Below are 230,686 nucleotides of genomic sequence, written 5' to 3' on the forward strand. Positions count from 1 at the left end.
CTGGCTAATGAGAACGCGACTTTTCTTTCAGTGCCGGAAAGTCCACCGTTGGCCATAGTTTTTGCCCTGGATTAAGAATTTTTTAAGGGAGCGCATGTTACCACGAAGGTTTTGAACAGCTCAAAGAGAAAAACCCAAGTCGCCCTCAGCCCTCGGCTGAGGGCTTGCTACTGACAGTATGGTGTTAGTAGCACAAATGCGTCGCCGCTATCGGCACAAGGCAAAATATGTGATACTTGTGCTCTTTTTCTCCAGTGATTAGCCAAAGTAGAGACTGATGGACAAGATAGACATCCGCGGTGCCAGAACCCACAATCTCAAGAACATCAATCTGACCATTCCCCGAGACAAACTCATTGTTATTACAGGCTTATCTGGCTCGGGCAAATCTTCTCTCGCCTTCGATACCCTCTACGCCGAAGGTCAGCGGCGCTATGTGGAATCCCTGTCGGCCTATGCCCGCCAATTTTTGAGTCTGATGGAAAAACCGGATGTGGATCATATCGAAGGCCTGAGCCCGGCAATATCGATTGAACAAAAGTCCACTTCCCACAACCCTCGTTCTACCGTGGGAACCATTACCGAAATCTACGACTATCTCAGATTGTTGTTTGCCCGCGTGGGCGAGCCCCGTTGTCCGGTTCACGGCCAGCCGCTGGCGGCACAAACCGTCAGCCAGATGGTAGACAAGGTGCTGGAACGCCCCGAAGGCGAGCGCCTGATGCTGTTGGCTCCCGTAGTGCAGGGCCGCAAGGGTGAGCATGTCAAATTACTGGAGAACCTGGCGGCCCAGGGCTATATTCGCGCCCGTATCGATGGCGAGGTGTGCGATCTTTCCGACCCACCGGCGCTGGATCTGCATGTAAAACACAATATCGATGTGGTGGTTGACCGCTTCAAGGTGCGCGAGGATCTGCAGCAGCGGCTGGCGGAATCTTTCGAAACCGCACTGGAGCTGTCCGGCGGCGTGGCCACTGTGGCCAGCATGGAGGAAGGCAGCAATGAAGAGTTGCTGTTCTCCGCCAACTTCGCCTGCCCTCACTGTGGTTACTCCATGGCCGAGTTGGAACCCAGGCTGTTTTCCTTCAACAACCCCGCGGGTGCCTGCCCGACCTGTGACGGCCTCGGGGTACAGCAGTTTTTCGATCCCGATCGGGTGATCACCAACGATGAGCTGTCGTTGGCGGGCGGTGCCATTCGTGGCTGGGACAGACGCAACTTCTACTATTTCCAGATGCTCACCTCACTGGCCGAGCATTACGGCTTCGATGTGGAAACTCCCTTTGGCGACCTCCCCGCCAAGGTGAAGCAAATAGTGCTCTATGGCTCAGGCAAAGAGAATGTCGCCTTCCGTTATATCAACGATCGCGGCGATGTGGTGGTTCGCAACCATCCGTTCGAGGGGATCCTCAACAACATGGACAGACGCTACCGGGAGACAGAGTCCAACTCTGTGCGTGAAGAGCTGGCCAAGTACATCAGCAACCAGGCCTGTTCCAGCTGTGGCGGCTCACGCCTGCGCGAAGAGGCCCGCAACGTGTTTATCGGCAATATCAACCTGCCGGAGTTGACCACCTGGTCCATTGGTGAGGCCAGCGACTACTTCGCCACCCTGAGCTTTGAGGGGCAAAAGGCGCAGATAGCCGAGAAGATCCTCAAGGAAGTGGGCGATCGCCTGGGCTTTTTGGTCAATGTCGGCCTCAACTACCTGAGTTTATCTCGTTCGGCAGAAACCCTCTCAGGTGGCGAGGCGCAGCGGATCCGCCTGGCCAGCCAAATCGGCGCCGGTCTGGTCGGGGTGATGTATGTACTCGATGAGCCTTCGATTGGTTTGCATCAGCGCGACAACGAGCGCCTGCTCAACACCCTCACTCACCTGCGGGACTTGGGCAACACTGTGATTGTGGTCGAACACGATGAAGATGCCATCCGCATGGCGGATCATATTATCGATATCGGCCCCGGCGCCGGGGTTCATGGCGGTGAAGTGATCTGTGACGGTGACATCAACGCCATCATGGCCTGTGAAGCCTCTGTCACCGGCCAATATATGTCCGGCAAGAAAAAGATCACCGTAGCCGGAGGTCGGGTGCCCTGCGATCCCGGCAAGATGATCAAGCTATTCGGTGCCAGCGGCAACAACCTCAAACAGGTAGATCTGGAGATCCCGGTCGGGCTGCTGACCTGTGTCACCGGGGTATCCGGCTCGGGTAAGTCCACCCTGATCAACGACACCTTCTTCAAGATTGCCCATCGCATGCTCAACGGCGCCACCGCCGAAGAGCCGGCGCCTTATGAGCGTATCGAGGGCATGGAACTGTGCGACAAGGTGGTAGATATAGATCAGAGCCCCATAGGCCGCACGCCGCGCTCCAACCCGGCCACCTATACCGGCATATTTACCCCGATCCGCGAACTGTTTTCGGCGACTCAGGAATCCCGTACCCGCGGCTATCAGCCGGGGCGTTTCTCCTTCAACGTCAAGGGCGGCCGCTGTGAGGCCTGTCAGGGTGACGGCCTTATTAAAGTAGAGATGCACTTCCTGCCGGATGTGTACGTGCCTTGCGATGTCTGTAAAGGCAAGCGCTACAACCGTGAAACGCTGGAAGTGAAGTACAAGGGCAAGAACATTCACGAAGTGCTGCAGATGACGGTCGAGGAAGCCCGTGTGTTCTTCGATGCGGTGCCGGCCATTGCCCGTAAACTGCAAACCCTGATGGATGTCGGTCTGTCTTATATACGTTTGGGCCAGAGCGCCACAACCCTTTCCGGCGGCGAGGCTCAGCGGGTCAAACTGGCTAAAGAGCTGTCGAAGCGGGATACCGGCAAGACCCTCTATATTCTGGATGAACCCACCACAGGGCTGCACTTTGCCGATATCCAGCTGCTGCTGGATGTACTGCACAGACTCAAGTCCCAGGGCAACACCATAGTGGTGATTGAACACAATCTGGATGTGATAAAAACAGCCGACTGGATAGTGGATCTGGGGCCGGAAGGTGGCTCGGGTGGCGGCACCATTCTGGTGGCCGGCACCCCGGAGCAGGTGGCCGAGCATCCAGAGTCCCATACCGCCCGCTTCCTGAAGCCTATGCTGTGAGGTGACTGTGACAGGCAACAGACTACTGTTATTGGCCCTGGTTATCTTTATGGCGGGTTTATTGCTGGCGGCTTTTGACCCCTTGGTAGGCAACTGCAAACGCTATTTGGGTGAAGTGGTGCATTCCGGCCCGGACGGCACCACAGTCGCCCTGCCCGATGGCCGCACGGCGCTGGTTGAACCCAGTGCCCTGCCCCCGGCGACGCTGGTCACCATAGGCGCCAAGCGTCATTTGGTGTCGGGTATTGAGGTGTTCAAGCTCAAGGGCAGGACAAAGGCGGATACGCCTTCGGCCAGCCGCGGCGGCAATACCCTACCGCCTAGCTATCAGGGCGGCGTGGCACAAGCCGCGAAATAAGCAGGCAAACCTGTCTCGGGGAATGGTATAAACTGCAACATAGCTTGAGTTGATTACCCTTGCCGGAGGCAGGATGCCGATGACACTCTCTATTCACCCGCCGCTGTGGGCACTCTCTATTCGCCCGCCGCTGTGGGCACTCTTATTGATATTGCCGATGCTTGTTGCCGGTTGCAGCAGTTCGCCAGAACGCTGCGGCGCTGAGATTCAACTGAACTGGGCCGAGACAAAGCAGCTGCAACAGGATGTCGAAGTACTTGCCTCGCCCAGACTGCAAGGTCGGCGCAGCGGCACCCAAGGTGCTGCGCTCAGCCGCGAGTATCTCACAGAGCGCTTTGAACAAATCGGCCTGCAGCCGCTCTCTTCGATATTTCCGCCCCTGGCCGAGACTCTGAGCGGCTTTCAACACTCATTCAACTATGTCGATGGCTTTGCCGACGCTCGGGGCATCAACCTGCTGGGCTGGCTACCGGCAGCCCGGCCGACCACTGAGTGGCGCCTGCTGATTGCCCACTATGATCATCTGGGCGATCGCGGCCCGGGCTTTTATCCGGGGGCCGACGACAACGCCTCTGGTGTGGCAGCCTTACTGGCCATCGCCCAAAGAGTCAAACAAGCGCCCGGTCGCTACAACCTGCTGTTTATTGCCAGTGACGCCGAAGAGCCGGGACTCTATGGCAGCAAGGCCTTGGTGAGCGCATTACAGCAAAGCGGTTTTGCCGAGCACATCTCGCTGGCGGTCAATCTGGATATGATAGGCAGGCCCGGGCTTCCTTATGCCATCTACCTCGAAGGCAGCCGCTATTTCCGCCACTATGATGACTTCAGCGACTATCTGATGGCGGGCACAGGGCTGTGCATTCGCCCCAGTCATCCGCGCCCTATTGGTCGCAGCGTTCAGCGCAGTGATTGGCTCAGGGCCTCGGATCATTACCCTTTCCACCGGGCGGGGCTTCCCTGGCTCTACTTCGGTGTCCCTGCCCACGCCCAGTACCATACCCGTGATGACACGCCCGACAGACTGGATTATCCTTTTATCGGCGCCGTGGCCGAAGCAGCCGATCTGCTGCTGCGACTGCCATCGGAACAGTTACAAAACCGATAGTTGGCCTACTATTTGCTTTAAATTTGCCATAAAAATACCTTTAATCGTGGAAAATAGCAGATTTCGCTGTTATAATCTGGCGTTTTCGGTGCGGGAAATCGACACGGGGTTGATTTTCTGTCTGTGAAACTTTCTGCGTCATCCAGACGCGTCCACAAGGCTACAACCCATGTCATCCAGTGAAAAAACTTTCCGAGAACTCGGCCTCTCCGAGGCGTTGCTGCGTGCTCTAGATGAGCTCGGCTACGAGAACCCGACCCCAATTCAAGCCGCGAGTATCGCCCCCCTGATGGCGGGCCAAGATATTCTCGGCCAGGCACAGACAGGTACAGGTAAAACCGGTGCCTTCGCTCTGCCTCTGCTTAATGCAACAGATCATAACCTCAACGCACCGCAAATTCTGGTGCTGGCACCAACCCGCGAACTGGCGGTACAGGTAGCTGAAGCTTTCTCCAGCTATGCCAAATTCATGAAAGGTTTCCATGTACTGCCTATCTATGGCGGTCAAAGCATGCACCAACAACTGCAGGCGCTGCGTCGCGGCCCTCAGGTAGTCGTTGGTACACCAGGCCGGGTCATGGACCATATGCGCCGTGGCACCCTCAAGCTCGACAGCCTCAAGGCTCTGGTGCTTGATGAAGCCGATGAAATGCTGAAAATGGGCTTTATCGACGATATCGAGTGGATCTTGGATCATACTCCGGCCGAGCGTCAGCTGGCACTGTTCTCTGCCACTATGCCTGAGCAGATCAAGCGGGTTGCCAACAAGCACCTGAACAACCCTGCCACCATCAGCATTGCCGCCAGCCACACCACGGTAGACTCCATCGAGCAACGCTTTGTACAGGTGTCCCAGCACAACAAGCTGGAAGCCTTGGTACGTGTGCTCGAAGTGGAAAACACCGAAGGTATCATCATTTTTGTGCGTACCCGTAACTCTTGTGTGGAACTGGCCGAGAAGCTGGAAGCCCGCGGTTACGCCTCATCACCACTGCACGGTGATATGAACCAACAGGCCCGTGAGCGCGCCGTGGATCAACTCAAGTCCGGTAAGCTGGACATTTTGATTGCCACCGACGTTGCCGCCCGTGGTCTGGACGTTGAGCGTATCGGTCACGTGGTCAACTATGACATCCCTTACGATACCGAAGCCTATGTACACCGTATCGGTCGTACCGGCCGCGCCGGTCGTACCGGGATGGCGATTCTGTTTGTGACCCACAGAGAGATGCGCATGCTGCGCACCATTGAGCGTGCCACCAACAGTCGTATTTCCCCGATGAAGGTGCCAAGCCCTGAAACTGTGGCTGAGCGCCGTCTGTCTCGCCTTGGCGAACAGGTTGCTGCCACCATAGCCAACGAAGAGCTGGACTTTATGAAAGGCGCTGTGGCTCAGCTGTGTCAGCAGTTGGAAGTGGACACAGATATTCTGGCGGCCGCACTGCTGCAACAGGTACAGCAAGAGCGTCCGCTGCAGTTGCCTCCGATCCAGGAGCGTCAGCGTGACAGCCGTGATGAGCGCAGCTCACGCGACGATCGTGGTTCACGGGAAGATCGCGGTTCGCGTCGTCGCGACTCTCGTCCGGTTCCCGGCGATCTCGGCAAGGCCGAATCCCTGAAGGATAACCCGGATCTGCAGATGTGCCGTTACGTGCTGGATGTGGGTCGTGAGCACGGCGTGGGTGTGGGCAATATCGTAGGTGCCATCGCCAACGAAGCCAGCATAGACAGCCGTTACATAGGCCAGATCCAACTGTTTGACTCTCTGACTACAGTCGATCTGCCTGCCGGTATGCCTAAAGACGTACTGGCGCACCTGAAGAAAGTTCGGGTATGCGGCAAGCCTATCAATATCCGTGAAGCCGGTAGCCAGAGCTTCGAAGGTGAACAGCGTCCAGCTCGTCGCCCTCGCAAGCACTCAGGCGAACGCCGTCCGGATCGTAAGCCCCGTCGTCGTGATGACCGCAGCTGATCCTGCGGATTAAATAGACTCGGTAAAAATGCCGCTCACTCATGGTGAGCGGCATTTTTCTTTATATTGATTAAGCAGTGTCGGCAGATACAACTGTGCTTGGGAATATCCCGCAGCGCCAGTTCCAGGTAACTGAAGTCGGCCTTCATGCACCAGCAAAGCGCAGGATCGGTACCGGCCGCCATGGCGCATTGGTTGGCTTGTTGGCATACAGGACAACGAGCGGCGGACTTTTCGGTCATGAAGCCTCCCTGTCAGCAGGATGATTGATGCCATCCATCACGGGAGCATCCTTGAAAGCAAAGGGATCCAACTCGTCAATGCACCCCAGATTAACGCCATACTCCTGTGGATTCGAGCGCCTTTGATGATGAGTATAGATACCGCAGCGACTACAGAAATAGTGTTTCGCGGTATGGGTATTGAACTGATAACAGCTGGTGAGCTCTGCGCCACTCACCAGCTTGAGATTAGCCAAGGATACAGAGGCTACCGGCGCACCACGGCGGCGACACATGGAGCAATCACAACGGCGAACATTGTTCACTCCTTCGGGAAAAGTGAGCGCCAACTGAACCCCGCCACAATGGCAACGGGCAATATAGTGAGTCTGAGTCATGACAATCCTTGTAATCCTGATTGAACGGGCAAGCTTAATTAGGGAAGGTGCGAACAAGTCCCATGTGTGCTCTGCGTCGGCTTATGGGCCTGGATGCAAGGCATGGTTCGCAGCAAATGGCCATAGTCCTTTGCAAGAAGCACAACACAGCAGGCAGGCCTGTAATCTGGGCTTTCACAGCAAAACGGCATACGGCCTATTTCATCTTGCCCCAAGGTACACAGCTTGCCAATAGACAGAAGCTGAACTGCCAAGCCAAAGAAAGTAATCACCCTGACAAAGAGTAAGCATTTCCCCCGATATTGCTGCAGCCAATAGCCAAGACTCCCCATCATAATGGAGCAAACTGCGGCCCACATCTGCTGCGCCCCCTGCTCAAGCCAATGCCGAATTTCAACCCCAGAAGTCGGTGATAAGGCGCAGCGACCACCGCCTCAGTATAACGCTAAGCATAGTAACCCAGGGACTTTCCGCCCCTATCACAGCGAGGATTTGTCATCAGCGCTAGAGAGTTGCCAACGAGTGTTTCTGATCGCGAACAAAGAACCTGTCACCGGACAGAAACAACCAATCTCATTGATTAGCTGAGTTTTTAATTTATTTTTAAGGAAGCATTTTTCAGTTATAACCCTATGGATCCCATGCCACAAAATAGGTAGACTGGCCCCGGTTTACCTCCTTGGAAACAAACCAAGGGATATGATTTGGGGGCGTAAATCGGTTGCTTGAGTAGCCAGTACGCGCTCTCCTCAACTTATAGAGAAGGAAATAATGGGTTTACAAGAAAAACAATGGAAGCGCTCTATCGAAGAGCAGTATGTGGTTGAGTTCAAACAGGACATGAAGAGCATTCTGGATGCCGACCTGGACGTAACCTTTGACTGGGACAGTTTCGACAGCGCCAAAGAGATCATGTACGTGCCCACCTATGCACTGGATCGTGTCAAATCCGCGTTTAAAGAACTCGCCAACGACCAGGATGCCAAGGAAGAGATTGTTGCGCAGATCAAGACCCTGCATATAAAGAACATCAACGACAATGCCGAAGAAGCCAAGAATATGCGTATCGGCGATGGCGTTTTCGCTCTCGAAGTCGGTTTCGGCGGCAACCACGCCTGTGTCTTCAACGACACAGCTATCCGCCAGTACCTGGAAAATAACCTCTGATCATCCGAGCAGAGCGTGATGCTTAGGCTCATCTCCGTTTGAGCCCATCAGTATCCAAGGCCGGTCCTCCCCTGAGACCGGCCTTTTACTTTTTAATGGCTTCAGTCAGTCAATTACCTCCCCCGGGCCAAAACCACAGAGTCAAGTTCCCAACCCTGTACTACCAAATAAAAAAAGCGCGCCTGCTATGGCGCGCCGAATAGATTAAGGCTCTTGCCTTACGACTTCTTGGGGAAGATGGGATAAGCCTCTTTGCCCAGCAAGGTACCCTTTACCTCTTTACCGTAGTAACCGGCATGCTTGTGATACTTGCCTTGGGTTTCCTCGAGCTTTCCTTTGAAGCGGGGATCCTGAGGGCGTTCATGGGAGTTGATATAGGCGGCTACATCCCAAGCTTGTTGAGTGGTCAGCTGCATACTCTTGCCCAGTGGCATATTCTCGTGGATAAAGAAGGCAGCCGTGTTGACCCTATGCATTCCGGCGCCCCAGTTAAAACTCTGCGGTCCCCAAAGCGGTGGCAAGGCATACACACCGGCTATCGCTTGCCCCTGACCATCGGCGCCATGACACGCCTGACAATGGGCCTGATAAACCTGCTCACCGCGGGCCGGATCATAAGCCAATTCAGGTTTGGGTATTGAAGGATAACCCCGGCCCGGCAGATTGGCGCGTTGATCTACCGTCAACTGCTGCTTAATGGCTTCAGGGATGGGGAAGTCTTCCCGTTTGCCGCCCTTGATAAGCTCGGCATCGGCCAGTTCAGGCACTTCGCCTTTGACTCCGTATTGATCCATCAAGCCACCTACCCCAAGCCAATAGGCATAGGCAGACAGGGCCACCAACTCAGGGCTGCCGCTCTCTGGCGCCTTGCCATTCATTGAATAGGTAAAACAGCCCTGAATACGCTCTTCGAAGCTGTTGACCTTATCGTTCTTCTTCCGATAGGCAGGATAAGCGAAATAAGCGCCCCAGATAGGAGAAGCATTGGGCTTACGGCCGGCATCCATATGGCAATTGACGCAGTTCAGCTCATTGCCGACGTATTTGTCGCGCAGTTGCTGAGTATTGACAAACAGCTGATAGCCCTTGCGCACCTTATCACCAAAGGCACCGGCCGGAATCGCATCCAGCGGTCTGGGGATCAGATATTCCTGCCCTTGTACCTTAGGTGATGATGGCAGTTGCGCCTGGCGATCGGGCAGATTCTCGGCCTGGGCCTGAGCTGTCATTGCGGCCACAGCACCCATGATAAACAGAGTAGATTTTTTCATGCTGCGTCCTTACTTGAGATTGGCAAAATAGCTGGCAATAGCATCGATTTCGGCGCTGTTGAGCTGTTTGGCAACATGCTCCATCATGCCATCGACATCGCCTTTACGGCTGCCATCCTGCCAGGCTTGCAGTTGAGTCTTGATATAACTGGCTTGCTGACCGGCAAGCCTGGGGAAAGTGCCACCACCCAGGCCGGAAGGGCCATGACAAGTCACACAAGCGGGTAGGTTCCGGGTCCAGTCGCCCTGGTACACCAGTTTTTCGGTCGGATCAGCAAATACCACCTGCTCACCTCTGAGCTGGGGTTTGACTTCAGCGACGCTCTGGGCCGCGAAGTAATCCGCCACCTGGCCGATAACCTCATCCCCTTGCAGGGTCATGGCCATGGGCGTCATGGTAGCGTTTTGGCGGGTTCCAGCCTGAAACAGCTTGATTTGTTGTTGAATGTATTGGCTGGAAAGTCCGGCGAGTCTTGGGCCCAACGGCTCTACGCCCTGTCCCTGAGGGCCGTGGCAACTGCCACAAAGCGCGGCCTGCGGTGGCATAGCCGGCTCTGCTGCCATGGCTGTCCCTATGGACTGAGCCAACAGCAACAGACCACCTGCGGCGAGCGTGATTGATTTCATCTGTTATCCCCCAAAATGAGTAAGTGCTATAGCATAGATCCAAATCACATATATGAGAAGTTTGCGATAAATATCAAAAAAGCAGCGAAAACGGCCATAATCCAGATGTCATAAGGTTTGCAGCTCAAATAAATCTTCGGCTTTGAAATATTTGCTTACGATTTGAGTTTTATAAAAAACCCTTTTCTAACAATGTATTGGATAACGATTCTCGTTTAGAAGTCATTACTCTCCAAAGCGGGTCGTCTCAAAGCTATTGAGAAAATGATGTAATAGATAACAGGCCAACAAGGTGCCAACTATGGCCACCAGAATGCTACTCACCCGATACAGGGCACTGAAGATCAGATCATTGCCCGGAGTCAGATATTGGCCGAACAATATTCCCAGAGTGGTCATGGCACCAAAGCCCACCGCCGAGCCACTGGCCTCTTTGACATGGGCCTGGGCAAACAACAAAGTACCGAACCAGAGCATAGGTACGACCAACAAAAGCACACCGGACCAGTCATACAGCAAGAGTTGCACCGCCATCCCGTATACCACCCCGAGCACAGTACCCATTGCCCGTTTGCGGGCATAGTCGAGGGCACCGTTCCAATGCATGGGAAACAGCAACAGCAGTGTAGTAGCCTGAGCCGACATGGAGTCGCGCAGATCAAAGGCCTGGAATATCAGAAACGACAGGGTTGCAACGCTGGCCCCCATCAGCGCTTCATGGCGCATTCTGTGGGGCTGTTTGGGCCCGGGGACATAAGCATTGCGAGGTTCAACATCCGGGATCAGCACTGTCATCAAATAAGCTATCAGCACAGACAGCACACTGGCCCAAAAGTTACCGAAGATGAGGTCGTTAAGGTCGGTATCAGGATAGCTGGCAAAATGCAGCATAATGCTGAGGCTGATCACTCCATTGGCACCAAACAGAAACAGGGCGCCACGGGACATACAGGCAAAGCGATACAGAAACAGCACAAAGACAATCAAGGTCATCAGTGCCGGATGACTGCCAAACAAACCGCCTATGATGCCCACCTCAACCCCACAGACAACAGCCGCGGCCAGTAACTGCCGCGCCGCATGGCCGTTCATCACTGGCACCAGTCCCAGCAACAACATGGGGATGACAGTATAAAACACCCCGTAATTCCAATTCATCAGCTTACAGATCAGAAAGCCGAGGCTGGCGCCGGTGGCGATGCGCAGGCACTGGCGCAGCTCATTCTGAGTCAAGGGGTGGTGACGCAGGATCATCGGCCACCTCAATAGATGTAGTGCAGCAGGCTGACTGCCTTGATCTGCAGCTTGGCCATGAAACGATAGAAACTATTGTCCGGCAGCAGTTGTACGGTGGCTCGGGAACCGGCCGCCAACCTGGGGTATTCTTCACTCTGGAGTTCAAAGTGCAGTCGCAGACGCTGAGCGTCCCGCACCCAACGATCTGACTCGGTCGGCGTCGCCAGCATGCCGTTGGCATCGAATTGTCCAGCGCTGACACCGGCATCGCGGCTGCTGACTCTGGCAAGGTAGAGTCTGCCTGGCTCGGCATCGAACGCCACCCAGGCTTCAGTGCCCGACTCAACTCCCCTGAGGGTTTTCTCGCGAAAATCGGCAATGATATCCATCTGCTCCGACACCAGAGCCAATACGGGTTGGCCCTGGTTGGCCATGCTGCCACTGGCCAGTTGTAGGTTGGTGACTATGCCTTCGTGTTCTGCCAGCACCTTGGTGTAACTCAGATCCAATTCTGCCTGAGCCAAACGGCTGCGGGCCTGGCGCAACTTGAGGTTCTCTGTCCCGGCTGTTCCCCGGGAAACCTTGAGTTTAGCCAGTTGTGCCTTGGAGGCTGCCAACTTGGCTAACGCCGAGCTGGCATCAGTATCGGCCTGATCCTTAAGCTGGCGTGACACACCATTGCTGGCATAGAGGGCATCCAGGCGCCTGGCCTCACGTTGTTTCTGTTGCAACATGGCCTCATTGGCGCTGACATCTGCGGCGGCGGCCTCTATGGCTGCATCCAGCTCGGCGTTATCCTGCACCGCCTGCTCCAGCGCCAATTTGGCCTGCTCCAGCGCGAGCTCAAAAGGAGCTGGATCTATGGCGAAGAGTAACTGCCCGGCCTCTACATGTTGATTGTTGGCTACAGCCACAGATTGCACCGGGCCACTCACTTGGGGCGCTACCTTGACCACAGTGCGGGTCGCCATCGCCTGTGGCGTCAGCGGCATCTCCAGATCCGCCAACATGAAATAGGCAAAGACCAGCACAAAGCCCACCATGGAAAATTTAACGAGTCTGGCAAATTGTTGATCTGGCGTCATAAAGTCTCTCTCATTTCGCTTGCTCTTGCTGCAGCTGATGTTGGGCGTTATCGCAAATCCTGGTGATCACGGCTTCAAAATGAGCCAGCTCATCCGGATCTATGCCCGCCAACAACTTGGCCCGTACCTGGATGATCCTGGCCTCCATGGAGCGAATAACTTCCTCACCTTGGGCCGTCATGGAAACGATGCGCGCCCTTTTGTCATGCTCGCAGCTGTGGCGAGTGATCAACCCCTGCTGCTCCAGCTGACCCAGGGTCCGCATCAAAGAAGGCAATTCAATTTCCAGCGACTCGGCCAACTGCTTTTGACTGATATGGTCGCCCATGCGTCTCAGCTTCCATAGCACGGTCCAACGAGGATGGGTCAGCCCCAAAGGCGCCAATTCATTGTCGGCGACCATGCGCCATAAACGGTGTAAACGCCCCAAGCGCTCTCCCAGAGAGGTCTCTGTCAGCTGTTCTATATATTTGTGCATCTTGATTAACTGGTTACTTAGCAGGCTAAGCATTTTACTTATTTAGCCTGCTAAGTAAATAGCTAATCGGGAATAAACCCGATCTGCCTCGCACATCTGTTCAGTAAGTAAACGGATCTGGACAAAAATTTGTCATAAGTCGCAATTACTTAACACTAGTAGCACTATAATTATTCAACCTTGTTTGACCCTGGGAAGGTACAATGAGCCCGGCGCAAGGTCGTGGCGATCACCAGGCCACGTCAAGCCGCCGCACTCGTTTCATCCCCCCATGCCTGGAGGCTAACTTGTTCTCACATCTAAAAATCGGCACTCGAATCGTGCTGGGGATCTGCGCCGTACTTATCGCCATGATGAGCTTTATCATGCCCTTGGTATTGTCGGAATTTTCCAGCCAAATTGATAATGCCGAGCAGCGTGAACTGCATAAGCTGTATCAAACCGCGATTGCTGAAATAGACTCTTCAGGCAGATTGGCCGAGGCATTGGCTACTGTGGTGGCCAATACCCCGGAAATGCAGCAGGAATTCGCCTTCGGCGACAGGGATTCACTCAACAACCGCAGCCAACAACTGTTTGTCCCGTTGAAACGGGATTTTGCCGTGCAGCAGTTTCAATTCCATCTGCCACCGGCCACCTCCTTCCTCAGGGTACATAAACCGGAAAAGTTCGGTGACGATCTCTCTGGGTTTCGCCAAACCGTAGTGCAGACCAACAACAGCAAGCAGCCGATAATGGGGCTCGAGAAAGGGGTGGCCGGCCTCGGGATCCGCGGCCTGGCTCCAATGACTTATCAGGGACAACACACAGGTTCGGTTGAGTTTGGCATGTCATTCGGTCAACCTTTCTTCGATGCCTTCAAACAGAATTATCAGGCCGAAATTGCCCTGCTGACACCTGACAGCAGCGGTTACCGCCGTTTTGGCGGAACCTTTGAAACCGCGGCTTTCAAAGACACGGCGCTGCTGCAAAAAGTACAACAGGGAAAAGCTGACAAGTCTTTGATAAGTTTGAATAGCAATAGTCATGTCCTCTACCTGCATCAGGTGACTGACTTTTCCGATAACCCCATTGGCGTACTGGCGATCGCCATGGATCGCAGCCACTCGGAAGCCAGCCTCTGGTATATCAAACTCAAGTTGGTGGCCATTGGTGCCATAGCGCTGTTGGCGGGCGCCGTTATCGCCTTCTTTATCGCCCGCAGCATCACCCGCCCTATCGCGCAAACCACCAGCGCCATGGAGGATATCGCTCAAGGGGAAGGCGACCTGACCAAGCGTATCGAAGTGAGCAGCAAGGATGAAATTGCCGATCTGGCACGGGCATTCAACCTGTTTGTCGCCAAAATCCAGCAAACTATTCAGCAGGTGACTCAAGCCACTGACTCACTGGCAACCTCAGCCGAAGAGATGTCCGGCATCACCAGCGACAGCCGCCACAGCGCCGAGCAGCAGCAAAGGGAAACCGAACAAGTGGCTACCGCCATGAACGAGATGGCCGCCACGGTTCAGGAGGTCGCCCAAAATGCCACAGTTGCCGCCGACTCGGCAGAGCAAGCCGATGCCGCCACAGATTCAGGTAAACAGGTGGTCAACAGTGTGGTTGAGCTGATGGCCGGGCTGGAGTCAGAGATCCGTGGCGCCGCGGCTGCTATCGACAAACTCGAGCAGGACAGTCAGGCGATAGACTCAGTGTTGGAAGTGATCCGCAATATTGCCGATCAGACCAACCTACTGGCACTCAATGCCGCCATTGAAGCAGCCAGGGCCGGCGAACAAGGACGGGGTTTTGCCGTGGTAGCCGATGAAGTACGCACCCTGGCGAGCCGCACTCAGGCATCGACAACCGAAATTCAGCATATGATTGAAACCCTGCAACAAGGGGCGCAGTCAGCCGTCGGTGTGATGCAAAGCAGTAATCAAACCATGGATAAGTGTGTCGCCGAAGTGCAAAACGCCGATGCGGCTCTCAATGAGATCCGCGCTGCAGTTTCCGCTATCACCCAGATGAATATCCAGATAGCCAGTGCCGCCAACGAGCAGTGCGCCGTCTCGGCCGAGATCAATCGCAATCTCAACAATATCAATGATGGCGTGGCTCAGGGCAGTGAAAGTGCCGCCCAGATAGCCGTCGCCGGTGAAGAACTGGCACAGCTATCGGTACGCCTCAAGCAGCTGATTGGCCAATTCAAGGTCTAATCCTTTCACTAAAAACCCACTAAAGACAAGCCCACCTATTGGTGGGCTTCGTTTTTATCCGCTTAGCAGTTATCAAAGGCCTTCACTTGCCGGGCCGTACTCCCAGCGTATGGCAGATGGCATAGGTAAGTTCGGCGCGGTTCAGGGTATAGAAGTGGAAATCTTTCACCCCTTCACGGGAAAGCACCTTAACCATGTCGATGGCCACGTTGGCACCCACCAGCGCCCGGGTACCGGGATCGTTATCCAAACCTTCAAACTGGCGGTGCAGCCATCCAGGCAAAGACACATTGGTCATGGCGGCAAAACGCTTGAGCTGGTTGAAGTTGCCCACAGGCAATATCCCGGGAACAATTTCCACATCGATGCCGGCGGCCACACAACGGTCGCGGAACCTGAGATAAGACTCCACATCGAAGAAAAACTGGGTGATGGCACGGCTGGCACCGGCCTCAATCTTGCGTTTCAAGTTGATAAGGTCAGCCTGGGCATTAGCCGCATCCGGGTGCACCTCTGGATAGGCGGCTACCGAAATATCAAAGTCGGCGACCGAGCGCAGCAAACGCACCAGATCCGAGGCGAAACGTGTCGGCTTGGGACTGCCTTCCGGCAGATCGCCTCGCAGCGCCACTATGTTCCGAATACCGCTGTTCCAGTAATGACGTGCCAACTCCAGTAACTCTTCATCACTGGCATCCACCAACGTCAGGTGCGGCGCCGCCACCAGCTCGGTTTCCTGCTGGATCCGCTCGATCACGCTGTGAGTGCGATCCCGCACCCCTGAGTTGGCACCATAGGTGACAGAAACAAACTTGGGATTCAGTGGCTCCAGGCGCTGAATTGAGTTCCACAATAAGGTTTCCATCTCAGGCGTTGAGGGCGGAAAGAACTCGAAAGAAACATTGATGTCGCCGTTGAGCTCAGACAAGCTCTGGTTCAGCGAGTGCGCATGTTGTGCGTGATGAAAAGCCATTGAAAATTCCCTCAACTATCTATCTGGACGTTTGGACGTCTATATGTCCACATACTAGAGAAACTGTCCTTGAAGTCAAGCCCAAAGATGGCTTCAAAGGTGTATTTATCTTAATCGGTATAAAAGCCACTAATGAGTGTTTCTGCAAAGCCTCGGTTTTACGCCTGGGGAGCGCTTTCGCACAAGCGATCCTGTGACACAACGAGTGTCGTATCGCGACATGCTTACGGGCGAAAGCCAGGGATGGCGAACTGGCCTTTGTGCATGGATGCACTTGCTCCACGACTTTAGGCCGCTGGCACAGCGGCTAGCATTGCTTTCAGCTCAAAATAGCCAAATAAAATAGGTTGGACTTCCAGCAACGGATGTATCCCATTGCCTGCCGCAGGCTTATGCACAGGCGATCCTGTGACATGGCGAGAGTTGCGCAGCAACATGCTTTCGAGCGCGAGCCAGGGACGGTGAGCTGGCCGTTAAACAGGGACGTTGTTGTGAATACGTCCTTGTAGCCTCGACGAAAACGTCCCTGTTTTCGACGGTCACAGTTCCGCCTGTGCCTGGAAATAGGCATATATCTGCAGCTTAAAACAACTCTGTGTGGAAAGAATTGCACCAATTCTCCCTTCGGAGCCGCCGCTGGCGTTGTTGCAAATTGGCGTAGCCGAGACAGGGATGTCGAGGCTCGAAGGTCGAGCAGGGCGAATGTTGCTAGGCAACAAGCTTATGAGCGCGAGCCAAGGAAGGCGAGCTGGCCGTTATGCATGGATGCATTTGGCGAGTCCTGAGTGTAGCCAATTTGCTTCATAAGCCAGTGGGGATTTCGGCTACGTCGGGGTGTCCTTGGGGATGCAAGGGCTTTGGACAAGCAAAGCCCCTTGCCCGGTGTGGTTTGGCGAGTGTCGCGTAGCGACTGGCTACGAGCGAGAGCCAGGGATGGCGAACTGGCCTTTGTGCATGGATGCATTTGCTCCACGACTTTAGGCCGCTGGCACAGCGGCTATCATAGCTTCTAGCTAAAAGTTACTAATTAGTATTGGCAGGGCCTCCGGCAACGGATGTTTCTCATTGCCTGCCGCAGGCTTATGCACAGGCGATCCTGTGACTCGCTGCGAGTACATCCCTGTAAGCTCTGCCTCGCCATCCCTGGCTCGGAAAGTCACAGTCTCACCTGTGCCTGGGAAATAGGCGTATGTCTGCAAATCGCTCAAATATTTCAAGCTGCTCAGGACTAACAGAGTTGCACCTATTCCCCCTCGGTGTCGCCGAAAGCCGTTGGCGCAAATAACGTGGCTGAGGGCGAATGCTCGCCGGTGGCGAGTGTGCTTATGAGCGCGAGCCAAGGAAGGCGAGCTGGCCTTTATCCATGGAAGGATTTGGATGCCGAAGCAGCGACAGTCGAATCAGGGGCGAGTGTCGCCTAGCGACGAGCTCACGAGCGCGAGACAGGATGTTGAGCTGGATAAGAGTCACATGGATGTGACTCTGAGCGTCTGGCGCGATAGCGAATTGGCATCATAAGCACAAGGGGTTTTCCGCTGCGTCGCGGGTCGCTGGGGGTTTGGAAAGGGGGCGAGTCGATACAGCCCCCTTTCCTCGGGTGTGGGGCGGCGAGTGTCGTCTAGCGACAAGCTAACGAGCGAGAGCCAGGGATGGCGAACTGGCCTTTGTGCATGGATGCATTTGCTCCACGACTTTACGCCGCTGGCACAGCGGCTATCATAGCTTCCAGCTAAGAGTATCTAAGTTAGTATTGGCCGAGCTTCCGGCGACGGATGTTACTCATTGCCTGCCGCAGGCTTATGCACAGGCGATCCTGTGACTCGCTGCGAGTACATCCCTGTAAGCTCTGCCTCGCCATCCCTGGCTCGGAAGGTCACAGTTCCGCCTGTGCCTGGAAAATAGGCGTATGTCTGCAAATCGCTCAAATATTTCAAGCTGCTCAGGACTAACAGAGTTGCACCTATTCCCCCTCGGTGTCGCCGAAAGCCGTTGGCGCAAATAACGTGGCTGAGGGCGAATGCTCGCCGGTGGCGAGTGTGCTTATGAGCGCGAGCCAAGGAAGGCGAGCTGGCCTTTATCCATGGAAGGATTTGGATGCTGACGCAGCGCCAGTCGAATCAGGGGCGAGTGTCGCCTAGCGACGAGCTAACGAGCGCGAAACAGGATGTTGAACTGGGCCAGAGTCACATGGATGTGACTCTGAGCGTCTGGCGCGATAGCGAATTGGCATCATAAGCACAAGGGGTTTTCCGCTGCGTCGCGGGTCGCTAGGGGTTTGGAAAGGGGGCGAGTCGATACAGCCCCCTTTCCTCGGGTGTGGGGCGGCGAGAGTTGCGTAACAACGTGCTTTCGAGCGAAAGCCAGGGATGGCGAACTGGCCTTTGTGCATGGATGCATTTGCTCCACGACTTTATGCCGCTGGCACAGCGGCTAGCATGGCTTTAAGCCAAAACTCACCAATAAACTTGATCTCAGCTTCCAGCTAAACCGCAAGCCCATCACCTGCGGTGCGGATAGGCTGAAAGCTCGAATACCGTGAAGGACAGGACGTCCGAGAACGGCCTCTAACACAGGCTTTCCTAGCCAGGAGTCAACCAACTTCAAACATGACGCTAATACCAACCCTACTCCTGCAGCAGATCGCGACAGATCTGCACCAGATCCGACTGTACTGCCGCGGCAGTCACTTCCCTACCGGCACCTGGGCCGCGAATGATCAGCGGATTACCCTGGTAGAAGGCTGAGCGGATGACAAACACATTATCTCCCGGGGTCAGGTTAGCGTATGGATGTTGACGCTCGACCCACTGCAGAGAGACTTCGGCGTTAACCTGGCCATCTTGCTGCTCCAGTGACGCCACATAGCGCAGCACCTTGTTTTGCTCGGCCGCGGCGGCAAACTGCTGCGCGAGAGTGGCATCCAATTCGGTGATCCGCTGCAAAAACTCATCCAGCGGAATATCGGCCAGCGCCTCAGGCACCAGTGAGCTTAAGCGAATATCCTCAAGCTCCAGTTCCAGACCTATTTCACGAGCCAATATCAACAACTTGCGCTGCATGTCACGCCCGGAAAGATCGTCCCTGGGATCCGGCTCTGTGATCCCCAGCTCTTTGGCCTGCAACACCAACTCGGAGAAAGGTTTGATGCCATCGAAATGCTCAAACAGCCAGCAGAGCGTGCCGGAAAAGATACCGCCGACAGCCTCTACCCTGTCGCCGCTGTTGTGCAAATCATTGAGCGCGTGCTGCACCGGCAGCCCGGCGCCGCAACTGGCGTTGTAACGCCAGAACAGTCGGCGGTTACCCAACTGCTGTTTCAGCTCGCGGTAGAAAGGCAATGGCCCGGAGCCAGCCAACTTGTTGGCACTGACCATATGAATGCCACGGGCAAAAAACTCAGGATACTCTAGTGTCAGTCCAGCGCTGGCACTGATATCCAGCGCTACCAGTTCATCGGCTTGCAGCAACGCAAGCTGTTCGAACAGATGTTCATACTGCCAAGGGGTAGCTTCGGCTTCAAACCTTGCCTGCCAGTCATCCCCAAAGATCCCCTCATTGCAGATCCAGGCGCGGCTCGAACTCGCCAAGCCCAGGAGTTCAACACTGGCCTCCAGCTCACGTTTGAGGCCGTCGCGGGCTCGGCCAAACAACTCCACCCAGGCTTCGCCTATGTTACCCACACCCAGCAGAATAACGCCTATGCGTTTGCGGGGGCCGGCGCAGCGCCTGTGCACCTTCTGGGTCAGCAGGTTCACCTGCGATTTGGGTACCAGGGTGACCAGGCTGAGTTGGTCCTGGTACAGAGGCCGCGCTTCACGGCTCAGCAAACGGGCAAAGCTGCGACGATAACTGCCGGCGCCACTGCTTACCAGCGCCACCAGTCCATGCTCTCTGTCCTCGGTAATGCTTTGAATTTTGAGCTCGGATGTCTGCGCTTCCAGTAACTGCCAGACTTGGCGGGATAATTCGGGAGTAAAGGCCAGCTCAAGTTTGTGTTGTCCCTGAGACCAGTAAGCCAGCGGGTTCAAACCCGCCTCATTGAGTGCATCGAGCGTCTGAGTCTGAGCCCGGCTGCCATTGAGCTCCAGGCTCAAGAGGGACACCTGATTAAGATTGGTCACCACAGGGGCGCTTGCAGCATCACTCTTGGGGGCTATCAGGGTAAAGTCGGTATGCGAGGCGTAGCTCGAACGCACCGCCAGGCTGACCTCGGTATCAAACAGCGGCTGCAACGTACGGCAATGCAGTACCGGGGAGCCGAGCCGCGCCAGGCGGTCGGCCTCAGCCAGCGACATGCTGCTCAGCAGTTTGGCATCGGCAATCTTGTTGGGATCGGCATTGAATACCCCTTCGACATCTGTCCAGATAGTCACCCTGTCGATATCGGCCAGGCTGGCTATCAGGGTGGCACTGAAGTCGGAGCCGTTGCGACCGAGCAGCAGAGTTTCCCCTTGGCTATTGGCGCAGATAAAGCCGGTGATCACCAGACGCTCATCGGGATGCTCGGCCAGCAGCCGCTGCACCCTTTCGCGGGACTCATCTAGGCGAATCCTGGGCACTGCGCCCTCATCGGCAATCAACAAACTGCGGGCATCCACATGGGAAGCGGCAACACCGGACTCCCGCAGCAGCGCCGCCATCAGTCTGGCCGACCAGCGTTCACCGAAACCCACCACCTGATTGCATTGGTATTCGCTGAGTTCAGGCAAGGACAATAAACTGGCCAGTTGCGCCTTATCTGTAGACAGACGCTCCCGCAGTTGACGTGCCTGTTCATTACCCAGCAGCTGTTCAATCAGATTCTGCTGATAACCGACAAGCTCCTGTAGCTCCTCCTGCCACAGAGCGCCCGACTCCTTCAGGGTCAACAGTTTATAGAGAAAATTGGTACTCTTGCCGGCGGCGGAAACCACTACAAGATCATCGGCATGACCATGGGTCAGCAAAATATGGGCGACCCGTCGGTAGCAATCGGCATCGGCGAGACTGGAACCGCCAAACTTATGTAGGTGACAACGTGCCATCTCAAGCTCCTTCAATTCAACAGTTTGCGGCTGCCGCCAATCCGGCGGCGATATCGTCCAGCAGATCCCGGCCATCTTCTATGCCCACAGACAAGCGAATAAGCGTGTCTTTAATACCGGCTTCGGCGCGAGCCTCACTCGCCATGGCTCTGTGGGTCATGGTGGCGGGCACCGCCACCAGGCTCTCAACTCCTCCCAGGCTCTCGGCCACGGAAAACAGCTTGAGCGCGCCGAGGAAGGCAACCACCTGCGCTTCATCACCCTTGAGTTCAAAACTCAGCATAGCGCCAAAGCCACTCTGCTGCCTGGCGGCAATCTCATGGCCTGGGTGGCTCTTAAGCCCCGGATAATAAACTTTGTCGACCACCGGGCTCTGACTCAGCAGCGCCACTATGCGCTCGGCATTGGCCTGATGCTCGCGGATCCTCAGCGCCAGAGTACGCAGGCCACGCAGGGTCAGGTAGCTGTCGAAGGCGCCTCCGCTCAGTCCAAGCGTGTTGGACCACCAGTGCAGCTGCTCTGCCAATTCGGGATCTTTGGCTACTACGGCACCGCCCACCACATCGCTGTGGCCATTGATATATTTAGTGGTCGAGTGCACCACTATGTCGGCCCCCAACAGCAAAGGCTGTTGCAGCGCCGGCGATAAAAAGGTGTTGTCAGCCACCACCAATGCATCCTGCTGGTGAGCTGCCTCGGCAATGGCGGCAATATCCACTACCCGCAGCAGTGGATTGGATGGCGTCTCGAGCCACACCATGCGCGGCTTTTGCGCCAGGGCAGCGGCAAGAGCTTGCGGGTCGGTTTGATCCAGCACCTGCAAGCGAAACTGGCCCTTGGCCGCCAGATGGGTGAACAGCCTATAGCTACCGCCATAACAGTCATGGGGCACCAACAAGAGGTCATCCGGCCCCAGCAGGTTGACCACCAGAGTAATGGCCGCCATGCCGGTCGCTGTGATTGCCGCACTGCAGCCCTGTTCAAGCTCCCCCAAAGCATCTCCCAGAATGGAGCGGGTAGGATTACCCGAGCGGCTATAATCATAGGATCTTGGCTGGGTGTGGCCCTCAAAGGCATAGTTGGTCGACAGATAGATGGGTGGCACCACGGCCCCGTGCTGGCTGTCTGATTCGATGCCCTGCCGGACCGCTGTGGTTGCTAATCGCCGCTCTGTCATAATCGACTCCTGAATGCTGAGGCTCGACACCATAAAGATGTCTGGACGTCTAAATCTAACCAATGACCATCCGGCCGTCAATAGGCATCAAGACGTTTGGACGTCCAAATGTATGGATTTCTGTTCATATTGCACAGATTTTGCAGGCAATCATTTGACTGTATCCTGTAAGGGTTTAAAATCTGCTGCGAATTAGTGAGATCACAGGTGAATCAATGACTGAATGGAATGGCGAATACATCAGCCCTTATGCCGAACACGGCAAGAAGAATGAGCAAGTGAAAAAAATCACTGTCTCTATTCCGTTGAAGGTACTGAAAGTATTGACCGATGAGCGCACCCGGCGCCAGGTAAACAACCTGCGGCACGCCACAAACAGCGAACTGTTGTGCGAAGCCTTCCTGCATGCCTATACCGGCCAGCCACTGCCCAATGATGAGGATTTGTCCAAAGACAAACCAGACAGCATCCCGGAAGAAGCCAAACGCATGATGGATGCCATGGGCATTGAATGGGAAGACATGGAATAAGTGTCTTATTCCTCTGAATTATCTTATTGTTGAACAAGGATCGCTGCGCGATCCTTTTCTTTTGGGAGCTTGCGAATGCTGTCATTGATAGATCCCGTCACCCTGTTGCTGGCATCCCTGATCATATTTACCGGCGCCCTGACCCAGTCGCTGATAGGCTTTGGCCTAGCCGTGGTAGCTACACCTTTGCTGTATATCGTCGATCCGGAACTGGTTCCCGCTCCTGTTATCGCCATGGGGTTTTCCATCGCCCTGCTGACACTGGTACGCGAGCGCGGTCACCTGGAATTCAACGGCTTGCAATATGCCTTGCTGGGACGGCTCCCCGGCGGCCTGATTGGCGCCACCCTGTTGTTGCTGGCGCCGCAACCGATTATGGGCTTGACCATAGCCCTGATTGTGGCCGTGGCCGTATTTCTCAGCTTCAGAAAGTACAGTATCAAAATCAACCGCCTAAGCTTGTTTATCGCCGGGATCTTTTCCGGGATCTTCGGCACCGTGGCCGCCATAGGTGGGCCACCTATGGCCCTGCTGCTGGCGGGAAAAGACGCCAGTCAGTTCCGCGCAGCGCTGTCGGCCTTCTTTATCTTCAGCTCATTGATAGCCTTGATCATTCTCGGCTGTTTTGGCCTCCTGACCCTGAGACACCTATGGCTGTCGCTGTTGCTACTGCCTTCGGTATTTCTCGGTTTTCTGGTGGCTGGCCGTTTGGTGGGCAGGGTAGATAAAGAGAAGACCCGAGTCCTGACGCTGGCACTGTGCGCCCTGAGCGCCCTGCTGCTGACCATCAAATCAACTCTGGCGCTCATCAACGGTTAAATCGCTGTTAGAAGTGATAGCTGGTTTGCAGCACGCCACCTATGGCATCGTCACTGCCAAACATGCCGGTGAGATCCAGCCGGAAGCTGTTGCCTATGGCAAAACCTGTCCCCAGAGAGTAGAGATCGGCGCTGTGATCATTGAGATCCTGGCGATAACCGAGCCGTAAAGCAACCCAGTCAGCAGGCCGGTATTCGCCACCTAAACGCCAATAGCGGCTGCCCTCAAGCTCGGCAAACTTGTCGTTGTCGGTAAGGTCCAAGTCGCTGCTGAGCGAAAAGGCCGCCCAGTCATAGGCCACCCCGGCGGTAACCATAGGTTTCACCTGATAGGTAAGCTGCACGCCGCCAGCCTCTATGCTGCTTAAGTCCCGCTCGATAAGATTACGTCCGCTGACACCGATAACCAAACCATCCAATGGCTGAAATGCCAGGCCGATATCCAGATTAAAGCCTGTGTCATCACTGCGATAATCATCATCATTGAAATCATCGGCATCGAAGTTGTTGGCGCTGACAGCATAGTTAAAACTATCCAACCGTTGCAGCTTGGGGGTGACTCCCACTGTCACCGGCATATTGACGATAGATAGCGGATAGCTCACGGCCACTCCGAGCTCGGAAACCGCCCCGGCCACTACCCGCCCCTGGGAGGTCAAATCTTGGATTTCCGGCGGGTTATTGGGGTCCAGATTATCCAGGGCATCAATATCCGCAGCGGCGATTTCGGCAATCCCCAAGGCATCGAGATAACTCTTGAATACAAAGGCATAGCTAAAACCATCCGAAGGCATGACCAACGCCATATTGATACCGGCACTGACATAGGCGCTGTTGCCCTGCAGCGATTGCAAGTCACCACTGAGGCGCTTGCGGTAGTCATCGATAGCCGCTGTGTCGGCGGCGTCTATGGCATTGACCAGAGCGTCATAGTTATCCTGCAAGGCATCAAACTTATCGATCATCTGATCTTTATCGGCGCCATCGGCGCCTATGGTAGGAATGAGTAAACTGAAGTCACTGCTGCGGCGCGAGGGCAAAGCCAGCAGCGCCGGATTGGAAAAGGCCGCCGCCTCACGATTACCGGCCGCCACGGCAACGCCGCCCATGGCATCGGCGCGGGCCTCATAAACATCCTGCCCAGCCAGCGCCAGCGTGCTGGCAAGCCCCGTGGTAAGCAGTGTCAACAGACTCAGTTTCATCTCATCCCCCTCTTGCTTTTATCTGTAACCAGACGCAAGACGTTAGTTACATGGGTTAAAGATAGTCCAGATCTCAGTGGCACAATGGTATCAAGATACAAAAAAAGCCCGTATCAAATAATACGGGCTGAGGCAAAACAGGTTCAGAGGTGCTTGTTAACCAAGATAGCTCTGACCTGCATAGAGAATGAAGTGTCTAAGTGCCAGCACCCCGGTCAGGCTGCAGCAGGCTACCGCCAGCATGGCGCCCTTGGTGTGGCGGGTACTCGCCGGCAGCAACAACATGGAAAGCAGCGGGATACCAAAACCTATACCCACAACCCCAATCCAGAACACGCTGGCCCAAACGCCGCTTGTCAGTGATGCCAGCGCTGCCGCCGCTGCACCGCCCTTGAAGTAGAGCGCGCAGAACAGCATGAACAGGAACAGGATCTCTGCCGCCATTATGGGCAGTTCCAGGCCGTGCATCCGTCCCAGCTGCGGGCAGTGCTTGTCTGTCTTGAACAGCAGCAGCGCCACTACCGCATTGGCGGCCGCACCGGCCGACAAGCCGGACACCAGGAACAGCGCCGGTAATACGGCAGTGTTCAGCATGGGGTAGGCGTTCATGGCGGAGATCAGGAAGCCTGTGTAAGCACCCACGACAATCGCCAGCACAAACAGCAGTACTTCCATAGTCTTGCGAAGGCCAGTCAGTGATTCTGCAATCCCTTTAAGGAAGCCCAGACCCCAGTTACCGAGATCATCTTTCAGCACGACCAGCGCATAGGCAAAGGTCAGCGGAATATAGGCCAGCAGCGCCAACACCCCGATGGACATCACGGAGGTCAGGTTGTAGTTGATCAGGATCAGCCAGAAGTGGAACGGTTTGGTCAGGTCGAATACCAGACACACCATCCCCAGACAGATGGCCACGGGTGCTATCAAGGCTGCCGCCTTGAGAAGGCCGCTATCCCCCTCTGTCTTGTTTTGTACCCAACGCAGCCCGATCCCAATCAGCAGACTGCCCGCCGATAACCCAGCCAAGAAGAGGTAAACCGCTATGACCCAGTTCCAGGTTACAGGGTCGTATTGTGTCATATCGCCCCAAGTATTGTTCATGATTGGATCCCCCCTCTCTTGACAGGAATACGGTAGATTCTGGGTTTAGTACCCAGATGGGTCTTGTCCTGATAAGTCACGCGGGTGTTGAGCAGAGTCGCCACCTCGCTGCCGGCCTCGTTGGCATCACCAAACACCAGGGCATCGGTAGGACACACAGTCACACAGGCGGGTTGTTCGCCGCGTGCCAGACGTGTGTCCTTACAGAAGTTGCACTTGTCGGCCACCTTGGTTTCCGGGTTCATAAAGCGTACTTTGTAGGGACAAGCCGCCACACAGTACATACAGCCGACACATTTCTCTGCCTTGATGGAAATAATGCCGTCCTCGCCCACATAAGCCGCCCCGGTAGGACAGACCTTGACGCAAGGGGCATCTTCACACTGCTGACAGGACACCCTGTGATACTTGAAGTGCAGATGCGGCGCATCACCGAATGGGCCTTCTACCCGTACCTGCAGGCGGGTTACGCTCTCAGGTACACCGTTTTCGCTGCGGCAGGCGACGTTACAGGCCTGACAGCCGATGCACTTATTCTCGTCGTGCACCATCACATATCTTTTAGTCATCTTCGCCTCCCCTTATGCCTTTTCCAGCTTCACACCTGTGGTGTGTACGTTCATACCGCACACAGGTGCAGTCACGTTGGGCAGCAGGTTGCCGCAGTGCACGCCCTTACCGGTCGCCCGTGCCAGCTCCTTGTTCTTGGAACCAAAGCCCATATAGGCGAACACAGTGTCGGGACGTATGCCCTTGGTCACCAGCGCATGACCCTCTTCACTGCCGACACTGGAAGTGAGACGAATGGCGTCCCCATTCTCAATGCCATGCTTGGCGGCAGTGTCAGGGTGGATCCAGACGGCGTTATCGGACATCAGGTTAGCCAGCATAGGCACATTGTGGGTCGCACCATTGGTATGCACTGCCACCTTACCCTGGATAAAGTAGAGCTCGTCCGGTTGCTTCAGGGTCACTTCGCGATAGGCGATAGTGCCACGGCCAGGCGCCATGTCTTCTACCTTGGCGGAGGTCAGTTCAATCTTGCCGCTGGGGGTCTTGAACTTGAGCGCGCTACCATAAGTACCATCTTCATCCATGCCCCTGGCGTTGGGGTAGGCGGCGACAAAGTCGGCCACCATCTTGGGTTCACGCAGCATCAGCGGCTTGCCATAGCTGACAAAGCCCTTGTCCTTGATGTGCTGCAACAGCTGGGCGTCTTTATTCACCTGCAGGAATTGCAGGGTTTCCATGTTTTCCCAGGGATAGTACTGCTCCAGGCCCATCTCTATGCCCAGTTCACGGAAAATTTGCCAGGAAGGCTTGGCATCGCCAATCACATCTACCACTTGCTGACGCAGGTAGTAGGCCGGGTTCTTGCCGGACTTGTCGGCGACCTCTTCATCCCGCTCCAGGTAAGTACACTCGGGCAGTATGATGTCGGCCCAGGCGGCGGTTTCACTGATGTAAACATCACAGGAAACCACAAACTCCAACTTCTTCAGACTTTCAACCACCTTGGCACGGTCGGTCATGGTCTGCATAGGGTTGGTACGGCTCATAACCCAGGCCCGCAGTTGGTAAGGCTTGGCTTCCAGAGTTGCATCTATGATTGACTGATAGATACCACCACCGGACCAGGCCATAGCAAACTGCTCATCCATCTGGTCGATGCGTTTGGCTTGCGGCTTGGGCAGTTTAACGCCTGGCTTACCCAGCTCAGGAGCCACAAGCTCACCGGCAAACTTGTTGTAGCCACCGGCCTTCTTGCCCATGTAGAGGCCACCCTTACGCTCCAGGTTGCCGATCAGCACGTTGGCGGCATACAGCGCCCGGCGCATATCGAACTCTTCCGGAGTGAAGGTAGATCTGTGGCCAAAGTCGACCACGGCATGAGGCGCTGCAGCAGCGTACTCGTGAGCAATACGGCGGATGTCGGCGGCAGGCACGTCGGAAATTGTCTCGGCCCACTCAGGGGTATAAGCCTTGACCTCGGCGGCAAACTCTTCAAAACCCACAACATAGCGCTCAATAAAGGCCTTGTCATAGAGGTTGTCGGCAATCAACACATGGCACAGCGCCAGGGCTACGGCCACATCCGAACCGGGACGAATGGCATACCACTCATCGGCCTTGTCGGCCACCACAGAGAACCTGGGTTCAAACACCACCAACTTGGCGCCTTTGTCAGCCTGGGCCTTCATCATTCCCCGGGTTTCGGACATATTGATCCCCTCATAGAGGTTATGACCGAAGTTGATGATGTACTTGGAGTTGGAGAGATCCCGCTTCACCTTGGTACCGAACATCGCCTTGGCGGCAACCACATAACCGCCCGGGCAAGTGGTGTTATGGGTAAAGGAGTTGGGGCTGCCGTAAGCCTGACCCAAATAGAACAGATGTCCGGACAGCGAACCTGACTTGGAGGAAAATGCCACGGCTTCAGGACCATGGTCGGCCTTGATTTGATTCAGCTTGGTGGCGATGGTTTGATAGGCTTCCTGCCAGCTGATTTCGGCCCACTTGCCTTCGCCGCGCTCACCGACGCGCTTGAGTGGTTTGACAATCCTTTGTGGATCGTACAATAAACTGAGGCCGGCGCCGCCACGGGCACAGACCTTACCGCCGAATGATTTGGCTTCTTTGTTGCCAGAAATAAAGACGTTTTTGCCGTCGATTATCCGCGCCGAAATCGGGCAACGGGTCGAACACATCTCACACATACTGGCAACTTCAGTGGCACTGCCGGTCAGAGGGCTGCGCCCCAAAGCCGCCAGCGAACCGGGCAGAACTCCGGCCAGGGCACAGGTTGCCCCTCCGGCTCCAGCCCCTTTCAGAAAGGTGCGCCTATCAAGCTCTATCATGGTTTACCTCCATCCTCTCCCCTCGGGGAAAGGTCGCTCACACAGGTTATTGTTTGAATGGGATTCCGCTTGACTACAGCGGCTTAAGCTCATTGTTTACCCATTAAATTCCTGTGGGTATTGTGGTAAACCACATAGGGGGAGTGAGTGTGATCCAGCCCCCGCAAAGATGCCGGAAAGGACATGAAAGTGTGAGGGTAATCCAGCCTCTAGCCGTTAAAAAAAAGCCATTACAGGCACCAAACTGATTAACAAAAACCACTTTAGAGATAACAAATATTCACAATTGTTAAGCCGATCACGCTCATAAAATCAGCCAAAACAACAGTGATGATTTCTGTTCAAAAAATAAAAACACAATAAAATTAAATGATTAAAAACAAAAACATCATCTCAATTAGATTTATTTCAATGATATTTTTATCAATTAGATTGTTTTCATGAAAGTGATCCAGTTCAAAGCTGACGCACCTCAGGATTGCTAAATTGACAACCGCAAGGACACATAAAATAACAGCCCATTAACGGAGCGGGCGGTCACCCCAGAGGAATAGATGATGAACACCAGCAGCAAACTCGGCCTTCTGCTTTTAGCCTGCGCATTGGCCACAGGCGCCACCGCAGCCGACGGCGGCAACCCCAAGAAAGGCAAACACCTGTACAAGAAAGTCTGTAAAGAGTGTCACAGCAAAGCAGGCATAGGCGGCGAACTGACTCCCATGAGCAAGACCATGAGCCAATGGGACAGATTCTTCGCCAGAGACAAACACAAAGCCAAACCCGAGGCGTTTCAGCCTTTAACAGAGCAGGAACTCAAGGATATTCAACAGTTCCTGTACGACCATGCCGCCGACTCGGATCAACCCCAGACCTGCGGTTGATCCGAGCGCATAGGCGCCAATCACTTAACTAAATTTACAGCTTGCAAGCAAAGTCATGGGGTTACCCCAGGGCCGCTTGCTGCCTGAAAACGACCGGCAAGACCGGTCAGGAGAATCTACTATGCGTACTCTTATCGCTCTGGCGGTGGCCCAGGCACTGGGTTTAGCTCTGCTGGGCAGCCCCCAGCTTCAGGCCGGGGAACTGGATGACAGCACCAAGATCCGCGAGCTTAAACAGCAACTGCAGGAGATCACCGAAGAGCTGGATATACTCAACAGCCGGGTGGACAAGACAGAGCGGCACACGGCGCTCGATCGACTGGAGATCAGCGGCGACTTTCGTACCCGAGCCCACTCGCTGCACTATGGCAATGTCACCTGGCATCCGGCGATCAAGATGGACTTCAACGACTTCGGCGCCAAAGCCATGGCCGGCGAACTGGGCAACCCCATGGATCCCTCCTCGCCCCTTGGCAAGATGATGGCTGCCAACCCTGAGCTGGCCAACGCCTTTGCCCAGGGGCAACTGCAGGGCGTTATGCCCTATGTGCTGGCGCCTTATCGCAGTGGCGACATAGACAATGACATCTTCTACACCACTCGGCTACGGCTCGATCTCAAGGCTAAGGTGTGGGACAACGTCAGCTTTGCCGGACGCCTGACCATGTTCAAGGACTGGGGCGATTCCACCGGTGTGCAGGTGTTTGATTCCTGGCGCTCTTTCACCATGGACGGCACCAACTCAGGCAACCCCAGCGGCGACTGGCTGCGGGTCGAGCGCGCCTACTTTGACTGGAAAAACATCGGCGGCAGCGAGTTTTATCTGTCTGTCGGCCGTCGTCCCTCCACCTATGGCCCACCGAGCCACTACCGGGAAAATGAAAAACGTGGCGGCACCCCTTCCGGACACCTGGTCAACTTCAACTTTGACGGTGCCACTCTGGGCTACAAGCTTGGAGAGCTCACCGGGATAGAAGGCCAGGTGGTGCGTTTCTGTTACGGTCAGGGCTTTGAGTCCCAATGGGGCAATGGCGAGCTTTATGGCGATACCGTCAGCAAGGACACCCATCTGGGCGGTTTCAACATTGATGTGATCAACGATGGTAACCACTTCCTGCAGCTGACCCTGTTTGCCGCGCGGGATATCAACGACGGCTTCAAGGGCACCATGGCCTTCCCCAACGAGTTGGCCGGCATTTTCGCCCCCACTCTATACAGCGATCTGCAGAAATTCGACAACTTCAACTTTGTTACCCGGGTGCAACCCAGCGGGGTCATAGGCGACATGTATCTGGGCGGCCTGGGCTATGCCTATGAGTCCGATGACGATCTCAAGCTGTTTGCCTCCTTTGGCTGGACCCGCGCTGAGAGCAACGGCAACGCCGGCATGTTCGGCGGCATGTTGACCGACGCCGTGTTTCAAGCAGAGCTCAACAGCAGTGGCGATGAACTGCTGATGGTGCCATCCAGCGCCGAGTCCGATGCCTCCCACGATGGTTACGGCATCTATATCGGCATGCAGATCCCGGCGCCTTACGGCAAGTTCGGTCTAGAGTACAACTATGGCTCCAAGTACTGGACGCCCTTCACTCAGGCCCAGGACGACCCGGTCGGCAGCAAGCTGGCCACCCGCGGCCATGTGGCCGAGGCCTACTACATCTTCGACATCAATCCCAAGATGTTTATCAAGCTGGCGGGGCTCTACTACGACTATGAATACACTGGCTCGGGCACGCCCGTGGGTGCACCTGTGAAGGTGGATGATGTACTGGACGGCAGCGCCTATTCGCTATTGCCCGTGGTGGATACGGCGCTGGATATCAACGCCTCACTGACAGTGAATTTCTAGGGAGGAACACAGATGAAAACATTTTATCTGCCATTTATAGCCACGGCACTCTGGCTCGGCCTCCTGAGCCAGGCCCAGGCCGGCGGCCCCCACAAAGAGGTACTCAAGGGCCCCTTCAACACAGGCTCGGAAGTCACCCAGGCCTGTCTTGAGTGCCATGAAAAGGATGCCGATGACTTTATGCTGTCATCCCACTGGACCTGGGAGCTGGAGCAGAAACTGCCCGGACGTACAGTCAAACGGGGCAAGAAAAACTCCATCAACAACTTCTGTGTTTCCATTGCCGGTAACGAACCGCGCTGTACCGGCTGCCATGCCGGTTACGGCTGGAAAGACAACAGCTTTGACTTCAAGGACAAGACCAAGGTGGACTGCCTGGTGTGCCATGACACCACGGGTACTTATGTGAAAGATCCCGTTGCGGCCGGTGAGGTATTCAAGACAGTGGATCTGCTGCGGGTCGCCCAGAATGTCGGCAAGCCGGTGCGGGATAACTGCGGCAGTTGCCACTTCTACGGTGGCGGCGGAGATGCGGTCAAACATGGCGACCTCGACTCTTCCATGGCCTACCCGGACAAGGCCACGGATGTGCATATGGACAGCGACGGCAACGACTTCCAGTGTCAGGACTGCCACACCACCCAGAAGCATATGATCAGCGGTAACGCCATGGGTGTGTCCCCCGGCGGTGAAGATCATATCGGCTGTGACAATTGCCACGACAGTGCACCACACGGCAACAAACAGCTGAACAAGCACGCGGCGACCGTGGCCTGTCAGACCTGCCACATTCCCTTCTTTGCCCGCCATGAGCCCACCAAGCTGCACTGGGACTGGTCAACTGCCGGTGAAGACAGGGAAGAGAGCCTGGATCAATATGGTCGTCACAGCTACGCCAAGAAAAAGGGCAGCTTCGTTTGGGGCAAGATGGTCAAGCCCAGCTACGCCTGGTACAACGGCCGCGCCGATGCCTATATGGCCGGTGACAAGATGGATCCCGAGCAGGTCACCCGTCTGACCTTCCCCCTGGGTGACATTCAGGATCCCAAGGCGAAGATCTACCCCTTCAAGGTACACACAGGCAAGCAGGTGTACGATAAGGTCAACAAGGTGCTGCTCAATCCCAAGACCTATGGCAAGGGCGGTTTCTGGTCTGAGTTTGACTGGGATAAGGCGATTCGCTTAGGGATGGCCGCCAGCGAGCCCATGCAGGCCAAGGGCATCAGCTACAGCGGCCAGTACGGCTTCGCCAAAACCGAAATGTGGTGGCGTATCAACCACATGGTCTCGCCCAAGAGTGAAGCGCTCAAGTGCGCCGACTGCCACAACGGCGGTGACCGCCTCGACTGGCAGGCGCTGGGCTATGAGGGCGACCCCATGAAACACAAAGGCGGCGCTCGCCACGCCCGCTGATCCGATTCAGGCAAGCCCTGAAGACCGGCTCCCGCATCTCCCTGCCTCCCGGGAGCCGGTCACTCTCATCTGCCACTCTCTCATCTGGTACTCCCCAAACGAGATGCCACTTATCCCCAAAAAAGACATTTAGACCCAGAATCGGGCCAAAGTGTCCAAGCGGCACTACACTGAATTAGACTATGACGGTAAATTCGGGTCATTGATGATGCAACTCCCTACAAAAAATGGCATTTTTCTTGCGTTGTCTGGGCATCCTTTTCTGTGGCAAGTGCAATGACAACAAACGGCAAGACTTTTTCCTCATTAAACCGCTCCCTGGGTGAGCTTAGCGGCGCCTTTGCCGATCTGGGAACCTTTCTCCCTCTGGTGCTTGGGTTGATAGCTCTGAATCAGTTTTCTCCCCAAGGCATTTTTCTCGGTTTCGGTCTCTTTGCCCTGGCCACAGCCCTGTTTTATCGCCGCCCCATTCCCGTGCAACCCATGAAAGTGATTGCCGCCCTGGTCATCGCCCAGGGGCTGACACCTGGCATGATGCAAGCCAGCGCCATGCTGATGGGAGTAATACTGCTGGTACTGGCGGCTTCCGGCGCCATCAGTTGGCTGTCGCGGCAAATATCCCAGGCTATCAGTGTCGGCATCCAACTGGCCATAGGGCTGCAACTGTTGTGGATGGGCTTCAAGATGATGGCCGACGAGCCTGTGCTGGGATTCGGCGCCTTCGCACTGATTTTCTTTGCCCGCTTTATCCCGCTGCGCTATCTGGCCATGCCCTTGGTGATTGCCCTCGGCATGCTATGGCAATACCAGCAAGGCGGCAGCGACAGCAGCTTTGTGTTCAACAACACGCCTTGGCACTTGAGCTGGCCCGAATTAAATGACTGGGGAGCCGCGGCAACCCTGTTGGTGCTGCCGCAACTGGCGTTGACTTTGACCAATGCCGTTATCGCCACCTCAGTAATGGCCAAAGAGAAGTTCCCCGAAGACAGCAAGCGTTTCAGCCCCAAGGCCTTTGCCACCAGCTCTGGCCTGGCCAATCTGCTGCTGAGTCCCTTCGGTGCTTCGGCCATGTGCCACGGTGCCGGAGGGTTGGCGGTGCAATACCATTTCGGTGCCCGCCGCCTGTGGGCGCCGCTAATCTTCGGCGGCAGTTGCCTGCTGATAGCCCTCTCCTGGGGGGAAAACGTGGCCTGGCTGCTGAGCCTTATTCCGCTGGCTATTCTCGGTAGTCTGCTGTCCACCGCCGGCTTGCAGTTGGCCTGGTCCAAACGCCTCTTGGACGGCAAGCCTTTCTGTATCTTTGTTATCCTGGCGACCGCTGTGGTGAGCCTGGCCGTCAATGCCGCCGCCGGTTTGGCTGTAGGCGTGGTATTGGAGTTCGGCCGCCGTCAGTGGCAAACCCTGAGCGCACTGCGCTGATCTCAATCCACAAAGCCGTCATCCCGGTTCAAACTGAGCCCGGGATGGTGGCTTTAGAGTCGATGGCAGGCGTTATCTGCCGGGCCACTTAGCCTGCCGGGAAGCGGCGCGGCGGATTAAGCGGCACATCGTTTTGGCTCAAGGCCCACCTGGCAATCTCATCCTTACGCATAAAACCGACATCTGCATGAGACTTGGCATACTCGAGGAAGGAATTGAGTGCGCTGACGATTCCGGGGGCACCGCCTATCCTATCGTGAACACTGATGGACATCATGCGTCTGCGGTCTGACCCTTCGAGATAGAGGCAGTCAAATTCATCCTTGAGTTCCTGCAGAAAGGCCGCGGCTGTCATGGCTGTATTGCCGCCGAAGCGGCCTATATCGTTGTTGCGCAGGCTATAGGGCACCACGGCAAACGGCTTTCCTTTGACAGGGATCAGCGACGGCTCATCGCGGCCCAGATCATCTATGTGGTAGATAAAACCGAGCTGCTGCAGTATCTCCAGCGTCTTGGGGGTATGCCGCATCCAAAAAGCGTTGAACCCCAACGGCCGCTGGCCGGTAATCCGCTCCAGAGTGGCAATACTCTGCTCATAGGAGGCGCGCTCTTCGGCTTCACTCATACTGTACTGCGGCGTCCAACTCTGACCATGGCCGGAGATCTCATGACCATGCTCGGCCACGGCTCTGGCAAGCTCAGGAGCCAGTTCGGCAGCCCGCCCCACCATGTGCGACGTCACCTTGATACCGTGTTTGTCCCACAGCCGCAAAAGCCGGGGGATCCCCTCATTCATGCCGTAGGCGTACCAAGTCGGCGTGATGGTATCAACATAACCCGGCTCCATGGGGGGAAACGGCCCTTCGGCATTTGCCCCTTGGGCTCCCGCTTCAAACTGCATTGAGATAGAGATAACCAGGCGCTCACCATTGGGCCAGAAATGGCGCTTGCCTGCTGGGTTATTTTTACTATCAGCGGCCACAGCCCCTGGAAGCAACATGGGCGTGCTCATGCCACCAGCGGCCACGGCGGTTTGACTTAGACCCAAACCGGCAGCCAGAGCGCCGCCGGCCATTAAAAATTGTCTGCGTGAATGCATACTCTTTACTCCTTAAGGCTTGAGATTCATCTGGGAGAAAAGACTCTGATAGTCTTCCAGATGCCAGTTGTCTGTAATACGGCCTTGCTTAACCCGGTAGAGATCCACCGCCTGAAAATTTATCGCCTGCCCCTGACCCTGCTGTTCGCCAAATTGGCCACTGAAATGACCACGAAACCTCAGACGCACAGTGACATAGTCATCGGCCACCAGGAGATGCTCAATCTCAGCGCTGAGATCCGGCACCGCCTGTCTGAAGCCCTCTGATACCTGTAATACCCCGCCGAGTCCCTGGGATCGCCCGCTTGGCAGTGTACGATCGATAAAGTGTTCACTCAGGGCTACACGGGCAAAGGCCGGATCGCCACTGTTCCAAAATGCGGCGTAAAGACGGGCCGCCTGGACAATCTCGGCCTCAGCCTGACTGCCATCTGTCACCAGAATCTTGGGCACTGGCAGGTTTGTTGCCAAAGCAGCCGGTCTGGCCACTACTGTTGCAGCACTTAAGGCCAGAGCGCTACAGAGCAAGGCCGGCCAAATAGCGGCGCGGCTCACGGCCCGAGACGCATTGAGCGCCGGGCTTTCCCGCTTCATTGACCCACCTCAAGAGGCTGCAACGCCGGATAATCTGTGTATCCCTCGGCGCCGCCTCCAAACAGTGGGCCAGTGCCGAGCGGCGCCAGCGGCTTACCGAGCTGTAAACGTTTTGGCAGATCCGGGTTGGAGATAAAGGGGCGGCCAAAGGCCACCAGATCGGCATAGCCTTGCTCCAATACTGTTTCGGCGCGTTCAAGATCGTAGCGACCGGCCACTATGATGCAGCCAAGAAAGGCATGACGCAGGCTGCGACGAAAGCTTTCGGGAATCTCAGGCGCATCGTCCCAATCGGCTTCAGACAAGTGCAGATAAGCGACTCCTCGCTTGTTAAGCTCGGCCGCCGCCAGGAGTATGGTGTCGACGATTTCCGGGCAAGCCATATCCTTAAAGGTGACATAGGGCGCCAGGCGAATCCCCACCCGCTCCGGGCCTATGCGTTCGGCGATGGCATCTACGACCTGCAGCAGGAAACGTATTCTGTTGGCCTTAGTGCCGCCGTAAGCATCGTTACGCTTATTGGAGTTGGTCCGCAGAAACTGATCGATCAGATAACCATTGCCACCATGTACCTCAATGCCATCAAAACCCGCTTCAACGGCATTGACTGCGGCATTGGCAAAATCATTCACAACCCGGTCGATATCAGCCTGGGTCATGGCTCTGGGTTCCGGACAATCCACCATCTGGCCGCCATCACTGCCGTTTGAAACCCACACCTGAGTCGCCGTCGGTGCTATGGCCGAAGGGGCTATCGGCGCTTCACCCTTCTGGAACACGGGGTGAGACACCCTGCCAACATGCCAAAGCTGATTGAAGATTCGTCCCCCGGCGTCATGCACGGCGCGGGTAACCAAACGCCACCCCTGCAGCTGCTCTTGGGTGTAGATCCCGGGTGTAAAGGAATAGCCCTGGCTGTCGTCGGAAATCTGGGTGGCTTCTGTGATGATAAGCCCTGCCGAGGCGCGCTGGCGGTAGTATTCCGCCATCATGGCATTGGGAATATTGCCCGGTTGACTGGTGCGCGAACGCGTCATGGGGGCCATGACCACCCGATTGGACAGATACAATCCCTTGAGGGAATATGGAACTAACAGTGACATATGAAACTCCTGATGACTGAATGGCGAGCTCGCCGGAACACTTCACAGGCTCATTGTCTATCTTTCGAACTTGATTGATAATTGGGCTATTACTTAACTTATTTTCAAATAATTTTTGAATGTATCATCTCAATGATCTGCAACTGGCCTTACGGGTGGCCGAACTTCAGAGCCTGTCTGCCGCCGGACGCGAGCTGGGCATGACCCCGGCCGCCGCCAGTGCCGCACTGCAGCGGCTGGAAAAGAAGCTGGGCAGCCAGTTGTTTGCCCGCTCCACCCGGCGACTGCAGCTCACCGAAGAGGGACAAGTGTTTGTCGATGCCGCCCGTCAGGCGATGGGGCTTTTGGACAACGCCGCCATGGCGTTGGCGGAAAGCCGCGGTGAGCTCAAAGGAGAAGTCAGGTTGGCACTGCCTTCGGACTTGGGCCGCAGCCTGATCCGTCCCTGGCTGGACCAACTGATGGCCGGGGCGCCCGAGTTGTCACTGCAGTATTTCTTCGGCGATCAGCTGACAGATCTCATAGGCCAGAATGTTCACCTGGCGCTGAGGTACGGCCATTTGAGCGACTCCAGCCTGATGCGGCGGCATCTCTTGTATGTGCACAGGGTAGCGGTGGCCTCGCCTGAGTACCTGGCCCAATATGGTCGGCCCAAGACGCCCCATGAACTGAGCCAACATAAGGTGCTGATCCTCAATCGTGGCGGTGAGCCTTGGCAACGCTGGGGCTTCACGGAAGCCGGTAACCCATTGGCCGTTGAGGTGAAAGGCAGGCGAATAGCCAATGATGGCGCCGTCATTCGCGACTGGGCCCTGGAGGGCCAGGGCATCGCCTTCAAGAGCTGGTTGGATGTCGCCGAAGATGTGCATGCCGGGCGGCTGATTAACCTTTTTTCGCCCCAGCAATGCGAGACTGTGCCGCTGCAAATCCTGTACCTGCATACCGACTACCCCAGCTTCAAGGTGCGGCGGGTGATAGATTTTCTGGCCGACAGGTTTCAGACATTTGAGCGGCGCTTTCCGTTGATTTGAACCTAGCCCATTCTAGCGCAGCGTTGCCGGGATTAGCGCCGGGCTTTCTATTCGATCGGGGCTTTTTTCTCGCTCAGGGCTGTTGCCCCCAGAGGCAGCCACACCCGCACCCGGCAACCGCGGCACTCGCGGCGGTTTTCCAGCTCCAGATGACCATTATGCTGAGTCACCACGTCGCGGCAGATAGCCAATCCCAGCCCCAAGCCATCCTCCTTGGTGGTAGCAAAAGACAGCATCAACTCCGCCGCCGAGGCGCTGAGGCCTATGCCTGTATCCAAGAGTTCCAGCAGCAGCCACTCTCCCTTGGTCCCGGCTGCGGGGGGCGCGGCCTGATAGTCGAGTTTGAGCTGGATCTCCCGTTTACCCGAAACTTCATCCAGGGCATCCATAGCATTTTTCAACAGATTAACCAGCATCTGACTCAGCCCTACAGCATCCCCCAGCAACGGCCGCTCCGACCCGCGGCGACTTATTTTGAGCTCGACGCCCTGCTGCTCCATCGGCCGCTGAAACAGCGCCAGTGCATCCCTGAGCAGTGACTCTATCACCACTGGCTCAGATTCGGCCCGGCGCCGACGCAGCAAACCGCGAATACGATGCACCACGGCCCCTGCGCGGATAGACTGATTATTGATCTTGGTCAGCACCTCACGCATGGCATCGGCGCGCTCGCCACAGCCCTCGGCGGCGCGCTGCTCCAGCACCATCATGGCGCCTTCACTGTATTGGGTAATAGCGGCAATCGGCTGATTGAGCTCATGCGCCAGCCCGGCACCAATTTCGCCCAGAATAGCGGCACTTTGCATTCGTTCCAGTTGCAACTCTTTGTCCCGCAGTTGTCGCTCTGTTGCCAACAGGAATTCACTCTTCTGGCGAAACTTATATTCCAGCCACAGGTGGTAGAGAGTGGAGATCAGGAACAGTAACAGCAGCGCTCCGCCCCACTCCTTGTTCTTGCGTACCCAGTCGATGGCGGCTTCATAAAGAGGAGGTGGGCCGCCGTGAAGATCCAGCTCCTCATATAGTTTGATCACCTTGAGCTGACTGATAGGAGCTGTCCAGCCCATGGTGTCGGCCTTGATCGCCGCTTCAGAGTCGGAAGGCAAGTCGAACAGCGCCCGGGTCACCGCTTGGGTGATATGACTGGGCACCAGATCAGAGGCGGCAAATGACCAGTTGGGATAGAGGGCGCTGCTGGTCTCGCAGTCATACCCCTCGGGCTTGACGCCGTTGATTACCCGATAGTCCTGACGTTGCACCAAGCCGGTTTCCACCATCTCCTCCAGGGTACAGAAGGGAGTAATGGCGGCATCGACAGTGCGGTCACGCACCTGGTAAACCAGAGGCTCCAGCGGAAACCCCAAAAAACGCACTTCGCCGAAAAAACGCTTGGCAGCAAAGCCACGCTTGTTGAGCAAGCCTACTGTCGCCTGATATCCCCCCAGCGCCTGAGGATCGCTGGCCACCACTGTAGCACCACGCAGCTCCTCAATATTGCGCACCGGGCTGTCGGCCCGCACTATGATAGCCGAGCTGATAGCAAAGGTAGTTCCCAAGTGCTTGCGACTACGCATGGTAGCCAGCCACGACAGGGGCAGCTTGCTGCTGAGGCTAAGGTATTGCCCTGGGTTGGTCACGATAAAGTGGATCCTGTGCTCCAGCAATTGCTGGCTCATTTGCTCAAAAGTCAGCGGTTCGACCTCGAAGCGATTTCCTGGAAGTTCTTGGCTGAGATATTGCATCATGGGGCGCCATCTCTCTTTGGCTTGAGCCACACCATGATTGGCCAGCACTCCGACCCGAAACACAGCCTCTATGGGCTCGTCACCCATTTCGGCATCGGTCGCCGGTTCATACAGTTGCGCCGAAGCCGAAGCACACCCGGCCCCTAACAACAGTATCAAGATTAATATTCTGGCCATTCCCACTCCCCTTTTATCCATGAAGATAAGCTAATACAGACAGCGAAAAAATAACTTGATGGAGGGCAAATGTCGGCCAACACCTCAGTGATCTGGCTCTAAAAGCCAACAACCGAGTTTGAGCCTCACTGCGACAAAGATTAGGATTGGCTTATTCACCTGAGAGAGGCAAGTATGTGACTGACGTAGCGCTTTATTTGGTGGACGACGATGCCGCCGTCCGGGATTCACTCGGCTTTATGCTGAGCCAATTCGGTTATCGGCTGCAAGCCTTTGACAGCGGCCAGGCATTTCTCCAGGACGCTGAGTTGGAGGCGCCTGGCTGCGTGATCCTCGACAGCCGCATGCCTGAACTCACAGGCCAGCAGGTGCAGCAGAGACTACTGGAGGCCAACAGTCCCTTGGGGATCATCTTTCTTACCGGCCATGGCGATCTGCCAATGGCCGTTGACGCCTTTCGTCAGGGAGCCTGCGACTTTTTCCAGAAACCCGTGGCCGGCAAGGCGCTGGCCGCCGCCATCGAAAAAGCCTTCGACTACAGCCTCAAGACCCATGAACAGCAGCAACTGCAGCAGAAATACGCCACCCTGACCGAGCGCGAGCAGCAGGTATTGCAACTTCTGGTGCAGGGAATGACCAATAAACAGATGTCCGAAGCTCTCTATCTGTCGCTGCGAACCATAGAGGTACATAGGGCCAAGATCATGAAAAAGCTTGGCGTCCACAGTATTGCCGAACTGATCAAGTTCACTCCCTTGGTTTGACTCCCATCCCGGGTGCGACAGCTTGTCGCACTTTGGTTGTTTAGCTTTGCCCCGCCCGCGCACAAGACCCAGAATGGGTCACCCAAAACAACCAAAATCAATAAGATATGCGCTTTTCACCTTCTCCTCTCGCTCTGGCTTTACTGCCTATAATCGGTCTGGGCACTGCCGCCAAGGCCAGTGATTCTCCCATGGAAGTGCTGGTGGTGCGCGGCAGCGTACAGAGCAGCGTGCTGCAGACCTCGCCTGAAGCCACCGCGCCCAAGGCCGATATCAGTGGTCTGCTCAAGTCACTGCCCGGCGCCAACGTCAACAGTAACGGTCCACTAACCGGCATAGCCCAGTACCGAGGCCTCTTTGGCGATAGAGTCGAAACCCAAGTCGGCGGCATGAGCATGGCCGGCGCCGGTCCCAACGCCATGGATACTCCCTTGAGTTATGCCGTGCCTGTAATCACAGAGCAACTCGAACTGGATCGCGGCATAGCCCCAGTCGCCAGCGGCGTCGATACCTTGGGTGGCAGTATCCGGGTAGTGGAGTCCCAGGCCCGTTTCGATGAAGTCAGCGGCCTGGTCAGCGGCCAATACCAGCATAATGGCGAGCAGAGTCGCATCGGCGTCAAGAGCAACTTCGGCGGTGAGCGTCAGGCACTCATGCTGTATGGCGACTTGTTCAAGGGCAATGATGTGCCCGAGAGCGGCGATAACCACAGATTACTGCCAGGGGTCTACGACAAGCAGGTGTTCGGCGGTGAATACAGATTTAACCTGGCCGACAGCAACGCCGATGATGAGTCGATAGCCTTCTCGTTCCAGCATCTGGAAACCACAGATGCCGCCACCCCGGCGCTGCCGATGGATATCGACTATATCCGCACAGACAGATTCAAACTCAGTGGTGAGCACCTGCTGGCCGATTGGCAAATGCGCTGGCATCTGGGCTACAGCGATGCCCGTCACGGCATGGACAACTTCAGCCTACGGATGAAAATGCCTACCATGGCACCGCGCTACACCATAGCCGACTCCAAAAGTTTCGATGGCCATTGGCAAATGGCGAAAGACAGCTGGGAATTTGGCTTTGATTGGCGCCATGCCGAACACGATACTGTGGTGACAGACCCGAGCAACAGCAAGTTCCGGGTGGATAACTTCAACGGTATCAACGACAGTGTTTATAGCCTCTACGCCCAATGGCAACAGGATTTTGGCCGCTGGAGCTGGCAACTGGGCAGCCGGGTGAAACACTACAGGTTTGATGCCGATGCCGTGAGTCACTCTATGGCGGCCATGAAACCGGCAATCAAGACCCTGATGGACAGATTCAATCAGGCCGATCGCAGCCAAAACGATACCGGGTTGGACTTGGTGATCAACGGTCGCTTCGAAATCGACAATGAGCTGGATGCCATAATCGGCCTGGCACGAAAACAGGCCAGTGCCAGCTATCAACAGCGCTATCTCTGGGTGCCGATGCAGTCCACCGGCGGGCTGGCCGATGGCCGCACCTATGTGGGCCAGATGGACCTGGATCTGGAAACCGCCTGGCAACTGGAGCTGGGGCTGGATTTACACCGCCAGGATTTCAACCTGACCCCTAGGGTGTTTGTCCAAAGGATAGACAACTATATTCAGGGCCTGCCCACGGATGATCCTGCCGTTATCGCCGCCGGCGATGCCAACACCTTGGTGTTCAGCAATACCGACGCCCTGCTCTACGGCATGGATGTCAACGCCCACTGGCAGTTGCATGAACAGTGGAGCCTGGATCTGCAAGCGGCCTATACCTATGGCGAACGCCGCGACGTGGAAGACAAACTCTACCGTATCGCGCCCCCCAACCTGACCCTGGGCCTCAACTGGGATCAAGGCAGCTGGTTTGCCCGCCTGGAGACAGTAGCGGTTGCCGCCCAGGACAAGGTCTCGGCCACTCAGCTGGAGCAGGAAACTGCAGGCTATGGCTTAGTCAATATGGCGGCCGGTTACCGCGGTGACAGCTTTATGCTCAAGCTTGGGGTAGACAACCTGCTGGACAGAGAATATGTCGATCATCTCGCCGGTTATAACCGGGTGATGGGCGGTGATATTGCGGTAGGCGAGCGTTTGCCACAACCCGGTCTCAACGCCTGGGTCATGGGCGAGTACCGTTTTTAAGGGCGCCACGGTTGCCCGCTTAAGGGTTCATCCTCACCGTGCTCCCGCAAGCCGTTGAGATTTCCACTGCAATTGAACCTGCCCCGGCCTTTTCTCGTCTCGGAAGGCCGGGATTTTTTTAAGCAACAGGCTTCTTGGCCAGCTTACGTTGCAGGGTGCGGCGATGCATTCCCAACTGGCGGGCGGTGGCCGAGACATTGCCCTTATTGGCATTGAGTACCTGCTGAATATATTCCCACTCCAAGCGCTTGGGGTGCAGCGGGGTTTCATCAGGCAAGGATGAAGCCGTATGGGGTTTAGGCTCGACTTTGAGTGCTGCCAGCAGTGTCCGGGTGTCGGCCGGCTTGGCCAGGTAGTTGTCTGCCCCCAGTTTCACCGCCTCCACCGCAGTGGCTATGCTGGCAAAGCCGGTGAGCAACACAATACAGGCCTTGGGCAGGCTGGCTCGCAGCGGCACTATCAGGCTAAGGCCGTTGCTTTGCGCCAACTTCATATCCAGCAGCACATGGCTCGGCTGCCAGCTGCGGGCGCTGAGCAGTGCTTGGCTGGCATCTTCGGCATGGCAGCACTCGAAATCATGCCGCTGCATGCGTCGTTTCAGAATGGCCGCCAGCGCCAGGTCATCTTCGACTATCAATAACCGCTTCATGCCGCATCTCCTTTACTGGCAGAAACCGGCAATAAGGGCAGACTGATACGCGCCTCACAGCCCTGTGGGCCGTTGTGCAGTACCAGCTCGCCCCCCAACTTCTCCAGACTGGCGTGACTCAAGAGTACGGCAACCCCCATCCCTGTGCGGCTCGCCACCGGCATCAGTCCAAGCTCACCCAAGAGATGGGCCTCTATGCCGCGGCCATAATCCTTGATGTTAATTTCAAGCCGAGTATCACCGAGGGAGTCGAAGCCAATTTCAACCTTAGGCTCGCCTATATTGTTAAGGCTGGCCTTGGCGGCGTTATCCACCAGCGCCAACAGTGCCGGTAACAGGCTGGCATCTGTGATAATTTCACGTTCAGTCAGGCCTGCAGGCAAGGTGAGGCTGAAATCCACCTCTGGCATCAACAGCATGAGTTGCTGGCGCATATTTTGCCCCAGTGCCGCCAATGTCACGGCCTGGCGGCGACGTTCACGAATCGATTCGGTGGCGCGGCGCAGTTCATTGAGTGTAACTTCACAGCGGGACAGCGCCTGGCCCATTTGCACCTGCGCTTCGGCATCCAAACCCTCTTCCATGGCTTCATCCAGCAGTAATCTCAGGCTCGCCAGTGGCGTTGCCAACTGGTGTGCCATCTGCGCCGAAGCTGTGCCCAACGCCAGCAGCTGTTCCTGCCGCAGCTGATTTTCCCTCAGCCAACCGAGCTCGGTATCCTGGCGTCGCAGACGACGGCTTATCAGGGCGACACTGGTGGTCAACACCAGTGCCGACACCACAAAGTTGAGCCACATCCCCAGGAAGTGTGAACTCATATCCATACCCTGATGACGGATATGGCCTTCCGGCAAGCTTAAGATCATCAGGCTATAGGCCAGAGTCGACAACGCAGCCAGGCTCCAACTGCCCCAGGCGGGCAAGGTGACCGCCGCCAGCGCAATCGGCACCAGCAGCAGCGAAATAAAGGCATTGGTAGCACCACCGGAAAACCACAGCCAGGAGATCCAGAACAGGGTGTCCAGCAACAGGGCGATAAAGATACCGGCACTCTGACGATAAAGAGGATGACGCAACCACAGGGTCAAGGCCAGGTAGGCACTTTCCAGCCCGAACACCCACCACAAGGGTTCAGGTTGCAGCGTCAGGCCAAAGGCGTCACTGCCGAGCAGGGTCAACCCCAATTGCAGCAGCAACCCCAAAACCCGCAGCAACGCCAGTTGATCGGCCGCCGCCAGGCCACCGGTTCGGCCAAATAAGCCAGTCATTCCCATCGGGGTACTTTTCATCCGTTTATCATCCGAAAACCTGCAAAGGCATTGAATCGGCAGGTATACCAAGTTGGCTGTGGTGTCACAAGACTCAGGGATATCAATGTCTGCCGTCGACGCCTCGGCACGGCCGCTTTACATCATTAACAAGGCTTCACATTTTAGGGGCTTTTCAAAGCCAAAGCACTTGTTTACCCTGTGGATTCACCCTTTTTCATTCCTGAGAGGCTGCAGAACCCGCCGATGACCACTTCCTCTTCCTTGCCGCTGATCCTGGCCGGCCCGATATTGCGCCACTGTGACCGGGACCATTTCACCCTCTGGTGGGTCAGCAGCAAACCGTTGAGCCCGCAATTAACGCTTAAGTTGAGTCACAAGTCGGCGCCCTTGCCGCTGAATGAAGAACAAGTGCACCGAGTACAACTAGGTAAACACGCCTGGCAGTATCTGCTGCATCTGGAAGTTCCCGGATTACTGCCCCAAGGGCAAGCCATAGGTTATAGCTTGGAAGATGCCGATGGTCAGTCGCTGTTCGCCGATATCGAAGGTCTGTGTTATCCGGACAAATCCTCCCCCGAGCTGGTGCTGCAGCCCAGGCTGGATCGTTTGCTGCACGGCTCCTGTCGCAACCCGCATCATCACAGCGGCGATGCACTGGTGGCGGCCGATACTCTGCTGGAGCAGAACAATGCCCCTGCCGAGCGCCCGGCGCTACTGATGCTGAGCGGCGATCAGCTCTATGTCGATGACGTGGCCGGCCCCACCCTGGTGGCCATTGCCCAGGTAATCGAGCTGCTGGGACTAAAGCAGGAAAGCTTTAGTGACGCCCCACTCAAAGACTCGGCGCAGATAGATTATGGCCCTGACTCCCTCTACCAAAGGCCAAAACAGCTCTTGCCCCGTACCCAGTATCCGGCCAAGACAGCACTTTGGCGCTGGTATATCAATCACCCCATATTCACCTCTTCGATGGCTGAAAACCATCTGCTGAGCTTCGCCGAAGTCACGGCCCTGTATCTTTTAATCTGGTCACCGGAACTGTGGCAGCAACTGGAACTGCCGCAGCAGTTACCCGGGCTGACCGGCAAACGGGCACAGGAGTGGCAAACCCAGTGGCAACATCTATTGGAATTCAAGGCGGGTCTTGGCAAGGTTAGGCGCCTGCTGGCGCATCTGCCTACTTATATGATCTTCGATGATCATGACATCACCGACGACTGGAACCTCACGGCCCGCTGGGAAGAGGCCGCCTATGGTCACGCCTTCTCCAAGCGCATCATAGGCAATGCCCTGCTGGGTTACACCCTGTTTCAGGCCCTTGGCAATCAACCCAAGAGGTTTACCGACTTTTTCGAAGAGCTGAGCGGCCTTTATCTGGCCGACAGTGAGCGCCAGGATGCCCTGATAGACAAGCTGCTCAAGTGTGAGAACTGGCACTACACCCTGGATACTCAACCCAGAATGGTAGTACTGGATACCCGTACCCGCCGCTGGCGCAGCGAATCCAACCTGGCCAAGCCTTCCGGGTTGATGGACTGGGAGGCGCTGATGGATCTGCAGCAGGCACTGCTGGGGCAGGATAAGGTCATCATAGTGTCGGCGGCACCGATTTTCGGGGTCAAGCTGATTGAGGCGGTGCAGCGCACGGCGACCCTGATCGGGGCTTCGCTGCTGGTGGACGCCGAAAACTGGATGGCGCACCCAGGCGCCGCCAACGCCCTGCTGTCGATCTTCATGCACAGACGTACCCCGCAGGAGTTTGTGATCCTCTCCGGCGATGTGCATTACTCCTTTGCTTATGACATAGGGATCCGCTTTCGCCGTGCCAGTCCCAACATCTACCAGGTCACCGCCAGCGGCATCAAAAATCAGTTCCCGGAAAAGCTGCTGCCTGTATTTGATAAGCTCAACGGCTGGCTCTATGGTCATTTCTCGCCGCTCAATCTGCTGACCAAACGCAAACGCATGTCGATCCGCGGCCGCCGCCCCAATGGAGCCCCCAGCAAGCGCCTGGTCAACCAAAGCGGTATCGGCCTTCTGGAACTGGCAGAAAACGGCGCCCCCAAGCGGATAGCCGTACTGCATGCCGATATGAGCCTGACCGAGTTTCAAGCCCCCAAAGACAGTCGCGACTGAAACCCGGGGAGCTAATTTTATTCTGCCCGGCTTGGTGACAAGCCGGCTCAGGTTATAATACAGGCATTCATCCCGGGCCAGACTCACGATGCAATACCGACATATCGACTCATCCAGACATATAGAACTGCGCGAATTTTATATAGATAACGCGCTTTTGGTGCGTCTGCACTCCGCTCATGGCTGGGTCAGTATCAATGGTGAGCGACTGAACGTGAACCAGGATACTCTGCTGATCATTCCCCGTTTTGCCCACATCTCCTGTCATATAGAAGCGGCGCAGCAACCGCTGACGCTACAAACACTGACGCTGGATGAAGCTTTGCTGGAAGAGTTGGCCGTCGACTATCTGCCGGGCCAATGTCAGACAGATGGTCACTATCGCCGCTACGCCCTGAATACGCCGGATGCCGCCAGGGACAACTTTGAACTGCTGCGACTCACCCATGAACTGGTGAGCCCAACCCCCCAGGCCCCCTGTCTGCTACGCCAATGTCAGTATTTTATCCTCAAGGCGATACTGGCCGCCGGAGTCGATCTGTTCAATACCCTCAGAGTCAAATATGACGAACCCAGGGAAAGAGCGCTGGCACGCCTGATCATGACAGATCCCGGTCATAAATGGACCCTGGAACAAGTCGCCGCCCGTCTGTATACCAGCCCGGCCACGCTCAGGCGTCATCTGCAACAGGAAGGCTACAGTTTCAGTAAGTTATTGCTGGAAGTGCGCATGGGGGTGGCTCTCAACTATTTGACCTTTACCGACTTCCCGGTCAGCCGGGTCAGCAAGCTGTCCGGGTTTCACAGCCCGGCCTATTTCTGCGACAAGTTCAAGCAGCATCAAGGAATGACACCGCTGCAGTTTCGCAGTCATTCCCGCAGCGGCAACGACATTCTGGCGCTGTTTGCCCTCAAGGATAGCGGCTCACCTGGGCACAGACGCCCATCGCTGGTGCTGGCGAAAACTCCGGAAACAACAACTGCGAAATAAAATGAGCAGATAACGAAATGAATTCGCTTGGGCGACTCTTGTCGCCATGCTTGACAACTCCTATGATCTCCGGCGTCCGTCGACCTTTCTCTCTTCGCCCTACCGCTTAGTTTTCTGCGGTGCATCCAGGGCGTGGTCGACGCCGAACTGATCGAAATCGAGTCCAACTTTCAAACAACTAGATGCCTTTTAACAATTCCAGGGCAGGGGTAAGTGTGTCTGTAATTCCTATAACGCATGCCAACTGGCGTGCCCGACTCTATCTGCGCTATGGCCCCAGACGGGGGCAAACCCGGCTGCTGCAAAGGGAACAATTTGGTCCCTTGCTGGTGCAGCGCCCGTTTCAGGCCGAAGCCGGGGTCTGCCACACCTATCTATTACATCCACCGGGCGGTGTAGTCGGCGGCGACCAGCTGCAAATTATTATCGCCGCCGACAACGGTGCCCACAGCCTGGTAACCACTCCGGGCGCCGGTAAGTTTTACCGCAGCGGCGGCCAATATGCGGCTCAGCAACTGCAACTGCAAGTGGCCGATGGCGCCCTGCTGGAATGGCTGCCCCAGGAAACCCTGTTTTTCCCCGGTGCCTGTGCCCGCCTGGAAACCCGCATAGAGCTGGTCACAGGTGCACGCTTCATCGGCTGGGAGATGCTCTGCTTCGGTCGCCCTGTGCTCAAGGAATGCTTCAGCCATGGCGATATTCGCGGCCGCAGCCAAATTTATCTGGATGGCGAGCTGCGCCTGTCCGAAGGCCTGTTGGTGCAGCAGGCCGGCAACCCAGAACAGTTGGCGGGATTGCAAACCTATCCCATGCAGGGCAACTGCTACGTTTTCCCCGCCGATGCGCAGCTGCTGGCGTTGGTACGCCAGGCATTGACGACCTTCGCCGCAGGCACAAACGATTTTGAATACGGTGCCACCCTGGTAGACGGCATTCTTTGTATCCGTTTGCTGGGACACCAAACCGAAGTGCTGATGACGGCCTTGATTGCCGTCTGGCAACAGATCCACCAACACTGGCACGGACGTCTGCCGCAGCCGCCAAGGATTTGGGCGACCTGATAGCGAGACCAGAAGATGGAATTGACCCCAAGAGAAAAAGACAAACTGTTGTTGTTCACCGCCGGGCTGGTGGCTGAACGTCGCCGGGCCCGAGGCCTGAAGCTGAACTACCCGGAAGCGGTAGCCCTGATCTCCTGTGAAATCATGGAGCGGGCCCGCGACGGCAAGACAGTAGCCGAATTGATGAACTACGGCCGCACCATACTCAGTGCCGAGGATGTGATGGAGGGCGTCCCCGAGATGATCAGCGACATTCAGGTGGAATGCACCTTCCCCGACGGCACCAAGTTGGTTTCGATCCACGAACCGATAATCTGATTGGAGGCAGCAGATGATCCCGGGCGAATACCGTCTCAATGAGGCACTGGGCGACATTGAAATCAATACTGGCCTGCCCAAGTTGAAAATTTCGGTGGCTAATCTGGGCGACAGGCCAATTCAGGTCGGCTCGCATTTCCACTTTTACGAGGTCAACCCCCAACTGGCGTTCGAGCGCGAGCAAACCAAGGGGTTAAGGCTGAATATTCCGGCCGGCATGGCGATCCGTTTCGAGCCCGGCCAGCAAAGAACCGTGGAGCTGGTGCCCTTTGGCGGTCGCCGGGCCATCTATGGTTTTCGCGGCGCCATCATGGGCGCACTGGAGGCAAAATGAGCAAGTTATCACGACGGGCCTACGCCGACATGTATGGCCCAACCAAGGGCGACCGAGTACGACTGGCCGACACTGAGCTCTTCCTCGAAGTAGAGCAGGATTACTGCCGTTACGGCGAAGAGGTCAAGTTCGGTGGCGGCAAGGTGATCCGCGATGGCATGGGTCAGAGCCAGGCACTGGCGGCCGACTGTGTCGACTTGGTGATCACCAACGCCCTGATCTTGGATTACTGGGGCATAGTCAAGGCAGACATAGGCATTAAAGACGGCCGCATTCAGGCCATAGGCAAGGCCGGTAACCCGGATGTGCAGGATGGTGTCAACATAGTGGTTGGCCCGGCAACCGAAGTGGTGGCCGGTGAAGGCAAGCTGGTCACCGCCGGCGGGGTGGATACCCATATCCACTTTATCTGCCCACAACAGGCCGAAGAAGGTTTGGTCAGTGGCGTCACCACTTTTATCGGTGGCGGCACAGGACCTGTGGCCGGCAGTAACGCCACCACAGTCACTCCTGGGATCTGGAACATGCACCGGATGCTGGAAGCCGTGGACTCACTGCCAATCAACATAGGCCTGTTCGCCAAGGGCAATGTCAGTAATAAGGAAGCACTGCGGGAACAGATAGCGGCCGGTGCCATGGGCTTCAAGATCCACGAGGACTGGGGGGCTACGCCAGCCGCCATAGATCATTGCCTGCAGGTGGCCGATGAGATGGATGTGCAGGTAGCCATTCACTCGGACACACTCAACGAAGCCGGCTTCTATGAAGAAACCATCAAGGCGATCGACGGCCGGGTCATTCATGTGTTTCACACCGAAGGCGCCGGTGGCGGCCATGCCCCGGATGTGATCAAGTCAGTGGGAGAAGCCAATATTCTACCGGCCTCTACCAATCCCACCATGCCTTACACGGTCAACACAGTGGATGAGCACTTGGATATGCTGATGGTCTGTCATCACCTGGATCCGGCCATTGCCGAAGATGTGGCCTTTGCCGAGTCGCGCATTCGCCGTGAGACCATAGCCGCCGAGGACATACTGCATGATCTCGGAGCCATCTCAGTGATGTCCTCCGACTCCCAGGCCATGGGCCGGGTCGGGGAAGTGATAATGCGTACCTGGCAGTGTGCCCACAAGATGAAGCTGCAGCGCGGGCCTCTGGCGGGAGACACGGAGCACAACGACAACCAGCGCATTAAACGCTATCTGGCCAAGTACACCATCAACCCGGCGATCGCCCATGGCATAGCCCATGAGGTGGGTTCGATAGAGCCGGGCAAATTGGCCGATATCGTGCTCTGGGATCCGGCATTTTTCGGGGTTAAACCCGCACTGGTGCTCAAGTGTGGCCTGACAGCCTATGCCCCTATGGGCGACATTAATGCAGCCATCCCCACCCCGCAACCCGTGCACTATCGCCCCATGTATGCCTGTTTTGGCCAGGCGCTGCACAGCAGCTCCATGCTGTTTCTGTCCAAAGCGGCCATCGCAGCGGATATACCAGGTAAGTTGGGGCTCAAGAGTCGCATAGGTGAAGTGAGGGGCTGTCGCAACATAAGTAAAAAACAGATGCTGCATAACGACTATACCCCGGAGATCCAACTGGATTCCCAAACCTATGAGGTCAAGGCCGATGGTGTGCCGCTGGTGTGTGAACCGGCCACTGAGTTGCCCATGACCCAGCGCTACTTCCTGTTCTGATATTCGGGCCTTGAAACCAAGAGGAGCAAGTTTAGATGATCCATTTCTGTCAACGCCTGGAAGCCGATGAATGCCAACAGACCCCGACACTGCAGCTGTGGCTGTCGATGGATGAACGGGTTCGCAGCCGCCAAAGAGTGACCTTGAGTGACGGCAGCGAAGCCGGGTTGTTTCTGCCACGCGGTACTGTCCTCAAAGAGGGCGATATTCTCAAGGCAGAAACGGGCGAGTTGGCCAAGGTTTTTGCCAAGGCCGAAAGCCTGTCTGTGGTCAGCAGCTCAGACCCACTGCTGCTGGCTCGTGCCTGCTATCACCTGGGGAATCGTCATGTGCCGCTGCAGATAACCCAAGGCCAATGCTGTTACCTGCACGATCATGTTCTGGACGAGATGATTAAGGGACTCGGACTCACGGTCAGCTATCGCCAGGACAAGTTCCAACCCGAGGCGGGGGCCTATGGTGGCAGTGCCCACGGCCATAGTCACGGTAATAGTCACGGTAATAGTCACGCTCATAGTCACGGCAATAGTCATGGGCACTCTCACGAACATACTCACGACCACAGCCATGACCACTAAAATCAGCCCCGGCCGGGTTCCAGCCCATGGGCAGCAGTGCCTTGAGCCTCAGACCAAGGCCCCCGGCGAGCTTGGCCGCTTGCGCCTCTATCAGTTGGTGAGTCCGTCTCTGCCTGTGGGGGGCTTTACCTATTCCCAAGGACTGGAATGGGCCATAGAGCGGGGCTGGGTCAAAGACCCTGTCACCCTGGGACACTGGCTGCGAAACCAACTTAAAGACAGCCTGGCCACCTTGGAGCTGCCCTTGCTGATGCGTCTGTGTCAGGCGCTGGCGCAGGAACACATCTCTGCGGCGAGCGACTATTGCCGCCTACTGCTGGCCAGTCGCGAAACCGCAGAACTAAGGCAGGAGGAGCGCCAGCGCGGTCAGGCCTTTGCCAAACTGCTGCCACAACTGGGGATCCCACTTGCGCCCGAGGAGCGGGAACTGGTGCTGCAAACCCAATTGGCGGCCTTTGCCCTCGCAGCCAAACACTGGCAACTGCCGACATATGAACTGTGCGAAGCCTATTGCTGGAGCTGGCTCGAAAATGCCGTCACTGCCGGCGTCAAGCTGATCCCTCTGGGACAGAGCGCCGGTCAGCAGCTGTTGCTGCAACTGAGCACCGAGATCCCCGAGGCGCTGCAAAAGGCGCAAGACTGGCCCGAGGCCGATATCGGCAGCTATACCCCGGCGCTGGCCATTGCCAGTGCCCGCCATGAAACCCAATACACCCGACTGTTTCGTTCATGAGAGAAAATATGCAAACAACCAAACAACCTTTGCGCATAGGCGTTGGCGGCCCCGTTGGTTCGGGCAAAACAGCACTGCTGGAAGTCCTGTGCAAGGCGATGCGTGACAACTACAACCTGGCCGTGGTCACCAACGATATCTATACCCAGGAAGACGCCAAAATTCTCACCCGCGCCGAGGCCCTGAGCGCCGACCGCATCATAGGCGTGGAAACCGGTGGCTGCCCCCATACGGCAATTCGCGAAGACGCCTCTATGAATCTCGCGGCAGTGGAAGAACTGACGGCGCGCCATCCCGGCCTGGATCTGGTCTTTGTCGAGAGTGGTGGCGACAACCTCAGTGCCACCTTCAGCCCGGAACTGGCAGATCTGACCATCTATGTAATAGATGTGGCCGAGGGCGAGAAGATCCCCCGTAAGGGCGGCCCGGGCATTACCCGCTCCGATCTACTGGTGATCAACAAGATAGATTTAGCACCCTATGTCGGTGCCTCACTGGAAGTGATGGCCGAAGATACCGCCAGAATGCGCCCTAACAAGCCTTGGGTGTTCAGCAACCTCAAGCAGGGGCAAGGGGTGGCTGAAATCATCGACTTTATTGTCACCCAAGGCATGCTGGATCAGCACTGAGCCTGAGCAGTGCCTGCCACCTGGGCAGGCACTGTTTTTGATATCCAGTCCATTAGGTGGCACGCCGACCGGCTTGTGGCATACTCAGGCGAAACCACCTTGGGAGCCTAAGATGCATCTGTGTCACTGCCAACTTGAGCAACATGGCGAGGCGATACGCGCCATCTTCAACCATGCCATTGCCCATACCACAGCCCTTTATGAATACCAGCCAAGGAGCGAGCAGCAGATCCGCGACTGGTTCGGCGCCAAACAGCAAGGCAACTGGCCAACTCTGGGCGCCGAGGATGAGCAGGGGCAACTGTTGGGATTTGCCAGCTTAGGCCCGTTTCGCGGCTATCCAGCCAACCTCTACTCGGTGGAACATTCTGTGTATGTGCACCCGGAGCATAGAGGCAAAGGGGTGGCGCGCTTTCTGATGCAGCATTTGATAACCCAGGCCCGGGAGCGCGGCATGCGCACCATGGTGGGCGCTATAGATGCCGGAAACCAGGCCAGTATTGCCCTGCACCTGAAGTTGGGGTTCAAGCACTCAGGCACCCTGCCCCAGGTGGGCTATAAGTTCGGCCGTTGGCTGGATTTGGCATTTTATCAGCTTATGCTGCCGGGACCTGCCGAGCCCTAACCCTTTCGGGCACGAGTCGATTTTAGTCTTATGCCCCTGAAAAAATTCATCATTCCCGGGCAATCCGCCAGCGGCCATCTACACTTATTCAAGCGTATTTACCAATAAGGGAATCCGATTAGATGACACTGGATTATATCGCGCTGGGGCTGCTGATCTTTGTCGCCCTGGTGATCTTCTACGGGGTGATAGTGATCCACGACATCCCCTACGAACTGGCCAAGAAACGCAACCACCCCCATCAGGACGCTATTCACTACGCAGGCTGGGTGAGCCTGTTTACCCTGCATGTGCTGTGGCCGTTTCTGTGGATCTGGGCCACGCTCTGGCGCGAGGACAGGGGCTGGGGCTTTGACAAAATTCAACAGGAGCAGCAATCACTGCACCATGAAACCGTACTTCTGGCGCAGCAGTTGGAGCTATTGAGTGAAAAAGTCGCCGCCCTGGAAGCCCAAAAGCATGCCGCCACAGAGGCCCTTGCAGCGTCGAGTGCCCAAGTCCAAGCCCCAACCCAAGTCCAAACGTCTTCAGAAGAGCCCCCAGCCGACCCCAAACCCACCAGCGGCATGGGCTTGGATACGGCAGCAGACTCGACCGACATTCCAGGTACAGATAATCAGACCCAAAGCAATAACAAGAATGGGGAGAACAGATAAATGGATCTCTTGCTTATCCTCACTTACACCGCCATCTGTGTCGCCATCTTCAAGATTTTCCGCATTCCACTCAACAAGTGGAGCGTGCCCACCGCCGTCCTCGGCGGAGTAGTGCTGATAGGCACCTTGATTTTGTTGATGAACTACAACCATCCCCATACCGCCATGGGCAGCCAGATGTATGTCACCACCCCGCTGATCCCCTCGGTGCGCGGCAAGGTCATAGAAGTGCCCGTCATCCCCAATAAACTGCTGAAAGAGGGCGAGTTACTGTTCCGGGTCGATCCGACTCCTTATCAGACAGAAGTCACCCGGCTGGAGGCCAGCCTGGAGCAGGCTAAACAGGCGGTATTGGGGCTGGACGCCGCCTATAAGGCCGCCGAGGCCAGTCGCATCAAGGCCGAGGCCGAACGGGACAGAACCCAACTGGAATATGAGCGCTACCGCAGCGGTTTTGAAAAAGGCGCCTTCACCCGTGCCGATGTCGACAACCGTCGTCAGTACTATCTCGGCGCCCAGGCCTCAGTAGAGGCGGCCGAGGCCGAAGCCCGGCGCGCCAAGCTGGCACTGGAAGCCGAGTATCAGGGGCAAAACACCCAAGTGGCCGAAATTGCCGCCATGTTGGAAAAAGCCAGATTCAATCTGGAGGAAACCAGCATGCATGCCCCCTCAGACGGTTATGTAACCCAGTTGACCCTGAGACCGGGAATGATGGTGGTGCCCATGCCCTTCAGGCCTGTGATGACCTTTGTCCATCAGGAGGAGCGCTTCTTTGTCGGCGCCTTTAGGCAAAACTCGCTGCTGCGGCTGAAACCCGGTTTCAAGGCCGAGCTGATCTTCCGCGCTCTGCCGGGCAAAGTGTTTCAAGCCGAAGTGGTCGAAGTGCTGCCGGCCATAGGTGAATCTCAGGTGCAGGCGCAGGGGCAGCTCTATGGCTCGTCACAAATTCGCCTCAACGGCCGACCTCTGGTGAAACTCAAGCCGCTGGATGACCTGAGTCAGTATCATTTGCCACTGGGTACCAATGTGGAGATCGCCATCTATTCCGACAGCTTTGAGCATGTATCAATCATGCGTAAGGTATTGATAAGGATGAAAAGCTGGCAGAACTATCTCTATCTGGATCACTGAGACTCCTTATCTTCGCGCAAGCCTTTGGCAAGAGTAAAAAGCCCCGGAAAAACTCCCGGGGCGTTTTGGTATCCCATCTCAGCCTCAGCCGATGGCGGCCTCGGGAGCCGCCTGGAAACGCCTGGCGTGGTAGAGGCAGAAGAGTGCAAACCAAGCGGCACTCACCAGGAAACCGGCCAGGGTGGAATGCAGCAGCCCCATGGCCAGATAACCGAGCGCTGCCCCGAAGGCGACTGTCAGGGCATAAGGCAACTGGGTCAGTACGTGGTCTATATGGTGACAGCCGGCACCGGTGGCCGACAGAATACTGGTACTGGAGATGGGCGAACTGTGATCGCCAAACACAGCGCCGGCCAGCACAGCCGACAACATGGGCAGCAGGAGTTGGATATCGCTGGCGGCAGCCATATCACCGGCGAGCGGCAACATGATACCGAAAGTGCCCCAACTGGTGCCTGTGGCAAAGGCCATGGCGCAGGAAAGCACAAACACCACCACAGGCAGCAGCCCTGCGGGCAGGTTGCCGTTAGCCAGGCTAGCGAGATATTTGCCGGTTTCCATGTCACGCACCACGGCGCCTATGGTCCAGGCAAACAGCAGTATATTGATAGCCGGCAACATGGCCATGACGCCTCTGGGGGCGGCGCGCAGCCAAGTGGATATCCCAAGGCCGAGACGCAGGGCCAACAAGCCGGACACCGCCAGGCTGCAAAGGGCGCCATAAACCAAAGATGAGCCCACATTGGTATGTTCAAAGGCGCCCAGCACACTGAAGGCCTGACCATTGGCGGCCAATACCTGAGCCCCGGAGTCCAGCATGAAATAGATACTCGCCGCCGTCAGTGTCACTATCGGCAACACCATATCCAGCATGCCGCCGCGGCTGTCGGCCGGGGCTTCCATATCCAGCCCTATGGGCCTGCCCTTGGATTCATCCCAGAGCTTACCTTCGAGCGCCCGCTGCTCATGCTGTCGCATCGGCCCAATATCCAGTTGGAAAGCGATCACCACCACCACCATGATCAGGGTAAATACCGCATAGAGGTTCATGGGGATCATCTGCACAAAAGCGGCGATCGGGCTCTGCTCTGTCACCCCATGGGCCACGAGTATGCCGCCCACCAGGGCGATGATATAGGCTCCCCAGGAAGAAATGGGCATCAATACGCATACGGGCGCCGCAGTCGAGTCCAGCAGATAGGCCAACTTGGCGCGGGAGATCTGGAATCTATCGGTCACAGGGCGGCAAATGGGCCCCACCGACAGGCTGTGGAAAAAGTCGTCAATAAAAAAGGCAAACACCATCAAGCCGGTGAGCGACTTGGCGCCCTTGCGGCTCTGGCAGCGCCTGGCGGCCCATTCGGCGAAGGCCCGGGTCGCACCCGAGGCGGTCATCAAGCTGATAAGCCCACCCAGCAGCAGCATAAACAGCAACATATTCAGGTTATCGCTGTTGGGAGCACCATCGACCCAGAAGATTTTCAGCACACTGTCAAACAGGTAGCGCAGCGATTGCAGCGGTGAAAACTGCTGCAACATCAGGCTGCCGGCGACTATGCCTACCCCAAGGGAGAGCAGTACTCTACGGGTGATGATCGCCAGCGCAACCGCCAGCAGAGGAGGAACTATGGACCAGGGAGAGTCCGCAAAATGCATGATATTCATGATCTCTTTACACCAAGAAAGGTGGAGATCTACCGATAGGATCGAAGAAACTCAGACCAAGGAGGGCAGAAACTTCTCAGCTCCTTCAGGTAGCGCTCCATAGTGGATGACTATGGCAGTCCTGCACCTGTTAGATACAGAACCAGCAGCTAGGTTTGATGGCCTGGCTACTTCGGCGCCGACTCCTTTCCCCGGGCCTCAAAGGCATCACCCTCTTCCCGGTTACTTTTAGGCAGCGCGCCTCTACTCAAAGGTATTCGACTGGCATTCTAACTATCACAGCCCCAATAGCAAGCCGGATTGCGCCTCTGGCGGTAAATATCCCGCTAGGCGGGCATTAAGCCCAGGGGAAGTGACTCATGTCACGGCCTAGCAATACCGGCACCGCTTGTTCACGAGCCACGGTTAAAAACTGCTTCGCTCCATCAGCGAGCCAACGGCTCTCCCCCCGATGCTTACCTCAGTCACGCAGCTTGTAGCTGACCTCGACCCTGTCGGAGAAGGTTACCTGGCCATACTCATAGCTCTGGTTGATAGCACCTTCGGCCATCATGGCGGCCTTGTACATCACAGGACGCACCGGGCCTTGGTCGAAATAACGAATCGACCAGACGCCATCGAGTTTCTCGCCGAATCCGGCCGCCAGTTCACTGGCCTTTTGCTTGGCATCTTCAATGGCCGCCTGCCGCGCCTGCTTGCGCATCTCGGCTTCTTTACTGGACTTAAGGTTGATCTGGTTCACCTTGTTGATCCCGCCTATTAACGCCGAGTCCAGTATGGGATTGAGCTGATCCAACTGTTTCACCAACACTGTCACACTGCGACTGGCGCGATACCCCTTGAGCTCGGGCGCCTTGTCCTTGAGGTAAACATACTCAGGTTGCAGATTCAGATTGGCGGCGGCAATCGACTCCTTGGCGACCCCGGCCTTGAGCAGGCGCTCGATAAAAGCGGCCACAGCCTTGTCGGATGCGGCCTTGGCCGCCTTGGCATCAGATTCGCTTAATGACACTTCAACATGGATTTCGGCCATATCGGGCTCAACCTGTATCTGGCTGACGCCTGTGGTTTCCAGCAGAGGTCTATCCTGAGCCAGTACTGAGTGGCTCATCAGAGTAGCGGGTAACAATGCGCCTATCAGCGCCAGATTCAGCAGAGATTTTTTCATCTTGGTTCTCCAAAAAGTTCGCTTTCGTTGACCATAGAAACGCAGCCGGCTGACAAAAGGGTTAAAAAAATCAAAAAATTTTTCAACGACGTTTTGAAGCGGCAACCGAGATGGCAACATAGAACATAAATTAGCCAGCCCAACTGTACCTTTTCTATGGCTGAGGTATAATCGCCGCCAATTTTACCGGCACCCAAGCGTGCTCCATCAGCTTTAGCATTGCGGAAAACAGCTCTTGAAGAAATCAGTCGACATTTTTGATCCCAAGCAGACCACGACTCTGGACACTCCGGCCAAGACTCTGGCACAGGAAAACAGCCCTGCCGAGGCCCAAACCAGCGGCAATCGCATCGGCTTTGTCAGCCTGGGCTGCCCCAAAAACCTGGTGGATTCCGAGCGGATCCTCACCCAACTGCGCATCGACGGCTATGAGGTTACCAACAGCTATGACAATGCCGACCTGGTAATAGTCAACACCTGTGGCTTTATCGATGCCGCGGTGGAAGAGTCGCTGGATGCCGTGCGTGAAGCGCTGGAAGAAAACGGCAAGGTGATAGTCACCGGCTGCCTGGGCGCCAAGGAAAACCAGATCCGCGAAGTGCATCCGGATGTACTGGAGATCACCGGCCCCCACAGCTATGAAGCCGTGCTGAACCATGTGCACAAATATGTGCCCAAGCCGGAGCACAACCCCTTCACCTCGCTGATCCCGCAAGCCGGCGTTAAGCTGACCCCCAAGCATTATGCCTACCTGAAGATTTCCGAAGGCTGCGACAACCGCTGTACCTTCTGCATCATTCCGGCGTTGAGGGGCGATCTGGACAGCCGCAGTGTCGGCAGCGTGCTGGATGAAGCCAAACGCCTGGTGGAAAGTGGCGTTCAGGAAATTCTGGTCGTCAGCCAGGACACCTCGGCCTACGGCAAAGACAAGGGCGGCCGCACCGATTTCTGGAACGGCATGCCGGTGAAGCAGGATATCACTACCCTGGCCCGCCACCTGGGCAAGATGGGTGTGTGGGTGCGCCTGCACTATGTCTACCCTTACCCTTGGGTCGATGAGCTGATCCCGCTGATGGCCGAAGGACTGATCCTGCCCTATCTGGATCTGCCACTGCAGCACGCCAGCCCTCGCGTGCTCAAGATGATGAAGCGCCCCGGCCGGGTCGACCGCCAGTTGGACGCCATCAAGAAATGGCGTGAGATCTGCCCGGATCTGGTGATCCGCTCAACCTTTATCGTCGGCTTCCCCGGTGAAACCGAAGAAGACTTCGAAATCCTGCTGGACTTCCTGCGTGAAGCAAGGCTGGACCGAGTGGGCTGCTTCAAGTACTCGGAAGTCGATGGCGCCGTGGCCAATACCTTGGCCGAGCTTATCAGTGAAGAGGTCAAGCAGGACCGCTATGAGCGTTTCATGCAGGTGCAGGCCGAGATCAGTGCCGAGCGGCTGGCGCGCCTGGTAGGCCGTGAGCTGGATGTCCTTATCGATGATGTGGACGAGGAAGGCGCCATTGGCCGCTGCTATGCCGATGCGCCTGAAATCGACGGCATGGTATTCTTAAACGGTGAAGTGGAACTAAGCCCAGGGGACATGGTGCGCGCACTGATCACTCATTCTGATGAGCACGATCTGTGGGCCGAACTGGTGCAGATGCCGGAATAAACTCTCCCAACACCTTGGAGAAATCTTTATTGAGGTGTCAGCAGGGTGAAAAGATTAGAGTCATAAAATCAAAAGGGGCAACACCCTGTTGCCCCTTTTGATTGCGTCCTTTACGACTGTATGATCCTTTGCCCTTCTTCGGCTTCTCGCTGCGACAGCGAAACAGTGAACTGGTCACCACCGCCTTGAGGGCATTATCTTTGATCTGTCCACGACCGGATTCATGCTCCAGCTGTGCAGTCTGCTTAATATGTTTGGCCATATCGGCTCCTTATTTCAATTGGATGAGACTTGCCCGGCCATACCGGACAAAAATCGCGCAAATATTATCCTCTTTTATTAAAACAACCAAGTATCGACTCCAGGAAAATATCACGAGTATTTTACCTATGCTATCAACCCGCCTCATCATTCAGCCTGCGTCAGCCCCACCCGAAGGAGTTATTCTGTGATCATAAAGTTCTGTTTGACACTGCTGACGCTCGCTTGTGCGACACAAGTATTTGCCGCAGAAAATTGTGAGTTAACCATGGGGTATCGCACCAATGCCCGGCCACCCTTTATTGCTCAGGCCCCGGATAACAGCGGCCTCTATCTCAGCCTCTATCAAGAGGCAGCAGCCAGAATAGGTTGTAGTCTCAAGGTAGTGCGAGCGCCGAAAAAGCGTATCCTACGGGAAATAGCCAAGGGCAGTATCGACTTTTATCCCGGCTTGGCCTTCTCCAAAGAGCGCCACAACTACGCGCATTTCATCGTCAACGGCCTATCTGAACGCTATATCGGCGTCAGCCGCAACGACTTGAGTGACATCACCTCACTGCAGCAATTGGTGGATAAACAATTGGTGCTGCTGATCTCCCCCGGTAGCTATCAACTGGGTGGTTTACCGAACAAATTAATAGTGCGCAAACCACCGGATATGGGCACAGATTCGGCGATAACCTTTCTCAAACAGCATCAGGGGGATTTCTATATCTACGATGAATCTACCCTGAGATACTGGCTGCAAAATCATCCTCAGCACGGGCTAAAACTACATCCCAACTGTTGCGATAACAGGCGGCAAGGACACCTGGGGTTCTCACGCAATAGCCGTTACTTCAGCGCCGAAGTAAATCCCAATTATGTTGCCGCCAAACCGATATCCATTGGCAACAGCCCTTGGGAACTAAAGTCAGGCAGCATAGCCTACGCACTGCAGCAAGCCTTGTCTGAAATGGCCAACAGCGGTGAAACCAAGCGGCGTTATCAAGACTATATGCAGCAAGTATCACAGCCTGCTGCGGCGCCTTGGTTTCCCTAAGCTGAAACAAGGACTCATAGTTACGCTGGTTCAGCCTGAGTCCAGCATGCCAGGAGTACACTGGCGTTTTGGGCCGCGAAGAGTTAATCAGATGTTTTCCCGTAAGCCGTTAACGCCACAGGCACAGTTGGACTTGGCCATGAACTTGATGGCCGAAGAGGAACAGCACTTGAAAACCGCGCTGGAACTGGTGCTGAACAGTAGTCAACAAGCGATAAACAAGCGCCTGCAGCGGGCCAAAATTGATGCCGAAATCTTCCCGCCGGTTCACCGGGACTATCTCAATGCCATGGCACTGCAACATCTGTTCACTATCTTGCATCAAGGGGATGAACACAGAGCCCACAGTATCTGCAATAACTTAAAAGAGCTCAGCCAATATCTGCCACCCGGCTTTGAGGATAGTAACTCGGGTGAGGAAGCATATCACCCTGCATGATGCCCAATAAGCCCATAACGTTTTGATAAAAATGAACATGCCAAAAAGCCCGCATTGACAGCGGGCTTTTACAAGCGTTTTTAGCCATTTCCCGGCTCAGTTACCGGCTATCTTCATCTCATCGAGCAATATTGCCCCGGTACGGATGCTGGAGCGCAGATCCCTGTCGCTGGAAACCGCCTGCATGGAGCGATACATCTGCTTCAGGTTACCGGCTATGGTGATCTCCTCGACCGGGAACTGGATTTCGCCATTCTCGACATAGAAGCCGGCGGCACCACGGGAATAGTCGCCGGTAACCATATTCACGCCCTGACCCATCACCTCAGTGACTATGAGCCCGCGGCTCATGGAACGCACCAATTCATCAAAACTGTGGCCGGTATCGGCCAGCGTCCAGTTATAGATGCCGCCGGCATGGCCGGTATTGACCAGTCCCAGCTTGCGCGCCGAGTAACTGGTCAGCAGATAACTCTCCAGTATGCCGTCACGGACTATGTCACGCTCACGGGTCGCAACCCCTTCGCTGTCATAGTTGGCACTGGCCAGAGCGCCTTTGAGATGCGGCTGCTCGGCAATGCTGAACCATTCGGGGAAAATCCGGGTGTGGATAGCATCCTGCAGGAAGCTGGACTTGCGATACAGGCTTGAGCCACTGATGGCGCTGACCAGATGTCCCACCAGACCTGTGGCCACTTCCGGCGCAAACAGCACGGGCAGTTTGCCGGTTGCCAGTTTGCGGGCACCGAGACGGGCAACCGTCTTATCGGCAGCCTTAACCCCCACCTGCTCCGGGCTCAACAAGGCGTCGAAGCAGCGGTTGATACCATAGTCATAGTCGCGCTGCATATCGCCGTTGTCTTCGGCGCCAATCACCACACAGCTGAGGCTGTAGCGCGAGCTGCAGTAACCCTGCAGGAAACCATGGCTGTTGCCATAGACCTTGACGCTGTTGTGGGCGTTGGCACTGGCACCATCGGAATTCTTGATCCTCGGGTCTCTGTCCAGCGCTGCGGTTTCGGCGCGAATGGCCAACTCGGCCAACTCTTCCGGGCTGGTGTGACGGGGATGATAGAGATCCAGATCGGGAAAATCTTTCGCCATCAACTCAGGATCGGCCAAACCGCTGGCAGGGTCTTCACTGGTATAGCGGGCGATACCATCGGCGGCCTTAACCGCTTGGCGAATCGCCTCCGGCGACAGATCCGAGGTAGAAGAGCTGCCCTTATGTCCATCGCGATACAGGGTGATCCCCAGCGCGCCATCCTTGTTGAATTCGACCGTTTCCACCTCCTTGAGGCGAGTGGAAACACTCAGGCCCTGTTGCTTGCTGATGGCCACCTCGGCAGCACTGGTGCCCAGGCTATTGGCATACTCCAGCGCCATTGCCACCGCGTCTTTCAACGCACTCAGTTCACTATCAATAAAATTTGCAGACACAGGTTTACTCTTGAATTGGCTAAACTGCCCCTAGCATAACAAAAGCCGGCTTTATTCACATAACCACGACAGATCAATTTTGCTGCCGTAGAAGACGAAGCGCCAAGGGGAATGCTACAATCAGCGCCAGTATCAGAGGAAAGACTTTATGAAAATAGTTGGCGATTCAGAGCATTTTAAACAGCCTTATGATGAGGACGAGGACTATATCAGCAAGACCTCGCTCAAACGCGACAGTGAAGAGGCTCAGGATCTGGGCAAGCAGCTGGCAGCGCTGAGCAAGAGTCAGTTGGCTAAAATTGAGATGGGTGAGTCCCTGTTTGATGCCATCATGCAAACCAAGAACATCAAGCCCAATACCGAGGCCTTCCGTCGTCAGTTGCAGTTTATCGGCAAGCTGATGCGCAACGAAGATCTTGAGGCGATTCAAACCTCACTTGAGCGGGTGCTGAACAAGAACAACGAAGCGGCCGCCAAGGCTCAGGTATTCGAGAAGTTGCGTGACCGTTTGCTCAATGGTGGTGATGCCGAAGTGCAGTCCCTGCTGGAAGAACACCCGCAACTGGACAGGCAAAAACTCAGGCAACTGGTGCGCCAGGCCAATAAGGAGCTGGCCAAGGGGCCTCAGTCCAAGTCCTCTGCCGAGTTGTTCAAGTATTTACGCGGCGAACTGGAAAACTAATCCCGTAATTCGCACTGTATAAAATCGCCGCTCTTGAGTTTAATGTTATGTATCTGCATTAATACTCATATAGTCAGCGCGGCGATATATTCTTCTGTTTAGGTGCCAGTTTATCACTGTGATACTCTGTCACCGAACAGTGAGTTGCCCCATCACCTACTCCCTATCCCATATTGGCTTAATCCACTTCTTCATGATGTGAATCAAGGCGTGATCACATGCAGCAAACCGCTTTGTAAGCTTGACCCTCTTCCAGTAAGAGTTTCACGAGGAGCTATTCGCATCCACCCAAACGCTTCAGCTAACATAGAAAAAACCCCACTAACAAAGTTAGTGGGGTTTTACGTCAGCTCCCGGGAACCGCTAAGCCTCTATAGCTATTGGCATTGAGTGCCATGAGCTGACTTAGGTTATTGCGATAATTGATACAATAACTTAAACCGCTGACTGGAAGATCACTTCACCGGCTTTCTTGGTGTAGGCCTCCAGTTGGTCGAAGTTCAGGTATCTGTAGGTATCGGCCGCTGTTGCGTCCAATTCCTTGGCATATTCCTGATACTCTTCAGGGCTTGGCAAACGTCCCAACAGCGCTGCAACGGCAGCCAGCTCGGCAGAGGCCAGGTACACATTGGCACCCGTACCCAGGCGGTTCGGGAAGTTACGGGTAGAAGTCGACACCACAGTCGCACCATCGGCAACCCGCGCCTGGTTACCCATACACAGAGAACAACCCGGGATCTCAATACGAGCACCGACGCGGCCGAAGATACCGTAGTAACCTTCTTCGGTCAGCTGGTCCTTATCCATCTTGGTTGGCGGAGCAATCCACAGACGAGTCGGCAGCGTCTTGGCGAACTTGTCCAGCATCTTACCCGTGGCGCGGAAGTGGCCTATGTTGGTCATACAGGAACCGACAAACACTTCATCAATCTGGGTGTTGGCGACCTGAGACAGCAACACGGCATCATCGGGATCGTTCGGTGCACACAGAATAGGCTCTTTGATCTCATTCAGATCGATCTCAATAACCGCTGAATACTCTGCATCCTTGTCGGCTTCCATCAGTTCAGGGTTAGCCAACCACTCTTCCATGCCCTTGATACGACGCTCTATGGTACGGCGGTCGCCGTAGCCTTCGGCAATCATCCACTTGAGCATGACTATGTTGGAGTTCAGGTACTCGATGATAGGATCTTTATCCAGCTTGATGGTACAACCGGCGGCAGAGCGCTCGGCAGAGGCATCAGACAGTTCGAATGCCTGCTCAACCTTGAGGTGCTCCAGACCTTCGATTTCGAGAATACGGCCGGAGAAGATATTCTTCTTGCCCTTCTTCTCAACGGTCAGCAGACCCATTTCGATGGCCTTGTGCGGAATCGCATGCACCAGATCACGCAGAGTGATACCAGGCTGCATCTTACCCTTGAAGCGCACCAGCACAGACTCAGGCATATCCAGTGGCATAACGCCGGTAGCGGCGGCAAAAGCCACCAGGCCGGAACCGGCTGGGAAAGAGATACCGATAGGGAAACGGGTGTGCGAGTCACCACCTGTACCTACGGTATCAGGCAGCAGCATGCGGTTCAGCCAGGAGTGAATAACACCGTCACCTGGACGCAGGGAAACACCGCCGCGGTTCATGATAAAGTCAGGCAGAGTGTGATGCGTATTCACGTCAACAGGCTTGGGATAAGCGGCAGTGTGACAGAAAGACTGCATGGTCAAATCTGCGCTGAAACCGAGACAGGCCAAGTCTTTCAGCTCGTCACGTGTCATAGGGCCGGTAGTGTCCTGAGAACCGACAGAAGTCATCTTGGGCTCACAGTATTGGCCGGGACGGATACCTTCTACGCCACAGGCCTTACCTACCATCTTCTGCGCCAGGGTGTAACCCTTGCCGGTATCGGCAACGTCACCTGGACGCACGAAGACATCGGAGGCTTCCAGACCCAAAACTTCACGGGCCTTGTCGGTCAGACCGCGGCCGATGATCAATGGAATACGGCCACCGGCACGCACTTCGTCCAGCAGCACATCAGTCTTGAGTTTGAATTCAGAGATCACTTCGTCGCTATCGTGACGGGTCACTTTGCCGGCATAAGGATAGATGTCGATAACATCGCCCATCTCCATGTTGCCCACATCCAACTCAATCGGCAGAGCACCGGCATCTTCCATGGTGTTGAAGAAGATAGGGGCTATCTTGCCACCGAGGCAGAAGCCACCGGCACGCTTGTTGGGCACGAATGGAATATCATCACCCATGAACCACAGCACAGAGTTGGTCGCCGACTTACGGGAAGAACCTGTACCAACCACGTCGCCCACATAAACCAGTGGGAAGCCCTTGGTCTTGAGTTCTTCAATCTTCTTGATTGGGCCTACTACGCCTGGCTGATCCGGCTCAATACCGTCGCGGGCGTTTTTCAGCATCGCCAAGGCGTGCAGTGGGATATCGGGACGTGACCAGGCATCAGGAGCCGGAGACAAGTCGTCGGTGTTGGTTTCGCCTGTAACCTTGAATACGGTCAGAGAGATTTTCTCGGCCAGCTTGGGACGGCTGAGGAACCACTCGGCATTGGCCCAGGACTCAACCACTTGCTTGGCATAGGCGTTACCCGCCTTCATCTTCTCAACCACATCGTGGAAGGCATCGAACATCAGCAGGGTGTGGGACAGAGCCTTGACCGCCAGCGGGGCCATCTGCTCGTTGTCCAATTGGCGGATCAGGGGTTCGATGTTGTAACCGCCCTGCATGGTACCCAAGAGTTCCAGCGCACGCTCGGCGCTCAGGATTGGCGATTTCACCTCACCCTTGGCAACGGCATCCAGGAAACCGGCCTTAACATAGGCGGCTTCGTCAACACCTGGGGGAATACGATTTTCGAGCAGGTTAAGAATAAATTCTTCTTCGCCTGCAGGTGGGTTTTTCACTAATTCAACAAGCTCAGCCACTTGATGTGCATCCAATGGCTTAGGGACTACGCCCTCAGCAGCACGCTCTTCGACGTGTTTACGATATGCTTCTAGCACGGCAACATTCCTCTTTGTTAGGCGCTCTTACGACTGCACGTCTTCATGAATGAAGCTGACAGCCCCACAGGATCGACCCGTAAATTCCGGCCTGCAGTATACTACAGCTTTGCAAAAGTATGAATGAGATCACACTAAGGCAACTGAGAAATCGTGGCAAAATCCCAAGGTCGGCAACACACTAAGCCCCTCATTAAACAAAGGAAATTAGACAATAGTTTGAAAAAATGATTTTTTCATTTAAATACAAATAATTAGATTGTAGTAATCGAATTGAATTCAAACGCCTTCAGCCAAGCATCTCCTAATCTCCCCTGCCGGGATAATTTTGCATCCCGGGGCCGCTTTTCGTTATCCTGCGTCCAAATCCGCGCCGTTTTTGAGACTTTTCCATGCAAGCACCCGCAATACAGGCCGTTATTTTTGATATGGATGGGATATTAATTGACTCAGAGCCCGTCTGGCAGCAAGCCGAGTATCAGGTTTTTCAGCAGTTGGGGATGGCGGTCAGCCGTGAAGCCATACAGCAAACCACAGGTCTGCGAATCGATCAGGTGGTGGACTTCTGGTTACAGCGCTTTCCCGAGGTCAAAGTAGAACCTCAATATATCGCCGATCAAATCATAGCTGCAGTCATCGCCTATATCCGCCGCGATGGCAAGCCCATGCGCGGTGTTGTCGATGCCCTAAGCGCCTGTCGCAGTCGAGGCCTGAAAGTGGGCCTGGCCACCTCTTCCTCCTGGGATATTATCGATGCCGTGCTTGACAAACTCGCCATCACAGAAGCCTTCGATGCAATACAATCGGCTCAGGATTTTCCGCTCGGTAAACCCCACCCAGAGGTGTATCTCTCCTGCGCCGCCAAACTGGCACTGCCACCAAGCCGCTGCCTGGCGGTGGAAGACTCTTTCAACGGCCTGATAGCCGCTCGCGCCGCCAATATGCAGACCTTGATAGTCCCGGCAGCCGAGCAGCGCCAGGATCCTCGCTGGGCCGCGGCCCATTATCAGCGTGATAGCCTGGAAGCCCTGCCGGCACTGCTTGATACCTTGTAAACCGCCAGATACAACAGAGCCAGGCATCTGCCTGGCTCTGTTTTCTGGATAATCCGTGTTACCAGATCTTCACTCTGTCCTCTTCCGACAGATACATCTTGTCAGTCGGCTTGAGGTCAAAGGCCTTGTAGAAACCTTCCACGTTGCGGGGAGTGCCCATGGCGCGGTAGTGGCTGGGTGAATGCGGGTCAGTCAGCAGACGACGTCCCAGCTCCTCGTCACGGTAGTTGCGGCGCCACACCTGTGACCAACCGACGAAGAAACGCTGATCGCCGGTCAGGCCGTCCATTACCGGCGCTTCTTTACCGTTGAGGCTCAGGTGATAAGAGCGCAGGGCAACGGTCAAGCCCCCCAGATCGCCTATGTTCTCACCCAATGTCAGGTCACCGTTGACGAACTTGCCAGGCAGAGCTTCAAACTGGCTGTACTGGGCAGACAGCTGCGCGCCGCGCTTCTGGAACTCTTCGCGGTCTTTGTCTGTCCACCAGTTGCGCAGGTTACCGTCGCCATCATACTTGGCGCCCTGATCATCAAAACCATGGCTGATCTCGTGGCCAATCACCGCGCCTATGCCACCATAGTTCACCGCGTCATCGGCTTCCATGTTGAAGAAAGGCGGCTGCAGAATGGCGGCCGGGAACACGATTTCGTTCATCACTGAGTTGTAGTAGGCGTTCACCGTTTGCGGTGTCATGTGCCACTCAGTGCGATCGATTGGCTTGCCCAGCTTAGCCAGCATGTCCTGATATTCGAAGCGGGCATAACGCTGGTAGTTACCCACCAGATCGTCGGCCTTGATCTCCAGATTGCTGTAGTCCTTCCACTTGTCCGGATAACCTATCTTGTAGGTAAACTTGGACAGTTTTTCCTGAGCCGCTTTCTTGGTCTCGGGTGTCATCCACTCCAGCTCATCGATGCTGACTTCAAAACCCTTGATCAAGTTCTTGATCATCGACTCCATCCGCGCCTTGGCCTCAGGTTGGAAGTGACGGGCAACATATTCTTTACCCACCAGCTCACCAATCACTTGGTCGGCGCCATCGACAGCTCGCTTCCAGCGTGGTTTTTGCTCCTGAATGCCCATCAAGGTTTTGCTGTGGAAATCAAAGTGCAGATCGACAAACTGCTGGCTCAGCAAGCCAGCGTAGGAGTCCACCAGATGGAATGCCAGGTAGTCTTGCCAGGCTGATACAGGGAACTTACCAAACTCGGCGCCCAGCTTCTCAAAGTAGGAAGGTTGACGCACTATCACGTCCTGAGTCTTGCCGCTGAGACCGGCCGCCTTGGCGAAACCGTCAAAGTCAAAGCCGCCCATCAACTGCTGCAGCTCTTTCAGGCTCATCTTGTTGTAGGCCTTGTTGGCATCACGGGACTCGACCCGGCTCCACTGGCTCTGGGCGATAAAGAGTTCAATGTTGGCGACATTGGCTGCGGCGGCATCGGCGTGCGGGTAACCGGCGGCGCTCATCAGATTGCGGACATACTCACGCATCGCTTCGCGGTTGGCGACAAACTTGGGATCGTCCTTGAGGTAGTAATCACGATCTGGCAGTGTCAGGCCGCTCTGGTACAGGTAAACCCCGTACTGGCTGGAATTCTTGGCATCGTTGTTGACGTAAAAACCAAAGGGGATGCCGGAGCCATCGGTCAACAGTTTGCCCATCAGCGCGGCAACATCGGCGTGACTGGCGGTTTTGGCGATATCGGCCAGTTGTCCCTTGAGCGGCGCAATCCCCAGTTGGTCAGTCAGAGTGGTATCCATATAGGCGGCATAGAAATCGCCTATCTTCTGCTCCACTGAACCTTCGGCCTTATTGGGCTTGGCGGCGGCTTCTTCGATAATCTGCTTCAGGGCCGCCTGGCTTTCTTCGTAAAGAACAGAGAAAGCACCATAGTTGGATTTGTCGGCTGGAATTGGCGTAGTGGCCAACCACTTACCGTTGACGCTGTAGTAGAAATCGTCCTGATGACGAACTTGATGGTCAAAGTTCTCCAGCTCAATGCCAGAGACTTTCTTGACTTCTGCTTGCGACTGCGGCGCTTGCTGGCTGGCACAGGAAGCCAGACCAAGGCTCAGGGCGATGCCCAATGCCAGGGTGCTTATTTTGCTCATTTTCTTCCCCGAATTTGTGATTGTTCAGATAGTTATATTGTTACAAAGATACCGGCTTTAAACCTTAGCACTCCCTGTGACCAGTCTGTAGTGGATTTTTGTAAATAACTATGAACACCACAGACCAGGTCAACAATAAGCCTTAGAAGTTTTTGCCGAGAAACAGGTAAACCGCCTTCTCACCGTTATCACTGAAACCAAAGCCGAGCGCCGCAGGGCCCAGTTGGGTCTCAGTCCCCAGATACAAGCTGCTGGAATAGATGAGATCGTTGAACATCACATGCTCATCCAGGCTCCAGACATTCCCCGCCTCCAAACTGGCTCCCAGGTAAAGCGGAAAGTCCTTCATCCCCAGCGCATCACGACCGAGATCGTACTGATAGATGAAGGCACCGAACACCTTCTGGGCGCCGGCGATAGAGTTCTTGTGGTAGCCGGAGAGATTAAGGAAACCGCCGAGGTCCGATACATAAAGAGTAAAATTGCCGTCTTTATCCACGTTTGCATAGGATGCCTTACCCACAAAAGAGTGGCTGCCAACACTGACAACCCCTTTCCAGTCGGCCTCTATCTGCAGCGAGCGTTCAGCATCCGTCTTGAATACCCCATCTTCATACTCCTCATTACGCAGGTAGATATTCAGAGTGATGCGGTTACCCGAGGTGGGGAAACTTATGCTGTCCAGGGTATCGTAGCCGAACTTCAAATAGGCGCCATAGGTGTTGAACTTGAGATCATCGAAGAACGCCTCGTTGGAGACCACTCCCGACTCACCTGTCAGCCCCAGCTCAATCCGGCCCTGCTTGACATAGTTGTACCCCAAACCCAGGTCAATTCTGTGACTCTTGCGATCCAGCTCGAAGTAAAGCTTGTTGGCATCAAACACATCCCAACCTTTGATCTCATACTGATATCGGGCGCGGGCATAGAACTGCTGATCTCTGTCCAGAGGCTGGTAAAATTCGGTACCGAGCAGCTTCTCGAAGCCCATCTTCACTTCATTGCGCCATTCACCACCGTTTTCGGTCAAGTCAGTCATAATCACGGCGCCATCCAGGGCCACCGCCGAGTCCAGTGAGAAATCGTCCTCCCAATTCAAGCCAAATTGGAAATAGTTGGGTCCCCAGGACTTGGCCTTGGTGGTTACGGTTAACACTCGGCCCTCATCAGTATCCTGAAACTCGGCACTGACACGTTCAAACTTATTCAGTGAGTATAACCGCGCAATACTCTCGTCCAGTTGCTGTTTGGTAACTCTGTCACCCAATTCGATACCCAGAGTATCACCCAGCAGTGAGTCGCTGACCTTGGACCTGTTATCGAAAACTATCCGGGTAACCGGGCGATCCAAGTTATCCAACCAATCACGACTGGCGTCGCGTTTTTGCCGGACATAAGCGCGGTATTCCTCAGGAGACACGGCCAACTGGCTCAATCTGTCGGTGTACCGTACGGCAGCTGTCACCCCGGCTTCCAGCGCCTTGGGCATATCGGCGAAATCTGTGGTGCTGAGGTTGTCGATAGCCGGGCGGATCAGGATATCGTCCTTGGTCAACAAGGCCTTTTGCCGCTCTGTGCTGGCGTTGGTCAGCATGGTAGACAACTGATCCAATACCGCTAAGGTGCCGTTAAGCTTCTCCCTTTTCACCAAAGGCGAGCCTATATCGACGGCGATAATGACATCGGCGCCCATGGCCTTGACCACATCCACCGGCATATTGTTGGCAATACCACCATCCACCAGCAACTTACCATCGATTTCAGCTGGTTGCAGCGCTCCCGGCACTGTGGCTGAGGCCTGCATCGCCTGCACCAGGCTGCCACTGCTGATCACTACCGGCAGACTGGTTTCCAAATCTGTCGCCACCGCCCGATAAGGAATGGAGAGTTCATTGAAACTGTTGAATTCACGCACCAGATCTGTGGTGTTACGATATAGTTGCGACATGGTTTGCCCTAGGAGGACGCCACTGGGCGACTGTACTTCACCATCTCGGATACCAAGGTTAAGCGGAATATTGTACTTATCTCTTTGTTGCTTATCACGGTAACTCATGGCCTGGCGTGGAATAGTGTCCGAGTACCCCTTGGACCAGTCCTCATTCATCATAATGGTTTCAATTTCTGTGGCGCTGTAACCAAGCGCATAGAGGCCACCGACATAGGCGCCTATGCTGGTACCGGCAACATAATCGACAGGAATATTGTTGGCCTCGAGCATCTTGAGTACCCCAACATGCGCAGCTCCCTTGGCACCGCCGCCACTGAGCACCAGGCCTACCTTAGGACGTTCGGCCGCCACCGCAGCCACACTCAACAGAGTGCCAATCAAAACCAGTAAGCGCAGAGAGGGTTTCATACCTAGCAAGAGTTCCAGAATTAGAGTCGGTATATTCTAACAAAGAATTTACAGTAAAGAGAAAGTTCCAATAGGGTATAAACAAAGATCATAAATCGCACATTTCGTAAAACCAGGATGCCAGTTCACCAGCAGGTACAGGCTTGGCAAAGTAGTAACCCTGAATGATATGACAGCCTCTGTGAGTGACCTGTTGCAGCTGTTCCCGGGTTTCCACCCCTTCGGCTACCACCTTGAGTTTGAGGTTACGGGCCAGCTCGACAATACTGCTGACAATCGCCTGATCGGCACTGTTGCCGGCAATATCTTTGAGGAAGGAGCGATCAATTTTCAGGGTATTCACTTCAAAGTGGCGCAAATAAGCCAGCGACGAGTAGCCGGTGCCAAAGTCATCAATGGCCACCTCTATGCCGTGGGCCCTCAGCTGTCTCAAATGCTGGCGGGCAAGCTGCAGCTCTTTCATCAACACCCCTTCGGTGATTTCCAGCGCCAAATACTGGGCCGGCATTCCGGTTTCTTCAAGGATATCGAGCACACCACTGATAAATTCCGGGTGACGGAAATGCACTGCGCTGACATTTACCGACAACTTGAACGGCTCCGCCGCACTCTTGCTCCAACGGGCACCATCCTCACAAGCTTGGCGCAGCACCCAACGGTCGATAGCAATTATCAAACCACAGGACTCAGCCACCTTGATGAAAATATCCGGCCGAACAAAACCTTCGCTCGGATGATGCCAACGCAGCAAAGCTTCCATACCGATAAACTTTTGCTGCTGTTTTACATCAAACTGGCCCTGGTAATAGAGCTCAAACTCGCCCTGCTCTATGGCGTGGCGTAAATCGGCTTCCAAACGTAGATGGTACAAAGCTTCTGCATTACGCTCACTGGAATAGTATTGGAAATTCCCCCTGCCCTCTTCCTTGGCGTGATACATGGCTTGATCGGCATTCTTGATCAGCATCTCTGGTTGCCTGGCATCGTCGGGCCAGATACTGATGCCGATACTGGTAGAAATAAAAAACTCCCGCCCATAGAGTTCAAACGGCTGAGCTATCTGCGCCAACAGGCGCTCACAGAGGCGATTGAGCTTATCTATCTCGGCATCCTGTACCAGGATCACAAACTCATCACCGCCAAACCTGCACAACACCTGCTCCGGCCCCATCACTGACTGCAGCCTATTGGCGGCCTCTATCAGCAGCGCATCTCCCATGCTGTGGCCGTAGGAGTCGTTGACATGCTTGAACCTGTCCAGATCCAAAAACAGCAAGGCCAGCTTATGTTGCTGATCTTTGGCCCCTTCAATTGCCTGTTGCAAACGGTTGGCAAACAGCGATCTGTTCGGCAAACCGGTCAGCACGTCATAGTTCGCCAGGCGGCGCAGATCCGCCTCGGTGCGTTTGCGCTCAGTGATATCGGAAAACACCACCACATAGTGTTGCACCCTATCCTTGCGATCCTGCATCAGGGAAATATTGAGCCACACAGGACAGCGCGACCCGGCCACACCCACAATTTCCAGCTCGCCGGTCCAGGAATCTATCCCTTGCAGTAAAGTGGCGACCTTATCTTTATGGAAGTTTTCACTGACCACCAACTCGCCGAAGTGCCGTCCCTGCAGACTCTGCCTATCCTGACCTACTATCGACTCTGCCGCCCTGTTGGCGACCTTGATGACCTCATCGGCATCCAGAATAAACACCCCTTCTGAGGTGTTTTCAAATGCCTGCGCCAGCAGCTCAACCTCCTCTTCCAGTTGCCGCTTGATGGTGATGTCGGAGTAAATCCCGGCAGCCTTGAGCACCTTGCCGGAAACCGGGTCATGGCTGACTGGCCTGCCGCGCACCCTGAGCCAGCCCCAACTGCCGTCTCGGAGTCGATAACGGTATTCGGACTCGAATCTATCGCTGTCACCTTCGACCATCTTGTTCCATTCATCCAGCGCAGCTGTCTGGTCATCTGGATGCACCGGCAACTTATCTATTCCGATAAGAATAAAGTCTTCACCACTGCCCAGCACGCCGCCGCGATTATCCAGATGAAATTGGCCGGTATCACGGCGCCACTCCCAGAGATCCGATTCACTGCCCCTGAGCGATTGCCTCAACCTATCATCACTCTGGCGCAGCGCTAGGTTCATGGTCATAAAACGTTGCACCTGACGCTGACGCAACAGCACGATACTGAAAATCGTTGCCAATATAATGATTAACAACAACCCCTTGAACCACTGACTCTGCCACCAGAACTGGTCAACGGTAAAGGGAAAACGGAAGGGCTCCGACTGCCAGATACCGTTGTTTTGACTGATCACTTCCAATTGGTAAGCGCCGGGAGTTAATCCGGAAAGATTAATTTGCGACTGATTTTCCAACAGTAAATAGTTAAGCTCATCTTCACCGGGACGTCGTAAACGGTACTTTAGGCTGATAGGAGCATCATCCAGATAATCCATACTGCTCAGTTGAAAACTCAGCATTCTGGCTCCGGGAGCTATCAGTTGTTCAGGCGTAGGTACCAGACTCAGCTCTGTTTTATTGTCATAATAAACCGCAATCGACTCGAGAATGGCGCCGTGCTTTGGAATACGATTAGCCATGCCGGCAACGTCCAGCAGTATCACCCCATCCGGCGTACCTACATAGAGGCCCTGCTGCGGCTGATAGAAGTATGCCCCTTCGTTGAGTTCCTCCCCCAACAAACCGTCATCATTATTGAATACCTTGATTTCACCACTACTCTTATCCTGACGGATCAGCACATAACTGCATCCCACAACTCGATAGTCGCCGCTATCCTGCAGAAAAAATACTGTGTTACAGTCCAATTGCCATTCTTGCGTCAAACGGCGAATCTTCATGGTCTGCAAGTCCAGCTCTATCAAGCCTCCCTGGCGGGTGGCCAACCAGAAACGATCCGGGCTCAATTCCAACCACTGGCTCACGGTCGGCATATGCGGCAAGTCATCAAATACCGACGCCAATGAACGAAAACCGCCACCCTGCTCCAAGTAACCGAAGGATTTATTGCCACCGATCCACAAGCGCTGTCGACTATCGCGATAGACTCCATAAATCGCAGGATTATTGCCGCTGGACTCTGTATCCGGCAAAGTTTTTTTCTCTATCTTGCCCTGAGTCTGATCCCACTCATACAAACCGCTGCTGGTCGCAAACCACCAGAGGTTGCCCTCATTCAAAGCCGTGATCACCGTCTTGTGACTCAGAGACTGTCCGCTGCCGTTCCAATCCCCCAAAGGCTGCCCTTCCAGGGTCTGCTTATTCATCACAAATAAGCCATTGGTAGTCGATAACAACAGGTGTTCTTGGTCCAAATTATCTATCTTGTAGATGCTGTCATTGACCTCCATCCCTTTGGGAAGCGTAGTTTGGCTCTGTTGGGTATTTCGATTGACGGCCAACAATCCCGAGTCGGTTCCCAGCCACAGCATCTCAGCGTCGGCCAGTATCGCCCACACCATGGAATCACTGAGCTTATAAGGCTCAGAAGCGCTGAAACTATCCAGAATAAATTCCGGTGAGTCGGCTACCACTGCCAATGAATGCCCAGTGCCGCCAACCCAGATTAAACCATTGCTGTCCACCTGCAGAGCATTGATATATTCAATACCGGCCTTGAGCTTCAACTGCTCTTTATACTGTTTTAATTTGCGGCTGCTCGGGGACCATTTCAGCAGCCCCTGCTTACTGGCAATCCACAGATTACCCTTGAGATCTTCAGTGATCACACTGGTGAAAAAAGGAATCTCGGCCACTGGCTCTATGCGGTTGCTTTCAAGGTTCACCCGATAGAAGCCTTTGCTGGCGGCCATCCAAATCTGTTTGTTACTGTCCAGAAATAAGGCATTGAGGCGACCATAACTACCCTGCCATGACAAGCGTTGTTTGACGCTGCCATTTTGTGACCTTAGCTCCACACCATAGGCGTTACCCAGCAGCAAGTTGCCGTTCTCAAGCTGCAAAATTTGACTCCATAGCAGGTCACTATCGTAGGGTAGGTCAAACAGTTTCTGCAGCTGCTGTAGATCCTGACTCAAGCGCCAAACCTGGCCTTTTTCGGTTAACAACATCCAGTCACCGGCCGCCGATTGCAAGCTCTTCATTAAACCGCCGCCCTGATACTCGGGAAACAGCTCATCACTGCCAAACTGACGGAAACGATTATCGGCTATATGGTAGAGATAGGCATGAGACAGTGTACTGACCAGCATCTGCTGTTGCCCAAGAGACTTGACCAGAGGCAGATACTCATCAGCCATCCGCGATTCCAGACCATCGCGGTCCAAACGGCGGATATTGGCGTTGCTGAGGCGATACAGTCCCTGTTCGGTGGAGAGCCAGATAAATCCCCGCTCATCAATGCTGATGTCGAGAATACTGGTGTTGATCAAACCATCCCTGGAAGAAAATACCCTTTTAACCAACTCATCGGCATCTGCCGATGCTGCCCCGAAAAAAAGGCTGAGCAGTATAGCAATAGCTACTGTTATTAGTTTTCTTATCATCGGTTGATGAATGACCTTGATGACCAGTCTTGAATGTACCAGCTAGACCACCGAATTTCATCTTGTAAACAACAGTTCGTTTACAAGGGTTGCACTTGATATAAAAAATCGGGCCCAGCTAACTGGGCCCGACTTCAATACTGCCAGGGACAAGTCCCCAATCAGCAGATTACTTTTTCTTTTTTGCCTTTGGGTTTGGCAGATCTGTGATTGAACCTTCGTAGATCTCGGCCGCCAGCCCTACAGACTCATGCAGAGTCGGGTGAGCATGAATGGTCAGCGCCAGATCCTCGGCATCACAACCCATCTCGATAGCCAGGCCGATTTCACCCAGCAACTCACCGCCGTTGACACCCACAATGGCACCACCGATCACTCTATGAGTCTCTTTATCGAAAATCAGCTTGGTCATACCTTCGCTGGCATCGGAAGCGATAGCACGGCCACTGGCTGCCCATGGGAAGGTCGCGGTTTCGTATGCTATGCCCTGCTCTTTGGCTTCTTTCTCGGTCAGACCAACCCAAGCCACTTCAGGATCTGTGTAAGCAATAGATGGGATAACCTTAGGATCGAAGAAGTGCTTCATACCGGCAATCACTTCTGCGGCCACATGGCCTTCATGCACACCTTTGTGAGCCAGCATTGGCTGACCAACGATATCGCCCACGGCGAAAATGTTGGCCACATTGGTACGCAGTTGCTTGTCGACATTGATAAAGCCACGCTCATCAATCTTGACCCCGGCCTTGTCAGCATCGATCAGCTTGCCATTTGGAGTACGGCCAATGGCCACCAGCACTGCGTCGTAACGCACTGGCTCGGCAGGTGCCGACTTACCTTCCATAGACACATAAATACCGTCTTCTTTGGCTTCAACTGCTGTTACCTTGGTTTCCAGCATCAGGTTGAATTTCTTCTTGATCTGCTTGGTAAAGACCTTAACCACGTCTTTATCAGCCGCAGGGATCACCTGGTCGAACATTTCAACCACATCGATTTCACTGCCCAGAGACGAGTAAACAGTACCCATTTCCAGACCTATGATACCGCCGCCCATCACCAGCATCTTGCCTGGGATCTCTTTCAGTTCCAGTGCATCGGTAGAGTCCCAGATACGTGGATCTTCATGCGGAATGAAAGGCAGCTGAATTGGGCGAGAGCCGGCAGCTATGATGGCGTTGTCAAAGTTAACCACTGTGGTTTCACCGTCGGCACCTTTCACTTCGAGGCTGTTGGGGCCAGTGAACTTACCGAAACCGTTAACCACCTTCACTTTACGCATCTTGGACATGCCGCCAAGACCATTGGTCAGTTGGCCGATCACTTTCTCTTTAAAGCCACGCAGCTTGTCGAGGTCTATCTTTGGCTCACCGAACACAACACCGTGATCCGATACCGCTTTGGCCTCTTCAATCACTTTGGCTACATGCAACAGGGCTTTGGAAGGAATACAACCCACATTCAGGCATACGCCACCCAGAGTGCTGAAACGCTCAACAATCACTGTCTCCAGGCCTAAATCTGCTGCACGAAAAGCCGCAGAATAGCCAGCAGGGCCAGCACCTAATACCACTACCTGAGTTTTGATTTCGTTACTCATTTTTTCCTCTGATTTCTTTCATTCCGTTGGGGACAGCCAGCCCAACCTGCGATGCGCCAGCTCGAAAGTGCTTGTCTCGTAAGGTGGGCGCATTTTAACCCGTGTTTGACACTGATCACAATAAACAAAAGGCCGCCCCGAGGGGCAGCCTGTTGTGTTAGAGGATCATTGTACGAATATCGGACAAGATCCCTGACAGAGTGACACTGAAGCGTGCCGCCATCGCCCCGTCGATCACCCGGTGATCATAAGACAGTGACAGTGGTAACATCAGCTTTGGCTCAAACTCTTTACCGTTCCACTTCGGCTTAATCTCAGACTTGGACACCCCGAGAATTGCCACATCAGGATAGTTGACGATAGGCGTAAACGCGGTACCGCCGATCCCCCCCAGGCTGGAGATAGTGAAACAGCTGCCTTGCATGTCGGCCGCCTTAAGCTTGCCGTCACGGGCCTTGATCGAAATTTCGGTCAGCTCGCGGCTGAGCTCGATAATCCCTTTCTGGTCCACATCACGCACCACAGGCACCACCAAACCGTTTGGCGTATCGACCGCCACTCCTATGTGGTAGTACTTCTTGCGGATCAGCGATTCACCATCCGGGCTCAGGCTGGAGTTAAATACCGGGAACTGCTGCAGCGTCTTGGCAACCGCCTTCATCATGAACACCAACGGAGTGATCTTCACATTCAGCTTCTGCTTGGCTGCCAGTTCGTTCTGCTGCTTACGGAAAGCTTCCATCTCTGTGATATCAGCCTCATCGAACTGAGTCACATGGGGAATGGTCACCCAGTTGCGGTGCAGGTTAGGGCCGGAGATCTTCTGGATCCGGGTCAGTGGCACTTGTTCCACTTCACCGAACTTACTGAAATCTACCTTAGGTGCATCAATAACCTGCAGACCACTGCCGCCGCCGACAGAAGTCGCCGCCGTGGCCTTGGGCCGTGACAGTTCATATTTCACATAGGCCTGCACATCCTCTTTGAGGATACGCCCCTTGCGACCTGTACCTTTCACCTGAGTCAGATCAACACCGAACTCACGGGCCAGGCGACGTACCGCCGGAGAAGCGTGTACCGCACCTGTGTTAGGCTGGGCACCGGCACTCGGATGATGCGGCACAGGTGGGCGACTCTGCGCTGCAGGCGCGGCCGCCGGAGCTGGGGCTGGAGCCGTCTGAACAGGGGCTTCTGCCGGTGCAGCAACTGCTGCGGGAGCGGCGCCTTGGGTCTCAACCGTGGCAATCACGCTACCCTGAGACACCTTGTCACCCACTTTAACGGTCAGAGAAACCAGCTTGCCGCCGAAGGGCGCCGGCACTTCCATGGTCGCCTTATCGGTTTCCAGCGTGATCAGCCCTTGATCGGCACTGATCTCATCACCTACCGCCACCAGCACTTCGATAACGTCCACATCAGCAGCATCACCGATATCGGGAACCGCAATCTCTTTCACTGCAACAGTGGCAGGCGCGGCAGCCTGAGCGGCCACCGGTTGTGCGGCTTCAGAAGCCGCTGCTTGTGGCGCTTGCGGTGCATCAGAAGCAGCAGCGCCAACTTCCAGCAGTAACACCAAAGAGCCCTGGGAAACCTTGTCGCCAACCTTCACTTTCAGTGACTTGACTGTACCCGCCTGAGGCGAAGGTACATCCATGGTCGCCTTATCGGTTTCCAGCGTGATCAACCCGGCATCGGCTTCGATAGCCTCACCTTCGCTCACCAGCACTTCGATAACATCGACATCTGCGGCATCGCCAATATCCGGCACTGTCACTTCAATGACCTGGCTGCCACCGGCTGCAGGTGCGGCCGGCGCCGCCTGTTCTGCAGCAGGAGCTGAAGCCGCTGCCGGAGCAGGCGCGGCTTCAGCCTTGGGCGCCTCTGCAACAGCTGCAGCTTCTGCGCCTTCGGCAGCCATCAAGGCTATCAAGGTGCCTTCAGACACGCTGTCGCCAACGGCCACTTTCAGCTCTTTGAGCACACCGGCGAAGGGCGCAGGAATATCCATGGTCGCCTTGTCGCTTTCAACGGTAATAATGGAGTCTTCAGCCGCCAGGCTGTCACCCACATTGGCACAGATCTCAATAACCTGTACCTCGTCCCCGCCAATATCGGGAACCAGTACTTGTTTCATATCAGCCATTCTGCTTCACCTCTTACGCGTGCTGTGGGTCGATCTTGTCGGCGTCGATGCCATATTCGGCAATGGTCTTGGCCAAAACATCTACCGGCAGCTCGTTGCGGTCCACCAGCGACTTGAGCGCAGCAACCACGATGAACTTGGCATCCACTTCGAAGTGGTGACGCAGGTTGGCGCGGCTGTCAGAGCGGCCGAAACCGTCGGTACCCAGCACCTTGTAGTCACAAGGCACATAAGCGCGCAGCTGCTCGCCATAGATCTTCATGTAATCGGTCGCCACAATCGCAGGCGCATCTTTTGCCAGCACTGTGCTTACATAAGGCACCTTGGCGGTTTCAGTTGGGTGCAGCATGTTCCAGCGCTCAACCGCCTGACCATCACGCGCCAGTTCGTTGAAGCTGGTAACGCTGAACACATCTGTGCTGATACCGAAGTCTTTCGCCAGCGCCTGTGCCGCCTTGCGTACTTGCTCGAGAATAGTGCCGCAACCCATCAGCTGGACTTTGCCTTTACCGGAACCGGCAACGCTTTCCAACTTGTAGATACCCTTGACAATGCCCTCTTCCACGCCTTGTGGCATTTCAGGCTGAACATAGTTCTCGTTCATTGTGGTCAGGTAGTAGAAGATATCTTCCTGATCTTCGCCATACATGCGGCGAATACCATCCTGAACGATAACGGCAATTTCATAACCATAGGTTGGGTCATAGCTGATGCAGTTAGGAATGGTGTTGGCCAGAATATGGCTGTGACCATCCTGGTGCTGCAAACCTTCGCCGTTCAGCGTAGTCCGGCCGGAAGTACCACCGACCAGGAAGCCACGGGCGCGCATGTCGCCAGCGGCCCAGGCCAGATCGCCGATCCGCTGGAAACCGAACATGGAGTAATAGATGTAGAAAGGGATCATCGGCGTATCATTGACCGAGTAGCTGGTCGCAGCCGATACCCAAGAGGACATGGCGCCCAGCTCGTTAATCCCTTCCTGCAGCACCTGACCGGACTTGTCCTCACGATAGTAAGCAACCTGATCCGCATCCTGAGGCACATATTTCTGCCCTTCATGAGCATAGATACCCACTTGACGGAACAGACCTTCCATACCAAAGGTACGGGCCTCATCCGGGATGATAGGTACTATCTTCTTGCCTATGCCCTTATCTTTCAGCAAGGCAGTCAATACCCGCACAAAGGCCATGGTAGAAGAGATCTCACGGCCGTTGGAGCCTTTGAGAACCGCATCAAAAATTTTCAGTGAAGGCACTTGCAGCTCTTCGCTGAACTTCTGCCGACGGGCAGGCAGATACCCCATCAGGGCCTCACGGCGTTCCTTGAGGTATTTAACCTCTTCGGAGTCCGGTCCCGGATGGTAGAAGGGGATTTCATCCAGCTTGTCATCAGGGATTGGGATGTTGAAGCGATCACGGAAGTGACGAATGGCTTCAATGTCCATCTTCTTGACGTTATGGGCAATGTTTTTGCCTTCACCGGCATCACCCAGACCATAACCTTTCACTGTCTTGGCCAGAATAACGGTTGGGCGCCCCTTGGTCTTCTTGGCTCTATCGAGCGCGGCGTAAATCTTCACCGGATCGTGACCACCACGGTTCAGGCGCCAGATGTCATCGTCTGACATGTTGGCTACCATCTCGGCGGTTTCAGGATACTTACCGAAGAAGTGTTCACGGGTCCAGGCACCGCCTTTGGCTTTACAGTTCTGGTATTCACCGTCAACAGTTTCGTTCATCAGTTGCAGCAGCTTACCGCTGGTGTCACTGGCCAGCAATGGATCCCAGTAACGGCCCCAGATAACCTTGACCACTTCCCAACCGGCGCCGCGGAATTCACCTTCCAGCTCCTGGATGATCTTGCCGTTACCGCGTACAGGGCCGTCGAGACGCTGCAGGTTACAGTTAACGATAAACACCAGGTTATCCAGCTCTTCACGAGCGGCCAGACCGATGGCACCCAGCGCTTCCGGCTCGTCACACTCGCCGTCGCCCAGGAAGCAATACACGGTTTGCTCGGAGCAATCCTTGATACCACGGTCAGTCAGGTACTTAAGGAAGCGCGCCTGATAAATGGCCTGGATAGGGCCCAGACCCATGGAAACCGTAGGGAACTGCCAGTAATCAGGCATCAGCTTGGGATGCGGATAGGAGGACAGGCCTTTGCCATCCACTTCCTGACGGAAGTTGGCCAGCTGTTCTTCACTCAGACGACCTTCGAGGAAAGAACGGGCATAGATGCCGGGGGCAATGTGGCCCTGGAAGTAAACCAGGTCGCCGCCGTCTTTCTCGTTGGGAGCACGGAAGAAGTGGTTAAAGCACACATCATAGATAGTGGCACTGGATGAGAAACTGGAAATATGACCACCAAGCTCCAGATCTTTCTTGGAACCACGCAGTACCATAGCCAACGCGTTCCAACGCACAATGGCGCGAATGCGACGTTCCATCTCCTGGTTGCCCGGCATATGAGGCTCTTGCCCGGCAGGAATGGTATTCAGGTAAGCAGTAGTGGCAGTGTAAGGCAGGTGAGTACCGTTACGGCGAGCCTTGTCGATCAGCTTTTCCAACAGGTAATGAGCACGTTCGGGACCTTCCTGCTCCAATACGGCTTGCAGGGATTCTACCCATTCCTGTGTCTCTAACGGATCCAAGTCTTGTAGCATATTTTCAGACATGACACTGTCCTTCTATACATTGTATTAATAGTGATTGCGACGTCCTAAGGTGGGCACTGGGCCGACCCTGGGCTACACGCCGCTCTTCAAACGGCGCAAGCTACGCTGCAACCGGCTATCTTCTTCCCGTACCGACAACATGACTTCCTCGATATAACTCAAGTGGTCATTGGACGCTTCACGCGCGGCTTCGGGATCGCGGCGAATAATAGCGGCCAGCAAAGCCCGCCTATGTTTATTCGCCATGGATGAAGCTTCTTCACGACGGCTCAGAAGCTCCAGGTTTTGCGCCACATTCTGATGCAGCACAGGAGTTAAACTCAGCACCAGGTGCAGCATAGCAACATTGTGTGATGCCTCGGCTACCGCCCGGTAAAAATGCACAATGGCGGCCGCTTGCGCTTCAATTCCCTCGGCGTCTTCCACTTCCTGGATCATTCGCTGGATATTCTGCATATCGGCGTCAGTTCCGCGCAGGGCAGCAAAATAAGCCATCATGCCTTCGGTGGCATGACGGAACTCCAGCAAGTCATATTGACTCTCCGGATCACCCTGCATAAGTTCGACTATGGGATCGGCAAGACTCTGCCACAACTGTTCTTTAACGTAGGTACCACCGCCTTGGCGGCGCAGCAATAATCCTTTTGCTTCCAGCTTTTGAATCGCTTCCCGCAATGAGGGACGGGAGACTTCAAATTGCAACGCCAACTCGCGTTCAGGAGGTAACTTCTGACCCGGCTGCAAGCTGCCTTCCAGGATCATCTGCTCCAACTGATTCATGATGACGTCAGAAATCTTTGGCTGACTGATTTTGCTATAAGCCATCTGGCCCTCAGCTCCTATTGTAAATTGGTCTTACCAATTTCTACGAGTGAGCGCACTTTATCAAATCACACTTTTAAAGTCCAGTTAGTGATCTGCATCAAGTCAACTCACGATGTGTGAGCATAGCCTATATTTTTCCCTCTGGGGTCAGACCAATTAACAAGCAGCTTCGGGCCCTGTTTGCGGCAAAGCCCTGGTTAAACCCAAGCCTGGTTATACCCAAGCCCCGCCGCAGCAAAACCGCAAGCACACTTATTCGGCACTAACTCACCAGACCAAAAATGGTCAACAGCGACAAAATAGTAAGCAGTAAAGTTGAGTTACGCTTACTCAAGGCCAGCAGTGCCAAGGTAGACTGTACCGACACAGGCACATCTTCATCATCCGGCAGAGTTTCAGCAGCCAGCGCCACTTGGGTCACTATATCCCTGGGCGTCGCCTCCCGTTTCAACGCCAACTGGCACCATAACGGAAAAGCATTGCTGAAATGACCGCAAAGCACATAACCAAAACCTATGATCCGTGCCGGCAACCAGTCGAGCCAATACAGCAGCTTATCTACCACAGGCCACTCTTTAGCCAAGCGTTGGCGCCTTTCATCAAAAAAACGCACGCTGCAATAAAACACCGCGCCTACCGGACCAAATAGGATAAAGAACAGCGCCACGGCGCCATAATAGCGGTAGTTGAGCCAGGCCACGCTCTGGCCTACCCTGGCGCCCAACTCGCGTTCGCTGACCGCATCCAGGCATTCACTGCAGTCCAGCTCTCCGGCGAAATGAAAACTGGCTTGCACATCACCGCGGCAAGCAGCCTGCACATATCGCTTAAATAAACGCCTTTGATATTGGTGGGAAAAACACACTACCGCCAGCGCCACCCACAGCAGCAGCGAAGGCAAGCCCCAAAACCATCCATCCACAACCCACAACGCCACCGCCACAGTCACAGCCGGTAGCAAGAGCGCCAGTATCATGCCAGTTGTGGTACTCAGCTGGCTGTCGGTAAACATCTGCCTTTGATACCAGCGCAGCCCACTGTCCAACTGCCAACGAGCCGGCAGCAGTTTCAAACGTTCAACAATAATCGCGATCAACAGGGAAAACAGTGCCATCTCTTCTTCTCCATGCTCTCTTTAGGCCTGTGGCCATCTCAAAGCGACACGCGTCACAGCGCCTGCAGATACCTTTGCCAATCAAACCCCGGGCCCGGGTCTGTCTTGCGCCCAGGGGCAATATCGCTGTGACCTACTATTCTCTCTTTGGTGATATCCGGGTAGGCCAACCGTAAACTTTGGCTCAGGGTAATAAGTTTATGATACTGCGCCTCGGTAAAGCCGGAATCGTCTGTGCCCTCCAACTCTATGCCGACGGCAAAGTCATTACAGCCGCTACGACCGGCAAAGTTAGATACCCCGGCATGCCAGGCGCGCTGGTCGACCGAAACATATTGGCGCAATTCACCATCACGGCGAATAAGAAAATGCGCCGACACTTCCAGCCCCTTAAGCTCGGCAAAGCTGGGATCGGCTTCAGTATCCAAGGTTCCCAAAAACAGCTGCTCTATATAAGGCAGACCAAAACAGCCGGCTGGCAGACTGATATTATGGATCACCAGAAGGCTCACCTCGCCATCGGGCCTGTGATTAAAGTGAGGTGAAGGGCTAGGCTCAGCCTCTTTATACCAGCCTTCAACCCATAGTTGCTGCGCCAAATGCTCACTCCCCTGACTCTGATAACCATACATACAGCAGCACCTTGACTGTAGTCACATTGGCTCAAAATAACTTTGAGCCCAGCCACAGCCAATTGAACCTCCAACACAATACCAGCAGCGCCCCTTATTATGCTAATCTAGCAGCATAAATTTCCTCTATAATCCCGAGTCAATCAAGGACGCGTATCATGCTCGAAAATGATATCAGGGTCAGTGTCAAAGCCGCACTGGACGAAGATCTTGGCCACCAGAAGGCCTCCGAGGGCGATATCACAGCCCTGTTGATCCCGGCAGACAAATATGCCGAAGCTACCCTTATTACCCGCGAAGAAGGTGTTTTCTGTGGTAAAGCCTGGGCTGAACAGGTATTTAACCAGCTCGGAGGCGAAGTGGCCCTGCACTGGCATGTGGATGATGGCGATCTTGTGCTGCCCAATCAGCTGCTGTGTGAACTCTCCGGCCCGGCGCGCCTGCTGCTCACCGGCGAGCGCACCATGATGAACTTTATTCAAACCCTCTCAGGCGTAGCCAGCCTGACCAAGATTTACTGCGACAAACTGGCGGGCACTCAATGCCGTTTGCTCGATACCCGCAAGACCCTTCCCGGCCTGCGGACGGCGCAGAAATATGCCGTCACCTGCGGCGGCGGCAAAAACCACCGCATAGGTTTGTTCGACGCCTTTCTGATCAAAGAGAACCATATTATGGCCTGCGGCGGTATCGCCAAGGCGATTGCGGCCGCACGTGCACTGCGCCCAGACAAACCCGTGGAAGTCGAAGTAGAAACCCTGCAGGAGCTGGCGCAAGCGCTGGAGGGCGGCGCCGATATTGTTATGTTGGACAACTTCGATGTCACCATGATGCTGCAGGCAGTAGAGCTCAATAATGGCTTTAAGGCCAAGGGACTGGGTGCCAAACTGGAAGTTTCCGGCGATGTCACTCTGGAAACCATAACTGCCTTCGCCCAAACCGGTGTCGACTTTATCTCGGTCGGCGCCCTGACCAAGCATGTGCGGGCCATGGATCTCTCCATGCGCCTCAAAGGCTGAGATCTTGGCAGGCATACCCCTAACGCCAGGGGTATGCCAATTTCAGCCCAAACCTCACCCCAGCAGGCGTTAACCGCCAAGCCCCGCCGTTAACCGCACAATACTCATCCGCTTGCCATTGCAGCTTGCAGCATCTGCGCCTTATTCTCAGTCAAGCTCTCGCCACTCCACTGAAAACCGCCGCCCCAAGCCCGCCGCCCCAAGACGGCCCCTGCCCTGACTCTGCCCAAGCTCAGCCCCTAACTCAGCCCCTGAATCTGCCCCTGACTCAGCCCCTGGCCCGTCAGATGACGTTATCCTAGGGTAATATTCGTCCTCAGGCAGGCACGGTTTGTGTACCTCACTCGGCACCAGTATAAAACTCATGCATAAAGCCCATGCATAAAGCCCGTGCACAAAGCCCATGCATAAAGCCCATGCACAAAGCCCATGCATAAAGTCCATGCACAAAACCTGTGCATGAAACCCCACATAGGTAAAACCAGCTATAAAAAACCACCCATCCCCCCAAAAAATCTGCCCCAAAATCCGCCCCCAAACAGCCCAACAAAATAAAACAAACCATTAACAACCTCATTTACCACCAAAGGGGAGCCAAGCATTTTTTTGACAACGCCACATCCCTGACACAAACAGGGTAAAGCGTCAAAATATTGTTACCGGCAAAACTTGGTGGTGGGTAACAATTTTTATTTTTTCCGCTATTTCAGGTGGTTTTTTCACTATTGCAGATTCCCTTTTTAGTAACTTTATACTAACTTTTAGGGCAGGCGAGATGGCCGCGTCGGCCAACCTCACCGACAAGGTAACCACCCAAACTGCTATTTTATGACACACAATAAAGTTACAAATGTAAAAATTGTGATTTGAGTAAATGCTCAGTTCCTTGAGGTGCGGTTTGCCGGAACGACATACGATAAACTTAAATGATTTTGCTGAACTGATTGAGTCTGGATCCAGATAGGCTTTGGGGTCACCCCCACTAAGCTGGCAAGCCGGGAAAACCGCCTGAATATTTACAGGCATCACAGGAATACGAGTAACAGGGAATCAAGTTACCGATTCACTCAAGACGGCAACAATGGAGAAAGCAAATGAAAGGTATCAAACTCAACAAGCGTGCTCAGGGCTTTACCCTGATCGAATTGATGATCGTTGTCGCGATCATAGGTATTCTGGCGGCCATCGCACTGCCTGCGTATCAGACTTACACAAAGAAAGCTAAGTTTTCTGAAGTGATTCAAGCTGCCAGTGCATTTAAAACATCAATAGAGGTCTGTGTCCAGACTAACGGCTATACTGCGGCTTTAGCTGCTGGCGATAAGTGCATGAAACTCGGAGAAGATGGCATTCCTACTGCTTCTGCTGCAACTAATGCCACATATGTCAACAGTGTGACCTGGGATGGCAAGGACCTTACAATTACCCCTCCAGCAACAGCACCTTTTGCAGCCACTGATACTTATTCATTGGCAGCGACAATTACAGCCAATAGCCAAGTTACTTGGGTTGCAACATGTGGGAACAAGGAACTCTGCTAATATAATTGTTTTTGAGTTTTCGGTCTTGGCTATTCACACTAATTAGCGACTATATATGCCTACCACCGGCCTCCATTTAGGATTATCGACCCTATTTATCCGTAAGGGGCTGCTCAATGAGAGCAGCCTGACGGAGGCCATCAAGCAGTCGCAAAACAGCAAGCAAGCCCTGGTCACCACCCTGGTGACCAGTAAGCTTTTATCCGCCCGCAGCATAGCCGAACTCTGTTATGAGGAGTACGGCACCCCGCTGCTGGATCTCAATGAGTTTGACCTAAGCAGTATTCCGGATGAGTTTCTCAACAAGAAGCTGATCGACAAACACAGATGCCTGCCGCTGTTCAAGCGCGGCAACCGCCTCTATATTGCCACCTCGGATCCCACCAATATCGCCGCCCTGGAAGACTTTCAGTTCAGCGCCGGCCTGCATGCCGAAGCGATACTGGTCGAAGAGGACAAGTTAGCCAAAGCGCTGGAAAAGGTACTGGAAGAGGACTTAAGCTCGCTGGATCTCGATGGCCTGGATGAAGAGTCCCTCGCCGGCATCGAAGTCACAGATACCGACAAGCGCCAACATGAAGATAATGAAGGCAAGGACGATGCCCCCATCGTCATCTATATCAATAAAATTCTCACCGATGCCATCCGTAAGGGCGCGTCGGATCTGCATTTTGAACCCTACGAGAAGCGCTACCGCATCCGTTTTCGTATCGATGGCATACTCCATGAGGTGTCCGAGCCGCCGATTTCACTTTCCGGACGGATATCGGCTCGCTTAAAGGTAATGTCCAAGCTGGATATCGCCGAGCGCCGGGTGCCCCAGGATGGCCGCATCAAGATGCGGCTGTCGCGCAACAAGAGCATAGATTTTCGGGTCAGCACCCTGCCCACCCTCTGGGGCGAAAAGATAGTGATGCGGATCCTCGACTCCTCTTCGGCGCAGTTGGGCATAGAAAAGCTCGGCTATGAGGAAGACCAGAAACAAGCCTATATGGAGATGCTGGCAAGACCCCAGGGGATGATCCTGGTTACCGGCCCCACGGGGTCAGGGAAAACCGTGTCCCTCTATACCGGCCTCAATATTCTCAATACCGAGGAGCGCAATATCAGCACCGCCGAAGATCCGGTGGAGATTAACCTCGAAGGGGTTAACCAGGTGCATATCAACCCCAAGGCCGGGTTAACCTTCGCCTCGGCGCTGCGATCCTTCCTGCGTCAGGATCCGGACGTGGTGATGGTAGGGGAAATTCGCGATCTGGAAACCGCCGAAATCGCCATCAAGGCGGCACAAACCGGCCACTTGGTGCTCTCGACCCTGCACACCAACTCATCGGCCGAAACCCTCACCCGTTTGCTCAATATGGGCGTACCCGGCTACAACATTGCCAGCTCAGTCAATCTGATTATTGCCCAGCGCCTGGCCCGCCGTCTCTGCCCCGAGTGCCGACAAGCGGAAGAGATCCCCGAACATGAACTGCTGCAGCTGGGATTCAGCCAGCAACAGATAGATAGCGGTTTTACCGTTTATAAGCCCTGCGGCTGTGAGCACTGCTCCGGCGGTTACAAGGGCCGGGTCGGTATCTATGAGGTGATGAAGATGTCCGATGAAATTGCCAGAACCATTATGGAAGGTGGTAATTCACTGCAGATTGCCGCTACCGCCAAGCAGCAGGGAATGAGGGATTTGCGCCTGTCTGGCCTGCTTAAAGTCATTCAGGGCGTCACCAGCATTGCCGAGGTCAACCGGGTAACCAGTTACTGATGCCTGCCAAGCCAGACAGCGACTGTGATATCCAAAGCCGGCGTGCCAAAGCGTGAGTGCCATAGCATAAGCGCCACAACATGAGTGCTTAACGCCATTCGCTGCAGGCAGGCCAGGGTTAACCCGACTAAAATAATATGCAGGCACGGCAAACCGTTTATTCCAAGGAACTATTATGGCCACAGCAACGGCAACAGCTAAAAATAATAAAGCCAAAACCAAAGGTGCCAAGGCTCAAGCCAAGATCTACACCTTCACCTGGAAAGGTCTTAACCGCGATGGCAAGCAAAGCTCCGGCGAATTGCGCGGCGCCAGCATTGCCGAAATCAAAAGCTTACTGAAAAACCAGGGGATTAATCCCAAACTGGTACGTAAAAAGTCTGCCTCTCTCTTTGGCGGTGATAAAAAAATCAAGCCGATGGATATCGCGGTGATCACCCGCCAGATAGCCACCATGCTGGCCGCAGGTGTGCCCTTGGTGACCTCCATCGAGTTGATTGCCCGCGGCCATGAGAAAAACAAGGTGCGTATTTTGCTGGGCACTGTGCTGGCCGATGTTCAGGCAGGTATTCCCCTTTCCGACGCACTGCGCCCCCACAGGGCTTATTTCGATGATCTCTATGTCGACCTGGTGGCCGCCGGGGAACATTCCGGCTCTCTGGATGCGGTATTTGACCGTATCGCGACCTACAGAGAGAAAGCCGAGGCGCTCAAATCCAAGATTAAAAAAGCCATGTTCTATCCCGCGGCGGTAGTTGTAGTTGCCATAGCAGTTACTGTGCTGCTATTGCTGTTTGTGGTACCTCAGTTCGAAAGTATCTTTGCCAGCTTTGGCGCTGAACTGCCCGCCTTTACCCAACTGATAGTTAATATAAGCCGTTGGCTGCAAAGTACCTGGTATCTGTTTCTCGCGGCGATTGTTATCGGGGTTTGGCTGTTTGTCCGCGCCCATCGCAACTCGGAAAAGTTTCGTAACCGTATCGATGAAATGGTGCTTAAAATTCCCCTGATTGGCGAAATCCTCCATAAGGCTGCCATGGCCCGTTTCGCCCGCACCCTGGCCACTACCTTTGCCGCCGGGGTACCGCTGATTGATGGCCTGGAGTCTGCCGCCGGCGCCTCCGGTAACTATGTCTACCGCAAGGCCCTGCTGAATGTACGCACCGAAGTGATGGCCGGTATGCAGATGAACGTGGCCATGCGTACCACCAAGCTGTTTCCCGATATGCTGATCCAGATGGTGATGATAGGTGAGGAATCCGGTTCACTGGATAATATGCTCAACAAGATAGCCAATATTTATGAGATGCAGGTAGATGACGCCGTAGACGGGCTTTCCAGCCTGATTGAACCCATTATGATGGTGGTCATAGGTACTCTGGTAGGTGGTCTTATTGTAGGTATGTACCTGCCTATCTTCCAAATGGGTAACGTGGTAGGTTAAACCTCAGTATCAAAGCCGGTGCAATAATAACAAGCAGCACTTTTAACACCATTTTTAGGGCAGTGTAATATTCGATGTCAGACTTTATTGCCATATTGAGCCACAATCTGTGGCTCTTTCTTGTTCTCTGTTTTCTGTTTGCCTCTGTGATAGGCAGCTTTCTCAATGTAGTGATCCACCGCCTGCCGGTAATGATGAAGCGCGAATGGCAGCAGGAATGCAATCAATACCTGCAGGAATACCAACCCGAACTCACTAAACAGATAGGTGAAGCCAAGCTCAATGCTGCAATAGATAACTACCCGGCCAAGTACAATCTGTTACTGCCAAAGTCTGCCTGCCCCAAGTGTGGTGCTCATATCAAACCCTGGCACAACTTACCCATAATCGGCTACCTGATGCTTGGCGGTAAATGCGCCGCCTGTAAGGCCAAAATCTCGGCAAGATATCCTATGTTCGAGTTGTTGACGGCCCTACTCATTTGTACGCTCGGTTGGTATTTTGGCCCAACACTGCAGTTTGTTTACGCCACTATTCTGACCTTTGGACTGATAGCCCTCAGCGGCATAGATTTAGATGAGATGCTACTGCCTGATCAGCTTACCCTGCCGCTGCTGTGGCTCGGTTTACTGATTAATATCTCCGGCACTTTTACCAGCATTACCGATGCCACCATAGGCGCCGCAGCCGGTTATTTAAGCCTCTGGTCTATCTACTGGCTGTTCAAATTAATCACCGGCAAGGAAGGCATGGGCTATGGCGACTTCAAGCTTATGGCCTTATTTGGCGCCTGGCTGGGCTGGCAGATGCTACCACTGATAATTCTGCTCTCTTCTTTGGTGGGCGCCCTGGTAGGTGTGTTACTCATAGTGTTCAAGAACCTCAATCGGGGTAACCCCATTCCCTTTGGCCCCTATATTGCCATAGCAGGTTGGGTTGCCCTGGTGTGGGGGCAACAGATAGTTGACTGGTACTTGGGAACACTTTAAATGGCGAACTTTATTGTAGGCCTCACCGGGGGCATAGGCAGCGGTAAAACGACAGTAGCCAATCTGTTTGCCGAGCAAGGCATTGTCTTGGTTGATGCCGATATCATTGCCAGAGAAGTAGTCGCAAAAGGCTCAGATGGCCTTAAGCAAATTGGCGATAAATTTGGCCCTCAGATGCTGACACCTGAGGGCACCCTGAATAGGGCGGCGCTGAGGGAACAGATATTTCATCATCCGCAAGACAGGGAGTGGCTCAATGCCCTGTTGCATCCCATGATACGTACCCGCATGCTGGAACGGCTTGAGACGGCGACTTCTCCTTATGTCATTATGGTGGTTCCCTTACTGTTTGAGAACGGTCTGGACAAACTGGCAGATCGCACATTAGTTGTAGATATTTCACCCAAATTACAATTGCAGCGAACTATTGAACGAGACATGGTGTCTAAGGAGCAGGTTCAAAACATTATCAATAGCCAGAGCGACCGCCAGAGCCGACTCGATAAGGCCGATGATGTGATTGACAATCAGGGAGAGATCGACGCGTTACAGGCCCAGGTACTGGCGCTGCATAATAAATACTTACAGCTGGCAGACATTAAAAATTCATGAACACGACAGAACTGATATTCGAACAGCCGCTAAATGAAAAGATCCGTAGTTATCTGCGTCTGGAATATCTCGCTCGTCAATTGGATAACAACCTGCAGCAAGATCATCAACACAGATGCTTCTATCCGCTTTTCTCTCTCTGTGAACTTACCGAACGCTGTGATTACCGCAGCGAAGTCATCAAAGACATCGACCGCCAATTAATCCAGCTGCAAAACTGGCAACAGCAGGAACAAGTCGATCAACAACAGCTACAGCACTATCTTGAACAATTCTCCCATGCCAGAGAAGAGCTGCAACGCCCGCAGCGTCCAGGTAGCCAGCTGAAACAAGACAGATTTATATCGGCGCTCAGACAGAGATTCAGTATGCCTGGTGCTTGCTGTAACTTCGATCTGCCGCAGCTCCACTTTTGGCTGGCGAAACCTTGGGAAGAACGCAGCCAAGAGTATCGCCAATGGACCAACCACTTCAGGAGTTTACTGCAACCTATCAGCCTGCTGTTGCAACTAACCCGCATGAGCTGTGAGTACCGAGAGGCTGTCGCCCATGCTGGCTTTTATCAAGGCGATAGTCAACAAAGCCTGTCACTGGTTAGAGTCAAGCTTGACGCCGAACAGGGCTGCTACCCCACCATAAGTGGCCATAGGAATCGTTTTGCCATTCACTTTGTCCAGTTCGAACAGCAGAAACATTCAGACAGAACGGTCAAATTCCTACTGGCGACCTGCGGCTAAACTCTTTACCATGGGCGCCATCAGTTAGCCCGAGAGACACAAAAATGCCTATCACAGTTAAGTGCCCCACCTGTCAAAAAGAGGTGGAATGGAGCCCCGAATCCAAATTCAAGCCCTTCTGTAGCGAGCGTTGTAAACTCATAGATCTTGGAGATTGGGCCTCAGAGAAACATGCTATCCCGGTGAAGCCAGAATTTGATCAGCAGATGCTGGATGAGCTGGGTTACGATGAAGGCAATTTCTTCAAGGATCAATCATGACCAAAAGAGTTCATGTCGCAGTCGGTATTATCAAATCCGGCGAACAGATCCTACTGGCCAAGCGCCATGGGCATCTGCATCAAGGTGGAAAATGGGAGTTCCCCGGCGGTAAAGTCGAAACCGGCGAAACCGTCACCCAAGCGCTCGCCAGAGAACTCACAGAAGAAGTCGGCCTCAACATAGCAGATTCCACTCCTTTTATGTTGTTGTCTTATGACTATCCCGACAAACAAGTATTACTGGATATTCACCTGGTCACTGAATTCAGTGGTACGGCTTATGGCGTCGAGGGACAGCAAGTCGAGTGGGTACACTTGGAAAAGCTCCCGGAATACACCTTCCCGGACGCCAACCAACCTATTCTTGATAAAATCCTGACAGAGTTTTCAAACTAAGCCCTAAACCAGCCGCCTAAGCTGGCTTTTTATTATCCCTGTCTTGTCGATGCAGATGTCCCAAATCACCTCTGCAGAGGTCATCGTTGCTGGCGCAGGCTGGCATACTATGGATACGGCAATACCTTTCTCAAATCTCACTTTGATTAAGCTACCCGCCTATTCCCCAGATCTGAACCCGATGGAGCAAGTTTGGCAATGGCTCAGACAACACTGTCTTTCCAACCGAGTATTCGATTGCTACGAGCAAATTGTTGAGTAAGCATCCCGAGCCTGGAATACCTTCATTGAGAATACTGGTCGGGTGAAATCTCTGTGCTCCAGGGGCTGGATAGATCAGGGACTGGATAAATCTGACCAGATAAACCAGTCGAGCCATTCTCAACATATCCACAGCACCATCTCACATGGGGGCGAAAGACATCTGCTCATCAAGCACAGCTTGATAGATGGCTGTAGCGCGAAGCAGCTTGGCTGCGAGCTGAGGGGCACACACTGCGCCAGCAGCTTTGGGCTGCATGTCGCTGGAAACGAGACAAACAAAAGGGCCCTAGCTAAATGCTAGGGCCCTTTTGTTACTGTTTTGTCTTCACTCATTTCTTTAATAAAGAGTAAAAAGTGAAAACCAAAGTGGCGTCTGGCGATGGCCAGCTTCGAGCAAGCTCTGCGCGTTCGTTTGTCGCATCAAACTGAGTTTGATAAACACGACAACCTCACCCTACTCCAAATGGGATTGTGCCTCACTGCGTTCGGACTCTTTATCTTCCCCATGTGAGAGTGGACATATCAAAATGCTATTAAAACGAAAAATCCCCAACACAGAGTGCTGGGGATTTTTCATTTTATTGGGCGTCTGGCGATGACCTACTCTCACATGGGGAGACCCCACACTACCATCGGCGCGATTGCGTTTCACTTCTGAGTTCGGGATGGGATCAGGTGGGACCACAATGCTATTGTCACCAGACATAAAATTGTATGGAACAAATTTTAAACGCGCTTTAGCGCGGCCCGCTAGGGTCAAATACAGGGATGTATTTGATAAATTCATTCCTAAATTCAGAAAGCTGTGCTCTTTTCAGAGCTTGAGTTCAAACTTCAATCAAGTATCGACTTCTTCAAGTCCGTAAAACCCATCTGGGTTGTATGGTTAAGCCTCTCGAGTCATTAGTACAGGTTAGCTCAACGCCTCGCAACGCTTACACACCCTGCCTATCAACGTCCTGGTCTCGAACGGCTCTTCAGAGGTCTCTAGGACCTAGGGATGACTCATCTTGGGGCTCGCTTCCCGCTTAGATGCTTTCAGCGGTTATCGATTCCGAACGTAGCTACCGGGCAATGCCATTGGCATGACAACCCGAACACCAGCGGTTCGTCCACTCCGGTCCTCTCGTACTAGGAGCAGCTCCCCTCAATCATCCAACGCCCACGGCAGATAGGGACCGAACTGTCTCACGACGTTCTGAACCCAGCTCGCGTACCACTTTAAATGGCGAACAGCCATACCCTTGGGACCGACTTCAGCCCCAGGATGTGATGAGCCGACATCGAGGTGCCAAACACCGCCGTCGATATGAACTCTTGGGCGGTATCAGCCTGTTATCCCCGGAGTACCTTTTATCCGTTGAGCGATGGCCCTTCCATTCAGAACCACCGGATCACTATGACCTGCTTTCGCATCTGCTCGACGTGTCTGTCTCGCAGTTAAGCTGGCTTATGCCATTGCACTAACCGTACGATGTCCGACCGTACTTAGCCAACCTTCGTGCTCCTCCGTTACTCTTTGGGAGGAGACCGCCCCAGTCAAACTACCCACCAGGCACTGTCCCTAATCCCGATAAGGGACCAAGGTTAGAACATCAACACTACAAGGGTGGTATTTCAAGGTTGACTCCACAAGAACTGGCGTTCTCGCTTCTAAGTCTCCCACCTATCCTACACATGTAGGGTCAATGTTCAGTGCCAAGCTATAGTAAAGGTTCACGGGGTCTTTCCGTCTAGCCGCGGGTATACGGCATCTTCACCGCAATTTCAACTTCACTGAGTCTCGGCTGGAGACAGCGTGGCCATCATTACGCCATTCGTGCAGGTCGGAACTTACCCGACAAGGAATTTCGCTACCTTAGGACCGTTATAGTTACGGCCGCCGTTTACCGGGGCTTCGATCATGAGCTTCTCCGAAGATAACCCAATCAATTAACCTTCCGGCACCGGGCAGGCGTCACACCGTATACGTCATCTTGCGATTTTGCACAGTGCTGTGTTTTTGATAAACAGTTGCAGCCACCTGGTATCTGCGACTGCCAGCAGCTTACGACGCGAGGTCTTCACCGCCGGCAGCGTACCTTCTCCCGAAGTTACGGTACCATTTTGCCTAGTTCCTTCAGCCGAGTTCTCTCAAGCGCCTTGGTATTCTCTACCCGACCACCTGTGTCGGTTTGGGGTACGATTTCTACTAACCTGAAGCTTAGAAGATTTTCCTGGAAGCATGGCATCAACCACTTCATCCCCTTGGGGACTCGTCATCAGCTCTCAGTGTATGTGTGCCCGGATTTGCCTAAGCACACCACCTACTACCTTAAACGCGGACAACCAACGCCGCGCTGGCCTAGCCTTCTCCGTCTCTCCATCGCAGTTAGCAGAAGTACGGGAATATTAACCCGTTTCCCATCGACTACGCCTTTCAGCCTCGCCTTAGGGGTCGACTCACCCTGCCCCGATTAACGTTGGACAGGAACCCTTGGTCTTTCGGCGAGGGGGTTTTTCACCCCCTTTATCGTTACTCATGTCAGCATTCGCACTTCTGATACCTCCAGCGTGGGTTACCCCTTCGCCTTCAACGGCTTACAGAACGCTCCTCTACCGCATCAGCGCATCCCTCATACGACTTAAACACCCTGTTTCATCTTTCGACTCAACGTGTTGGGTGCTTGGGCGTCATTCACAAAGTGAATCACGCCAGCAAATCGCATCAGGTGATGCGCTGATACCCGTAGCTTCGGTGAATTGCTTAGCCCCGTTACATCTTCCGCGCAGGCCGACTCGACTAGTGAGCTATTACGCTTTCTTTAAATGATGGCTGCTTCTAAGCCAACATCCTAGCTGTCTAAGCCTTCCCACATCGTTTCCCACTTAGCAATTACTTTGGGACCTTAGCTGACGGTCTGGGTTGTTTCCCTTTTGACGACGGACGTTAGCACCCGCCGTCTGTCTCCCGGATAGCACTCTTTGGTATTCGGAGTTTGCAAAGGGTTGGTAAGTCGGGATGACCCCCTAGCCTTAACAGTGCTCTACCCCCAAAGGTGTTCGTCCGAGGCGCTACCTAAATAGCTTTCGAGGAGAACCAGATATCTCCCGGTTTGATTGGCCTTTCACCCCCAGCCACAAGTCATCCGCTAATTTTTCAACATTAGTCGGTTCGGTCCTCCAGTTGATGTTACTCAACCTTCAACCTGCCCATGGCTAGATCACCGGGTTTCGGGTCTACACCTAGCAACTAAACGCGCAGTTAACACTCGGTTTCCCTACGGCTCCGCTATTCGCTTAACCTCGCTACTAAATGTAAGTCGCTGACCCATTATACAAAAGGTACGCAGTCACGGTCTCAAGAACCGCTTCCACTGCTTGTACGTATACGGTTTCAGGTTCTATTTCACTCCCCTCACAGGGGTTCTTTTCGCCTTTCCCTCACGGTACTGGTTCACTATCGGTCAGTCAGGAGTATTTAGCCTTGGAGGATGGTCCCCCCATATTCAGACAACATGTCACGTGTGCCGCCTTACTCGATTTCATCTCTGGTTAGTTTACATGTACGGGGCTATCACCCTGTGCCGCTGTGCTTTCCAACACATTCCACTAACACCCCAAAGACTTAAGGGCTAATCCCCGTTCGCTCGCCGCTACTTGGGGAATCTCGGTTGATTTCTTTTCCTGAGGGTACTTAGATGTTTCAGTTCCCCTCGTTCGCCTCAATACGCTATGTATTCACGTATTGATGACAGCTTATGCTGCCGGGTTTCCCCATTCGGACATCGCTGGCTCAAATGCTTGTTACTAGCTCACCAACGCTTTTCGCAAGTTACTACGTCCTTCATCGCCTCTGACTGCCAAGGCATCCACCGTATACGCTTGGTCGCTTAACCATACAACCCGGATGAGTTTTCATCGGTTTGTATTGCAACCAGCTTAGGTTTACTTGTCTCACCTCCGGGTTAAGGAAGTGGACTCGCCTTGAAGAATTTCCAAAACACTTGATTGAAGTGTTTGAGAACTCAATTTGTATTCATCAATTCCAACTCCTAAGAGTCGTCTTGATGTCTACTATCAGCTTTCCAAATTGTTAAAGAACTCATTGACCTACCAGGGTCAACGGCCTGCTCTATGAACAAGCAATCTGTGTGAACACTCAACAAACACCAATTATCGCTTAGGTAAGGAGGTGATCCAGCCCCAGGTTCCCCTAGGGCTACCTTGTTACGACTTCACCCCAGTCATGAACCACACCGTGGTAAACGCCCTCCCGAAGGTTAAGCTATCTACTTCTGGTGCAGCCCACTCCCATGGTGTGACGGGCGGTGTGTACAAGGCCCGGGAACGTATTCACCGTGGCATTCTGATCCACGATTACTAGCGATTCCGACTTCATGGAGTCGAGTTGCAGACTCCAATCCGGACTACGACCGGCTTTATGAGATTAGCTCCACCTCGCGGCTTCGCAACCCTCTGTACCGACCATTGTAGCACGTGTGTAGCCCTACTCGTAAGGGCCATGATGACTTGACGTCGTCCCCACCTTCCTCCGGTTTATCACCGGCAGTCTCCCTAAAGTTCCCGGCATTACCCGCTGGCAAGTAAGGATAGGGGTTGCGCTCGTTGCGGGACTTAACCCAACATTTCACAACACGAGCTGACGACAGCCATGCAGCACCTGTCTCAGAGTTCCCGAAGGCACCAATCCATCTCTGGAAAGTTCTCTGGATGTCAAGAGTAGGTAAGGTTCTTCGCGTTGCATCGAATTAAACCACATGCTCCACCGCTTGTGCGGGCCCCCGTCAATTCATTTGAGTTTTAACCTTGCGGCCGTACTCCCCAGGCGGTCTACTTAATGCGTTAGCTTGAGAGCCCAGTGTTCAAGACACCAAACTCCGAGTAGACATCGTTTACGGCGTGGACTACCAGGGTATCTAATCCTGTTTGCTCCCCACGCTTTCGTGCCTGAGCGTCAGTCTTTGTCCAGGGGGCCGCCTTCGCCACCGGTATTCCTCCAGATCTCTACGCATTTCACCGCTACACCTGGAATTCTACCCCCCTCTACAAGACTCTAGTTTGCCAGTTCGAAATGCGGTTCCCAGGTTGAGCCCGGGGCTTTCACATCTCGCTTAACAAACCGCCTGCGCACGCTTTACGCCCAGTAATTCCGATTAACGCTCGCACCCTCCGTATTACCGCGGCTGCTGGCACGGAGTTAGCCGGTGCTTCTTCTGCGAGTAACGTCACAGATGTAAGGTATTAACTTACACCCTTTCCTCCTCGCTGAAAGTGCTTTACAACCCGAAGGCCTTCTTCACACACGCGGCATGGCTGCATCAGGGTTTCCCCCATTGTGCAATATTCCCCACTGCTGCCTCCCGTAGGAGTCTGGGCCGTGTCTCAGTCCCAGTGTGGCTGATCATCCTCTCAGACCAGCTAGGGATCGTTGCCTAGGTGAGCCATTACCTCACCTACTAGCTAATCCCACCTGGGCTTATCCATCAGCGCAAGGCCCGAAGGTCCCCTGCTTTCCCCCGTAGGGCGTATGCGGTATTAGCAGTCGTTTCCAACTGTTATCCCCCACAAATGGGCAAATTCCCAGGCATTACTCACCCGTCCGCCGCTCGTCATCTTCAAAAGCAAGCTTTTGAAATGTTACCGCTCGACTTGCATGTGTTAGGCCTGCCGCCAGCGTTCAATCTGAGCCATGATCAAACTCTTCAATTAAAGTTTTGGTTGAACCCGAAGGTTCTGCTCAATGAATTCTGTTCGTATGAACACTCTTCATCGAGTTAAATCGTTTTGTCGATTTCTCAATGCCTGTGAGTGTCCACACAGATTTGCTTGTTTATCTTGTTAAAGAGCAATCCCTTAGACGCTGTGGCCATCGGGTCAGGGCTGCGTATTCTACGCTTTCCTGCTGCGGCGTCAAGAGGTATTTACCATCTTTTTTCGCCTGTCGTTGAAAGGACTCAAGAGCCTCTTTTCTTCGACCCTGTCACGTCTTTCGCGTTGCCGCTGTGCCGTGTCAGTGGGAGCGCATTATAGGGAGCCTGAACTTTTGTGCAAGGGCTTTTTAAAAGAAAAAACCACTTTATTGACTGACTGTAGAAACCCCGCTCAACCACACAGCTTACCTACCCATTAACCACAGACTTATCCACAAACTGAGTTGTATAAGCAATTCTGCTAGTCAGACTCAGGAGAAAGATTCATCCCATGTAATACACCTCATTAGCCATGAAACCAGTCAGAAATAATTGAGATTCAGCATAATTGCTGAAATGTTTTCTCATCCCGTACAGGGTTGTGCCTAAATTCATAGCCTAGAAACAAGAATCCCCAAGTTTAGCTGCACGGCTCAGCGACTTTGAGTACCCGGCATCTTCATACATGCCGATGATAAAATAACTGCGCCAACTAACTTAGCAATCACATAGCTATATTTTTAGTCTGGGGCAACTTAGAGCATTAGTGAATAGCTATAGATAAACGATTAATACCTACCACTCTTCATTAGCTCAGTTGCGGCCGCTGCATTTATCAAGAATACGCACGGACAACTATGTCCTTAACAGCCCTGCTGGGTGCGAGTCGAACTAGTGTTAATACTTGGGTCGCAAATTACCTGGCTGATGGGCTCAATGGTTTGCTTGATAAACCTAAACCCGGACAACCCAATCAACTCTCTCATCAATTAGAGCAACTTAAAAAGTTTATCGAGAAAAATGCCATCAAGCAGGATGGTGGACGCTTAATAGCTGAAGATATCAGAGTTTATATCGGTAACGACCTGCATGTGAGCTATAGCTTGACCAATGTGTACCGCTTACTCCATGCGCTTGATTTCAGTCTCATCCCGGGTCATCTTCCACTTGAGCGTGTGGATGTGTGGTTCCAAGACGAAGCCAGATTTGGCCAAAACGACAAGACTTTGGGCAAAACGGAGTAGCCGCCCCCGTGCCGTCGAACAGCAGCAATTTGATTATGGGTATCTGTTTGGGGCAGTCTGCCCAAGTAACGGTAAAACGGAAGCATTGATTACGCCCTTGGTCAACAAAGATGCCATGATGCTTCACCTTGACTCACTTTGATTAAGTTGCCCACTTATTCCCCAGAGCTGAACCCAATGGAGCAAGTTTGGCAATGGCTCAGACAACACTGTCTTTCCAACCGAGTATTCGATTGCTACGGGTAAATTGTTGAGCAAGTATCCCGAGCCTGGAATACCTTCATTGAGGATACTGGTCGGGTGAAATCTCTGTGCTCCAGGGACTGGATAAATCTGACCAGATAAACCAGTCGAGCCATTCTCAACATATCCACAGCACCATCTCACATGAGGCGAAAGACATCTGCTCATCAAGCACAGCTTGATAGATGGCTGTAGCGCGAAGCAGCTTGGCTGCGAGCTGAGGGGCACACACTGCGCCAGCAGCTTTGGGCTGCATGTTAAGTCGTGCTCGCTGGAAGCGAGACAAACAAAAAAGCCCTAGCATTTAGCCAGGGCTTTTTTGTTTGTCTCCACTTTTTAAAAAAGTGAAAATAAAATTGGGCGTCTGGCGATGGCCAGCTTCGAGCAAGCTCTGCGCGTTCGTCTGTCGCATCAAACTGAGTTTGATAAACGCGACAACCTCACCCTACTCCACATGGGATTGTGCCTCACTGCGTTCGGACTCTTTATCTTCCCCATGTGAGAGTGGACATATCAAAATGCTATTAAAACGAAAAATCCCCAACACAGAGTGCTGGGGATTTTCATTTTATTGGGCGTCTGGCGATGACCTACTCTCACATGGGGAGACCCCACACTACCATCGGCGCGATTGCGTTTCACTTCTGAGTTCGGGATGGGATCAGGTGGGACCACAATGCTATTGTCACCAGACAAATTTTGTTGCTGCTATTTAGTGCCTAGCAGCTGAATATGGTGCTGATACCCAGAATCGAACTGGGGACCTCATCCTTACCAAGGATGCGCTCTACCGACTGAGCCATATCAGCAAATTCAACTTTGATTTCACTTTATCTAAAGTGAAAATCATAAATTGGGCGTCTGGCGATGACCTACTCTCACATGGGGAGACCCCACACTACCATCGGCGCGATTGCGTTTCACTTCTGAGTTCGGGATGGGATCAGGTGGGACCACAATGCTATTGTCACCAGACATATTCTTACTGGTTAATTGTCCGTCTGACGGTATTGTTTCCTCGCTATACTGCTCATGTACTTCAGTACACTGCGCGGCTCGCTCGTCACGGCTTTATCAGCCAAACAATTACCTGCGTTATTAACCTTTGTTCTTCAATTCAGAAAGCTGTTGCTTTGAAATATGGTGGTCGCTACTGGGATCGAACCAGTGACCCCCTCCTTGTAAGGGAGGTGCTCTCCCGGCTGAGCTAAGCGACCGGTATTCTTGGCTGTGCTCTTTTCAGAGCTTGAGTTCAAACTTCAATCAAGTATCTAACTTCTTCAAGTCCGTAAAACCCATCTGGGTTGTATGGTTAAGCCTCTCGAGTCATTAGTACAGGTTAGCTCAACGCCTCGCAACGCTTACACACCCTGCCTATCAACGTCCTGGTCTCGAACGGCTCTTTAGAGGTCTCTAGGACCTAGGGATGACTCATCTTGGGGCTCGCTTCCCGCTTAGATGCTTTCAGCGGTTATCGATTCCGAACGTAGCTACCGGGCAATGCCATTGGCATGACAACCCGAACACCAGCGGTTCGTCCACTCCGGTCCTCTCGTACTAGGAGCAGCTCCCCTCAATCATCCAACGCCCACGGCAGATAGGGACCGAACTGTCTCACGACGTTCTGAACCCAGCTCGCGTACCACTTTAAATGGCGAACAGCCATACCCTTGGGACCGACTTCAGCCCCAGGATGTGATGAGCCGACATCGAGGTGCCAAACACCGCCGTCGATATGAACTCTTGGGCGGTATCAGCCTGTTATCCCCGGAGTACCTTTTATCCGTTGAGCGATGGCCCTTCCATTCAGAACCACCGGATCACTATGACCTGCTTTCGCATCTGCTCGACGTGTCTGTCTCGCAGTTAAGCTGGCTTATGCCATTGCACTAACCGTACGATGTCCGACCGTACTTAGCCAACCTTCGTGCTCCTCCGTTACTCTTTGGGAGGAGACCGCCCCAGTCAAACTACCCACCAGGCACTGTCCCTAATCCCGATAAGGGACCAAGGTTAGAACATCAACACTACAAGGGTGGTATTTCAAGGTTGACTCCACAAGAACTGGCGTTCTCGCTTCAAAGTCTCCCACCTATCCTACACATGTAGGGTCAATGTTCAGTGCCAAGCTATAGTAAAGGTTCACGGGGTCTTTCCGTCTAGCCGCGGGTATACGGCATCTTCACCGCAATTTCAACTTCACTGAGTCTCGGCTGGAGACAGCGTGGCCATCATTACGCCATTCGTGCAGGTCGGAACTTACCCGACAAGGAATTTCGCTACCTTAGGACCGTTATAGTTACGGCCGCCGTTTACCGGGGCTTCGATCATGAGCTTCTCCGAAGATAACCCAATCAATTAACCTTCCGGCACCGGGCAGGCGTCACACCGTATACGTCATCTTGCGATTTTGCACAGTGCTGTGTTTTTGATAAACAGTTGCAGCCACCTGGTATCTGCGACTGCCAGCAGCTTACGACGCGAGGTCTTCACCGCCGGCAGCGTACCTTCTCCCGAAGTTACGGTACCATTTTGCCTAGTTCCTTCAGCCGAGTTCTCTCAAGCGCCTTGGTATTCTCTACCCGACCACCTGTGTCGGTTTGGGGTACGATTTCTACTAACCTGAAGCTTAGAAGATTTTCCTGGAAGCATGGCATCAACCACTTCATCCCCTTGGGGACTCGTCGTCAGCTCTCAGTGTATGTGTGCCCGGATTTGCCTAAGCACACCACCTACTACCTTAAACGCGGACAACCAACGCCGCGCTGGCCTAGCCTTCTCCGTCTCTCCATCGCAGTTAGCAGAAGTACGGGAATATTAACCCGTTTCCCATCGACTACGCCTTTCAGCCTCGCCTTAGGGGTCGACTCACCCTGCCCCGATTAACGTTGGACAGGAACCCTTGGTCTTTCGGCGAGGGGGTTTTTCACCCCCTTTATCGTTACTCATGTCAGCATTCGCACTTCTGATACCTCCAGCGTGGGTTACCCCTTCGCCTTCAACGGCTTACAGAACGCTCCTCTACCGCACTGATGCAAGCATCAGTACCCGTAGCTTCGGTGAATTGCTTAGCCCCGTTACATCTTCCGCGCAGGCCGACTCGACTAGTGAGCTATTACGCTTTCTTTAAATGATGGCTGCTTCTAAGCCAACATCCTAGCTGTCTAAGCCTTCCCACATCGTTTCCCACTTAGCAATTACTTTGGGACCTTAGCTGACGGTCTGGGTTGTTTCCCTTTTGACGACGGACGTTAGCACCCGCCGTCTGTCTCCCGGATAGCACTCTTTGGTATTCGGAGTTTGCAAAGGGTTGGTAAGTCGGGATGACCCCCTAGCCTTAACAGTGCTCTACCCCCAAAGGTGTTCGTCCGAGGCGCTACCTAAATAGCTTTCGAGGAGAACCAGATATCTCCCGGTTTGATTGGCCTTTCACCCCCAGCCACAAGTCATCCGCTAATTTTTCAACATTAGTCGGTTCGGTCCTCCAGTTGATGTTACTCAACCTTCAACCTGCCCATGGCTAGATCACCGGGTTTCGGGTCTACACCTAGCAACTAAACGCGCAGTTAACACTCGGTTTCCCTACGGCTCCGCTATTCGCTTAACCTCGCTACTAAATGTAAGTCGCTGACCCATTATACAAAAGGTACGCAGTCACGGTCTCAAGTACCGCTTCCACTGCTTGTACGTATACGGTTTCAGGTTCTATTTCACTCCCCTCACAGGGGTTCTTTTCGCCTTTCCCTCACGGTACTGGTTCACTATCGGTCAGTCAGGAGTATTTAGCCTTGGAGGATGGTCCCCCCATATTCAGACAACATGTCACGTGTGCCGCCTTACTCGTTTTCATCTCTGGTTAGTTTACATGTACGGGGCTATCACCCTGTGCCGCTGTGCTTTCCAACACATTCCACTAACACCCCAAAGACTTAAGGGCTAATCCCCGTTCGCTCGCCGCTACTTGGGGAATCTCGGTTGATTTCTTTTCCTGAGGGTACTTAGATGTTTCAGTTCCCCTCGTTCGCCTCAATACGCTATGTATTCACGTATTGATGACACCTTATGGTGCCGGGTTTCCCCATTCGGACATCGCTGGCTCAAATGCTTGTTACTAGCTCACCAACGCTTTTCGCAAGTTACTACGTCCTTCATCGCCTCTGACTGCCAAGGCATCCACCGTATACGCTTGGTCGCTTAACCATACAACCCGGATGAGTTTTCATCTCGCTTGTCAGTACTCATGTTGTCGTTATTGTGCTTTTCATTCGTCACTCATGTAGCGCTGCTACACTCCTTCCTCACTCAAATCACCGCTTAGACACCATGTCGCCTGACTGCGCTACCTTATCGGTAACATAGCGGAAAACACGGGTTGTATTGCAACCAGCTTAGGTTTACTTGTCTCACCTCCGGGTTAAGGAAGTGGACTCGCCTTGAAGAATTTCCAAAACACTTGATTGAAGTGTTTGAGAACTCAATTTGTATTCATCAATTCCAACTCCTAAGAGTCGTCTTGATGTCTACTATCAGCTTTCCAAATTGTTAAAGAGCGGGCTTAAAAAAGCCAAAGATAAATACTGACTTATCTTTGGCGTCTCTCGTCCTTTGTAGAGTGACGGTTCCAGCACTTCCAAGGGAAGTGGTGGAGCTATGCGGGATCGAACCGCAGACCTCCTGCGTGCAAGGCAGGCGCTCTCCCAGCTGAGCTATAGCCCCGTTTTCTTTGCGTTTCTTGTTACCGATTTTGTTGTTAGCTTTCGCCTCAAACTCGATAAAAAGCTCTCGCAAACAGTCTTGAACACCGTTCTGTTCATTCCTTCGACACTAATCAAGGCAGACAGGGAGGAAGTTTACTGGAGTAAACGACGACCTGTTTAACGCAGAATAGCGGAAGAATTGGTGGGTCTGAGTAGACTCGAACTACCGACCTCTCGCTTATCAGGCGAACGCTCTAACCACCTGAGCTACAGACCCCCATGCTCTACTTCTTTTATCAAGCAATCTGTGTGAACACTCAAAAGGTACACGGATGTACCGAATGTCGAAAATGCAGGAGCAATTTTCGACCAAGCACCAATTATCGCTTAGGTAAGGAGGTGATCCAGCCCCAGGTTCCCCTAGGGCTACCTTGTTACGACTTCACCCCAGTCATGAACCACACCGTGGTAAACGCCCTCCCGAAGGTTAAGCTATCTACTTCTGGTGCAGCCCACTCCCATGGTGTGACGGGCGGTGTGTACAAGGCCCGGGAACGTATTCACCGTGGCATTCTGATCCACGATTACTAGCGATTCCGACTTCATGGAGTCGAGTTGCAGACTCCAATCCGGACTACGACCGGCTTTATGAGATTAGCTCCACCTCGCGGCTTCGCAACCCTCTGTACCGACCATTGTAGCACGTGTGTAGCCCTACTCGTAAGGGCCATGATGACTTGACGTCGTCCCCACCTTCCTCCGGTTTATCACCGGCAGTCTCCCTAAAGTTCCCGGCATTACCCGCTGGCAAGTAAGGATAGGGGTTGCGCTCGTTGCGGGACTTAACCCAACATTTCACAACACGAGCTGACGACAGCCATGCAGCACCTGTCTCAGAGTTCCCGAAGGCACCAATCCATCTCTGGAAAGTTCTCTGGATGTCAAGAGTAGGTAAGGTTCTTCGCGTTGCATCGAATTAAACCACATGCTCCACCGCTTGTGCGGGCCCCCGTCAATTCATTTGAGTTTTAACCTTGCGGCCGTACTCCCCAGGCGGTCTACTTAATGCGTTAGCTTGAGAGCCCAGTGTTCAAGACACCAAACTCCGAGTAGACATCGTTTACGGCGTGGACTACCAGGGTATCTAATCCTGTTTGCTCCCCACGCTTTCGTGCCTGAGCGTCAGTCTTTGTCCAGGGGGCCGCCTTCGCCACCGGTATTCCTCCAGATCTCTACGCATTTCACCGCTACACCTGGAATTCTACCCCCCTCTACAAGACTCTAGTTTGCCAGTTCGAAATGCGGTTCCCAGGTTGAGCCCGGGGCTTTCACATCTCGCTTAACAAACCGCCTGCGCACGCTTTACGCCCAGTAATTCCGATTAACGCTCGCACCCTCCGTATTACCGCGGCTGCTGGCACGGAGTTAGCCGGTGCTTCTTCTGCGAGTAACGTCACAGATGTAAGGTATTAACTTACACCCTTTCCTCCTCGCTGAAAGTGCTTTACAACCCGAAGGCCTTCTTCACACACGCGGCATGGCTGCATCAGGGTTTCCCCCATTGTGCAATATTCCCCACTGCTGCCTCCCGTAGGAGTCTGGGCCGTGTCTCAGTCCCAGTGTGGCTGATCATCCTCTCAGACCAGCTAGGGATCGTTGCCTAGGTGAGCCATTACCTCACCTACTAGCTAATCCCACCTGGGCTTATCCATCAGCGCAAGGCCCGAAGGTCCCCTGCTTTCCCCCGTAGGGCGTATGCGGTATTAGCAGTCGTTTCCAACTGTTATCCCCCACAAATGGGCAAATTCCCAGGCATTACTCACCCGTCCGCCGCTCGTCATCTTCAAAAGCAAGCTTTTGAAATGTTACCGCTCGACTTGCATGTGTTAGGCCTGCCGCCAGCGTTCAATCTGAGCCATGATCAAACTCTTCAATTAAAGTTTTGGTTGATTCCGAAGAATCGACTCAATGAATTCTGTTCGTATGAACACTCTTCATCGAGTTAAATCGTTTTGTCGATTTCTCAATGCCTGTGAGTGTCCACACAGATTGCTTGATAGATTGTTAAAGAGCAGTACCGCGATGATTCTCATCGGGTCAGGGCTGCGTATTCTACAGAACCCTTTTTCAGCGTCAAGCCCTTTTTTATCTGGTTTCGAGCGAGTGATGATTTTATCTTCACACCGTTGAAACCAAGGCTTGTTGCCGCGTTACCAACTTTGAATTTGAACAGATATTTGTTCTCGTTCGCCGTGTCAGTGGGTGCGCATTATAGGGGGCCAAAACTTTTGCGCAAGGGCTTTTTTCAGCATTTTGCGATCTTTTTTGAGGCTCCAGGGTTAGCCACACGTTAAACACTTTTTACCCCCAGAGTTATCCACAATTATGGATTTATGAAGTAAAAAACGACGTTTTAAAAGCAACAAAAAAGGCAATCCGAAGATTGCCTTTAATGACTTACAGTGTGTTAGCTCAGTTTGCCATGACACTGTTTGTATTTTTTACCTGAGCCGCAAGGACAAGGATCGTTACGTCCAACTTTCTCACCATCACGCACAACTGGAGTATGAGCCGCGACTTCAGCATCTTGTTCGGCTTGATTCAAAGCTTCAGACGTGGCGTGCTGATATTGATGTTGGATCCGCGCTTCTTCTTCACGGCGACGGGCTTCCATTTCATCGACATCCGATTGGGCCTGTACCTGAACCTTGGACAGAATACTGATCACATCGTGCTTGAGTGACTCCAACATCTGCTGGAACAGCTCAAAGGACTCACGCTTATATTCCTGTTTGGGGTTCTTCTGCGCATAACCACGCAGGTGAATACCCTGACGCAGGTGGTCCATGGCAGCCAGGTGCTCTTTCCACAAACCATCCAAGGTTTGCAGCATCACGGCCTTTTCAAACTGACGCAGCACCTCTGGGCCCACCATCTGCTCTTTGGCCTCATAGGCCTTGAGCCAGGATTCGATGATCCGCTCACGCAGGGTCTCTTCGTGCAGGTCTTCTTCTTTGTCCAGCCACTCCTGCAGCGGCAAGTCCAGTACAAATTCCTGCTTGAGTCGCTGCTCGAGGCCGGGAACGTCCCAGAGCTCTTCAACTGACTGTGGTGGAATGTATTGATCGATAACACCTGTGATCACGTCTTCCTGAATATTCTTGATGGTATCTTCAATGCTTTCAGCATCCATCAGTTCGTTACGCTGAGCGTAAACCACCTGACGCTGGTCGTTGGCGACATCATCAAACTCCAGCAGCTGCTTACGAATATCGAAGTTACGGGCTTCCACTTTGCGCTGGGCATTCTCAATCGCACGAGATACCCAAGGATGTTCGATGGCTTCGCCTTCTTCCATGCCCAACTTCTTCATCATGTTGGCAACACGATCTGAAGCGAAGATCCGCATCAGACTATCTTCCATCGACAGATAGAAACGTGATGAACCCGCATCGCCCTGACGTCCGGAACGACCACGCAGCTGGTTGTCGATACGGCGAGACTCGTGACGCTCGGTGCCCAAAATGTGCAAACCACCGGCGGCGACCACAGCATCGTGACGCTCTTGCCAGTCAGCACGGATCTTGGCAATCTGCTCCTCGGTTGGGTTTTCCAGTTCCTCAATTTCTGCTTTCCAGCTACCGCCCAAGACGATATCGGTACCACGACCGGCCATGTTAGTGGCCACGGTTACTGCACCACTACGTCCAGCCTGAGCAACAATTTCTGCTTCTTTTTCATGGAACTTGGCGTTCAGTACCTTGTGAGGGATCTTTTCCCGATCCAACAGGTTGGACAGCAGTTCAGACTGTTCGATGGAAACTGTACCGACCAATACCGGCTGGCCGCGTTCACGACAACCTTTGATGTCCTGGATAATGGCGTTGTATTTTTCTTTGGCGGTGAGATACACCAAGTCTGCCATATCGTTACGGATCATCGGCCGATTGGTGGGGATCACTACGGTATCCAGACCATAGATATGCTGGAATTCAAAAGCTTCGGTATCAGCAGTACCTGTCATACCGGCCAGTTTTTCATACTGACGGAAGTAGTTTTGGAAGGTGATAGAAGCCAGGGTCTGGTTTTCATTCTGGATCTTCACGCCTTCTTTGGCTTCCACCGCCTGGTGCAAGCCTTCAGACCAACGACGCCCTTGCATGGTACGGCCGGTGTGCTCATCGACGATAATCACTTCGCCGTCCTGCACAACATAGTCGACATCCCTCTCAAACAGGGTGTGAGCACGCAGCGCAGCGTTAACATGATGCAGCAGTGAAATATTGGCGGCCGAGTAGAGTGAATCCCCTTCGGCCAACAGTCCAGCCTGGGTCAGCAGGAGTTCAATTTTTTCCTGACCGCGTTCAGTCATATGAACTTGTTTGGCCTTTTCATCAACACTGAAGTCACCCTCACCGACATAATCGTCCGAGTCTTCTTTATCCTGGCGGATCAGGTTGGGGATAAGTGTGTTGACCTTGATGTAGAGCTCAGAGCTATCTTCGGCAGCACCGGAGATGATCAGCGGCGTACGGGCTTCATCAATAAGAATGGAGTCGACTTCGTCTATCAGAGCATAATGCAATGGCCGCTGTACCCGCTCCTGCGGTGAAAATGCCATGTTGTCGCGCAGATAGTCAAAACCAAATTCGTTATTGGTACCGTAAGTGATATCTGAGTTATAGGCGGCTTTCTTTTCCAGCTGACCAAGACCGGCGACGTTAACTCCGACTGTCATTCCCAGGAATTCAAACAGTGGGCGGTTGGTGTCGGCGTCACGGCGAGCCAGATAGTCGTTCACTGTAATAACGTGAACCCCCTTGCCGGTCAGCGCATTGAGATAGGCCGGCAGCGTGGCGGTGAGAGTCTTACCTTCACCGGTGCGCATCTCGGCAATGCGGTTGCTGTCCAGCACCATACCACCTATCAACTGCACGTCGAAGTGGCGCATCTCGAACACCCGCTTGGAAGCTTCACGCACAGTGGCAAAGGCTTCAGCCATGATGTCGTTAAGGGTTTCCCCTTTTTCAAGCCGGTCACGGAACTCCTGGGTTTTGGCCTTGAGCTGCTCATCGCTGAGTTGCTCATATTCACCTTCGAGCGCGTTGATCTTGTTGACTATCTTGCCCAGGGCTTTAAGGGTGCGGTCGTTACGACTACCAAATACTTTTGTCAGTAATTTACCTAACATCTGAATCACTTATTCTGTTGTAGGCCAAGCCTCTTACGAGTCTGGCGGCCAGTTCCAATTAACCTGCTTTGCGGTAGACGTACTTCTTGGGATCTATCTGCTGTCCACCCCGCAACACTTCGTAATGCACATGAGGTCCTGTCGAACGCCCAGTGCTTCCCATGGTGGCAATTTTCTCGCCCTTGGCGACCACGTCACCTACAGTTACTGACAAAGCTTTATTATGACCATAGCGGGTGCGCAATCCGTTACCGTGATCTATCTCCACCAACTCACCATAGCCAAACATATTCCCGGCCCATGTCACCACACCACCACCGGTGGCGATCACATCGGCTCCTTCTGTACCCGCAAAGTCTATGCCTTTATGCACAGATCTGCGGCCATTGAAAGGATCATTACGTAAACCGTAGGGCGAGGATAACCAACCTTTGTTGATTGGCCGCCCTGATATATAACGCTCTTCATCTATATGGAGATTGGAAGCCACTGTTTCAAGCAGGGACAACTGAGCATTATTACTATCAATTCCTGATGCCAGCCGATCCATATCGGAGATCAGCTGCTCCAGCTCTATGCTGGTGCCCAGCTCGCTCAGGCCGCCAATACCTACCTCGGCGCCGAAATCGAACTGTTCTTCAAGTTGGTAATTCTGGGCAAGAGTTTGCCCTAGAGCCTCAAGCCGGGTCAGTTTGGCCTGCATTCTGGCGACATGTGCCACCAAGGTTGCCAACTGAGTTTCGGTTGCCTGCTTGAGTTCTTTGACTTGTTTCTGTTGCTGCTCACGAGCTTGGCGCTCGTTGTCGACGTTGGCCTGTTGCGACTCAAATCGCTCGGCGTTGTAATGATAGAGCCCTGTGCCCGCAGCGAGGAGCAATATAGGCAATAACAACCAGCGTTTGCCAGGTTGCCAGCGCGTCACGCCATTCCGACCTTGAATAAAAACTGTTACACTCATAGCCTAATTCAGCCATCTTATTATCATAATGAAGAAGCTCCCTCAGCACCTCAGCCAATTACTGCATCAGTCGGGACGTCTGCCCGATCTGGCCGAGAAAGCGGAGCTTTTGTTGTATCTGAACCAGCATGTCAAACAGCTGCTGTCAGGCCCTGTCAGCGAACAGCTGCAAGTCGCCAATCTGCGCCAAAGTGTGCTGGTTATTGAAACCCCTTCCGCCGCATGGGCCGCCAGGATTAACTTCCAAAAAACCAAACTTCTTGCCCAACTTCAGGCAGAAACGCTCCCAATGCTTACCGCTATTGAGGTTAAAGTCAACCCGGCACTGGCAACATCAGGGGCAAAACCCCAAGTGGTTCACAGACAACTGAGTGAAACCGCGGCTTCACATATCAATGCACTGGCCGAACACACTGACGGTGAGCTGGGCCAGAAACTAAAACGGCTGGCTGCATTAGCCAGCCGTAAAAGGCAGTCCTAGTTTTACGATTAAGCCATCACCACATTGGATGGCATCATAAAGCTGACAGGCACATCCGCTTCTTTTTCGAAGCTGACCAACTCCCAGGCATCCTGCTGTGCAAGCAATGCCCGCACCAGCTGGTTGTTCAGGGCATGCCCCGTCTTGTAGGCACAGAACTCTCCGACTATGGCGTGACCCGCCACATACAGGTCACCAAACGCATCAAGAATCTTGTGCTTAACAAATTCATCCTCATAACGCAGGCCATCGGGGTTGAGGACACGATATTCATCAAGCACAACCGCGTTTTCCATACTGCCACCCAATGCCAGATTGTTGGCACGCAGATACTCGATATCACGCATAAAACCAAAGGTTCTGGCGCGGCTGATATCTTTCACAAAGGCGGAAGAGGAAAAATCCATCACCATATGCTGTTGACTACGGGCAATTTCAGGGTGATTGAAGTCAATAGCAAAATCGACTCTGAAACCTTTGAAAGGTCGCAGTTCAGCCCACTTATCACCGTCTTCAACACGCACTGTGTGCTTGATCTTCAGATATTTCTTGGCCGCTGACTGATCTTTGATCCCCGCGCTTTGCAGCAGGAATACAAAGGGGCTGGCACTGCCGTCCATGATAGGGATCTCGGGAGCATCCACTTCAATAACAGCATTGTCGATACCCAGGCCCGCGAGCGCAGCAAACAGATGCTCTATCGTTGAGATGCGAACACCTTCATCATTAACCAGAGCCGTACACATAGTCGTTTCACGCACCTGCTCCGCCTTGGCAGCAATCTCCACTGCCGGCTGCATATCGGTACGCACGAGTACGATCCCTGTATTGACTGGTGCGGGCTTGATAGTCAAAGTCACCTTATTGCCGGAATGCAAACCGACACCTGTGGTCTTTACTATTTTTTCAACAGTTCTTTGAAAAATCATTTAGTTACCCGTATTCATCTCAACAAAAAGCTCTGCCTAGGACGATAAAATCGACACTCCTCGGGCGCAGCTGGTCGGATATCCTAGCATAAATCGGCAATTTCACAAAAATTTACCTGCCTTCGCTTCCTGGAAACAAAGGGGCTCACCCAATTTACACCCGCGATACCCGCCAGTATCAGTCGGCTTGCTTACGCAAAAACGCCGGAATATCCAAATAATCAAGCTCGTTCTTATGCGGATTGGCCGCAGGTTGGGACGCCGGAACTGCATTGCTCTTATGAGAAACAGGCATAGCAGCTTCTTCCTGAGGCATGTAGGCTTCGACCTTGGGCTCTGGCACAGGTTCCTGACGCGGAGCAGGTTTGGATACCAACTGGATGTCAGGTTTTCTTTCCGATCCTATGCCGGTAGCAACCACAGTAACCCGCAGTTCATCGCTCATTTCCGGATCGATAACAGCACCGACGACCACAGTCGCATTGTCTGAAGCATAAGCCTTGACGTGGTTACCCACAGTCTCAAATTCTTCGATACTCATATCCATGCCGGCAGTGATGTTAACCAGCACGCCACGGGCACCTGCCAAGTCGATATCTTCCAGTAGCGGACTGGCAACAGCCGCTTCGGCCGCTTCTTCGGCGCGGTCTTCACCACGAGCGACACCTGTGCCCATCATGGCGTTACCCATTTCGGACATAACGGTTTTCACGTCGGCGAAGTCGACGTTAATCAGACCGGGACGGGTGATCAGTTCGGCGATACCTTGCACAGCACCCAAGAGCACGTTGTTGGCGGCAGCAAAGGCATCCAGCAATGACGTGCCACGGCCCAATACTTTAAGCAGTTTCTCGTTGGGGATAGTGATCAGCGAGTCAACATGTTTGGCCAGCTCAGTGATCCCCTGATCGGCGAACGCCATACGCTTCTTGCCTTCGAATGGGAAAGGTTTGGTGACCACGGCCACAGTCAAGATCCCTTCTTCGCGGGCAATCTGCGCCACCACAGGTGCGGCACCTGTCCCCGTACCGCCACCCATACCGGCAGCGATAAAAATCATATCCGAGCCCTTGATAGCCTCACGGATATTTTCACGATCTTCTTCGGCTGCAGCACGACCGACTTCCGGGTTAGCACCAGCCCCCAGACCCTTGGTGACATCACGTCCCAGTTGAATAGTGGTGCCCGCGGCAGACTTACGCAGTGCCTGGGCATCTGTATTGGTGGCAACAAACTCAACACCTTCGATGTTGTGTTTCACCATATGTTCGACGGCATTACCACCACCGCCACCGACGCCGATGACCTTTATCACCGCCTCGTCAGAATGAGTATCCATGATCTCAAACATGGTTGAATTCTCCGTATTACCTGCGTTTACGTAAGTTAAAACTCACCTTTAAACCAGCTCTGAACCCGATTCCAGAGACTGGTCACCCCTTGACGCTCGGGTCGTTCAAACTGACGTTCGATAACCCTGCGCGCGCCGTAATGTAACAGCCCAACACCTGTGGAGTAGATGGGCTGATCCACATATTCATACAAACCTTTCACCGGCAGCGGTGATGCCACCCTGACCGGCATGCCGAAAGTGGCTTCGGCAACATCCACAGCCCCTTCAATAGAGGCGGTACCACCGGTCAACACTATGCCGGCGGCAATTTGATCTTCCAGGCCACTGTCCTTGAGTTCCTTGAATACCAACTCGAACAGTTCCTGATATCTGGGTTCAACCACCTCGGCCAAAGTATGACGCGACATGGTTCTTGACGGTCGGCCACCCACGGACGGCACTTCTATACTGTCCTCACGGCTCACCATGGAGCTGCGGGCACTGGCATGCTGCACTTTAATCTGCTCGGCATGCGACAGTGGCGTACGAAAAATTTTGGCGATATCACTGGTTACCTGGTTGCCGGCCACCGGCACCACGGCGCAGTGACGCAGAGCGCCATTGGTATACACGGCGATATCTGTGGTACCGCCACCGACATCCACCAGACAAACACCCAGATCTTTTTCATCATTGGTCAGTACCGCATCGGCCGAAGCGATACCGGAAAACACCAAGTCGTCCACCTTGAGGCCACAGCGCTCAACACTCTTGGTGATGTTCTTGGCCATATCATTGGCGCAGGTGACTATATGCACCTTGGCTTCCATCCGCATGCCGGACATGCCGATAGGGCTGCGGATCCCTTCCTGAACATCTATGGCATATTCCTGCGGCAATACGTGCAAAATGCGGCGTTCAGTGGGGATCTTCACCGAACGGGCCGTGTGAATGACGTTGTCCACGTCTTCCTGAGTCACCTCTTCATCATTGATGGAGACCATGCCGTTTTCGTTCTGACAGGCGATATGCTTGCCGGAAATGCTCAAATACACCGAAGACACCTGACAGTCTGCCATCAGCTCGGCCTGATCCAAGGCCCGCTGCACACTGCGCACGATAGAATCGAGGTCGTTAACCCCGCCTTTATCCATGCCGCGTGATGGATGATTACCCAGACCGACGACACTGATTTCGCCATCGGGCAAGACTTCACCTATGATCACAGCGACCTTGGATGTCCCTATGTCCAATCCGACGATCAGATTTCTATCTTGGTTCTTGGTCATTAATTAACGGCTCTCTTCTTGTGCGTCTTCCCAGCCTACAGCCAGACCCGTGTCATAGCGTAGATCCACTCTGGCGACACTCTTTTCCTGTTTAACCAACTCCGGATACACATTGATAAAACGCTGTATCCGCGCCATCTTGTCCTCTCGTCCCAACTCCAGCATGATGCCGTTGCCCAAAGTCGCCTCCCAGGCATGTCTCGGGCTGAGACTCAATCTATCCAACTTAAAGCTGTTTATCCGCAGCAGTTCATCCATCTGCCGAAAGGAGGTCAATACCTCCTGTGCCATAGGTTCAGGTCCCGCCAACCAAGGCAGATTTTCCAGCCCGGGTTGCGGTGGCGCCAGGAACACCTCGCCGTGTTCATTGAGCCATTCATCCTGATTCCAGTGCGCCACGGCGACCTGCTCCTGCAGATAAACCTTCAGCTTGGCCGGCCATTCACGTCGAACCGAAGCCCGGTATACCCAAGGCAGAGCCTCCAGCGCCTGTTGCACCTCGGCCACATCTGCGCTGAAAAAACTGCGCTGCATCAAGTCCTGCAAGGCGCCGCGGATTTCTGCATCCGTGGTGTACTGGCGCTCGCCTTTTATCGCCACAGCCTCTATGGGCAAGGCCTCGGCATCATTCAGCACCAGTCCCAGTTTCCAAGCCGCCATGCCGAATGCCGCCAGTACCAACAGCAGAAAGCCAATCCCGCTGCAGAGATACCAATTGACTCCGGCAAGCCTTTCACGGCCCTTGTGCAACCTGTCCTTCAGCGCCATGGTCCTGCCTGTTAGCTTGGCGGAAAACCGGCCATTATATAGGGCTGGTTTTCTTGGTCAAAAGATACTGTTTTCAAGCCATTAAGCGGCGAAAATCTATTCAGAAATCGTATCTTTCTTATCATCACTAAACCCCAGTTTGCTGCTCGCCAACTGGCGCGCCAGAGCCCCTATGTTGCCGGCACCTTGAGTCATCAGCAGATCGCCGTCCTTAAGCACATCCGGTAGTATCTCCTGCAACTGCTCCGGCGTAGCGACATAGATAGGGTCGACCTGACCACGCAATCTGATGCTGCGGCACAGCGCGCGGCTGTCGGCTCCCGCGATAGGTGCTTCACCGGCGGGATAAACCTCCAGCAGCAGCAGACCATCGACCTGAGACAAGACCTCGACAAAATCCTCGTACAGATCCCGGGTGCGACTGTATCTGTGTGGCTGATAAGCCATCACCAGGCGCTTATTGGGCCAACCGGCACGAGCCGCCTTGATAGTGGCAGCGACTTCACTGGGATGATGGCCGTAATCATCAACCAGCATCACCTCGCCCTTGGGAGTATCGTAGGCCCCCAAGTGCTGGAAGCGGCGGCCAATTCCCTGGAACTCCGCCAGCGCCTGCACTATGGCGGCATCATCTATATCATCTTCACTGGCCACGGCAATCGCCGCCAAAGCATTCAGTACATTGTGCCGTCCCGGCAGATTCAGCAGCAGTTCCAAGTCATCCCGTCCCTTGCGACGCACGGTGAAACGGCATTGATGCCCTTCCTGGCTAAAGTTGAGTGCCTGCACATCGGCCTCATCGCTGAAGCCATAAGTCACCATGTGGCGACCAATACGCGGCATGATCTCTTTCACCACAGGATCATCAATACAGAGCACGGCCACACCGTAGAACGGCAGGTTATGCAGGAAGTCGACAAAGGTGGTTTTCAACTTCTCAAAATCGCCGCCATAAGTATCCATATGGTCGGCTTCAATATTGGTTACCACACTCACCATAGGCTGCAGATGCAGGAAGCTGGCATCACTCTCATCGGCCTCGGCGATAAGGTAACGGCTATGCCCCAAGCGAGCATTGGTGCCGGCACTATTAAGCAGGCCACCTATTACAAAGGTCGGATCCCGCTCGGCCTGGCCATAAACACTGGCGATAAGGCTGGTTGTAGTGGTCTTGCCATGGGTGCCGGCGATCGCCACCCCATGACGGTAACGCATTAGCTCGGCCAGCATCTCGGCACGGCGCACTATCGGAGTGCGATTGGCTCTGGCGGCCGCGACTTCCGGGTTATCCGCTTTAATCGCGGTGGAAACCACCACCACATCAACGTTAACCACAGCCTCGGCACTATGGCCGATAATGATGCGAGCACCCAGAGCCGCCAAACGTTCGGTCACGGCATTTTCGGCAATATCCGAACCGCTGACCTGATAACCTTCGTTGACCAGAACTTCGGCAATGCCCCCCATGCCGGCACCACCTATGCCAACAAAGTGAATGCGACGCACCCGGCGCATTTCCGGGATCATGGCGCGAAGCTGGGCGTATTTCTCTGCTCTGTTGTTCATCTATTTCCTTTCTCTGCCAGTTCGATACAGACCTGGGCGACTTTATCGGTCGCATCCAGCACGGCGGCCGCTCTGGCTCTTTGCCCCATCAGGGCCAATTCATTTCTATCACTGCCAAGCAGGGCCAGCTTGTTCGCCAGCCTGGGCACATCGACAATCGGTTGCGGCAACAGGAAGGCCGCGCCCGCATCCACCAACACCTGGGCGTTGCGGGTCTGGTGATCATCCACCGCATGGGGATAAGGCACCAACAGGCTGGGCAGGCCAACGGCCGCCAGCTCGGAAACGGTTAAAGCTCCGGCACGACAGATGACCACGTCAGCCCAGCGATAGGCGGCTTCCATATCATCGATAAACTCAGCCACTTTGACTCTGCCATCCTGTCCCAGCTGCTGATATTCAGCTTCCACCGGCGCCTGATTGCCCTTGCCCACCTGATGCCAAACCGTCACCGACTGTGACTTGCTGACCTCGGCAACCACGGCCGGCATAAGGTCGTTGAAGACCTTGGCCCCCAAGCTGCCACCGACAACCAAAATTTTCAGCGCATCCTGATGTTGGGCTCTATGCTGCCCACCCAGACTAATAAGTTCCTGGCGAATAGGGTTGCCCACCACTTCGGCCTTACCCGGCTCAAAGGTGTTGGCAAAGGCGCACAGCACCTTGGTAGCGATACGAGAAAGCAGCTTATTGGTCATCCCGGGAATGGCATTTTGCTCATGCAACACCAACGGAATACCACTTAGCTTAGCGGCAACGCCGCCCGGGCCGCTGGCAAAGCCGCCCATGCCCAACACCACATCTGGCCGAAATTCGCGGATAACCCTGCGCGCCTGGATAATTGAGCGCAGCACCTTGAAAGGCGCTGCCAGCTTGCGCACTATGCCGTTGCCACGCACACCTTTAATATCAATAAAATCTATGTCAAAGCCGTGCTGAGGCACCAAACGCGCCTCCATCCGGTCGGCGGTACCCAGCCAACGCACCTGCCAGCCCTGCTGTGCCAAGCGTCTGGCCACTGCCAACGCCGGAAAAACGTGACCACCGGTACCACCGGCCATCACCAAAATACGTTTGTTATTCACATTATTACCTTTCATGACTTCAGCCTCCCCTGTACCGCCTGGATCAGGCTGAGACGCCGCTCATGATCTATCCGGATCAGCATCATGACCGCAGCCGTCATCACCCAGAGGCTACTGCCGCCATAGCTGATAAAGGGCAGTGTCAGCCCCTTGGTCGGCAAAATGCCGATACTGGCGCCCACGTTCACCACGGTCTGGAAACAGATCCAGATCCCTATGGCGTAGGCCAGATAACCTTCAAATGCCCGATCCATGGCCAAGCATTGGCTGCCGAGACGAATCGCCCGCAGCGCAACGAAAAGTAGCACCGCCAGCACGGCAACTATGCCGATAAACCCAAGTTCTTCCCCTATAACGGCGAAGATAAAGTCAGTGTGCGCCTCCGGCAGGTATTCCAGTTTCTGGATACTGTTACCAAGCCCCTGACCAAACCAGTCACCACGGCCATAAGCCATCAGCGACTGAGTCAACTGGTAACCACTGCCGAACGGATCCTGCCAGGGGTCGAGGAAGGAGGTCACCCGCCGCATCCGGTAGGGCTCCAGCAACACCAAAGCCACAAAGGCCATGACCCCGGTCAGGATCAGCGCAAAAAAGTCCAGCAAACGGGCGCCGGCCAAAAATAGCAGCCCGACCGTGCCAACAAACAGCACCACTACAGTCCCCAGATCCGGTTGCATCAGGATCAAGAAGGCATAGACGGCAAAAACCGCAATCGGCTTGTAAAAACCCTTGGCGTTTTCACGCACTTCCTGATGCCGCCTAACCAGATAACCGGCCATGTAGACCGCAAAAACAAACTTGGCTATCTCGGCCACCTGAATTCTCACCGGCCCCAGCGACAGCCAGCGTGTCGCGCCGTTTACCGTGGTGCCTACTGCCAGCACAGCTACCAACATAACCCCAACCAGCAACAGCATCAGCGGACTCAGTTGCTGCCAGCGCTGCATCTCTACCTGCAACACCACTGCGGCGATCACCACGCAACCCGCCAAATAGAACAGATGCCGGGTCACAAAGTGAAATGGATTACCTGTCAGACTCTGGGCTTCCGGCATGGAAGCCGACATCACCATCACAAAGCCAAAGGCGATCAACGACAAAACGGCAAGCAGCAAACGCCGGTCATACAGTTGCATGCCCTGCGATTGCTTTTCACCGAACCAGTCGGACCAGCGCCACTTGAGGCTGGTTCCAAACAGGTTGAGTTGTCGCTCATCACTGCTCATCCAGTGCCTCCACCAGATGGCGGAAATCATCGCCCCTGGCCATAAAGTTGCTGTACATATCCAGGCTGGCACAGGCCGGCGACAACATGACTATGTCTCCGGAACTCGCCAGCTCGGCGGCCTTACTCACGGCTTCCGCCATGGAGCCAACCTTGATGGCGCCCTCTTTCAGGGCCGCTATCTTGTCACCGTCTCGCCCCAGGGTGATTAGGTGAGTCACAGAGCCCAGCGCATTGGCAAGCGGCCGGAAATCAGCCCCTTTACCATCCCCACCGGCAATCAGGATCACATCGCCGAGATAGTCGCTGAGTCCTTCGAGCGCAGCCACGGTAGCGCCTACATTGGTGGCCTTGGAATCGTTGATCCAGGTGGCACCATTTTTGACCGCCACCAGTTCACATCTATGCGGCAGGCCTTTAAACTCGCGGGCCACTCTGGCCATGGCTTCCTTATCCACTCCGGCCGCATCGGCTAACGCCATGGCGGCCAGCAGGTTGGCGTGGTTATGGCTGCCGAGCAGTGCCACATCCATCAGATTCATGATTTCACTGCTGCCGTGGAAAATCTTGCCGTCGGTGATCCCCCACTCATCCCCCTCGGGGTTGCCCAGACCAAAGCTATTGTTGTTCATGGGTGACATGGGCTGAGTCTGCGGATCATCCCGGTTGAAAATCGCCAGTCGACTCAGTTCATAGAGCCGCAGTTTGGCCTGACGATAGGCTTCCAGATCGCTGTATCTATCCATATGGTCTTCAGAAATGTTCAGGCAAGTGGACGCCAAACATTTAAGACTATGGGTCGTTTCCAACTGGAAACTGGATAACTCCAGCACATAGTGACTGACGTTTTCGCCCAAAAGCTCCAGCGCCGGTACCCCTATGTTGCCGCCGATGGCAACCTGCTTGCCGCCGGCTTTGAGCATTTCACCGACCAGGGTCGTTACAGTTGACTTACCATTGGAGCCGGTAATCGCCAGCACACATGGGCCCTTGTCAGCGATGGCGCGAGCAAACAGCTCCACATCGCCAATCACTTCTATGCCCATATCCAGAGCCGCTCTTACTTCTGGGGTATCCATGGGGATCCCGGGACTGATGATGATCTGCTCAGCCTGCACCAGGCCACGGCAATCAAAACCACCGAAGCAAAACTCCAGATCCGGAAATTCATTTTTCAGCGCCTCGGCACCGGGAGGATTACGGCGGCTGTCCATCACCATAGGGGCATGCCCCTGAGCCACCAGATAGCGCACCACAGACAAACCTGTGGCCCCCAATCCCAACACTATGTGCGAACAGCGACTCATCATGACTGCTTACCTCAACTTCAGGGTGGCTAATCCCAGCAGAACCAGGAACAAAGAGATAATCCAGAAACGCACTATCACTCTGGGCTCGGGCCAACCTTTCAATTCATAATGGTGGTGTATGGGTGCCATACGGAAAATCCGCTGGCCCCGCAGCTTATAGGATCCAACCTGAAGGATGACTGACAAAGTCTCCATTACAAACACACCACCCATGATCACCAGCAAAATCTCCTGGCGTACCAGTACGGCCATGGTGCCGAGCGCAGCCCCCAGTGACAGCGAGCCTACATCACCCATAAACACTTGAGCCGGATAGGTGTTGAACCACAGGAAACCAAGACCGGCACCCACTATTGCGGTACAGACGATCACCAGTTCACCGGCTCCCGGCAGATGTGGAATATGCAAATAGCCGGCAAATTGCGCGTGGCCGGAGAGGTAGGCAATAAGCGCAAACGCCGCCGCGACCATGACGGTAGGCATAATCGCCAAACCATCGAGGCCGTCGGTCAGGTTAACCGCATTGCTCGAACCCACTATGGTGAAATAGGCCAGCACCACAAAAAACAGCCCCAGCTGCGGCATCACATCCTTGAAGAAAGGCACTACCAATTGAGTTTCACCGGGCAAGGCCGCGGTAGCGTAGAGATAAAAGGCCACCGCAATCGCCGCCAGCGATTGTAAAATGTACTTCCACCTGGCTACCAGCCCCTTGGGATCCTTACGCACCACCTTGCGATAATCATCAAGGAAGCCGATAAGGCCAAAGCTGCCCAGAACGAATAACATCACCCAGACATAGCGGTTACCGAGATCGCCCCACAGCAGGACACTGATAAAGATCCCCGCCAGCACCAGTAATCCACCCATGGTTGGGGTGCCACGCTTACTGAAATGTGACTCAGGGCCATCGTTACGCACCACCTGGCCTATCTGCAACAACTGCAAACGCTCGATCAACTTGGGCCCCCACCAGAGTGCGAAGCTGAGGGCGGTCAACAACCCCAGAATGGCTCTGAAGGTCAAATAGGAAAACACGTTAAACCCGGTATAAAACTGGGTTAGATACTCCGCCAGATACACCAGCATCTACACTAACTCCCCACGCCCGAAGGCTGATTTAAGGGCCTCGACCACACGTTCCATACGCATGCTGCGTGACCCCTTGACCAATACAGTGACACTCCCTGGTAACTGATTGATATATTCGATTAAATTTTCCACCAAACGCCCTTGGGTATCCAGATGTTCCGTACCAAACCCCTGGCTGGTGTTCTGGGTTAATTGACCGCAGCAAAACAGGGCATCTATCCCGGCCTCCCGGGCATACTCACCCAGCTCGCGATGCAAAAGGGGGGCATTGTCGCCTAATTCCCCTAAATCGCCCAGTACCAGAATGCGATTTCCGTGAATTTCGTGAAGCCAGTTGATCGCCGCCTTGACCGAAGCCGGATTGGCGTTGTAGCTATCATCGATCAGCTGCACCCGCCCAAGCTCTGTGGGCAACATGCGTCCCTTGACCGGCTGCATCTGTTGCAAGCCGGAGATAATACTTTCCATATCCAGGCCCAGCGCCAGGCAAACCGAAGTTGCTGCCAGGGCGTTAGCCACCTGATGTCGTCCGGCCAGCGGCAACACCAGCGGATACTCCTGCTGCTGCCAGCAAAGAATGCAGCGATAACGCCCCGAGGCATCGGCCTGCAAATCTTTGGCTGTCAGTTCGGCTGCTGCGTCAATGCCATAGCTTAACTGACGGTAGCCTAACGCAGCCTGACGCATTACCTCGGCGTATCTGTCATCGGCATTGATAATGGCACAGCCGTCCGCGGCCAAGTGATTGAAAATCTCGGATTTGGCCGCCGCCACACCGGCCTCTGAGCCAAACCCTTCGAGATGGGCGCTGGCGACATTGTTCACCAGGGCAACATCCGGGCGCACTATGGCCGAGGTGTAATCAATTTCACCCTTGTGATTGGCGCCAAGCTCAAATACCGCATATTCGTGTTCAAGCTCCAGCCGCAAGGCAGTCAGCGGCACGCCTATGTCGTTGTTGAAGTTACCTGCGGTGTAGAGCACCTTGGCATATTGCGACAATATAGTCGCCAACATCTCCTTGACGCTGGTCTTGCCGTTGGAGCCGGTCAAGGCAACGCACTTGAGTGAAACCAAACTGCGCACCATGGTCGCCAGTTGTCCCAGGGCCTGATGAGGGTCGGCCACCAGTAGCTGAGGCACATCGAGTGCCAATTCACGGCTGACCAGAAGCGCCGCGGCGCCATTTTTGACCGCCGTTGGCGCAAACTCATGGGCGTCGAAACGCTCACCCTTGAGGGCGATAAACAAACCTTGGGTGCCTATATCGCGGCTATCTGTGCTGACACTCTCAATCAGCTGCTCTGCGGCAGTTGCCGGAATCAATTTGGCATTCAGCGCCGTTGCTATTTGTTGCAGGGTCAAAGGGATCATGCCTTGCCTCCGCTAAGTTCCAGTGCCAAGGCCCGCTCATCATAGTGGTGACGGCTTCCTGCAACTTCCTGATAGGTTTCATGGCCTTTACCGGCTAATAAGATCACATCTCCCGCCTCGGCCTGGGCGCAAACCTGTTTAATGGCGGTCACCCTATCGACACAGGAGAGTGCCGACTCGGGGCGAGTCAGCCCGGCCATAACTTCATCAATGATGGTTTGCGGATCTTCGCTGCGAGTATTGTCGCTGGTGACCATCAAGCGATCGGCAAAAGCCTCGGCGGCGCGGGCCATCAGCGGCCGCTTGCCCTTGTCACGATCGCCGCCGCAACCAAAGACACACCAGAGGCGGTTGTCGGTATGCAGCCGCAGCGCCTTGAGCGCTTGCTCCAGCGCATCCGGGGTGTGGGCATAATCCACCACCAGCGAAAAACCTATTCTCGACGGGAAACACTCCATCCGTCCGGGCACGGGTTTCAGAGCCGGTGACAGCGACAGCAGCTTTTGCAGCGGATAACCCATGGCATACAGCGCCGTCAACGCCGCCAACAGATTGGAGAGATTGAATTCGCCCAGCAGCGGGGTTTCCAGCACACCTTTACCTTCCGGCCAGTGGATCTCGGCGCGTACGCCCTTGGCGTGATATTGAGGGTTAACAGCAATAACTGCCGCTCTGGGATCTTGCTTAATGCTATAGCCGAGCAACTTGGCCTTGGGTAATTCCTCAAACCAAGCCTGTCCTGTGGCGTCATCCAGGTTAATCACAGCGTGTTTGAGACTGGCAAACCGCATTAGCCTCAATTTGGCGGCGGCATAAGCCTCCATAGTCTGGTGATAATCCAAATGATCCCGGCTCAGGTTGGTAAACACCGCCACTTCAAAGGGCGCGGCTTCTACCCGTCCCTGCACCAAACCGTGGCTGGATACTTCCATGGCACAGACGCTGACATCCATCTGCTCAAAAGCCTTGAGCTGGGCCATTACGGCTAAGGCATCACTGGTAGTATTGGTCGCTTGCTGGAGTTCCCCCAGCAAACCGTTCCCCAAAGTGCCCATGACACCGGCCTTTTCGCCGAGCAAAGACACCCACTGGGCGATTAGCTGGCTGACGGAAGTCTTGCCATTGGTGCCGGTAATCCCCACCAAACGTGGCTTGGCCGCGTGAATGCCATAGAACTGGGCCGCCAGCGCCGATAGCTGCCGACTCAGTTGAAAAAAATAAATGGTTAAACCTTGCTCCCGCTCTACCTTGCCGTGGGCATCCGGATCGTCCGTATGCAACAAGGCAGCCGCGGCTCCCTTGTTGAAGGCGGCGGCAACATACTCCCGACCATCGGCCTGATGTCCGGGAACGGCCACAAAAAGGCCACCTTCAACTACTTTCCGACTGTCGAGACAGGGCTCGGCCACCGCCTCCGCGCCGGAGTAATGAAACCAGGGAGCCAGCAGATCCCGCAATAACATCATTCTGCTCTCCTAGGTACCTGAGCCAGTTGTACGCGAGCATCATCACTCACAGGCTCCACATTCAACATCTGCAACGCGCCGGACATCACCTTGCCAAACACAGGTGCCGCCACCACGCCGCCGTAATATCTATCCCCTTTGGGCTCGTTGATCACCACCACCATGGCGAGCCTGGGGTTGTTTGCCGGCGCAACACCGGCAAACAGGGCGACATAATCATCGCCATAGCCACCGGCTATCGCCTTACGACTGGTGCCCGACTTACCGGCAACCGGATAGCCCTCAATATGAGCCCGGGTACCTGTGCCGCCCTTCTCGGTCACGCCCACCAACATGTTGATCACATCGCGGGCCACGTCCGGGGCTATCACCCGGGTGCCTTCCGGCGGTTGCTTCAGTTTAAGAATCGATACCGGGTAAAGTATGCCGCCGCTGCCCAGAGTGGCGTACATTCGCGCCAACTGCAGCGGGGTGGCTGTCAGACCATAACCAAAAGATAGAGTCGCCCGTTCAAAGTCAGACCATCTGTGTCTGTCCTGCACCAAACCGGCACTCTCGCCGGTCAGGTTGATCCCTGAATAGTTGCCGAGCCCCATGGACTGATAGGTGCCCAGCAGTTGCTGCACCGGCATTTCCAGCGCCAACTTACTGATCCCCACGTTACTGGACTTGATCAAAATCTTCGCCAATGACATATCGCCATAGTTGCGGACATCCCGCACCTGCCGGCCACCAATACGCATCCAACCGGGTGATGTCGGGATCAGCTCATCATTCTTGACGATCCCGGCCTCCAACGCTGCCACCACCACAAAGGGTTTCACCGTCGAACCCGGCTCAAAGGTGTCTGTCAGGGCGCGGTTACGCATCCTGTGGCTCTGCAGGTTTTCCCGCGAGTTGGGGTTATAGGAGGGAGTGTTGACCATCGCCAGCACTTCGCCCGTGTGTACATCCAGTACCACCACGGAACCGGATGTTGCCTGGTTCATTTCGGTGGCACGCTTGAGCTCACGGTAAGCCAACTGCTGAATACGCTGATCTATGCTGAGCACCAGATCGTTGGGACTCTCGCCTTCCTGGATGATATCCAGTCGCTCAACCACCCGGCCGTCACGGGACTTGCGCACTTTCTGTTTGGAGGGAGTGCCTGTCAGCCAACTATTGTAGGTGTTTTCAATGCCTTCGATGCCGACATCATCGATATTGGTGATCCCGACCAGCTGAGCACTGATCTCGCCAGCCGGATAGTAACGGCGTGACTCGGACTTAAGGTAGATACCGGGTAGCTTCAGCTGCTCGATATAGTGCGCGACCGCCGGGGTAACCTGGCGCTTGAGATAGGTAAAACGTTTCCTGGGGTTGGACTGCACTCTGGCCAGCAACTCATCCAGCGGCTCGTGCAATACATCGGCCAGCGCCCGCCAGCGGCGCATATCATTGAAGCCATCCTTGTCGTGAACCACCTTGGGGTCGGCGTAGACAGCACGCACCGGCACACTGACGGCCAACATCTCGCCGTTGCGGTCGGTAATAAGCCCTCTTTGCACCTGGTTGGAAGTGGTTCGCAAAGTGCGCATATCACTCTCATGACGCAGTTTTTCCGGCTCTATTACCTGAATGTAGGCAGCGCGTCCCACCAGTGAGACAAACAACAGACAAACAAAAGCCACCACCACCTGCAGTCGCCAGTGGATCAGTTGGGGCTTTTGAATCCTTTTAGCCTGTTTTCTCATGGAAGTCTCACTACCACCTCTTCATTGGGTAAGGGCCTTATCATGTCCAATTCCTTGGTCGCAATCCGGGTTATCCGGCTGTGCTCAGCCTGCGACTGCTCTTCCAGCAACAGGTTGCGCCATTCGATATCCAAGCGATCCCTTTCCTGTAACAGCTTGTCCAACTCACTGGTCTGGGTACGACTGATGTGGCTGGTATATACCACGGCAACCGCATTCCCCAACACCAGCATGCCCAGCAAAAGAATCCATTTGTGCTGCCAAAGATCCCGCAGCACTATGCGCGCCAGATTGAGTTGCGACTTACTCACCGCCACCTCAGTAGGGCAAACGCTCGGCAATTCTGAGTACAGAACTGCGGGCCCGGGCATTAACGGCAATCTCTTCATCCGACGGTTTCATCGCCTTGCCTATGGGCAACAACTGCCGTGAGCGGTTGAGCTCTGCCTCGGTCACCGGCAAGCCGTAAGGCACTTCCTCACCTTTGCTGTGACGGCGGATAAAACGCTTCACCATACGATCTTCAAGAGAATGGAAGCTGATGATCGACAGTCGGCCCTTGGGCGCCAGTACCTTCAATGCACCTTCCAGCGCCTGATCTATCTGATCCAGCTCGCTGTTGATATAGATACGAATCGCCTGAAACACCCGGGTTGCCGGATGCTTGTTACGTTCTTTGTGTTTGGTGATCCTTTCGATCAAGCTGGCCAAATCTTTGGTGCGTAAAAACGGTTTTTCATCACGGTCAGCGGCGATGCAACGGGCAATATGGCGGGCATTTTTCTCTTCACCATAGGTCTTGAACACCCAGGCCATATCTTCAATCTCTGCTCTGGCGAGCCACTGCGCCGCCGTTTGCCCCTGACTGTTATCCATCCGCATATCGAGTGGGCCATCACGCAGAAAACTAAAGCCACGTTCGGCATCGTCCAGTTGCGGCGATGACACACCGAGATCCAGCAAGACGCCGTCTATCTTGCCCACTAGCCCAAGTTGCTCAACATAGTCGGCCAACTGGCCGAAACCGCCATGAACTATGGAGAAACGCGGGTCATCGGCGAACTGTTTCGCGGCTTCAATGGCCGCCGGGTCTCTGTCGATGGCGATCAGCCGCCCTTGAGGCCCCAGGCGGGCAAGGATCTGACGTGAGTGTCCACCCCGACCGAAAGTACCGTCGATATAGATGCCATCTGGGCGGATATTGAGCCCGTCTACCGTTTCTTGAAGCAGGACAGACAGGTGGGCAAAGTTTTGGCTCATCACTCTCTTCTTTAATCTGGTCTCACTCATCAGAGTGAGAAATCGGCCAGCCGCTCACTGGCGGTCAATCCCTGGCTCTTAATCATCTCCAGGCTGTCGGCCAACTGCTGCTGCCAGACCTGTTCATCCCAGAGTTCGAATTTGTTCAACTGCCCGACCAACATGGTCTTCTTTTCCAAGGAGGCATATTGTCTGAGCGGCGGAGTCAACAAAACCCGGCCATTGGTATCCAACTCACATTCCTGGGCATAACCCAGCATCAGGCGTTTCATCGCCCGTTCCTGCGGTTGGAAATCAGACAAACTGAGCAGTTTGTCGGCAACTTTGTTCCATTCGTTTACCGGATAGATCAACAGACAGGGAGATTGGATATCCACAGTAATCACCAGCTTGCCCTGATGATCGGCATGCAGAGGCTCGCGGTATCGCGTTGGCATAGCGATCCGCCCCTTGGCATCCAGATTCAAAGCACTTGCGCCGGAAAACACTTGGTTTCATCCTTGTTCAGTTAATAGATCCACAAATATCCACAAATTCCCACAGATGCTAAGTTTAGGGACAGTCAACAAGGATTGTCAAGCAATGCAAACTCGAATAAAGCCAGTCACCAAGCGGGTTAGCAGCGTGTCACAACATTTTTTACATTAGCGAATTCCAAGTGGCAAAAAGTGGTGCAAACGCACCTGTCAGGGGAAAATTTCGACACAGGCCAGGAAGATTTTCACAGTGAAAAGAGATGATTGTGGAGAAGTTTCCCAAAATTGAGCATGTGAGTAATACGATCCAGCGCAAACTTTGTCATGGCTCCAAGAACCCAGAACAAAACACTAAAGGCACAGAAAAGCAGATTTACCCCTTATAACCTAAAGCCGTCAGGTCATTCGGCGAACCGCTATTGTGAATGCAAAGAAGCAATTTATTCTTACCCCAAAAGCCCAAGGAACCAGAAACAACAATAACAGTCTAAATTTTAAACACTCCTGGCCGATAAAAGGATATAAGGCTTGCAGACAATGCGGTGTTCACCTAAAAAAACACCGTTAAATCAGGGGGGACATCATGGGATTAGACAGCATTTACGCCATGTTGGCACGCCCGGTCAAAGCGGTATTTCAGCCCAAACGCGAAGTGGAGCAGGTCAAAACCAGCTCAGCTATAGCGCCCGACAGCCACGAAGCCCCGCAATCGCAACTGCCTCCCGAGATAGACAAACGTGAAAGAATCGGCGATCGCCGCAAAGAACAAAAAGGCTTTGCCCGCGAGCGGCGCAAACATAACCGTCGTAGGGAAGATGAGGCAAAAAATGAATCCAGGCCTCAAGAAGAAGGCAAGGGTCAGATCATAGATATCGATGTCTGACCCTGCCCACTGGGGCCATTGAATCAAGGCTTCACAGCTGCGCCGCCACCCGTTGACGTATCTCGGCCAGATTGGTTTCGCGAAGCAGTTTGCCATCCTCATAAACGGTTTGCAGCAGCCCCTGGGCTTCTTCAGTCACCGAAACATCGTCTCTCAGCACCAGCTCCCCGTCTTGCATAACCACTTGCAGTAGCCCTTTGGCGGAACGCTTTTGGTTATCTGTCTTGGGCGCCTTGAAAATAGCCAGCGGCTCGCCGTCTTTTATCACATGAGTCGCCTTGACTGCCGAGCCATGGGTATCTCGGGTGACATACTGATAGCTGTATGAGCCAATCCCCAGCACGACTTTGGAAGCAAAACCTTTATCCATTAAACGCTGCAGTATTTGTCGTTGGCGCTCAAGCGTGATGGCATCGCCATAGATGGCACCCACATGGCTATCCAGTAGCTTGTAACCCTTGTCGGTCAAGGTGCCACCAAAAATGTCCCACAGGCACTCGATAAGCCCCTTCACCTCGCAGGCCATCAGGATTTGACGCTGCAGACCGATAAACTCACCATACCAACTTATCGCCTCATAACCGCTATCGGCCGCCTTTTGCAAGGCTTCATCCAGGCCGCATTCGCGGATAAGTGATTCAGGCGCCAGCTTATAACCACTGAGAATGGTCACAGGATCACCGGAATCGGGACGGATCACCAGGGTGCCGTCACGCTCGAGGATCTCCTGCTTGAGTTCAGGTAAGTATTGAGTCACCAGAGTCCAGAAATCCCAGGTATCGGACACCACACTGAGGATCCCCTTGGGAGACTGGGTCTGCATCAGATAACGGAAGAAGGCGATCTCCCCTTCGAGGATCCAGGAACAGGTCACCGAGTGCTCGGTGGCATCCACTGAGGCGCCAACCAACTCCTTATCGACATCGGCACCATAGTACTTCTCGGCAAACAGCACCGCCGGAATGGTGTCGGTTCCAACAAAGCCGCTGGCCAAATGGCCAAAACCACTCATGGCGGCGGCCTGCTTACCGAACATGCCGCGAAAACTGAAGTCATGCCCCTGAAACGCTATCATCTCGGCGGGCAGGCCTGTCTTATCGGCGAACTCTTTAAAGGTACGCAGGTAAGCAACGGCCGTGGTGGCACTGGTTTGTATCGGCCAGTTTTCACAACTGAGCACAGTTTCTATCATGTTGGTCAGCCAGGGGAAATCCGGATGGGTGTTGGCTATGGTCAACGGCGGTACCAGATAAGGCACCAGAGTGCCCTCTTCCAGCGCCTTGATCCGCAGCGGTAAATACCCAAGGTCGTGGAGTTTTTCCAGATAAGAGACATCAACGCTATACCCCAGCATGGCACTGAGTATGCGCTTATGGGCGGCCACCGCCTGCGCCTTGGGCTGACGAAAGAAGCTGTCCCACTCCTCCATCAAATAGCTCTTGATAAAATACTGCAGTCCAATAAAAGCGACCTTATCATTATCCATTATGTTGGCATTGCGACCGCTGCGGGAAGTGAAGTTGGCATACACCTCTGTCACCTGAGGATGATAGGCGCGACCATGAAACTCTTTGTAGACATCCTTCTGCATTGAGGGGGCGATGATACTCATAATAAACTCCTTTTATTCGAACAGTTTCAAGGTGTGCAGCTCGACAATTTGCGACTCAAACGGATGCAATGGGCGCACCGAATCTGTGGTAAACACGGCATCAATCAAACCTTCCAGCGGCTCTATTCCGCGAGAAAATAGGCCATGGGTCACATAGAGTCCCACTCGGGCGGCGCCTTTTTGTTTCAAAAGCCGCGCCAGCTCGATAAAGGTTCTGCCACCATCGCAAATATCATCCAGGATCAGCAAACTGCGGCCAGCAACCTCGGCGTCCAACTCGGATGCCAATATGGTGCCCGTCGCCGGATCCCGGCGTTTACTGGCCTGAAACACTTCGGCCTCAATCCCGGCGGCACTCAGCGCATCGGCAACCTTGGCAATCTTGTGGCTGGCGCCCTTGTCCGGTGCCAGCAGCGCCGCCTGGTGGCTTTGCAGCCACTGCTTCAGTTGCGCAAACTGACAAACCAGCTGCGCCTGATGTACCTGCTCGGCCTCCAGCAGTTGCTCACTGACCGCCGAGTGCAGATCCCAACAGCGGATCTGGCTGAAACCGGCATTTCGCAGCACCCCCGCCATCACGGCGGCGGAAAAAGCTTCACCTGCGACGCAAACCCTGTCTTGGCGGGCATAGGGGAAATAGGGAAGTTGCAGTGAAACCTGAATGCCGGGGGCGGCGCGGTCCAAAGCATCTTTGATCAGCAGCAGCTGCATGATGGCATCACTGCTCTGCAACCTGGCGTAGATAATCGCGCTCTGTAGCTGTTGTCCATCAAAACCTGCCAAACGCACATGCTGCTCACCACCGGCAAACTGCCATTGCTCAACAGTCAAAGCCTGTCGGGTCGCATCTTTGTTTACTAGCTCAATACTGATATCCATATCGCTCACCATTAAGTGTCTTAATGACACTTAATCTAAAACAACAACTTAGAATGGTCAAGCTTATTTTAAGTCTATAGGACACTTATTTAAAAAAGAACTAAACCAATAGCTAAGATAGTGATAAACCAAAAAATCTCGAATGGAGTTCAAGCTTCCAGGTTGCGTACAAAGCGATAATCGGCGGCTTCAGGCAATACCCGGTAGAGCTGGGGTGGGCGACCGACTTCGGCCCGGCCCTCGCCACAGGGGGCGAGCACGCCGGCCTGCTCGATTCGCCGCCGGAAGGATTTCTTCTGCAGTGGCTTGCCCAGGATGGCCTCATGCACTCGCTGCAATTCGGCCAGGGTAAACAATTCCGGCAGGGCAAAAGCCGCCACCAGGCTGTAGAGCGCCTTTTGGCGTAAGCGCTCCTGTGCCAAGGCTATGATCTCGGCGTGATCAAAGGCCAAGTGTTCGGGCAGCGACTGCAAGCTGAACCAGCGGCTCTCTTCAGACCCTTCCATGACGGGGTCAAGATGAGGCATCAGCGCATAATAGCTGATGGTGACCGACCAGCCTCTGGGATCCCGGCGGCCATTGCCTATACTCTGTAACTGCTCCAGGTAGGGCGGCACTATGCCGGTCTTTTGCTTAAGTTTGCGCTTGGCCGAAGCATCGATATCCTGATCCTGCTGCAGATCGATAAAGCCTCCCGGCAATGCCCACATCCCCTTGCAGGGAAACCCGGAACGCTTGACCAAGAGCACACACAATTGCCCTTCTTGCACACAGAGCAGCACGCTATCGACACTGGTTAGCGGCAGCGGATAATCATGGATATTGTATTGCGCCAGATATTCGTCTTCGGTCGTCACTGTCATGGCGGGCTCACTTTGGTGTCTTTGGGGCACTATTTTGAGTCACTATTCAATGGGAGACAATAACAGCCGACAAGAAACCGCCCGGCACATCACAGTTCCTCGGTTTCATGCCAGTGGCGACACCTGTCCACCGCCTTTTGCCAACCGCGGTAATACAGCTCCCGCCGTCCTTCATCCATGGCCGGCTCGAAGCAACGTTCAACATCGCTCCGGTGAGAAAGATCTTCCACCGAGCCCCAGAAACCACAGGCAAGACCGGCCAAAAATGCCGCGCCCATGGCGGTAGTTTCGGTCAAGGCCGGCCGCAGTACTTGAGTATCTGTGATATCGGCCTGAAACTGCATCAGGAAGTCGTTACTCACGGCGCCGCCATCCACCCTCAGTTGCTTGAGTGCAACCGCGCTGTCTTTACTCATGGCATCCAGCAGATCCCGGCTCTGATAGGCGATGGATTCCAGCGCCGCACGTATGATGTGGTTGCGGTTTACCCCGCGGGTCAATCCTTGCAAGGAGCCGCGGGCGTTGGCATCCCAGTAAGGGGCTCCCAGCCCAACAAATGCCGGCACCAGATAAACCCCATTGGTATCTTCTACCTTGGAGGCAAAGTACTCTGTGTCCTGGGCATCACGAATAAGCCCCAACTCGTCCCTCAGCCACTGTATGGTCGCGCCGCCCATAAATACCGAGCCTTCCAGCGCGTATTGCACCTCACCCTTGGGGCCTACAGCCACTGTGGTCAGCAACCCATGCTCTGAGCGCACCGCCTTGTCACCTGTGTTCATCAGCAAAAAGCAGCCGGTGCCATAGGTATTCTTGGCCATGCCGGGTTCGACGCACAGCTGGCCGAACAGCGCCGCCTGCTGATCCCCGGCCATACCGGCGATGAGAATTTCACTGCCCTCACCGGCAATCCGGGTTGTGCCATAAACAGCCATAGACGGCTTGACCTCGGGCAACAACGAAGCAGGGATGTCGAGCGCCTGCAACAGGGTCTGATCCCAGCATTGTTTGTGGATGTTGTAGAGCATGGTGCGCGACGCATTGGTGGGGTCAGTCACATGCACCTTGCCCTCGGTCAGCTTCCATACCAGCCAGCTGTCGATCGTGCCAAAGAGCAACTCGCCTCTTTCGGCCCGCTCGCGGGCACCCTCAACATTATCCAGCAACCACTTAATCTTGGTGGCCGAAAAATAGGGATCCAGTAACAAACCTGTATTGTCGCGGACATAGTCCTCCAGCCCCTCGGCCTTGAGCTGCTCACAGATCTCCTTGCTGCGCCGGCACTGCCAAACAATGGCGTTGGCAACTGGCTTACCCGTGAGCTTATCCCAGATGACAGTGGTTTCCCGCTGATTGGTGATGCCGATGGCTGCCACTTCGTCACTGTGGATCCCGGCGCGGGCGATGACCTCTATTAGTGTCGAACTCTGGGATGCCCAGATTTCCATGGGATCATGCTCGACCCAGCCGGGTTGTGGGTAGTGCTGACTGAACTCCCGCTGGGAGACGGCCACGATATTGGCCTGCTGATCGAAAATAATCGCCCGTGAGCTGGTCGTGCCCTGATCCAGGGCAATAATATATTTTTTTTGCACGTGAAAGCTTTCTTGGGTGGCTGAATTAATTTTGCTGCCAGGGCTGATCGCCCCGGGGTAAGCCGATTTCCGCTTCGGGAATATCACACTCCTGCGCCGGGTAATACCAGACGGCGGCAATCTTATCGCCCCTCAAGCTATAAACGCCCATATTACATTGGCTGTGTTGCTCGCCATCCTGTTGCCAGCTGACCTTTTCCAAGGTGCTGACATAGTTACCCGAACTCAGCGAGCCAAGAATACTGGCCTTGGCCCCCGGCAGAGTTTGAAAATAGTCGGTCATCGCCGCGCCCAACTCCGAATGCCCGGAAGCCTGTCGGTCAACCTTGGTGATGCTGACATTAAACCAAGTCACCTCTTCGGTGGTTTGCGCCAACATCAGCTCAATCTTTTGCTCATTGAACCCCTGAATAAACAAACTGACAGGATCAGACTCGGCCAAACTCGGCATTGAAATCAGTGAGATAGCGCTGGCAAACAAGAATGGATATTTCATGGGCTTATTATTCTTTTGTTGGCAATAGCATGAATATAAGCCCTGAGACCGGCCACGCCAAGTATAAAACAGCCTTAGATCTAACCTTGGTGACCATCAAGCCGATCTGGCCTGCCTGACAGATATGAAAAAGCCCCGCTCGGCGGGGCTCTTGTCTCATTCCTTGGCTGGAATGGTATTACATCTTGTAGGTCACTTGCAGACCCGCCAACCAGACGTGGCCGCTGGCATCGCCCTGGAAGGCAACCTGAGCCAGACCCATCAAATCTTGAGTCTCTGTGATAGGAGCATCACCGTGGGCACGGATATAGGTCAGACCCAGATCCACTGTCAGGTTCTTGCTGGGCGCATAACCGGCACCGACACTGAACCAGAGACGGTCGGTATCTGGAATAGTGATGGTACGGTATTCATCGTCAACCGCTGTCTTATCCAGAGCAACACCGGCACGCAGCAACCATGCGTTGTTCAGCTGGTAGCTGGTACCCAGAGCAAAGCGCCAGTTATCTTTAAAGTTTTCTTCCTTCACCAGATCGGATTCCAGGCCACCGACAGGCTTCTGCTCGCCGGGGAAATACGCCACCAGCTTGTTGAATACGCTCCAGTCGGTCCAGTTGATGCTGGCGTGCATCGCCCAGTTGTCAGTCAACTGATGGTAAGAAGCCAGCTCGGCAAATGCCGGCAGCTCTAATGGCAAGTAACCATCCACCTCGGCAGTACCGCCTGTATAGACCAGGCCACGGGCCTGACCGTCCAGATCCAGCTCAACGTGGCTGTGATAGGCGATACCCAGGCGGTGATTAGCATTGATCTGCCAGCTGGCACCCAGTTGCCATCCATAACCGAAATCATCGCCTTCCAGATGCTTGAGCTCAGTACCGGCGGCAGGCAAACGCGAAGTCACCTCTGCAGGTAAGCCAGGGATGGCACGAACACCTTCAATCCAGCCGGGAACCGAAGCACCGATTTCACCGTCACCATATACGCCGCGCAGACCGGCACCCACAGTGAAGTGCTCATCAATGCGGTAAGCAATATTGGTATTCAACTCTACTGTGGTAATGGCTGTCTTATTACCAAAAATGGAGGCCGCATGAGCGGCCGACAGTTCGGTAGACAGACCATAGTTGGAGTTCAGAGCCAGACCCCAGGTCCAACTGTCGTTGAGCTGGTTGGAGTAATAGAAGTTAGGTACTGCGGCGTTGTCTGCCACATCGAGCGCATCGGCATTCATGGTGATAGATTGCGGCAGCAAAGGAGATGCCAGCGAAACCTGGCCTGTGGCGTCAACGTCCGGCATCACATAGATGGCCCCGGCAGAGATCTGCCGACCTTCAAGATAGCTGAGCATGGCAGGGTTACGCCCCTGAACCGCTGGGTTATCGGCCATGGCCGCTTCACCGGCGAAGGCTCGTCCAAGTCCGGTCGCGGAAGATTCCGCCAGTTGGAAACCCGCCGCTTGTACCTGAGTCGTTGCACCCACAAAGCTGGCCGCAATGGCGACAGCAATAAGTTGTTTCTTCATTGTTATTCTCTGCCTGTTCATTTAGCAATTTCTAAATAGAGTAATCACTCCATTTTGTTGCGGCGCAGTTTACTGACACAGAATATCTTTGCAAGCAGAAGGCAAAAAACAGAGTAAAACACCAAAAAAATCACCACATAAAGACAAGAAAGTGACAAAGATCACTTCAAGAGTGCTTAAAACAGAGAATAAATGGCATTAATGTTTGCTAAAAAGGATTGAAAAATCACTACAGAATCAACATAGACCATTGAAAAATAAAACAATTAAAACAAAAACCCATAAAAACACTTGTTCACCTAATTTAAACCAGACAAACAGCATAAATCACTAAGCATTCAAAGCTCTAGTCTGCCGCCCTATAGATAAAACAATCAAATAATTGTTTTTAAATGACAAATTCTAGTTTAAGACGGTCAACATACTTGTTTGGAACACAAGAGAGCAGCCCAGTTACCAAGCCACTGGTCTGCTCTTGTACAAGTGTACGCTGAATATACAGATTGGATCAGGCCCGCCAGCCCGGCAGCCCGGCTTCATAATCGGCAATGGCCTGCTCATGGGACAGAGTCAGGCCGATAGCATCCAATCCATTGAGCAGCTTATGACGGGCAGATTCAGCCAGTTGAAATACAAAGCGTTTCCCGGAGGGTGAAACAACCTGACACTGCTGCAGGTCAACCTTGATTTCACTGCCTTCGGTCGCCGTTACCTCCTCAAATAACTGCTGCACCTCAGCGGCCTCAAGGATCACCGGCAATAACCCATTATTGATGGCATTGCCGTAAAAGATATCGGCAAAGCTGGGCGCAATAATCACCCGCAAACCATAATCGGCCAGGGCCCAAGGCGCGTGTTCACGGCTGGAACCACAACCGAAGTTTTCCCGCGCCAGTAAAATGGAGGCTCGCTGATATCTGGGCTGATTCATCACAAAGGCAGGATCCGGCTGCTCACCGGCATCGTCCAGATAGCGCCAGTCGTGAAAAAGATGGACACCGAAGCCATCCTTGGTGACCTTGGATAGAAACTGTTTGGGGATGATCTGATCCGTATCCACATTGGCGCTATCCAATGGCACCGCAATTCCCTGATGAATAGTAAAAGCCTGCATTTTATTTCTCCTGGCCAGCGTGGCGGATATCGACAAAGTGACCGGCAATGGCGGCAGCGGCTGCCATGGCAGGGCTCACCAGATGGGTACGACTGCCGCGCCCCTGCCGCCCCTCAAAGTTGCGGTTACTGGTTGAGGCGCAGCGATCGCCGCTTTCCAGGCGATCATCATTCATCGCCAGGCACATGGAGCAGCCCGGCAAGCGCCATTCAAACCCGGCCTCGACAAACAGTTTATCCAGCCCTTCGGCTTCGGCCTGAGCCTTTACTTGTCCCGAGCCAGGCACCACTATGGCGGTCACGCCGTCAGCCACCCGCCGACCGCGGATCTGCGCCGCGGCGCTGCGCAGATCTTCGATGCGTGAATTGGTGCATGAACCGATAAAGACCTTGTTGATGGCCACATCCGTCATCAGGGTACCTGGCGTCAACCCTATATAATTCAGCGCCTTTTCCATACTGCCGCGCACTGTGGCATCGGCCTCCTCGGCGGGGTTGGGCACAGGTTTATCTATGGCCACCACCTGGCCCGGATTAGTGCCCCAGGTGAGTTGCGGTGCGATTTCACTGCCTTCCAACTCCACATAGGCATCGAAGATAGCATCATCATCGGACTTGAGCGTCTTCCAGGCTGCCAGGGCGGCATCCCAATCGGTGCCCTTGGGCGCAAACTGACGCCCCTCAAGATAGGCGAACGTGGTTTCATCCGGCGCGACCATGCCGGCCTTGGCACCCATCTCAATCGCCATGTTGCACAGCGTCATGCGCCCCTCCATCGACAGGGCGCGAATCGCGTCACCGCAAAACTCCACCACATAGCCGGTGCCGCCATCCATGCCTATCTTGCCGATAATCGCCAGTACCACATCCTTGGCGGTAATCCCCTCGCCCAGTTGTCCCTTGACCTCAACTCTCATGGTCTTGGCCTTGAGCTGCCGCAGCGTTTGGGTGGCCAGCACATGCTCCACCTCAGAGGTGCCGATACCAAAGGCCAGCGCGCCAAAGGCACCGTGGGTAGCGGTATGGGAATCGCCACAGACAATAACCGTACCCGGCAGGGTAATGCCCAGTTCAGGCCCCATCACATGTACTATGCCCTGATTGGGGTGGTGAATGTCATACAGACGCACACCGAATTCGCGACAGTTTTGTGCCAGGGTTTCAACCTGAGTGCGCGCCATGGGGCTCAAGGCGTCCAGACTGGCGCTCTTGGTCGAGGTGTTGTGATCCATGGTGGCAAAGGTCTTGTCCGGTGCCCGAAGTTGGCGCCCGGCCATCTTCAGGCCACTGAAGGCCTGGGGCGAGGTCACCTCGTGCACCAGATGACGGTCGACGTAAATAATCGGCGCTTCTCCTTCCGGCGTCGTCACCAGGTGGGCATCCCACACCTTTTCATACAATGTCTTACCCATTACACCCCCTCCCGAATCGCATTGGCGATATAGTCACCCATCTCTGCCGTGGTCTTGGCATTATGCCGCTGCTCCGGCGCCAGCAACTCACAGGTAAAGAAGCCATCTGCCAGCGCCTTGCCAACGGCGCGCTCTATCGCTGCCGCCGCTTCTTCCTGCTGCAGACTGTGGCGCAACATCAAGGCCGCCGACAGGATCTGCGCTACCGGGTTGGCAATCCCCTTGCCGGCAATATCCGGGGCACTGCCACCGGCCGGTTCATAGAGACCAAAACCACTGCTGTTGATGGAAGCCGATGACAACAGCCCCATGGAGCCGGTCAACATGGCGATTTCATCGGAAAGTATGTCGCCGAACAGGTTGGAGCACAGCATCACATCAAAGTCCCAGGGGCGACGCAGCAGTTGCATGGTGGCGTTATCGATATAGATATGTTCCAGTTCCACATCCGGATACTCGCTCGCGACCTGCTCGACCACTTCACGCCAAAGTACCGAGCAGGCCAGCACGTTGGCCTTGTCGACCGACGTCACCTTGCCGCGGCGGCCACGGGCGGCCTCGAAGGCGATATGGGCGATTCGGCGGATCTCGGCGCGGCTGTATCTCATGGTGTCAAACGCCTCTTCACTCTCGCCCTCCCCCTGACGTCCCTTGGGTTTGCCAAAGTAGATACCGCCGGTCAGTTCACGTACGCACAGCACATCAAACCCTTTGGCCGAGATATCGGCGCGCAACGGCGACAGATGTTCCAGCCCCTGATGTAACTTGGCCGGTCTGAGGTTACTGAATAAGCCGAAATGGCCCCGCAGCGGCAACAACGCGCCGCGCTCGGGTTGTTCATTGGGAGGCAGTTTTTCCCATTTGGGGCCGCCGACCGAGCCAAACAAAATTGCATCTGCCGCTTCACATCCGGCCAGGGTCGATGCCGGCAATGGGCAGCCATGGTTATCTATCGCTATGCCGCCGACATCATATTCGGCGTACTCCATTGCCAGGTCGAAGCGTTGCTCTACCGCCGTCAGCACCTTACGGGCCTGGGCCATGACTTCCGGGCCTATGCCGTCGCCGGCCAATACCGCTATCTGATAACTCATACGCCACCCAACTCCTTTCTCTGTTGTATTTTCTGTTTATGATCCGCCACCTGGTCGGCACGCTGAATAAGGTTCATCACATGCACCAGGGCCGCGGCCGAAGCCTCGACCACATCGGTAGCCAAGCCGACACCGTGGAAATTGCGCCCCTGGTACTGAGCCGTAATATCCACCTGCCCCAGCGCATTCTGGCCTTCGCCTTTGGCGCTCAACTTATAGCTGCAGATATCCACGCTCTGACCGCTGGCGCGGGCTATCGCCTTATAGGCAGCATCCACAGGGCCATTGCCGGTGGCGGCTTCGGTCACTACCTCACCGGCGGCTTCAATACGTACAGTGGCGGTGGCCATGCCCTCGGTAGAGTCGGATTGCACCACCAGCTGCTGCAACTGGAAGTGGTCGTCGGCCGCCGCCCGGCCCTCCATATACACCAAGGCTTCCAGGTCATAGTCGAACACCTGGCCCTTCTTGTCGGCCAGTTTCAGGAAGGCGTCGTACAGCTGATCCAATGAATAATCCTGCTCTGAATAACCCATCTGCTCCATTCGATGCTTGATCACATGGCGGCCGGAGCGTGAGGTCATATTCAGGTGATTGCGATTCAGGCCTATGCTCTCAGGTGTCATGATTTCATAGGTGTTTTGCGCCTTTAACATGCCGTCTTGATGGATACCGGATGAATGGGTAAAGGCATTGGCGCCCACTATCGCCTTGTTGGCCTGAATAGGCATATTGCATAACTGGCTCACCATGGAGGAGGTGCGGTGAATTTCCTGAGCCTTGATGCCTGTCTCCAGCCCCAGAATATCCTTGCGGGTCGCCAGGATCATGGCGATCTCTTCCAGTGAACAGTTACCGGCCCGCTCACCTATGCCGTTGACGGTACACTCAATCTGCCGGGCCCCCTGCTGCACCGCCATGATGGAGTTGGCGACCGACAACCCCAAATCGTCGTGGCAGTGCACAGAGATCACCGCCTGATCGATATTGGGCACCCGGTTGAACAGGGTTTGAATAATGCCGCCGAACTCGCTGGGAAGGGTATAGCCCACTGTGTCCGGAATATTGATGGTGCGGGCACCGGCATCAATGGCCGCCTCGACCATGCGACACAGATTATCTATCGGGGTCCGGCCGGCGTCTTCGCAGGAAAACTCCACATCATCGGTAAAACGCCTGGCATACTTCACCGCCCCTACCGCCATCTCCAGCACTTGGTCGAAGGAGCGCTTCAGTTTGCTCTGCACATGGATATTTGAGGTTGAAATAAAGGTATGAATGCGGAACTGATCCGCGACTGACAAGGCCTGGGCCGCGGCGTCGATATCTTTCTCCAGTGCCCGCGACAGGGCACAAACCCGGCTGTTTTTGATGGTCCGGGCTATGGTCTGTACCGACTCAAAGTCGCCGGGAGAGGAAACCGGGAACCCTACCTCCATGATGTCGACCCCCAGGCGCTCGAGAGCCATAGCTATCTGCAGTTTTTCTTTCACTGTCAGGCTGGCAGCCAGCGCCTGCTCGCCGTCCCGTAAGGTGGTATCGAAAATAAACACTCTGTCAGACATCTGGATTCTCCATTCAAGGGTTTCGATTGATTTTTCCCGTGCCAGAAACAAAAAACCCCGCGGTTTCTGGCGCGGGGTTTTGAGTTCTGGCTTGCTAATCGACGTGCAAGTCTAGCTCCTCCGCGCAGTGGCTGCGAGAGTAAGGAGGAGGAGAGACAGTTGCATTTGTGGGTTCATTTAGCCGTTCTATACCAGATAAAAATTCGTTTGAAGTGGGTTTATATTCTTCCCACCGGGTTCAAGAAGTTCAATAATTAACTGCCAGCTTACCCGCTGTCAAGCCTATATTTCTCAGCATCAGTTGAAAATTTCGGCTTAACGTGCTGATTTGCACCATTCCAGCCTTGGCGCTCCAAAGCTAAATAGATGAATAAAATCTTGCCGATAGCATCATTTTTTGTGCCAAAAATGATAAAAAATAGTTATTATCCCAACACGGTTTCCCCCGGCAAAACTCACCTTCACTCAGCGGAGAAAAAATGGATTTTCGCCTCTTGGCACTGAGCTTGCTCCTGTGGTCATTTTCTGGCGCGCTTTGGGCCGCGGAGCGGTTGGACACTCTGGCCAACACCCTCTATCAATATCCTACGCTGGCGCTGACCCAAATCAATGAACTTGAGCGTCAGGCCTCCGAGTTGAATCAGGCCCAAATGCTGAGATTACAGCTATTTAAATGTGAAGCACTACTGCAATTAGGAGACAACGGCGCCGCCATCAATCTGGCCGAACTGGGGGAAGCCAGAGCCAGGCAGCTAAGGCTGGAACAGGCCAAAAGTTATTTTCAAATCTGCCGCGCCGATGCCTATGCCAATTTCGATGATCTGAAGCAATCACTGCTGTTACTCGACGGCGCCATTGAACAGGCCAAACACCACAACCAACCCCAGGCTCTGGTCAACGCCCTGAGACTCAAGGGCCAGCTGGAGAACGACCTTGGCAATTATGGCACCGCCATTGAAGATCTGCGCCTGGCGCTGGACATCTACCCGGATATCAGCAGTCAAAATCCGTCCTGGTTATCGCCGCCTCTGGCCTATGTTTACGGCGACATGGCCAGCCTGATGTATTCCACCGGCGACCTGCGCCAAGCGGCTTACTACCTCAAGTTGGCACTGGACACAGATGAAGCCAAAGGCAAAGTGCGCCATGTGCTGTTATTGATGGCCGCCGGAGTCGCGCTGGCGCAGGAGAATACAGCCCAAGCCGACAGCCTGCTGAAACAGTCCAAAATTCTGTTGCCCGAGATAGGCTCACCGCTGGAACTTGCCAACAGTTACAGCCAGATAGCCGTGATAGAACTCGCCAGGGGCAGAACCGAGATCTCCGATGAGTTAGTGGGTATTGCCCTGCAAACCTATGAAAAACAAGGCAAAGTAAACAACTATATGCGTGCTACCCGGCTATTGGCCAGGGTACGTCTTGCCCAGCGTAACGACGATGAAGGCATAAGGCTACTGATGCAAGCAGCGCAGCAGGCCGAGCAACTGCAACTGGCCGATGAAGTGGCCTACACCCAACAGCTTATCAGTGACTATTACGCCGAAAAAGCAGAGTTTAAGCCGGCATACGAGGCGATGAAACTGGCGGCCCAGGCCGCAGCCGAGGCCCAAAAACAGCTCAACAATACCCGCTTTATGCAATACAAGGCCAGGCTCAGCCAGCAGGAGCAGCTGCAGGTAGAAACCCAGCAGAACATTCGTCTTGCCAGTGCCGATCAGCGCTCCAAACTGAGCCAAGCCTACGGCGCCATTTCAGTGCTGGCGCTCGCCATCATAGGTACACTATTCTGGTTGGTCAGTTGCCGTAACCGCTGGCAACAACCGAGCACTGTGGCGCTGGAAAGACTACCGGTGGCCCAGCAGTTAGATGTTATGCTCAGCAGTGCCAAAAAGGGCAACTACCCCTTGAGCCTGCTGCTGCTGAGTACCAGCCATATACGTCAGGTGGATCTTTCCGCCCTGCAGCGGGCGCTGGAACAGAAACTCAGGGAGCAAGACAGACTGCTGCGCTACAGCATGGATGAGATAGTGATCCTGCTGCCCTACACCTCAGTCCAGGGCGCTTTGCAGGTCAGCGAGCAACTCAAGCCGATAGTGCAGAGCTGGCAAGCAGATCACTGTGTACCTATTGGAGTAGCCTCGCTGCAGCAGCCCGATACCCTGGATAGCCTGGTGAAGCGTGCCGGAGTCAACCAACTCAGCCAGCAGAAAGCCGCCGAGCAACATCAGTCACCGGCGAGATAAGCCTCTATCTCGTCAAGAAACTGATCGCCAAAGCGGGCCAACTTGCGCTCACCAACACCATTGACCGCCAACATCTCGCCCTGACTGGTAGGCAAAATCGCCGCCATTTCCGCCAGGGTTGCATCGTTGAATACCAGATAGGGTGGGACGTCATGCTCTTCGGCTATGCTGCGCCTTAACTGCTTGAGACGGGCAAACAGCTTGCGATCGTAATTGAGTGGCGCCTTGCTGCTGACACTGCGCCTGCGGGTAACATGCAGGTCAATTCTGGGTTCGGCCAACATCAGTGCAACTTCGCCCCTGAGCACAGGCCTGGCGGCCGGATTCAGGCGAATACTCGAGCCGCGGGTAATATCCTGGCTCGCCAGCCCAAGATGGATAAGCTGCCTGGTCACACTGAGCCAGTGTTCATGGCTCTTGTCTTTGCCGACGCCCCAAGTGGATAACTTGTCGTGCCCCCTGTCGACCACGGCGGCGGACTTGGAGCCTCTGAGCACCTCAATCAACTGGTTCATGCCAAACCTCTGCCCCAAGCGATATATGCAGGACAACACCTTCTGTGCATCCTCGGTACCGTTGTAGCGTTTCGGCGGGTCCAGGCAGATATCACAGTTACCGCAGGGCTCCAGCGCCGGTTCATCAAAGTAGTGCAGCAACACCTGGCGGCGGCAGGTCTGGGCTTCGGCAAAGGCCGCCATGGTATTGAGTTTATGCAGTTCCACCTGTTGCTGCGGCCCGGGTTCCCCCTGCTCAATCAGGTGGCGCACCCGGCCGATATCGGCGGGCTCGAACAGCATAAAGGCTTCGGCCTCGAGACCATCTCGCCCGGCGCGGCCGGTTTCCTGATAGTAGGCCTCTATGCTCTTGGGCAGATCGTAATGCACCACAAAACGCACGTTGGACTTGTTGATCCCCATGCCGAAGGCGACCGTGGCCACCACTATATCCAACTGTTCCTTGAGAAATCTGTCCTGGACACTGGCGCGCTCGTCACCGCTCATACCTGCATGATAGCCTTCGGCGGCATAGCCCTGTAACCTCAGCCTTTCGGCCACTTCATCGACCCGGCGGCGGCTGGAGCAATAAACAATCCCGGCGGCGCCGTTCTGCGCGGCAATAAACTGACGCAATTGATTGGCGGCGTTGAGCTTTTCCGCCACTGTGTAGCGAATATTCGGTCTATCAAAGCTGGAAAGAAGCACATAGGGGGCGATATTGAGCCGCTGGCAGATATCTTCCCGGGTCGCCTTATCGGCGGTGGCGGTCAGCGCCATCACAGGCACGCCGGGAAACAGCTGTTTCAGGCGGCCAAGCTGGGCATATTCGGGGCGAAAATCATGGCCCCACTGGCTGATACAGTGCGCCTCATCCACGGCAAACATCGACAACGGCAGGGATTGCAGCCGCTCAATAAACTCATGCTGCAGCAAGCGCTCCGGCGAGACATACAACAGGCGGATCTCCCCCTGATGCAACTGGCGCAGCACCTTGAGGCTCTGCTCCCTGGGCAGGGATGAGTTGAGATAAGCGGCATTGACTCCGGTCTGCAGCAGGCTGTCGACCTGATCTTTCATCAGGGAGATCAGCGGCGAAACCACCAGAGTCAGCCCTGGCATCAACAATGCGGGCAGTTGGTAACACAGACTCTTGCCACCGCCGGTGGGCATGATCACCATGCAGTCTTCCCCGGCCATCACACGTTCAATCACCTGGCGCTGCCCTTCACGGAAAGTCCGGTAGCCAAATACCTGCTGCAAGGCTTGCTGCATAGGGTCTTGGGGATGATTTAGGCTCTCGGGAGCGATACTCAGCGGCTGATCCATGACTGTCTGTGTCCAAAGAAGAGGCCGCTATTCTAAATGAAGCCAACACCAGAGTGCCAGCCAAGAGGGGATTTTTCCGCCTGGACTAGGCAAACGGCCATATTAGCGTTAGATTGATTGCTCTAAAAAACAACAACCGCAGGAAGCCCTATGAGCCAGGACATTCAAGCCGAAGTACTCGCCAAGGTAGCAGAAGTATTTGATAAACACGTGCCTTTTCACAATCTTCTCGGCCTTGGGATCCGCCGATACGACGCCTCTGGTGTCGAAGTGGAGATCAAAATGAAGCCGGAGCTAATCGGCAACATACATCAAAAAATACTCCATGGCGGGGTTACCGCAACCGTGCTGGATGTGGTTGGCGGCCTGACGGCATTCTCCGGCTTGGTTATTAGTCGCGACAACTGGACAGTGGAGCAGCTGCAACAGCGACTGCAAACCCTGAGCACCATAGATCTCAGGGTCGACTATCTGCGCCCCGGCTGGGGAGAAGTCTTCAGCGGCACAGGAACAGTGATCCGTGCCGGCAACAGGGTCTCTGTCTGTCGAATGGAGCTGCATAATGAAAAAGGCAGCCATATCGCTTTTGGTACAGGGACTTACATGGTCGGCTGAGTGGCTGTTTAAAACTCAAACACTGAATCTGTTGTCGATAACTTGAGCCGAGGGGCTTTGCCCCCTACAATCGCCCTTCTCTCCTTTTCGTCATTGTGTAGTACCTATGCCTGAAACCGAATACCGCAAGGGGGTCATTCTCGCCCTTTGCGCTTATATTTTTTGGGGCTTTGCGCCGCTGTACTTCAAGTTGCTGCATCATGTCTCGGCCCCCGAGATCCTGTTGCACCGCATCATCTGGTCCTTCGTCTTTATGGGGGTCCTGATGCAATTTATCGGTGGTTTCGGACAGCTCAGGCTGTTACTCAAGCGCCCGAAACAGTTGGCGGTACTGCTGCTGACTTCGATTCTTATCGCCGGCAACTGGCTGCTGTTTATCTGGGCGGTCAACAATGATCATATGCTGGATGCCAGCCTGGGCTACTTTATCAACCCGCTGTTCAATGTGATGCTCGGCATGCTGTTTCTGGGGGAGCGACTCGGAAAACTGCAATGGGTTGCGGTATCGCTTGCCGCTGCCGGGGTGGTGATCCAGCTGGTTTCCTTCGGCTCAATTCCGCTGGTATCCCTGGGGCTCGCAGCCTCCTTCGGTTTCTACGCCCTGCTGCGCAAGAAGGTCAATGTCGACGCCAAGACAGGACTTTTGGTCGAAACTGCAGTGTTAATGCCGGCAGCGCTGGGCTTTTTACTGCTGGGCACCGGTGAAGCCAGCGCCAATATGCTCAGCAACAGTTGGGATCTCAACCTGCTGCTGATGGCTGCCGGTATCATCACCACCATCCCCTTGCTGTGCTTTGCCGGTGCGGCAGTGCGGATCCCGCTGATCATGCTGGGCTTCTTCCAGTACATTGGCCCCAGCATCATGTTTATCATGGCGGTGACCCTGTTCGATGAACCCTTCGATATCGAAAAGAGCATTACCTTCGGCTTTATCTGGGCCGCCCTGGTGGTGTTTACTTTGGATATGCTGCAAAAACGCTCTCGCAGGTAACAAGTACAATCGGCCCGGATGGAGTTTCCGGGCCGGTTAAGCAATATTCAACGTTTATCCCGGCAGGTTCTGCCCCAGTCCCTTAAGCAAACTCTCCGCTTCAGGCATACTCAGCAGCAGGCTGTAACCAAGGTCGGTCGGCAACAACAAAACGCTGTCTTTTTCCGTCAGAGCCACAAACGCTTTGCTGCCATCATTGAGCCGATACCACCCCAGGGTGTAACCGGGCAGACCTATGCCCTGGGTACGCATGCCAAGCTTGGGGCCACTGGCATCGCCGAGCTTAATCACTTTCGACTCTGAGATACGCAGATGCTCAGGAGCCAGGCTCTGACCGTAGAAAGGCACCTCGATCACCAGGCTTTGAGCCGTCAATTCCACCTTGGATGCCTGCGCCTGCCAAAATACCCACACAGAACCCGCCAATGTTACCAACAGCAAACCCGAGGCGGCGCTCTTGGCCGTTGTCGGCATCTTTCGCCTGCGGATAAACAGCAATATAGCCGCCAACATCAGTATCAAGGCGATAAAGCTGCCAATGGCGACGCCGGTCAATGGCGCCAACTCGTAACTTCCACTGTTCATCTCTTGCTCCTTAATGGATAGGCATAAGTGGCCTTAGCTTAGGTTTGAAAGACATAATATGTCAAAAATAAAATCTCGCAGTAATAAAAAGCGCTGCCCGACTAAAACTGAAATCAAAGCCCGAACAGGGCCTTAATGTGGTCTGCAAGACTTTAATTCAAAGAAGGAGTGGATAATTTTAAAATGCAGGGGCTTGATATATAAACAGAATCCATGACCCAGCAACTTTGGAGTATGTTTACACTACCGGAAACTACGGCACTCATTCGAGTCGCAAGCAAAAACCTAGAACTAAACAATCTGGTAAATAATCACGTGGCTGACAAGTACCTGCAAGACGCATCAAACGGGCACGGATACGGCGCCGGACAATGTATATCCTTAGCCGCATCCCCACCTTTCCATTCTTAGAGGATTAAATTAACTCCTGGGTGGAATGGTATCATTCTCTTCAGTCAGCCCGATTGAGGCCATCCAGGATTCAAAGTCCACCATGTTCCCCGGCAGGACTATCTTACTGCCAGGCTTGCTCAGACCACTGAGCTGCGCCAGATACTGCTCACCCAGTTGCATCCGCAGTGCGTTTTTGCCACCGGGCGCAGCGATCACTTCGGCCAACTTCTCTATCGAACCTGCAGTAGCGCGGGCAATCGCCAGTATCTCCTCGGCCTTACCTTCGGCCTCGTTGATTCGGCGCTGCATCTCACCCTCTGAGTGGTTGATCATCTCCTGTTTCAAACCCTCGGAGCGATTGATCTTACTCTGCTTATCGCCTTCACTCTTGGCCAGCAATGCCCGGCGTTCACGCTCGGCATTGACCTGCATCTCCATGGCGTTTTTCACGGTTTCCGGCGGCGTAATATTCTTGATCTCATATCTATGCACCCGAATCCCCCAGGTGGCACCGGCCTGATCCAGTACCTCTACCACCTTGGCACTAATCAAGTCGCGCTCTTCAAAGGTGCGGTCCAGCTCCAGAGTACCTATCACAGAGCGAGTGGTTGTTTGCGCCAGCTGAATCGCAGCATAACGATAATCGGTTACCCCGTAGCTGGCTTTAACCGGGTCCACCACAGAAATATAGATAACCCCATCGACTTCGACATTCACTTCATCGCTGGAGAAACATTCCTGAGGCGGTACATCTATGGTTTCTTCTTTAAGGTCATGGATATAGGCAACCTTATCAATAAATGGCAGCAGCGCATGGAAACCGGCATCCAGGGTCATATGGTATTTACCCAAACGCTCCACAATATAGGCGGATTTGGTTGGCACCAAGCGAATCGACTGAAAAAGCTTGATGATAAAGACCAGAAAAATAAGACCCCAGATCCCCAGTACGACCATGTCGGTATCTATCTGTCCCAGATTCATTTGCGCGCTCCTTTGCTACCGGCAGCTGTATTGCTGACTTGCTGAATACCCTCGAAAAAACCTTCCATCTTCGCCAGTTCAGTGGGAACCACAGAAATATCGGCCTTCTGCAAGATCTCACCGACCTGTTCGATAAACTGTTCCTTGAGCTGCATGTTCATCGCCTCGTTCCCGCCGTTGACCGCCAGCGCCTTGGCAATCATGGCCATACTCTCGGCTTGGGCGTTGGCAACAATCGCAATCTCCTGCGCCGTACCTTGAGCCTCATTGATGCGTTTCTGTTTCTGGCCCTCTGAGATGTTAATCGCTTCCTGCCGCTCACCCTGAGACAGATTGATCATCGCTTCTTTCTCGGCGCTGGCCAGGGTGATTTCAGCGCGTTTGCGGCGCTCGGCTTCCATCTGCTTCTCCAGGGTGTGGATCACATGCCTGGATGGGCTAATGTTTTTGATTTCATATCTGAGCATCTTGATCCCCCAGGGATCGGACGCCTTGTCAATTTCGCGGACAATTGCCTCGTTGAGCGCGTCACGCTCTGAGAAAGTTTGGCTCAGGCTCAACTTACCTATCTCGGAACGCATGGTGGTTTGCGCCAAATTTACCGCCGCCATGCGGTAATCTTCAATCCCATAGCTTGCCAGCTTACCGTCCATCACTTTGAGGTAAACCAGACCGTCAACTTCCAGCTGGATATTGTCCTTGGAGATACAGCTCTGCGGCGGTACATCAAGCACCTGCTCACGGGTATCGTGGCGATAAGCCACTCGATCGAAAAAAGGGATTAAAAAGTGAAAGCCAGGCTGCAACACTGTACGGAATTTTCCCAAACGCTCAATGACATGCACCTCACGCATGGGCACAATCAACATCAGCTTATAGAGAATAAACAGAACAAAGAGTATAAAAATGGTAAATGCAAACATAGAGTCCTTCCTGCTTGATTGATTATTCAGAGTCGTCTAATGGTTCCACGACCAGCGCAATATTGTCGCGACAGATGATCTTCACCCGAGTGCCGGCCGGGATCTCCGAGCCGTCTCCCAGTGCAGGCCAATCCGCCCCCTGAAATTCGACGCGACCGGTTTTTTCACCCGGCCCAATAGTTTCCTTGACCCGAGCCGGCAAATTAAACAGATCCAGCTCTTCGTCAGTATTGCCAACGTGAGAGTCCCCCCCACCAAGCGTTGAGTCAGTTGCCTGAAGCTCAATAACAAAACGATAGAGGAGATAAACCACAGGGTTAGGCTTTGGGCCAAGCCATCAACCAAACCCACCCAGATAGCCCCGGCAACCACCAGACAAGCCGCGCCGAGAAATACTACTATCCCGCCAGGCAGTATCAGTTCGGCCAGCATCAGCACTATACCGACTAAGGCCCAATAAAGCATGGGATCCGAAGATGCCATATATCCCTCCCCCCAAAAATCAAGTATCCATTCTCAGCACTATATCAGCAGTTACGCACCTTGGCGACATAATATGTCATGATGGGCAATTGAAACGACCTTGAATGAGCCGCACAAATGACTTTCAGCTCACAAAATTCAACTTTTCTTTACATCCCCGTTAACCCGCCTCGAATCAACAGCTCCCAAAATACAAGTTAAGCCATTGAATAAATGCAAAAATATTATTAAGTAACAAGTATTTCTGCCAGTTAAAAAAGCTTTGAGTCCAACGCGATTTTTCCCTATATTGCCATGGCTTTTTGACCGGCAATCGAATCACAGAATTCAGCCTTGACGAAATATTTCGTCAACAGATAGCTGCCGGCACAACAGCAAACCGCTTCTGACTCTACCAAAGGGATACTCTAAGATGAAAAAAATCTGCCTGTGTGCAGCTCTGTTACTCTCGCCTCAAGCATTCAGCGAACCTCTGGTGCAATGGTGGGATATCAATGTAACCGCACTCTATGGCCAGGACTATGACCTGGCACCATCCGACAAACAAACCACTTTTACCCTGGAAACCGCCGGTGGCTGGAAATACGGTGACTGGTTTGTGTTTCAGGACTTTATCAATTTCAACGGCCACAATGGCGGCAAAGACAATACTACCTATGGTGAGATCTCTACCCGCTTCAGTGCCGGTAAAATTCTCGGCGAACCTGTGGGTTTCGGTCCGGTAACCGACCTGTCGCTGGCCCTGACGTTTGAAGAGGGTGAAGGCCCGGTTGAGACGCTACTCTACGGTGTCGGCATGGATCTCAAACTGCCCTACTTCACCTATTTCCAACTCAACACCTATCGCCGTGACGCCCAAAACAGCGCCAATCTCAGCGATGGCTGGCAATTGACTCCGGTGTTCCGTATGGACATTCCCGTGGGCAACAGCAAGATTGTTTTCGACGGCTTTATTGACTGGGTATTCGCCGCCGATGAAGACGGCTACAAAGAAAATATCCACATCAACCCCCAGATAAAATATGACCTGGGCGCAGTGCTTTTTGGTGAAGCCAAAAAGGATAAACTCTTGGTGGGTATTGAATATGATTACTGGCAGAACAAGTATGGTGTGGACGGTGTCGACCAGAACACCTATTCGGTAATAGCTCAGTACCATTTCTGAGCCGGATCATGCTTCATTAAAAAGGCGCTCGTTGAGCGCCTTTTCCATTTTTACCTATTAGGCCTAGGCCAGCAGTTTTCTGGCGGCGTTGACCACAATCGAAACCGCACTGACTTCAGTTTGCTTCATTGTTGCCTCGTTGGGGATCTCTTGTTGGGTACGGTTGACTATCACACCGGCCACACAAGCGGCACGCCAGCCTTGAGAAGCACACATGGTGAATAGAGTCGCCGACTCCATTTCATAGTTAAGAACCCCCATCTCCTGCCACTCTTTCATTGAACCGGCAAAACGGCGGGTTACCCGGCCACTAACGGTATCATAGCGTTCCTGACCCGGGTAGAAGGTGTCGGATGAGGCTGTAACCCCAATATGTGGTTCAATTCCGGCGTCACGACAGGCGGCAACCATGGCGGTGGTACACTCAAAGTTAGCCACAGCGGGGAACTCCATTGGTGCAAAGTGCAAGCTGGCACCATCGAGACGCACTGAAGCTTGAGTCACTATCACATCGCCCACATTCACATGAGGCTGAATTGCACCTGTAGTACCGACACGCAGGAAAGTATTAACCCCCAATTGCGCCAGTTCTTCCACAGCGATGGAAGTCGAAGGACCACCAATACCGGTAGAGCAGATCACCACCGGCTTACCATCAAGATAAGCCAGATAGCTGGTGTATTCACGATGGCTTGCCAAAAAAGTCGGCTTATCCATCAATTCAGCGATACGTTTAACTCGTTCAGGATCGCCGGGCACAATAGCCAGTGTGGCGCCATCCAACATCTGCTTGGTCAAACCCAAGTGAAATACATCAGCCATAGTGAAAACCCCTTTCAATTTTGATTGTAAAATTCGTCTTAACGAGACTCTATCCCAGTATGGAAGCGGATAAGATTAACTTGATCACAGATTTTACGGCAATAATTAAATATTAAGCCGTAAAAGAGTTACCAAGTTGGCTACAATTGTCTGACTATTTTTACCGCAACTTGTTCGAAAGCATAGCAGTAAAAGGCCTCACTCACCTCCACCAAACGGTTAATCTTTCCGTTGATCAAAGTCACAAATTCGTCATTTCAAACAGAGTAGGGTTAACACAAATCCCCCCACCAACAGGAGTGCGCCAATGTTTCCGGAATACCGCGATCTGATCACCAGCCTCAAGAACAGCGATAGCCATTTTCAGAAGCTTTTTGATGAACACAATCTGCTGGATAAAGAGATAAAGAATAAGGAAAGCCAACTATCCAGTGAATTTACCCAAGAAGTCAAAGAGATGAAAAAGCGTAAACTGGAGTTGAAAGAACAAGTTTTCGCCATCCTCAAGGCGAACAATTAACCCCAAACAGATAGGGTGCCAATTGGCACCCTGTGTAAATCAATTTAGGCTAAAACCCTAGCCAGGATTACAAGTAGTAGTCTTGCAAAGGCGGAAAACCATTGAAGCACACAGCCGAATAAGTGGTGGTATAAGCGCCAGTGGTCAACCAATAAAGCCTATCGCCGATAGCCAACTCCTCTGGCAACCCATAACTGTACTGTTCATACATTATATCGGCGCTATCGCAGGTAGGCCCGGCAATGACGCAAGGTTGCAGCTCCCCTTGAGCCTCAGTGTAAATCGGAAACTTAATCGCTTCGTCCATAGTCTCAATCAGCCCGGAAAACTTACCGACATCGGTAAATACCCAGCGCTCCAGTGCCGTGTTGGACTTACGGCTGATGAGCACCACCTCAGAGACCAACACTCCGGCATTGGCAATCAAGGAGCGCCCGGGTTCCAGCACTATCTTGGGCAACTGCTCACCAAAATCTTCTTTGAGGAAATGAATGATCTGCTCGGCGTAAGTGGTAAGACTATTGGTCTTGTCGATATAGTTGGCCGGAAAGCCGCCGCCCATATTGATCATCTCCAGCACTATGCCGTGTTCCTCTTTGAGCCGGTCAAATATCACCTTCACCTTACCGATAGCCGCGTCCCAAGCCCCAATATCCCGTTGCTGAGAGCCCACATGGAACGACAAGCCGTATGGCTTTAACCCCAACTCCTTGGCCAGCACCAAAAGCTCATAGGCCATCTCGTTCTGACAACCAAACTTACGCGACAAAGGCCAATCGGCGGTTTCAGTCCCTTCGGTGAGGATCCGCACATAAACCTTGGCCCCAGGGGCTTCTTCGGCAATCATCCGCAGATCGGCCTCTGAGTCTGAGGCAAACATAGTCACGCCACGCTGGTAGAAAGCTCTGACATCCTTGCGTTTTTTAATGGTATTGCCATAGCTTATCCGCTCGGGGGAAACACCCAACTCCATCACCATATCCAGCTCATAGATGGAGGCTATATCAAAATTGGCGCCCTTATCACGCAGCAAGCTGAGGATCTCAGGTGCCGGGTTGGCCTTCACTGCATAATAAACGCTAGCAAAGGGAAAGCTCTGCACCATATCATCATACTGTTTCGCGATGATCTTGGTATCTATCACCACAAAAGGTGTCACCTTATCACTGGCAAAAGCTTTGATACGCTCAAAGGTTTCATTGTCATAATAATCAGCAACATCAATAGATTGAAATTGGCTCATTGGCCCTGTGTCTCCTCGACATTCAAGTGCGGCGAACAGCCTCGCCGATGCGGATTAAAATCCAGCGCAGTAAACGCTATTTCAGCCTCCCAGGCAATGAATTTTTATACATTAAAAACAATTTTTTATTCCAAAAATTCAAACCCTAACGACTACAAATTAAAATCATTAAGAATCATGCAATTACTACTTTCACCCTCAAATACAAACCATGATTGCTGCTCGCTTGAAGGTGCTTCAAAGCAAACGGCTACAGGTAAAGCATAGCGGCAAGCAAAAGTGCACCGGATATTCGATTTAATGGAAGTATATAGCGAGTATTTTGCGATTATTTTCAATCGAGCGTCCGGGTAAGCTGAATGCAAATATGTCAGGAGCTGCATCCGATAGCTGATTTGGAGACTCTATGTCCGCAACACAGATAATGCCGGCGCTGTTTCTGGGCCATGGCAGCCCGATGAACGCTTTGCAAAACAACACCACCGCACAGCAGTGGCAAAAGCTGGGACAAACACTCCCCAGGCCCAGAGCGATATTATTACTTTCGGCCCATTGGTTGACACGGGGCACAGTTATTTCCACCGCACGTCGGCCGCAAACCATACATGATTTCGGCGGTTTTCCCGCCGAGCTCTTTGCCATGCAGTACCCGGCCGTCGGCGCGCCGGAGTTGGCAGAGCAGGTTGCTGCCAGTTTGAGCATTCCTGTCACTCGTATCAATTCGCAAGGGTTGGATCATGGCAGTTGGTCGGCCTTGATTCACCTCTACCCCGAGGCCGATATTCCGGTATTTCAGCTGAGTCTGGATCAAAACCTCAGAGCGCAGCAGCAATTTCAGCTTGGACGCGAGTTAAGGCGTTGGCGCGAGCAAGGCGTACTGATCATAGGTTCAGGCAATGTGGTCCACAATCTGCGCGTCCTGGCACCAGGCAGCCCACCACGGCCTTGGGCGACCCGGTTTAATCAAGCGGTTGCCGACAGTTTATTGGCAGAAGAATACTCAGCGCTGCTGGACTATAAAACCCTGGTCGATGCCAACACCGCCGAGCTGTGTCATCCAACAGATGAGCATCTGCAGCCGCTGTTTTATTTATTGGGAAGTGCCTTTTCAGGAGAGCGCAGGCTGCTGTTCAACAACAGCCTGGAGATGGGGGCTATCAGTATGTTGAGTCTGCAGCTCGGCTGAAGCTCTAGCTGCCAAGGGCTCAGTCTTGCAGCCCGGCTTCTTTGAGTGCCTGCTTCAGGGCTTCGGCATCATCAAAGTATTGCAGCTTGGTAATGGCCAACTTGTCCAGAGAGATCAGGCTGGCGGCATCCTTGGCGGCGGGCAGTAATTTGCTGATCTCACCCTCTTTGTCCAGGGCAATACTGAAAGTCAGATCCCGCATCTGTGGAATGGCAACAAATTTGGCAATCAAGGATGGCATACCGCTGATATCGGCCAGGTAAAAGATACCCGCCTGTTGCAACGCCTGATTATCACGGCCTTCGAGTGCAGTTTTGATGATCTCCCCGCCTTTCATGCTGCGGCCAAACAAAAGATACTTGGCCGAAGTATCCAACACCATGGTTGCTTCATGCTGATCCTGCAGCGAAATGGGAGTCAATCTATCGCCCACTGTATATTCGGAAGCCTGGATCACAGGGCTGACCAATATGGTCAGACACAGAGAAAATAAAAACGCAAAAGACTTCATATAGTTCCCTTTTAATTTGCCATAACAAAGAGGCAGAATACCCTGTTATTGAATACAAGTGAGTGACATGACTCAGGAATATTGTGTCCATATCTTGCGACATTTCAGGAAAGGAGCCAAGCAATGAAAAATACCGGGTTGGAGCTGGAGTTGGCGCAGCTGCAAAATGTTTATGATCTGATAACCGAGTTTTTGGTGAAATACAGCTTCCAACTCCTGGGTGCACTGATCATCTTTCTACTGGGGTTGTGGCTGGCCGCCAAAGTGGCCAACACCGTCAGCCGCCAGTTGGCAAAACACAATGTCGATGTCACCCTGGCCACCTTTGTCACCCATCTGGTGCGGATACTGATCATCATAATGATCGCCATCGTTGCCTTAGGTAAGTTGGGGATAAGCGTCACCCCCATGGTGGCAGCCATAGGTGCCGCGTCACTGGGTGCCGGGTTGGCAATTCAGGGCATGCTATCCAACTACGCCGCTGGGGTGACCATTATCGTCACTCGTCCCTTTATCGTGGGCAACACCATCACGGTTAAGGGGACCACTGGCCTGGTCAAAGATATTCATCTGGGGCTGACCATACTCACCAACGAGGAAGGCGAGCAGATTAGCATTCCCAATAAACACATTGTCGGCGAGATACTACATAACTCCTTTGCCAACAAGTTGGTGGAAACCCACTTCAATATCGACTATCAAGCCGATCCCCAGCAGGCGATAGCCATAGCTCAGGCGGTGCTCGGCAGCCATCCCAGTGTCGATGCCAACTCCCCATCACAGGTGGGTATCAATGGTTTTAACAGCACAGGCATAGATATCGGCGTGCGCTATTGGGTTCCCACTGCCAGCTATTTCCAGGATAAGTACCAAATAAATCTGCAAATCTGGCAAGGCCTGCAACAAGCAGGAATTCAGATCCCCTGCCCGGCACGGGACATAAGGATCACTGAGCGACAAGAGAACTGATCACAAGCCTCTTTGCCACTCGGCTCGCAGGGCGAAGCGTCCTGCGAGCGCCTCCTCAACCGTCGCCATCAATTTGGCCTTATCCCGCCCAAGTATGCCTTTCAGCACCAAATAATTGGAAGCATGATCCGAACGGAAAATGGTCTGCTTCAACTCCAACTCCTGCAGCAAATAACGCATCTCCAGCAACAGTTGTCTTTGGTCCGGCATTTGAAAATCGCCATCAAACGCACTATCCATTCTTTCCTTGCCAAGTGGCAGGGTCACCACCAGGGTACTGAGATAATCCGGCTGCACCTCATTCATCAACCGCGCTGAATTAAGTGCGTGTTGCCTCGATAAAGCCACCCCCCCCAGACCATTGAGTATCATCACAGATGACTTAATCCCGGCAGCACGGATTTTCTCCAGCGCCGCCAGCGAGGAGGCGTAACTCTCCCCCTTGCCAATACGGGTCAGCACCTCGTCATCACCACTCTCACAGCCCACGTACAGTAAGGACAGCTTAAGTTGCCGCAGCCGCTGTAGCTGCTCCACACTCTTGTTACCAAGGTTGCGTGGCAAACAATAGCTGCTGATGCGACTGACATTGGGTAAGTAGTGATGAATCAGCTCACAAATCTGTTCCAACCTGGCAAACGGCAAAGTCATGGCATCACCATCGGCCAAAAACACCCGGCTCACCTCGGCGCCGGAAGCTGCAACCCGGCGCAGGTCTTGCTCCACCTTTTCCAAATTAAACGCCCTGAACCGCTTTTGCTCCTGGGTATACATGTCGCAAAAGGCGCAGCGGTTCCAGCTGCAACCATTGGTTACCTGCAATATGAGAGATTTCCATTCCGATGGCGGCCGGAACACAGGTTCAATATAGGACAACATACGGCTCCTCCTCGATGACCCAATCGCTATTACCCCTTTATGTTCCGGTAACGACCAGGCTTAAACTTTAGGGCTAACACTGAAGCGCTAAATTAGTCTGTTTTTTGAACAAAATCATATTTTAAGTCATGCAAGCCTGTTATATTAGCCAAATACGTAACAACTGCAGCGCCTTATGGTCAGCAAGTGCCAATCTGGGAAAGAGTCACTATGATCGCCACACAAGTACCTGACAGACGAAAGCCGGACGCAGAGCAGGTCAGCAATAGCATCCATTGGCATGCCATGACTGCCGAGCAACAACTCGCCTTCTATCGCTTACAGGGATATGGTTATCGCTTGCTGTTTGTACGTAATCTGCTCAGTGGACCCTTGGCTATCATAGCTCAGCATGCACAGCTGGCGACTATCTCCTCGGCAGGAGAGCTGGATCTGCAACCGGATATTCGCCTCAGGGCCTGAAAATGCCCCGGACGGGGCATTGGTTTTAAAGCCTGCTTCAATTCATCCCGGAAATATCAGACGATGACTTCCTGATAAGTCTCTACATGATGGGACTCTACCAGCTCAGGCATTTGCTGATGGAAATAGTGCTGGATGGCTTCTTTAGCGCAGTGCTGATCGAAAGATTCGATGTCGACAAACTTCTCAACGAAAGTGATCCTGCGCGGCTCATCACGACTCTGATTCAACTCGTAACGAATGCAACCATCTTCCTTGCGAGTATCCGTGATTAGTGCCGCCAGCACCTCAATCAAAGCCTGTTCTTTGCCTGGTTTGGCCAGAAAGCTGGCCACACATACGATTTGACGCTGGTTTATACGATATAACGACATTCAAGTGTCCTTCTTTTGAGCATGCAACAACATATCCAGGTGGGGAATGCCATCTTCCAGATAAACATCTGAAACCGCTTCAAACCCCAAACTCTGGTAAAACGCCCGCAGATAATCCTGCGCGCCAATCTTGATATCTTCAGCCGGCCACAGCTTTTGACAATTAACAATCGCCTCCTGCATCAACTGCCTGGCGCGGCCATCACCACGAGCCTTGGGCGCGACTGCTACCCGGCCGATACTGACCTGGGAATAACTGACACCTGCTGGCAGCAATCTGGCATAAGCCAACAGTTCTCCGGAACTACCGCGGCCAAGCAGGTGCATGGTCCCCGCCACGCGGTCTTTTTCATCCAACTCAGGGTAAGGGCAATTTTGTTCAACTACAAAAATATCCACCCTCAGTTTCATCAATTCATAGAGGGAGTCCAAGGTTAACTCTGTAAAGGGTAATAATTGCCACTGCACAGGTAGTACTCTGTTATTTCTCGGAAACTCAGCCTACACCAGTCTGAAATTCGGCGCAAAATATCTCAGCAATGAGTACGATAGGAGGGATGAAGATGTATAACCAAGAGACGCACGCTCCAATCATTGGCCTGCCCCATGATGTGGTCGATAAGACAGTGATCGCTCGTCCCGAGTCCTCAAAATAACCGGCCTTGCTTGTTATTCAAAGCCAAGCGCCACAAAGAAAAATAGCCCAAGTTACCGAGTTAAGCGCCAAGCCATCTCCCGGCGTAGCCTAGAGAAGGTGGGATAGGTTTGGTGCCGGAGGCCGGTGACAGACTATCGATAACACCAGTAAAGGTTTGGTCGGGAAACGCATCTAAATAGGTCTGTATCGGCGAACCGGGTTATCAATGTGGAAGTCGGGCTCTGTCGAGTCCCCTTACCTCACACAACCCCATCCGGCACCAAGGGTCGAGCACAAGCAATATCAGTTTTTATATCAGCACTGTTTTTGGCTTCAATAAATATTGACTGCCGATGTCAGTAATCACATTCCAAGAGAGCCGAAGATAACGCTGACGGCCTCACTCATTGACATCATTAGACTCCTGAAGTTTGCAGTGGTATTTTACAACTGTCTCAGTAGATTTATTAGATACCCGATACTCAACCCACTGTTTCACAGGCGTAACAATAAAATGGATCTTAATCGGATACAGGTTTTTGCACAAGTTGTTGATAAGGGAAGCTTTACCGCCGCAGCTAAGGCAATGGGCATCACCAAGGCGACCGTTAGTCGTAAGATAGCCGAGTTGGAACACAGCACTGGAGTACAGCTTTTACTACGCACCACACGTAGCCTGAAACTGACTGAGGCAGGGTCTATTTACTTCAACAAAGTCAATAAAATACTCACGGATTTACGCAGCGCCGAAGATCAACTCAGCGCCAGTCAGCAAACTATCCGCGGCAACCTGCGTATTGTTTGCCCAATAGAATTTGGCCAGCAAGCTCTCGGCCCTGTAATTGCCAAATTTCTGGAAGACTATCCACAAATGCAGATTGAAGCCGAACTGACCAACCGCAAAGTAGATATGGTCGAAGAAGGGATCGATGTGATGTTTCATGTCCAGGGGTTGGATGACCCGAGACTGGAAAACTTCCGCCTGATAAATGCCCACAAGGTGTTGATGGCCAGCCCGGAATATCTACAGAAATTTGGTACACCGGCTTCACCCGATGAGCTATTGAAGCACAAAGGAATACGCCTGGCATCACCATACATAGATGGCAACTGGCGAATATTTGATGGCAAGCAGTGGCAAGAGATCATTCCCGACTGTCGCTTGCAGGTCAACAATATCACCCTGGCCAGAGAAGCCGCCATAGATGGCCTTGGGATCGCCAGCCTACCTATGATGATTGCCTATGATGCATTGCAGCGAGGTGACTTGCTGCCGATACTGCAAGATTTTCCCATGGAGCATGTCACTGTCAATCTCATCTATCCCAAACGCGCCTATCTACCGAGAAAATGCCGCACCTTTATCGAATACTTCTATGAAGCCTTGTTCCAACGTTGGGGTAATCTGGTATTGGACATCCCCCCCTATGTCATTCCCCCGGAGAATTTGGCACAGATGACCCCGACCAATATCTGCTGTGACCATTGAGAGTTTGCTTTTACGATCTCCTTGGGCTATGGTGGGTGTTGGTCATATTTTCCCTTATTTTTAAGTGCTTGCACTTGCATTGATGTTGCGGAGGCTCATTATGTACAGTCACACTTTTTCTCTCAAGAGCACCTCACTGACATTTCCAGTGTAAGCCGGGTGCGGCCGCGCATCCGGCAGTAACAAAGTTTTCTATTCATTTTCCGTTTCAGCCTGTGAGGTTGTGGTGGTGTATAAATCTTTGTCTGCACTGGCAGATCTATTTTCATTCAAAACATCGCAGCTCTATCTGCAAAACTCGTTCAATGTCTCATTGAGACCACTGACCCTGGCATCGGTGATCGCCAGACTGGCGCAACCCTGTCCCGGCGGCGGTGTGGTGCACCCGGGAACCAAGGCGCGCCTGCAAAACCTGAAAACCGGCGAATTTCTGGAGGTAGAGTTGGTTTATCCACAACAACATGATCCCGACTCCGGCCGCTATTCGGTATTGTCCGATCTGGGCGAAGCCCTGCTCGGATGTACGCTGGATGAACTGATTGAAGTGGATGTACCAGGTGGCCCCGTGCTGTTTCAGATCTTATCCCTGAACCAGCCAAGGCCCTGCCTGCCAGCCTGATTGCATGCTTATAGACAGCTAATTAAGAGGAGACAGTGCCTTGAAGTGTTTAATTCAGCCGTGAACTGCCCCGACAGGATGATCCGGGGTTTGGCTTAATCCTTTGACCACCGCCTCTTTCCCGGTCGGTCAAAGGGGAAACAGCCCTCTCTCCTAGCAAAGCGGCGGCGTGGAGAGGGGTCATTGAAGAGGAGATACGCTCATGAGTAAAGAAAAAGCGAAGAAAAAACCAACTAAATCCCTGAAAGAAAAACGACGGGAAAAGCGCGAAAAACGCGCAGATCAAGAGTAAGCCCAAGCTACTCCTTCGGGAAGGTGCAAATAAGTCCCATGTGTGCTCTGCGTCGGCTTACAGGCCTGAATGCAAGGCGTGGTTCGCAGCAAATGGCCCTAGTCCTTTGCAAGAAACACAACACAGCAGGCAGGCCTGTAATCCACGCCCTTCGGGGCTTTCACTGCAAAGGGCTCTCTGCGTTATCCGACTTCGACAGGCCCCGGCATGCCTTCAGTCAGATGCCTTGAACGCCAATTGCTGTGTAAGCCAGAGTGCCACGAGGACTTGTTCGCACCTTCCTTAGTTTCGAGCCACCTTTTGGGCGCCTTAAGGCGCCCCTTTTTTTCAAGGAAGAACAAGGGCACTTCCTTGGGCCAGTTGTTGCCTGTAAGCCTGTGGTGTACAACCGGCATACTTGCGAAACAAACTAATAAAGGGCGAGGTCTGATGATACCCCAGCGTCAATGCCACCTCTTTTACTGATATCGCTTGCCGCAGCAATTGTAAACTGTGGATAAAGCGATAACGTTGCCGCCACTCGGTATAGTTCATCCCAAGCCTTGCCTGGCACAAGCGCGCCAAAGTGCGTTCTGTTGTCCCCAAGGTATCTGCCCAGGCAGCAAAACTGCGCCCGCCCTCAGGTACGGCTTCCAGCTCGGCAGCTATGGCTTGCAACATGGGATGGTCGGTTACCGGTAAAAAAGGCTGCACTTCCCTGGCCCGACTCAATTGATCCAACAGCACCTTAAGCAGCCTTTGATCCTCAGGCGTATGGGCCAACTCAACACCTCTTGAGTTCAAGTCCATCAAAATAGCTTCCGCTATCGGACTCAACTCCAGTAGGCAGATGTGCTTGGGCAGCCTGGTAGCCAGTTCCTGCGGCACATTCATTGAACTGTACTGCACGCAGCGGCGCATGTAGCTCTCATGTTTTATACCGGCCGGGATCCAGATACCGCACTGCGACAACGACATAAAGCGCCGCCCTTGAGCCACCAGCTCCATCAAACCACCGCGACTCAATTGCAGTTGCCCCCAGGTATGGCTGTGCATGGGTGTCAGCGTATCGGGTGAAAACTGCTGGTAATAGAAAAACACCTGTGAGCCATCACCAGGATGCTGCCCCGGTGGATGATAAATATTAGCCATATACCTATGTCCGAAGGCGGATTGAACTTGTCTGATAGCAGATATGTATATCACATAAGACGTGAAATAATCTGCCCCTATTATCTATCTGTTAAGCCTTGTTCTTAGGGCTGAGGAGTCCTTTTTTGTATCTTTTTCCCTTATTGGCGGTAGCCATCTGGGCCGGCAATAGTCTGGTTAATAAACTCTCCGCCGATGTTATAGCGCCGGAAGCCATCTCCTTCTATCGTTGGGCCTTTGCACTTTTGTTATTGACCCCAGTGTTGCTTCCCGGGGTTTGGCGCCGCCGCGCCATGATTCGCCCTCATCTTGGCAAACTCGCCGTGTTGGCAAGCCTAGGAATGGTGCTGAACCAAAGCCTGGCGTATTTTGCCGCCGCGACCACCAGCGCCACCAATATGGCATTGATTACCTCTCTGGTGCCGGTTCTCAGCCTATTGCTGGCGGTGCCTTTACTCAGAGTAAGGCTCTCCAAATTGGCACTGCTTGGCGCCTTTATCTCCTTCAGCGGCTTACTGTTTATGCTCAGCCAAGGCGACTTGGCCCGGCTGTCCACCTCAGTGGTTCCCGGCGATCTCCTGTTACTGCTGGCCGCCGTGGTCTATGCCCTCTACGGCGTGCTGTTGAAACGCTGGTCACTGCAACTGCCGACCTGGGATTTGTTGTACATGCAAATACTGTTCGCCGTATTCATGCTGTCCCCCCTGCTGCTCTTTGCCAGCAGTATCAGCATTACTCAGGCTTCACTGCCCTTGATAGCCTATGCCGCTATCTGTGCCTCGATTCTGGCGCCTTGGGCCTGGATCAAAGCAATAGCCCTACTGGGCACAGAGAGAACTGCCATCTTTATGAATCTGATGCCAATTTTCACTGCCGTGCTGGCATCCACGCTACTGGATGAGCAATTGGGAATACCTCACTATGTCGGCGGTGCTTTAGTGCTGACCGGGGTCAGCCTGGTGCAGTATCGAGCCAGACGCCCAAGAGCCATACTCAAGGCGGAAGCACTTTAAAAAAGTTGTGGCAGCGACAGATTCGTCCAGGCTTCACTCGCTCTCTCGCACAAGCTTTCGCAAACCCTGGCCACTTTGTAGTGAAATACTCTTAGAAAATTCTTGCAAAGGGCCAGGGCCATTGGCTGCGAACCGCGCCTTGCATTCAGGCCTGCAAACCGACGCAGAGCTCAGATAAAACTTGTTAACGCTCCTTAGTCAAATACCGTCTCAAAACCAGAGCGTTATTCACAAATATTCTATTGAAGCCGACAGCAGTATTTCAGCAACAGGCGTAAAATATCCAGGTCGGCCCAGGCCGACCAACTGGTTGAATCACACCGGTGTCTGACTGACCGGTATGCCAGCTGTAAGTGGATCTTAAATTGCAGGAAGCGGGGAGATAAACCCCAGCCAGGCTTTCGCTATCAATGGAATCAACACCATGAAAGAGCACAAAAACAGCAAAGAGCAAAAGAAGAAACCCATGCACTCTGCCAAGGAGAAACGGGCCGCCAAAATAGCCAAGAAACAGGCCAAACTCAATCCTGTGGAGAATATCAAACAAAGCAAATGACCCCCTCCCTTCACAGCCCCTGTTTGGCAATAGATAAAACGAAAGGCGCTCAATCGAGCGCCTTTCCCTATATCTGTTGAGTGTCAGCCGGAGCAGCAATCCCGCCGCAGCCAACGCCTGGGGATCTTGTCGTAAATCACCTTGCCCATCAGCAGCGCCAGAATAATCCCCGACCAGTTAACCACAGCCTGTGGCAGTAACTGGTGCTCTTCCCCTATTTGCGGCATCACTTCAAAACCAAAGTTCGCCACCAGCAGGTTCACCAGCATTCCGGCCAGCAGCGCCACCCCGAGTACCCCACCAAGATAGCCGTAAAGCGCCCGTTTACCCATCTCTTTGGCGACTACGCCCAGAGTAGCTATGTTGGTGGCAGGTCCCGCCAGCATAAATACCAACACAGCGCCCGGGGAAACCCCGGCCAACAGCAAACCTGCCGCTATCGGCGTTGAAGCTGTGGCACAGATATACATGGGGATGGAGATGAGAACCATCACCAACATAGCCAGAATACCGCCGCCCCATTGGGCCAGGAAGTCTCCCGGCACATAGGTCTGTACCAGCGCGGCAAAGAACAACCCCACCAGCAACCAGATGGCGGTGTCACGCACCAAATCCGTGGCGGCATACTTAAGACCGGCCAGCACTCTATGCAAGACAGACTTCGACTTAAGTTCAGCCGCCATGTCATCACTGTCACAGCAGCTTGAGGCCGATTGTGATGATGAACAACATGAAGCCGTCTCTACCTTGGGTTGCGAGCAGCAGGACTGAGTGGCTTCCCCCTTGACCGAAGAGCAACAAGACCCGCCGGCGGTGCTGACCTTAGCGGTACTGACCTTGGCCGTACTGCAGCAGTCTGCCTCTTGCACCTTGGCCGGGGCACAACAGGAACTCTGAGCTTGTGTCGGCGCGGCCTTGAGAGGACTGTAGTTGGCGGCGCCTGCCGGCTTGAACTGGGCCACGGTTTTGGCTTGGGCCTTCCCCGGCTCGCTCATCTTCACTGCCTCAGAGGGCAAAACCGGCTCATCATCGCGGCCAACCAGCAAACCCGCCACTATGGCACTGCATACCGCGGCAATGGGCCTGACAATCGCCATAAAGGGGCCGAGCAGAACATAGGACACAGTGACCGAATCGACGCCGGTTTCAGGGGTCGACACCAGAAAAGAGGTGGTGGCAGCCTTGGAGGCGCCGCTGCGCCTCAGGCCAACGGCGGCCGGGATAACGCCGCAGGAACACAGCGGCAAAGGCGCTCCCAGCAGGGCCGCCTTAACCGTGGTCTTGAGGCCATGGCCCCCCAATTGCTTTTGCATCCAGCTCATGGGAACAAAAACCTTCAGCAGCCCCGCCAGCACCAGCCCCAATAGCAGCCAGGGTGCCGACTCGAGAAACAGCTCAATAAAATTATCCATCAACATGATTTTGCGCCCCTACTTGCACGGCAATTGGCATGACTGTGATTGTGACCCTTGCCGGTTTCGACTCTGGGGGACAGCTCATCGTCACAAGACTCCAACGCCTCCAGAATCGAACAATGCTCGGCACTTTCCGGGCCGCCACAGCAAGTATCAGACAGTAACTGCAAAGACTGGCGGAACTGGTTAAGCTCGGCAATTTTCTGCTGCACCTTATCCAACTTGTCGTCCACCATGCCTTTGACATCGCTGCAGGCACGGTTGGACTTATCCAGTTCAATGGACAAGAGTTCGGCTATCTCCCCCAGGGTAAAACCCACCGCCTTGGCCCTGAGAATAAACTTCAGCCGCTCGGCATCCCTGTCGCTGTAGACCCGGTAGCCGGAGTCGGTGCGCATAGAGGGTGCCAGCAGGCCGTGTTTCTCGTAAAACCTCAGGGTATCGGCCTTGATATCAAAGCGCTTGGCCAGTTCACCTATCCTGTACATATGCAGTTCCTGCTAATAATTCCTATTCAAGTATAAAGCTTGGAGCTTAATCCAAGGTCAAGTGTTTTTTGGCCCGCTTCGAGGTTTTGGCTTGTTCGCAGAGCAATATTGTGAAACGCGTAGAAAAAACACCGCCACAAATTGTTTTACGTTAAAATACAGCGCGCCTTGAGGGTTCCCGGACCATTCGAGGGACTTTTGGAAAACAATGCCAATCAGAACTGCCTGGTTTTCCGAAAGATCCTTGAATATAAAAAAGTGGAATACTGTACCCAAATGAATAATGCCAGACCCATACGTCGCGCGCTCTTGAGCGTATCTGATAAGACCGGAATCCTGGAGTTCGCCAAAGCGCTGCATGCCCAGGGCGTTGAACTGCTGTCCACCGGAGGCACCGCCCGCTTGCTGGCGGATAACGCTATACCTGTCATTGAAGTTTCAGACTACACAGGTCACCCAGAGATCATGGATGGCCGGGTCAAGACACTGCATCCCAAAGTGCATGGCGGTATTCTCGCCCGTCGTGGCCAGGACGAAGCCGTCATGGAAGCCAACGGCATAGGCCCGATTGACCTGGTGGCCGTTAACCTCTATCCCTTCGCCGAAACCGTTGCCAAGCCGGGTTGTACCCTGGAAGACGCCATAGAGAATATCGATATCGGCGGCCCGACCATGGTGCGCGCCGCGGCCAAGAACCATAAAGATGTCACCATAGTGGTCAATGCCTCTGACTATCAACGCGTACTGGCAGAAATGGCGGCCCACCAGGGCTCAACCACTCTGGCGACCCGTTTCGATCTGGCCATTGCCGCCTTTGAACATACGGCCGCCTATGATGGCATGATAGCCAACTACTTCGGTACTCAGGTTCCGGCCCACAGCAAGGACGAGTGTCACCAGGATTCCAAGTTCCCGCGCACCTTCAACACTCAGTTGCTGAAGAAGCAAGATCTGCGCTACGGCGAAAACAGCCACCAGAGTGCCGCCTTCTATGTTGACCTCAACACAGACGAAGCCTCGGTCGCCACTGCCGTGCAGCTGCAGGGTAAGGCGCTGTCTTACAACAATATCGCCGACACTGACGCCGCGCTGGAATGCGTCAAGGAGTTTGAGCAACCCGCCTGCGTTATCGTCAAGCACGCCAACCCCTGTGGTGTCGCCCTGGGCAGCGATCTGCTGGACGCTTACAACCGCGCCTTCAAGACAGACCCTACCTCGGCCTTCGGCGGCATCATCGCCTTCAACCGTGAGCTGGACGGCGCTACTGCGGCGGCCATTGTCGAGCGTCAGTTTGTTGAAGTGATCATCGCTCCTAAAGTCAGCGAGCAAGCCCGCGAACTGGTTGCCAAGAAAGCCAATGTCCGCCTGCTTGAATGTGGTCAGTGGCAAGGCCGTACCAAGGGCCTGGATTACAAGCGGGTCAACGGTGGTCTGCTGATCCAGGACAGAGATCAAGGCATGGTGACCGAGGCCGACCTCAAGGTGGTCAGCAAGCGTCAACCTACTGCCGAAGAGATCAAAGATCTGCTGTTCTGCTGGAAGGTGGCCAAGTTCGTTAAGTCCAACGCCATTGTTTATGCCAAAGACGGCATGACCATAGGGGTGGGCGCAGGTCAAATGAGCCGGGTCTACAGCGCCAAAATCGCCGGTATCAAGGCCGCCGATGAAGGCCTGGTCGTGGAAGGTTCTGTGATGGCATCCGATGCCTTCTTCCCCTTCCGTGACGGTATCGATGCCGCTGCTGCTGCCGGTATCAGCTGCATCATTCAACCCGGTGGCTCCATCCGCGATGAAGAGGTGATTGCCGCTGCAGACGAGCATGGAATGGCCATGGTATTTACCAATATGCGCCACTTCCGTCACTGATAGTCAGCAGGCCCAAACCGGCCTGCACTGATGCAATGAACTTATCGCCGGAATAACCTCCGGCGATTCGCCGTAACAAAGCCCTGCCCGGCCGGAACCTGCCCGCAAGGCGTTAAGCGAAAAAGGATAAGAAGATGCAAGTACTCGTGATTGGTGGTGGTGGTCGTGAACATGCCCTGGCCTGGAAGGCAGCGCAATCTGCCGCCGTGGAAACCGTATTTGTTGCCCCAGGGAATGCCGGCACTGCGCTGGAGCCCAAGCTGGAAAACCTGGCGATAGAAGCCACGGATATCCCGGCGCTGCTGGCCTTTGCCAAGCAACAACAGATAGCCCTCACCATAGTCGGCCCAGAGGCCCCTCTGGTACTGGGTGTGGTCGACGCCTTCCGCGCCGAAGGCCTGAATATCTTTGGCCCCACCGAAGCGGCAGCGCAACTGGAAGGCTCCAAGGCCTTTACCAAAGACTTTCTTGCCCGCCACCGGATCCCAACCGCCGACTACCAGAACTTTACTGAAATTGCCCCGGCCAAGGCCTATGTCGCCGAGCTTGCCGGTCGCACAGGTTTCCCTGTGGTGATCAAGGCCGATGGCCTGGCCGCAGGGAAAGGGGTGATCATCGCCCAGGATCAAACCGAGGCCGATGCCGCCATCGACGATATGCTGGCAGGCAATAAGTTCGGCGAAGCCGGCTCCAGAGTGGTCGTTGAGGAGTTTCTGCGCGGCGAAGAAGCCAGCTTTATCGTGATGGTCGACGGCAACAATATTCTGCCTATGGCCACCAGCCAAGATCACAAGGCCCGTGACAACGCCGACAACGGCCCCAACACAGGCGGCATGGGTGCTTACTCCCCGGCGCCGGTTGTCACCCAAACAGTGCACGATTGGGTCATGGCCAATGTTATCCGGCCAACGGTTGACGGCATGGCCGCCGAAGGCAATGTCTACACCGGCTTCCTCTATGCCGGCTTGATGATTGCCGCCGATGGCAGTGCCAAGGTGCTGGAATACAACTGCCGCTTTGGCGACCCCGAGACTCAACCTATCATGATGCGCCTCAAGTCGGATCTGGTGGAGCTCTGCCTGGCCGCCTGCCGTGGTGAGCTGGACAAGGTCAGCGCCGAATATGATCAGCGTGCCGCCGTCGGTGTGGTCATGGCCGCCGGGGGTTATCCGGATGATTACCGCAAGGGTGATGTTATCGAAGGGCTGTCGCTCGGCAATAATGAAGCCAAGGTGTTCCACGCCGGTACCAAGATGGTCGATGGCCATGTAGTTACCAATGGCGGCCGGGTATTGTGCGCCACCGCGTTGGGCAACACAGTGACCGAGGCCCAGCAGGCCGCTTATGCCCTGGTGGATGAAGTCCATTGGGACGATGTCTACTTCAGAACCGACATAGGCTATCGCGCCATCGCCCGCGAGCAGGCATAACGGCTTTCACTCAGTAAACCAGACTCAACAGTCAACAGAAAAGCCCGGAATTTTCCGGGCTTTTCTGTTTGAACCTCAGCTTAGCTCTTTGAGGGCTTAGTTCTCTGAAGGCATAGTTCCCTGAAGGCTTAGTTTTCTGAATGCTTAATCACTTTAAAGCAAAGTACTGGCCATCTTGCGGCGCAGGTAGGCTATCTGCTGCATATGGGGCAAGTCTTTAGGACAGTTGTCCTGACATCCCAGCAGGGTCATACAACCGAACACCCCATCCTGATTGCCTATCACATGGTAGAAGTCCTCGGCGCTGCGGGCATCGCGGCTATCCAGCTCGAAGCGGGCGATTTTCATCATGCCGACGGCGCCGACAAAGGTGTCGCGCATCTGCTTGGTGGCGCAGGCCGAGACACAGACACCGCACTCCACACAGCGCTCCAGTTCATAGAGTCTGGCGGCTTCCTCCGGGTCCATCGGGGCTTCCAGATGGTGGATATCCTGCTGATCCGGCTTGGGGTGCAGCCACAGCTTGAGCCTTTCAGCCAGCTCACGCATAAACTTGCCTGTGTTGACCGACAGATCCCCTATCAGCTCAAAGCCTGGCAGCGGCATCAGGGTGATCAGTCCATCTGGATATTTGGCGGTCAAGGTACGGCAAGCCAAGGTAGGAAAGCCGTTGATCACCATGGCGCAGCTGCCGCAAATCCCGGCGCGACAGACAAAGTCGAACTGCAACGATGGGTCCTGCTCCTCCCTGAGGCGATTGAGGGCGATAAATACCGTCATCCCCGGGGTTTCTTGCAGCTGATAGTCCACCATTTGTGGCTTGTCTCCCGCTTGCTGTGGGTCGTAACGGAAGATCCTGAAGGTTAAAGTGCGGCCACTCATGCGTTGTCATCTCCGGCAGGGTTAGGCTGAGAAGGGGTTGAAGTCTGTGGGTAAGCCAGGCGGTCACTCAAGCGCTCGTTGCCGGGGCGCAGGCTTTCCGGCAGTTCGAACGGCATCAGCGCCCGCTGTTTGTCTTCAGCGCTGGCATCCGGCCCCAAAGACGCGAGAATGGCGGCAATCTCCTGCTCGCGTTTGGCGGTATCCGGATGGGCAATGGCATTGTCGGCACCATAGCCGCGATAGCCGGGCGGCAGTTCCATCTGCATCACATCCAGCGCCTCGTAGCTGAGCACAGGCTCCAGCGCGTCGGCGTCCGGCCAACTGGCCAGGGTACGGCTGAGCCAGTCTTTGTCGTTACGCTGCGGGTAATCCTCGCGGGCATGGGCGCCACGGCTCTCGGTGCGCGCCAGGGCGCCGCAGGCAACTGTCAGTGCCACCTTAAGCATACGCCTGACCCGTAAGGCCTCGACCAACTCGGGGTTGGCGTGGCGCTTCTTGCAGGTGACAACAATATTGCGCGAGCGAGCCAGCAAATCCTTGAGTTCGGCCAGCGCCTTTTCCAGCTCTGGGCCGTTACGGAAGATGCCGACATAGTCCATCATCACTCTTTGCATCAGGCGCTTGAGCTCAAACGGGCTCTCGCCCTGCTCCCGAGCCAGCAGCTCGTCTATTTCCTGGTTGAGCTCATCACGGAAACGCTGCACCAGCGCCGTATCCAGCACCAGCTCCTCCTGCTCGCAGAAGTCGGCCACATATTTACCTATGATCATGCCGCCGACCACGGTTTCCGCCAGCGAATTCCCGCCCAAACGGTTAAAGCCATGCATGTCCCAACAGGCCGCCTCACCGACACTGAACAGCCCCTTTAGCTGCGGGCTCTCTCCTGTGTGATTGGTGCGAATGCCGCCCATGGAATAGTGCTGGGTCGGCCGCACCGGGATCCACTCTTCAGCCGGATCAATGCCGAGGAAGTTTTCGCAGATCTCTTTGACTTCCCGCAGGTTGGTTTCCACATGCTTGCGCCCCAGCAGGGTGATATCCAGCCACAGATGAGGGCCATAGGGGCTGTCGACTCCCTTGCCCTTACGCATATGCTCTGTCATCCGCCGTGATACCACGTCACGGGAGGCCAGCTCTTTCTTTTCAGGCTCATAGTCAGGCATAAAGCGGTAACCGTCTTTATCCCGCAGCAAACCACCGTCTCCACGGCAGCCCTCTGTGGTTAGAATGCCCACTGGCACTATGGCCGTGGGGTGGAACTGCACGGCTTCCATATTGCCAAGGGTCGCCACCCCGGTTTCCAGCGCCAGCGCCTGGCCTATCCCCTCACAGATCACCGCATTGGTGGACACCTCATAGATACGGCCATAGCCGCCTGTGGCTATGGTGGTGCCCCGGGCGATATAGGCCCTGAGTTCACCTGTGATCAAACAGCGGGCAATAACCCCATGGCAGCGGCTGCCGTCGTGAATGAGTTTCAGTGCCTCGACCCGCTCATGCACCGGGATATCCATGGAGATCGCCTTGTTGTCCACCGCATACAGCAGCGAGTGGCCGGTACCATCGGCGGTGTAACAGGTGCGCCATTTCTTGGTACCGCCAAAGTCGCGGGCGTTGATCAGCCCGTGAGCCTCGGCGGCTTCTTCCAGAGTTACCTTTTCGGCATTGACCACCACTTGACGCGGCCCGGCAGTCACCCTGGTCCAGGGGACGCCCCAGTTAGCCAGCTCACGTACCGCCTTGGGAGCACAGTGGGCGAACATTCGCGCCACCTGCTGATCGCAGCCCCAGTCTGAGCCTTTGACCGTGTCCTGAAAATGCACATCTTCGCTGTCGCCCATGCCCTTGACGGTATTGCCGAGACTGGCCTGCATACCGCCCTGGGCCGCGGCCGAGTGAGAACGCTTGGCAGGGATCAGCGACAGTACCAGGGTATCCAGGCCACGCTCTTTGGAAGCGATGGCTACCCGCAGCCCCGCCAATCCGGCGCCGACAACCAACGAATCCGTATAGATGAGTTTCACACACACTCCTTATGGGACGGCCCAATGCCGTTTGCCCGAAAGCTATCTGTTTGGGTTATCGATACTCAGCTCGCGTGGGGCCAAAAGGCCAGCAAGGACGCCAGACCTACGGCAATAAACGCCACACTGAGTATGGTTTTAATTTTTCTAAGGCGCGCCCGGCTGTTGAGATCCCGCGCTGCGCCCCATTTCAATGCCACCCGGTACAGTCCTATGGCGGCATGTAACTCCACGGTCAGCAGCAGTGGCAGGTACAAGGCCCAGGCATACTGGTTCCAAATCCTGTCGGCCGAGCCCTGTGGCCCTATGGTTTCCGGGGCCGAACCCACCAACCAAAGATGCACAGGAAGCAACAGCAAAATCACCACTCCGGTCGCGGCCTGCCACACCCACAAACGGGTATCGCCATGATCAATTTGCACTAGTTGCTGTTTCAGAGCCTTTTGCTGCCTGAGCGATAGAGGCAACTTGTGCAAGGCCACCAGTACATGCAACAACGCCAACCCGGCAACGGCTATGGCTATCAGGCTCACCACCCAGGGATAGCCGTGGCCATCGTCACTGAGAAAACTCAGCTCCATGTTACGGGCCACCCATTCCATTGCCGGCGCCCCCAGCAATATTGAAGACACCAGCAACAGGTGAGTCCACAAAAACAGCGCCAACAACACGCCTGAAGCACTCTGCCCCAGATCCAACCAGCCGCCCCAGCGCTCACTCAGTCGTATCATGCGTATTCTCCCTGTCATCCAATGGCTTAACCGCTTAAAGATAGTAAAACCAATGTGGATCACAAAGGGCGAACGAACCCTGAGGCAGATCAAACTTCTGCCGGTTAATTTACCTTTAACTGATATTGAGTTAACCGGGAACGAACGGCTGCAACGGCAGGCTCAGCTCATTGCCTAGCAGCATATAGGTCACCAAACTGCCTAAACCAAGCACAATAAGGTATACAATCAATAGCTTGGCTATTTTCCTCAGGCCTGAGCGGTTAAAGCTGAGGCCCCATTTCACCGCCACCCGATACAGGCCTATCATGGCGTGGATCACCACCGCAGGCAGCAGCAGGATATACAGCATCCAGGTGTTGTCGTGCCAAACCCGGTAGGCCGACATATTGGGGCCGATTTCCGGATTGGCTATCATGGTGACCAGGTGCATGGGCACCAGGAAGAACAGGATAAAGCCGGTGGCCAACTGCCAGAACCAGGCGTGGCTGTCGCGGTGTTTAATCAGATGCAAGTGGCTGCGCAGCGCCCGCCATTGGCCAAGCTGCGCCGGAAAGCGCCTGAGCGCCATGGCAGCATGCAGTATCACCACCAGCAGAATGAACACAGAGAAGAGTTGCGTCAGCAGTGGGTAACCGTGACCACTGGCACTGAACCAACCGCCTTCCAGCACCTGCACTACCTTATAGAAAGCCTCTTTACCCAGCATGATGCTGGATTCGAAGTGAAGATGCGCCAACAGAAACATGCCCAGCAAAATGCCGCTGGCACTCTGCAGGCGATCGGCTCTGGCCGACCAGTGGTGGCTGTTGGCATGACCGAGCCAACGCTCGGGGATGTGATATTTTGTCAGCATGTTTTTTGGGTACAGATCCTTGGGATCTACAACATAACTCACAGCCAAACTGCGCCAACAACCAAGGAGTCTGAATGTGACCTGCCTCAATCGAAAGTGGGGGATTATCTGATCATGCTCACAAATAAACCACTTACAGCAAAACAGAGGTAATACCAATTAACCAATATAAATCAAACGTTTATTTGAAATTTTGAAACAAAAAAGACAGATAATTACCGTAAATTGCGCCACTGATGGGCCAAAGCTGAAACCGGGTTTCACTCCGTCTTCTTTACCCCGGCGTGCTGGCAAGGCCGGCAACCTATGGCTTACAATAGCGCTTTATTGTCCCGCACGAGAGAAGATTCCATGCCCTGGATCCAGTTACGCATCCACAGCAGCAGCGAGCACGCCGAAGCGCTCAGCGACCTGTTGCTGGAGGAAGGCAGTGTTTCCATCACCTTTGAAGATGGTAAAGATACACCGATTTTTGAGCCCAAACTGGGAGAAACCCCACTTTGGGCCGACACTGTGGTGGTCGCTCTGTTCGATGCCGGCACAGATCTGACTCCCACAGTCGAGATGCTCAAGCAACAACCCTTCCTCGAAGGCAAGCTGAACTACAAGATAGAGCAGATAGAAGATAAAGACTGGGTCCGCGAATGGATGGACAGCTTCCACCCCATTCAGTTCGGCAAGCGTCTGTGGATCTGTCCCAGCTGGCGTGAAATCCCAGAGCCGGAAGCCGTCAACGTGATCCTGGATCCCGGCCTGGCCTTTGGTACAGGCACTCATCCCACAACGGCCCTGTGCCTGGAGTGGCTCGATGGCCTGGAGCTGCAAGGTAAACAGCTGGTCGACTTCGGCTGCGGTTCCGGCATTCTGGCGGTCGCCGGTCTCAAGCTGGGTGCAACCAACGCCATAGGCATAGACATAGACTACCAGGCGATAGACGCCTCCCGTGATAATGCCAAGCGCAACGGCGTGGATGACAAACTCAGCCTCTACCTGCCTGAAGATCAACCCAAAGATATTCAGGCCGATGTGTTGGTCGCCAATATTCTGGCAGGACCGCTGCGGGAACTGGCCCCCCTAATCGCCGAGTTGGTTCGTCCGGGTGGCAAATTGGCGCTGTCCGGCTTACTGCAGGAACAAGCCGAAGAGATCCGCGAATTTTACGCTCAATGGTTCGAGATGGACGAAGCGGTTCACAAAGAAGATTGGAGCCGCTTGACAGGAGTGCGCAAATAGCGTTAAAGACGGCGCCAGAGCGCACTGGCGCTGACTTCCAACCAATCAAAAGTCAAGTAAAAAAGTTTTGCTCAGGTCATTTATTGACCTTTTCACCGCTGGCAAAAAGGCGTACTATAGCGCCCCTTTGAAGAGCAAGGTGAAACAGTAAAATGCAGATTGGACCCTATCAACTGAAGAATCAGCTGATCGTGGCACCAATGGCAGGTGTCACCGATCAGGCCTTCCGCAATCTCTGTATCCGTTATGGCGCAGCCATGGCAGTGTCAGAGATGCTTTCGTCCAATCCCGACCTTTGGGACACAGACAAGAGCCGCCAGAGAATGACGCACTCGGGTGAAGAAGGCATACGCTCAGTACAAATTGCCGGGGCTGACCCCGATAATATGGCTTGGGCCGCCCGCTACAATGTGGAGCAAGGCGCCCAAATCATAGATATCAACATGGGTTGTCCGGCAAAAAAAGTGAATAAAAAGCTCGCGGGTTCTGCCCTGCTACAATCGCCGGAACTGGTAAAGAAAATACTAGATGCCGTGGTTGCCGCAGTGGATGTGCCGGTAACGCTGAAGATTCGCACGGGCTGGGCCCCAGAACACAGAAATGGTGTTCAAATCGCCCGGATTGCCGAAGATAGTGGCATTACGGCGCTCGCGGTTCATGGCCGCACCCGCCAATGCATGTACAAGGGTCATGCCGAGTACGACACCATCAAGGCGATCAAACAGAATGTCTCGATTCCTGTTGTCGCCAACGGGGACATCGATAGTCCGGAGAAGGCGCGTTTCGTGCTGGATTACACAGGTGTCGATGCCCTGATGATAGGACGGGGTGCCCAGGGAAGGCCTTGGATTTTCAGAGAGATCCAGCATTACCTGGACACAGGTAGCAAGCTAGCGCCCATTGGGATGGCAGAGCAGCGTCAAGTGATGCTGGAACACCTAACCAAACTGTATGATTTATATGGGGAAGTAAAGGGCGTCCGCTTCGCCAGAAAACATATAGGATGGTACCTGGACCAGGAAGAACAGCGCCAGTTCCGTGCCGACTTTAACCGGCTGGAAACCGCTGCAGAACAATGTTCCATGGTGGAACGTTTTTTTGATGAATGTGTACTAGATAAATAAAGAGCAGAATACGAATGTTTGATCAGACAACTCACACAGAAGCTCATCAGCTTACCGTAGGCAAAATCGAAACCGCTAACGGCACCATCAAGCCCCAGTTACTGCGCGACGCCGTAAAGCGCGCTGTCAGCAACTTCTTCGCTCAGTTGGACGGTCAAGAAGCCCAGGAAGTTTATGAAATGGTGCTATGCGAAGTTGAAGCACCTCTGCTTGATATCATTATGCAGCACACTCGTGGCAACCAGACCCGCGCCGCCAATATGCTGGGCATCAACCGCGGCACACTGCGCAAGAAGCTGAAAAAATACGGCATGAACTAATCCATAAGGATTAAGAGCTTGTATTAAAAGAGAAAGCCAGTCACTACGACTGGCTTTTTTGCTTCTAGTTATACACCGAGTTACACACGCTCCTAGCTGGAGCAATCAGGGCCAGCTAGAAACTATGCAGTAGCTGGATGCTAACGACCGCTTCGATAACGAATGATCAAGGGAACCAGCGGGTAATCGAGAATAAATACAGTATGAAACTGTATTTATTCTCCCCACAAAGGCACAACCATAGTCGCTATTTGATGCCGGTAGAGATAGGCACAATCCCCACTCTCAGGCCAAAGGGTTTAAACAATCGGTCGAGAATATCGGTCTTAAAGCTACCTCGGTCGTTCTCAACGTCAGAGAGGGTCTTGCGTGACACTTTAGCCAAATTTGCATACTCCTCTTGGGTTAGACCTAAAACCTCAATACGTAAAGTTTTAAGAGCTTGCCCTTGAGTAAGTTCTCCGCGTAATAGCCTTTGGGTAACGCCTTCGATGGCCTTACGTCTCTCAACAGTACTCACCCTCCCGCTATGCTTGGAAGCGCGTTGGGGAGAAGGAGTTTGCTTTGCATGAGTCTCTTCAGCGCCTAGTGAGAGCCGGTGTTTTGACGCTTCAATTGCAACGTCACCAGCTTGCCGACGATTAGCTCTAAGACGAGCAATAGCCTCTTTAGCAGACTCAAGGGTAGATGTTTTATCACTCATACCAATCCCCACCTTGTTAGCTTGTCTTCGATATAAGTAAAGCCAATCGCAGGCATATCGATAATCCGTTCCGGTACACCACGCGCAATTAAGCGCTGCTTCAAGTTATGACATTGCCGGGCGGTAAGCTTTAATGCTGCCATTAACTCTTGAGCAGGCACCAAATCGGCCAACGAATCGGCAATACCTTGAAAGTCATACTCACCCCCAACTTCGAGCGGTGCTTGCCACTTTGTGGTTCTGGCCACCCCTTCAGGATCAGCCTTCATTGGTGCAAAGTCATAGATAGGGGCAAGCTTTATCCAACCATCACCTTTAAGAAGTGCGGTATTACGCCCGTGGTTATCACTGTTACCAAATAGGATATTGAGTAAGTCTCTCTGAACCCACTCAAGCACAAAAGCCTGAATATCAAACTGATAACCTTGCTCTAAGACCATATGGCTATGAGTGATCTTGTGGACAAGCCTTCTTATGGTTTGCTCATGATCTAAGGTAACTCCGGCAGCTTTACCCAGTATCGAGTAAACCGATTCCATCGCGTAACGCTGCTGGCCGAGTTCATTGAAATAAATATCAAAACGCGGCAGCCACAATGATGTCATCGAGGAAACAAAGCCACCCCGGCTCATCAAAAAACAGGCTGACAGGGTGGTTTATCGAAACGGCATGCATGTCGTCTTTATTGAGTTCTGCCAAGGCATAATCTTGCTCGTAATCTAATGAGGTAAGCCGATAATGACCTTGTTCGCTGTTTGGAAAAGAGAGCTTTGCAATATCTAGCATTGGCTATTGATAAAAGCCTGAATGGTTAAATGTTCCATGAGCGCTCCCAAAGAAATTATGAGTATCAAAATACTCATTAAATCCAAAAAAGACAACTAATGAGTAACTAATTACTCAAACTCTACTTTAGCCTAGAAGATATACCAAGCTTTTATAAGCAATAAACAACAGTAAGCTTACATCAATAGACAAATGCCATTAAGCGATGCCCGATACCCTTCCCATGAGGCGGGTGCGGTAGTCCCACTCTCAAACCAAGAACCATCAGCATTGAGCACAGTCTCTGTGCTTGTCCTGCCCCTCTTCCTGCCCCTCTGGCCCCCCAAGCTGCCATTCGGTTTCATTCCTGACTTCACAATTTGCTGCAACTTATTTTGGTATAAGTGAAAAATCAGGCTACTTTTATACCATTCTGCTTAGATATTGACTTAATTCCGATTAGTGCCAGCTTCTATCAGGAAGATTATTATTTAACTTCAAACTAAAAGACTAAAATATGAAACCTTACCAAGCGATAGATTGTGGCCACTATGATTACCTGGAGTTGGCCTGTATTCGCGGTTATCCGCTGAAAATAGAACTGCTACAAGGCGAGATACTACATGGCAAGGCACTGATCACCGAGACCCGTCCCGACAAGAGCGAGTGGCTACTGGTACAAACGACCACCAGCAACCGCGCCATTCGTATGGATCAGTTGCTGGCAATCACTCCTGAGCTTGAAGGGGCTGAATTTGGCCGGGTGCTGATTGCCTCGGCCGGCAGTGAGATTTAAATCGCCGCGATAACTGAAATTTCCACCAGATACTCGGGCTCGGCAATCGCGGCCTCCACACAAGCTCTGGCCGGTGCATGCCCTGCCGGTAACCAGGCATCCCAGATGGCATTCATGGCATCATAATCACTCATCTGTTTCAGGTAGATAGTCGCTGAAAGGATCCGTTCACGACCGCTGCCTGCCCGCTTGAGCAGCTCATCCACTTCCTCGAGCATGGTCCGGGTTTGTTGCTGAATATCGGCGAACTTATCCTTGGCAACCTGACCACAAAGATAAACCGTGTTGTTGTGGATCACTATGCTGCTCATGCGTGGATTGGTATCGATACGTTGAATTGTCATCGGCTAGTTCCGGGGCGAAAATTATTATTTTATCCGGCAAAAGCTCACTTGGGACAGCCGGGATTCAGATAAGTGAAAAAAACTATCAAACAACCAATTTTATCGCATATTTTTTGGACACTTGGAGATAAGAGCTATTCCTTAAGCCAGTGGCACTGATAGAATCAATATCTCATTCGCCCAACTATTTAAGGACTCCTGTATGAGCCTAGAATTACTGTCCAAACTGGAGACCAAAATCCAGGCTGCGCTCGAAAATATTGAGCTTCTGAAAATGGAGCTGGAAGAAGAAAAGCAGAAAAATGCTCATCTGATAGAGCAAAACCAACAACTTCAGCAAGATCTCAACTCGTGGAACGAGAAAGTTACCGGCCTTGTTGGTCTGCTCAACGACGAAGTCAACTGAATCTAAACGGTTTTAGCTTGACTATTCTGAGTTTCAATGAGTTCGTTCAATTCCATGATAGCCTGCTTTACCTTTGGCAGGCTTTTTCTCGGCAGCAAAAAGCGCCCCTTATCAAACTCTAATCTTCCCAGATCTTTCACCCAGACGGCGCCGGTCAAGAATATCCTTACGTGTTTGACAATCAGCTTGGGAGCATAGACAGGAAATACACGCACGAGAAACCTCCTTTAGTTGATTTCCGATCCCGAAGTTTTGACCTCCTAACCCGGCAGAAGGTTTCATCTCAATTCAGTAAAATGATCCAAAAGTCGTAAGTAGGAGTCTTTGTTATAAAAATTCTCCTGTTATACATCTATACCCGGCAAACGAAGTCAAAAATCCAGCGCTTGCCAATTTTTTGACGCACTGTTAAAGTAATGCCGTTACTCAGGGTAAAAACTGAGCCTTATGGCTCTAATCCGTACTTCTTGCGACCAAGGAGTACGGTTTTTTTTTGGGGTTTCGACCAGTATTTCCGGGTAACAAAAAAGGGCCATGTCGGCCCCTTTTTTGTATCTATATACCGAATTACTTCAACTGAGTCAGGTAGATAGCAATATCCAGCATCTCGTCATAAGACTTGATGGCACCAGTTTCAACCCGATACTTACCATTCACTACCAGCGCAGGCACACCTGAGATCTTGGCGTTTTCTGTATTGCGCTTCATGTTGGCCATCATGCTGTTGACCATAAAAGAGTTGGCCGCAGAATCAAACTGCTTGGGATCTACACCATTGGCCACAAAGAGCGCCTTGACGTCATCACGATTGGTGAAGTGTTGCTTCTTGTCCTGGATCGCACTGAACATGGCGTGATTAATCTTGTCGGACACCTTCAGCACTTCGGCAGTAGCGAAAGCACGGGACATCTCCACACCCATCTCGCGACCGATAAAGTCGACATGGTTTTGCTCAAAAGCGACTCCTTCGGGCAAACGCGCCTTCAACTTGGGGATCACGTTCTTTTCAAAGTTATAGCAATGGGGGCAGTAAAAAGAGAAAAACTCTGTAATTTCAGGCTTGGCGGAGGCGGGGCCTTCACTAACCACAGTATAATGCACGCCTTCTTTGTACTGGGCCGCTGTGGCCGCCAGAGGAAGCAGCAAAAATGCCGCTGCCAACATCAGGATTTTCTTCATTGGAGTTCCTTGTTTATTAAAATTTCAGCCAACACTGCTGGAGTGGCTGAATAACATAATCTTCTTTTTGAGTCGAACTCAAGCCCTGAGTTCCCTTTTTGTTAAATCCAAGCCTCTGCAGGTATCACCTTTGGGTCTCAGTACCACTCAATAGGGGATAAGACTCAGTGGCGCTTCATCCAGACGCTGCCGTTGTTCTTTGAAGGCCTGCAACTGCTGTCGCCAGTATTCTTCGGTCGCAAACCAGGGAAAGTGACGCGGAAACGCGGGGTCATCCCAGCGCTTGGCCAGCCAGGCGTTGTAATGCAGCATCCGCAGTGCTCTGAGTGGCTCTATCAACTGCAGCTCTTTGGTATCGAAGTTGGAGAAAGCCTCGTAGGCTTCCAGTAAGACTTCCAACTGCAGCGTTTGCTGTTGCCTGTCACCGGATAACATCATCCACAGGTCCTGCACTGCAGGGCCGTTGCAGGCATCGTCGAGATCGACAAACCCGGGGCCATTGGGGGTCCAGAGAATATTGCCGGGATGCAGATCGCCATGCAGGCGCATACTCTGGTATGCAATACTCTGCCAGCGCAACTGCAGCTCAGAGAAAAGGCTGAACGCCGCCTCTAGCAACTGATCCCGCAACGCGTTCGGAAGCAGCTCTGTATGCTGCAATTGCTCCAGCGCCGGAGCCCCCAGGGTTGTCGGTGTCAGATTCAGGCGCTGCTTGAACAGGCTGCCACGGGAATACTGGTGCAAACGGCCGATAAACTGGCCCGCCCCCTCTATCTGATCCAGGTTGTCCACCTCGAAGCTGCGACCGCCTATGGAAGGAAACAGCGCAAAACGCCACTCTTTGAAGTGATGCAGACTGCGGCCATTGAGCACCACAGGAGCGGCAATAGGGATCTCGGCTTCGGCCAGCTCGAACGTAAATTCATGCTCTTCCAAAATCTGGGCATCGGTCCAACGCTCGGGGCGATAGAACTTAACCACATACCTCTGGCCGCGATCGCAACGAAACTGATAGACCCGGTTTTCATAGCTGTTAAGTGGCGTTAGCCCCGTCTCCGGATAAATCGCCAGACTTTCGATAGCATCCAAAATCAGTTCAGGGGAAAGATCCCGATAATGAAACGCCGCCGTGGCCTGCTTTTCTGTCATGCCTGTGACTCCAGTAGATGTTTCAGGTATACCAACACTTCCCAGTCTTGTTCACTCTGGCAGCTCAACCAGCACACCTCACCGTAGAACTCATAGTTGAGCCACAAAAGGCTTCCTTCAAAATCCAGCAACCATTGGTGACGATCTGCCCCCCATTGCCGCTCCAGCACCTTGGCATCAAGTGCCCGGCATAAAGGATTGGCAAAGCTGTCGAAGGCTTCAAACTCGACCCCGGCCGTCATCGACAGGGTTTTGTGCTCTGAATCCAAGCTAAGATTTTGATACTGCATCTTTTAATCCTATTCCTTAACTACTGCAGGACATGATCAACCCCTGCCCCCAATCCGGTGGTCGCTTGGCAAACTCCTGCATCTCAGGCTGCTCATCGAACGGGCGCCTAAGGAGCTGGTACAACTGCTCAAGCGGCTGGCTATTGCCCTCCTCTTCGATGGCAATGATCGCTTCCTGAGCCAGATAATTGCGCAAAATATATTTGGGGTTGTGGGCCCGGCGATCGGCCTGCCACTGTTCAAGTCCCTGACGAGTATCGATACGGCGCCGGTACTCGGGCAGCCAGTCATCCCAGCCCTGACGATTGATAAAATCATCCCTCAGACTGCTGTTTTCTGCCTTGGGATCCAGCTCGCCGAAGCGGCGCAGGCTCTGGGTATAGTCCAAGGCGTTTTGTTCCAACAAGCCGGTAAAGGCGCCGATAAGCGCCAGGTCCTTGTTGTCTTGCTCCAGCCGGGCATCAAGGCTTAAATCTTCGGCCAAGGATGCCAGCCCCAACTTGGCGCGCATCAAGCTAAGATATTGCTGCACCAATTCATGCTGATAAGTATTGAGCACGGTTATCAAGTCATCGGAAGCCAGCACAGGCGTCAACGCCTGCGCCAAACGTTGCAGGTTCCACAAGCCGACGCCGGGTTGCTGACCAAAGGCATAACGCCCTTCGGGATCTGAATGGTTACAGATAAAGTCTTCCTTAAAGGTATCGAGGAAGGCGAAGGGGCCAAAGTCGAAGCTATCACCGAGAATCGACATATTGTCGGTATTCATCACCCCGTGGGCAAAGCCCACCGCTTGCCAGTGGGCGATCATGCGCGCGGTATCGCGCACCACCAGCGCAAACCAAGCCTTGTAGCCGTCATAGTCCAGGCTGAGTTGGGGATAATGTTGGCTGAGGGTGAAATCGAGCAACTGCTTGAGCTTGTCGGCCTGCCCTTTCTCGCTGTAACAGAAATACTCGAAGTGGCCAAAACGTATATGACTGCGGGCCAGGCGTACGGTAATGGCTCCTTTTTCCAGCGACTCGCGCCATACAGGCAGCTCAGAGCCGATCACCGCCAGCGCTCTGGTGGTGGGTACGCCCAAATGATACAGCGCCTCGGACACCAGAAACTCACGCACCGCCGAACGCATCACCGCCCGGCCATCACCGTGACGCGAGTATGGCGTGGGTCCCGCCCCCTTCAAGGCCAGATCCCAGGCACCTTCTGGCCCCAGGGCCTCACCGAGAATGATCGAACGGCCATCGCCCAATCTAGGACTGTAGCCGCCAAACTGGTGTCCGCTGTAAACCTGGGCATAATACTCGGCGCCCGGCATTCTCTGGTTGCCGGCGAGTTGCTGCAGCAAGGTTTCATTGGGACCAGCCAAGCCCAAAAGCGCCGCCGCATCATCACTCCAGGCCAACCAATGGGGCGAAGGTAGCCCAGAAGGCAATACCTGCTGGTAAAATCCCGCCAGGCGGGTGAAGTAATCCTGTTTAAATTTCATGTCCCTTAGGGGCCGTTAGTGTGCCATTGGTCACAGATTACCATATCCCTGTCGTCTAGACGGCAGTTGTGACCACACTCGAAACTGCCCTTGCCTTCATTGAGGTGTTGCATACCTCTGCCCTTGCCCTGACACTGCTGCAGGGTTTGATAGTAACCGGCTATGGCGTGGTAACGATCCAACGTCTCGGCCGTTTGCGGCTCGACGTCCGACTTATCTCTATTCGGCTGCTGTATATCCGTATCCGGATAGTAAAACAGAGTCCATTGCGGCTGCTTGCTGCAGGCTGCCAGCAGCAAAAGCGAAGTAAGTGCAACCCATAAAGTCGCTGGTTTCATTGCGGCTCTCCATCAATAAAAAAAGCGAACCCGTAGGCTCGCTTAGCTTGGGAAGGAGTGACACGGCAGTTAACCCGGCCCTCCTTGCTTGATTCTACACATTGAATCGGCTTTTGTACTCAGGCAGAGGCTTTATCTCTGGCCTTTTCGATACGCTTGATACGACCTTCAAAGCCTGTCACTGTGCCATCTTGCAGCCCATATTCAATCGCCTTGTTGCACAGGGCAATGGCAGCATCGAAACGGCCGGCATCGCTGCACAGGGTAGAGAGTTGCATAAACCCTGTGCCCTTGAACTCGGCCTTGGGTGATTTGCTGAGTACTTTCTCCCGACTGGCGGCAAACAATGCACTATATGCGCCATCGTACTCCTGTCCCAACTGCAGATACTTGCTGTTTTTCCGCTGCTTGTAGCATTCGCCAATCACGGCCAGTAAAGCGTCATGTGCTTCGATGGCGCCTTCAGAGGCCTGATACTGTTCCATCGCCCGCTTGAGGGTGATATTGCCCCAACTGATATCCGGTGCAGCCGCCTTGGCTGGCTCTGGCTCTGGCTCTGGCTCTGGCTCTGGCTCTGGCTCTGGCTCTGGCTCTGGCTCTGGCTCTGGCTCTGGCTCTGGCTCTGGCTCTGGCTCTGGCTCTGGCTCTGGCTCTGGCTCTGGCTCTGGCTCTGGCAGGACAGTCTCGACCTCGGCGCGGCCGACTTCCACCTCTGGCGCGCTATTTTCGGTTTGAGACTCAAGCTCAGGCGACTCGGTAACCACTTGCTCAGCCGATGGCTGGGATTCAGCTTGCTCCTTCATTTCGGCAAAGTCCAAATCGACACTCTGGTGCCCCTCCTGAGTCTCGCTTGCTGTCTCGGCCTGTGGCGCCTGAGGCATGGCTGAAGCTCTATCTTTGAGCTTAAGCGCCTCATCACGCTCCTCTTTTGCCAGACGCTGCGCTCTGTTGTAGAGGAAAATACCCGCTGCGACCAACAAGATTATGACCAGGATTTTAAACATCTTCGTCCACCATTTTTTGAGTGTCGGGCCGACTGGCAGCCCTGTTTTGTGGTAATGGCAATCAGCCAAAGCCACCCCGCTCTGCACAGAGTTTAACCGATATTAATAGAGTATCGTCTTAGTATAAATCAAGTATTTATGCTTTTTCTGCCCGGTTTACGGCGCTTTTTGCGATCGAAATTCAGTCTGTGACCCTTGGTGCGCCATAGGTAAGTACAAACTGGTACACTCCAGGGGTTTTGATCCCAAGAATGGCAAACAAGGATTCAGATGCAAAAATTACTGATAGTCGCTCACGCCGGCCCGTATGGCACAGAAAAATTGTTTAACACTCTGCGTATCGCCCTGGCGTTGAAAGATCAGGAGCAGACAGAAGTGGAACTCAAGTTATTCCTAATGTCAGACGCTGTCTTTGGGGCAGTTAAAGGCCAGAATACCCCGGATCTCAGCTACAACCTGCAGCAGATGTTCGAAATTCTTACCGCTCAAGGCGTTCCTCTACTACTGTGCAAGACCTGTGTTGAGGCCCGCGGCGTAGTGGCAGATATGCTATTGGATGGCGCAGCCATTGGTACACTCGGCGATTTAAGCCGCTGGACTCTGGAAGCCGACAAGGTTATCCATATCTAGGGTTAACTTGTAATTTAACCTTGAGTGCGCACAAAGCTTCATTTTGTGCGCACCTTCATAATTCCTGCCACTGATTTTGAACCAGCCCCCTTCTCAGGACTAAGATAACCATAGTTGAGTAATTTACTAAGGTAAGGCTATGGAGCTGCTGCAAGGAAAACTGCTGACCGAATTCCGCACTGTTTCTGCCATGGTGTGGATCTACTGCCGTGACCACCATCCCAGAAGCGACGATGGCAGCCTCTGCCCCGACTGTCAGGCCTTGATGGACTATGCCCATACCCGTCTCGACCGCTGCCCCTACGGTGAAAGCAAACCTACTTGCAATAAATGCCCGGTACACTGCTACAAACCTGAACCCAAAGAACAGATGCGTCAGGTGATGCGTTACGCCGGTCCACGCATGTTACTGAGTCATCCGATACTGGCTCTGCGCCACCTATGGTGCGAGCGCAAAGCCGCACCGGGCAAACCACCTAAGGACGCCTCAAACCGCCATAAACGCATGCATAACAGCAAAAACTGACTATTTTTTGTTGCGCCCCTCAAGTGGCTGAGATAAGAATGTCGTTAAGGGGGCCAGATGACTGCATTCAGCGACATTTTTACCCAAGCTTACTGGTGGCTATCGCTGCTTGGAGGCCTGCATTGCCTGGCGTTATCCATCTACGCACGCTTTGTCTATCAGGACAGCCATAGCCAACGTCGGCTACTCGCCGGTATCTTTGCCTTGATGGCGCTCTATTTCTTTACTGGCCTGTTCAACCGCGACAATACCCCGGCCCCTATTCACCTACTGTTTCTGCTATTGCTGCCACTGTACTTCCTGTTGATGCCGGCACTGTATCAATACCTGAAGCAACAGCTAAGCCCAACTGCGGATTCAAAATTGCCACTCAAGCACCTGTTACCATCCATACTCGCTATGTGTCTGGTGATGTTGCTGTGGCTATTCAACCCCAGCCTGGTCACAGGTGTAGCCTTACTGGGTTACCAACCCCGCCTAAGTTGGGGTTCCCTGCTGTTGCCGCTGTTGCTGTTACTGCAAACCACCCTGTATCTGGCATTGGTGTTACAGTTGATGCAGCACTACTACCATGCGCTGGATCAGCAGGAAAACCGACTGCGACAACTACGCAACAACGGGCTGCTGGTGCTGACTCTGGCGCTGATTCTGAACTGGCTGGTTCGCAATATTGCCGTGCTCTTGACTCTGTTTCTCGGCGATCAATTTTCGGTTGTAGCGCAGGCAATCCCGAGACTGGCGCTACTACTGACCCTCTATCTGTTGGCCATCTACGGCCTCAATCAGCTCACCCGCGCCGCCTATCTGCGTGGACGTGAATTCCACCCCCAGGGCACCTCTGTCCCCAAACCGCCGCTCGATAAAGAAGAGCTGGATTTTCTCAATGAGATACTGCGCGAAAAAAAAGATAAGTAACATCGCCCTGGCTGTGACCTTTACGTTAATCTAATGCGGCTTTTAATAACAAAAATAAAGGAACAGAGATGGGATTGTCTAACAGCTACCGCCTGCTGGCCCTGTGCCTTATCGGTATGGGAACCCAGGTTTCCGCCCTTGAGCGGCAACATAAAATAACCAATCAGGACTTTTTCGAGATAGCCAACATGGGCCAGGTCGCTCTCAGCCCAGACGCCAAAATGGCCGCCTGGTTGGAGTCGCGCTGGGATAAAAATCTGGATAAGGCTCAGAAAGACATCTGGCTGGTCAACAGCAAGAGCCGCCAAAGCAAACGCCTGACCTTCAGCAACGAGAGTGAGAGCGCTATCAGCTGGAGTCCCGATGGCCAATATATCTACTTCCTCAGCAGCCGCGGCGATGCCAAGCAGCCAGCCCCCTTCAACGCGAAAGCGCAAATTTATCGCCTCGCGATTCATGGCGGCGAAGCCGTTCCCGTTACCCAAGAGGCCGGTGGCATCAAGAGTTACCAACTGAGTGACGATGGAAGTCAGCTCTATTTCCTGACCTATAAAACCCTGACAGATAAAGATCCCTGGGCCAATATGCGCGCCGCTCACCAAGGCCCTGAGTATGGTCACGGCAGCCGCGATACCAACCCCCTTTACCGCTTGGATCTACAGCATTTTCGCAAGCAGTTGCTGCTGGATGATGGCAAGGTAGTTTGGGAATTCAGCGTCAGCCATGATGGCAATAAACTGGCACGTATCACCACAGAAGACAATGAACTGGTCAATCTGGAAGGTGGGTCTCAAGTAGAAGTCTTCGATATCAAAAACGCCACCAATCAGGTTCTGGCAGACAAGTATTGGCGTGAACAGGCGCCTTCTCCTTACGGTTGGTTACTGGGGTTGAGTTGGGCCGAGGACAACCGCCGCCTCGCCTTCAGAATCGACTTCGACGGTCATCCCGGCAACCTGTTTATCAGTGATACCAGTCAACCTAAGCAGGCACCCTTGAGTGTTATGCGTCAGGGCGATATGACACTCAGCGGCGGCGATATCGGTTGGCGCCCGGGCAGTGAAGAGCTCTGCTATCGCGGCGCCGATCATGCGCTGGTACGTCTCTACTGCACCGAAATCAATGATCTGAAACAGGGCAACACCCGAACTCTGCTGCAAGATGATACCGTCATCGGCAGCTACAGCTTCAGTCACAATGGCAAACAACTGGCGTTCAGTCATAACGGCCTGAATCACTTCTACGATCTGTTTATCGCCAACGCCGAGAAGCGCAAAGCCCCGGCCAAGCGTCTGACCCATATCAATCCGCAAACCGATTCCTGGCTACTGCCACAACTGAGCATAATCAAGTGGCAAGCCGCCGATGGCACTCAGGTTGAAGGCATACTGGAATTACCGCCCGGCTACCGCAAAGCCGATGGCCCCCTACCGCTTGTCGTGCAAATTCACGGCGGCCCTACTGCCGCCACCCCGTTTGCACTGCAACACAGATCCTATGGCCGTGCTACTTTCGCCGCCAATGGCTGGGCCTTATTGTCGCCCAACTACCGCGGCTCTACAGGCTATGGCGACAAGTTCCTCACTGACCTTGTGGGCCATGAACACGAGATTGAGGTAAACGACATCATGGCCGGCGTGGACAAACTCATCGCCGATGGCCTGGTCGATGCCGACAAGCTGGCCGTCATGGGCTGGAGCAACGGCGGCTATCTAACCAATGCACTTATCGCCAGTAGCGACAGATTCAAGGCCGCCAGCTCAGGGGCCGGAGTATTCGATCAGCGCCTGCAATGGATGCTGGAAGATACACCAGGACATGTGGTCAACTTTATGCAAGGCTTGCCATGGGAAAAGCCTGAGGCCTATACCCATGGTTCTTCGTTGACACATGCAGACAAGATAAAGACCCCAACTCTTATCCATATTGGAGAGAAAGACGCCCGGGTGCCTTTGGGACATGCCCAAGGGTTATACCGCGCCCTAAAACATTACCTGAATGTGCCGGTGGAGCTGATAACCTACCCAGGAGAAGGCCATGGTTTGAGCCACTATAAGCACAGACAAGCCAAGATGGACTGGGATCAGGCCTGGTTTGAACATTATGTTCTCGGCAAACCCTTGCCCTAGCCTAAGGGCTCAGTCATAGAAGCCGAGTTAACTGAGATCTAGTTAACTGAACTCTAGTTAACTGAACTCTGGCTGACATTCACACTAAAAAGCGCCATTGCAGGCGCTTTTTTAGCCTCCCCCCCTGTATTTTTGCTGCCGGACAAGTAAGCTCAAGAGTAGCCAAAGGTATCCAGGCCCCATTGACCGGGAGCCCAAGACTCTCAATTTGGAGGTTCATCATGAAAACCATTTCTAATACCCTATTTACCCTCTTTGCGCTGGTAGGCAGCCTGCTACTGGTCCCAACAGCCAGTGCCAATGACAGCTACAGCAGCGCCATAGCTACCTTCAAACAAGCCAGCGAAACCCACAAATTCTTCGATTCTGCCTATGGTTATGCAATTTTTCCTACCATAGGGAAAGGGGGACTTGGTATCGGAGCGGCCTATGGCAAGGGACGCGTTTATCGCGGTGGTGCCTATACCGGTGACTCGAGCATGACTCAGGTTTCCATTGGCTTCCAAATTGGCGGCCAGGCCTACAGTGAGATTATTTTCTTCAAGGATGCACAGGCCTACCGCGACTTTACCAGCGGCAGCTTTGAGTTCGGCGCCCAGGCGTCAGCCGTAGCCATCAATGCCGGCGCCAACGCCCAAGCAGGTACCACAGGTAATTCGGCCGGTGCCGGTCAGTCTGGCGGTAGTCAGGCTGCCAAGGCCGCTTATATCAACGGTATGGCGGTATTTACAGCCGCCAAGGGTGGCCTCATGGTAGAAGCCGCTCTTGCCGGACAGTCATTTACCTTCGAAGCGCAATAAACCCATTGACGAGGCGACTCAGGTCGCCTCAACTATTAACCCGTTTTATTAATGTCCCCATGGTGCCGGTGGCGGCGTCACTTCATTGCTCAAATTGAATTGCAACAGAAAGTCTCGGTTTTCCCGGGTCAGGCGATAACTGAAGTTCTGCTGATCCAACCCCAGATGCCAAACATTGGTGACCGACTGCGTCAGACCATGCTGTTTGAAGTTGGCAATCGAAAATTCATCAACCGGAAAAGACTGCCAGGACTCAGTTCCAGGAATGCGACTGTCACCGCCATACTGAGTCACGGCATCTTCGCTGCCATCCTGATGACGATGATCATGCTTGAGCCTGAGGCCATCGGCCGTCTTGCTGATCACCCAGGTGCGGGATCTGTCCTCTCCCACATGCAGCGGAATACGGATCTCGGTTTCTGAGCATTGGCGCACATGCATCACCAACGGCTGACCCGTGAAACCATCGCCGACACTCCCCCCCTTGATCAGCTCACCACTGTAGGCCTTACCGCATAAATCAGATAATTGCTTAAAAAACTGCTCGGCAGCGGTCAATTCCTGACCCTGTACCGACGTTGTCAACAACAAGGCTGCCATCATCCCCAATCGTTTCATTCTTCTTGTTCCTTCTTGATTAAATGAACGACTATAACGACACACTTTGAAACCAAACTGAATCCCTACAACAAATCGCCACAGCAAGCAAGTCACGAAGTCACAACGAATCATTTCCGAATTTCTTTCACTATTTTACTTGATTAAATTCACACCCTGAGAATAAAAACAGGCTTTCGTTAATTTCATCTGAGGAAATAAGGTTTTTTCGCCTGGCTAAAAATAGGAAGCAATTCATGTTTCAAATAATTAACTATTTCTCAATGTGATCTTAATCTTGGCAATAGTCTAACAATGAATTCATAGTAATGTCTCTGCAGAGTGGGGACAGTTAGATGAAAATTGACAGCCTTAATTATAACCAGTTAAAAGTTTTACTAGCTGTATATAAACATGGCCAAGGAAACTTGGCAGCGGCCGAATTGGGCATATCCAGTTGTGCCGTCACTCGCACACTAAATGCGCTACGTGATGTATTTATGGACTCTTTATTTGTTCGTAAATCAAATGGATTAATTCCTACACAAAAGACCGAAGAATTAATCCCACACGCCAAATTACTAGTCGAGCAATATCAGTTGCTTGAACGGCAACACTCTGTCTTTTCCCCCAGCCAATCCGGCGGTCATTTTGTTATCAGGGCCTATGATGAGTTTGTCTATGCTGTTCATAAAGTCATAAATAATTACATTCTTCCAGAAGCACCCAACTTACGGTTCGATATTCGTACACTCAGCCATGACTGCAGCAATGAGCTCATTGGTGGCGGCGTCGATTTCGTGGTGGTTTACGAAGGTTTTGATGACACTAGGCTCAACTATGAAATCTTCTCTGAGACAGGTGATATCTACATTCTGGCCAGAAAAGATCATCCAATTCTGTCCGAATCCATGTCATTGGAGCAGTTGTCCCACTATCCACTACTGGAAATCGACAACTACAACGACCTGACTTGTCCCTTATTGGTAAATCTATGTCGGGACAATGGCCTGCAAATGGATGTTGCCGGTTACACAGACAGTGTCGCCACTGCAATGCAAATCCTTGCCGAGTCAGACTATATCACTCTCAGCTGCAATCAATTTACTCGCAAGTTTGTCGACATGTTACCTGGTGTCAGTTATCGAAGATTATCTGACAACATGATTGAAAATATAAAAGAAATTCGTAGCGAATACCGTACGGTAGGCAATTACATCCTTTATGGAAACATTAATAATTCCCCGGCTTTCAACTGGGTGAAATCAAAGCTCGTGTATGGATTGGAACGAGAATGGCGTTTGGCTGCGGCCACATAAGAGATAAATCACAAGTGAAACAAGAGGTATCCAATGGAGTTCACATTATTTTGTATTACGGCCTATGCCGCTTATCTGGTTTATAAGAAACCAGAAAAAGAAAAACTGGCAGATAAACTTCTTTTCGGTTGTATCGGAATGAGTTTCTTTATTTGGATCATGATGTCCTGGGGCGTTTTACTTCCTGTCGGTAACTACTAAAGAGTCGTTATGAAAGAGCATATATTCAACAAGTTGGCATCCTTAGCTGCTATTGTCATCATGGCCTTACCTGTGGGTATTGCCTGTTTCTTTTTCGGATTTATCCTGCTGGATAACCCTTGTGCATTTTGCTGGCAAGAACGTACAGCAATGATCTTGGTGGCGCTGACCGCTCTTTATATTGTGCGTTTTGGCCTCAAACCCAAATATATTGCTGCACTGGTCTGGTTGGGGATTTATGGCGCCTTTATGGCATCAGTGCATACCTCATTTAACCTGGCCAGCGATATCGGCCAAGGCTTCTCGCTGAAGATCATGGGCGCCCACACTTACACTTGGGCACTGCTGGTCTTTATCGTGGTCCTTGTGGTTGTAGCGCTACTTATGCTGACCCTGGGCAATAAATTCCCCAGCAATGCCTATGGCAAACAGCCACTGGACGCTTTGCCTAAATTCGCCTGCGGTGTATTCCTGGTAGTGATCGCCGGCAATATAGTGCAAGCCTTCACCCAAACCGGCCCACTCCCCTTCGTCGGTCAAGACAGTCCAGGCCGCGTGTCCTTCAACCCCAAGTTCATGAGCTGGGAACTGGATCACTGGCCAACCTATGCTCCCAATGCCCGTGGCGCCTACGCCATCAGCAACCCGGACATGGATACCTGGAACAAGACTCCAGCATTGTTTGCCTCGGCTCCTGAAGCCAGACTACTGAGCCAGACAACACTGCCTGAAGCGATTTCCGGCCGGGTAACCGCCATCGACTACCAACCTGAGAGCCAGATCTATGCGCTGACCACTTCAGACAACTGGGTCTACATCCTGGATAACCAATTCAAACTGCTTACTCAGGCCCAAATCGACGGCATGTATATGCTGCACATTGAAACCTTAAGCGGCGTTAGCTTTACCTCAGCCAACAGCCTGCTGGTAATGGGTTTCAACAAAGCCTGGGCTGAGCTGGTTCTGGATCCTGCACAAAACTGGGAAATGAACTATCGCCGCTTCAACCAGAGCAGCGATGGCATTGGTGAAACGGCCCGAGGTCAGTTCAGCACTGTCAGAGCCAAGACCAGCTACAGCCTGGCGCTGGGTTACAGCAAGGCGCTGGATCAGTATGTGACCGTCACTACCCGCGATGAACTGAACGAAAACCTGGTGGTATCCCGTTTCGACAAGGGTGACATGACTCTGTCTGCCGAAGCCAATTTCAAAGGACTGGAAGGCAAGGCGCTGCCACAACTAACAGGTATCAGCGTCGATGATGAGCAAGCCTGGCTGCTCAACAATGATGCCAGTGAAGTGCTGCAACTTAACCTGCTCACAGGCGAAGTCTACTCAGGCGTGAAACTGCCTGGTACTGACAACCCACAAGGCTTACTGGTTCGCGACGGTCAACTGCTGACTGTTAGCCAAATCAACGGCCGTAACCAACTGCAAACCTTTGTAATGTAACGCACCTTAGCCCCGGGGGAGTTTCCCCCGGGGTAACGCCGGGAAACCGGCACAATAAAGGCCCTTGGGCCAACAATCATAACGGACTCAAGGTCCAAATTATGGTGAGTGATGACTATGAAAATCAATAGACGCACATTTCTACAGGGGGCCGGAGCCACAGCCGTGCTTTCGTCCCTGTCAGGGTTGACTCCCGGCGTAGCCAATGCCAAAGAGGCGGGAGCCAATTCAGGATTATTAGCCAAGCGCAATGGTAAAGTCGTGTACCATAGCTGTCTGCGTAACTGTGCCGCCCGCTGTCTGCTTAAGTTCCGGGTTCAGGATGGCCGAATGACTTACGTCACCGGCGCCGAGGAACAGGCCAAGACCGGTAAGGCTCCCTGCCTTAAAGGACAAAGCTACGTGCAATACACCTATGCCCCCGACCGTATTCTGCACCCCATGGAGCGGGTCGGTAAGAAGGGTGAAGGCAAATGGCGCCGGATCACCTGGGACGAAGCCTACAGCAAGATTGCCAGCCGCTTTAAGCAGATCATCGACGAGCATGGTTCTGAAGCGATTCTGCCCTACAGCTACTCAGGCAACTATGGTGCCATCGGCATGTCAGCCTCCGGCGAACGTTTCTGGAACCGTATCGGCTCCTCCATTTTGGAACGTAAGGTATGTACCTACGCCGCCTATGATGGTCTCAAGTCGCTCTACGGCACTTTCCTTGGCCCGGATCCTGAAGATGTAGTACTCAGTGACGTCTATTTGAACTGGGGACACGACGAAGTGGTCTCCAACACCATAGCCATTAAACTTATCAACGAAGCCAGGGATCGCGGTACTAAAATACTGGCGGTCAACCCGCAGCGCACTCCGCTGTGTTCCCAGGCCGATATCTACCTGCAGCCTCGCCCCAGCACAGACGTACAACTGTGTGCCGGTATCATGAAGTATCTGGTAGAAAAAGATCTTATTAATCATAAATTTATTGCCGAGCAAACTGTAGGCTACGACGAGTTACTCAAGCGCCTCGATGAAATCAGCTACGATGAAGTCGAAGCCATTACCGGAGTACCCAGAGCCAAGATGTTCGAGTTTGCCCAGGTGTTGGGTGAAAACGAAAAGACCATGCTGCGTATGGGTTACGGTTTCCAACGTAACTTCAACGGCGCCCGTATGGCCCGCGCGGTTGCCATGCTGCTCGCGGTCACTGGTAACTTCGGTAAACGCGGCAACGGCCTTATCTATGATAACGTTCATGCGGGCGGTGGTTTAAACCAATATCAAGCCAGCGGCAAATATATGCGTCCGAATCCGGATGCCCAGCGCATCAACATGACTGAGCTGGCCAAGGCGTTGCATCCAACTAACCCCACCAGCCACGATAAGCCCAGTAAGTCTATCCACGGGATGATCATCTATAACGGTAACCCTGTGGTGGTCGCGCCTGATACCAATGCTGTCATCGAGGGAATGAAGCGCGAAGATCTGTTTGTTGTCGGTCACGACATGGTGATGACTGACTCACTGCAGTATTGCGACATCATAGTCCCAGCCGCCAGCCAGTTTGAAACCGATGATATTGTCGGTGACTACCACGGCTACTATGTGCAGGTATGCCAGAAGGTGATTGAGCCTCTGGGTGAATGTAAGTGTAACTGGACCTTCTTCCGCGAATTGGGTCAGGCAATGGGCTTTGAAGATCCTGCCTTCCAGGCCAGCAACGATGACATCATTCACGAGCTGCTGGATACAGATTCACCTTACTATAAAGGGGTGACTTACGACCGCTTGATGAAAGAGAAGTACATCAAGCTGGACATTCCTCAACCTGTATTGGCCGACGGTAAATATGAAACTCCAAGCGGCAAGATTGAGTTCAGTTCACAATTGATGGCCGATGCCGGTTTCCACCCAGTACTGGATTGGGGCCTGCCAGAGGATGAGATGGAACCCAAAGAGCGCGAGTTGCCATTCCGCTTGCTATCTTCCGGGGTACCACAGCGGGTTAACAGCTCCTTCTACAACGTGAAATATATCCGCGCCATCCCAGCCTACTACGTCAAAATCAACCCCAAAGATGCCCAGCAATACGGCATTGTCAACAACGACACAGTCAAACTCAGCAACCACAGAGGCGAAGCTAAATTTGTTGCCATGGTCACCACAGGTGTGCCAGAGGGCTCACTGATGACCCCTAAGTGTAACTGGCTCAGACTCAACCCCAACGGTACTGATGGCTGCACCAACTCGTTGACCACAGATAAATTGACCGATATGGGCGGCTGCTCGGCCTACCACTCAACCCGCGTGGCAATGGCCAAAGCCTGAAGGAGATCCTCATGGAAAACAAACATCAACTCGGATTCGTCTTCAGACAGGAAAACTGTGTCGGCTGCCAGGCCTGCACCATAGCCTGCCAGATCCATAACGAACTGCCGGAAGACGTGCGCTTTCGTAAGGTAGACCGCTACGAAGTCAAACGCAACGACGGCATGGTAGACGTGTGGCTCAGCCACTCCTGCATGCATTGCGGCAACCCGGCTTGTCTCATGGTGTGTCCGTCTCAAGCCTATACAGTGCGTGACGATGGCTTGGTGGTACTGGATCGCGAGAAGTGTACCGGCTGTGGCCTGTGTGTCAGTGCCTGCCCTTATGATGCGGTAGTCATGCTGAAAACCGATGGTAAGGCTGCCAAGTGCAACATGTGTATTGAGCTTATCGATCAGGGGCTCAAACCTGCCTGTGTCGACGGTTGTCCGGTCAAGTGTCTGGATACCGACAGAATACAGCAGGTATTGGCCCAGAAACCTTCTGCCAGCAAGCAAGGCGTAGGTTACGGCGACTGCATCACCAAGCCCAATATGGTCATCATCAAGGAGCGACCATGACACACCTCGACCTCGGTCCGGTCGCCAAAGGCTATCAGGCCTTGAAGGGGATGTTGTTTACCCCTTCGAGCCCTGAGTCGCTCAAGCGGCTTATCGACTGGCTGGAACAGGAGCAGCGCTACCCAGAGCTGCTTCAGGAAGCCCAACAATGGCAATCAGAGCCACTGGAACTTGAGTGTGACTTCAACCGTATGTGTATCGGCCCCACCAAATTGCTGGTGCCACCCTATGAATCTGTCTACCGCGATGTCGGTCGACAGCTGAATACGGACCGTACCATGAAAGTCGCCGACTTCTATCAACAGCTGGGACTGGTGATAGATACCAGGTTCAACGAACCGGCGGACTACATAGGCAATGAGCTGGAGTTTCTGTTTTGTGCTGAGGCCCTGCGCCATCAGCAACAAAACGAAGATCCGGCCGCGGCCGATGAGCTGGAACAGTTGGCGCAAGTCTTCCTCGAGCAACATCTTGGCACCTGGTATCAGGCGTTCACTGAAGGGATCTGCCAACATGCACGGCAGGATTTCTGGCGTTGCTATGCCCAGGTGCTGGAAGACTTCCTCACTTCCAGACTGAAGAATTCCGGGGTCGAGACTCCGACTGCAAAGCATCATTAAGATGTTTAAGGATTTGACATGAAAAGTTTGAATGCCTTTATCTCAGGTGCTGTGGCCTTAGTATTCAGCTTACCGCTGCTGGCCGCCGACACTCTGACACCCGAACCACAACAGTGGCAACCTATACAGGAAGTGGCTATTCAGGGCGATATCCCCGAACTCAGGGGTATGCCGCAACAAGCTCAGTTCCCGGATGCTCTGCCCCCCGTCAATCAAGGGTATCTCGATACTCTGGCGCCGGCCTCCTGGTGGGCCGACCTCCTGAGCTACAGCTTCTTTGGCATGATAGTGCTGCTGGCACTGTTCGTGGCCATCAATGGCAAAGCCAAGCTGAGTCAGGGCTTTTCCGGCAAAAAGGTCGACCGTTGGAGTGGCATGGATGTGTTGGTGCACTGGGTCGGCGCTATCGCCTGCCTGCTGCTGATCATCACAGGCCTTATCATGGTTGCCGGCCGCTTCTGGCTGGAACCCAACATGGGCGCCTCCCACTGGACCGGCTTTATCGGCACTTCGGTAGCCCTGCACGACCTGATGGCCTTCCCCTTCATCCTGGGATGGGCGGTCATGGTGGTCAAATGGGCCGGTAAACAACTGCCGGAAGCCTGTGATATCGGCTGGCTCAAAGTGGTTGGCGGTTACCTGAACTTCGGCCCCTTCAAAGGCAAGCATCCGGATGCCGGTTTTGCCAACGCCGGTGAAAAACTCTGGTTCTGGTGTTTCGCCTTGTTCGGTGCCCTGATGGTCGGCTCGGGTCTGGTGCTCATGTTCCCAAGCCTGGTGGCCACCAAAGACGGTGCCAATTTGGCATTGATCCTCCACCTTGTCAGTGCTTTTGTGCTCGGTGCCTTTACCGTAGTGCATATCTATATGGCCACAGTGATCTCTGAAGGCGGTATGGAATGTATGCTCAGCGGCAAGTGTGACGAAAACTGGGCAAAACAACACCACAACCTCTGGTACAAAAGCCTCTCAAAAGGCAAATAACTCCCACGCCCTCCTCCTGCTCCCGGGGGAGGGCATCCCAAACCTATGATAGCCGCGGCCCTGACGGGTCGGGGATCCCTATACCCAAATGAGGGACAAACAGATGAGAACATCTACCCTATGTTTACTCGGTTGTGCCCTGCCGCTGACAGCAATGGCAGCCGATAATGGCAGCAACAACGATTGGCAAGAGCTCGACCAACGGCTAAAGCGTCTGGAACAGCAACAAGTCAGCTCCAGTGCCCAAAACAGCAGCTTCAGCCTCTATGGTTCACTGCGCCCGACCCTGGTTTACAGCGACAGTGACATCACAGATGAATGGGATGTGGGTGATGCCCTGTCCCGTATCGGCGTCAAGGGCCGCACCGAATTTGCCCCCGGCTGGGCCTTACTGGCTCAAGGTGAATGGAAAATCAATCTCAATGGTGATGGCAGCTTCGGCGATGCCCGGCTGGCATTTGCCGGGGTGGATTCCCCCTATGGTCAGCTCAGCTTCGGCCGCCAACGGCCGGTGCAATACACCCTGGTAGCCGAATATACAGACATATTCAACAACGCCAACAGCCCATTTGCCTACAATCAGGAAAGCCCCTTCTTTGCCGACAATCTGGCGTTGTATCAGTTCAAATTGCAGCACTTTACCCTGATGGCCTCGGCACGCTTCGATGGTGAGGGAGATAACAGCGGCGCCGATGCCATCAACGCCGGTCTGGGCTTTGACTGGCAGGGGTTACATTTGGGGGTCAGCTATCTGGAACAGGACAATTTCGAAGGTGAGCTGAAAACCGGCAAAGATAAGACCAGCGCCGCCGCTGTGGCCTACAGCTTCGACAGCGGCATCTATCTGGCGCTCGCCTACCAGTACAAAGACTATCAATTGACTGGCAGCGAAGACAGGGACGGCAGCACCCTGGATGCCGCGCTGGCGATTCCCCTGTCACAGGACTACAAACTCAAGCTGGGCTACTTCCGTTTCGATGATGGCCTGGAGTCCGATATCAGCTTGGATTATCAGGGCTTCAACACCACCCTGGAATGGAATCCTGCCAGCAATGTGCGCTTGCACCTTGAATATCTGCAGCAAGACAACGAACAACGCGCTACCGACAAGAGCATTGCCTTCGGCATTCGCTACGACTTCGATCTGAATTGGAAAGGCTAACCCTAACCAGACGCCCTCCAGAAGAGGCCGACTCCGGCCTCTTCTATTCAGCGCATATCATGGAGTTAGCAATAAATGGGATTTAAGAAATCACTCGTGGCCTCTATGGTCACTTTAGTCGTCCTTAGCCTGTTGATCTCAAACTGGCTCTCCTATATCCAAATCAAAGAGGCCACCATCGCCGGGGTCAACGACAAGCTCACCAGCGTTACCCGCAATGAGTCCGATAAAGTCGCCACCTGGTTTGGCGCCAAAGCCCAGGCAATGGATCAACTGGCCCGACACTACCACCAAGGGAGCTATCGGGACAGCTACGCCAGCACCGCACGCCTCACCACAGATCTCACCGGGGTCGCCCGCATCTACTTCGGCTTCGATGACGGCAGCGCCTATTCCACAGAGACCAGCGATAAGTGGTTTAACGGCAGAGCGATTGCGGGGAAATACGACCCCAGAACACGCCCCTGGTATCAACAAGGGAAGGCCACCAACCAGCTCGATGTCACCGATATCTATACCGACGATGGTACCGGCAACAAGGTGATCTCCATCTTGAAAAACTTGGGCAATGGCGTGGTTCTGGGCGACATAGAACTCACCTATCTTCATAAGGTTGTTAGCGCGATAGACTATCCGGGCGCGGTAGCCCTTATCACGGATCAGACAGGTAAAGTGCTGGCTTCGGAGTCCCCCCAATTGGTGACCGGCAGCCACTTTAGCGATTTTGGCCTCCCCCAGGTGGAGCAGAAGCTGCTTGGCAATGATGAGATGATGCAGGAATACCGTATTGATGGCGTCGATAAGCTCGCATTCTCTAAAGCAATTCCCTTGGTCAACGGCAAACAGTGGTATCTGCTCATCAGCGTGGATAAGTCGGGCGCCTATGCGGTGGTGGATCAGGCTCTGAAAAACGCCATAATCTCTTCTGCCATCATGTTGCTGTGTGCCATTACTATCTTGCTCGGGGTACTATCTCTGCTTTATCGCCCTATCTTGTCCCTCAAGGTTATGGTCACCGAGTTATCGAAAGGCAATGGCGATCTCACCAAACGGCTCAAGATACACAACCAAGATGATCTGGGGCAAATTTCCCAGGGGATCAATCAGTTTATCGCTAACCTGCAAGCCATGATGCAGGAAGTCATGCAGGCCTCGACACACATCTCAGGTGGCGTTGAACGGCTCAACACAGAAACCGAGACCAATCGCCAGATATTGTCGGCGCACACCAGAGAAACGGAACAAATTGTCGCCGCAGTGGAAGAGATGAGCGCCACAGCCAACGATGTCGCCCAAAATGGCAGCACAACCGCTTCCTTTACTCAGTTGACCAACGAACAGGCTCTGGCATCTAAACTAGTGGTTGCCGAGGCGACCGAAACGGTCAATCGCCTGGTCAGGGAAGTTGAGCATACCGCAAACCAGATAGGTCAAATCGACCGGGATACCACCAATATCACTCAGGTGTTGAAGGTCATCGGCGATATCGCGGATCAGACCAACCTACTGGCGCTCAACGCAGCCATTGAGGCGGCGCGAGCCGGTGAGCAGGGACGAGGGTTCGCCGTGGTGGCCGACGAAGTAAGGGCTCTGGCGGCGCGCACCCAGGACAGCACCGCAGAAATTGAGGTAACGCTGAACAATCTCAGAGAGGCATCCAATAGTGCGATCCACTCGATGGAGAAAACCAAACAAACCTGCCTGAAAACAGCTAAAACCACAGAGAGAGTCGCTACAGACCTCGATACCATAGGCGGGTCGGTCAATCAGATTAACGACCTCAATACTCAGATAGCCACCGCCGCCGAAGAGCAAAGCTCGGTCTCGGCAGAGATTACCCGTAACATGAGCGCTATCTGCGAAATGGCCAACGAGCTGGCTCGCAGCGGTGAAGCCAGCCGTAACGAAACCGCCAACCTGGCCACCGCCAACCAACAGCTGGAACAGATTGTGGGGCAATTTAAACTCAGTTAAACAAGTAGATCACGGGGGCTTACACCCGAAGCCCCCTTTCCCAACGGCAACTGAGACAAACCCTTAAACAAGGTTTAGTATAAAACCGGCTTAAGGGTACTCGTTTAGTCAAACCAACGCTTCAGCGTCTGATCAGCTTCCTGTTTCACCTCGGCGTTCACATAAAGACTCACCATGGCAAGTGCCGCCGCCAAAGCACCGAGATCATCACTGAAACCCACCAAGGGGGTCAGATCCGGAATGGCATCCAAAGGAGTAATAAAATAGGCCAAGGCACCAAATATTGCGGCTTTGGCCCATTTTGGGGTATCTGGCCTCTGGGCGGCGTAGTATAGCCAGAGCGCCTTCTGGACGACTTCCCGACCAGCCTGCTTGGCGTAATCCTTGAGCTTGGCCCAAAAACCACTGTCGCTGTATTGCTCTTGTTCCATCTCACTCTCCACAACCAATAAAGAGGACAGTATTCAACCCTGACCAGGCTAACGTCAAGCATCACTCAAAAGAGTCATTATTGGAATAATCAACCCACTTATTTACCTTTGTGCAACAACCATGATCGGCTGAATGTTGATGCAATAAAAGTAGATAAGAACCCAACAATAACATTCCATAACACATAAAAATTTAATTCAGATAATTACCATCTCATTAATTATCTACAGCAAATATAACTATAAGGTGTAAATTTTTAATACAAGCTATTAAAAACAATAATTTTTTAAATCACCCAGATACATTCCTTAACAACTAATTAGAATTATGACTTGGCTCATACTTTTATTTTTTGCCCAGATATAAACTCGCCATTAAGTTATCACCAGTGCTTTTCTCTAGACGTAACGGAGCAGTATATGAAGAGAAAGTCTAAAATCATGGCGCATATAAGGCGCACCCGACATATCATGATGCCGACCCATCGTGATTATTTTGACCACGCTTTCTTTTTCCCTGCCACAGCCCTCTCCAACTAATGGAGATAGGCTGCTCCGCGCATCCATCTCCTTAGTATCCCCAACACATACAATTAGTTGCTTTTACTCGGCCGGTAATATCCTGCACGCGTATTGGTAAGGCTTTCTTATACCTTATTCTCTGACGAAGCATTCGTCATGGTATCTCTACGCCTTACTGAAATATCGCTGCTTGAATATATCAGCCCAGGGCTGACTTTATCTAAATTTTAATATTGGAATTTATTTTCCGATACGAGCCCTGCTGACTTTTTTAAACAAGGTTATTTTATGAAATCATTAAAAATTGCAGCAAGTTTATCTGTTCGTTCTTGTTTTGATACTGAAAGAGAAGTTGTCAACGTATTAACTACCGATTTTTGCGATATTGGTGCCGTGGTTGTTTCAGTAACAGACGTTAATAACGGCATAGTCGACAAAATCAACAATACAGGCCTAAAGCTACCCATTTTCGTCGCCGTATGTTGTGAAGAAACCTTCCCAGATGATATCTGCTCTGCCATTACCGGCGTATTCGAGCTTTGCGCCAGCAGCAGTACCGCGTTTTACGGCAAACAGGTAGAAACTGCACTCAATAAATATGAGCAAGCGCTGTTGCCGCCTTTCTTCGGCACGCTGAAAAAGTATGTCGATATGGGTAACTCCACCTTTGCTTGCCCCGGACACCAAGGCGGCCAGTTTTTCCGCAAGCACCCGGTTGGCCGCCAGTTTTTTGATTTCTTTGGTGAAACAGTATTCCGCGCCGACATGTGTAACGCCGACGTCAGACTGGGCGACCTGTTGATCCACGAAGGTGCCCCCTGTGATGCCCAGAAGCATGCCGCCAAGGTATTCAATGCCGACAAGACTTACTTTGTCCTCAACGGCACTTCGGCCTCCAACAAGGTGGTGTGTAATGCCCTATTGACCAAGGGCGATCTGGTACTGTTTGACCGCAACAACCATAAGTCAAACCACCACGGCGCGCTGATCCAGGCCGGAGCTACCCCGGTTTATCTGGAAACCGCCCGTAACCCCTTCGGCTTTATCGGCGGTATCGATGCCCATTGTTTCAGCGAAAACTATCTGCGTGAAGAAGTACGCAAGGTTGACCCCAGCCGTGCCGATGCCAAGCGCCCCTTCCGCCTGGCGGTGATCCAGCTGGGTACCTACGACGGCACCATATATAACGCCCGTCAGGTCGTGGACAAGATAGGTCACCTGTGTGACTACATATTGTTTGACTCCGCCTGGGTGGGCTATGAGCAGTTTATCCCCATGATGAACGACTGCTCACCGCTGTTGCTGGAGCTGAGCGCAGAAGATCCGGGGATCCTGGTGACCCAGTCGGTACACAAACAGCAGGCCGGTTTCTCACAAACCTCGCAAATCCACAAGAAAGACAGCCATATCAAAGGCCAGGACAGATACTGCAACCATAAACGTTTCAACAACGCCTTTATGTTGCACGCCTCCACCAGCCCCTTCTACCCGTTGTTTGCCGCACTGGATGTCAACGCCAAGATGCACGAAGGCGCCAGTGGCCGCTTCCTGTGGCGTGAGGCGGTGAAAGCCGGTATCGAAGCCCGTAAACTGCTGCTGAAAAAGTGCAAATATATCAAGCCGTTCATTCCGCCAATGATAGAAGGTACCCCATGGCAGGCTCATGAAACCGAACAGATGGCCGATGACCTGCGCTTCTTCGAATTCGAACCCGGTCAGAAATGGCATGCCTTCGAGGGATATGAGAAAGGCCAATACTTCGTCGACCCTTGTAAGTTCCTGCTGACGACTCCGGGTATCGATGCCGAAACCGGCAAGTACACCAACTTCGGTATTCCGGCGACGATTCTGGCCAACTTCCTGCGTGAAAATAACATCATTCCGGAGAAGTGTGACCTCAACTCGATTCTGTTCCTGATCACCCCGGCCGAAAACATGGCCAAGATGCAGCATCTGGTATCTCAGATTGCCCGCTTCGAGAAACTGGTCGATGAAGATGCGCCGCTGTCTGAAGTGTTGCCCAATGTCTACAACGCCAACAAGGAACGCTATCAGGGTTACACCATACGCCAGCTGTGTCAGGAGATGCATGACCTCTATGTCAGTCATGACGTAAAACAGCTGCAAAAAGAGATGTTCCGTCAGGCTCACTTCCCCAAAGCCATGATGAACCCACAGGAAGCCAACATAGAGTTTATCCGCGGCAATGTGGAGCTGGTGCCCCTGTCACAGGTGGAAGGTCGCATCGCGGCTGAAGGCGCCCTGCCTTATCCACCGGGAGTGCTCTGTGTGGTTCCCGGCGAGATTTGGGGCGGCGCAGTTCAACGTTACTTCCTCGCCCTGGAAGAAGGGATCAATCTGCTGCCGGGTTTCTCACCTGAGCTGCAGGGTGTGTATCTGGAACAAACCCCTGAAGGCCGGCAACAGGCCATGGGCTATGTCCTGAAAGCTTAACCATAAGCGGCGGGGCATGGCGCCCCGCCACCTGGCAACATGACTTAGGTAAATAATTATGAGCAAAGCAAATAATAAAATTGGCGTGGTTCAGCTAACCATACTCACCATAGTGAACATGATGGGCTCAGGTATCATTATGCTGCCAACCCAGCTGGCTCAGGTGGGAACGATTTCAATTCTGTCCTGGTTGGTGACAGCGGCGGGTTCAACGGCATTGGCCTACGCCTTTGCCAAGTGCGGTATGTTCAGCAAAAAATCCGGTGGTATGGGCGGTTATGCCGAGTATGCCTTCGGTCGCAGTGGCAACTTTATGGCCAACTATACCTATGCGGTATCTCTGTTGATCGCCAACGTGGCCATCGCGATTTCCGCTGTGGGTTATGGTGCCGTGCTGTTCGGTGTCGAACTCAGCCCCATAGCCATCTGTCTGTCCACCATAGGTGTGCTCTGGTTGGCCACAGTGGCTAACTTCGGTGGCGCCCGCATCACAGGTCAGGTATCCAGTATCACAGTGTGGGGGATTATCATTCCGGTTATCGGGGTGTCCATCATAGGTTGGTACTGGTTCGATTTAGACCTGTACAAGGCGGCCTGGAACCCCCACGACATGCCATTCTTCAAGGCTCTGGGTGGCTCAATCGCCATGACACTGTGGGCCTTCCTGGGATTGGAATCTGCCTGCGCCAACGCTGAAGCAGTAGAAAACCCAGAGAAAAACGTGCCTATCGCGGTAATGGGCGGCACCATAGGTGCAGCGGTTATCTATATCATCTCTACCAATGTGATCGCCGGTATTGTGCCCAACGGTGAGCTGGCGCTGTCCAATGCACCTTTCGGTCTGGCCTTCGCGCAGATGTTCAACCCCACTATCGGTTCCATTGTCATGGCCTGCGCCATCATCTCTTGTACCGGTTCCCTGCTGGGTTGGCAGTTCACCATCGCCCAGGTGTTCAAGTCATCTGCCGATGAAGGTTTCTTCCCTAAAGCCTTCTCCAAAGTGACCAAGAAAGACGCCCCGGTTGTCGGCATGCTGATCATAGTCTCTATACAAACCGTACTGTCACTGATGACCATCAGCCCCTCACTGAGCAAACAGTTTGAGGCGCTGGTTAACCTGGCCGTGGTCACCAACATCATCCCTTATATCCTTTCCATGGCTGCTCTGGGTGTGATGCAAAAGCAATTGAATATCCCTGTAAAACAAGCCCGAATTGCCAACTTTATGGCCGTAATTGGTGCCCTGTACAGCTTCTATGCCCTCTATAGCTCAGGGGAAACCGCTGTGATGCTGGGGTCTATTGCCACCTTCTTCGGTTGGACCCTGTTCGGCGTCATCTCCAACAAAAATGCCAAACAGCAATTGAAACACGCTTAAGGCGTACGGGCGCGCACTCCCCGGCGTGCGCGCCACCCAAAAGTTAAATCAATAACAATATTGGATGAGGTGGACTATGAACAAGACAATACTGGCGCTGGCAATCCCTGCACTGCTGCTCTGCGGCTCAGCCCAGGCAATCGAGCTGTACAAGGATGACAGCAACAGCTTTGGCATCAGCGGCTGGCTGGGTTTCGCCGCCTACAATGATGGCCACGAGACCTCAGTGATTGACGACACATCAAGAATACGTTTGAGCTTCGAGCGCAAAGAACGCAATGGCTGGACCGCCTATGCCGTCACCGAATGGGGCATCAACATGGTCACCAGTGATGACAATCTGGTGCTACAGGGCGGCAGACTGGCTGCCGAGAAAACCGATGACTTCCTCAACAACCGCCTGGGTTATGTCGGTCTGTCCCACGATACCTGGGGTAGCCTAACCTTCGGGAAACAGTGGGGCGCCTATTATGACGTGGCCGGGACCACAGACTTACCCAATGTCGTGGCCGGTTATGCCGTCGGTGCTTACACCTTCGGTGATGGTGGTCTGACAGGGACCGGGCGCGCCGATGCCGCATTCCAGTACCGCAATGACTTTGGCCCGCTGCATCTGGCACTGCAATACGCCGCCAAGCAAGATGGTGAGGTCTCGGTACAGGACAGCAACGGCGAACCACTGGCCAACTCTGAACTGGACTTTGATTCCAGCTACGGTGCCAGCCTGACCTACAGCGTCACCGACAAGTTCAAGCTGCTGGCCGGCTTCAACCGTGGTGATATCGACGGCCACCTGGAAGGCACTGAACTCAAGGTGACCAACCAGATAATAGGCATAGGTGCCATGTATGGTGACTATTATCACTATGCACCCAACCGTGAAGCCAGCGGTTTGTATGTGGGTTTCAACGCCCACAAGAGTGACAACAACGAACTGGTTGGCGGTGAACTGTACGACGCCACCGGCGCCGAGCTGATGGTTGCCTACCAATACGACAACGGCTTTGTGCCCATCGCCATGTTGAGCTACCTGGATCTGGATACAGATCAACACAGCGCCATTCAAGGGAACTGGCGTCGCCAATTTGCCATGCTGGGTCTGCACTACAGATACAGCAGAGACACAGTGATGTTCTTTGAGGCCAAGCTGGACTTCAGCGACATGGATGACCCGGCCGAAGATGCCGCCCAGGACAATAACTTCGCCGTGGGGATCAACTACTTCTTTTAACTGAACTTCTATAGCGGCACACTCCCGCTCCATTGCTGGCAACCTCCTTTTGCCAGGCACGCTCGGCCACCCTGAACCCACTTCCTTCCAGGGTGGTCTTTTTTATTTGCAACAGCCTAGATTACCGCGCGTTCCGACCGGCTCCGACCAAGAATTCCAAGCGACTGACATCATGGCGCACTTCTGGAAAGCTTAAGCCTAAACCGTTAGGATACTTGCCATCCCGCGGCTTCAGTGGACGCAGCCGCGCCACCGCAAAAAAAGTAGCCAAAGTTATGCCCGCCAAACCATTACTCGCTTACTACCAGGATTGCTATAAGGAAGATTGTGTCGACCTTAATCTGTGGCACCTTGGCAAACTAAACCAGGAAGACAGGCTGTTTATTGAGGGCGAGGACTCGCTGCTTTCGGGTTTCCTGCCAAGACAGCCAATCGCCCATGAAGCCGGGGCGCAACTCCTGCCTAGAATCGCCATGTACCAACGCGAGCGCCAACTGCTTTATGTTTCCCATTTCGTGATCGGCCAGCTAAAGGAAGAGGGACAGACCCGCACTGTACTCAGCCCTCTGGTTTTTAAAGAAGCCCAGTTGGAAGAGGATAACGGCAGCTTCTATGTTTCCCTCAAAGAGGGGGCACTGCAGATTAACGAACCCTTGCTGCGGCTGTTACTGCCGGAAGACACTATGGAAGCCGGCTTGGATGCCATCTTCGCTCCCGAGCGCCCCGACAGCTGGACCTCGCTGTTGAGCCAGAGCCACCAGAACATAGATGCTCTTGGGCTGCTGGGATTTCCCAAACTGACAGGCTATGACAGCCTCGCCCGCCTGACCCGCAAACGTAAGTTAACTCTGGTGCCGGCATCGGCACTGGTGTTTCTGAAACGCCCCAGCGCCAGCCGCGGTATTCTGCATGAGATCTCTGCCATGATGAATGCGGCCGAACTCTCGGCGCCGCTGCAGAATCTGATGGGAGCACAACTGCCCCCCAAGACCGAAGCCAAGCGCCAGCTCAAAAGCCAGTACCTGCCCTGCCTCCTGTCCCGGGCACAGCAGCAAGTGCTGGAAATAGGCGCCGGCCACAGTCTTGGCTGCGTTGTCGGGCCGCCGGGAACCGGCAAGAGCTATACCATAGCCGCCGTCGCGACCGAGCATATGGCCCGGGGCGAGTCTGTGCTGATCGTCGCCAACAACGAGCATGCACTCGATGTTATCAACGACAAGCTTGAGAGCCAGTTCGGGCTCAAGGACATCAGCTTGCGGGCGGGACAAAAGGCCTTCCTGAAACAGCTTAAGGATTATCTCAGCAATCTGCTGGACGGCTATCATTCCCCTGAGTTTACCCCGCCGAGGCAGTTGGAAAGCCAGCTCAATATATTGAACCGGCAACTGGACAACTCAGAACGCCGGCTGCTGCGATTTTTACGTCGCGCCATTCGCCGCGGTCAAAGGCTGCACAAACTGGAACACTCACAGCGGCGCTGGTTGTTACAGCTCTATCTTGCTCTGTTTGGCCACAACATGGAGAACCTGAGCCAACATTGGAACACCCTGGATGAGTTGAACGATAGCCTGACAACCAAAGAGGCGCTGGCAGCCAAGTTACTGCAAAATGTCAAAGCCAGTCGGGTCGCCGATTTGCTGAACAACCACAGGCAACAGCTGCAAACTTTCAATCAGGCGATTCGTTCCCGCACCTCACAGCGGCAGTTTGCACTGTTCGATACCTTGGATTACCAGGTGTTGCAGCAGGCATTTCCCATCTGGCTGGTGAGCCTCAATACCCTACACAAGGTATTGCCATTGCAGCGGGAACTATTCGATCTGGTTATCTTCGATGAAGCCAGCCAGAGCAATATCACCAGCGCCTTACCGGCGCTGTTTCGGGCCAAACGGGCACTGGTGGTCGGCGATGGCAAGCAGCTCAGGCATATCTCCTTCCTGTCCCGCAGCAAAGAGCTGGCGTTGCAACAACTGCATGGCGTTTCCACAGCGCAACCCGGCATCTGCAGCTATCGCGATAAATCAATTTTGGATCTGGTGGCCGAGCAGATAGCCTCCCAGCAGCAGGTCGCCTTTCTCGATGAACACTTTCGCAGCGCTCCCGAGCTTATCAGCTTCAGCAACTCGCAGTTTTATCAGCAGCGGCTGCGGATAATGCAGCACAGACCCTGTACCAGCAGCGGCCATCTGCATCTGCACTCAGTGATGGGCGAGCGCAGTGAACAGGGAGTCAACCAGGCTGAAATCAGTGCACTGTGCAACCTGATAAGGCAGCAGATAGACACCTGCGAGCAAGCGGGAATGACCAAGTCGCTGGGAGTGTTATCGCCTTTTAGGGCTCAGGCCGATGCGCTGGCCGATGCTTTGTTCAAACAGTTTTCCGCCACCGAACTGGAAAAGTATCGCCTGCGGGCCGACACCCCCTTTGGTTTTCAGGGGGAGGAGCGCGACATCATGTATCTCTCCTTCGCCGTTGACCCACAGAGCAAGAGAGCCGCGGTATACCTCAACCGTGAAGATGTGTTCAATGTGGCCATCACCCGCGCCCGGGAACAACAGCACCTGTTTGTTTCGGTAGCGGCCCAAGAACTGCCGAGTCATTCCTTGCTGCGCCGTTATCTGGAATCCAGCCGTCAATTCAATGCTCGGCACAGGCAAAATGATCACCTTGATAAGTTTCAGCGCCAGCTCTGTGACGCCTTGGCCGGGCACAATATCGAAACCTGGCCAGGCTATGAGCTAGCCGGCACAGAGGTGGATATCCTCTGCCGCTGGCAGGGCGAGTATCTGGCGCTGGATCTCATCGGCTTTCCCGGCCCCTGGATGGACTTTTTTGAACTGGACACATACAAGATACTGCAGCGGGCCAAGGTGCCCATGTTGCCCATCAGCTATGGACTCTGGTTGAAAAATCCCGGTGCCTGTATCGAGCGCATTCGCACTAAGCTGACTCGGGAACCCCAGAGTTAACAATCATCAGAAGCGGTTTTGGCGGCCGCAAGCGAACCCAAACGGGGATGACGCAGCAGCAGTAACCATAAGGTCATCCCCAAACAAAGCACGCCGGCCCAAAACATGGCGACCCCAAAGCCGGCGGCAACCGCCTGATGATTTATCGCCGCTATCCCACTCGGTTCAAACTGTCCCCCACTTTCAGTCTCTTTGGCCATGTAGATGACCCGACTCATCAAGGTGCCCAAGAGGGCGATCCCCAAGGTCATACCCGTCTGCCTCACGGCATTCATGGTGGCCGAAGCCATGCCCGAGCGCTGAGCCCCGACACTGGCCATCACCAGCTCACTGGTTGCCGGTACCGCCAGCCCCATTCCCAAACCAAGCAGGGCAAGATAGCCAGCCGTCAGAAAATAAGCCGCTTCCGCTTGCAGGTTTGACAGCAACATGAGCGCCAAAGCCATCAATCCATACCCCAGACTCATCAGTCGCCTGACTCCAAAGTTCGCCGCCAGGCGGCCAAACCCCATGGCCGCCACAGCCATGGCGATAAACTCGGGCGCCATCCGCCAACCGGCCTCGGCAGCATCCCAACGCTGCGCTTCCTGAAAAAACAGCGACATAAAAAACACGCTGCTGTAGGCAGAAAAGCCCAACACAAAGGAAGCCGAGTTATAGCAACTAAAGTCCCGCTGCCGAAACAGCTTCAGCGGCAGCAGTGGCCGCTGCGCCTTAAGTTCAACCCGGATAAAGACCGCAAACAAAATGGCGGCCAACAGCAGCGGCACCAAGGTGTGATAACTCAACCAATCATGCTCACCCAAGCCGATAAGGCCATAGGTCAGTCCCCCAAGGAAAAGTATGCTGAGCAACTGCCCGGCAAAATCCAGTGCCGCCTGTTCCGGGTCGGCACTCTCGTCCAGCCCCCAAGCCCCCAGCAGTAATGCGATGAAGCCTATGGGGACATTGATCCAGAAAATGCTCTGCCAACCCACATGCTGCACCAGCAAACCGCCGACTATCGGCCCCAGTATCAGAGACAGGGCGCTGACCGATGACCAGATGCCTATCGCGCGGGTGCGGGCGCCAACGTCAGAAAAGGCGTGGGTCAACAGAGACAGGGCTCCCGGGATAACGGCGGCACCAGCAATCCCTTGAATCACCCTTCCCAGGAGTAACAGCCACAGAGAGTCTGCCATGGCGCAGGCGATTGAACCCAGAGTGAACAGCACGACCCCGCAGAGCCACAACAACTTGCGGCCAAAACGGTCCCCCAGCGGCCCAGAAGAAAGAATTAAAGCCGATAAACACAGGGCATAAGCGTTCACCACCCATTGGGAATCCGCCATGCTGATTGCCAACTCCTGTTTCATGGTCGGCAAGGCAACATTGACTATGCTGATATCCAGAGTCGCCATAAAAGTGCCCAGACAGATGGCCGCAAGCAGAGCGACCTGACGCAGAGAAGACATGCTGTTCCTCATTGAAGCTCAGTCATTATTGAGAATAATTCTCAATATAGATTTCGACCGACCGTCGGTCAATGACATTTACAATCACTGGATAGCCGGCATCTGGCCTTGGATCAGCACTTTAGGTAGGATGAATGCCGATTCTGACCTGAGGAAGGTGCGAACAAATCCCATGTGTGCTCTGCGTCGGCTTACTGGCTTGGATGCAAGGCGTGGTTCGCAGCAAATGGCCCTAGTCCTTTGCAAGAAGCACAACACCGCAGGCAGGCCTGTAAGCCACGCCCTTCGGGGCTTTCACAGCAACCGGCTCTCTGCGTTATCCGACTTCGACAGGCCCCGGCATGCCTTCAGTCAGATGCCTTGAACGCCAATTGCTGTGTAAGCCAGAGTGCCACGAGGACTTATTCGCACCTTCCTTATGCTTGATTCACTCGGCGAGTATGAAAGAATTTGGCGGCCAATCGACCAAGAAAAACATTATCCTGGCCGACGCAGTTTCCTGGCAGATCAAACTTCTTATATTGAGTGGTATGGCTAATGACAAATAACAGCACCCCGGGGGCTCCACGCACTAAACCGGCAGAGGTTCGTCTCGATGAACTCATGGATGCGGCACAGAAGTTATTTATTGAGAAGGGGTTTGAAGCCACTACAGTCAGCGATATAGTGCGCGAGGCCAAGGTCGCCAAGGGGACTTTTTACCACTACTTCAATGCCAAGCCGGAGATACTCTCGGCTCTGCGGCAACGCTTTAGCCGGCATTTTGTCGAGCAGGTGCAACTGGCAATGGATGCCTGCGATAGCGATGACTGGCCGACACGACTGGATGTTTGGTGCCGGGCCAGTGTCAACGCCTATCTGGCCGGTATAGAGCTGCACGACCTGCTCTTCCATGACAACTATTACCACGGTCACGGCAACAGCGAGCGGGATCGGGTGTTGGCGCAGATTATTGAGCTTTTGCTAAGCGGCAAGCGCCATGGCGCCTGGCAGTTGGAAAGGCCAGAGCTGAGCGCCATCATCCTCTATCACGGCATGCATGGCGCGGTAGACAACGCCATGCATAACGGCATCAAGGACCGCCAAGCGACGGCGAAACAACTCGGCGAAGCTCTGTCACTGGAATTCCGGCGTCTGCTGGGCTGTTAACCTACGCAGCCCTTGTTTAGAACAAAGGCTTGCTGCCGCCCTCTATCGTCTTGGCTTTTTACTTTGACTTCTTACTCTGGCCCTGACTTTTGCCCTGATTTTTACCCTGAGCATGGCTTTGTGCATGGCCAAAGACGGGCCTGGCTCCGGGTCTGGCTCTGCCACTGCCGGGCTTGGAGCCTTTAGCTTTTGTCGGTTGGCCTGTTGTGTGGTCGCCGCCCTTGCCTTTTCCGGCCTTGTTACCGCCTTTGGCCCCTTCGGTGGACTTACCCTTGGCGGCTTTGCCGCTGCGCTCTGCAAACTGATTGTCGCTGAAACGGGTGAGTCCCTGGCGACCCTTGTCGGCCCCCTTGCGGTTATGCTTACCGGCCCAGGCTTCGGCGCGGCCTTCCGGGGGCACCAGATGCTGTGGCCCGGTGCCGATAAGATGCTGTTTCCCCATGGCGATAAGCGCCTCGCGGATCAGCGGCCAACCTGCGCTGTCGTGGTAACGCAGCAAGGCCTTGTGCAGTCGCCGCTGACGCCCCTTCTTGGCCACCGGCACCTGTTCGCTGCTGTGTTTGACGTTTTTCAACGAGTTCAGCTCTGTGTGGTAGATGGTCGTGGCATTAGCCATAGGCGATGGGTAGAAGTTCTGCACCTGATCCAGCTTAAACTTACGCTCTTTGAGCCACAGCGCCAGGTTGAGCATGTCCTCGTCCGTGGTGCCCGGGTGAGCGGAAATAAAATAGGGGATCAGATACTGCTGCTTACCCGCTTCGGCCGAGTATTGGTCGAACAGCTCCTTGAACTTGTCGTAGGTGCCCATACCTGGCTTCATCATCTTGGATAAAGGCCCCTCTTCGGTATGTTCCGGCGCTATCTTGAGATAGCCACCCACATGGTGCTTGGCCAGCTCTTTAACGTAACGCGGATCTTCAATCGCCAGGTCATACCGCACGCCGGAGGCGATCAGCACCTTCTTGATCCCGGGAACATCCCGGGCGGCGCGGTACAGATCTATGGTGTGCTGATGATCTGTGTCCAAATGGCCACAGATGCCGGGAAAGACACAGGATAAGCGCCGACAGGTCTTTTCGGCCTTTTCGCTCTTGCAGCCGAGGCGATACATGTTGGCCGTTGGGCCGCCGAGATCGGAAATCACCCCGGTAAAGCCGGGCACTTTCTGCTGTATATCTTTAATTTCTTTGATAATGGATTCTTTCGAGCGGCTCTGGATAATGCGCCCTTCATGCTCGGTTATCGAGCAAAATGAGCAGCCACCGAAACAGCCTCGCATGATATTGATTGAGGTCTTGATCATGTCGTAGGCCGGGATCTTGGCCTTGCCGTAAACCGGGTGTGGCACCCTGGCGTAAGGCAAGTCGAATACCGCATCCATCTCATCTGTGTTGAGCGGCCAGGCCGGTGGGTTGACCCAAACACCACGGTCGCCGTGGGGCTGGAACAGGGCTCTGGCACAACCTGGGTTCTGCTCCTGATGCAAAATCCTCGATGCATGGGCGTACAGGTATCTGTCTTCACTCACCCGCTCGAAGGCCGGCAGCAACACATAGGTCTGCTCCCAGGGTCTTGGCTTGGGTGGCTGCACACTGATGGGCTTGGGAGCATCGTTGTCGAAGATCTTCTTGTCAGATGGCCCGGACAAGTTCTGGCAGCCGACATCATCGGCGCCATAGGGATTGGGGATGGGGTCAATTTTATGCAACTGATCTATCTTGCGCGAGTCCATGCCGCGCCATTCTGGCAGTGGCTCTTTTCGGATAACCGCTGTGCCACGGATATTCTGCATCTGCGCCATGGTTTCACCCTTGGCGAGACGGTGCGCCACTTCCACCAGCGGCCGCTCGGCATTGCCGTAGATCAGGATATCGGCCTTGGCATCAAAAATCACACTGCGGCGCACTTTGTCGGACCAATAGTCATAGTGGGCAATCCGCCGCAGGCTGGCCTCGATACCGCCTATGACCACGGGCACCTCTTTAAAGGCTTCCTTACAGCGTTGGGTATATACAGTCACGGCGCGATCCGGGCGCTTGCCGCCTTCATTGCCTGCGGTATAGGCATCGTCGTGGCGCAGTTTACGATCGGCTGTATAACGGTTGATCATCGAATCCATATTGCCGGCAGTGACCCCGAAAAACAGATTCGGCTTACCCAGGCTCATAAAGGCCTCTTTGCTGGACCAATCCGGCTGCGAGATGATCCCCACTCTGAATCCCTGCGCTTCCAGCAAACGGCCAATCACCGCCATGCCGAAACTGGGGTGATCCACATAGGCATCACCGGTCACCAGGATCACATCACAGCTGTCCCATCCCAGTTGTTCCATCTCCTTACGGGACATGGGCAGAAAGGGGGCCGTGCCGTAACACTCGGCCCAATACTTGGGATACTGAAATAAGCTGGATTCGACTTGCATTTGAGACTGACCATCAGAGGATTCGACACACGGCAGCCACGCTGCCTCAGGGCCGCGGAGTATAACAGGCTAGCCGGGTTAAGTGTGACTGATTTTTCACCAACTGCCGACTATTTGTACCCCTTGCTTGTGCCTGCAAGCCAAGGCCCTACTTAGATTGTGGCTTCTCTCGGGTTCAGAGCAGCAAGCGCCCCACATACTGCCAGAGATTAAACAGCGCCAGCACAAGTATGCTTATCCAGGTGAACAAGGTGCCGAGGAATCGGCCCGGGTGGTAACCGCCCTTACCCTGGGTCAGACCTATGGCATGCAGCAATCTGGCCACCAGCCAAATCGTCCCCAGTAGATGTAACCAAACGCCGGCCATGCCGTTGGCTTCGGCCAGCACTAAAAGCAGCAAGGCTATCGGGGCATTTTCCAGCAGGTTACCGTGCACCCGGTTGGCCAGATACAGTGCATCGTTACCACCATCGCCCAGGCCTATCTTGTAAGCACGGCGCAGCCCTACCACCCGGTAGGCCAAAACCAAGACCAAAAGCCCCGTCAGAGCGGCATAAAAACCCGATATAAACAATGACATAATTTCAAACTCTCCTTTTTAACCTTCTCTATTCAGCCCCTATTGGCCCCACAAAATCCAGGTGCGCACACCAACCTTAACGCAACAAGCTTGCACTTAGGCTCACATAAAGGAAATAATTTTTAAAATGTCATTAACCGGATTCACTACCCTTGCTGTAGAATCCGCGCGGGCCAAAAGCCGTCCATCCAATCAAGGGCACAGTGGGAAACCGAGTGGATAATCAAGAATTCATTGAAAAGCGCCGTTTTATCATCAAGTTGGGTAAGGCTCTGCATAAATTCGGCACCCCGGCTTATCGGCTCGAAACCCACTTGCAGACAGTGGCCAAGACGCTCGGCATCGAAGGCTATTTTCTGATCTCCCCCACTTCGATGACCTTTGTGCTACAGCACGACACAGATCAGGAATACAACCATGTTGCCAGGGTCAAACCCGGCGAGCTGGATCTGGGTTCGCTGGCCCGCACCGACGCCCTGGTGCAGGAACTGAGCCTGGGGCAACGCAGCCTGAGTGAAGCGCTGGAACGGCTGGATGAGATAGCCAACAAGCCCAATCCCTATGGCCCTATGTTAACCCTGGGCGCCTTTGGTACCTCGGCCGCCGCCTTTGCCATGCTGATGGGCAGCAGCTGGAATGATGTATTCTGGTCGGCCTTGATAGGCATGCTGGTCTATGGCTTGGTATTCAGCGCCGAGCGCTCGCGAAGGATGGCCGAACTGCTGGAACCCCTGGCCGCCATGCTGGCCGGTTTCGCCGCCTGCGGCCTGGCGCAACTGGATGCCGGGCTGAATATCCCTGTGGTGGTGCTGTCGGGGATCATCGTCTTTATTCCCGGCCTGGCACTGACCCTGGGCCTGGCCGAACTGGCGGCAAGGGATCTTATGTCAGGCACCATGAGGATCATGGATGCGGTAATGCTGCTGTTCAAGCTCTACTTCGGTGCCGTACTCGGCGTGGCAATAGGCAATGCCCTGTTCGGAGAATCCCTCTATATCGAACCCATGCCACTGCCTCGCTGGGCCATCTGGTCGGCAGTGCCCATCCTCTCCATGGCGCTGGTGTTTATCTTCAAGGCCAGGCTCAAAGATGCCCCTTGGGGCGTACTGGCGGGTATTGTGGCCTTCTTCTCTGCCATGTTCGGCGGCCTCTATCTGGGGGATTCTCTGGGGATCTTCTTCGGCGCCCTGGCCGTGGGTATTTACGCCAACCTGTTTGCCCGCTGGATGAAGGCACCGGCCTCCATTGCCCTGCTGCAGGGGATAGTCATCCTGGTGCCTGGCTCCAAGACCTATATCGGCCTCAATGTGCTGATCTCGGGTGAAACCATGTTGAACCAGTCGCATCTGGGGTCGCAGATCTTTCTGATCTTTATGTCGCTGATCGCCGGGCTCATCTTCTCCAACGTGGTGGTGCCGCCGAGAAATACTCTCTAAACACAGCTGCCGTGGGCATTCGCGCCGGGAAAAGATAGTTTATTACAAGCTAAATCATTACTTTATTTCGACGGTCGCCTTGACTAACCGCCTATTCGGTTGTGTTATTGAAGTGTGAATATCAGCCCGATATTCACTACCGAGAGGAGGCAGTCTATGGCAATAAGCCGCAGTGTCTTGCTTCTGGCAACCCTGTTTGCCAGCCTCTCCGTTTTGGCCGGAACCAGCACCGCAGGCGATGGCGTAACCTCGTCTTCCCAAGGCCAAAATCCACTCCCTGAGCGGTTCAAGGTTGGCAATATTGTGGTGGTCAGCAACCCGATTTTCGACGAGTCAGCCAAGAATGCCATCTTCCTGCACAATTGGGCCAACACCTTGCATATCAATACCCGGGAATCGGTGATCCTCAATCGCCTCAGTATTCAGGAAGGGCAGGAAGTGACCCCAAGGCAGTTGGAAGAAGCGCAGCGAATTCTCAGGCGTGAGCCCTATCTCAGAGACGCCAAGATCTCTGTGGTCAAGGCCGACCCCAGCGCCGATCAACAGCCTGATGGTGAAACCTTGCTGGTAGAAACCTGGGATCAATGGTCGCTGCTGCCCACCATCAGCCTGGGACGCAGCGGCGGCAACAACAGCTTCTCTGTCGGGTTGAAAGACGACAATATTCTGGGTCTGGGGATCCGCACCCGTTTGAAGTACCAATCCGACGAGGACAGAACCGGCTACAAGGTGGCATTCGAAATGCCGCTGAACATAATCAAAAACGCCACTGTAGCGGCCAACTTCTATGACAACAGCGATGGTCAGGCCAAACAGCTGTATTTTGACAAGCCTTTCTATACCCTTGACGACACCCGCGCCTACGGCGCCGAGTATCTGGATGAAGACAGAATCGACACCATTCGCCAAAACGGCCTCGACATCAACGAATTCAATGAAGAGCTCCGCTATCGCAACCTCTACTGGGGCTTTATGTTCGCCAAAGAAAACCAGAGCCGGCAAAGATTACGCCTTGGAGTTACTCAGGATAAGCACAGCTTTTACGCCCTGCCTCAATACCCGCAGCAGCCCTTGCCTCAGGACAGAGACTTTCTCTACCCCTGGGTAGAATGGGAATACTTGCAGGATGATTTTCGGGTACTGACCAATATTCACCTGGTCAACTATAACGAAGACTTCAACCTCGGCTGGCATCACAGCGTTAAATTGGGGCTGGAAACCAAAGACAGTGATAGCCTGGGTTATCACCTCAACTGGCGCAGCAGTCGCGGCTATTTTGAAGGCAAGGAGCTGCTGTTGCTGGCATTTGGCGGTGAAGCCACCCTGGCCACCCGGCAACGGGACTTTTATCAAGTGAATGTTGCCGCCGAGTATTTCTATAAGTTCACCCCCAAGTGGACCGCCTACTCCAAGGTGCGGCTATCCAACTCCAACAACAACTATATCGACCGTCCCTTTGCGCTGGGGGATGAAACCGGCATTCGCGGTTATCCCAACGACTACCAGCACGGTGATAATCAATGGCTGCTGACCGGCGAAATCCGCTATTACCCCAATATCAACCTCTACCAACTGGCAGAATTGGGCTGGGCCGCCTTTATCGATGTCGGTCAGGCCTTTGGTGGTGCCATGGCCAATGACAACGAAGTCTCAGGCCCCATAGGCTCAGTCGGTATAGGTGCCAGAGTCTACTCTTCCCGCTCCAGTTATGGTCATGTCGCCCACATAGATTTCAGCGTGCCCTTTACCCGGGGCGATGAAGTGGACGGCTGGGAATGGCGCTTTCAAGTGAAGCAGAGTTTCTAGGCTGACTTTGCCCACCTCAGGGTAGTGTTCATAAATCTGTGTCATTTGAGTAATATACACCCAAAAGGATATTCAAATGACCAAACCTACATTCGACATGGAAGCCGCCATTGAAGCTCTGCGTGCAGGTAAAGACCTGACCGGCAAAGATGGTATTCTCACCCCACTCATTAAACAGCTTACTGAAGCGGCCCTCAATGTTGAGCTCGACCAACATCGGCAATAAACAAAATTCTGGGTTTAGGTATGCATTAAGGGATGATGGTGACGAAACCGAACAATACCTTAAGGCAGTTGTTATTCGTTCAACGACCTGTTCAAAACGTCTTTATAAATTCTTGATTTAGAAAAACAACATCAAATTGACACTGTAATTAACTATACTCTGATGTGTTTTGATATTAATTATTAACTTTACCAGTTTAGTGACGGTTAATTAAATATTCACTTGTTCGGTAAAGCCAAGGTTTTTAATATCCACCCATTCGGTAAACAAGCTACACCACCCGCAAGGTATGACCAGTTGATGTTTATTGAATATTTAATTTGACAATTTATCTGATACGTGATTATTCTGACGTACGTTCAAAACTCTTTGATGTTCAGATTTAATAACCAAAAATGGAACTATTAAATGAACGGACTCTTTAGAAAAGAAGCACTTGATTATTCCAGCAAGAGGTTACTGGGGAGTATATCCCTAGCTCAACATATATCCGTGTATCTTATCGTTTTTCCTCTTCTCTTCACTGTATCAACTTGCATTTCATTTCTATTCCTTTCTGAGTATTCTCGTAAAGAGACGGTGCAAGGTTTTTTAGTGCCTAGTTCAGGTGTTATAAAAGTTTATTCCAGTCGCTCTGGTACTATTGAAAGTATTTATGTAAAAGGAGGTTCGAAGGTTCAGAAAGGAGAATTAATCGCTAAAGTTTTATTATCAAGACCACAGTTAAATGGGATTGACCTGAGTGAAACCTTGCTTTCAGGGTTAAAGTCGCAATTATCCTTACTTGAGCAAGATGAGAAAAATACTGTTTTGGTGGCTAAACTAGATTTGCAGCGGCTTAAGCAGAAGGTTCTGGATTTGACCGAGACTGAAAAGGTTCTTGAGCGCCAACAGTTACTGCTTGATAAAAAACACAAGTTACAACAACAAGAGTTTGAGCGTTTCAATAAAATATACAGCAATGGTTATTTATCGGAAACAGAACATCAATCTCAGCAGCAAAAATTATTGCAAATTGCACAGGAAATGGAATCCAACAAGTCTAACATAGTTAATATTAGCGCTCAGTTAAATGAAGCCAAGGCAGAGGTCGCTAGTCACCCCCATCAAACAGAATTGAGGCTTGCCGATATAGCCAGGCGTAAAACCGATGTGCAGCGGCAGGTTGATGAAACCCAAAATGGCTATGAGTTCAGTATTATCGCCAAAGAAGCAGGGGTGGTGACATCCATTGCGGTAAAAGAAGGGGAGTTCTTACCGACGAATAGGCCGCTCCTTAGCATCATTCCTGAGGGTGCGCAGTTGGTAGCTGAGCTGTTACTTCCGACACGTTCGGCGGGTTTCGTCAAGCTAAGAGATGAAGCGAGACTCAGATTTGATGCATTCCCGTACCAGAGATTTGGTTTTCTGGCAGCTACTGTGTCGCGGATAGATAAATCTTTACTATTGCAGGGCGAGGCGGATATACCAGTGCAGCTTGATGAACCGGTTTACCGGGTGCAAACCACCTTGTCTCAGCAAAACATTAATGCTTACGGCGAAGAGTTTGCGCTAAAGCCCGGGATGTTGCTGGAAGCGGACATTATTTTGGATAAACGCTCGCTGTCGGATTGGCTATTGGATCCCATCTATAACCTCAAAGGCAGGGTGGGTTAAATGACTCTTTGTGAAATAAGCTTGGTAGAATTTAGCTTGTTTGACGCTGCCTTAAATGTAGCAGAGTCCACTGTAGCAGTGTGACTAATCGGCGAACAGGCTAAAAGGTAGGGCAAAGGTTTCGCAGCCGGCCATATCTTTGAAAGACGCTCGAAGACATTTTGAAAGAAATGTCACCCGATGAAAGCTTCAAGCACTCATAATATCCATGTTAAGGAAAAGTATTATGCAAGAATTAAAAATGGACGAGTTAGTGCAGGTGAATGGTGGGATAGCACCTCTTGCTGTTATGGCTGGCGCTCACATGGCAAAATCTCTGTATTTGTCATATAGAGTTTATAAAGCAGCTAAGGCTATCCACTAAGTAATATTTGGAGGGGCGCGGCTATATTCGCGCCTTATTGACTATGTTCTACAAGTACTATTTTGAAGGAAAATGCTACAACCTGGTTAATAACTGGTTTTGTGGATTGCACATTTATTACGGAGATAAATTAATTTATAGAGAAAATACTGATCTTCCTGAACGAAAAATTGTAGAGAATTTCAATTTTTCGCATGAAGGTACTGACTTTAAGGTTCAAGCAACTAAGAAATGGTTTTCTATCGATTTTAGGGTTTTCCATCTGAAAGGTGCAGAAGAAACCAAGTTGGATTTACACACCTGTCTAGATTATTTTAGATGGATTAAATTATCCTTGAGTTGGAAAGACGCAAACATACTCTTTAAAATTATTTTTTTATCAGAAGTCGCCTTCTTTACCATGGGATTTTGGCTTTTTATCAAAGGAGAGATAGTGGAAGGTGTAATACTGATTTTACTGGCATTAGCAACTATTATCCGCTTCGACATTAAACGTTAGGGCTCATGGTGTTTAAATAGTTATTATTAAAGCAGCCATATTTTAAGTGGAGTCATTAATAGCACTGTTTCTCTGATAATTGCAGTTCAATCTTAGTGATGCTAATAACTGTAAGTTTTGTAAGTTTTGTAAGTTTATCACATGAACATATCAACAGCTTTTTCTAACACGAATATTCTGTGGCCACTATGAATGAATACGCGAGCAAATAAATCAACTTGCCATGACCAGGATCATCATTGCACACCGCCCTAAAACTATTAAACAGACAGATAGGGTATTGGTGATGCACATAGGACAACTTCATACACCCGAATCTATACAGCAGCAAGGAGCGTAACTTGGTACTTAGGCAGTTTGGGTTAACTTCAATGGAAAGCTGCTTAAGTCAAAGGCACAGTCAAGGTTTTGCGGCCGACCATGCCTTTGAAAGGGCGCTTGATGAGCCCATCAAGCAAACACAACTTAGTAGTTTAATGTAAGGAATGCATTATGAAAGAATTAACTGTCAATGAGATTGAACAAGTGAATGGTGGTAATTGTTTATATGCTGGTCAAGAGTATAGTACCGGTTCAAAGTTAGAACAGGCTGGAGAAGTGTTAACATGTCAATCAGACGGCTCATGGGGTTAAGTTCATGAAAGTATTATTAATATTGGTTCTAATGCCTATATCTACATTTGCAGGTGACTGTGAGACATTAAAGTCTGCTAGTGTTAGCCATAAAAAAGTAGATGAAACGAAGTATTGTTACTATGAATCGAAAGAGTACTCACTAGGCTCTAGGCTTAAGCAGCTAGAACAGGTAATGGCATGTGTTAAAAGCAAGGCTAATGACCAGCTTATTTGGAGCAAGATTTAGCACATAGTATTAAATATGCTTCTTAATTCCAACACAAGGAATACGTTATGCACAAATTAACTATACATGAAACTGAAAATGTGTCAGGCGGGTTCCATTGGCTAGCTAATTTATTTGGTACACAAACAACATTGCTACCAATGCTACCAACCATTGAAGTCGAGATGGTTTAATTTACGGTCCGCCATGGACTTTCTATGGCGGACATCTATATTGATGGTGGGCACCTATATTATGAAGAAAAATCCAATCAAAGCTAGATGCCCAAAGTGTGGCTCTAACTCAATTAGGGTTTTACGTACTCCGAAAAATCTTATTTTGGAAGCGACAAACATTATTTCTTGGTCAATAATTGGTGTTGAGGTAAATGAAGTTTATGTTTCCTGTAATAATTGTGGAAGTATTTATAAAGGGTAATTTTATTTTGAATGGTGGATTCAATTCTGTATGAGTTGTTGGTTCTAGCGACACTTATTTGTATTAGTCGCGAGTTAATCTGACAGGAAATTTCGCTGCAACCAATGCCACAGCCACACTGTAGCAATCTGTCTTTAGGGAACGACGAATCTCACCGCAAGGATGATACGCACGAAATCTCAGGGGGATTTTATAGCGAAATGATAGGTAGTTTTGCGTAACTGGATGTACTGCATGATGTACCAAACTTTGTAGCAAAAATTGATAACAAAGCTAAAAACACCATACAGAACATCCACTTACAGAATAGGTGAGTTGGCCTATAAGCCGGGTCCTGTTCTCCCGAAGGAGCGGCAGTCATTCCTCTAGGCCTGCAATCGCTCACAGGCTCAAGCAATCTACCCGGTTCCAACGCGAGCCACGCATTAATTCCGAAGAATAGTGGAACCCTATTTGATCTTGCTCCGGGTGGAGTTTACCGTGCCGCGAACTGTTACCAGCCGCGCGGTGCGCTCTTACCGCACCCTTTCACCCTTACCGGCCCGAAGGCAGGCGGTCTACTCTCTGTTGCACTGGTCGTCGGCTCACGCCGCCCAGACGTTATCTGGCACCCTGCTCTATGGAGCCCGGACTTTCCTCCCCGTTCTTGCGAACGCAGCGACTGCCCGGCCAACTCGGCGCGGATTATAGCCCATAGCGGGCTTCACACCAAGGCATTTCCTTACCAGCCCAGCTCCAGCCCTTTTTTATAGAGAGCATTTTTCTTCAACCCATGGATCTGTGCCGCAATGGCGGCCGCCTTCTTCAGCGGTAATTCATCACAGAGTAGTTTGAGGGTATCCAGCGCCGCTGCAGGCGTTTCGTCGGCTTCTTCACTGACAAAACCGTGCAGCATAAGCACAATTTCACCGCGCTGCTGGTTGGCATCGGCTTCTACCTGCGCCAACACTTCGGCCGTGGTACCGCAGAGGAAGGTTTCAAAGGTCTTGGTCAGTTCCCGCGCCATCACCATCTGCCTATCCGGCCCCAGAACCGCCACCAGCGACTTGAGGCTGGGCAAAATTCTGTGGGGTGACTCATAGAAAATCAGGGTGCGCGGGTCTTCTCTAAGCGCCAACAGTTTATCCTGACGCCCTTTGTCTTTGGCCGGTAAAAAGCCTTCAAACGAGAAGCGATCCGAGGGCAAGCCAGATGCCGACAGCGCGGCAATGGCGGCGCAAGGGCCGGGCAGCGGGATCACCGGATAACCGGCGGCGCGCACATGGGATACCAGGTGATAGCCGGGATCGGAAATCAGCGGCGTGCCGGCATCGCTGATCAGCGCTATGGCTTCACCTTCGCCGAGGCGTTCAACAATCCACTGCGCCCGGGCACGTTCATTGTGGTCATGCAGCGCTGTCGTGCGGGTATCTATGCCAAAGTGGCTCAGCAATTTACCGCTGTGGCGAGTGTCTTCACAGGCGATCAACGCCACCTGATTCAGTACTTCCAGAGCCCTGGGGCTCAAGTCCCCCAGGTTGCCTATGGGAGTGGGAACTATATACAGCGCGACCGACAGGTCCATAACTACCTCGGAGATGAAAGTGCCGAGACTTTCGTCAGGCACAATAGAAGGTTAAACTAGAGCCAGCATCTTACCAGAGTGAAGCCCTGTGTTAAAAAGCCTGAATAGAGTTAAATACATTTCTGCTGTGATTCTGCTTGCCAGCCTGTGGGGCTGTGGCAGCACGCCGTCGGCAGACAAAGAGCAGCTGGCCGTCGTTTCCCTGGTCAGTGCCCCGCAAGCCCCGGCCGAGTATTTGGCATTTGCCGCCAAGGCGCCCAGCAAGGAAAACCGCGAGCGTTATCTGTTGTTGGCCGCCAATGCTTACCTCAAGCAAGGGGATACAGATGCCGCTGCAGATATTCTGCGTTCAATGCAGGCCGGGCTGAGCCCGGTGGATGAAATCCAGGCCGAGCATCGTTTTCTCAGCGCTCGCCTGCAGGAGCTGACCGGCAAGAGTGCCGAAGCGCTGAATACCTTGAATTATCCCGGTAATTGGCAGCTACCCGATTGGCAGTGGGCCAGTTATCACCAGGCCCGTGCCCGGCTGTTTGCTGCCAACCAACAACCCGTGGAGCAAGTGCGTGAGTTGAGTCAGCTGAGTCAGTATCTGCCGGTAAAGGCAACCGGCGAGGTTAACGACCAGATCTGGCAATTGCTCAAGCCACTGCAGGAAGAAACCCTGCAGAGTTTTGCCGCTCAAGAGAGCGATGCCGTATTTACTGGTTGGCTACAGCTGGCTTATCTGGCCAAGCACTACGCGGTGGATCCCTCAAGCCTGATCCGCCAGTTGAGTGACTGGCAGAAACGTAATCCTTATCATCCCGCCGCGGTGCAGTTGCCTTCGGATCTGCAACTGGCGCTCAGCGCCAAGCCTTACAGACCGAGCAATATCGCCGTGCTGCTGCCACTTTCGGGCCCAAGAGCCGGGGTCGCCAACACAGTGCGTCAGGGCATACTGGCCAGTTATCTGAGTGAACCGGACAGCAATGTCAGCCTCAATTTCTTCGACACAGCCCAAGGTGCCGATAAGGCCTATCAGCAAGCGCTGCAGAGCGGCGCCGAATTTGTGATTGGCCCACTGCTGCAAAACGAAGTGGAACAAGTGATGGCGGCCCAGCAAGCTGCCGGGGCAAGTACGCCGCCACAACTGTTTCTCAACCAAATAGATAAGCTGCAACCGCAACAGAATAAGTACTACTTTGCCCTGTCTCCCACTCAGGAAGCCAGCGATGCCGCCAGACGCATGTATCAGGATGGTATACAGGTGCCACTGCTGCTTGCCAGCAATGATGCCGTAGGCCAACGTATGGCCCAGAGCTTTAAGCAAACCTGGATGGAACTGACCGACAGTGATGCCGAAGTCCACTTCTATGACAACGGCGACAAGATGCGCGAAACCGTGGAAAGCGCCCTCGGCGTAACGGACAGCAAGGCGCGGATCCAAGCCATTAAGGCACTGCTCGGCAGCAAGGTGAAGGCCGACTTCCGCTCCCGTACCGATATCGATGCCATCTATATGATCTCGGGGATTCAGGACTTACCGCTGCTGAAACCCTTTATCGATGTCAATTTCAGTGTCTTTGCCGAGCAGGTGCCGCTGTATACCAGCAGCCGCGCCCGTCAGGAAGACAATGCCAAGCAAACCGCGATTGAACTGAACAATATCACCATCAGTGATATTCCCTGGTTACTGCAGGCCAGTGAAGAAACCGAGGTGGTCAACAAGTTGTGGCCCACCTGGGGTAACGCCCAAAAACGCCTGTATGTGATGGGCTATGATGCCCTGCAACTGGTCAATCGTCTGGCCCAGATGCATGCCTTCCCCGGATATCAGTACAATGGCCGCAGCGGCCAGTTGACGGTGAGCCCGGATGGGGTGATTGATCGTCAGCTCAGCTGGGCCAAATACCAACGCGGCGTTTTACGGCCACTGTAAGCCGGCATATGGATCTGGGACAGGAAGGCGAGCGTCTGGCTCGCCAGTATCTGGAACAACAGGGCCTGACCTTTGTCGAACAGAATGTGCGCTACAGTTTCGGCGAACTGGACTTGGTGATGAAACAGGGCAGCCAATGGGTGTTTGTTGAGGTAAAATACCGCTCACCCAGCCGATTCGGTGGCGCTTTGCAGTCATTGAGCCAGGCCCAAATTGCCAGGCTTCGCAAGGCCGCCAGTCAGTATCTGCAGCAACACAGGATCAATGCTCCATGTCGCTTCGATCTACTGGCCATTGATGGCGGCAAGGTGAAATGGCTGCAAGACGCTTTTTAGTAAACGCTTAATCCAAAACAAATTTACACTTTTATGCCTGAAAAAAGCCACCGGCCTATGGCATGATAGCAACACTTGATAGTGAAGGACTTATCCATGTTAGAACGTATCAAAGACAGCTTCACCGAGTCGATTCAGACCAAGATTGACGCCGCAGAGGCGCTGCCTGAGTCCATCTCCAAGGCCGCAGAAATGATGGTGCAATGTCTGTTGGGTGGCAATAAGATCCTTGCCTGCGGTAACGGCGGCAGTGCCGGTGATGCCCAACACTTTTCCGCCGAGCTGCTGAACCGCTACGAAGTGGAGCGTCCACCGCTGCCGGCCATAGCTCTGACAACAGACACCTCAACCCTGACAGCCATCGCCAACGATTACAGCTATGACGAAGTGTTTTCCAAGCAGATCCTGGCACTGGGCCAACCCGGTGACATACTGCTGGCCATTTCCACCAGCGGCAATTCGGGCAACGTCATTAAAGCGATGGAAGCTGCACTGAGCCGGGATATGACCATAGTTGCGCTCACGGGTAAAGATGGCGGTGCCATGGCCGGATTGCTGAGCACCAATGATGTGGAGATCCGCGTCCCCTCCAACGTCACGGCGCGTATTCAGGAAGTACACCTGCTGGTTATCCACTGCCTGTGTGACAACATTGACCGTACCCTGTTCCCGCAGGACGAGCATCAATGAGACGTCTGCTGCCCCTGTGTCTACTGCTTACCAGTTTGACCGGCTGTGCCGGAGCCGTAATGGTGGGTGCAGTCGGCGGCGCCATGGTGGTCAACGATGAGCGCTCGCTCAAGACCCAGTTGGATGATACCAATGCCGATTTTAGTATCTCCAGCGCGTTGGGCGCGGAAGAGGATCTGAAGAATCAAACCAATATCACCGGCGTCAGTATGAACGGCAATGTACTGATGATAGGTCAGGCGCCCAACTCCATGCTTAGAGACAAGGCGATTCGGCTGGTCAAAGAACTACAGTTGGGTGGCAAGATCCACAATCAGATCCGTATTGGTAACCCGACATCCTTTACCACCCGCAGCAACGACACCTGGATCACCACCAAGGTCAAGGGACGGATGCTCAACGACAAGAATCTGGATGTCACCAAGATCAAGGTGATCACTGAGAATGGTGAAGTCTTTCTGCTGGGTTTAGTCGAGCGAGAGCAAGCCGATCTGGCAGTGGAAATCGCCCGCAATACCGCAGGGGTACGTAAGGT

The 230,686-nt window shown here is 53.5% G+C and carries 190 protein-coding genes, 4 tRNA genes, 7 rRNA genes, 1 other RNA gene, 6 pseudogenes and 1 riboswitch (2 of these 209 cut by a window edge); of the genes and pseudogenes, 99 read left to right on the plus strand and 109 right to left on the minus strand.

Going from position 1 to position 230,686, the window contains the following annotated elements:
- On the minus strand, positions 1 to 56 hold the 5' end (the start) of the coding sequence (locus SIL79_RS04500) for an MFS transporter (protein ID WP_039033524.1). The gene continues 1,312 nt to the left of window position 1, outside the view; 56 of the gene's 1,368 nt are visible here — the first part of the coding sequence; its start codon is at positions 54 to 56; its stop codon lies off the left edge, out of view.
- Between the two features lie 221 nt (positions 57 to 277).
- On the opposite strand from SIL79_RS04500, the gene uvrA reads away from it, so the two are divergent.
- From uvrA to SIL79_RS04520, 4 genes are all read left to right on the plus strand, one after another.
- Complete coding sequence (uvrA, locus tag SIL79_RS04505) at positions 278 to 3,100, plus strand: excinuclease ABC subunit UvrA (RefSeq protein WP_039033525.1); 2,823 nt, start codon at positions 278 to 280, stop codon at positions 3,098 to 3,100.
- A 7-nt stretch (positions 3,101 to 3,107) separates the two neighbouring features.
- The gene (locus SIL79_RS04510; RefSeq protein WP_143078462.1) at positions 3,108 to 3,458 is read left to right on the plus strand and encodes a hypothetical protein; all 351 of its coding nucleotides are present in this window, start codon (positions 3,108 to 3,110) and stop codon (positions 3,456 to 3,458) included.
- A gap of 73 nt (positions 3,459 to 3,531) precedes the next feature.
- Positions 3,532 to 4,563: a M28 family peptidase gene (locus SIL79_RS04515; protein WP_319619013.1), complete on the plus strand. Its 1,032-nt coding sequence runs from the start codon at positions 3,532 to 3,534 to the stop codon at positions 4,561 to 4,563.
- Between the two features lie 169 nt (positions 4,564 to 4,732).
- Positions 4,733 to 6,535 (plus strand): DEAD/DEAH box helicase, encoded by a 1,803-nt coding sequence (locus SIL79_RS04520; RefSeq protein WP_144361835.1) that lies wholly within the window; start codon positions 4,733 to 4,735, stop codon positions 6,533 to 6,535.
- 35 nt (positions 6,536 to 6,570) lie between these two features.
- Here SIL79_RS04520 and SIL79_RS04525 read toward each other — a convergent pair whose 3' ends face one another.
- Both SIL79_RS04525 and SIL79_RS04530 read right to left on the minus strand, forming a co-directional pair.
- Positions 6,571 to 6,777, minus strand: coding sequence for a cysteine-rich CWC family protein (locus SIL79_RS04525; RefSeq protein WP_039033527.1), 207 nt, complete (start codon positions 6,775 to 6,777; stop codon positions 6,571 to 6,573).
- Complete coding sequence (locus SIL79_RS04530; protein WP_039033528.1) at positions 6,774 to 7,154, minus strand: GFA family protein; 381 nt, start codon at positions 7,152 to 7,154, stop codon at positions 6,774 to 6,776. Before SIL79_RS04530 ends, SIL79_RS04525 begins: the two co-directional genes overlap by 4 nt.
- Before the next feature lie 771 nt (positions 7,155 to 7,925).
- Here SIL79_RS04530 and SIL79_RS04535 point away from each other — a divergent pair.
- Positions 7,926 to 8,321 carry a hypothetical protein gene (locus tag SIL79_RS04535; protein WP_039033530.1) on the plus strand — a complete coding sequence of 132 codons (396 nt, stop codon included), beginning with the start codon at positions 7,926 to 7,928 and terminating at the stop codon, positions 8,319 to 8,321.
- Positions 8,322 to 8,539: 218 nt separating this feature from the next.
- Here the strand turns inward: SIL79_RS04535 and SIL79_RS04540 are convergent, their stop codons facing one another.
- The 5 genes from SIL79_RS04540 to slyA form a co-directional block, all read right to left on the minus strand.
- Positions 8,540 to 9,592, minus strand: coding sequence for a c-type cytochrome (locus SIL79_RS04540; RefSeq protein WP_039033531.1), 1,053 nt, complete (start codon positions 9,590 to 9,592; stop codon positions 8,540 to 8,542).
- 9 nt (positions 9,593 to 9,601) lie between these two features.
- Positions 9,602 to 10,156: a c-type cytochrome gene (locus SIL79_RS04545; protein WP_233962780.1), complete on the minus strand. Its 555-nt coding sequence runs from the start codon at positions 10,154 to 10,156 to the stop codon at positions 9,602 to 9,604.
- 288 nt (positions 10,157 to 10,444) lie between these two features.
- A complete protein-coding gene (locus SIL79_RS04550; RefSeq protein WP_039033533.1) occupies positions 10,445 to 11,473 on the minus strand; it encodes a DUF2955 domain-containing protein in 1,029 nt (342 codons plus the stop codon).
- A gap of 8 nt (positions 11,474 to 11,481) precedes the next feature.
- Positions 11,482 to 12,540: an HlyD family secretion protein gene (locus SIL79_RS04555; protein ID WP_071238697.1), complete on the minus strand. Its 1,059-nt coding sequence runs from the start codon at positions 12,538 to 12,540 to the stop codon at positions 11,482 to 11,484.
- 10 nt (positions 12,541 to 12,550) lie between these two features.
- Positions 12,551 to 13,018 (minus strand): transcriptional regulator SlyA, encoded by a 468-nt coding sequence (gene slyA / locus SIL79_RS04560; RefSeq protein ID WP_039033579.1) that lies wholly within the window; start codon positions 13,016 to 13,018, stop codon positions 12,551 to 12,553.
- Between the two features lie 350 nt (positions 13,019 to 13,368).
- On the opposite strand from slyA, the gene SIL79_RS04565 reads away from it, so the two are divergent.
- Complete coding sequence (locus tag SIL79_RS04565; protein WP_215774385.1) at positions 13,369 to 15,216, plus strand: methyl-accepting chemotaxis protein; 1,848 nt, start codon at positions 13,369 to 13,371, stop codon at positions 15,214 to 15,216.
- A gap of 82 nt (positions 15,217 to 15,298) precedes the next feature.
- Here SIL79_RS04565 and metF read toward each other — a convergent pair whose 3' ends face one another.
- Positions 15,299 to 16,189, minus strand: a complete 891-nt coding sequence (gene metF, locus SIL79_RS04570) for a methylenetetrahydrofolate reductase (RefSeq protein WP_025887953.1) — start codon at positions 16,187 to 16,189, stop codon at positions 15,299 to 15,301.
- 1,377 nt (positions 16,190 to 17,566) lie between these two features.
- On the opposite strand from metF, the gene SIL79_RS04575 reads away from it, so the two are divergent.
- Together SIL79_RS04575 and SIL79_RS04580 are read left to right on the plus strand one after the other, a co-directional pair.
- Positions 17,567 to 17,707: a hypothetical protein gene (locus tag SIL79_RS04575; protein WP_160289558.1), complete on the plus strand. Its 141-nt coding sequence runs from the start codon at positions 17,567 to 17,569 to the stop codon at positions 17,705 to 17,707.
- Between the two features lie 576 nt (positions 17,708 to 18,283).
- Positions 18,284 to 18,424 (plus strand): hypothetical protein, encoded by a 141-nt coding sequence (locus tag SIL79_RS04580; protein ID WP_319619014.1) that lies wholly within the window; start codon positions 18,284 to 18,286, stop codon positions 18,422 to 18,424.
- Between the two features lie 389 nt (positions 18,425 to 18,813).
- Here SIL79_RS04580 and SIL79_RS04585 read toward each other — a convergent pair whose 3' ends face one another.
- Together SIL79_RS04585 and metB are read right to left on the minus strand one after the other, a co-directional pair.
- The gene (locus tag SIL79_RS04585) at positions 18,814 to 21,213 is read right to left on the minus strand and encodes a bifunctional aspartate kinase/homoserine dehydrogenase II (protein WP_162206482.1); all 2,400 of its coding nucleotides are present in this window, start codon (positions 21,211 to 21,213) and stop codon (positions 18,814 to 18,816) included.
- Between the two features lie 16 nt (positions 21,214 to 21,229).
- The gene (gene metB / locus SIL79_RS04590) at positions 21,230 to 22,390 is read right to left on the minus strand and encodes a cystathionine gamma-synthase (protein WP_319619015.1); all 1,161 of its coding nucleotides are present in this window, start codon (positions 22,388 to 22,390) and stop codon (positions 21,230 to 21,232) included.
- 215 nt (positions 22,391 to 22,605) lie between these two features.
- Here metB and metJ point away from each other — a divergent pair, with 215 nt between their 5' ends.
- Both metJ and SIL79_RS04600 read left to right on the plus strand, forming a co-directional pair.
- Positions 22,606 to 22,920 (plus strand): met regulon transcriptional regulator MetJ, encoded by a 315-nt coding sequence (metJ, locus tag SIL79_RS04595; protein WP_039033538.1) that lies wholly within the window; start codon positions 22,606 to 22,608, stop codon positions 22,918 to 22,920.
- A 75-nt stretch (positions 22,921 to 22,995) separates the two neighbouring features.
- Positions 22,996 to 23,739, plus strand: coding sequence for a sulfite exporter TauE/SafE family protein (locus SIL79_RS04600; protein ID WP_101095731.1), 744 nt, complete (start codon positions 22,996 to 22,998; stop codon positions 23,737 to 23,739).
- A gap of 7 nt (positions 23,740 to 23,746) precedes the next feature.
- Here SIL79_RS04600 and traF read toward each other — a convergent pair whose 3' ends face one another.
- The 4 genes from traF to phsA form a co-directional block, all read right to left on the minus strand.
- Positions 23,747 to 24,940 (minus strand): conjugal transfer protein TraF, encoded by a 1,194-nt coding sequence (traF, locus tag SIL79_RS04605; RefSeq protein ID WP_319619016.1) that lies wholly within the window; start codon positions 24,938 to 24,940, stop codon positions 23,747 to 23,749.
- 156 nt (positions 24,941 to 25,096) lie between these two features.
- Positions 25,097 to 26,041, minus strand: a complete 945-nt coding sequence (gene nrfD / locus SIL79_RS04610) for an NrfD/PsrC family molybdoenzyme membrane anchor subunit (protein WP_100144632.1) — start codon at positions 26,039 to 26,041, stop codon at positions 25,097 to 25,099.
- Positions 26,038 to 26,610, minus strand: a complete 573-nt coding sequence (locus SIL79_RS04615) for a 4Fe-4S dicluster domain-containing protein (RefSeq protein WP_039033542.1) — start codon at positions 26,608 to 26,610, stop codon at positions 26,038 to 26,040. The genes nrfD and SIL79_RS04615 overlap by 4 nt, the downstream gene beginning before the upstream one ends.
- Before the next feature lie 12 nt (positions 26,611 to 26,622).
- Positions 26,623 to 28,902 carry a thiosulfate reductase PhsA gene (phsA, locus tag SIL79_RS04620; RefSeq protein ID WP_071476791.1) on the minus strand — a complete coding sequence of 760 codons (2,280 nt, stop codon included), beginning with the start codon at positions 28,900 to 28,902 and terminating at the stop codon, positions 26,623 to 26,625.
- A 554-nt stretch (positions 28,903 to 29,456) separates the two neighbouring features.
- On the opposite strand from phsA, the gene SIL79_RS04625 reads away from it, so the two are divergent.
- The 4 genes from SIL79_RS04625 to SIL79_RS04640 all read left to right on the plus strand — a co-directional run bounded on the left by SIL79_RS04625 (position 29,457) and on the right by SIL79_RS04640 (position 34,464).
- On the plus strand, positions 29,457 to 29,783 hold the full coding sequence (locus SIL79_RS04625; protein WP_025010197.1) for a c-type cytochrome: 327 nt from the start codon (positions 29,457 to 29,459) through the stop codon (positions 29,781 to 29,783).
- 121 nt (positions 29,784 to 29,904) lie between these two features.
- Positions 29,905 to 31,632: a DUF3373 domain-containing protein gene (locus SIL79_RS04630; protein WP_162206479.1), complete on the plus strand. Its 1,728-nt coding sequence runs from the start codon at positions 29,905 to 29,907 to the stop codon at positions 31,630 to 31,632.
- Positions 31,633 to 31,644: 12 nt separating this feature from the next.
- Positions 31,645 to 33,045, plus strand: coding sequence for a tetrathionate reductase family octaheme c-type cytochrome (locus SIL79_RS04635; protein ID WP_319619018.1), 1,401 nt, complete (start codon positions 31,645 to 31,647; stop codon positions 33,043 to 33,045).
- A 276-nt stretch (positions 33,046 to 33,321) separates the two neighbouring features.
- Positions 33,322 to 34,464, plus strand: a complete 1,143-nt coding sequence (locus SIL79_RS04640; protein ID WP_071476788.1) for a putative sulfate/molybdate transporter — start codon at positions 33,322 to 33,324, stop codon at positions 34,462 to 34,464.
- An 88-nt stretch (positions 34,465 to 34,552) separates the two neighbouring features.
- On the opposite strand, the gene SIL79_RS04645 is transcribed toward SIL79_RS04640, so the two are convergent.
- The 3 genes from SIL79_RS04645 to SIL79_RS04655 are packed head-to-tail and all read right to left on the minus strand — an operon-like array spanning position 34,553 to position 37,260.
- Positions 34,553 to 35,563, minus strand: coding sequence for a polysaccharide deacetylase family protein (locus SIL79_RS04645; RefSeq protein WP_071476787.1), 1,011 nt, complete (start codon positions 35,561 to 35,563; stop codon positions 34,553 to 34,555).
- A gap of 12 nt (positions 35,564 to 35,575) precedes the next feature.
- Positions 35,576 to 36,157, minus strand: a complete 582-nt coding sequence (locus SIL79_RS04650; protein WP_083399846.1) for an ester cyclase — start codon at positions 36,155 to 36,157, stop codon at positions 35,576 to 35,578.
- Positions 36,154 to 37,260, minus strand: a complete 1,107-nt coding sequence (locus SIL79_RS04655) for an alkene reductase (protein ID WP_071476786.1) — start codon at positions 37,258 to 37,260, stop codon at positions 36,154 to 36,156. Before SIL79_RS04655 ends, SIL79_RS04650 begins: the two co-directional genes overlap by 4 nt.
- A 119-nt stretch (positions 37,261 to 37,379) precedes the next feature.
- On the opposite strand from SIL79_RS04655, the gene SIL79_RS04660 reads away from it, so the two are divergent.
- Positions 37,380 to 38,291, plus strand: coding sequence for a LysR family transcriptional regulator (locus SIL79_RS04660; protein WP_025010203.1), 912 nt, complete (start codon positions 37,380 to 37,382; stop codon positions 38,289 to 38,291).
- A 47-nt stretch (positions 38,292 to 38,338) separates the two neighbouring features.
- Here the strand turns inward: SIL79_RS04660 and SIL79_RS04665 are convergent, their stop codons facing one another.
- The gene (locus SIL79_RS04665; RefSeq protein WP_319619958.1) at positions 38,339 to 40,123 is read right to left on the minus strand and encodes a sensor histidine kinase; all 1,785 of its coding nucleotides are present in this window, start codon (positions 40,121 to 40,123) and stop codon (positions 38,339 to 38,341) included.
- 236 nt (positions 40,124 to 40,359) lie between these two features.
- Between SIL79_RS04665 and SIL79_RS04670 the strand changes: the two genes are divergently transcribed.
- Together SIL79_RS04670 and SIL79_RS04675 are read left to right on the plus strand one after the other, a co-directional pair.
- The gene (locus SIL79_RS04670) at positions 40,360 to 40,977 is read left to right on the plus strand and encodes a response regulator transcription factor (protein ID WP_256213945.1); all 618 of its coding nucleotides are present in this window, start codon (positions 40,360 to 40,362) and stop codon (positions 40,975 to 40,977) included.
- 107 nt (positions 40,978 to 41,084) lie between these two features.
- On the plus strand, positions 41,085 to 43,130 hold the full coding sequence (locus tag SIL79_RS04675) for a TonB-dependent receptor (RefSeq protein WP_319619019.1): 2,046 nt from the start codon (positions 41,085 to 41,087) through the stop codon (positions 43,128 to 43,130).
- A 118-nt stretch (positions 43,131 to 43,248) separates the two neighbouring features.
- On the opposite strand, the gene SIL79_RS04680 is transcribed toward SIL79_RS04675, so the two are convergent.
- Positions 43,249 to 43,779, minus strand: coding sequence for a response regulator transcription factor (locus tag SIL79_RS04680; RefSeq protein ID WP_233962597.1), 531 nt, complete (start codon positions 43,777 to 43,779; stop codon positions 43,249 to 43,251).
- A complete protein-coding gene (locus tag SIL79_RS04685; RefSeq protein ID WP_405130413.1) occupies positions 43,776 to 45,068 on the minus strand; it encodes an ATP-binding protein in 1,293 nt (430 codons plus the stop codon). Before SIL79_RS04685 ends, SIL79_RS04680 begins: the two co-directional genes overlap by 4 nt.
- Positions 45,069 to 45,293: 225 nt before the next feature.
- Here SIL79_RS04685 and SIL79_RS04690 point away from each other — a divergent pair, with 225 nt between their 5' ends.
- From SIL79_RS04690 to SIL79_RS04745, 12 genes and pseudogenes are all read left to right on the plus strand, one after another.
- Positions 45,294 to 47,186: an alkaline phosphatase D family protein gene (locus SIL79_RS04690; RefSeq protein ID WP_319619020.1), complete on the plus strand. Its 1,893-nt coding sequence runs from the start codon at positions 45,294 to 45,296 to the stop codon at positions 47,184 to 47,186.
- A gap of 88 nt (positions 47,187 to 47,274) precedes the next feature.
- Positions 47,275 to 48,177 (plus strand): helix-turn-helix transcriptional regulator, encoded by a 903-nt coding sequence (locus SIL79_RS04695; protein ID WP_251766791.1) that lies wholly within the window; start codon positions 47,275 to 47,277, stop codon positions 48,175 to 48,177.
- 215 nt (positions 48,178 to 48,392) lie between these two features.
- A complete protein-coding gene (locus tag SIL79_RS04700; protein WP_251766790.1) occupies positions 48,393 to 49,238 on the plus strand; it encodes an urease accessory protein UreD in 846 nt (281 codons plus the stop codon).
- 15 nt (positions 49,239 to 49,253) lie between these two features.
- Positions 49,254 to 49,556 (plus strand): urease subunit gamma, encoded by a 303-nt coding sequence (gene ureA / locus SIL79_RS04705; protein ID WP_039033550.1) that lies wholly within the window; start codon positions 49,254 to 49,256, stop codon positions 49,554 to 49,556.
- A gap of 13 nt (positions 49,557 to 49,569) precedes the next feature.
- Positions 49,570 to 49,890: an urease subunit beta gene (locus SIL79_RS04710; protein ID WP_039033551.1), complete on the plus strand. Its 321-nt coding sequence runs from the start codon at positions 49,570 to 49,572 to the stop codon at positions 49,888 to 49,890.
- A complete protein-coding gene (gene ureC / locus SIL79_RS04715; RefSeq protein ID WP_251766789.1) occupies positions 49,887 to 51,590 on the plus strand; it encodes an urease subunit alpha in 1,704 nt (567 codons plus the stop codon). The genes SIL79_RS04710 and ureC overlap by 4 nt, the downstream gene beginning before the upstream one ends.
- Positions 51,591 to 51,625: 35 nt before the next feature.
- Complete coding sequence (gene ureE, locus SIL79_RS04720; protein ID WP_071476783.1) at positions 51,626 to 52,168, plus strand: urease accessory protein UreE; 543 nt, start codon at positions 51,626 to 51,628, stop codon at positions 52,166 to 52,168.
- The gene (locus tag SIL79_RS04725) at positions 52,158 to 52,901 is read left to right on the plus strand and encodes an urease accessory protein UreF (protein WP_144361863.1); all 744 of its coding nucleotides are present in this window, start codon (positions 52,158 to 52,160) and stop codon (positions 52,899 to 52,901) included. The genes ureE and SIL79_RS04725 overlap by 11 nt, the downstream gene beginning before the upstream one ends.
- An 8-nt stretch (positions 52,902 to 52,909) precedes the next feature.
- Positions 52,910 to 53,530 (plus strand): urease accessory protein UreG, encoded by a 621-nt coding sequence (gene ureG, locus SIL79_RS04730; protein WP_039033554.1) that lies wholly within the window; start codon positions 52,910 to 52,912, stop codon positions 53,528 to 53,530.
- A gap of 112 nt (positions 53,531 to 53,642) precedes the next feature.
- Complete coding sequence (locus SIL79_RS04735) at positions 53,643 to 54,155, plus strand: GNAT family N-acetyltransferase (RefSeq protein ID WP_319619021.1); 513 nt, start codon at positions 53,643 to 53,645, stop codon at positions 54,153 to 54,155.
- 122 nt (positions 54,156 to 54,277) lie between these two features.
- Positions 54,278 to 54,512 (plus strand): annotated as a pseudogene (locus SIL79_RS04740) (DUF3302 domain-containing protein); the annotation flags it as partial.
- A gap of 299 nt (positions 54,513 to 54,811) precedes the next feature.
- Positions 54,812 to 55,942, plus strand: a complete 1,131-nt coding sequence (locus SIL79_RS04745; RefSeq protein WP_319619022.1) for an HlyD family secretion protein — start codon at positions 54,812 to 54,814, stop codon at positions 55,940 to 55,942.
- An 84-nt stretch (positions 55,943 to 56,026) separates the two neighbouring features.
- On the opposite strand, the gene SIL79_RS04750 is transcribed toward SIL79_RS04745, so the two are convergent.
- The gene (locus SIL79_RS04750) at positions 56,027 to 57,607 is read right to left on the minus strand and encodes a Na+/H+ antiporter NhaC family protein (RefSeq protein WP_039033557.1); all 1,581 of its coding nucleotides are present in this window, start codon (positions 57,605 to 57,607) and stop codon (positions 56,027 to 56,029) included.
- An 82-nt stretch (positions 57,608 to 57,689) separates the two neighbouring features.
- Positions 57,690 to 57,861, minus strand: a riboswitch (Lysine riboswitch).
- 206 nt (positions 57,862 to 58,067) lie between these two features.
- Entirely contained in the window at positions 58,068 to 58,775 is a 708-nt protein-coding gene (locus SIL79_RS04755; protein WP_025010213.1) for an oxidative stress defense protein, read from the minus strand.
- 235 nt (positions 58,776 to 59,010) lie between these two features.
- Here SIL79_RS04755 and rimO point away from each other — a divergent pair, with 235 nt between their 5' ends.
- Complete coding sequence (gene rimO / locus SIL79_RS04760; RefSeq protein WP_039033558.1) at positions 59,011 to 60,435, plus strand: 30S ribosomal protein S12 methylthiotransferase RimO; 1,425 nt, start codon at positions 59,011 to 59,013, stop codon at positions 60,433 to 60,435.
- A gap of 37 nt (positions 60,436 to 60,472) precedes the next feature.
- Here rimO and SIL79_RS04765 read toward each other — a convergent pair whose 3' ends face one another.
- Entirely contained in the window at positions 60,473 to 60,697 is a 225-nt protein-coding gene (locus tag SIL79_RS04765; RefSeq protein WP_039033559.1) for a ribosome alternative rescue factor ArfA, read from the minus strand.
- 186 nt (positions 60,698 to 60,883) lie between these two features.
- On the opposite strand from SIL79_RS04765, the gene SIL79_RS04770 reads away from it, so the two are divergent.
- Both SIL79_RS04770 and SIL79_RS04775 read left to right on the plus strand, forming a co-directional pair.
- On the plus strand, positions 60,884 to 61,738 hold the full coding sequence (locus SIL79_RS04770; protein ID WP_319619024.1) for a substrate-binding periplasmic protein: 855 nt from the start codon (positions 60,884 to 60,886) through the stop codon (positions 61,736 to 61,738).
- A gap of 91 nt (positions 61,739 to 61,829) precedes the next feature.
- Entirely contained in the window at positions 61,830 to 62,177 is a 348-nt protein-coding gene (locus SIL79_RS04775) for a hypothetical protein (RefSeq protein ID WP_071476778.1), read from the plus strand.
- Positions 62,178 to 62,273: 96 nt separating this feature from the next.
- On the opposite strand, the gene pmbA is transcribed toward SIL79_RS04775, so the two are convergent.
- Complete coding sequence (gene pmbA / locus SIL79_RS04780) at positions 62,274 to 63,617, minus strand: metalloprotease PmbA (protein ID WP_144361849.1); 1,344 nt, start codon at positions 63,615 to 63,617, stop codon at positions 62,274 to 62,276.
- Positions 63,618 to 63,765: 148 nt separating this feature from the next.
- Between pmbA and yjgA the strand changes: the two genes are divergently transcribed.
- Positions 63,766 to 64,299 (plus strand): ribosome biogenesis factor YjgA, encoded by a 534-nt coding sequence (gene yjgA, locus SIL79_RS04785; RefSeq protein WP_319619025.1) that lies wholly within the window; start codon positions 63,766 to 63,768, stop codon positions 64,297 to 64,299.
- A 435-nt stretch (positions 64,300 to 64,734) separates the two neighbouring features.
- Here the strand turns inward: yjgA and acnB are convergent, their stop codons facing one another.
- Positions 64,735 to 67,332, minus strand: coding sequence for a bifunctional aconitate hydratase 2/2-methylisocitrate dehydratase (gene acnB / locus SIL79_RS04790; protein ID WP_226685061.1), 2,598 nt, complete (start codon positions 67,330 to 67,332; stop codon positions 64,735 to 64,737).
- 392 nt (positions 67,333 to 67,724) lie between these two features.
- Between acnB and hxpB the strand changes: the two genes are divergently transcribed.
- Positions 67,725 to 68,387 (plus strand): hexitol phosphatase HxpB, encoded by a 663-nt coding sequence (hxpB, locus tag SIL79_RS04795; protein ID WP_319619026.1) that lies wholly within the window; start codon positions 67,725 to 67,727, stop codon positions 68,385 to 68,387.
- 58 nt (positions 68,388 to 68,445) lie between these two features.
- On the opposite strand, the gene SIL79_RS04800 is transcribed toward hxpB, so the two are convergent.
- The 9 genes from SIL79_RS04800 to ampD all read right to left on the minus strand — a co-directional run bounded on the left by SIL79_RS04800 (position 68,446) and on the right by ampD (position 86,384).
- The gene (locus SIL79_RS04800) at positions 68,446 to 70,500 is read right to left on the minus strand and encodes a M13 family metallopeptidase (RefSeq protein WP_319619027.1); all 2,055 of its coding nucleotides are present in this window, start codon (positions 70,498 to 70,500) and stop codon (positions 68,446 to 68,448) included.
- A gap of 142 nt (positions 70,501 to 70,642) precedes the next feature.
- Complete coding sequence (locus tag SIL79_RS04805) at positions 70,643 to 72,859, minus strand: patatin-like phospholipase family protein (protein ID WP_039033566.1); 2,217 nt, start codon at positions 72,857 to 72,859, stop codon at positions 70,643 to 70,645.
- Positions 72,860 to 72,947: 88 nt separating this feature from the next.
- Complete coding sequence (locus SIL79_RS04810) at positions 72,948 to 77,390, minus strand: EAL domain-containing protein (protein ID WP_319619028.1); 4,443 nt, start codon at positions 77,388 to 77,390, stop codon at positions 72,948 to 72,950.
- A gap of 169 nt (positions 77,391 to 77,559) precedes the next feature.
- The gene (gene lpdA, locus SIL79_RS04815) at positions 77,560 to 78,990 is read right to left on the minus strand and encodes a dihydrolipoyl dehydrogenase (protein WP_071476775.1); all 1,431 of its coding nucleotides are present in this window, start codon (positions 78,988 to 78,990) and stop codon (positions 77,560 to 77,562) included.
- A gap of 157 nt (positions 78,991 to 79,147) precedes the next feature.
- Positions 79,148 to 81,133: a dihydrolipoyllysine-residue acetyltransferase gene (gene aceF, locus SIL79_RS04820; protein WP_251766783.1), complete on the minus strand. Its 1,986-nt coding sequence runs from the start codon at positions 81,131 to 81,133 to the stop codon at positions 79,148 to 79,150.
- 13 nt (positions 81,134 to 81,146) lie between these two features.
- Positions 81,147 to 83,813, minus strand: a complete 2,667-nt coding sequence (gene aceE, locus SIL79_RS04825) for a pyruvate dehydrogenase (acetyl-transferring), homodimeric type (RefSeq protein WP_101055960.1) — start codon at positions 83,811 to 83,813, stop codon at positions 81,147 to 81,149.
- A gap of 72 nt (positions 83,814 to 83,885) precedes the next feature.
- On the minus strand, positions 83,886 to 84,638 hold the full coding sequence (gene pdhR, locus SIL79_RS04830) for a pyruvate dehydrogenase complex transcriptional repressor PdhR (RefSeq protein WP_039033589.1): 753 nt from the start codon (positions 84,636 to 84,638) through the stop codon (positions 83,886 to 83,888).
- 262 nt (positions 84,639 to 84,900) lie between these two features.
- The gene (gene ampE / locus SIL79_RS04835; protein ID WP_319619029.1) at positions 84,901 to 85,752 is read right to left on the minus strand and encodes a beta-lactamase regulator AmpE; all 852 of its coding nucleotides are present in this window, start codon (positions 85,750 to 85,752) and stop codon (positions 84,901 to 84,903) included.
- 53 nt (positions 85,753 to 85,805) lie between these two features.
- Complete coding sequence (ampD, locus tag SIL79_RS04840) at positions 85,806 to 86,384, minus strand: 1,6-anhydro-N-acetylmuramyl-L-alanine amidase AmpD (protein WP_052247998.1); 579 nt, start codon at positions 86,382 to 86,384, stop codon at positions 85,806 to 85,808.
- A gap of 158 nt (positions 86,385 to 86,542) precedes the next feature.
- On the opposite strand from ampD, the gene nadC reads away from it, so the two are divergent.
- The 10 genes and pseudogenes from nadC to SIL79_RS04890 form a co-directional block, all read left to right on the plus strand.
- The gene (nadC, locus tag SIL79_RS04845) at positions 86,543 to 87,403 is read left to right on the plus strand and encodes a carboxylating nicotinate-nucleotide diphosphorylase (protein ID WP_039033591.1); all 861 of its coding nucleotides are present in this window, start codon (positions 86,543 to 86,545) and stop codon (positions 87,401 to 87,403) included.
- Positions 87,404 to 88,497: 1,094 nt separating this feature from the next.
- Complete coding sequence (locus tag SIL79_RS04850; protein ID WP_162206466.1) at positions 88,498 to 88,944, plus strand: pilin; 447 nt, start codon at positions 88,498 to 88,500, stop codon at positions 88,942 to 88,944.
- Positions 88,945 to 88,999: 55 nt separating this feature from the next.
- Positions 89,000 to 90,706, plus strand: a complete 1,707-nt coding sequence (gene pilB, locus SIL79_RS04855) for a type IV-A pilus assembly ATPase PilB (RefSeq protein ID WP_162206465.1) — start codon at positions 89,000 to 89,002, stop codon at positions 90,704 to 90,706.
- A gap of 175 nt (positions 90,707 to 90,881) precedes the next feature.
- Positions 90,882 to 92,150, plus strand: coding sequence for a type II secretion system F family protein (locus SIL79_RS04860; RefSeq protein ID WP_101055955.1), 1,269 nt, complete (start codon positions 90,882 to 90,884; stop codon positions 92,148 to 92,150).
- Positions 92,151 to 92,224: 74 nt separating this feature from the next.
- Positions 92,225 to 93,139 (plus strand): prepilin peptidase, encoded by a 915-nt coding sequence (locus SIL79_RS04865; protein ID WP_071476771.1) that lies wholly within the window; start codon positions 92,225 to 92,227, stop codon positions 93,137 to 93,139.
- Entirely contained in the window at positions 93,140 to 93,751 is a 612-nt protein-coding gene (coaE, locus tag SIL79_RS04870) for a dephospho-CoA kinase (protein WP_144361859.1), read from the plus strand.
- Positions 93,748 to 94,488 carry a cell division protein ZapD gene (zapD, locus tag SIL79_RS04875; protein WP_071476769.1) on the plus strand — a complete coding sequence of 247 codons (741 nt, stop codon included), beginning with the start codon at positions 93,748 to 93,750 and terminating at the stop codon, positions 94,486 to 94,488. The genes coaE and zapD overlap by 4 nt, the downstream gene beginning before the upstream one ends.
- 44 nt (positions 94,489 to 94,532) lie before the next feature.
- A complete protein-coding gene (gene yacG, locus SIL79_RS04880) occupies positions 94,533 to 94,748 on the plus strand; it encodes a DNA gyrase inhibitor YacG (protein ID WP_039033599.1) in 216 nt (71 codons plus the stop codon).
- Entirely contained in the window at positions 94,745 to 95,143 is a 399-nt protein-coding gene (gene mutT, locus SIL79_RS04885; protein WP_039033600.1) for an 8-oxo-dGTP diphosphatase MutT, read from the plus strand. Before yacG ends, mutT begins: the two co-directional genes overlap by 4 nt.
- Positions 95,144 to 95,216: 73 nt before the next feature.
- Positions 95,217 to 95,474: pseudogene (locus tag SIL79_RS04890) on the plus strand (transposase); the annotation flags it as partial.
- Positions 95,475 to 95,994: 520 nt separating this feature from the next.
- Here the strand turns inward: SIL79_RS04890 and rrf (SIL79_RS04895) are convergent.
- The 3 genes from rrf (SIL79_RS04895) to SIL79_RS04905 form a co-directional block, all read right to left on the minus strand.
- A 5S ribosomal RNA gene (gene rrf, locus SIL79_RS04895) occupies positions 95,995 to 96,110 on the minus strand.
- A 179-nt stretch (positions 96,111 to 96,289) separates the two neighbouring features.
- A 23S ribosomal RNA gene (locus tag SIL79_RS04900) occupies positions 96,290 to 99,285 on the minus strand.
- 289 nt (positions 99,286 to 99,574) lie between these two features.
- Positions 99,575 to 101,119, minus strand: a 16S ribosomal RNA gene (locus SIL79_RS04905).
- The 16S, 23S and 5S rRNA genes sit together here, the layout of an rRNA operon.
- Before the next feature lie 838 nt (positions 101,120 to 101,957).
- Between SIL79_RS04905 and SIL79_RS04910 the strand changes: the two are divergent.
- Positions 101,958 to 102,215 (plus strand): annotated as a pseudogene (locus SIL79_RS04910) (helix-turn-helix domain-containing protein); the annotation flags it as partial.
- Between the two features lie 36 nt (positions 102,216 to 102,251).
- Positions 102,252 to 102,689: pseudogene (locus SIL79_RS20660) on the plus strand (transposase); the annotation flags it as partial.
- A gap of 475 nt (positions 102,690 to 103,164) precedes the next feature.
- Here the strand turns inward: SIL79_RS20660 and rrf (SIL79_RS04915) are convergent.
- The 10 genes from rrf (SIL79_RS04915) to SIL79_RS04960 form a co-directional block, all read right to left on the minus strand.
- Positions 103,165 to 103,280: ribosomal RNA gene (rrf, locus tag SIL79_RS04915) — 5S ribosomal RNA — on the minus strand.
- 40 nt (positions 103,281 to 103,320) lie between these two features.
- Positions 103,321 to 103,396, minus strand: a tRNA-Thr gene (locus tag SIL79_RS04920).
- A 50-nt stretch (positions 103,397 to 103,446) separates the two neighbouring features.
- Positions 103,447 to 103,562 (minus strand): 5S ribosomal RNA (gene rrf, locus SIL79_RS04925).
- A 166-nt stretch (positions 103,563 to 103,728) separates the two neighbouring features.
- Positions 103,729 to 103,804: transfer RNA gene (locus SIL79_RS04930), tRNA-Val, on the minus strand.
- 91 nt (positions 103,805 to 103,895) lie between these two features.
- Positions 103,896 to 106,787, minus strand: a 23S ribosomal RNA gene (locus SIL79_RS04935).
- Between the two features lie 440 nt (positions 106,788 to 107,227).
- Positions 107,228 to 107,303, minus strand: a tRNA-Ala gene (locus SIL79_RS04940).
- 181 nt (positions 107,304 to 107,484) lie between these two features.
- Positions 107,485 to 107,561 (minus strand) — tRNA-Ile (locus tag SIL79_RS04945).
- A 115-nt stretch (positions 107,562 to 107,676) separates the two neighbouring features.
- A 16S ribosomal RNA gene (locus SIL79_RS04950) occupies positions 107,677 to 109,221 on the minus strand.
- 530 nt (positions 109,222 to 109,751) lie between these two features.
- On the minus strand, positions 109,752 to 112,475 hold the full coding sequence (gene secA, locus SIL79_RS04955) for a preprotein translocase subunit SecA (RefSeq protein ID WP_162207093.1): 2,724 nt from the start codon (positions 112,473 to 112,475) through the stop codon (positions 109,752 to 109,754).
- 58 nt (positions 112,476 to 112,533) lie between these two features.
- Complete coding sequence (locus SIL79_RS04960) at positions 112,534 to 113,433, minus strand: M23 family metallopeptidase (RefSeq protein WP_039035195.1); 900 nt, start codon at positions 113,431 to 113,433, stop codon at positions 112,534 to 112,536.
- A gap of 28 nt (positions 113,434 to 113,461) precedes the next feature.
- Here SIL79_RS04960 and SIL79_RS04965 point away from each other — a divergent pair, with 28 nt between their 5' ends.
- On the plus strand, positions 113,462 to 113,914 hold the full coding sequence (locus tag SIL79_RS04965) for a DUF721 domain-containing protein (protein WP_039035196.1): 453 nt from the start codon (positions 113,462 to 113,464) through the stop codon (positions 113,912 to 113,914).
- A gap of 8 nt (positions 113,915 to 113,922) precedes the next feature.
- Here SIL79_RS04965 and lpxC read toward each other — a convergent pair whose 3' ends face one another.
- The 15 genes from lpxC to mraZ form a co-directional block, all read right to left on the minus strand.
- Positions 113,923 to 114,843 carry a UDP-3-O-acyl-N-acetylglucosamine deacetylase gene (gene lpxC / locus SIL79_RS04970; protein WP_071476031.1) on the minus strand — a complete coding sequence of 307 codons (921 nt, stop codon included), beginning with the start codon at positions 114,841 to 114,843 and terminating at the stop codon, positions 113,923 to 113,925.
- A 178-nt stretch (positions 114,844 to 115,021) separates the two neighbouring features.
- A complete protein-coding gene (ftsZ, locus tag SIL79_RS04975; protein ID WP_039035198.1) occupies positions 115,022 to 116,194 on the minus strand; it encodes a cell division protein FtsZ in 1,173 nt (390 codons plus the stop codon).
- A 35-nt stretch (positions 116,195 to 116,229) separates the two neighbouring features.
- On the minus strand, positions 116,230 to 117,465 hold the full coding sequence (ftsA, locus tag SIL79_RS04980; protein ID WP_039035199.1) for a cell division protein FtsA: 1,236 nt from the start codon (positions 117,463 to 117,465) through the stop codon (positions 116,230 to 116,232).
- Positions 117,466 to 117,468: 3 nt separating this feature from the next.
- Complete coding sequence (locus SIL79_RS04985) at positions 117,469 to 118,233, minus strand: cell division protein FtsQ/DivIB (protein WP_144362109.1); 765 nt, start codon at positions 118,231 to 118,233, stop codon at positions 117,469 to 117,471.
- Positions 118,234 to 118,329: 96 nt separating this feature from the next.
- Positions 118,330 to 119,799: a UDP-N-acetylmuramate--L-alanine ligase gene (gene murC / locus SIL79_RS04990; RefSeq protein ID WP_039035200.1), complete on the minus strand. Its 1,470-nt coding sequence runs from the start codon at positions 119,797 to 119,799 to the stop codon at positions 118,330 to 118,332.
- Positions 119,796 to 120,899 (minus strand): undecaprenyldiphospho-muramoylpentapeptide beta-N-acetylglucosaminyltransferase, encoded by a 1,104-nt coding sequence (murG, locus tag SIL79_RS04995; RefSeq protein WP_039035201.1) that lies wholly within the window; start codon positions 120,897 to 120,899, stop codon positions 119,796 to 119,798. Before murG ends, murC begins: the two co-directional genes overlap by 4 nt.
- On the minus strand, positions 120,896 to 122,113 hold the full coding sequence (ftsW, locus tag SIL79_RS05000) for a cell division protein FtsW (RefSeq protein ID WP_039035202.1): 1,218 nt from the start codon (positions 122,111 to 122,113) through the stop codon (positions 120,896 to 120,898). The genes murG and ftsW overlap by 4 nt, the downstream gene beginning before the upstream one ends.
- A complete protein-coding gene (gene murD, locus SIL79_RS05005; RefSeq protein WP_319619030.1) occupies positions 122,103 to 123,422 on the minus strand; it encodes a UDP-N-acetylmuramoyl-L-alanine--D-glutamate ligase in 1,320 nt (439 codons plus the stop codon). Before murD ends, ftsW begins: the two co-directional genes overlap by 11 nt.
- 6 nt (positions 123,423 to 123,428) lie before the next feature.
- Positions 123,429 to 124,511 (minus strand): phospho-N-acetylmuramoyl-pentapeptide-transferase, encoded by a 1,083-nt coding sequence (gene mraY, locus SIL79_RS05010; RefSeq protein ID WP_039035204.1) that lies wholly within the window; start codon positions 124,509 to 124,511, stop codon positions 123,429 to 123,431.
- On the minus strand, positions 124,512 to 125,888 hold the full coding sequence (locus SIL79_RS05015) for a UDP-N-acetylmuramoyl-tripeptide--D-alanyl-D-alanine ligase (RefSeq protein WP_319619031.1): 1,377 nt from the start codon (positions 125,886 to 125,888) through the stop codon (positions 124,512 to 124,514).
- Positions 125,885 to 127,354: a UDP-N-acetylmuramoyl-L-alanyl-D-glutamate--2,6-diaminopimelate ligase gene (gene murE, locus SIL79_RS05020; RefSeq protein WP_319619032.1), complete on the minus strand. Its 1,470-nt coding sequence runs from the start codon at positions 127,352 to 127,354 to the stop codon at positions 125,885 to 125,887. The genes SIL79_RS05015 and murE overlap by 4 nt, the downstream gene beginning before the upstream one ends.
- Complete coding sequence (locus SIL79_RS05025) at positions 127,351 to 129,087, minus strand: penicillin-binding transpeptidase domain-containing protein (protein ID WP_039035207.1); 1,737 nt, start codon at positions 129,085 to 129,087, stop codon at positions 127,351 to 127,353. Before SIL79_RS05025 ends, murE begins: the two co-directional genes overlap by 4 nt.
- Positions 129,084 to 129,398 (minus strand): cell division protein FtsL, encoded by a 315-nt coding sequence (ftsL, locus tag SIL79_RS05030; protein WP_039035250.1) that lies wholly within the window; start codon positions 129,396 to 129,398, stop codon positions 129,084 to 129,086. The genes SIL79_RS05025 and ftsL overlap by 4 nt, the downstream gene beginning before the upstream one ends.
- A gap of 7 nt (positions 129,399 to 129,405) precedes the next feature.
- Positions 129,406 to 130,347 carry a 16S rRNA (cytosine(1402)-N(4))-methyltransferase RsmH gene (rsmH, locus tag SIL79_RS05035; protein ID WP_144362114.1) on the minus strand — a complete coding sequence of 314 codons (942 nt, stop codon included), beginning with the start codon at positions 130,345 to 130,347 and terminating at the stop codon, positions 129,406 to 129,408.
- 29 nt (positions 130,348 to 130,376) lie between these two features.
- Complete coding sequence (mraZ, locus tag SIL79_RS05040; protein ID WP_319619033.1) at positions 130,377 to 130,835, minus strand: division/cell wall cluster transcriptional repressor MraZ; 459 nt, start codon at positions 130,833 to 130,835, stop codon at positions 130,377 to 130,379.
- Between the two features lie 571 nt (positions 130,836 to 131,406).
- Between mraZ and SIL79_RS05045 the strand changes: the two genes are divergently transcribed.
- Positions 131,407 to 131,706, plus strand: a complete 300-nt coding sequence (locus tag SIL79_RS05045; RefSeq protein WP_052248197.1) for a hypothetical protein — start codon at positions 131,407 to 131,409, stop codon at positions 131,704 to 131,706.
- Between the two features lie 31 nt (positions 131,707 to 131,737).
- Here SIL79_RS05045 and SIL79_RS05050 read toward each other — a convergent pair whose 3' ends face one another.
- From SIL79_RS05050 to leuA, 10 genes are all read right to left on the minus strand, one after another.
- Complete coding sequence (locus tag SIL79_RS05050) at positions 131,738 to 133,318, minus strand: nicotinate phosphoribosyltransferase (protein WP_233963014.1); 1,581 nt, start codon at positions 133,316 to 133,318, stop codon at positions 131,738 to 131,740.
- Between the two features lie 12 nt (positions 133,319 to 133,330).
- Positions 133,331 to 134,197, minus strand: a complete 867-nt coding sequence (gene prs / locus SIL79_RS05055; RefSeq protein ID WP_160289578.1) for a ribose-phosphate diphosphokinase — start codon at positions 134,195 to 134,197, stop codon at positions 133,331 to 133,333.
- Between the two features lie 149 nt (positions 134,198 to 134,346).
- Positions 134,347 to 135,060, minus strand: coding sequence for an NUDIX hydrolase (locus SIL79_RS05060; protein WP_319619034.1), 714 nt, complete (start codon positions 135,058 to 135,060; stop codon positions 134,347 to 134,349).
- 89 nt (positions 135,061 to 135,149) lie between these two features.
- Positions 135,150 to 136,655, minus strand: a complete 1,506-nt coding sequence (gene glpK / locus SIL79_RS05065; protein WP_071476024.1) for a glycerol kinase GlpK — start codon at positions 136,653 to 136,655, stop codon at positions 135,150 to 135,152.
- Between the two features lie 25 nt (positions 136,656 to 136,680).
- Positions 136,681 to 137,151: a nuclear transport factor 2 family protein gene (locus SIL79_RS05070; protein ID WP_251767454.1), complete on the minus strand. Its 471-nt coding sequence runs from the start codon at positions 137,149 to 137,151 to the stop codon at positions 136,681 to 136,683.
- 178 nt (positions 137,152 to 137,329) lie between these two features.
- The gene (locus tag SIL79_RS05075; protein ID WP_319619035.1) at positions 137,330 to 138,676 is read right to left on the minus strand and encodes an outer membrane protein transport protein; all 1,347 of its coding nucleotides are present in this window, start codon (positions 138,674 to 138,676) and stop codon (positions 137,330 to 137,332) included.
- 508 nt (positions 138,677 to 139,184) lie between these two features.
- The gene (leuD, locus tag SIL79_RS05080) at positions 139,185 to 139,790 is read right to left on the minus strand and encodes a 3-isopropylmalate dehydratase small subunit (protein WP_144362119.1); all 606 of its coding nucleotides are present in this window, start codon (positions 139,788 to 139,790) and stop codon (positions 139,185 to 139,187) included.
- Between the two features lies 1 nt (position 139,791).
- Positions 139,792 to 141,201, minus strand: coding sequence for a 3-isopropylmalate dehydratase large subunit (gene leuC, locus SIL79_RS05085; RefSeq protein ID WP_319619036.1), 1,410 nt, complete (start codon positions 141,199 to 141,201; stop codon positions 139,792 to 139,794).
- On the minus strand, positions 141,201 to 142,295 hold the full coding sequence (leuB, locus tag SIL79_RS05090; RefSeq protein WP_039035217.1) for a 3-isopropylmalate dehydrogenase: 1,095 nt from the start codon (positions 142,293 to 142,295) through the stop codon (positions 141,201 to 141,203). The genes leuC and leuB overlap by 1 nt, the downstream gene beginning before the upstream one ends.
- Positions 142,292 to 143,860 (minus strand): 2-isopropylmalate synthase, encoded by a 1,569-nt coding sequence (gene leuA / locus SIL79_RS05095; protein WP_071476019.1) that lies wholly within the window; start codon positions 143,858 to 143,860, stop codon positions 142,292 to 142,294. Before leuA ends, leuB begins: the two co-directional genes overlap by 4 nt.
- A gap of 479 nt (positions 143,861 to 144,339) precedes the next feature.
- Here leuA and SIL79_RS05100 point away from each other — a divergent pair, with 479 nt between their 5' ends.
- Positions 144,340 to 146,103, plus strand: coding sequence for a diguanylate cyclase domain-containing protein (locus tag SIL79_RS05100; RefSeq protein ID WP_319619037.1), 1,764 nt, complete (start codon positions 144,340 to 144,342; stop codon positions 146,101 to 146,103).
- On the opposite strand, the gene recQ is transcribed toward SIL79_RS05100, so the two are convergent.
- Positions 146,085 to 147,872: a DNA helicase RecQ gene (recQ, locus tag SIL79_RS05105; RefSeq protein WP_405130426.1), complete on the minus strand. Its 1,788-nt coding sequence runs from the start codon at positions 147,870 to 147,872 to the stop codon at positions 146,085 to 146,087. The two genes, SIL79_RS05100 and recQ, sit on opposite strands and share 19 nt — an antisense overlap.
- 204 nt (positions 147,873 to 148,076) lie before the next feature.
- On the opposite strand from recQ, the gene SIL79_RS05110 reads away from it, so the two are divergent.
- Together SIL79_RS05110 and rarD are read left to right on the plus strand one after the other, a co-directional pair.
- Positions 148,077 to 148,541 (plus strand): thioesterase family protein, encoded by a 465-nt coding sequence (locus SIL79_RS05110; RefSeq protein ID WP_044733531.1) that lies wholly within the window; start codon positions 148,077 to 148,079, stop codon positions 148,539 to 148,541.
- Positions 148,542 to 148,647: 106 nt separating this feature from the next.
- The gene (gene rarD, locus SIL79_RS05115; protein ID WP_039035222.1) at positions 148,648 to 149,532 is read left to right on the plus strand and encodes an EamA family transporter RarD; all 885 of its coding nucleotides are present in this window, start codon (positions 148,648 to 148,650) and stop codon (positions 149,530 to 149,532) included.
- A 54-nt stretch (positions 149,533 to 149,586) separates the two neighbouring features.
- On the opposite strand, the gene SIL79_RS05120 is transcribed toward rarD, so the two are convergent.
- The 4 genes and pseudogenes from SIL79_RS05120 to SIL79_RS05135 all read right to left on the minus strand — a co-directional run bounded on the left by SIL79_RS05120 (position 149,587) and on the right by SIL79_RS05135 (position 152,900).
- Positions 149,587 to 150,117 carry a PH domain-containing protein gene (locus tag SIL79_RS05120; protein WP_039035223.1) on the minus strand — a complete coding sequence of 177 codons (531 nt, stop codon included), beginning with the start codon at positions 150,115 to 150,117 and terminating at the stop codon, positions 149,587 to 149,589.
- A gap of 420 nt (positions 150,118 to 150,537) precedes the next feature.
- Positions 150,538 to 151,494: an SPFH domain-containing protein gene (locus tag SIL79_RS05125; RefSeq protein ID WP_039035224.1), complete on the minus strand. Its 957-nt coding sequence runs from the start codon at positions 151,492 to 151,494 to the stop codon at positions 150,538 to 150,540.
- Positions 151,491 to 152,417 (minus strand): SPFH domain-containing protein, encoded by a 927-nt coding sequence (locus SIL79_RS05130; protein ID WP_039035225.1) that lies wholly within the window; start codon positions 152,415 to 152,417, stop codon positions 151,491 to 151,493. The genes SIL79_RS05125 and SIL79_RS05130 overlap by 4 nt, the downstream gene beginning before the upstream one ends.
- A gap of 22 nt (positions 152,418 to 152,439) precedes the next feature.
- A pseudogene (locus SIL79_RS05135) lies at positions 152,440 to 152,900 on the minus strand (NfeD family protein).
- A gap of 412 nt (positions 152,901 to 153,312) precedes the next feature.
- Here SIL79_RS05135 and SIL79_RS05140 point away from each other — a divergent pair.
- Positions 153,313 to 154,065 (plus strand): outer membrane protein OmpK, encoded by a 753-nt coding sequence (locus SIL79_RS05140; protein ID WP_071476015.1) that lies wholly within the window; start codon positions 153,313 to 153,315, stop codon positions 154,063 to 154,065.
- 63 nt (positions 154,066 to 154,128) lie between these two features.
- On the opposite strand, the gene udp is transcribed toward SIL79_RS05140, so the two are convergent.
- A complete protein-coding gene (udp, locus tag SIL79_RS05145) occupies positions 154,129 to 154,887 on the minus strand; it encodes a uridine phosphorylase (RefSeq protein WP_025011557.1) in 759 nt (252 codons plus the stop codon).
- Between the two features lie 307 nt (positions 154,888 to 155,194).
- Between udp and SIL79_RS05150 the strand changes: the two genes are divergently transcribed.
- Complete coding sequence (locus SIL79_RS05150; protein ID WP_039035228.1) at positions 155,195 to 155,407, plus strand: YdcH family protein; 213 nt, start codon at positions 155,195 to 155,197, stop codon at positions 155,405 to 155,407.
- A gap of 67 nt (positions 155,408 to 155,474) precedes the next feature.
- Here SIL79_RS05150 and SIL79_RS05155 read toward each other — a convergent pair whose 3' ends face one another.
- On the minus strand, positions 155,475 to 156,650 hold the full coding sequence (locus SIL79_RS05155) for a type III PLP-dependent enzyme (protein ID WP_039035229.1): 1,176 nt from the start codon (positions 156,648 to 156,650) through the stop codon (positions 155,475 to 155,477).
- Positions 156,651 to 157,056: 406 nt separating this feature from the next.
- On the opposite strand from SIL79_RS05155, the gene ygiD reads away from it, so the two are divergent.
- Positions 157,057 to 157,836: a 4,5-DOPA-extradiol-dioxygenase gene (gene ygiD, locus SIL79_RS05160; RefSeq protein WP_319619039.1), complete on the plus strand. Its 780-nt coding sequence runs from the start codon at positions 157,057 to 157,059 to the stop codon at positions 157,834 to 157,836.
- A 19-nt stretch (positions 157,837 to 157,855) separates the two neighbouring features.
- Here the strand turns inward: ygiD and SIL79_RS05165 are convergent, their stop codons facing one another.
- Positions 157,856 to 158,347, minus strand: coding sequence for a hypothetical protein (locus SIL79_RS05165; protein WP_039035232.1), 492 nt, complete (start codon positions 158,345 to 158,347; stop codon positions 157,856 to 157,858).
- 123 nt (positions 158,348 to 158,470) lie between these two features.
- Here SIL79_RS05165 and SIL79_RS05170 point away from each other — a divergent pair, with 123 nt between their 5' ends.
- On the plus strand, positions 158,471 to 159,316 hold the full coding sequence (locus tag SIL79_RS05170) for a mechanosensitive ion channel family protein (RefSeq protein WP_039035233.1): 846 nt from the start codon (positions 158,471 to 158,473) through the stop codon (positions 159,314 to 159,316).
- Here the strand turns inward: SIL79_RS05170 and SIL79_RS05175 are convergent, their stop codons facing one another.
- Positions 159,317 to 160,195 (minus strand): radical SAM protein, encoded by an 879-nt coding sequence (locus SIL79_RS05175; protein ID WP_039035234.1) that lies wholly within the window; start codon positions 160,193 to 160,195, stop codon positions 159,317 to 159,319.
- Positions 160,196 to 160,405: 210 nt separating this feature from the next.
- Here SIL79_RS05175 and SIL79_RS05180 point away from each other — a divergent pair, with 210 nt between their 5' ends.
- Complete coding sequence (locus SIL79_RS05180) at positions 160,406 to 160,657, plus strand: hypothetical protein (protein ID WP_025888228.1); 252 nt, start codon at positions 160,406 to 160,408, stop codon at positions 160,655 to 160,657.
- Positions 160,658 to 160,713: 56 nt separating this feature from the next.
- Here SIL79_RS05180 and SIL79_RS05185 read toward each other — a convergent pair whose 3' ends face one another.
- Both SIL79_RS05185 and SIL79_RS05190 read right to left on the minus strand, forming a co-directional pair.
- A complete protein-coding gene (locus tag SIL79_RS05185; RefSeq protein WP_071476011.1) occupies positions 160,714 to 161,031 on the minus strand; it encodes a putative quinol monooxygenase in 318 nt (105 codons plus the stop codon).
- Positions 161,032 to 161,499 carry a GNAT family N-acetyltransferase gene (locus tag SIL79_RS05190; protein ID WP_039035237.1) on the minus strand — a complete coding sequence of 156 codons (468 nt, stop codon included), beginning with the start codon at positions 161,497 to 161,499 and terminating at the stop codon, positions 161,032 to 161,034.
- 683 nt (positions 161,500 to 162,182) lie between these two features.
- Between SIL79_RS05190 and SIL79_RS05200 the strand changes: the two genes are divergently transcribed.
- On the plus strand, positions 162,183 to 163,157 hold the full coding sequence (locus SIL79_RS05200; protein WP_039035238.1) for a LysR family transcriptional regulator: 975 nt from the start codon (positions 162,183 to 162,185) through the stop codon (positions 163,155 to 163,157).
- 229 nt (positions 163,158 to 163,386) lie between these two features.
- Entirely contained in the window at positions 163,387 to 163,776 is a 390-nt protein-coding gene (locus SIL79_RS05205; RefSeq protein WP_224867961.1) for a GreA/GreB family elongation factor, read from the plus strand.
- 619 nt (positions 163,777 to 164,395) lie between these two features.
- Here the strand turns inward: SIL79_RS05205 and SIL79_RS05210 are convergent.
- The gene (locus tag SIL79_RS05210; protein WP_101095141.1) at positions 164,396 to 165,199 is read right to left on the minus strand and encodes an AraC family transcriptional regulator; all 804 of its coding nucleotides are present in this window, start codon (positions 165,197 to 165,199) and stop codon (positions 164,396 to 164,398) included.
- Positions 165,200 to 165,324: 125 nt separating this feature from the next.
- On the opposite strand from SIL79_RS05210, the gene SIL79_RS05215 reads away from it, so the two are divergent.
- A complete protein-coding gene (locus SIL79_RS05215; protein ID WP_251767462.1) occupies positions 165,325 to 166,212 on the plus strand; it encodes a DMT family transporter in 888 nt (295 codons plus the stop codon).
- 424 nt (positions 166,213 to 166,636) lie between these two features.
- On the plus strand, positions 166,637 to 166,768 hold the full coding sequence (locus tag SIL79_RS05220) for a hypothetical protein (RefSeq protein ID WP_256213884.1): 132 nt from the start codon (positions 166,637 to 166,639) through the stop codon (positions 166,766 to 166,768).
- An 83-nt stretch (positions 166,769 to 166,851) separates the two neighbouring features.
- Here the strand turns inward: SIL79_RS05220 and SIL79_RS05225 are convergent, their stop codons facing one another.
- Both SIL79_RS05225 and zntR read right to left on the minus strand, forming a co-directional pair.
- A complete protein-coding gene (locus SIL79_RS05225; protein WP_215773843.1) occupies positions 166,852 to 168,186 on the minus strand; it encodes an SO_0444 family Cu/Zn efflux transporter in 1,335 nt (444 codons plus the stop codon).
- Positions 168,180 to 168,671 (minus strand): Zn(2+)-responsive transcriptional regulator, encoded by a 492-nt coding sequence (gene zntR, locus SIL79_RS05230; protein WP_319619040.1) that lies wholly within the window; start codon positions 168,669 to 168,671, stop codon positions 168,180 to 168,182. Before zntR ends, SIL79_RS05225 begins: the two co-directional genes overlap by 7 nt.
- Before the next feature lie 276 nt (positions 168,672 to 168,947).
- Between zntR and purH the strand changes: the two genes are divergently transcribed.
- Positions 168,948 to 170,537, plus strand: coding sequence for a bifunctional phosphoribosylaminoimidazolecarboxamide formyltransferase/IMP cyclohydrolase (gene purH / locus SIL79_RS05235; RefSeq protein WP_039035254.1), 1,590 nt, complete (start codon positions 168,948 to 168,950; stop codon positions 170,535 to 170,537).
- A gap of 134 nt (positions 170,538 to 170,671) precedes the next feature.
- The gene (purD, locus tag SIL79_RS05240; protein ID WP_071476006.1) at positions 170,672 to 171,967 is read left to right on the plus strand and encodes a phosphoribosylamine--glycine ligase; all 1,296 of its coding nucleotides are present in this window, start codon (positions 170,672 to 170,674) and stop codon (positions 171,965 to 171,967) included.
- Between the two features lie 153 nt (positions 171,968 to 172,120).
- Here the strand turns inward: purD and SIL79_RS05245 are convergent, their stop codons facing one another.
- The 4 genes from SIL79_RS05245 to SIL79_RS05260 form a co-directional block, all read right to left on the minus strand.
- Positions 172,121 to 172,849, minus strand: coding sequence for a fumarate reductase iron-sulfur subunit (locus SIL79_RS05245; protein WP_028781383.1), 729 nt, complete (start codon positions 172,847 to 172,849; stop codon positions 172,121 to 172,123).
- A complete protein-coding gene (locus SIL79_RS05250) occupies positions 172,846 to 174,873 on the minus strand; it encodes a fumarate reductase flavoprotein subunit (protein WP_319619042.1) in 2,028 nt (675 codons plus the stop codon). The genes SIL79_RS05245 and SIL79_RS05250 overlap by 4 nt, the downstream gene beginning before the upstream one ends.
- A 65-nt stretch (positions 174,874 to 174,938) precedes the next feature.
- Positions 174,939 to 175,604 carry a fumarate reductase cytochrome b subunit gene (locus tag SIL79_RS05255; RefSeq protein ID WP_093981943.1) on the minus strand — a complete coding sequence of 222 codons (666 nt, stop codon included), beginning with the start codon at positions 175,602 to 175,604 and terminating at the stop codon, positions 174,939 to 174,941.
- Between the two features lie 130 nt (positions 175,605 to 175,734).
- Positions 175,735 to 176,460: a fumarate reductase cytochrome b subunit gene (locus tag SIL79_RS05260; RefSeq protein WP_319619959.1), complete on the minus strand. Its 726-nt coding sequence runs from the start codon at positions 176,458 to 176,460 to the stop codon at positions 175,735 to 175,737.
- Positions 176,461 to 176,811: 351 nt separating this feature from the next.
- On the opposite strand from SIL79_RS05260, the gene prmA reads away from it, so the two are divergent.
- The 3 genes from prmA to fis all read left to right on the plus strand — a co-directional run bounded on the left by prmA (position 176,812) and on the right by fis (position 179,137).
- Complete coding sequence (gene prmA / locus SIL79_RS05265; RefSeq protein WP_039035246.1) at positions 176,812 to 177,693, plus strand: 50S ribosomal protein L11 methyltransferase; 882 nt, start codon at positions 176,812 to 176,814, stop codon at positions 177,691 to 177,693.
- Between the two features lie 152 nt (positions 177,694 to 177,845).
- A complete protein-coding gene (gene dusB, locus SIL79_RS05270; protein WP_319619043.1) occupies positions 177,846 to 178,817 on the plus strand; it encodes a tRNA dihydrouridine synthase DusB in 972 nt (323 codons plus the stop codon).
- 14 nt (positions 178,818 to 178,831) lie between these two features.
- On the plus strand, positions 178,832 to 179,137 hold the full coding sequence (gene fis / locus SIL79_RS05275; protein WP_025011339.1) for a DNA-binding transcriptional regulator Fis: 306 nt from the start codon (positions 178,832 to 178,834) through the stop codon (positions 179,135 to 179,137).
- A gap of 247 nt (positions 179,138 to 179,384) precedes the next feature.
- On the opposite strand, the gene SIL79_RS05280 is transcribed toward fis, so the two are convergent.
- Genes SIL79_RS05280 through SIL79_RS05290 form a run of 3 tightly spaced genes read right to left on the minus strand, consistent with a single transcriptional unit; the run spans position 179,385 to position 180,626 of the window.
- Positions 179,385 to 179,840 carry a helix-turn-helix transcriptional regulator gene (locus SIL79_RS05280; protein ID WP_319619044.1) on the minus strand — a complete coding sequence of 152 codons (456 nt, stop codon included), beginning with the start codon at positions 179,838 to 179,840 and terminating at the stop codon, positions 179,385 to 179,387.
- Entirely contained in the window at positions 179,837 to 180,445 is a 609-nt protein-coding gene (locus SIL79_RS05285; protein ID WP_319619045.1) for a HipA domain-containing protein, read from the minus strand. The genes SIL79_RS05280 and SIL79_RS05285 overlap by 4 nt, the downstream gene beginning before the upstream one ends.
- Positions 180,417 to 180,626, minus strand: a complete 210-nt coding sequence (locus SIL79_RS05290; protein ID WP_143078368.1) for a hypothetical protein — start codon at positions 180,624 to 180,626, stop codon at positions 180,417 to 180,419. Before SIL79_RS05290 ends, SIL79_RS05285 begins: the two co-directional genes overlap by 29 nt.
- A gap of 496 nt (positions 180,627 to 181,122) precedes the next feature.
- Between SIL79_RS05290 and SIL79_RS05295 the strand changes: the two genes are divergently transcribed.
- Complete coding sequence (locus SIL79_RS05295) at positions 181,123 to 181,401, plus strand: Rho-binding antiterminator (RefSeq protein WP_039035821.1); 279 nt, start codon at positions 181,123 to 181,125, stop codon at positions 181,399 to 181,401.
- Here the strand turns inward: SIL79_RS05295 and SIL79_RS05300 are convergent.
- Complete coding sequence (locus tag SIL79_RS05300) at positions 181,398 to 181,745, minus strand: RidA family protein (RefSeq protein ID WP_039035822.1); 348 nt, start codon at positions 181,743 to 181,745, stop codon at positions 181,398 to 181,400. The two genes, SIL79_RS05295 and SIL79_RS05300, sit on opposite strands and share 4 nt — an antisense overlap.
- A gap of 202 nt (positions 181,746 to 181,947) precedes the next feature.
- Here SIL79_RS05300 and zapB point away from each other — a divergent pair, with 202 nt between their 5' ends.
- Complete coding sequence (gene zapB / locus SIL79_RS05305; protein WP_025010851.1) at positions 181,948 to 182,151, plus strand: cell division protein ZapB; 204 nt, start codon at positions 181,948 to 181,950, stop codon at positions 182,149 to 182,151.
- A gap of 2 nt (positions 182,152 to 182,153) precedes the next feature.
- Here the strand turns inward: zapB and SIL79_RS05310 are convergent, their stop codons facing one another.
- From SIL79_RS05310 to SIL79_RS05340, 7 genes are all read right to left on the minus strand, one after another.
- Positions 182,154 to 182,366, minus strand: a complete 213-nt coding sequence (locus SIL79_RS05310; protein ID WP_025010850.1) for a DUF1107 domain-containing protein — start codon at positions 182,364 to 182,366, stop codon at positions 182,154 to 182,156.
- Between the two features lie 352 nt (positions 182,367 to 182,718).
- Complete coding sequence (locus SIL79_RS05315; protein ID WP_071475646.1) at positions 182,719 to 183,330, minus strand: thiol:disulfide interchange protein DsbA/DsbL; 612 nt, start codon at positions 183,328 to 183,330, stop codon at positions 182,719 to 182,721.
- Between the two features lie 147 nt (positions 183,331 to 183,477).
- On the minus strand, positions 183,478 to 184,479 hold the full coding sequence (locus SIL79_RS05320) for a serine/threonine protein kinase (protein ID WP_144362073.1): 1,002 nt from the start codon (positions 184,477 to 184,479) through the stop codon (positions 183,478 to 183,480).
- Positions 184,476 to 184,721: a DUF3630 family protein gene (locus tag SIL79_RS05325; protein ID WP_405130427.1), complete on the minus strand. Its 246-nt coding sequence runs from the start codon at positions 184,719 to 184,721 to the stop codon at positions 184,476 to 184,478. Before SIL79_RS05325 ends, SIL79_RS05320 begins: the two co-directional genes overlap by 4 nt.
- A 64-nt stretch (positions 184,722 to 184,785) precedes the next feature.
- Positions 184,786 to 186,258 (minus strand): protein adenylyltransferase SelO, encoded by a 1,473-nt coding sequence (locus SIL79_RS05330; RefSeq protein WP_319619047.1) that lies wholly within the window; start codon positions 186,256 to 186,258, stop codon positions 184,786 to 184,788.
- A 5-nt stretch (positions 186,259 to 186,263) separates the two neighbouring features.
- Complete coding sequence (locus tag SIL79_RS05335) at positions 186,264 to 186,596, minus strand: hypothetical protein (RefSeq protein WP_039035827.1); 333 nt, start codon at positions 186,594 to 186,596, stop codon at positions 186,264 to 186,266.
- Between the two features lie 119 nt (positions 186,597 to 186,715).
- A complete protein-coding gene (locus tag SIL79_RS05340) occupies positions 186,716 to 187,600 on the minus strand; it encodes a hypothetical protein (RefSeq protein WP_319619048.1) in 885 nt (294 codons plus the stop codon).
- A 270-nt stretch (positions 187,601 to 187,870) separates the two neighbouring features.
- Here SIL79_RS05340 and SIL79_RS05345 point away from each other — a divergent pair, with 270 nt between their 5' ends.
- The 5 genes from SIL79_RS05345 to SIL79_RS05365 all read left to right on the plus strand — a co-directional run bounded on the left by SIL79_RS05345 (position 187,871) and on the right by SIL79_RS05365 (position 192,600).
- On the plus strand, positions 187,871 to 188,230 hold the full coding sequence (locus tag SIL79_RS05345; RefSeq protein WP_039035829.1) for a DsrE/DsrF/TusD sulfur relay family protein: 360 nt from the start codon (positions 187,871 to 187,873) through the stop codon (positions 188,228 to 188,230).
- Positions 188,231 to 188,369: 139 nt separating this feature from the next.
- Complete coding sequence (locus SIL79_RS05350; protein ID WP_039035830.1) at positions 188,370 to 188,756, plus strand: nitrous oxide-stimulated promoter family protein; 387 nt, start codon at positions 188,370 to 188,372, stop codon at positions 188,754 to 188,756.
- Positions 188,757 to 188,813: 57 nt separating this feature from the next.
- Complete coding sequence (locus SIL79_RS05355) at positions 188,814 to 189,671, plus strand: hypothetical protein (RefSeq protein WP_039035831.1); 858 nt, start codon at positions 188,814 to 188,816, stop codon at positions 189,669 to 189,671.
- Positions 189,672 to 189,739: 68 nt separating this feature from the next.
- A complete protein-coding gene (locus SIL79_RS05360; RefSeq protein WP_319619049.1) occupies positions 189,740 to 191,800 on the plus strand; it encodes a S9 family peptidase in 2,061 nt (686 codons plus the stop codon).
- 221 nt (positions 191,801 to 192,021) lie between these two features.
- Positions 192,022 to 192,600: a lipid-binding SYLF domain-containing protein gene (locus SIL79_RS05365; RefSeq protein WP_039035833.1), complete on the plus strand. Its 579-nt coding sequence runs from the start codon at positions 192,022 to 192,024 to the stop codon at positions 192,598 to 192,600.
- A 48-nt stretch (positions 192,601 to 192,648) separates the two neighbouring features.
- Here the strand turns inward: SIL79_RS05365 and SIL79_RS05370 are convergent, their stop codons facing one another.
- Positions 192,649 to 193,218, minus strand: a complete 570-nt coding sequence (locus SIL79_RS05370; RefSeq protein ID WP_039035834.1) for a hypothetical protein — start codon at positions 193,216 to 193,218, stop codon at positions 192,649 to 192,651.
- 335 nt (positions 193,219 to 193,553) lie between these two features.
- Between SIL79_RS05370 and SIL79_RS05375 the strand changes: the two genes are divergently transcribed.
- The 9 genes from SIL79_RS05375 (at position 193,554) to SIL79_RS05415 (ending at position 203,788) form a co-directional block, all read left to right on the plus strand.
- Positions 193,554 to 194,516, plus strand: coding sequence for a LysR family transcriptional regulator (locus SIL79_RS05375; protein ID WP_039035835.1), 963 nt, complete (start codon positions 193,554 to 193,556; stop codon positions 194,514 to 194,516).
- Between the two features lie 33 nt (positions 194,517 to 194,549).
- Positions 194,550 to 194,717 carry a hypothetical protein gene (locus SIL79_RS05380; protein ID WP_162835837.1) on the plus strand — a complete coding sequence of 56 codons (168 nt, stop codon included), beginning with the start codon at positions 194,550 to 194,552 and terminating at the stop codon, positions 194,715 to 194,717.
- Between the two features lie 9 nt (positions 194,718 to 194,726).
- Positions 194,727 to 196,169, plus strand: coding sequence for a disulfide bond formation protein B (locus SIL79_RS05385; protein ID WP_039035836.1), 1,443 nt, complete (start codon positions 194,727 to 194,729; stop codon positions 196,167 to 196,169).
- Between the two features lie 117 nt (positions 196,170 to 196,286).
- Positions 196,287 to 198,488 carry a molybdopterin-dependent oxidoreductase gene (locus SIL79_RS05390; RefSeq protein WP_039035837.1) on the plus strand — a complete coding sequence of 734 codons (2,202 nt, stop codon included), beginning with the start codon at positions 196,287 to 196,289 and terminating at the stop codon, positions 198,486 to 198,488.
- An 11-nt stretch (positions 198,489 to 198,499) separates the two neighbouring features.
- A complete protein-coding gene (locus tag SIL79_RS05395) occupies positions 198,500 to 199,048 on the plus strand; it encodes a 4Fe-4S dicluster domain-containing protein (protein WP_039035838.1) in 549 nt (182 codons plus the stop codon).
- On the plus strand, positions 199,045 to 199,668 hold the full coding sequence (locus tag SIL79_RS05400) for a TorD/DmsD family molecular chaperone (protein ID WP_039035839.1): 624 nt from the start codon (positions 199,045 to 199,047) through the stop codon (positions 199,666 to 199,668). The genes SIL79_RS05395 and SIL79_RS05400 overlap by 4 nt, the downstream gene beginning before the upstream one ends.
- 18 nt (positions 199,669 to 199,686) lie before the next feature.
- A complete protein-coding gene (locus SIL79_RS05405) occupies positions 199,687 to 200,652 on the plus strand; it encodes a formate dehydrogenase subunit gamma (RefSeq protein ID WP_071475636.1) in 966 nt (321 codons plus the stop codon).
- Between the two features lie 103 nt (positions 200,653 to 200,755).
- Positions 200,756 to 201,814: a porin gene (locus SIL79_RS05410; RefSeq protein WP_039035841.1), complete on the plus strand. Its 1,059-nt coding sequence runs from the start codon at positions 200,756 to 200,758 to the stop codon at positions 201,812 to 201,814.
- Positions 201,815 to 201,889: 75 nt separating this feature from the next.
- On the plus strand, positions 201,890 to 203,788 hold the full coding sequence (locus tag SIL79_RS05415; protein ID WP_039035842.1) for a methyl-accepting chemotaxis protein: 1,899 nt from the start codon (positions 201,890 to 201,892) through the stop codon (positions 203,786 to 203,788).
- A gap of 104 nt (positions 203,789 to 203,892) precedes the next feature.
- Here SIL79_RS05415 and SIL79_RS05420 read toward each other — a convergent pair whose 3' ends face one another.
- Positions 203,893 to 204,219 (minus strand): YkvA family protein, encoded by a 327-nt coding sequence (locus SIL79_RS05420; RefSeq protein ID WP_039035843.1) that lies wholly within the window; start codon positions 204,217 to 204,219, stop codon positions 203,893 to 203,895.
- Positions 204,220 to 204,660: 441 nt separating this feature from the next.
- Between SIL79_RS05420 and speFL the strand changes: the two genes are divergently transcribed.
- From speFL to SIL79_RS05440, 5 genes are all read left to right on the plus strand, one after another.
- Positions 204,661 to 204,759 carry a leader peptide SpeFL gene (speFL, locus tag SIL79_RS20665; protein WP_405130428.1) on the plus strand — a complete coding sequence of 33 codons (99 nt, stop codon included), beginning with the start codon at positions 204,661 to 204,663 and terminating at the stop codon, positions 204,757 to 204,759.
- A gap of 270 nt (positions 204,760 to 205,029) precedes the next feature.
- The gene (speF, locus tag SIL79_RS05425; RefSeq protein WP_039035844.1) at positions 205,030 to 207,195 is read left to right on the plus strand and encodes an ornithine decarboxylase SpeF; all 2,166 of its coding nucleotides are present in this window, start codon (positions 205,030 to 205,032) and stop codon (positions 207,193 to 207,195) included.
- 58 nt (positions 207,196 to 207,253) lie between these two features.
- On the plus strand, positions 207,254 to 208,573 hold the full coding sequence (potE, locus tag SIL79_RS05430) for a putrescine-ornithine antiporter (RefSeq protein WP_039035845.1): 1,320 nt from the start codon (positions 207,254 to 207,256) through the stop codon (positions 208,571 to 208,573).
- A 76-nt stretch (positions 208,574 to 208,649) separates the two neighbouring features.
- Positions 208,650 to 209,804, plus strand: coding sequence for a porin (locus SIL79_RS05435; RefSeq protein ID WP_039035846.1), 1,155 nt, complete (start codon positions 208,650 to 208,652; stop codon positions 209,802 to 209,804).
- 275 nt (positions 209,805 to 210,079) lie between these two features.
- Complete coding sequence (locus SIL79_RS05440; RefSeq protein WP_233963009.1) at positions 210,080 to 212,773, plus strand: DEAD/DEAH box helicase; 2,694 nt, start codon at positions 210,080 to 210,082, stop codon at positions 212,771 to 212,773.
- Here SIL79_RS05440 and SIL79_RS05445 read toward each other — a convergent pair.
- Positions 212,770 to 214,227, minus strand: a complete 1,458-nt coding sequence (locus SIL79_RS05445; RefSeq protein WP_233963008.1) for an MFS transporter — start codon at positions 214,225 to 214,227, stop codon at positions 212,770 to 212,772. The genes SIL79_RS05440 and SIL79_RS05445 overlap by 4 nt on opposite strands.
- Positions 214,228 to 214,764: 537 nt before the next feature.
- Here SIL79_RS05445 and SIL79_RS05450 point away from each other — a divergent pair.
- Positions 214,765 to 215,376: a TetR/AcrR family transcriptional regulator gene (locus tag SIL79_RS05450; RefSeq protein ID WP_233963007.1), complete on the plus strand. Its 612-nt coding sequence runs from the start codon at positions 214,765 to 214,767 to the stop codon at positions 215,374 to 215,376.
- 58 nt (positions 215,377 to 215,434) lie between these two features.
- On the opposite strand, the gene SIL79_RS05455 is transcribed toward SIL79_RS05450, so the two are convergent.
- The gene (locus tag SIL79_RS05455) at positions 215,435 to 217,798 is read right to left on the minus strand and encodes a YgiQ family radical SAM protein (protein ID WP_319619053.1); all 2,364 of its coding nucleotides are present in this window, start codon (positions 217,796 to 217,798) and stop codon (positions 215,435 to 215,437) included.
- A 175-nt stretch (positions 217,799 to 217,973) separates the two neighbouring features.
- Positions 217,974 to 218,378, minus strand: coding sequence for an MAPEG family protein (locus SIL79_RS05460; protein WP_039035849.1), 405 nt, complete (start codon positions 218,376 to 218,378; stop codon positions 217,974 to 217,976).
- A gap of 215 nt (positions 218,379 to 218,593) precedes the next feature.
- Between SIL79_RS05460 and SIL79_RS05465 the strand changes: the two genes are divergently transcribed.
- The 8 genes and pseudogenes from SIL79_RS05465 to SIL79_RS20670 all read left to right on the plus strand — a co-directional run bounded on the left by SIL79_RS05465 (position 218,594) and on the right by SIL79_RS20670 (position 225,227).
- Complete coding sequence (locus SIL79_RS05465; protein WP_025889321.1) at positions 218,594 to 219,814, plus strand: threonine/serine exporter family protein; 1,221 nt, start codon at positions 218,594 to 218,596, stop codon at positions 219,812 to 219,814.
- A gap of 156 nt (positions 219,815 to 219,970) precedes the next feature.
- The gene (locus SIL79_RS05470; RefSeq protein WP_233963005.1) at positions 219,971 to 221,620 is read left to right on the plus strand and encodes a ShlB/FhaC/HecB family hemolysin secretion/activation protein; all 1,650 of its coding nucleotides are present in this window, start codon (positions 219,971 to 219,973) and stop codon (positions 221,618 to 221,620) included.
- Between the two features lie 76 nt (positions 221,621 to 221,696).
- Positions 221,697 to 221,837, plus strand: a pseudogene (locus SIL79_RS05475) (IS256 family transposase); the annotation flags it as partial.
- A gap of 417 nt (positions 221,838 to 222,254) precedes the next feature.
- A complete protein-coding gene (locus tag SIL79_RS05480) occupies positions 222,255 to 223,502 on the plus strand; it encodes an HlyD family secretion protein (RefSeq protein ID WP_233963004.1) in 1,248 nt (415 codons plus the stop codon).
- A gap of 226 nt (positions 223,503 to 223,728) precedes the next feature.
- Complete coding sequence (locus SIL79_RS05485) at positions 223,729 to 223,866, plus strand: class IIb bacteriocin, lactobin A/cerein 7B family (protein ID WP_160289603.1); 138 nt, start codon at positions 223,729 to 223,731, stop codon at positions 223,864 to 223,866.
- A gap of 106 nt (positions 223,867 to 223,972) precedes the next feature.
- A complete protein-coding gene (locus tag SIL79_RS05490) occupies positions 223,973 to 224,365 on the plus strand; it encodes a hypothetical protein (protein WP_152608477.1) in 393 nt (130 codons plus the stop codon).
- Between the two features lie 492 nt (positions 224,366 to 224,857).
- The gene (locus SIL79_RS05495) at positions 224,858 to 224,998 is read left to right on the plus strand and encodes a DUF1496 domain-containing protein (protein ID WP_226565729.1); all 141 of its coding nucleotides are present in this window, start codon (positions 224,858 to 224,860) and stop codon (positions 224,996 to 224,998) included.
- Positions 224,999 to 225,029: 31 nt separating this feature from the next.
- Positions 225,030 to 225,227: a DUF1496 domain-containing protein gene (locus SIL79_RS20670; protein ID WP_405130429.1), complete on the plus strand. Its 198-nt coding sequence runs from the start codon at positions 225,030 to 225,032 to the stop codon at positions 225,225 to 225,227.
- Between the two features lie 724 nt (positions 225,228 to 225,951).
- Here the strand turns inward: SIL79_RS20670 and rnpB are convergent.
- Positions 225,952 to 226,321, minus strand: an RNA gene (gene rnpB / locus SIL79_RS05500) — RNase P RNA component class A.
- 44 nt (positions 226,322 to 226,365) lie between these two features.
- Positions 226,366 to 227,208, minus strand: coding sequence for a 16S rRNA (cytidine(1402)-2'-O)-methyltransferase (gene rsmI / locus SIL79_RS05505; RefSeq protein WP_162207140.1), 843 nt, complete (start codon positions 227,206 to 227,208; stop codon positions 226,366 to 226,368).
- A gap of 88 nt (positions 227,209 to 227,296) precedes the next feature.
- Here rsmI and SIL79_RS05510 point away from each other — a divergent pair, with 88 nt between their 5' ends.
- From SIL79_RS05510 to SIL79_RS05525, 4 genes are all read left to right on the plus strand, one after another.
- Positions 227,297 to 229,126: a penicillin-binding protein activator gene (locus tag SIL79_RS05510; RefSeq protein ID WP_039035998.1), complete on the plus strand. Its 1,830-nt coding sequence runs from the start codon at positions 227,297 to 227,299 to the stop codon at positions 229,124 to 229,126.
- 8 nt (positions 229,127 to 229,134) lie between these two features.
- A complete protein-coding gene (locus tag SIL79_RS05515; RefSeq protein ID WP_039035997.1) occupies positions 229,135 to 229,461 on the plus strand; it encodes a YraN family protein in 327 nt (108 codons plus the stop codon).
- A gap of 96 nt (positions 229,462 to 229,557) precedes the next feature.
- Positions 229,558 to 230,151, plus strand: coding sequence for a phosphoheptose isomerase (locus SIL79_RS05520; RefSeq protein ID WP_039035996.1), 594 nt, complete (start codon positions 229,558 to 229,560; stop codon positions 230,149 to 230,151).
- A protein-coding gene (locus SIL79_RS05525) for a BON domain-containing protein (RefSeq protein ID WP_039035995.1) crosses the window boundary here: on the plus strand, positions 230,148 to 230,686 show its 5' portion. Its footprint extends 31 nt past the window's final position; 539 of the gene's 570 nt are visible here — the first part of the coding sequence; the start codon lies at positions 230,148 to 230,150; the stop codon falls past the right edge of the window. The genes SIL79_RS05520 and SIL79_RS05525 overlap by 4 nt, the downstream gene beginning before the upstream one ends.

It is taken from the genome of Shewanella indica (assembly GCF_033842865.1).
Lineage (GTDB): Bacteria > Pseudomonadota > Gammaproteobacteria > Enterobacterales > Shewanellaceae > Shewanella > Shewanella indica.

Coding starts and splice junctions, on each gene's coding strand:
- SIL79_RS05460 (WP_039035849.1), bottom strand. CDS start 218,378: ATGTCATTGTTTATATCGGGTTTTTATGCCGCTCTGACGGGGCTTTTG.
- recQ (WP_405130426.1), bottom strand. CDS start 147,872: ATGCAGCAAGCCTTGCAGCAGGTATTTGGCTACCGGACTTTCCGTGAA.
- SIL79_RS04665 (WP_319619958.1), bottom strand. CDS start 40,123: ATGGGTGACGAGCCCATAGAGGCTGTGTTTCGGGTCGGAGTGCTGGCC.
- ureE (WP_071476783.1), top strand. CDS start 51,626: ATGATCCATTTCTGTCAACGCCTGGAAGCCGATGAATGCCAACAGACC.
- SIL79_RS05320 (WP_144362073.1), bottom strand. CDS start 184,479: ATGACAGAAAAGCAGGCCACGGCGGCGTTTCATTATCGGGATCTTTCC.
- zntR (WP_319619040.1), bottom strand. CDS start 168,671: ATGTACAGGATAGGTGAACTGGCCAAGCGCTTTGATATCAAGGCCGAT.
- metB (WP_319619015.1), bottom strand. CDS start 22,390: ATGACAGAGCGGCGATTAGCAACCACAGCGGTCCGGCAGGGCATCGAA.
- pilB (WP_162206465.1), top strand. CDS start 89,000: ATGCCTACCACCGGCCTCCATTTAGGATTATCGACCCTATTTATCCGT.
- SIL79_RS04515 (WP_319619013.1), top strand. CDS start 3,532: ATGCCGATGACACTCTCTATTCACCCGCCGCTGTGGGCACTCTCTATT.
- SIL79_RS04635 (WP_319619018.1), top strand. CDS start 31,645: ATGAAAACATTTTATCTGCCATTTATAGCCACGGCACTCTGGCTCGGC.
- SIL79_RS05185 (WP_071476011.1), bottom strand. CDS start 161,031: ATGTCGTTATATCGTATAAACCAGCGTCAAATCGTATGTGTGGCCAGC.
- SIL79_RS04725 (WP_144361863.1), top strand. CDS start 52,158: ATGACCACTAAAATCAGCCCCGGCCGGGTTCCAGCCCATGGGCAGCAG.
- SIL79_RS05130 (WP_039035225.1), bottom strand. CDS start 152,417: ATGTTTGCATTTACCATTTTTATACTCTTTGTTCTGTTTATTCTCTAT.
- SIL79_RS04530 (WP_039033528.1), bottom strand. CDS start 7,154: ATGACTCAGACTCACTATATTGCCCGTTGCCATTGTGGCGGGGTTCAG.
- SIL79_RS04710 (WP_039033551.1), top strand. CDS start 49,570: ATGATCCCGGGCGAATACCGTCTCAATGAGGCACTGGGCGACATTGAA.
- ftsZ (WP_039035198.1), bottom strand. CDS start 116,194: ATGTTTGAGATCATGGATACTCATTCTGACGAGGCGGTGATAAAGGTC.
- lpxC (WP_071476031.1), bottom strand. CDS start 114,843: ATGATTTTTCAAAGAACTGTTGAAAAAATAGTAAAGACCACAGGTGTC.
- SIL79_RS05350 (WP_039035830.1), top strand. CDS start 188,370: ATGGAGCTGCTGCAAGGAAAACTGCTGACCGAATTCCGCACTGTTTCT.
- SIL79_RS05520 (WP_039035996.1), top strand. CDS start 229,558: ATGTTAGAACGTATCAAAGACAGCTTCACCGAGTCGATTCAGACCAAG.
- SIL79_RS20670 (WP_405130429.1), top strand. CDS start 225,030: ATGCCTATATCTACATTTGCAGGTGACTGTGAGACATTAAAGTCTGCT.
- lpdA (WP_071476775.1), bottom strand. CDS start 78,990: ATGAGTAACGAAATCAAAACTCAGGTAGTGGTATTAGGTGCTGGCCCT.
- SIL79_RS05355 (WP_039035831.1), top strand. CDS start 188,814: ATGACTGCATTCAGCGACATTTTTACCCAAGCTTACTGGTGGCTATCG.
- SIL79_RS04565 (WP_215774385.1), top strand. CDS start 13,369: ATGATGAGCTTTATCATGCCCTTGGTATTGTCGGAATTTTCCAGCCAA.
- prs (WP_160289578.1), bottom strand. CDS start 134,197: ATGGATATCAGTATTGAGCTAGTAAACAAAGATGCGACCCGACAGGCT.
- SIL79_RS04690 (WP_319619020.1), top strand. CDS start 45,294: ATGACCACTTCCTCTTCCTTGCCGCTGATCCTGGCCGGCCCGATATTG.
- SIL79_RS05140 (WP_071476015.1), top strand. CDS start 153,313: ATGAAAAAAATCTGCCTGTGTGCAGCTCTGTTACTCTCGCCTCAAGCA.
- SIL79_RS05380 (WP_162835837.1), top strand. CDS start 194,550: ATGGAGTTCACATTATTTTGTATTACGGCCTATGCCGCTTATCTGGTT.
- murD (WP_319619030.1), bottom strand. CDS start 123,422: ATGATGAGTCGCTGTTCGCACATAGTGTTGGGATTGGGGGCCACAGGT.
- SIL79_RS04660 (WP_025010203.1), top strand. CDS start 37,380: ATGTATCATCTCAATGATCTGCAACTGGCCTTACGGGTGGCCGAACTT.
- murE (WP_319619032.1), bottom strand. CDS start 127,354: ATGATGTTATTGCGGGATCTGCTGGCTCCCTGGTTTCATTACTCCGGC.
- metF (WP_025887953.1), bottom strand. CDS start 16,189: ATGGCTTTTCATCACGCACAACATGCGCACTCGCTGAACCAGAGCTTG.
- SIL79_RS05345 (WP_039035829.1), top strand. CDS start 187,871: ATGCAAAAATTACTGATAGTCGCTCACGCCGGCCCGTATGGCACAGAA.
- SIL79_RS04735 (WP_319619021.1), top strand. CDS start 53,643: ATGCATCTGTGTCACTGCCAACTTGAGCAACATGGCGAGGCGATACGC.
- SIL79_RS05070 (WP_251767454.1), bottom strand. CDS start 137,151: ATGAAATATCCATTCTTGTTTGCCAGCGCTATCTCACTGATTTCAATG.
- SIL79_RS04860 (WP_101055955.1), top strand. CDS start 90,882: ATGGCCACAGCAACGGCAACAGCTAAAAATAATAAAGCCAAAACCAAA.
- SIL79_RS05165 (WP_039035232.1), bottom strand. CDS start 158,347: ATGAAGTCTTTTGCGTTTTTATTTTCTCTGTGTCTGACCATATTGGTC.
- purD (WP_071476006.1), top strand. CDS start 170,672: ATGCAAGTACTCGTGATTGGTGGTGGTGGTCGTGAACATGCCCTGGCC.
- SIL79_RS05450 (WP_233963007.1), top strand. CDS start 214,765: ATGACAAATAACAGCACCCCGGGGGCTCCACGCACTAAACCGGCAGAG.
- speFL (WP_405130428.1), top strand. CDS start 204,661: ATGGCGCATATAAGGCGCACCCGACATATCATGATGCCGACCCATCGT.
- SIL79_RS05220 (WP_256213884.1), top strand. CDS start 166,637: ATGAAAGAGCACAAAAACAGCAAAGAGCAAAAGAAGAAACCCATGCAC.
- SIL79_RS05330 (WP_319619047.1), bottom strand. CDS start 186,258: ATGAAATTTAAACAGGATTACTTCACCCGCCTGGCGGGATTTTACCAG.
- ampE (WP_319619029.1), bottom strand. CDS start 85,752: ATGGCACTGTTTTCCCTGTTGATCGCGATTATTGTTGAACGTTTGAAA.
- SIL79_RS04775 (WP_071476778.1), top strand. CDS start 61,830: ATGTTTTCCCGTAAGCCGTTAACGCCACAGGCACAGTTGGACTTGGCC.
- SIL79_RS05110 (WP_044733531.1), top strand. CDS start 148,077: ATGAGCCAGGACATTCAAGCCGAAGTACTCGCCAAGGTAGCAGAAGTA.
- SIL79_RS04960 (WP_039035195.1), bottom strand. CDS start 113,433: ATGAGTGTAACAGTTTTTATTCAAGGTCGGAATGGCGTGACGCGCTGG.
- SIL79_RS05075 (WP_319619035.1), bottom strand. CDS start 138,676: ATGAAGAAACAACTTATTGCTGTCGCCATTGCGGCCAGCTTTGTGGGT.
- SIL79_RS04540 (WP_039033531.1), bottom strand. CDS start 9,592: ATGAAAAAATCTACTCTGTTTATCATGGGTGCTGTGGCCGCAATGACA.
- SIL79_RS04850 (WP_162206466.1), top strand. CDS start 88,498: ATGAAAGGTATCAAACTCAACAAGCGTGCTCAGGGCTTTACCCTGATC.
- SIL79_RS05200 (WP_039035238.1), top strand. CDS start 162,183: ATGGATCTTAATCGGATACAGGTTTTTGCACAAGTTGTTGATAAGGGA.
- SIL79_RS04800 (WP_319619027.1), bottom strand. CDS start 70,500: ATGAGCAAAATAAGCACCCTGGCATTGGGCATCGCCCTGAGCCTTGGT.
- SIL79_RS04685 (WP_405130413.1), bottom strand. CDS start 45,068: ATGAAAAGTACCCCGATGGGAATGACTGGCTTATTTGGCCGAACCGGT.
- SIL79_RS05225 (WP_215773843.1), bottom strand. CDS start 168,186: ATGTTGATGGATAATTTTATTGAGCTGTTTCTCGAGTCGGCACCCTGG.
- metJ (WP_039033538.1), top strand. CDS start 22,606: ATGACTGAATGGAATGGCGAATACATCAGCCCTTATGCCGAACACGGC.
- SIL79_RS05445 (WP_233963008.1), bottom strand. CDS start 214,227: ATGTCTTCTCTGCGTCAGGTCGCTCTGCTTGCGGCCATCTGTCTGGGC.
- mutT (WP_039033600.1), top strand. CDS start 94,745: ATGACCAAAAGAGTTCATGTCGCAGTCGGTATTATCAAATCCGGCGAA.
- ftsW (WP_039035202.1), bottom strand. CDS start 122,113: ATGAGCAGTGATGAGCGACAACTCAACCTGTTTGGAACCAGCCTCAAG.
- SIL79_RS04535 (WP_039033530.1), top strand. CDS start 7,926: ATGGGTTTACAAGAAAAACAATGGAAGCGCTCTATCGAAGAGCAGTAT.
- SIL79_RS04625 (WP_025010197.1), top strand. CDS start 29,457: ATGATGAACACCAGCAGCAAACTCGGCCTTCTGCTTTTAGCCTGCGCA.
- SIL79_RS05335 (WP_039035827.1), bottom strand. CDS start 186,596: ATGAAACCAGCGACTTTATGGGTTGCACTTACTTCGCTTTTGCTGCTG.
- leuB (WP_039035217.1), bottom strand. CDS start 142,295: ATGAGTTATCAGATAGCGGTATTGGCCGGCGACGGCATAGGCCCGGAA.
- murG (WP_039035201.1), bottom strand. CDS start 120,899: ATGAAAGGTAATAATGTGAATAACAAACGTATTTTGGTGATGGCCGGT.
- SIL79_RS04650 (WP_083399846.1), bottom strand. CDS start 36,157: ATGAAGCGGGAAAGCCCGGCGCTCAATGCGTCTCGGGCCGTGAGCCGC.
- SIL79_RS05470 (WP_233963005.1), top strand. CDS start 219,971: ATGGCAATAAGCCGCAGTGTCTTGCTTCTGGCAACCCTGTTTGCCAGC.
- SIL79_RS05295 (WP_039035821.1), top strand. CDS start 181,123: ATGAAACCTTACCAAGCGATAGATTGTGGCCACTATGATTACCTGGAG.
- SIL79_RS05150 (WP_039035228.1), top strand. CDS start 155,195: ATGTTTCCGGAATACCGCGATCTGATCACCAGCCTCAAGAACAGCGAT.
- pdhR (WP_039033589.1), bottom strand. CDS start 84,638: ATGGCTTATAGCAAAATCAGTCAGCCAAAGATTTCTGACGTCATCATG.
- SIL79_RS04755 (WP_025010213.1), bottom strand. CDS start 58,775: ATGAAAAAATCTCTGCTGAATCTGGCGCTGATAGGCGCATTGTTACCC.
- SIL79_RS04585 (WP_162206482.1), bottom strand. CDS start 21,213: ATGGCACGTTGTCACCTACATAAGTTTGGCGGTTCCAGTCTCGCCGAT.
- hxpB (WP_319619026.1), top strand. CDS start 67,725: ATGCAAGCACCCGCAATACAGGCCGTTATTTTTGATATGGATGGGATA.
- purH (WP_039035254.1), top strand. CDS start 168,948: ATGAATAATGCCAGACCCATACGTCGCGCGCTCTTGAGCGTATCTGAT.
- SIL79_RS05175 (WP_039035234.1), bottom strand. CDS start 160,195: ATGTTGTCCTATATTGAACCTGTGTTCCGGCCGCCATCGGAATGGAAA.
- ftsA (WP_039035199.1), bottom strand. CDS start 117,465: ATGACCAAGAACCAAGATAGAAATCTGATCGTCGGATTGGACATAGGG.
- rsmH (WP_144362114.1), bottom strand. CDS start 130,347: ATGAGCCAAAACTTTGCCCACCTGTCTGTCCTGCTTCAAGAAACGGTA.
- SIL79_RS04525 (WP_039033527.1), bottom strand. CDS start 6,777: ATGACCGAAAAGTCCGCCGCTCGTTGTCCTGTATGCCAACAAGCCAAC.
- SIL79_RS05435 (WP_039035846.1), top strand. CDS start 208,650: ATGAACAAGACAATACTGGCGCTGGCAATCCCTGCACTGCTGCTCTGC.
- ygiD (WP_319619039.1), top strand. CDS start 157,057: ATGTCCGCAACACAGATAATGCCGGCGCTGTTTCTGGGCCATGGCAGC.
- SIL79_RS05410 (WP_039035841.1), top strand. CDS start 200,756: ATGAGAACATCTACCCTATGTTTACTCGGTTGTGCCCTGCCGCTGACA.
- zapD (WP_071476769.1), top strand. CDS start 93,748: ATGAACACGACAGAACTGATATTCGAACAGCCGCTAAATGAAAAGATC.
- SIL79_RS05415 (WP_039035842.1), top strand. CDS start 201,890: ATGGGATTTAAGAAATCACTCGTGGCCTCTATGGTCACTTTAGTCGTC.
- uvrA (WP_039033525.1), top strand. CDS start 278: ATGGACAAGATAGACATCCGCGGTGCCAGAACCCACAATCTCAAGAAC.
- SIL79_RS04555 (WP_071238697.1), bottom strand. CDS start 12,540: ATGACGCCAGATCAACAATTTGCCAGACTCGTTAAATTTTCCATGGTG.
- SIL79_RS04575 (WP_160289558.1), top strand. CDS start 17,567: ATGCCGAAGCAGCGACAGTCGAATCAGGGGCGAGTGTCGCCTAGCGAC.
- SIL79_RS05045 (WP_052248197.1), top strand. CDS start 131,407: ATGGGATTAGACAGCATTTACGCCATGTTGGCACGCCCGGTCAAAGCG.
- SIL79_RS05340 (WP_319619048.1), bottom strand. CDS start 187,600: ATGTTTAAAATCCTGGTCATAATCTTGTTGGTCGCAGCGGGTATTTTC.
- SIL79_RS05375 (WP_039035835.1), top strand. CDS start 193,554: ATGAAAATTGACAGCCTTAATTATAACCAGTTAAAAGTTTTACTAGCT.
- SIL79_RS04520 (WP_144361835.1), top strand. CDS start 4,733: ATGTCATCCAGTGAAAAAACTTTCCGAGAACTCGGCCTCTCCGAGGCG.
- nadC (WP_039033591.1), top strand. CDS start 86,543: ATGCTCGAAAATGATATCAGGGTCAGTGTCAAAGCCGCACTGGACGAA.
- SIL79_RS04750 (WP_039033557.1), bottom strand. CDS start 57,607: ATGAATATCATGCATTTTGCGGACTCTCCCTGGTCCATAGTTCCTCCT.
- SIL79_RS05365 (WP_039035833.1), top strand. CDS start 192,022: ATGAAAACCATTTCTAATACCCTATTTACCCTCTTTGCGCTGGTAGGC.
- yjgA (WP_319619025.1), top strand. CDS start 63,766: ATGAAAATAGTTGGCGATTCAGAGCATTTTAAACAGCCTTATGATGAG.
- aceF (WP_251766783.1), bottom strand. CDS start 81,133: ATGGCTGATATGAAACAAGTACTGGTTCCCGATATTGGCGGGGACGAG.
- SIL79_RS05290 (WP_143078368.1), bottom strand. CDS start 180,626: ATGCTAGATATTGCAAAGCTCTCTTTTCCAAACAGCGAACAAGGTCAT.
- SIL79_RS05025 (WP_039035207.1), bottom strand. CDS start 129,087: ATGAGAAAACAGGCTAAAAGGATTCAAAAGCCCCAACTGATCCACTGG.
- SIL79_RS04580 (WP_319619014.1), top strand. CDS start 18,284: ATGCTGACGCAGCGCCAGTCGAATCAGGGGCGAGTGTCGCCTAGCGAC.
- SIL79_RS05405 (WP_071475636.1), top strand. CDS start 199,687: ATGAAAAGTTTGAATGCCTTTATCTCAGGTGCTGTGGCCTTAGTATTC.
- udp (WP_025011557.1), bottom strand. CDS start 154,887: ATGGCTGATGTATTTCACTTGGGTTTGACCAAGCAGATGTTGGATGGC.
- murC (WP_039035200.1), bottom strand. CDS start 119,799: ATGAACAACAGAGCAGAGAAATACGCCCAGCTTCGCGCCATGATCCCG.
- SIL79_RS05440 (WP_233963009.1), top strand. CDS start 210,080: ATGCCCGCCAAACCATTACTCGCTTACTACCAGGATTGCTATAAGGAA.
- SIL79_RS05100 (WP_319619037.1), top strand. CDS start 144,340: ATGGATTTTCGCCTCTTGGCACTGAGCTTGCTCCTGTGGTCATTTTCT.
- ampD (WP_052247998.1), bottom strand. CDS start 86,384: ATGTATGGTTATCAGAGTCAGGGGAGTGAGCATTTGGCGCAGCAACTA.
- SIL79_RS04545 (WP_233962780.1), bottom strand. CDS start 10,156: ATGGCAGCAGAGCCGGCTATGCCACCGCAGGCCGCGCTTTGTGGCAGT.
- SIL79_RS04765 (WP_039033559.1), bottom strand. CDS start 60,697: ATGGCCAAACATATTAAGCAGACTGCACAGCTGGAGCATGAATCCGGT.
- SIL79_RS04655 (WP_071476786.1), bottom strand. CDS start 37,260: ATGTCACTGTTAGTTCCATATTCCCTCAAGGGATTGTATCTGTCCAAT.
- SIL79_RS05120 (WP_039035223.1), bottom strand. CDS start 150,117: ATGAACAGTGGAAGTTACGAGTTGGCGCCATTGACCGGCGTCGCCATT.
- leuC (WP_319619036.1), bottom strand. CDS start 141,201: ATGGGTAAGACATTGTATGAAAAGGTGTGGGATGCCCACCTGGTGACG.
- ureC (WP_251766789.1), top strand. CDS start 49,887: ATGAGCAAGTTATCACGACGGGCCTACGCCGACATGTATGGCCCAACC.
- SIL79_RS04965 (WP_039035196.1), top strand. CDS start 113,462: ATGAAGAAGCTCCCTCAGCACCTCAGCCAATTACTGCATCAGTCGGGA.
- leuD (WP_144362119.1), bottom strand. CDS start 139,790: ATGCAGGCTTTTACTATTCATCAGGGAATTGCGGTGCCATTGGATAGC.
- SIL79_RS04615 (WP_039033542.1), bottom strand. CDS start 26,610: ATGACTAAAAGATATGTGATGGTGCACGACGAGAATAAGTGCATCGGC.
- SIL79_RS05015 (WP_319619031.1), bottom strand. CDS start 125,888: ATGATCCCTTTGACCCTGCAACAAATAGCAACGGCGCTGAATGCCAAA.
- SIL79_RS05385 (WP_039035836.1), top strand. CDS start 194,727: ATGAAAGAGCATATATTCAACAAGTTGGCATCCTTAGCTGCTATTGTC.
- SIL79_RS05180 (WP_025888228.1), top strand. CDS start 160,406: ATGATCGCCACACAAGTACCTGACAGACGAAAGCCGGACGCAGAGCAG.
- SIL79_RS05360 (WP_319619049.1), top strand. CDS start 189,740: ATGGGATTGTCTAACAGCTACCGCCTGCTGGCCCTGTGCCTTATCGGT.
- SIL79_RS05370 (WP_039035834.1), bottom strand. CDS start 193,218: ATGAAACGATTGGGGATGATGGCAGCCTTGTTGTTGACAACGTCGGTA.
- SIL79_RS04630 (WP_162206479.1), top strand. CDS start 29,905: ATGCGTACTCTTATCGCTCTGGCGGTGGCCCAGGCACTGGGTTTAGCT.
- SIL79_RS05300 (WP_039035822.1), bottom strand. CDS start 181,745: ATGACAATTCAACGTATCGATACCAATCCACGCATGAGCAGCATAGTG.
- SIL79_RS05050 (WP_233963014.1), bottom strand. CDS start 133,318: ATGAGTATCATCGCCCCCTCAATGCAGAAGGATGTCTACAAAGAGTTT.
- coaE (WP_144361859.1), top strand. CDS start 93,140: ATGGCGAACTTTATTGTAGGCCTCACCGGGGGCATAGGCAGCGGTAAA.
- traF (WP_319619016.1), bottom strand. CDS start 24,940: ATGAAACTGAGTCTGTTGACACTGCTTACCACGGGGCTTGCCAGCACG.
- SIL79_RS05155 (WP_039035229.1), bottom strand. CDS start 156,650: ATGAGCCAATTTCAATCTATTGATGTTGCTGATTATTATGACAATGAA.
- SIL79_RS04985 (WP_144362109.1), bottom strand. CDS start 118,233: ATGGCGCTGAAGGACAGGTTGCACAAGGGCCGTGAAAGGCTTGCCGGA.
- SIL79_RS04640 (WP_071476788.1), top strand. CDS start 33,322: ATGACAACAAACGGCAAGACTTTTTCCTCATTAAACCGCTCCCTGGGT.
- SIL79_RS05285 (WP_319619045.1), bottom strand. CDS start 180,445: ATGACATCATTGTGGCTGCCGCGTTTTGATATTTATTTCAATGAACTC.
- rsmI (WP_162207140.1), bottom strand. CDS start 227,208: ATGGACCTGTCGGTCGCGCTGTATATAGTTCCCACTCCCATAGGCAAC.
- SIL79_RS05280 (WP_319619044.1), bottom strand. CDS start 179,840: ATGAGTGATAAAACATCTACCCTTGAGTCTGCTAAAGAGGCTATTGCT.
- dusB (WP_319619043.1), top strand. CDS start 177,846: ATGCAGATTGGACCCTATCAACTGAAGAATCAGCTGATCGTGGCACCA.
- SIL79_RS05395 (WP_039035838.1), top strand. CDS start 198,500: ATGGAAAACAAACATCAACTCGGATTCGTCTTCAGACAGGAAAACTGT.
- aceE (WP_101055960.1), bottom strand. CDS start 83,813: ATGTCTGAAAATATGCTACAAGACTTGGATCCGTTAGAGACACAGGAA.
- zapB (WP_025010851.1), top strand. CDS start 181,948: ATGAGCCTAGAATTACTGTCCAAACTGGAGACCAAAATCCAGGCTGCG.
- SIL79_RS04805 (WP_039033566.1), bottom strand. CDS start 72,859: ATGAAACCCTCTCTGCGCTTACTGGTTTTGATTGGCACTCTGTTGAGT.
- SIL79_RS04865 (WP_071476771.1), top strand. CDS start 92,225: ATGTCAGACTTTATTGCCATATTGAGCCACAATCTGTGGCTCTTTCTT.
- SIL79_RS05515 (WP_039035997.1), top strand. CDS start 229,135: ATGGATCTGGGACAGGAAGGCGAGCGTCTGGCTCGCCAGTATCTGGAA.
- ureA (WP_039033550.1), top strand. CDS start 49,254: ATGGAATTGACCCCAAGAGAAAAAGACAAACTGTTGTTGTTCACCGCC.
- prmA (WP_039035246.1), top strand. CDS start 176,812: ATGCCCTGGATCCAGTTACGCATCCACAGCAGCAGCGAGCACGCCGAA.
- SIL79_RS04675 (WP_319619019.1), top strand. CDS start 41,085: ATGCGCTTTTCACCTTCTCCTCTCGCTCTGGCTTTACTGCCTATAATC.
- SIL79_RS05245 (WP_028781383.1), bottom strand. CDS start 172,849: ATGAGTGGCCGCACTTTAACCTTCAGGATCTTCCGTTACGACCCACAG.
- SIL79_RS05485 (WP_160289603.1), top strand. CDS start 223,729: ATGCAAGAATTAAAAATGGACGAGTTAGTGCAGGTGAATGGTGGGATA.
- SIL79_RS05260 (WP_319619959.1), bottom strand. CDS start 176,460: ATGCTGACAAAATATCACATCCCCGAGCGTTGGCTCGGTCATGCCAAC.
- yacG (WP_039033599.1), top strand. CDS start 94,533: ATGCCTATCACAGTTAAGTGCCCCACCTGTCAAAAAGAGGTGGAATGG.
- fis (WP_025011339.1), top strand. CDS start 178,832: ATGTTTGATCAGACAACTCACACAGAAGCTCATCAGCTTACCGTAGGC.
- SIL79_RS04645 (WP_071476787.1), bottom strand. CDS start 35,563: ATGCATTCACGCAGACAATTTTTAATGGCCGGCGGCGCTCTGGCTGCC.
- SIL79_RS04745 (WP_319619022.1), top strand. CDS start 54,812: ATGGATCTCTTGCTTATCCTCACTTACACCGCCATCTGTGTCGCCATC.
- SIL79_RS05060 (WP_319619034.1), bottom strand. CDS start 135,060: ATGACAGTGACGACCGAAGACGAATATCTGGCGCAATACAATATCCAT.
- SIL79_RS05455 (WP_319619053.1), bottom strand. CDS start 217,798: ATGCAAGTCGAATCCAGCTTATTTCAGTATCCCAAGTATTGGGCCGAG.
- SIL79_RS05420 (WP_039035843.1), bottom strand. CDS start 204,219: ATGGAACAAGAGCAATACAGCGACAGTGGTTTTTGGGCCAAGCTCAAG.
- SIL79_RS05125 (WP_039035224.1), bottom strand. CDS start 151,494: ATGAATCTGGGACAGATAGATACCGACATGGTCGTACTGGGGATCTGG.
- SIL79_RS04695 (WP_251766791.1), top strand. CDS start 47,275: ATGCAATACCGACATATCGACTCATCCAGACATATAGAACTGCGCGAA.
- slyA (WP_039033579.1), bottom strand. CDS start 13,018: ATGCACAAATATATAGAACAGCTGACAGAGACCTCTCTGGGAGAGCGC.
- SIL79_RS05315 (WP_071475646.1), bottom strand. CDS start 183,330: ATGAAGAAAATCCTGATGTTGGCAGCGGCATTTTTGCTGCTTCCTCTG.
- nrfD (WP_100144632.1), bottom strand. CDS start 26,041: ATGAACAATACTTGGGGCGATATGACACAATACGACCCTGTAACCTGG.
- SIL79_RS04600 (WP_101095731.1), top strand. CDS start 22,996: ATGCTGTCATTGATAGATCCCGTCACCCTGTTGCTGGCATCCCTGATC.
- mraY (WP_039035204.1), bottom strand. CDS start 124,511: ATGCTGGTGTATCTGGCGGAGTATCTAACCCAGTTTTATACCGGGTTT.
- SIL79_RS04810 (WP_319619028.1), bottom strand. CDS start 77,390: ATGATAAGAAAACTAATAACAGTAGCTATTGCTATACTGCTCAGCCTT.
- SIL79_RS05400 (WP_039035839.1), top strand. CDS start 199,045: ATGACACACCTCGACCTCGGTCCGGTCGCCAAAGGCTATCAGGCCTTG.
- SIL79_RS05210 (WP_101095141.1), bottom strand. CDS start 165,199: ATGGCTAATATTTATCATCCACCGGGGCAGCATCCTGGTGATGGCTCA.
- ureG (WP_039033554.1), top strand. CDS start 52,910: ATGCAAACAACCAAACAACCTTTGCGCATAGGCGTTGGCGGCCCCGTT.
- SIL79_RS05170 (WP_039035233.1), top strand. CDS start 158,471: ATGAAAAATACCGGGTTGGAGCTGGAGTTGGCGCAGCTGCAAAATGTT.
- SIL79_RS05325 (WP_405130427.1), bottom strand. CDS start 184,721: ATGACGGCCGGGGTCGAGTTTGAAGCCTTCGACAGCTTTGCCAATCCT.
- SIL79_RS05390 (WP_039035837.1), top strand. CDS start 196,287: ATGAAAATCAATAGACGCACATTTCTACAGGGGGCCGGAGCCACAGCC.
- SIL79_RS05480 (WP_233963004.1), top strand. CDS start 222,255: ATGAACGGACTCTTTAGAAAAGAAGCACTTGATTATTCCAGCAAGAGG.
- rarD (WP_039035222.1), top strand. CDS start 148,648: ATGCCTGAAACCGAATACCGCAAGGGGGTCATTCTCGCCCTTTGCGCT.
- potE (WP_039035845.1), top strand. CDS start 207,254: ATGAGCAAAGCAAATAATAAAATTGGCGTGGTTCAGCTAACCATACTC.
- speF (WP_039035844.1), top strand. CDS start 205,030: ATGAAATCATTAAAAATTGCAGCAAGTTTATCTGTTCGTTCTTGTTTT.
- SIL79_RS05495 (WP_226565729.1), top strand. CDS start 224,858: ATGAAAGAATTAACTGTCAATGAGATTGAACAAGTGAATGGTGGTAAT.
- leuA (WP_071476019.1), bottom strand. CDS start 143,860: ATGTCTGACAGAGTGTTTATTTTCGATACCACCTTACGGGACGGCGAG.
- SIL79_RS05255 (WP_093981943.1), bottom strand. CDS start 175,604: ATGATACGACTGAGTGAGCGCTGGGGCGGCTGGTTGGATCTGGGGCAG.
- phsA (WP_071476791.1), bottom strand. CDS start 28,902: ATGATAGAGCTTGATAGGCGCACCTTTCTGAAAGGGGCTGGAGCCGGA.
- SIL79_RS04550 (WP_039033533.1), bottom strand. CDS start 11,473: ATGATCCTGCGTCACCACCCCTTGACTCAGAATGAGCTGCGCCAGTGC.
- SIL79_RS04680 (WP_233962597.1), bottom strand. CDS start 43,779: ATGAAGCGGTTATTGATAGTCGAAGATGACCTGGCGCTGGCGGCCATT.
- secA (WP_162207093.1), bottom strand. CDS start 112,475: ATGTTAGGTAAATTACTGACAAAAGTATTTGGTAGTCGTAACGACCGC.